The 230,686-nt window shown below is 49.0% G+C and carries 234 protein-coding genes, 2 other RNA genes, 1 riboswitch and 1 other annotated feature (2 of these 238 running past the window's edge); of the genes, 40 read left to right on the top strand and 196 right to left on the bottom strand.

What is annotated here, in order from left to right; translation table 11 throughout:
- On the bottom strand, positions 1-527 hold the 5' portion of the coding sequence (locus ACX1C1_RS18380) for a genetic competence negative regulator (RefSeq protein ID WP_458953629.1). 88 nt of this gene lie to the left of the window's left edge; the window shows 527 of its 615 coding nt (coding positions 1-527); its start codon is at positions 525-527; its stop codon lies off the left edge, out of view.
- Between the two features lie 205 nt (positions 528-732).
- A complete protein-coding gene (locus tag ACX1C1_RS18375) occupies positions 733-1,059 on the bottom strand; it encodes a hypothetical protein (protein WP_458953628.1) in 327 nt (108 codons plus the stop codon).
- A gap of 173 nt (positions 1,060-1,232) precedes the next feature.
- On the opposite strand from ACX1C1_RS18375, the gene ACX1C1_RS18370 reads away from it, so the two are divergent.
- Positions 1,233-2,084 (top strand): polysaccharide deacetylase family protein, encoded by an 852-nt coding sequence (locus tag ACX1C1_RS18370; protein WP_458953627.1) that lies wholly within the window; start codon positions 1,233-1,235, stop codon positions 2,082-2,084.
- Here ACX1C1_RS18370 and ACX1C1_RS18365 read toward each other — a convergent pair.
- A complete protein-coding gene (locus ACX1C1_RS18365) occupies positions 2,074-2,310 on the bottom strand; it encodes a hypothetical protein (RefSeq protein ID WP_458953626.1) in 237 nt (78 codons plus the stop codon). The two genes, ACX1C1_RS18370 and ACX1C1_RS18365, sit on opposite strands and share 11 nt — an antisense overlap.
- Positions 2,307-2,900, bottom strand: coding sequence for a CPBP family intramembrane glutamic endopeptidase (locus ACX1C1_RS18360; protein WP_458953625.1), 594 nt, complete (start codon positions 2,898-2,900; stop codon positions 2,307-2,309). Before ACX1C1_RS18360 ends, ACX1C1_RS18365 begins: the two co-directional genes overlap by 4 nt.
- A gap of 63 nt (positions 2,901-2,963) precedes the next feature.
- Between ACX1C1_RS18360 and ACX1C1_RS18355 the strand changes: the two genes are divergently transcribed.
- Positions 2,964-3,887: a hypothetical protein gene (locus ACX1C1_RS18355; protein WP_458953624.1), complete on the top strand. Its 924-nt coding sequence runs from the start codon at positions 2,964-2,966 to the stop codon at positions 3,885-3,887.
- A gap of 216 nt (positions 3,888-4,103) precedes the next feature.
- Positions 4,104-5,696 (top strand): phosphoglycerate dehydrogenase, encoded by a 1,593-nt coding sequence (gene serA / locus ACX1C1_RS18350; protein ID WP_458953623.1) that lies wholly within the window; start codon positions 4,104-4,106, stop codon positions 5,694-5,696.
- A gap of 82 nt (positions 5,697-5,778) precedes the next feature.
- On the opposite strand, the gene ACX1C1_RS18345 is transcribed toward serA, so the two are convergent.
- The 36 genes from ACX1C1_RS18345 to ACX1C1_RS18170 form a co-directional block, all read right to left on the bottom strand.
- A complete protein-coding gene (locus ACX1C1_RS18345; protein WP_458953622.1) occupies positions 5,779-7,281 on the bottom strand; it encodes an ATP-binding protein in 1,503 nt (500 codons plus the stop codon).
- Positions 7,281-7,997: a response regulator transcription factor gene (locus tag ACX1C1_RS18340; RefSeq protein ID WP_458953621.1), complete on the bottom strand. Its 717-nt coding sequence runs from the start codon at positions 7,995-7,997 to the stop codon at positions 7,281-7,283. The genes ACX1C1_RS18345 and ACX1C1_RS18340 overlap by 1 nt, the downstream gene beginning before the upstream one ends.
- Positions 7,998-8,025: 28 nt before the next feature.
- A complete protein-coding gene (ccsA, locus tag ACX1C1_RS18335; RefSeq protein WP_458953620.1) occupies positions 8,026-9,285 on the bottom strand; it encodes a cytochrome c biogenesis protein CcsA in 1,260 nt (419 codons plus the stop codon).
- Positions 9,282-10,955 (bottom strand): cytochrome c biogenesis protein ResB, encoded by a 1,674-nt coding sequence (gene resB, locus ACX1C1_RS18330; RefSeq protein ID WP_458953619.1) that lies wholly within the window; start codon positions 10,953-10,955, stop codon positions 9,282-9,284. Before resB ends, ccsA begins: the two co-directional genes overlap by 4 nt.
- A 12-nt stretch (positions 10,956-10,967) precedes the next feature.
- Positions 10,968-11,507, bottom strand: a complete 540-nt coding sequence (locus ACX1C1_RS18325) for a redoxin domain-containing protein (RefSeq protein WP_458953618.1) — start codon at positions 11,505-11,507, stop codon at positions 10,968-10,970.
- A gap of 92 nt (positions 11,508-11,599) precedes the next feature.
- Positions 11,600-12,343: a pseudouridine synthase gene (locus ACX1C1_RS18320; RefSeq protein ID WP_458953617.1), complete on the bottom strand. Its 744-nt coding sequence runs from the start codon at positions 12,341-12,343 to the stop codon at positions 11,600-11,602.
- A 68-nt stretch (positions 12,344-12,411) separates the two neighbouring features.
- On the bottom strand, positions 12,412-12,948 hold the full coding sequence (locus tag ACX1C1_RS18315) for a spore maturation protein (protein WP_458953616.1): 537 nt from the start codon (positions 12,946-12,948) through the stop codon (positions 12,412-12,414).
- Positions 12,941-13,591: a nucleoside recognition domain-containing protein gene (locus ACX1C1_RS18310; protein ID WP_458953615.1), complete on the bottom strand. Its 651-nt coding sequence runs from the start codon at positions 13,589-13,591 to the stop codon at positions 12,941-12,943. Before ACX1C1_RS18310 ends, ACX1C1_RS18315 begins: the two co-directional genes overlap by 8 nt.
- Before the next feature lie 84 nt (positions 13,592-13,675).
- Positions 13,676-14,761: a D-alanyl-D-alanine carboxypeptidase family protein gene (locus ACX1C1_RS18305; RefSeq protein WP_458953614.1), complete on the bottom strand. Its 1,086-nt coding sequence runs from the start codon at positions 14,759-14,761 to the stop codon at positions 13,676-13,678.
- 168 nt (positions 14,762-14,929) lie between these two features.
- On the bottom strand, positions 14,930-15,424 hold the full coding sequence (gene ytfJ, locus ACX1C1_RS18300; RefSeq protein WP_458953613.1) for a GerW family sporulation protein: 495 nt from the start codon (positions 15,422-15,424) through the stop codon (positions 14,930-14,932).
- The gene (locus tag ACX1C1_RS18295) at positions 15,397-16,086 is read right to left on the bottom strand and encodes a DUF2953 domain-containing protein (protein WP_458953612.1); all 690 of its coding nucleotides are present in this window, start codon (positions 16,084-16,086) and stop codon (positions 15,397-15,399) included. The genes ytfJ and ACX1C1_RS18295 overlap by 28 nt, the downstream gene beginning before the upstream one ends.
- A gap of 61 nt (positions 16,087-16,147) precedes the next feature.
- Positions 16,148-16,759: an SMC-Scp complex subunit ScpB gene (scpB, locus tag ACX1C1_RS18290; RefSeq protein ID WP_458953611.1), complete on the bottom strand. Its 612-nt coding sequence runs from the start codon at positions 16,757-16,759 to the stop codon at positions 16,148-16,150.
- Complete coding sequence (locus tag ACX1C1_RS18285) at positions 16,728-17,510, bottom strand: segregation and condensation protein A (RefSeq protein ID WP_458953610.1); 783 nt, start codon at positions 17,508-17,510, stop codon at positions 16,728-16,730. Before ACX1C1_RS18285 ends, scpB begins: the two co-directional genes overlap by 32 nt.
- Positions 17,511-17,542: 32 nt before the next feature.
- Positions 17,543-18,013 carry a 6,7-dimethyl-8-ribityllumazine synthase gene (ribH, locus tag ACX1C1_RS18280; RefSeq protein ID WP_458953609.1) on the bottom strand — a complete coding sequence of 157 codons (471 nt, stop codon included), beginning with the start codon at positions 18,011-18,013 and terminating at the stop codon, positions 17,543-17,545.
- A 45-nt stretch (positions 18,014-18,058) separates the two neighbouring features.
- On the bottom strand, positions 18,059-19,321 hold the full coding sequence (locus tag ACX1C1_RS18275; protein WP_458953608.1) for a bifunctional 3,4-dihydroxy-2-butanone-4-phosphate synthase/GTP cyclohydrolase II: 1,263 nt from the start codon (positions 19,319-19,321) through the stop codon (positions 18,059-18,061).
- A 40-nt stretch (positions 19,322-19,361) separates the two neighbouring features.
- The gene (locus tag ACX1C1_RS18270; protein WP_458953607.1) at positions 19,362-20,027 is read right to left on the bottom strand and encodes a riboflavin synthase; all 666 of its coding nucleotides are present in this window, start codon (positions 20,025-20,027) and stop codon (positions 19,362-19,364) included.
- A 15-nt stretch (positions 20,028-20,042) separates the two neighbouring features.
- Positions 20,043-21,152: a bifunctional diaminohydroxyphosphoribosylaminopyrimidine deaminase/5-amino-6-(5-phosphoribosylamino)uracil reductase RibD gene (gene ribD / locus ACX1C1_RS18265; RefSeq protein ID WP_458957717.1), complete on the bottom strand. Its 1,110-nt coding sequence runs from the start codon at positions 21,150-21,152 to the stop codon at positions 20,043-20,045.
- Positions 21,153-21,373: 221 nt separating this feature from the next.
- Positions 21,374-21,558: riboswitch (FMN riboswitch) on the bottom strand.
- A gap of 174 nt (positions 21,559-21,732) precedes the next feature.
- Positions 21,733-22,164 (bottom strand): peptidylprolyl isomerase, encoded by a 432-nt coding sequence (locus ACX1C1_RS18260; RefSeq protein ID WP_458953606.1) that lies wholly within the window; start codon positions 22,162-22,164, stop codon positions 21,733-21,735.
- Between the two features lie 53 nt (positions 22,165-22,217).
- The gene (gene lysA / locus ACX1C1_RS18255) at positions 22,218-23,549 is read right to left on the bottom strand and encodes a diaminopimelate decarboxylase (RefSeq protein ID WP_458953605.1); all 1,332 of its coding nucleotides are present in this window, start codon (positions 23,547-23,549) and stop codon (positions 22,218-22,220) included.
- Between the two features lie 134 nt (positions 23,550-23,683).
- The gene (locus ACX1C1_RS18250) at positions 23,684-25,372 is read right to left on the bottom strand and encodes a spore germination protein (RefSeq protein ID WP_458957716.1); all 1,689 of its coding nucleotides are present in this window, start codon (positions 25,370-25,372) and stop codon (positions 23,684-23,686) included.
- Positions 25,373-25,433: 61 nt separating this feature from the next.
- Positions 25,434-25,862: a stage V sporulation protein AB gene (locus tag ACX1C1_RS18245; protein ID WP_458953604.1), complete on the bottom strand. Its 429-nt coding sequence runs from the start codon at positions 25,860-25,862 to the stop codon at positions 25,434-25,436.
- The gene (locus ACX1C1_RS18240; protein WP_458953603.1) at positions 25,855-26,541 is read right to left on the bottom strand and encodes a stage V sporulation protein AA; all 687 of its coding nucleotides are present in this window, start codon (positions 26,539-26,541) and stop codon (positions 25,855-25,857) included. The genes ACX1C1_RS18245 and ACX1C1_RS18240 overlap by 8 nt, the downstream gene beginning before the upstream one ends.
- A 91-nt stretch (positions 26,542-26,632) precedes the next feature.
- Entirely contained in the window at positions 26,633-27,388 is a 756-nt protein-coding gene (gene sigF / locus ACX1C1_RS18235; RefSeq protein ID WP_458953602.1) for an RNA polymerase sporulation sigma factor SigF, read from the bottom strand.
- 20 nt (positions 27,389-27,408) lie between these two features.
- Positions 27,409-27,855: an anti-sigma F factor gene (gene spoIIAB / locus ACX1C1_RS18230; RefSeq protein WP_458953601.1), complete on the bottom strand. Its 447-nt coding sequence runs from the start codon at positions 27,853-27,855 to the stop codon at positions 27,409-27,411.
- Complete coding sequence (gene spoIIAA / locus ACX1C1_RS18225; RefSeq protein ID WP_458953600.1) at positions 27,852-28,205, bottom strand: anti-sigma F factor antagonist; 354 nt, start codon at positions 28,203-28,205, stop codon at positions 27,852-27,854. Before spoIIAA ends, spoIIAB begins: the two co-directional genes overlap by 4 nt.
- A gap of 177 nt (positions 28,206-28,382) precedes the next feature.
- Positions 28,383-29,549 (bottom strand): D-alanyl-D-alanine carboxypeptidase family protein, encoded by a 1,167-nt coding sequence (locus tag ACX1C1_RS18220; protein ID WP_458953599.1) that lies wholly within the window; start codon positions 29,547-29,549, stop codon positions 28,383-28,385.
- Positions 29,550-29,691: 142 nt separating this feature from the next.
- Positions 29,692-31,026, bottom strand: coding sequence for a pyrimidine-nucleoside phosphorylase (locus tag ACX1C1_RS18215; RefSeq protein WP_458953598.1), 1,335 nt, complete (start codon positions 31,024-31,026; stop codon positions 29,692-29,694).
- A gap of 39 nt (positions 31,027-31,065) precedes the next feature.
- Complete coding sequence (locus tag ACX1C1_RS18210; RefSeq protein WP_458953597.1) at positions 31,066-31,251, bottom strand: aspartyl-phosphate phosphatase Spo0E family protein; 186 nt, start codon at positions 31,249-31,251, stop codon at positions 31,066-31,068.
- Between the two features lie 109 nt (positions 31,252-31,360).
- Positions 31,361-32,185 (bottom strand): purine-nucleoside phosphorylase, encoded by an 825-nt coding sequence (locus ACX1C1_RS18205; RefSeq protein WP_458953596.1) that lies wholly within the window; start codon positions 32,183-32,185, stop codon positions 31,361-31,363.
- Positions 32,186-32,276: 91 nt separating this feature from the next.
- Positions 32,277-33,464: a phosphopentomutase gene (gene deoB / locus ACX1C1_RS18200; protein WP_458953595.1), complete on the bottom strand. Its 1,188-nt coding sequence runs from the start codon at positions 33,462-33,464 to the stop codon at positions 32,277-32,279.
- Between the two features lie 21 nt (positions 33,465-33,485).
- Positions 33,486-34,379 carry a site-specific tyrosine recombinase XerD gene (gene xerD, locus ACX1C1_RS18195; protein ID WP_458953594.1) on the bottom strand — a complete coding sequence of 298 codons (894 nt, stop codon included), beginning with the start codon at positions 34,377-34,379 and terminating at the stop codon, positions 33,486-33,488.
- A 128-nt stretch (positions 34,380-34,507) separates the two neighbouring features.
- Positions 34,508-34,741 carry a DUF4227 family protein gene (locus ACX1C1_RS18190; protein ID WP_458953593.1) on the bottom strand — a complete coding sequence of 78 codons (234 nt, stop codon included), beginning with the start codon at positions 34,739-34,741 and terminating at the stop codon, positions 34,508-34,510.
- Positions 34,742-34,864: 123 nt separating this feature from the next.
- Positions 34,865-36,004: an alanine dehydrogenase gene (ald, locus tag ACX1C1_RS18185; RefSeq protein WP_458953592.1), complete on the bottom strand. Its 1,140-nt coding sequence runs from the start codon at positions 36,002-36,004 to the stop codon at positions 34,865-34,867.
- Between the two features lie 198 nt (positions 36,005-36,202).
- Positions 36,203-36,658: a ferric iron uptake transcriptional regulator gene (fur, locus tag ACX1C1_RS18180; RefSeq protein ID WP_458953591.1), complete on the bottom strand. Its 456-nt coding sequence runs from the start codon at positions 36,656-36,658 to the stop codon at positions 36,203-36,205.
- Between the two features lie 93 nt (positions 36,659-36,751).
- On the bottom strand, positions 36,752-37,375 hold the full coding sequence (spoIIM, locus tag ACX1C1_RS18175) for a stage II sporulation protein M (protein WP_458953590.1): 624 nt from the start codon (positions 37,373-37,375) through the stop codon (positions 36,752-36,754).
- A gap of 145 nt (positions 37,376-37,520) precedes the next feature.
- Positions 37,521-38,099 carry an NUDIX hydrolase gene (locus ACX1C1_RS18170; protein WP_458953589.1) on the bottom strand — a complete coding sequence of 193 codons (579 nt, stop codon included), beginning with the start codon at positions 38,097-38,099 and terminating at the stop codon, positions 37,521-37,523.
- A gap of 107 nt (positions 38,100-38,206) precedes the next feature.
- On the opposite strand from ACX1C1_RS18170, the gene ACX1C1_RS18165 reads away from it, so the two are divergent.
- Positions 38,207-38,434 (top strand): hypothetical protein, encoded by a 228-nt coding sequence (locus tag ACX1C1_RS18165; protein WP_458953588.1) that lies wholly within the window; start codon positions 38,207-38,209, stop codon positions 38,432-38,434.
- On the opposite strand, the gene ACX1C1_RS18160 is transcribed toward ACX1C1_RS18165, so the two are convergent.
- The 6 genes from ACX1C1_RS18160 to lpdA all read right to left on the bottom strand — a co-directional run bounded on the left by ACX1C1_RS18160 (position 38,397) and on the right by lpdA (position 45,398).
- A complete protein-coding gene (locus tag ACX1C1_RS18160; RefSeq protein WP_458953587.1) occupies positions 38,397-39,542 on the bottom strand; it encodes a M20/M25/M40 family metallo-hydrolase in 1,146 nt (381 codons plus the stop codon). The genes ACX1C1_RS18165 and ACX1C1_RS18160 overlap by 38 nt on opposite strands.
- Before the next feature lie 204 nt (positions 39,543-39,746).
- A complete protein-coding gene (gene lipB, locus ACX1C1_RS18155; RefSeq protein WP_458953586.1) occupies positions 39,747-40,463 on the bottom strand; it encodes a lipoyl(octanoyl) transferase LipB in 717 nt (238 codons plus the stop codon).
- A gap of 22 nt (positions 40,464-40,485) precedes the next feature.
- A complete protein-coding gene (locus tag ACX1C1_RS18150) occupies positions 40,486-41,796 on the bottom strand; it encodes a dihydrolipoamide acetyltransferase family protein (protein ID WP_458953585.1) in 1,311 nt (436 codons plus the stop codon).
- Between the two features lie 22 nt (positions 41,797-41,818).
- Positions 41,819-42,802 carry an alpha-ketoacid dehydrogenase subunit beta gene (locus tag ACX1C1_RS18145; RefSeq protein WP_458953584.1) on the bottom strand — a complete coding sequence of 328 codons (984 nt, stop codon included), beginning with the start codon at positions 42,800-42,802 and terminating at the stop codon, positions 41,819-41,821.
- A complete protein-coding gene (locus tag ACX1C1_RS18140) occupies positions 42,802-43,836 on the bottom strand; it encodes a thiamine pyrophosphate-dependent dehydrogenase E1 component subunit alpha (RefSeq protein ID WP_458953583.1) in 1,035 nt (344 codons plus the stop codon). Before ACX1C1_RS18140 ends, ACX1C1_RS18145 begins: the two co-directional genes overlap by 1 nt.
- A gap of 134 nt (positions 43,837-43,970) precedes the next feature.
- Positions 43,971-45,398, bottom strand: a complete 1,428-nt coding sequence (gene lpdA / locus ACX1C1_RS18135; RefSeq protein WP_458953582.1) for a dihydrolipoyl dehydrogenase — start codon at positions 45,396-45,398, stop codon at positions 43,971-43,973.
- A 170-nt stretch (positions 45,399-45,568) separates the two neighbouring features.
- Here lpdA and ACX1C1_RS18130 point away from each other — a divergent pair, with 170 nt between their 5' ends.
- A complete protein-coding gene (locus ACX1C1_RS18130; protein WP_458953581.1) occupies positions 45,569-45,880 on the top strand; it encodes a DUF2627 domain-containing protein in 312 nt (103 codons plus the stop codon).
- A gap of 470 nt (positions 45,881-46,350) precedes the next feature.
- On the opposite strand, the gene spo0A is transcribed toward ACX1C1_RS18130, so the two are convergent.
- The 26 genes from spo0A to ACX1C1_RS18000 all read right to left on the bottom strand — a co-directional run bounded on the left by spo0A (position 46,351) and on the right by ACX1C1_RS18000 (position 68,246).
- Positions 46,351-47,166, bottom strand: coding sequence for a sporulation transcription factor Spo0A (spo0A, locus tag ACX1C1_RS18125; protein ID WP_458953580.1), 816 nt, complete (start codon positions 47,164-47,166; stop codon positions 46,351-46,353).
- Between the two features lie 259 nt (positions 47,167-47,425).
- Positions 47,426-48,751 (bottom strand): SpoIVB peptidase, encoded by a 1,326-nt coding sequence (gene spoIVB / locus ACX1C1_RS18120; RefSeq protein WP_458953579.1) that lies wholly within the window; start codon positions 48,749-48,751, stop codon positions 47,426-47,428.
- Positions 48,752-48,875: 124 nt separating this feature from the next.
- Positions 48,876-50,585 carry a DNA repair protein RecN gene (gene recN, locus ACX1C1_RS18115; protein WP_458953578.1) on the bottom strand — a complete coding sequence of 570 codons (1,710 nt, stop codon included), beginning with the start codon at positions 50,583-50,585 and terminating at the stop codon, positions 48,876-48,878.
- Positions 50,586-50,662: 77 nt separating this feature from the next.
- Positions 50,663-51,115 (bottom strand): transcriptional regulator AhrC/ArgR, encoded by a 453-nt coding sequence (gene ahrC / locus ACX1C1_RS18110; RefSeq protein ID WP_458953577.1) that lies wholly within the window; start codon positions 51,113-51,115, stop codon positions 50,663-50,665.
- Between the two features lie 34 nt (positions 51,116-51,149).
- Complete coding sequence (locus ACX1C1_RS18105; RefSeq protein ID WP_458953576.1) at positions 51,150-51,617, bottom strand: hypothetical protein; 468 nt, start codon at positions 51,615-51,617, stop codon at positions 51,150-51,152.
- Positions 51,618-51,779: 162 nt separating this feature from the next.
- The gene (locus ACX1C1_RS18100) at positions 51,780-52,628 is read right to left on the bottom strand and encodes a TlyA family RNA methyltransferase (RefSeq protein WP_458953575.1); all 849 of its coding nucleotides are present in this window, start codon (positions 52,626-52,628) and stop codon (positions 51,780-51,782) included.
- A 12-nt stretch (positions 52,629-52,640) separates the two neighbouring features.
- Entirely contained in the window at positions 52,641-54,539 is a 1,899-nt protein-coding gene (gene dxs / locus ACX1C1_RS18095; RefSeq protein ID WP_458953574.1) for a 1-deoxy-D-xylulose-5-phosphate synthase, read from the bottom strand.
- Between the two features lie 112 nt (positions 54,540-54,651).
- The gene (locus ACX1C1_RS18090) at positions 54,652-55,572 is read right to left on the bottom strand and encodes a polyprenyl synthetase family protein (protein WP_458953573.1); all 921 of its coding nucleotides are present in this window, start codon (positions 55,570-55,572) and stop codon (positions 54,652-54,654) included.
- Positions 55,573-55,575: 3 nt separating this feature from the next.
- Complete coding sequence (gene xseB, locus ACX1C1_RS18085; protein WP_458953572.1) at positions 55,576-55,830, bottom strand: exodeoxyribonuclease VII small subunit; 255 nt, start codon at positions 55,828-55,830, stop codon at positions 55,576-55,578.
- Between the two features lie 5 nt (positions 55,831-55,835).
- Positions 55,836-57,185 carry an exodeoxyribonuclease VII large subunit gene (gene xseA / locus ACX1C1_RS18080; protein ID WP_458953571.1) on the bottom strand — a complete coding sequence of 450 codons (1,350 nt, stop codon included), beginning with the start codon at positions 57,183-57,185 and terminating at the stop codon, positions 55,836-55,838.
- Between the two features lie 4 nt (positions 57,186-57,189).
- On the bottom strand, positions 57,190-58,050 hold the full coding sequence (folD, locus tag ACX1C1_RS18075) for a bifunctional methylenetetrahydrofolate dehydrogenase/methenyltetrahydrofolate cyclohydrolase FolD (protein ID WP_458953570.1): 861 nt from the start codon (positions 58,048-58,050) through the stop codon (positions 57,190-57,192).
- A gap of 61 nt (positions 58,051-58,111) precedes the next feature.
- Positions 58,112-58,555 (bottom strand): transcription antitermination factor NusB, encoded by a 444-nt coding sequence (gene nusB / locus ACX1C1_RS18070; RefSeq protein WP_458953569.1) that lies wholly within the window; start codon positions 58,553-58,555, stop codon positions 58,112-58,114.
- Positions 58,556-58,700: 145 nt separating this feature from the next.
- A complete protein-coding gene (locus ACX1C1_RS18065; protein ID WP_458953568.1) occupies positions 58,701-58,931 on the bottom strand; it encodes a DUF2273 domain-containing protein in 231 nt (76 codons plus the stop codon).
- Between the two features lie 13 nt (positions 58,932-58,944).
- Entirely contained in the window at positions 58,945-59,502 is a 558-nt protein-coding gene (gene amaP / locus ACX1C1_RS18060; RefSeq protein ID WP_458953567.1) for an alkaline shock response membrane anchor protein AmaP, read from the bottom strand.
- A gap of 93 nt (positions 59,503-59,595) precedes the next feature.
- Positions 59,596-60,003 carry an Asp23/Gls24 family envelope stress response protein gene (locus tag ACX1C1_RS18055; RefSeq protein ID WP_458953566.1) on the bottom strand — a complete coding sequence of 136 codons (408 nt, stop codon included), beginning with the start codon at positions 60,001-60,003 and terminating at the stop codon, positions 59,596-59,598.
- A gap of 135 nt (positions 60,004-60,138) precedes the next feature.
- On the bottom strand, positions 60,139-61,497 hold the full coding sequence (accC, locus tag ACX1C1_RS18050) for an acetyl-CoA carboxylase biotin carboxylase subunit (RefSeq protein ID WP_458953565.1): 1,359 nt from the start codon (positions 61,495-61,497) through the stop codon (positions 60,139-60,141).
- A gap of 29 nt (positions 61,498-61,526) precedes the next feature.
- Positions 61,527-62,024 (bottom strand): acetyl-CoA carboxylase biotin carboxyl carrier protein, encoded by a 498-nt coding sequence (gene accB, locus ACX1C1_RS18045; RefSeq protein ID WP_458953564.1) that lies wholly within the window; start codon positions 62,022-62,024, stop codon positions 61,527-61,529.
- Between the two features lie 256 nt (positions 62,025-62,280).
- Complete coding sequence (locus tag ACX1C1_RS18040; protein WP_458953563.1) at positions 62,281-62,889, bottom strand: SpoIIIAH-like family protein; 609 nt, start codon at positions 62,887-62,889, stop codon at positions 62,281-62,283.
- Between the two features lie 38 nt (positions 62,890-62,927).
- Positions 62,928-63,557, bottom strand: a complete 630-nt coding sequence (gene spoIIIAG / locus ACX1C1_RS18035; protein ID WP_458953562.1) for a stage III sporulation protein AG — start codon at positions 63,555-63,557, stop codon at positions 62,928-62,930.
- A 54-nt stretch (positions 63,558-63,611) separates the two neighbouring features.
- Complete coding sequence (gene spoIIIAF / locus ACX1C1_RS18030; RefSeq protein ID WP_458957715.1) at positions 63,612-64,322, bottom strand: stage III sporulation protein AF; 711 nt, start codon at positions 64,320-64,322, stop codon at positions 63,612-63,614.
- Between the two features lie 79 nt (positions 64,323-64,401).
- Entirely contained in the window at positions 64,402-65,664 is a 1,263-nt protein-coding gene (gene spoIIIAE, locus ACX1C1_RS18025) for a stage III sporulation protein AE (RefSeq protein WP_458953561.1), read from the bottom strand.
- A gap of 8 nt (positions 65,665-65,672) precedes the next feature.
- Complete coding sequence (spoIIIAD, locus tag ACX1C1_RS18020; RefSeq protein ID WP_458953560.1) at positions 65,673-66,068, bottom strand: stage III sporulation protein AD; 396 nt, start codon at positions 66,066-66,068, stop codon at positions 65,673-65,675.
- A 9-nt stretch (positions 66,069-66,077) separates the two neighbouring features.
- The gene (gene spoIIIAC, locus ACX1C1_RS18015) at positions 66,078-66,281 is read right to left on the bottom strand and encodes a stage III sporulation protein AC (protein ID WP_068686620.1); all 204 of its coding nucleotides are present in this window, start codon (positions 66,279-66,281) and stop codon (positions 66,078-66,080) included.
- Between the two features lie 15 nt (positions 66,282-66,296).
- Positions 66,297-66,815: a stage III sporulation protein SpoIIIAB gene (gene spoIIIAB, locus ACX1C1_RS18010; RefSeq protein ID WP_458953559.1), complete on the bottom strand. Its 519-nt coding sequence runs from the start codon at positions 66,813-66,815 to the stop codon at positions 66,297-66,299.
- The gene (spoIIIAA, locus tag ACX1C1_RS18005; RefSeq protein WP_458953558.1) at positions 66,812-67,843 is read right to left on the bottom strand and encodes a stage III sporulation protein AA; all 1,032 of its coding nucleotides are present in this window, start codon (positions 67,841-67,843) and stop codon (positions 66,812-66,814) included. The genes spoIIIAB and spoIIIAA overlap by 4 nt, the downstream gene beginning before the upstream one ends.
- A 136-nt stretch (positions 67,844-67,979) precedes the next feature.
- A complete protein-coding gene (locus tag ACX1C1_RS18000; protein WP_458953557.1) occupies positions 67,980-68,246 on the bottom strand; it encodes a YqhV family protein in 267 nt (88 codons plus the stop codon).
- Between the two features lie 168 nt (positions 68,247-68,414).
- On the opposite strand from ACX1C1_RS18000, the gene comA reads away from it, so the two are divergent.
- The 3 genes from comA (at position 68,415) to ACX1C1_RS17985 (ending at position 70,549) form a co-directional block, all read left to right on the top strand.
- Entirely contained in the window at positions 68,415-69,242 is an 828-nt protein-coding gene (comA, locus tag ACX1C1_RS17995) for a phosphosulfolactate synthase (RefSeq protein ID WP_458953556.1), read from the top strand.
- 18 nt (positions 69,243-69,260) lie between these two features.
- Positions 69,261-69,977, top strand: a complete 717-nt coding sequence (locus tag ACX1C1_RS17990; protein ID WP_458953555.1) for a 2-phosphosulfolactate phosphatase — start codon at positions 69,261-69,263, stop codon at positions 69,975-69,977.
- A 110-nt stretch (positions 69,978-70,087) separates the two neighbouring features.
- Positions 70,088-70,549 (top strand): DUF441 domain-containing protein, encoded by a 462-nt coding sequence (locus tag ACX1C1_RS17985; RefSeq protein ID WP_458953554.1) that lies wholly within the window; start codon positions 70,088-70,090, stop codon positions 70,547-70,549.
- A gap of 102 nt (positions 70,550-70,651) precedes the next feature.
- Here the strand turns inward: ACX1C1_RS17985 and ACX1C1_RS17980 are convergent, their stop codons facing one another.
- The 5 genes from ACX1C1_RS17980 to ACX1C1_RS17960 all read right to left on the bottom strand — a co-directional run bounded on the left by ACX1C1_RS17980 (position 70,652) and on the right by ACX1C1_RS17960 (position 75,026).
- Positions 70,652-71,905, bottom strand: a complete 1,254-nt coding sequence (locus ACX1C1_RS17980) for an aspartate kinase (RefSeq protein WP_458953553.1) — start codon at positions 71,903-71,905, stop codon at positions 70,652-70,654.
- 300 nt (positions 71,906-72,205) lie between these two features.
- Positions 72,206-72,763, bottom strand: coding sequence for an elongation factor P (gene efp / locus ACX1C1_RS17975; protein ID WP_458953552.1), 558 nt, complete (start codon positions 72,761-72,763; stop codon positions 72,206-72,208).
- Positions 72,764-72,790: 27 nt separating this feature from the next.
- Positions 72,791-73,864 (bottom strand): M24 family metallopeptidase, encoded by a 1,074-nt coding sequence (locus tag ACX1C1_RS17970; protein ID WP_458953551.1) that lies wholly within the window; start codon positions 73,862-73,864, stop codon positions 72,791-72,793.
- Between the two features lie 20 nt (positions 73,865-73,884).
- Positions 73,885-74,331 carry a type II 3-dehydroquinate dehydratase gene (aroQ, locus tag ACX1C1_RS17965; RefSeq protein ID WP_458953550.1) on the bottom strand — a complete coding sequence of 149 codons (447 nt, stop codon included), beginning with the start codon at positions 74,329-74,331 and terminating at the stop codon, positions 73,885-73,887.
- 95 nt (positions 74,332-74,426) lie between these two features.
- The gene (locus ACX1C1_RS17960; protein ID WP_458953549.1) at positions 74,427-75,026 is read right to left on the bottom strand and encodes a YqhR family membrane protein; all 600 of its coding nucleotides are present in this window, start codon (positions 75,024-75,026) and stop codon (positions 74,427-74,429) included.
- Between the two features lie 198 nt (positions 75,027-75,224).
- Between ACX1C1_RS17960 and ACX1C1_RS17955 the strand changes: the two genes are divergently transcribed.
- Together ACX1C1_RS17955 and ACX1C1_RS17950 are read left to right on the top strand one after the other, a co-directional pair.
- Complete coding sequence (locus ACX1C1_RS17955) at positions 75,225-76,214, top strand: DUF1385 domain-containing protein (protein ID WP_458953548.1); 990 nt, start codon at positions 75,225-75,227, stop codon at positions 76,212-76,214.
- 34 nt (positions 76,215-76,248) lie between these two features.
- Positions 76,249-76,590 (top strand): hypothetical protein, encoded by a 342-nt coding sequence (locus tag ACX1C1_RS17950; RefSeq protein ID WP_458953547.1) that lies wholly within the window; start codon positions 76,249-76,251, stop codon positions 76,588-76,590.
- Positions 76,591-76,699: 109 nt separating this feature from the next.
- Here the strand turns inward: ACX1C1_RS17950 and mntR are convergent, their stop codons facing one another.
- From mntR to ACX1C1_RS17905, 9 genes are all read right to left on the bottom strand, one after another.
- Positions 76,700-77,122: a transcriptional regulator MntR gene (mntR, locus tag ACX1C1_RS17945; RefSeq protein ID WP_458953546.1), complete on the bottom strand. Its 423-nt coding sequence runs from the start codon at positions 77,120-77,122 to the stop codon at positions 76,700-76,702.
- Between the two features lie 135 nt (positions 77,123-77,257).
- Positions 77,258-77,971 carry a cytochrome c biogenesis CcdA family protein gene (locus tag ACX1C1_RS17940; RefSeq protein ID WP_458953545.1) on the bottom strand — a complete coding sequence of 238 codons (714 nt, stop codon included), beginning with the start codon at positions 77,969-77,971 and terminating at the stop codon, positions 77,258-77,260.
- A 42-nt stretch (positions 77,972-78,013) separates the two neighbouring features.
- Complete coding sequence (locus tag ACX1C1_RS17935; RefSeq protein ID WP_458953544.1) at positions 78,014-78,823, bottom strand: metal ABC transporter permease; 810 nt, start codon at positions 78,821-78,823, stop codon at positions 78,014-78,016.
- A complete protein-coding gene (locus tag ACX1C1_RS17930; RefSeq protein ID WP_458953543.1) occupies positions 78,807-79,637 on the bottom strand; it encodes a metal ABC transporter ATP-binding protein in 831 nt (276 codons plus the stop codon). Before ACX1C1_RS17930 ends, ACX1C1_RS17935 begins: the two co-directional genes overlap by 17 nt.
- Before the next feature lie 78 nt (positions 79,638-79,715).
- Positions 79,716-80,732 carry a metal ABC transporter solute-binding protein, Zn/Mn family gene (locus ACX1C1_RS17925; RefSeq protein WP_458953542.1) on the bottom strand — a complete coding sequence of 339 codons (1,017 nt, stop codon included), beginning with the start codon at positions 80,730-80,732 and terminating at the stop codon, positions 79,716-79,718.
- 189 nt (positions 80,733-80,921) lie between these two features.
- Positions 80,922-82,907, bottom strand: a complete 1,986-nt coding sequence (gene metG / locus ACX1C1_RS17920; RefSeq protein WP_458953541.1) for a methionine--tRNA ligase — start codon at positions 82,905-82,907, stop codon at positions 80,922-80,924.
- Between the two features lie 472 nt (positions 82,908-83,379).
- Complete coding sequence (gene yidD, locus ACX1C1_RS17915; protein ID WP_458953540.1) at positions 83,380-83,676, bottom strand: membrane protein insertion efficiency factor YidD; 297 nt, start codon at positions 83,674-83,676, stop codon at positions 83,380-83,382.
- A gap of 12 nt (positions 83,677-83,688) precedes the next feature.
- Positions 83,689-84,123 (bottom strand): Fur family transcriptional regulator, encoded by a 435-nt coding sequence (locus ACX1C1_RS17910; protein WP_458953539.1) that lies wholly within the window; start codon positions 84,121-84,123, stop codon positions 83,689-83,691.
- Positions 84,124-84,940: 817 nt separating this feature from the next.
- Positions 84,941-85,366 carry an Hsp20/alpha crystallin family protein gene (locus tag ACX1C1_RS17905; RefSeq protein WP_458953537.1) on the bottom strand — a complete coding sequence of 142 codons (426 nt, stop codon included), beginning with the start codon at positions 85,364-85,366 and terminating at the stop codon, positions 84,941-84,943.
- 142 nt (positions 85,367-85,508) lie between these two features.
- Between ACX1C1_RS17905 and ACX1C1_RS17900 the strand changes: the two genes are divergently transcribed.
- Genes ACX1C1_RS17900 through ACX1C1_RS17880 form a run of 5 tightly spaced genes read left to right on the top strand, consistent with a single transcriptional unit; the run spans position 85,509 to position 87,321 of the window.
- On the top strand, positions 85,509-85,742 hold the full coding sequence (locus ACX1C1_RS17900; RefSeq protein WP_458953536.1) for a spore germination protein: 234 nt from the start codon (positions 85,509-85,511) through the stop codon (positions 85,740-85,742).
- Entirely contained in the window at positions 85,739-85,948 is a 210-nt protein-coding gene (locus ACX1C1_RS17895) for a spore germination protein GerPB (protein ID WP_458953534.1), read from the top strand. The genes ACX1C1_RS17900 and ACX1C1_RS17895 overlap by 4 nt, the downstream gene beginning before the upstream one ends.
- Before the next feature lie 33 nt (positions 85,949-85,981).
- Positions 85,982-86,656: a spore germination protein GerPC gene (gene gerPC / locus ACX1C1_RS17890; RefSeq protein WP_458953532.1), complete on the top strand. Its 675-nt coding sequence runs from the start codon at positions 85,982-85,984 to the stop codon at positions 86,654-86,656.
- A 6-nt stretch (positions 86,657-86,662) separates the two neighbouring features.
- Complete coding sequence (locus ACX1C1_RS17885) at positions 86,663-86,890, top strand: hypothetical protein (RefSeq protein WP_458953531.1); 228 nt, start codon at positions 86,663-86,665, stop codon at positions 86,888-86,890.
- The gene (locus ACX1C1_RS17880) at positions 86,887-87,321 is read left to right on the top strand and encodes a spore germination protein GerPE (RefSeq protein WP_458953529.1); all 435 of its coding nucleotides are present in this window, start codon (positions 86,887-86,889) and stop codon (positions 87,319-87,321) included. The genes ACX1C1_RS17885 and ACX1C1_RS17880 overlap by 4 nt, the downstream gene beginning before the upstream one ends.
- 67 nt (positions 87,322-87,388) lie before the next feature.
- Here ACX1C1_RS17880 and ACX1C1_RS17875 read toward each other — a convergent pair whose 3' ends face one another.
- From ACX1C1_RS17875 to glgB, 5 genes are read right to left on the bottom strand one after another with little or no spacing between them, the layout of a single operon-like run.
- Positions 87,389-89,368 (bottom strand): glycoside hydrolase family 15 protein, encoded by a 1,980-nt coding sequence (locus ACX1C1_RS17875; protein ID WP_458953528.1) that lies wholly within the window; start codon positions 89,366-89,368, stop codon positions 87,389-87,391.
- Positions 89,353-90,813 carry a glycogen synthase GlgA gene (glgA, locus tag ACX1C1_RS17870; protein WP_458953526.1) on the bottom strand — a complete coding sequence of 487 codons (1,461 nt, stop codon included), beginning with the start codon at positions 90,811-90,813 and terminating at the stop codon, positions 89,353-89,355. The genes ACX1C1_RS17875 and glgA overlap by 16 nt, the downstream gene beginning before the upstream one ends.
- Positions 90,814-90,853: 40 nt before the next feature.
- The gene (gene glgD / locus ACX1C1_RS17865) at positions 90,854-91,966 is read right to left on the bottom strand and encodes a glucose-1-phosphate adenylyltransferase subunit GlgD (RefSeq protein WP_458953525.1); all 1,113 of its coding nucleotides are present in this window, start codon (positions 91,964-91,966) and stop codon (positions 90,854-90,856) included.
- Entirely contained in the window at positions 91,963-93,129 is a 1,167-nt protein-coding gene (locus ACX1C1_RS17860; RefSeq protein WP_458953524.1) for a glucose-1-phosphate adenylyltransferase, read from the bottom strand. The genes glgD and ACX1C1_RS17860 overlap by 4 nt, the downstream gene beginning before the upstream one ends.
- A gap of 16 nt (positions 93,130-93,145) precedes the next feature.
- A complete protein-coding gene (gene glgB, locus ACX1C1_RS17855) occupies positions 93,146-95,053 on the bottom strand; it encodes a 1,4-alpha-glucan branching protein GlgB (protein ID WP_458953523.1) in 1,908 nt (635 codons plus the stop codon).
- Positions 95,054-95,735: 682 nt separating this feature from the next.
- On the opposite strand from glgB, the gene ACX1C1_RS17850 reads away from it, so the two are divergent.
- Positions 95,736-96,644 (top strand): PAS domain-containing protein, encoded by a 909-nt coding sequence (locus ACX1C1_RS17850; RefSeq protein ID WP_458953522.1) that lies wholly within the window; start codon positions 95,736-95,738, stop codon positions 96,642-96,644.
- Here the strand turns inward: ACX1C1_RS17850 and helD are convergent.
- From helD to ACX1C1_RS17820, 6 genes are all read right to left on the bottom strand, one after another.
- Positions 96,634-98,961 (bottom strand): RNA polymerase recycling motor HelD, encoded by a 2,328-nt coding sequence (gene helD / locus ACX1C1_RS17845; protein WP_458953521.1) that lies wholly within the window; start codon positions 98,959-98,961, stop codon positions 96,634-96,636. The two genes, ACX1C1_RS17850 and helD, sit on opposite strands and share 11 nt — an antisense overlap.
- The gene (locus ACX1C1_RS17840; RefSeq protein ID WP_458953520.1) at positions 98,936-101,275 is read right to left on the bottom strand and encodes an alpha/beta hydrolase; all 2,340 of its coding nucleotides are present in this window, start codon (positions 101,273-101,275) and stop codon (positions 98,936-98,938) included. The genes helD and ACX1C1_RS17840 overlap by 26 nt, the downstream gene beginning before the upstream one ends.
- Positions 101,272-102,051 carry an ABC transporter ATP-binding protein gene (locus ACX1C1_RS17835; RefSeq protein WP_458953519.1) on the bottom strand — a complete coding sequence of 260 codons (780 nt, stop codon included), beginning with the start codon at positions 102,049-102,051 and terminating at the stop codon, positions 101,272-101,274. The genes ACX1C1_RS17840 and ACX1C1_RS17835 overlap by 4 nt, the downstream gene beginning before the upstream one ends.
- 205 nt (positions 102,052-102,256) lie before the next feature.
- Positions 102,257-102,691 carry a hypothetical protein gene (locus ACX1C1_RS17830; protein WP_458953518.1) on the bottom strand — a complete coding sequence of 145 codons (435 nt, stop codon included), beginning with the start codon at positions 102,689-102,691 and terminating at the stop codon, positions 102,257-102,259.
- Positions 102,692-102,698: 7 nt separating this feature from the next.
- Positions 102,699-102,911 carry a DUF1540 domain-containing protein gene (locus ACX1C1_RS17825; protein WP_458953517.1) on the bottom strand — a complete coding sequence of 71 codons (213 nt, stop codon included), beginning with the start codon at positions 102,909-102,911 and terminating at the stop codon, positions 102,699-102,701.
- A 54-nt stretch (positions 102,912-102,965) separates the two neighbouring features.
- Positions 102,966-103,466, bottom strand: a complete 501-nt coding sequence (locus ACX1C1_RS17820) for a YpuI family protein (protein ID WP_458953516.1) — start codon at positions 103,464-103,466, stop codon at positions 102,966-102,968.
- A gap of 271 nt (positions 103,467-103,737) precedes the next feature.
- Between ACX1C1_RS17820 and ACX1C1_RS17815 the strand changes: the two genes are divergently transcribed.
- Positions 103,738-105,588, top strand: a complete 1,851-nt coding sequence (locus tag ACX1C1_RS17815) for a S8 family peptidase (protein WP_458953515.1) — start codon at positions 103,738-103,740, stop codon at positions 105,586-105,588.
- A 108-nt stretch (positions 105,589-105,696) separates the two neighbouring features.
- On the opposite strand, the gene rnpB is transcribed toward ACX1C1_RS17815, so the two are convergent.
- The 31 genes from rnpB to ACX1C1_RS17660 form a co-directional block, all read right to left on the bottom strand.
- Positions 105,697-106,102: RNase P RNA component class A (gene rnpB, locus ACX1C1_RS17810), an RNA gene on the bottom strand.
- A gap of 91 nt (positions 106,103-106,193) precedes the next feature.
- On the bottom strand, positions 106,194-107,315 hold the full coding sequence (locus ACX1C1_RS17805) for a Nif3-like dinuclear metal center hexameric protein (protein ID WP_458953514.1): 1,122 nt from the start codon (positions 107,313-107,315) through the stop codon (positions 106,194-106,196).
- Positions 107,282-108,064 carry a tRNA (adenine(22)-N(1))-methyltransferase gene (locus ACX1C1_RS17800; protein ID WP_458953513.1) on the bottom strand — a complete coding sequence of 261 codons (783 nt, stop codon included), beginning with the start codon at positions 108,062-108,064 and terminating at the stop codon, positions 107,282-107,284. The genes ACX1C1_RS17805 and ACX1C1_RS17800 overlap by 34 nt, the downstream gene beginning before the upstream one ends.
- Positions 108,064-108,990: a hypothetical protein gene (locus tag ACX1C1_RS17795; protein WP_458953512.1), complete on the bottom strand. Its 927-nt coding sequence runs from the start codon at positions 108,988-108,990 to the stop codon at positions 108,064-108,066. The genes ACX1C1_RS17800 and ACX1C1_RS17795 overlap by 1 nt, the downstream gene beginning before the upstream one ends.
- A 7-nt stretch (positions 108,991-108,997) precedes the next feature.
- On the bottom strand, positions 108,998-110,128 hold the full coding sequence (rpoD, locus tag ACX1C1_RS17790) for an RNA polymerase sigma factor RpoD (protein WP_458953511.1): 1,131 nt from the start codon (positions 110,126-110,128) through the stop codon (positions 108,998-109,000).
- A gap of 35 nt (positions 110,129-110,163) precedes the next feature.
- On the bottom strand, positions 110,164-111,993 hold the full coding sequence (dnaG, locus tag ACX1C1_RS17785) for a DNA primase (RefSeq protein ID WP_458953510.1): 1,830 nt from the start codon (positions 111,991-111,993) through the stop codon (positions 110,164-110,166).
- Positions 111,994-112,063: 70 nt separating this feature from the next.
- Positions 112,064-112,546, bottom strand: coding sequence for a YaiI/YqxD family protein (locus tag ACX1C1_RS17780; protein WP_458953509.1), 483 nt, complete (start codon positions 112,544-112,546; stop codon positions 112,064-112,066).
- A gap of 62 nt (positions 112,547-112,608) precedes the next feature.
- Positions 112,609-113,427: a pyruvate, water dikinase regulatory protein gene (locus ACX1C1_RS17775; RefSeq protein ID WP_458953508.1), complete on the bottom strand. Its 819-nt coding sequence runs from the start codon at positions 113,425-113,427 to the stop codon at positions 112,609-112,611.
- A 34-nt stretch (positions 113,428-113,461) separates the two neighbouring features.
- Entirely contained in the window at positions 113,462-115,543 is a 2,082-nt protein-coding gene (glyS, locus tag ACX1C1_RS17770; protein WP_458953507.1) for a glycine--tRNA ligase subunit beta, read from the bottom strand.
- Positions 115,536-116,423: a glycine--tRNA ligase subunit alpha gene (glyQ, locus tag ACX1C1_RS17765; RefSeq protein WP_458953506.1), complete on the bottom strand. Its 888-nt coding sequence runs from the start codon at positions 116,421-116,423 to the stop codon at positions 115,536-115,538. The genes glyS and glyQ overlap by 8 nt, the downstream gene beginning before the upstream one ends.
- Before the next feature lie 327 nt (positions 116,424-116,750).
- On the bottom strand, positions 116,751-117,494 hold the full coding sequence (gene recO / locus ACX1C1_RS17760) for a DNA repair protein RecO (RefSeq protein WP_458953505.1): 744 nt from the start codon (positions 117,492-117,494) through the stop codon (positions 116,751-116,753).
- Between the two features lie 55 nt (positions 117,495-117,549).
- A complete protein-coding gene (locus ACX1C1_RS17755; protein WP_458953504.1) occupies positions 117,550-117,702 on the bottom strand; it encodes a YqzL family protein in 153 nt (50 codons plus the stop codon).
- Positions 117,703-117,814: 112 nt separating this feature from the next.
- Positions 117,815-118,738, bottom strand: coding sequence for a GTPase Era (era, locus tag ACX1C1_RS17750; protein ID WP_458953503.1), 924 nt, complete (start codon positions 118,736-118,738; stop codon positions 117,815-117,817).
- On the bottom strand, positions 118,735-119,178 hold the full coding sequence (gene cdd, locus ACX1C1_RS17745) for a cytidine deaminase (RefSeq protein WP_458957714.1): 444 nt from the start codon (positions 119,176-119,178) through the stop codon (positions 118,735-118,737). Before cdd ends, era begins: the two co-directional genes overlap by 4 nt.
- Positions 119,179-119,203: 25 nt before the next feature.
- On the bottom strand, positions 119,204-119,563 hold the full coding sequence (locus ACX1C1_RS17740; protein WP_458953502.1) for a diacylglycerol kinase family protein: 360 nt from the start codon (positions 119,561-119,563) through the stop codon (positions 119,204-119,206).
- Entirely contained in the window at positions 119,564-120,061 is a 498-nt protein-coding gene (gene ybeY, locus ACX1C1_RS17735; RefSeq protein WP_458953501.1) for an rRNA maturation RNase YbeY, read from the bottom strand.
- Positions 120,062-122,311 (bottom strand): HD family phosphohydrolase, encoded by a 2,250-nt coding sequence (locus tag ACX1C1_RS17730; RefSeq protein ID WP_458953500.1) that lies wholly within the window; start codon positions 122,309-122,311, stop codon positions 120,062-120,064. It lies immediately after the preceding gene.
- Between the two features lie 98 nt (positions 122,312-122,409).
- Positions 122,410-123,381: a PhoH family protein gene (locus ACX1C1_RS17725; RefSeq protein WP_458957713.1), complete on the bottom strand. Its 972-nt coding sequence runs from the start codon at positions 123,379-123,381 to the stop codon at positions 122,410-122,412.
- A gap of 6 nt (positions 123,382-123,387) precedes the next feature.
- A complete protein-coding gene (yqfD, locus tag ACX1C1_RS17720) occupies positions 123,388-124,581 on the bottom strand; it encodes a sporulation protein YqfD (RefSeq protein ID WP_458953499.1) in 1,194 nt (397 codons plus the stop codon).
- 19 nt (positions 124,582-124,600) lie between these two features.
- Positions 124,601-124,879, bottom strand: coding sequence for a sporulation protein YqfC (gene yqfC, locus ACX1C1_RS17715; RefSeq protein WP_458953498.1), 279 nt, complete (start codon positions 124,877-124,879; stop codon positions 124,601-124,603).
- 185 nt (positions 124,880-125,064) lie between these two features.
- Entirely contained in the window at positions 125,065-126,192 is a 1,128-nt protein-coding gene (locus tag ACX1C1_RS17710; protein ID WP_458953497.1) for a Ger(x)C family spore germination protein, read from the bottom strand.
- A gap of 1 nt (position 126,193) precedes the next feature.
- Entirely contained in the window at positions 126,194-127,300 is a 1,107-nt protein-coding gene (locus tag ACX1C1_RS17705) for a GerAB/ArcD/ProY family transporter (protein ID WP_458953496.1), read from the bottom strand.
- A 24-nt stretch (positions 127,301-127,324) separates the two neighbouring features.
- On the bottom strand, positions 127,325-128,716 hold the full coding sequence (locus ACX1C1_RS17700) for a spore germination protein (protein ID WP_458953495.1): 1,392 nt from the start codon (positions 128,714-128,716) through the stop codon (positions 127,325-127,327).
- A gap of 216 nt (positions 128,717-128,932) precedes the next feature.
- Positions 128,933-129,376 (bottom strand): GatB/YqeY domain-containing protein, encoded by a 444-nt coding sequence (locus ACX1C1_RS17695; protein ID WP_458953494.1) that lies wholly within the window; start codon positions 129,374-129,376, stop codon positions 128,933-128,935.
- Positions 129,377-129,391: 15 nt separating this feature from the next.
- Positions 129,392-129,565: a 30S ribosomal protein S21 gene (gene rpsU, locus ACX1C1_RS17690; RefSeq protein WP_005547957.1), complete on the bottom strand. Its 174-nt coding sequence runs from the start codon at positions 129,563-129,565 to the stop codon at positions 129,392-129,394.
- 95 nt (positions 129,566-129,660) lie between these two features.
- On the bottom strand, positions 129,661-130,005 hold the full coding sequence (locus ACX1C1_RS17685) for a histidine triad nucleotide-binding protein (RefSeq protein WP_458953492.1): 345 nt from the start codon (positions 130,003-130,005) through the stop codon (positions 129,661-129,663).
- 178 nt (positions 130,006-130,183) lie between these two features.
- Positions 130,184-130,504: a hypothetical protein gene (locus tag ACX1C1_RS17680; protein ID WP_458953491.1), complete on the bottom strand. Its 321-nt coding sequence runs from the start codon at positions 130,502-130,504 to the stop codon at positions 130,184-130,186.
- A gap of 71 nt (positions 130,505-130,575) precedes the next feature.
- The gene (locus ACX1C1_RS17675) at positions 130,576-131,181 is read right to left on the bottom strand and encodes a hypothetical protein (RefSeq protein WP_458953490.1); all 606 of its coding nucleotides are present in this window, start codon (positions 131,179-131,181) and stop codon (positions 130,576-130,578) included.
- A gap of 35 nt (positions 131,182-131,216) precedes the next feature.
- Positions 131,217-135,113: a helicase-exonuclease AddAB subunit AddA gene (addA, locus tag ACX1C1_RS17670; protein WP_458953489.1), complete on the bottom strand. Its 3,897-nt coding sequence runs from the start codon at positions 135,111-135,113 to the stop codon at positions 131,217-131,219.
- Positions 135,110-138,625, bottom strand: a complete 3,516-nt coding sequence (addB, locus tag ACX1C1_RS17665; protein ID WP_458953488.1) for a helicase-exonuclease AddAB subunit AddB — start codon at positions 138,623-138,625, stop codon at positions 135,110-135,112. Before addB ends, addA begins: the two co-directional genes overlap by 4 nt.
- 42 nt (positions 138,626-138,667) lie before the next feature.
- Entirely contained in the window at positions 138,668-140,044 is a 1,377-nt protein-coding gene (locus tag ACX1C1_RS17660) for a class I SAM-dependent rRNA methyltransferase (RefSeq protein WP_458953487.1), read from the bottom strand.
- 137 nt (positions 140,045-140,181) lie between these two features.
- Between ACX1C1_RS17660 and ACX1C1_RS17655 the strand changes: the two genes are divergently transcribed.
- Positions 140,182-141,156: a Na/Pi cotransporter family protein gene (locus ACX1C1_RS17655; protein ID WP_458953486.1), complete on the top strand. Its 975-nt coding sequence runs from the start codon at positions 140,182-140,184 to the stop codon at positions 141,154-141,156.
- Here ACX1C1_RS17655 and ACX1C1_RS17650 read toward each other — a convergent pair.
- The 17 genes from ACX1C1_RS17650 to gpr form a co-directional block, all read right to left on the bottom strand.
- Positions 141,149-141,580, bottom strand: a complete 432-nt coding sequence (locus tag ACX1C1_RS17650) for an NUDIX hydrolase (protein WP_458953485.1) — start codon at positions 141,578-141,580, stop codon at positions 141,149-141,151. The two genes, ACX1C1_RS17655 and ACX1C1_RS17650, sit on opposite strands and share 8 nt — an antisense overlap.
- A 101-nt stretch (positions 141,581-141,681) precedes the next feature.
- Entirely contained in the window at positions 141,682-143,097 is a 1,416-nt protein-coding gene (mtaB, locus tag ACX1C1_RS17645) for a tRNA (N(6)-L-threonylcarbamoyladenosine(37)-C(2))-methylthiotransferase MtaB (protein ID WP_458953484.1), read from the bottom strand.
- Positions 143,098-143,099: 2 nt separating this feature from the next.
- Positions 143,100-143,888, bottom strand: coding sequence for an RsmE family RNA methyltransferase (locus ACX1C1_RS17640; protein WP_458953483.1), 789 nt, complete (start codon positions 143,886-143,888; stop codon positions 143,100-143,102).
- Positions 143,889-143,938: 50 nt separating this feature from the next.
- Entirely contained in the window at positions 143,939-144,646 is a 708-nt protein-coding gene (locus ACX1C1_RS17635) for a site-2 protease family protein (protein ID WP_458953482.1), read from the bottom strand.
- Positions 144,646-145,635: a 50S ribosomal protein L11 methyltransferase gene (gene prmA, locus ACX1C1_RS17630; RefSeq protein ID WP_458953481.1), complete on the bottom strand. Its 990-nt coding sequence runs from the start codon at positions 145,633-145,635 to the stop codon at positions 144,646-144,648. Before prmA ends, ACX1C1_RS17635 begins: the two co-directional genes overlap by 1 nt.
- A gap of 112 nt (positions 145,636-145,747) precedes the next feature.
- Complete coding sequence (locus ACX1C1_RS17625) at positions 145,748-145,960, bottom strand: hypothetical protein (protein WP_458953480.1); 213 nt, start codon at positions 145,958-145,960, stop codon at positions 145,748-145,750.
- Positions 145,961-145,962: 2 nt separating this feature from the next.
- A complete protein-coding gene (locus ACX1C1_RS17620; protein ID WP_458953479.1) occupies positions 145,963-146,157 on the bottom strand; it encodes a YfhD family protein in 195 nt (64 codons plus the stop codon).
- Positions 146,158-146,336: 179 nt separating this feature from the next.
- Complete coding sequence (gene dnaJ / locus ACX1C1_RS17615; RefSeq protein WP_458953478.1) at positions 146,337-147,461, bottom strand: molecular chaperone DnaJ; 1,125 nt, start codon at positions 147,459-147,461, stop codon at positions 146,337-146,339.
- A gap of 205 nt (positions 147,462-147,666) precedes the next feature.
- A complete protein-coding gene (dnaK, locus tag ACX1C1_RS17610) occupies positions 147,667-149,511 on the bottom strand; it encodes a molecular chaperone DnaK (RefSeq protein WP_458953477.1) in 1,845 nt (614 codons plus the stop codon).
- A gap of 79 nt (positions 149,512-149,590) precedes the next feature.
- Entirely contained in the window at positions 149,591-150,163 is a 573-nt protein-coding gene (grpE, locus tag ACX1C1_RS17605) for a nucleotide exchange factor GrpE (RefSeq protein ID WP_458953476.1), read from the bottom strand.
- A 58-nt stretch (positions 150,164-150,221) separates the two neighbouring features.
- Positions 150,222-151,247 (bottom strand): heat-inducible transcriptional repressor HrcA, encoded by a 1,026-nt coding sequence (hrcA, locus tag ACX1C1_RS17600; RefSeq protein ID WP_458953475.1) that lies wholly within the window; start codon positions 151,245-151,247, stop codon positions 150,222-150,224.
- Between the two features lie 222 nt (positions 151,248-151,469).
- The gene (locus tag ACX1C1_RS17595; RefSeq protein ID WP_458953474.1) at positions 151,470-151,940 is read right to left on the bottom strand and encodes an N-acetyltransferase; all 471 of its coding nucleotides are present in this window, start codon (positions 151,938-151,940) and stop codon (positions 151,470-151,472) included.
- 110 nt (positions 151,941-152,050) lie between these two features.
- Positions 152,051-153,226: a radical SAM family heme chaperone HemW gene (gene hemW, locus ACX1C1_RS17590; protein WP_458953473.1), complete on the bottom strand. Its 1,176-nt coding sequence runs from the start codon at positions 153,224-153,226 to the stop codon at positions 152,051-152,053.
- Between the two features lie 98 nt (positions 153,227-153,324).
- Complete coding sequence (lepA, locus tag ACX1C1_RS17585) at positions 153,325-155,142, bottom strand: translation elongation factor 4 (protein WP_458953472.1); 1,818 nt, start codon at positions 155,140-155,142, stop codon at positions 153,325-153,327.
- Between the two features lie 76 nt (positions 155,143-155,218).
- The gene (locus ACX1C1_RS17580) at positions 155,219-155,608 is read right to left on the bottom strand and encodes a translation initiation factor 2 (protein ID WP_458953471.1); all 390 of its coding nucleotides are present in this window, start codon (positions 155,606-155,608) and stop codon (positions 155,219-155,221) included.
- Positions 155,605-156,867: a stage II sporulation protein P gene (locus ACX1C1_RS17575; RefSeq protein ID WP_458953470.1), complete on the bottom strand. Its 1,263-nt coding sequence runs from the start codon at positions 156,865-156,867 to the stop codon at positions 155,605-155,607. Before ACX1C1_RS17575 ends, ACX1C1_RS17580 begins: the two co-directional genes overlap by 4 nt.
- A 229-nt stretch (positions 156,868-157,096) precedes the next feature.
- Positions 157,097-158,113: a GPR endopeptidase gene (gpr, locus tag ACX1C1_RS17570; RefSeq protein WP_458953469.1), complete on the bottom strand. Its 1,017-nt coding sequence runs from the start codon at positions 158,111-158,113 to the stop codon at positions 157,097-157,099.
- Between the two features lie 231 nt (positions 158,114-158,344).
- On the opposite strand from gpr, the gene rpsT reads away from it, so the two are divergent.
- Entirely contained in the window at positions 158,345-158,617 is a 273-nt protein-coding gene (gene rpsT, locus ACX1C1_RS17565; RefSeq protein ID WP_458953468.1) for a 30S ribosomal protein S20, read from the top strand.
- Positions 158,618-158,766: 149 nt separating this feature from the next.
- Here rpsT and holA read toward each other — a convergent pair whose 3' ends face one another.
- The 7 genes from holA to ACX1C1_RS17530 form a co-directional block, all read right to left on the bottom strand.
- Entirely contained in the window at positions 158,767-159,801 is a 1,035-nt protein-coding gene (gene holA / locus ACX1C1_RS17560; protein ID WP_458953467.1) for a DNA polymerase III subunit delta, read from the bottom strand.
- A 245-nt stretch (positions 159,802-160,046) separates the two neighbouring features.
- Positions 160,047-161,012 carry an anti-sigma factor family protein gene (locus ACX1C1_RS17555; protein ID WP_458957712.1) on the bottom strand — a complete coding sequence of 322 codons (966 nt, stop codon included), beginning with the start codon at positions 161,010-161,012 and terminating at the stop codon, positions 160,047-160,049.
- Between the two features lie 11 nt (positions 161,013-161,023).
- Positions 161,024-161,572, bottom strand: coding sequence for an RNA polymerase sigma factor (locus ACX1C1_RS17550; protein ID WP_458953466.1), 549 nt, complete (start codon positions 161,570-161,572; stop codon positions 161,024-161,026).
- A 157-nt stretch (positions 161,573-161,729) separates the two neighbouring features.
- Entirely contained in the window at positions 161,730-164,465 is a 2,736-nt protein-coding gene (locus tag ACX1C1_RS17545) for a ComEC/Rec2 family competence protein (RefSeq protein WP_458953464.1), read from the bottom strand.
- Between the two features lie 94 nt (positions 164,466-164,559).
- Positions 164,560-165,096, bottom strand: a complete 537-nt coding sequence (locus tag ACX1C1_RS17540) for a deoxycytidylate deaminase (protein ID WP_458953463.1) — start codon at positions 165,094-165,096, stop codon at positions 164,560-164,562.
- A gap of 143 nt (positions 165,097-165,239) precedes the next feature.
- Positions 165,240-166,550 (bottom strand): homocysteine synthase, encoded by a 1,311-nt coding sequence (locus ACX1C1_RS17535; protein WP_458953462.1) that lies wholly within the window; start codon positions 166,548-166,550, stop codon positions 165,240-165,242.
- A 57-nt stretch (positions 166,551-166,607) separates the two neighbouring features.
- Complete coding sequence (locus tag ACX1C1_RS17530; RefSeq protein ID WP_458953461.1) at positions 166,608-167,165, bottom strand: ComEA family DNA-binding protein; 558 nt, start codon at positions 167,163-167,165, stop codon at positions 166,608-166,610.
- Between the two features lie 125 nt (positions 167,166-167,290).
- On the opposite strand from ACX1C1_RS17530, the gene comER reads away from it, so the two are divergent.
- The gene (gene comER, locus ACX1C1_RS17525; RefSeq protein ID WP_458953460.1) at positions 167,291-168,130 is read left to right on the top strand and encodes a late competence protein ComER; all 840 of its coding nucleotides are present in this window, start codon (positions 167,291-167,293) and stop codon (positions 168,128-168,130) included.
- Positions 168,131-168,221: 91 nt separating this feature from the next.
- Here the strand turns inward: comER and leuS are convergent, their stop codons facing one another.
- The 3 genes from leuS to ACX1C1_RS17510 form a co-directional block, all read right to left on the bottom strand.
- Positions 168,222-170,663, bottom strand: a complete 2,442-nt coding sequence (gene leuS / locus ACX1C1_RS17520) for a leucine--tRNA ligase (RefSeq protein WP_458953459.1) — start codon at positions 170,661-170,663, stop codon at positions 168,222-168,224.
- Positions 170,664-170,724: 61 nt separating this feature from the next.
- Positions 170,725-170,952, bottom strand: a binding site (T-box leader).
- A 74-nt stretch (positions 170,953-171,026) separates the two neighbouring features.
- A complete protein-coding gene (locus ACX1C1_RS17515; protein ID WP_458953458.1) occupies positions 171,027-171,368 on the bottom strand; it encodes a hypothetical protein in 342 nt (113 codons plus the stop codon).
- A gap of 31 nt (positions 171,369-171,399) precedes the next feature.
- Positions 171,400-171,597 carry a YwbE family protein gene (locus ACX1C1_RS17510; protein ID WP_458953457.1) on the bottom strand — a complete coding sequence of 66 codons (198 nt, stop codon included), beginning with the start codon at positions 171,595-171,597 and terminating at the stop codon, positions 171,400-171,402.
- Between the two features lie 123 nt (positions 171,598-171,720).
- Here ACX1C1_RS17510 and ACX1C1_RS17505 point away from each other — a divergent pair, with 123 nt between their 5' ends.
- Together ACX1C1_RS17505 and ACX1C1_RS17500 are read left to right on the top strand one after the other, a co-directional pair.
- Entirely contained in the window at positions 171,721-173,481 is a 1,761-nt protein-coding gene (locus tag ACX1C1_RS17505; RefSeq protein ID WP_458953456.1) for a DEAD/DEAH box helicase, read from the top strand.
- A gap of 158 nt (positions 173,482-173,639) precedes the next feature.
- Complete coding sequence (locus tag ACX1C1_RS17500) at positions 173,640-173,732, top strand: YjcZ family sporulation protein (RefSeq protein ID WP_308100243.1); 93 nt, start codon at positions 173,640-173,642, stop codon at positions 173,730-173,732.
- Positions 173,733-173,793: 61 nt separating this feature from the next.
- On the opposite strand, the gene ACX1C1_RS17495 is transcribed toward ACX1C1_RS17500, so the two are convergent.
- From ACX1C1_RS17495 to ACX1C1_RS17475, 5 genes are all read right to left on the bottom strand, one after another.
- The gene (locus ACX1C1_RS17495; RefSeq protein WP_458953455.1) at positions 173,794-174,597 is read right to left on the bottom strand and encodes a Cof-type HAD-IIB family hydrolase; all 804 of its coding nucleotides are present in this window, start codon (positions 174,595-174,597) and stop codon (positions 173,794-173,796) included.
- Positions 174,598-174,649: 52 nt separating this feature from the next.
- Positions 174,650-175,426 (bottom strand): pseudouridine synthase, encoded by a 777-nt coding sequence (locus ACX1C1_RS17490; protein WP_458953454.1) that lies wholly within the window; start codon positions 175,424-175,426, stop codon positions 174,650-174,652.
- A gap of 1 nt (position 175,427) precedes the next feature.
- Positions 175,428-177,020 carry an RsmB/NOP family class I SAM-dependent RNA methyltransferase gene (locus ACX1C1_RS17485; protein ID WP_458953453.1) on the bottom strand — a complete coding sequence of 531 codons (1,593 nt, stop codon included), beginning with the start codon at positions 177,018-177,020 and terminating at the stop codon, positions 175,428-175,430.
- An 87-nt stretch (positions 177,021-177,107) separates the two neighbouring features.
- Positions 177,108-177,911, bottom strand: a complete 804-nt coding sequence (locus ACX1C1_RS17480) for a GTP pyrophosphokinase (protein ID WP_458953452.1) — start codon at positions 177,909-177,911, stop codon at positions 177,108-177,110.
- A gap of 17 nt (positions 177,912-177,928) precedes the next feature.
- Positions 177,929-179,026, bottom strand: a complete 1,098-nt coding sequence (locus ACX1C1_RS17475; RefSeq protein ID WP_458953451.1) for a quinone-dependent dihydroorotate dehydrogenase — start codon at positions 179,024-179,026, stop codon at positions 177,929-177,931.
- A gap of 178 nt (positions 179,027-179,204) precedes the next feature.
- On the opposite strand from ACX1C1_RS17475, the gene ACX1C1_RS17470 reads away from it, so the two are divergent.
- Positions 179,205-179,345 (top strand): hypothetical protein, encoded by a 141-nt coding sequence (locus ACX1C1_RS17470; protein WP_458953450.1) that lies wholly within the window; start codon positions 179,205-179,207, stop codon positions 179,343-179,345.
- Positions 179,346-179,351: 6 nt separating this feature from the next.
- On the opposite strand, the gene ACX1C1_RS17465 is transcribed toward ACX1C1_RS17470, so the two are convergent.
- The 3 genes from ACX1C1_RS17465 to ACX1C1_RS17455 all read right to left on the bottom strand — a co-directional run bounded on the left by ACX1C1_RS17465 (position 179,352) and on the right by ACX1C1_RS17455 (position 182,531).
- Positions 179,352-180,863 carry a L,D-transpeptidase gene (locus ACX1C1_RS17465; protein WP_458953449.1) on the bottom strand — a complete coding sequence of 504 codons (1,512 nt, stop codon included), beginning with the start codon at positions 180,861-180,863 and terminating at the stop codon, positions 179,352-179,354.
- Positions 180,864-180,916: 53 nt separating this feature from the next.
- Entirely contained in the window at positions 180,917-181,159 is a 243-nt protein-coding gene (locus ACX1C1_RS17460; RefSeq protein ID WP_458953448.1) for a ferredoxin, read from the bottom strand.
- A gap of 85 nt (positions 181,160-181,244) precedes the next feature.
- On the bottom strand, positions 181,245-182,531 hold the full coding sequence (locus ACX1C1_RS17455; RefSeq protein WP_458953447.1) for a DNA polymerase IV: 1,287 nt from the start codon (positions 182,529-182,531) through the stop codon (positions 181,245-181,247).
- A gap of 184 nt (positions 182,532-182,715) precedes the next feature.
- Between ACX1C1_RS17455 and cimA the strand changes: the two genes are divergently transcribed.
- A complete protein-coding gene (gene cimA, locus ACX1C1_RS17450; RefSeq protein WP_458953446.1) occupies positions 182,716-184,335 on the top strand; it encodes a citramalate synthase in 1,620 nt (539 codons plus the stop codon).
- Positions 184,336-184,453: 118 nt separating this feature from the next.
- Here the strand turns inward: cimA and ACX1C1_RS17445 are convergent, their stop codons facing one another.
- Positions 184,454-185,026 (bottom strand): TlpA family protein disulfide reductase, encoded by a 573-nt coding sequence (locus ACX1C1_RS17445; protein WP_458953445.1) that lies wholly within the window; start codon positions 185,024-185,026, stop codon positions 184,454-184,456.
- 154 nt (positions 185,027-185,180) lie between these two features.
- Between ACX1C1_RS17445 and ACX1C1_RS17440 the strand changes: the two genes are divergently transcribed.
- Both ACX1C1_RS17440 and ACX1C1_RS17435 read left to right on the top strand, forming a co-directional pair.
- Positions 185,181-186,410 (top strand): MFS transporter, encoded by a 1,230-nt coding sequence (locus tag ACX1C1_RS17440; RefSeq protein ID WP_458953444.1) that lies wholly within the window; start codon positions 185,181-185,183, stop codon positions 186,408-186,410.
- A gap of 32 nt (positions 186,411-186,442) precedes the next feature.
- The gene (locus ACX1C1_RS17435) at positions 186,443-186,874 is read left to right on the top strand and encodes a M67 family metallopeptidase (protein ID WP_458953443.1); all 432 of its coding nucleotides are present in this window, start codon (positions 186,443-186,445) and stop codon (positions 186,872-186,874) included.
- Here ACX1C1_RS17435 and ACX1C1_RS17430 read toward each other — a convergent pair.
- The 3 genes from ACX1C1_RS17430 to ACX1C1_RS17420 are packed head-to-tail and all read right to left on the bottom strand — an operon-like array spanning position 186,860 to position 190,085.
- Positions 186,860-187,594: an exonuclease domain-containing protein gene (locus ACX1C1_RS17430; protein ID WP_458953442.1), complete on the bottom strand. Its 735-nt coding sequence runs from the start codon at positions 187,592-187,594 to the stop codon at positions 186,860-186,862. The genes ACX1C1_RS17435 and ACX1C1_RS17430 overlap by 15 nt on opposite strands.
- Before the next feature lie 18 nt (positions 187,595-187,612).
- The gene (locus ACX1C1_RS17425; RefSeq protein WP_458953441.1) at positions 187,613-188,680 is read right to left on the bottom strand and encodes a DUF294 nucleotidyltransferase-like domain-containing protein; all 1,068 of its coding nucleotides are present in this window, start codon (positions 188,678-188,680) and stop codon (positions 187,613-187,615) included.
- Between the two features lie 40 nt (positions 188,681-188,720).
- Positions 188,721-190,085 (bottom strand): ammonium transporter, encoded by a 1,365-nt coding sequence (locus ACX1C1_RS17420; protein WP_458953440.1) that lies wholly within the window; start codon positions 190,083-190,085, stop codon positions 188,721-188,723.
- A 542-nt stretch (positions 190,086-190,627) separates the two neighbouring features.
- Between ACX1C1_RS17420 and ACX1C1_RS17415 the strand changes: the two genes are divergently transcribed.
- Both ACX1C1_RS17415 and ACX1C1_RS17410 read left to right on the top strand, forming a co-directional pair.
- The gene (locus ACX1C1_RS17415; RefSeq protein ID WP_458957711.1) at positions 190,628-191,059 is read left to right on the top strand and encodes a MerR family transcriptional regulator; all 432 of its coding nucleotides are present in this window, start codon (positions 190,628-190,630) and stop codon (positions 191,057-191,059) included.
- A 33-nt stretch (positions 191,060-191,092) separates the two neighbouring features.
- Entirely contained in the window at positions 191,093-191,764 is a 672-nt protein-coding gene (locus ACX1C1_RS17410) for a zinc metallopeptidase (RefSeq protein ID WP_458953439.1), read from the top strand.
- Between the two features lie 129 nt (positions 191,765-191,893).
- On the opposite strand, the gene ACX1C1_RS17405 is transcribed toward ACX1C1_RS17410, so the two are convergent.
- From ACX1C1_RS17405 to ACX1C1_RS17395, 3 genes are all read right to left on the bottom strand, one after another.
- Positions 191,894-193,384, bottom strand: a complete 1,491-nt coding sequence (locus ACX1C1_RS17405) for an IS1182 family transposase (RefSeq protein WP_458953438.1) — start codon at positions 193,382-193,384, stop codon at positions 191,894-191,896.
- 189 nt (positions 193,385-193,573) lie between these two features.
- Positions 193,574-194,479: a LysR family transcriptional regulator gene (locus ACX1C1_RS17400; protein WP_458953437.1), complete on the bottom strand. Its 906-nt coding sequence runs from the start codon at positions 194,477-194,479 to the stop codon at positions 193,574-193,576.
- A gap of 41 nt (positions 194,480-194,520) precedes the next feature.
- Complete coding sequence (locus ACX1C1_RS17395) at positions 194,521-195,183, bottom strand: rhomboid family intramembrane serine protease (protein WP_458953436.1); 663 nt, start codon at positions 195,181-195,183, stop codon at positions 194,521-194,523.
- 62 nt (positions 195,184-195,245) lie between these two features.
- On the opposite strand from ACX1C1_RS17395, the gene tpx reads away from it, so the two are divergent.
- Positions 195,246-195,764, top strand: coding sequence for a thiol peroxidase (gene tpx, locus ACX1C1_RS17390; protein ID WP_458953435.1), 519 nt, complete (start codon positions 195,246-195,248; stop codon positions 195,762-195,764).
- Positions 195,765-195,869: 105 nt separating this feature from the next.
- On the opposite strand, the gene ACX1C1_RS17385 is transcribed toward tpx, so the two are convergent.
- The 3 genes from ACX1C1_RS17385 to ACX1C1_RS17375 all read right to left on the bottom strand — a co-directional run bounded on the left by ACX1C1_RS17385 (position 195,870) and on the right by ACX1C1_RS17375 (position 197,417).
- Positions 195,870-196,256: a DUF1499 domain-containing protein gene (locus tag ACX1C1_RS17385; RefSeq protein ID WP_458953434.1), complete on the bottom strand. Its 387-nt coding sequence runs from the start codon at positions 196,254-196,256 to the stop codon at positions 195,870-195,872.
- A 113-nt stretch (positions 196,257-196,369) separates the two neighbouring features.
- Positions 196,370-196,552: non-coding RNA, 6S RNA (gene ssrS, locus ACX1C1_RS17380), on the bottom strand.
- A gap of 49 nt (positions 196,553-196,601) precedes the next feature.
- The gene (locus ACX1C1_RS17375; RefSeq protein WP_458953433.1) at positions 196,602-197,417 is read right to left on the bottom strand and encodes a YesL family protein; all 816 of its coding nucleotides are present in this window, start codon (positions 197,415-197,417) and stop codon (positions 196,602-196,604) included.
- Between the two features lie 171 nt (positions 197,418-197,588).
- Here ACX1C1_RS17375 and ACX1C1_RS17370 point away from each other — a divergent pair, with 171 nt between their 5' ends.
- Positions 197,589-197,684 (top strand): YjcZ family sporulation protein, encoded by a 96-nt coding sequence (locus tag ACX1C1_RS17370; protein WP_458953432.1) that lies wholly within the window; start codon positions 197,589-197,591, stop codon positions 197,682-197,684.
- A 111-nt stretch (positions 197,685-197,795) separates the two neighbouring features.
- Here ACX1C1_RS17370 and ACX1C1_RS17365 read toward each other — a convergent pair whose 3' ends face one another.
- Positions 197,796-199,418, bottom strand: a complete 1,623-nt coding sequence (locus ACX1C1_RS17365; protein ID WP_458953431.1) for a DEAD/DEAH box helicase — start codon at positions 199,416-199,418, stop codon at positions 197,796-197,798.
- Between the two features lie 188 nt (positions 199,419-199,606).
- Here ACX1C1_RS17365 and ACX1C1_RS17360 point away from each other — a divergent pair, with 188 nt between their 5' ends.
- The 3 genes from ACX1C1_RS17360 to ACX1C1_RS17350 all read left to right on the top strand — a co-directional run bounded on the left by ACX1C1_RS17360 (position 199,607) and on the right by ACX1C1_RS17350 (position 202,130).
- On the top strand, positions 199,607-200,407 hold the full coding sequence (locus ACX1C1_RS17360; RefSeq protein WP_458957710.1) for a YitT family protein: 801 nt from the start codon (positions 199,607-199,609) through the stop codon (positions 200,405-200,407).
- Between the two features lie 151 nt (positions 200,408-200,558).
- The gene (locus tag ACX1C1_RS17355) at positions 200,559-200,747 is read left to right on the top strand and encodes a hypothetical protein (RefSeq protein ID WP_458957709.1); all 189 of its coding nucleotides are present in this window, start codon (positions 200,559-200,561) and stop codon (positions 200,745-200,747) included.
- Between the two features lie 177 nt (positions 200,748-200,924).
- Complete coding sequence (locus ACX1C1_RS17350) at positions 200,925-202,130, top strand: putative glycoside hydrolase (protein WP_458953430.1); 1,206 nt, start codon at positions 200,925-200,927, stop codon at positions 202,128-202,130.
- A 157-nt stretch (positions 202,131-202,287) separates the two neighbouring features.
- On the opposite strand, the gene pfkA is transcribed toward ACX1C1_RS17350, so the two are convergent.
- The 3 genes from pfkA to ACX1C1_RS17335 all read right to left on the bottom strand — a co-directional run bounded on the left by pfkA (position 202,288) and on the right by ACX1C1_RS17335 (position 204,707).
- Complete coding sequence (gene pfkA, locus ACX1C1_RS17345; RefSeq protein WP_458953429.1) at positions 202,288-203,256, bottom strand: 6-phosphofructokinase; 969 nt, start codon at positions 203,254-203,256, stop codon at positions 202,288-202,290.
- 30 nt (positions 203,257-203,286) lie between these two features.
- Positions 203,287-204,315 (bottom strand): tetraprenyl-beta-curcumene synthase family protein, encoded by a 1,029-nt coding sequence (locus ACX1C1_RS17340; RefSeq protein ID WP_458957708.1) that lies wholly within the window; start codon positions 204,313-204,315, stop codon positions 203,287-203,289.
- An 80-nt stretch (positions 204,316-204,395) separates the two neighbouring features.
- Complete coding sequence (locus tag ACX1C1_RS17335) at positions 204,396-204,707, bottom strand: hypothetical protein (protein WP_458953428.1); 312 nt, start codon at positions 204,705-204,707, stop codon at positions 204,396-204,398.
- Between the two features lie 236 nt (positions 204,708-204,943).
- Here ACX1C1_RS17335 and ACX1C1_RS17330 point away from each other — a divergent pair, with 236 nt between their 5' ends.
- Positions 204,944-206,131 carry an MFS transporter gene (locus tag ACX1C1_RS17330; protein ID WP_458953427.1) on the top strand — a complete coding sequence of 396 codons (1,188 nt, stop codon included), beginning with the start codon at positions 204,944-204,946 and terminating at the stop codon, positions 206,129-206,131.
- Positions 206,132-206,290: 159 nt separating this feature from the next.
- On the opposite strand, the gene ACX1C1_RS17325 is transcribed toward ACX1C1_RS17330, so the two are convergent.
- The 3 genes from ACX1C1_RS17325 to ACX1C1_RS17315 all read right to left on the bottom strand — a co-directional run bounded on the left by ACX1C1_RS17325 (position 206,291) and on the right by ACX1C1_RS17315 (position 208,269).
- Positions 206,291-207,007, bottom strand: a complete 717-nt coding sequence (locus ACX1C1_RS17325; RefSeq protein ID WP_458953426.1) for a hypothetical protein — start codon at positions 207,005-207,007, stop codon at positions 206,291-206,293.
- Positions 207,008-207,251: 244 nt separating this feature from the next.
- On the bottom strand, positions 207,252-207,449 hold the full coding sequence (locus ACX1C1_RS17320) for a cold shock domain-containing protein (RefSeq protein WP_458953425.1): 198 nt from the start codon (positions 207,447-207,449) through the stop codon (positions 207,252-207,254).
- A 91-nt stretch (positions 207,450-207,540) separates the two neighbouring features.
- A complete protein-coding gene (locus ACX1C1_RS17315) occupies positions 207,541-208,269 on the bottom strand; it encodes a methylase (RefSeq protein ID WP_458953424.1) in 729 nt (242 codons plus the stop codon).
- A gap of 206 nt (positions 208,270-208,475) precedes the next feature.
- Between ACX1C1_RS17315 and ACX1C1_RS17310 the strand changes: the two genes are divergently transcribed.
- The 3 genes from ACX1C1_RS17310 to pepF all read left to right on the top strand — a co-directional run bounded on the left by ACX1C1_RS17310 (position 208,476) and on the right by pepF (position 211,058).
- Positions 208,476-208,709 carry a hypothetical protein gene (locus ACX1C1_RS17310; RefSeq protein ID WP_458953423.1) on the top strand — a complete coding sequence of 78 codons (234 nt, stop codon included), beginning with the start codon at positions 208,476-208,478 and terminating at the stop codon, positions 208,707-208,709.
- Positions 208,710-208,837: 128 nt separating this feature from the next.
- Positions 208,838-209,017, top strand: a complete 180-nt coding sequence (locus ACX1C1_RS17305; RefSeq protein WP_458953422.1) for a hypothetical protein — start codon at positions 208,838-208,840, stop codon at positions 209,015-209,017.
- Between the two features lie 238 nt (positions 209,018-209,255).
- On the top strand, positions 209,256-211,058 hold the full coding sequence (gene pepF, locus ACX1C1_RS17300; protein ID WP_458957707.1) for an oligoendopeptidase F: 1,803 nt from the start codon (positions 209,256-209,258) through the stop codon (positions 211,056-211,058).
- Between the two features lie 130 nt (positions 211,059-211,188).
- Here the strand turns inward: pepF and ACX1C1_RS17295 are convergent, their stop codons facing one another.
- The 10 genes from ACX1C1_RS17295 to ACX1C1_RS17250 all read right to left on the bottom strand — a co-directional run bounded on the left by ACX1C1_RS17295 (position 211,189) and on the right by ACX1C1_RS17250 (position 222,221).
- Complete coding sequence (locus ACX1C1_RS17295) at positions 211,189-212,043, bottom strand: DUF92 domain-containing protein (protein WP_458957706.1); 855 nt, start codon at positions 212,041-212,043, stop codon at positions 211,189-211,191.
- A gap of 48 nt (positions 212,044-212,091) precedes the next feature.
- A complete protein-coding gene (locus ACX1C1_RS17290; RefSeq protein ID WP_458953421.1) occupies positions 212,092-212,823 on the bottom strand; it encodes a glycerophosphodiester phosphodiesterase in 732 nt (243 codons plus the stop codon).
- A gap of 21 nt (positions 212,824-212,844) precedes the next feature.
- Positions 212,845-214,149, bottom strand: a complete 1,305-nt coding sequence (locus tag ACX1C1_RS17285) for a CapA family protein (RefSeq protein WP_458953420.1) — start codon at positions 214,147-214,149, stop codon at positions 212,845-212,847.
- 126 nt (positions 214,150-214,275) lie between these two features.
- Positions 214,276-215,697 (bottom strand): protoporphyrinogen oxidase, encoded by a 1,422-nt coding sequence (hemY, locus tag ACX1C1_RS17280; protein ID WP_458957705.1) that lies wholly within the window; start codon positions 215,695-215,697, stop codon positions 214,276-214,278.
- Between the two features lie 89 nt (positions 215,698-215,786).
- Positions 215,787-216,725, bottom strand: a complete 939-nt coding sequence (gene hemH / locus ACX1C1_RS17275) for a ferrochelatase (RefSeq protein ID WP_458953419.1) — start codon at positions 216,723-216,725, stop codon at positions 215,787-215,789.
- Positions 216,718-217,788, bottom strand: coding sequence for a uroporphyrinogen decarboxylase (gene hemE, locus ACX1C1_RS17270; protein ID WP_458953418.1), 1,071 nt, complete (start codon positions 217,786-217,788; stop codon positions 216,718-216,720). The genes hemH and hemE overlap by 8 nt, the downstream gene beginning before the upstream one ends.
- 202 nt (positions 217,789-217,990) lie before the next feature.
- Positions 217,991-218,620, bottom strand: coding sequence for a hypothetical protein (locus tag ACX1C1_RS17265; RefSeq protein WP_458953417.1), 630 nt, complete (start codon positions 218,618-218,620; stop codon positions 217,991-217,993).
- Positions 218,604-219,215 (bottom strand): PilN domain-containing protein, encoded by a 612-nt coding sequence (locus ACX1C1_RS17260; protein WP_458953416.1) that lies wholly within the window; start codon positions 219,213-219,215, stop codon positions 218,604-218,606. The genes ACX1C1_RS17265 and ACX1C1_RS17260 overlap by 17 nt, the downstream gene beginning before the upstream one ends.
- Positions 219,212-220,264 (bottom strand): type IV pilus biogenesis protein PilM, encoded by a 1,053-nt coding sequence (gene pilM, locus ACX1C1_RS17255; protein ID WP_458953415.1) that lies wholly within the window; start codon positions 220,262-220,264, stop codon positions 219,212-219,214. The genes ACX1C1_RS17260 and pilM overlap by 4 nt, the downstream gene beginning before the upstream one ends.
- Positions 220,265-220,292: 28 nt before the next feature.
- Positions 220,293-222,221, bottom strand: a complete 1,929-nt coding sequence (locus ACX1C1_RS17250) for a hypothetical protein (RefSeq protein WP_458953414.1) — start codon at positions 222,219-222,221, stop codon at positions 220,293-220,295.
- A 74-nt stretch (positions 222,222-222,295) separates the two neighbouring features.
- On the opposite strand from ACX1C1_RS17250, the gene ACX1C1_RS17245 reads away from it, so the two are divergent.
- Both ACX1C1_RS17245 and ACX1C1_RS17240 read left to right on the top strand, forming a co-directional pair.
- Positions 222,296-222,751: a type IV pilus modification PilV family protein gene (locus ACX1C1_RS17245; RefSeq protein WP_458953413.1), complete on the top strand. Its 456-nt coding sequence runs from the start codon at positions 222,296-222,298 to the stop codon at positions 222,749-222,751.
- Positions 222,752-222,771: 20 nt separating this feature from the next.
- Complete coding sequence (locus ACX1C1_RS17240) at positions 222,772-223,293, top strand: hypothetical protein (protein ID WP_458953412.1); 522 nt, start codon at positions 222,772-222,774, stop codon at positions 223,291-223,293.
- A gap of 63 nt (positions 223,294-223,356) precedes the next feature.
- On the opposite strand, the gene ACX1C1_RS17235 is transcribed toward ACX1C1_RS17240, so the two are convergent.
- The 6 genes from ACX1C1_RS17235 to ACX1C1_RS17210 all read right to left on the bottom strand — a co-directional run bounded on the left by ACX1C1_RS17235 (position 223,357) and on the right by ACX1C1_RS17210 (position 229,325).
- On the bottom strand, positions 223,357-224,139 hold the full coding sequence (locus ACX1C1_RS17235; RefSeq protein ID WP_458953411.1) for a prepilin peptidase: 783 nt from the start codon (positions 224,137-224,139) through the stop codon (positions 223,357-223,359).
- A gap of 2 nt (positions 224,140-224,141) precedes the next feature.
- Positions 224,142-224,531, bottom strand: a complete 390-nt coding sequence (locus ACX1C1_RS17230) for a prepilin-type N-terminal cleavage/methylation domain-containing protein (protein ID WP_458953410.1) — start codon at positions 224,529-224,531, stop codon at positions 224,142-224,144.
- A gap of 63 nt (positions 224,532-224,594) precedes the next feature.
- Positions 224,595-225,806: a type II secretion system F family protein gene (locus ACX1C1_RS17225; RefSeq protein WP_458953409.1), complete on the bottom strand. Its 1,212-nt coding sequence runs from the start codon at positions 225,804-225,806 to the stop codon at positions 224,595-224,597.
- A 23-nt stretch (positions 225,807-225,829) separates the two neighbouring features.
- Positions 225,830-226,867, bottom strand: coding sequence for a type IV pilus twitching motility protein PilT (locus ACX1C1_RS17220; RefSeq protein WP_458953408.1), 1,038 nt, complete (start codon positions 226,865-226,867; stop codon positions 225,830-225,832).
- Positions 226,864-228,555: a GspE/PulE family protein gene (locus tag ACX1C1_RS17215; protein WP_458953407.1), complete on the bottom strand. Its 1,692-nt coding sequence runs from the start codon at positions 228,553-228,555 to the stop codon at positions 226,864-226,866. Before ACX1C1_RS17215 ends, ACX1C1_RS17220 begins: the two co-directional genes overlap by 4 nt.
- Before the next feature lie 551 nt (positions 228,556-229,106).
- Positions 229,107-229,325, bottom strand: a complete 219-nt coding sequence (locus ACX1C1_RS17210; RefSeq protein ID WP_458953406.1) for a hypothetical protein — start codon at positions 229,323-229,325, stop codon at positions 229,107-229,109.
- 421 nt (positions 229,326-229,746) lie between these two features.
- On the opposite strand from ACX1C1_RS17210, the gene ACX1C1_RS17205 reads away from it, so the two are divergent.
- A protein-coding gene (locus ACX1C1_RS17205; protein ID WP_458953405.1) for an MFS transporter crosses the window boundary here: on the top strand, positions 229,747-230,686 show its 5' portion. Its footprint extends 272 nt past the window's final position; the window shows 940 of its 1,212 coding nt (coding positions 1-940); the start codon lies at positions 229,747-229,749; its stop codon lies beyond the right edge, outside the window.

The raw sequence follows: 230,686 nt of genomic DNA, 5'->3' as shown, positions 1-230,686 counted from the left end.
GATGTAGCGTCCCCGAATTCGGCAAGTAATGCAATGACAGCATTATATCTTGCCTGCTCAATGTCGGAAGGTTCGATTGCCAGAATGTACTTGCCTTTATAAGCGTATAATTTCCCAGCATCCGTCAGACCTGAAGCTTGCAACTGGCCGGCAGCAGCAATTACATCTTCGAAATCCTTAAAGGAGTACATGAATACGTCGCTTTGCTCCATCGTGACTTCCATATCATAAATGTCTTCTTCGAGCTCATCCTCGTCCTCGGCCGCGCCTTCACCTGAATCGTTGACCTTGCCACGAGTTATGATGATAACCATCCCTTGTGCTGGCATCGCAAGGACTTCGACAGCAAGTGGTCCGCTGGCGTCGAAACCGAGCTCGGTATACGCTTGTTCCATCATCTCCAAGAATAATTCATGCAGCTTCGGAGGCTCGCGCCACATATCATCCTTCTGGATCCCCCGTTCAAGCAAGTCGTCGAACGTCAAGAAAATCCGTATCTTGTCCTGACTAAGCCGTTCGATTTTCATGACAGGATCCTCCTCTGTAACGTCTGTCGTAATAGCTTATGAATCAAATGGTTAATCGTGAATAAAATGGACTCATAAAGCTATGCCTTTACTTTATCATGTCTCAATGGCGATTGCACTAATTTAGGACGAAAAAAAGAAGCCGAAACAGCTTGATCCCAAGATGGGATTACTGTTTCGACTTCATTAAAAAGCTCTACTCGCGTCAATGTGCGATTGCCGACGCGTCCGCCTTAATTTTATCGACTTCCCTCTTCACCGAAGGATCGCTTTGAATAAACGACTCAATGCGCTCCCATGCGGCGGCTGAGGTTTCGGCGGTATCGGCTGATTGCTTTGGGGCCGATTTCATTGCCTCTGCTTTCCACTTGGCGCCGCCTGCCATCATCGAGAATGCTTTGCCTGCAGCGGAAGTGCACATGTCGCTCATTGCGCTTGATGCCCATGCAACTGCTCCAGGCCTCTTACGGGATACGTATAACGTAGCGGCTGCTCCAACTAAACCGCCAAACAATAAACCGCTTAATTTCATTGTGAAATCACCTCTTTCGATACTCGTATTTACAGCATTAGTGTGACCTCTTGCCGGTGGCGTCATTCGACTTAAATATAGGAAATGTGTACTTCAAGGCAACTAGAAATATGTTACAATGATGTCGAATAAGCTCGAATGGACATATTGGATAGAAGGAGGTAATCCGACATATGAAAAAAAACAATCTATGGCTGCTCGCCCTTCTACTTTCGATCCAGCTAACTGGATGTACGACCGATATCGAGACAACAGGAAATAATATCGAAAGTGTGCCTCCAACAATTAATGGATTACAAACATCGGCACCAACACCTGCATCCACCTCAACAGAAACAGTCAGCCCAGCCGTAACTCCAGCACCTAGCCCAAAAGAAACGGCCGCCTCGTCCTTGTACCGGATGAACTCAGCAACCTATCGTTTTGAAGCCATCGACAAAACAACGCCGGGTAAAGCAGTTCTGCTGACATTCGACGACGGTCCTAAGAACGAAGTCGTCCTAAAGAGTATGCTTGATACGCTCGACAAACATAAGGCCAAGGCCATTTTCTTCGTCAATGGTTATCGGGTGAAACAGAATCCCGAATTATTGAAGCTTATCCATGAACGCGAACAGACAATTGGTAACCACTCCTACGATCATATTGACCTAAAGAAAGAAACGAAAGAAAGTGTGGAGCAGCAGCTGACCTCGGTTCAACATGATGTGGAGGCGCTGACAGGAATCGTTCCACGTTTCTTCCGACCGCCGTACGGTTCAGGAAGCGATGATGTTAGAGAATCGGCAAAGAACCACGGCATGTTGTACATGACGTGGTCCAATGGTTCACTCGATTGGGATAAGTCTGCCAAGGATAAACCTGAAGTGGTCATCGCGAACGTGATGGAGCAACTGCATCCAGGTGCCAACATACTCATGCATGAGCTTTCCTGGACCGCAGAAGGGCTTGACGAATTGTTAACCAAACTCGAAGCGAAGGGCTACATTTTCATCGATCCAAGCACGATCGAACTTACGAACTAAACTTGTTACCATACCAAAACAAAAAAACGACGAGTCCCAGAAATAAAATAAATAACATATTATAATACCATTTGTTCATGTTATGAAGGCTTGAAGGATATTTTTTACGGCGCGGAGGCAGCTCTACTTTAGCAGATCGTTCGTCTCCGGTATATTCGTCATCTATGACGTGATCCCGCCCCTTCCTTCCGTTGTTTGTTCGACTAAATCTAACTTTCCTGCTCATGACTCCCTCCTGAAGCGTATAATTAGACCCATTACAAAATCGATGGCGAAATGAGCAAGGATCGGTGCCCATAGAGAGCCGCTTTGCTCATAGATCCATCCCAGGCCGTAACTAATAGAAAAAACGAGTCCTGTTGGGATCCAATGACGTAAATAACGAACGTGGATAGCTGCAAAAACGATACTTGTCCAATATGGACCAATCGCGTGCTGGACAGCGCCGCGGAATAACAATTCTTCACAAATCGCCACAACGAGCGAAATGACTGCGATATGCCAGACGACACGATTCTTGAAGATTCGTTCATTAACACCGCCATCGTCAGCGGCGTCTTCTGGCACCCAGCGTGAAATGAGAATATCCACCAGTAAAACAACCGCCGCCAATCCCAAGCCCCACCATATCACAGTAGGCACGGTTGGAATAGCTAATAATTGAATTAAATTTTGACGCTGAAATAATAGCCATATAATACCGATAATAAGAGTAAGCGCCTGCGTTGCATACAAGTTTATCAGGAGCATGCGATCATCTATCTCATCTACATTGACCTTGCGGACTTTAATATTTCTGATATCAAACTTTTTCATCTGCAGCCCGCCTGTCCATTAATTTCGTTTGTAATTACTTACATACATAGAAGGAGTTATACCATGGAGAAACGATTAACGAACACAGCAATGATTTTTAGCGTAGGATTTGTATTTATGCTGGTATGCGCGGTTGGCGCATTTTTCTTCGGCGTACAGATTGGGATGAACAAGGTCGAAGCCGGTTATGAAACGCTCCGCAAACAAGAAGCAGCAGCTTCCAAGCTGGTTGGCAGTCCGTACCAACAACAGGATCTCGTATCTTTCTATCATACCGTATTTTCGCCTTACCGTGAATTTCAGACCGAATGGCTGGCTTCCATGGACAAGCTGTCTCAAGGAGCCAGCGACAATTACGGCGATGTGATGAGCAATCTTGCCAAGCTCGCAGAACGTAAATCCAAGGAAGCCAGCGCGTTTGATATGGGTAAATCCGAGCGTCTTGGCGAAGCACAAGTCGCTTACATACGCAGCTTGAACCTTTTCGCCAAAGCTGCAAGCGCTGGTGCCGAGCTCGCCAATAAAGAAACAGGCGGCAAGTTGCAAGCAGCCATCCTCAAAAATACGAATTATACAAATGCCGTAAACGAGACACTCATCGCACAATCACATTATTACGCGGCTATGCAACTTTGGGCTTCTACAATTGACCCTGACATCACAGAAGTGACTTCGTTGCCTAAAGTGCTAAGCATCAAGGATTGGTCCAACTTGCCACTGACGGTCAAGAACAGCATAGTCTCACAATACTTAAAAGAATTTAAAGAATTACGAGCCTTTAATCCACAAGACATGACTGCTCGAATCGACGACTTTATCGTGTCCGGACAAGCGTCCAAGATGAAGCTTCAGACTGCTACATCCGTTATCGAATTGTTGATCAGCACCAATGCGGTTCGCGGGGGCGACTTCCAATCGAACTACAATAAATTGTATCCGGCCGAGCTACTACCGCAGCTTCCATTCTTCTTACCGACATCACAATAATGTCGAATGCCGCGGACTTTGCTTGAATCATATCGAAATTTTCATAATTGAGCAAGTTTAAGGATTGATTTTGTCCACTGTAATGCTATAAAATAGTAAAGTCTGATTCGATCGTAGATTGAACTCTCGACTCGCTGACGTGATCAAGCGGGAAGAGGGTTTTTCTGTTCATATTTCAGCGGAATTTTTTCGCAAATTCTAGGAGGCATGTTTCACATGTACAAAGTGCTCGTATCCGATCCTATTAGCGACCTCGGGATCCAGCAACTGGTTGACGCAACTGATGTGGTCGTTGACAAAAATCCTGGTTTGAATGAAGACGAATTATGTGCCATAATCGGCGATTATGACGCTCTGCTCGTCAGAAGCCAGACGCGCGTAACGGCCAAGGTTATGGAAGCAGGCAAAAAACTTAAAGTTGTCGGACGCGCAGGCGTCGGCGTTGACAACATTGAGCTCGAAGCTGCAACACAACGCGGCATTATCGTCATTAATGCGCCTGATGGCAATACTATCACGACTTGCGAGCATACCTTCGCGATGATCATGGCAGTAGCACGTCATATCCCGCAAGCTTACATGAAAACAGTAAGCGGCACTTGGGACCGCAAATCCTTCGTAGGTGTAGAACTTCGCGGCAAGACGCTTGGCGTCCTTGGAATGGGACGTATCGGCGGCGAAGTAGCCAAACGTGCCAAAGCTTTCGGCATGAACATTATGGGATATGACCCGTTCATGACAGAAGAACGCGCTGAGAAACTAGGCATCAAGCTTGCAAGTGTCGATGAGATCGTACGTCAAGCTGATTTCATGACTGTTCACACACCGCTAACAGCCGAAACTCGCCACATGATTGGCAAGGCGCAATTCGCTGTTATGAAACCGGGTATGCGCATCGTGAACTGTGCGCGCGGCGGCATCATTGACGAAATTGCTCTTGTAGACGCGATTGATGCAGGCATCGTAGCAGGTGCAGCATTTGACGTATTCGAAGTAGAGCCACCGGCAGAAGATCATCCGTTCCTTAAACATCCCAAAATCATCGTAACGCCGCATCTTGGCGCATCCACAGTTGAAGCCCAAGAAAATGTAGCGATTGATGTTTCCGAGCAAGTCCTGCATATTCTGAGAGACGAGCCGTTTATGAACGCTGTTAACATGCCTCCAATTCCTGCGAATCTCCAAAGCAAGCTGCAACCATATTTCACGCTCGGCGAGAAACTTGGCAGCTTCATTGCACAATCTACGGAAGGCGGCGTTCAAGAAATCGTTGTCAGCTATTCCGGGGAATTGGCAGAGCTCGATACTCAGCCGCTAACTCGATATATTGTACGCGGCGTGCTAGCGCATCATCTGGGCATCGACCAAGTGAATGTCGTAAACTCCATGCACCTAGCCAAGCAGCGTGAAGTAAATATCGTAATTCAGAAGTCACATACATCCAAAGACTTTACCAATCTTGTAACAGTTGCACTTCGTACGAAGAAGGAAGAACATGTTGTGGCAGGTACACTATTGACAGGTTACGGTCCACGTATCGTTCAGATCGACAAATATCCTGTTGACGTAACACCTGAAGGCAACCTGATTCTTATCTCGCACAACGATAAACCAGGTATTATCGGCCGCGTAGGTACTTTACTTGGCAATAATGACGTCAATATCGCAACGATGCAAGTTGGTCGTCAGCTTGTCGGCGGTTCCGCGATCATGGTCTTGCGCGTCGACAAAGAAACGCCAAAAGACGTATTGACACAACTGACAAGTATGCCAGAACTGAACACCGCTCAAGAGATTAAACTGCCTTAATATCCGTTTGTTCCACGAACAACAAGATTTATCGGCTCCCTTCAACAAAATAAGCGCTCCCTCGCGGGAGCGCTTTGTTGTTTTATTGCAGCTTCTGACGGATTGTGCCAGTGCCCTCTTGGTGTTCGACTGGGAGCAGCAGCATGAAGGTCGTTCCCGAACCTGTTAAGCTGTCTACGACGATCTGACCATGATGCAAGTCAATAAAGTTTTTTACGATGGCGAGGCCTAAGCCCGTCCCTCCGGAAGTGCCTCGTTTCCTCGCTTTGTCAGCCTTGTAGAAACGCTCGAATATATATGGGAGATCTTCTTGAGGTATGCCTTGGCCTTCATCTTGAATTCGGAGTTGAATGTATGCTCTGCCATTGACGGTCTGTCGTTCGCCAGAGATCGTAATCGACTTACCGGCAGGAGTATGACGTAGCGCATTATCAAGCAAATTCGTCAACACTTGTTCCAAACGATCCTCGTCCCCTTGCATAATAACAAGCGGTTCATCAGAAAGCTCAACTAGAAGAGCAACCTCTCGCTCCTTGGCATACACTTGAAACTTACGATGAACCCTGCGTACTATAATGCTCAAGTCGATCTCCTGATAGTTCATTTCAACGTGGCCTGCCTCCATCCTTGCGATATCAAGGAAGTCGTTAACCAATCTACCCATGCGCAGCGACTCATCATAAATCACTTGAACCAATTCGTTGCGCTCCTCAGGCTGAGCGACGATGTCATCAAGCAGCGCTTCACTATATCCTTGAAGCATCGAAAGCGGAGTACGAATTTCGTGCGAGATATTCGCCACAAAATCTCTACGCAGCTTTTCCAACTTATGTTCTTCTGTAACGTTACGGATAACTGCAACGGCTCCCCTGATGACACCACTCGATTGAAGAGGAGCCATCACTACAGACCAGACGGAACTATGGACATGCACATTGTCTGTTGCATCACGGCCTTGCTCTACAACCTCTTGAAATAGCTGACGGAGGGGAGCGGGTACACCGCCCTTCATATTATCTTTGTCTGAACCATGATCATCGTCATCCCAGTCAAGTTTGAGCCCAGACCACTGGCTAAGCAGCAAATGTCCACTCGGGTTGGTCAAGATGACTTCGCCATCCGCATTGAAGGTAATAACCGAATCCCCCATACTTCTCAAGATACTCGCAAGATGGTTTTTCTCGTGATTGAGATCGGTAATCAGCTTATCGATCTGTTCCGTCATGTGATTGAACGTACTTGCAAGCTGTCCGATTTCGTCAGTGGATTGAATATTCACTCTCGTACTGTAATCTCCCTGTGAGACCGAATCAGCCGCATTCTTAAGTTGCAGAAGCGGCTGCTGAATCTTGGATGAGAGGAAAAAAGCAAAAAACGTAGAGAGCAAAAAACCGATCACTGCCGTAATAATAAATAGGACTTTAATTTGATGTGCCTCATCGGACTCAAACCAAATATCGATGTATTGCAGCAAAAAAACGCCTAAAATGAGAAGGACGACAGCCACAAGAAGCATGATCGTCGCCCACAATTTCCCTACAACACTATGCCATAATAATGGAGAAAGCCGTCGCCATAGCTTCATTATTTGGGAACCTCGAGTTTATAGCCTACTCCCCAAACGGTCGTAATCATCGTTGCAGCTTCAGGAGAAACCTTGTTTAACTTCTCACGCAGACGTTTCACATGAGTGTCTACCGTTCGCAGATCGCCAAAAAACTCGTAATTCCAGACATCCTTTAGCAGTTCTTCACGCGAAAATACTTTGTCGGGTGAAACGGCCAAATAATGAAGCAGCTCATATTCCTTCGGGGTCAGGCTGACCTCTTGACCGCCTGCTGTAACACGGTGTGCGTCATGTTCGATCACCAAATACGGGAACACGATATTGTTGCTTGTATTCGTTTCTTTTGTCAAGAAAGCAGTTGCGGAAGAACGTCTCAAGATCGCCTTAACCCGATAGATCACTTCGCGTGGACTAAACGGTTTGACGACATAGTCATCGGCTCCTACCTCGAACCCTTGTACACGGTTCATTTCTTCGCCCTTTGCCGTAAGCATGATTACCGGAGTAGCTTTGATCTGTCTGAGCCTGGAGCAAACCTCTACCCCGTCAATCCCCGGCAACATCACATCAAGCAATATAAGCGCGTAATCCGTATTGGACGCAAGGCGCAGAGCGGACTCGCCATCCTCCGCCTCATCGATGGAATAACCTTCCTTCTCCAGATACATCTTGAGCAGTCTGCGAATTCTTTCTTCATCATCTACTACCAAAATGCGGTTACCGAAATCAGACATCGGGTACAGCTCCTCTCAAATCAGGCTTCTACACGCCGGAATACGAGTGCAAGCCCGCGATAATTAAATTGACACCAATGAGCGTAAACAATACGATAACGAATCCAATTACTGCCAGCCAGGAAGAACGGAGTCCCTGCCACCCTCTTGATAATCGGAAATGCAGATATGAGCTATAGAACAACCAGGTAATAAGTGCCCATACCTCTTTGGGATCCCAGCCCCAGAATCTGCCCCAAGCGATTTCCGCCCAGATCATTGCAAAGATCAACGCACCTAATGTAAAGATGGGGAAACCAATAGCAATTGCACGGTAACTGATTTCATCAAGATCATCTGGATCTATACCTTCCATCACAGGATGGATGACTGCGCCAATCGGCTTGCGGAATGCGAGTCTGAGCAACCCGTACAGCAAAGTACCCGCAATAATCGACCAGATAACAGTATTCAATTTACGGCCGGCGTTAATGCCGTTCATCCATGACGGAGCTTCAAATAGCGGCTTGTCCATGCCGATAAACGGTTCAAAGGATACAACCTCGCTATTGTAAGGCTTAACAATCGGAGGCAGCGTGTACGTGACTGTTTCTATGTCCGATTGTTGTACGCCCTTGCTGTCGATAATAACCTTCTCTTGTGTAAATACAGACTCATAATCGGCGCCGCGGAATGCGAATACGGCAACGATAAATCCAACAATGATAATGAGGGAGTACAAGGTAAATTCCAACCAAAATTGAGCCCGGCGTCCATTCTTCGACTTGTCCTTATAATCAATAACACGAAGCAAATACATAAGTCCCGCTGCAAAACCTACGGCAAAGAAAGCTTCGCCCAGCGCTGCAGTCGTTACATGAACTTTGAGCCAAATAGAGTTCAGTGCCGGAATCAGCGGCTGTACTTCCTGCGGGAATACCGATGCGTACGCAACGATGATAATCGTCAAAGGCAAAGCGAACATGCCTAGCAATGACTTACGGTAAATGGCATAAACGATTGTATAGGCAATCATAATCGCCATGGCTAAAAACATCATAAATTCATACATATTACTGGTCGGAATTTGTTTACTTCCTGCCCAACGAGTGAAGAAGAAAGCAAGGTGGGCTGCTAGTCCCGTACTGGAGACGAAGAAGGCGATCCGCCCCCAACGTTTCTGATGCGCAACCGGATCACGATTGCTCCAATTTTTACCCGCGAACGCAATTACATAAAACATAAAGGCGAAGCAATACAAGAAAAAGGCTGCCAAAAAGGCGTCACTGCTAAATTCGACTAAAGTCACGCGTTATTCCCCCCGTTATCTAACGACTTCGGATCCACTTCGATCCCCGTCTTCTTGAGCGCGAACGTAATATCCGAACGCATCCCGAACCAGTTTTTATTTGTGTGTCCGCCCAGCGAAACTTCACCTTGATCCACGCGGAGCCACACTCTTCGATGCTGCCAATATGAACCCATGATAAGACCTAACATCGAGAATACGGCACCTACCCACAAATAAGGAACGGCTCTGTCCACTCGTAAATTCAGTACAGTTGTCGCTTCAGAGAAATCGACATTTTCCATTCCGTCCACATGAATCTCGATTTTGTCCGCTAGATCGCGGTTGATCGTATCCTGCGCGAAACGGACCTTATCCTTCTGCATCGGGAAGTAGATATAAGGCTCGCCTTCCGGTTTAAGCCCTGGACCTTTAACCGTAAAGACGAAAGCAGGAGCATTAGGATCTCTGGACAACGTCGTTGGTTTACCGTCGCTGCCGAGTGCAAACTCCATATAGTTCGCGTATAGATCAAGCGTGTACGGCCCTAGCTCATGATGCAACGCCGCGTCTTTCATCGGCAGATCAAAGGGTCCGTACTTCTCTCCTGTTCGTTTGTCCTCCAGAATCGGATGCACGGCATTAAGTCGCGGCGTCAAATTAAAGTCGAACTGGTAGAGTTTAATTCCGTCGTGAGTGAGTGGACTATTAACGATGATGTTGTGTTTTTTGACTTCCTCAAGAACCGGCTCCTTGAGCGGATCGCCACAATCACTTACACATTTGTACAGAATGGCAGCCGTTTCGTACATCTTGGCTCGAGATTTGCCTTGCAGCTGTCCCGGAAGTTCATCGTCCGTATAAAACTCGACCGTAAACTTTTCGCTTTTGATGTAATAATTCGTGTCCGTAATCTGGACAGTGTCTCCGTCTGGAATTGAGATGTAACCATCCGCTTGCCAGCCTGGGATACTTCTCGCCAGTATGGCTAGCAGGAAGAGGATAAGACCAATGTGATTGATGTATGGGCCCCATCTGCTGAACCTATTTTTCTCCGCTAGCAGCGCGGTTCCCGATTCATCCTTGTGAATTCTGTAGCCTTTACGTTTCAAGGCTTCGCCGAACTGGGAAACCCACTCCGAATCGTTCTGATCCAGCGTCCCCTTGTATACGGCTTTCTGGCGAAGCAGAAATTGGTGATGCTTACGAATTTGCTGTTTTTTAAGAGCTCGATAGAGCGGCAGAACACGGTCCAAACTGCAGATGACGAGTGAAGTTCCGATCATGACCAGCAGTCCGATGAACCACCAGCTTTCGTAGGTGTGGGACAATCCGAGCAAATAATAAACATGTCCGAGTGTTCCGTACGTTTCTTTATAGTAGATATCCGCATCGAAATTATTGATAAACGTGCTCTCTTGCGGATAAATCGTACCGAGCATCGCGGTCAGAAATGTTAAAACAATTAAATAAATCGCAATTTTCACCGAGGAGAAGAAACTCCATACTCGGTCGATGACAGAAGGATTTGTTTTCTGCGAGCGTCTTGCTACGCCATCATATCGCATTTCGAGCGGAGCGTCGGACTGCTGCAGCTCCTCATGCAGCGGCTTACCGCAAGATTCGCATAGGACGGTACCAACGTAGTTCTGATGGCCGCATTCGCATTTTGTATTTTCGGGTACTAGCACAAGGTTGTCCTCCTACATTTGCAGCAAACGCTCGATGCGCTTGTCGATGTCTACTTCAGTCATGCCGCCGACAACCGCTTCCATTAACGTTCCGTCTGCTTTGACAAAGAATGTCGTCGGATATTGTCGCAGCGCGTACTTTCGTTCAGTCTTGCGAGCTACGTCCCGTAGAATGGGGTAGGTCAACTCGAACCTATTGACGAAATTATTGACTGTAAGCGAATCTTCGCTGAGATTGATCGCAAGAATAGTAAGACCTTTGTCCTGCCACTTCTCATATTGTCGTTCGAACTCTGGCATCTCCTTCACGCAAGGCTCGCAGAATGTGCCCCAGAAGTTGATTACGATTGGCTTCCCCGCATAATCCGACAACGAAGTGACTCCACCATCGAGATTGGCAAGCGAGAAGACCGGCGGCTCATCCCCCGGTTTGATTAATCCGCTTCCTCGCTCAGTGAACAGCGAAGTTCCGATTGCGTATCCTCCGACGATCAGGACTGCGGCAAGAATGACAATTTGCATCGTTTTTCGCGCTTTGTTTGACTTAGCCATTATGTATATATCACCACCAGCTGCTTGTTCATAAAATCTCGGACTTGCTTTCATTATAACGAAAAGTCGACGGCAATTACTGCCGCCGCCGATTACTTTTTATGAACTTTATGTGTCTTGAGTGCTTCCGATCTAAGCTCTTCCACCTCTTGAGGCGTTAGATGGCGATACTTACCCCGCCCGAGTGTCTGAAGTGTCAATTCACCGAATCGAACCCGTTTAAGTCTGATCACTTTATGGTTAATCGCTTCGAACATCCGACGAACTTGACGATTGCGTCCCTCATAAATTGTAATCGTAATTGTCGCTTCATTCTTCTCGGTGTCCACATCATGATATTCCACGACTGCGGGAGCCGTCATACCGTCCTCCAGCTTGATCCCTTTCTGAAGCTGCTCCAGTGCAGACCCGTGTGGTACGCCCTTTACAGTCGCATGGTACGTCTTAGGTACATGATGTTTCGGATGAGTGAGCAGATTTGCGAATTCTCCATCATTGGTAAGCAGAAGAAGACCTTCCGTGTCATAATCCAATCGACCGACTGGATATACTCGCTCCTTGATCCCTGGCAGGAAGTCGGTAACTGTCTTTCTTCCTTGAGGGTCCTTCGCGCTCGTAATAACACCTTTCAGCTTGTTCATCATAACGTAGATCTTTTTCTCGCCTTTGATCGGCTTGCCGTTCACGACGATGCTATCTACTGCAGGGTCGGCTTTGACTCCTAATGTAGTCACTTTCTCACCATTCACTTCGACCGCGCCGGAAAGAATAAGCTCCTCGCACTTCCGTCTCGAAGCAATGCCTGCTTGAGCTAATATTTTCTGTAAACGTTCCAATGCTTTCACCTCACTCCCCATCATAACGATTACGAGAGTAAAGTACAAGCTCCCTTATAACGGAGCCATTACGCAAAGAGATACAAACAGATCATAATGGCTGCAAAAAATCCTACTGCATCAGAAAATAAACCAACTTTAAGCGCATATTTGGTTTTCCTTACCGCAACCGCGCCAAAGTATACCGTTAGGACGTACAGGGTCGTATCTGTACTACCTTGGATGGTAGATGCAATTCGACCAATCATGGAATCTGGACCATGAGTAGCAATCAGATCCGCAGTAAATGCAAGAGATCCCGCTCCAGTAAGCGGCCTTAGCACGCCAAGCGGCAGCACTTCGCTCGGAATCCCGAGCATATCGAACAAGGGACGTACAGAAGACAACATCAATTCCATTGCCCCTGATGCCCGAAACATACTGATTGCGACCATCATCCCAACCAGATGTGGAATGATACTGATGGCCGTGCCGAATCCGTCCTTGGCTCCCTCTACAAAAGTTTCATACACCGGGACGCGTCTGCGAAGCGCTGCATATAGCGGAATAAAAACGATGATGGCAGGGATTAGCCATATCGAGAGGCGGGAGAACAGCTCATACAAGCTCCCCACCTCCGATATGCTCAGGCTTATCTTTTTTCTTATGTATGATAGGTTTGGCTGGCGGTGAGGTATTGCGGCTTCTATACCATCTATCTGCTGCGATAGCCGCTCCAGTGGCAATGGCGGTTGCAAGCAGCGTCGTTCCAATGATCTCAGCCGGATTGGCTGAACCATAATTCATCCGAATTGCGATTATCGTTGTGGGCACGATCGTAATACTCGATGTATTAAGCGCGAGCAACGTACACATGGCTGGAGTTGCCGTATCCTTGTCCGGGTTTAGCTTCTGCAGCTCCTGCATCGCTTTGATCCCCATTGGCGTGGCGGCATTGCCAAGCCCAAAGATGTTAGCGCTCAAGTTACTCATAATATAACCGATAGCCGGATGATCCTTCGGCACATCAGGAAACAACCACCGAACGATCGGTCCGAGCATTCTGGCCAATTTCTTGAGCAGTCCTGCATCCTCCGCAATTCTCATCATGCCAAGCCAGAATACCATAATGCTTATTAAACCGAAGCTTACGGTTACACCTGATTTGGCTCCGTCGAAAGCGGCGGCCGTCACTTCGTCCATTCTCCCATTAAACGCTGCAACTGCAACACTTGCCACAATAAAAAACAGCCAAATCCAGTTCACCATTATTAACGTCTCCCCCATCTTCGACAAGCGCCGGTCGAACCAGTCTCCCGTCCGGTTCGACACGCTTATCAAAGTGCGATTCTTTTATTGCACAAGTCCCATTCTGACACTGTTCGGTTCAAATAATGGAACCGCCCCAACAGTCACGCCTTGCAATTGATATTCCAATCTCCCCCGTTCACCTAATACATAATCCGTCGATAACGGGTCGATCAAAGTTACTCTGGTTTGAAGCGACGACTGCTCACCTTCTAGAAACGGGTAACGGAAGGTCTGTCCCAATACGAATGGGTATCCCGTTAGACCATCACCCTTCTCTGCAACCGTTTGAAGCGGATAATGCTTGAACCCCCAATCCAGCAATCGGCTATGATCATTCCAGTCATCGCCGTCATTAATCGTCACGGCTGCGAGCTGCTGACCGTTCCTAGTCGCTGAACTTACAAGGCATCGAAACGCTTTTTTGGTGTAACCGGTTTTGACACCGTCAGCGCCTTCATATAACGTAAGCATTTTGTTTTTGTTTCTCCAGGCATAGTTCCAGCTGTCATGCGGGTTCGGCACTTGTTTTTCCTTAGTCCGCACAATCTCGGCAAAGGATGGATTACGTAGTGCATAAGCCGACAAGGTAGCCAAATCATTGGCAGACGAATAGTGATCTTCTTCGTCCAGTCCATGCGGATTCTTGAACGAGCTATTCTTTAGTCCAATCATATTTGCTTTCTCGTTCATCAGGTGCACGAAACCAAGCTCTGAGCCCCCGACATGCTCCGCGATCGCTGTTGCCGCATCGTTGCCTGAGCGAAGCATAAGACCGTACAACATGTTGTGTAATGTCATTTCTTCACCTAGCTGAAGATAGATCGAAGAGCCTTCTCTGCCAACTGCGCGTTTAGGCGTCTTCACGATATCGGTCAACTGGCCATGCTCAATCGCAACGATCGCCGTCATAATTTTGGTCAGGCTAGCGATTCGCATTGGCGTGTCACCATTGCTGCTATACAGCAGTCTCCCTGAGGTCACATCAATTAAAGCAGCTGCTCTGGCGTTAGTATCGATCGAAGGCGCAGCGCTTGCGGAATTGATCGGCAGCGAAACCGACAACATGATCATACAAGCCATAATCATGATGCGCATGTACCGGCTTACCCTCCGAATAGATCCACTCATCGTTGTATGACTCCTCCCGTTGCGTTGTGGATGTTAATGTTAAGGAACCGAAATAAACCGATTTCCTTCCTCGGCATAGTATATGCTTGTACGGCGCCGTGTAGACGAGCCATATGCCGTTAAAAATAGAAAAACTGCCCTTGCGGGCAGTCTGTTGTTTCTCTGGCATCAGCCATTATAGTGCGAAGTATCCTGGACATCATCCAGTATCGTAGCCGAATTGACGTAATCGCTTGACCCATTCGCATTGCTGTTCCGTTTGATCATCGTTTGAATTTTATCGAATACGCCAGGCGCAGAGTCGATGATACGCTCCATCAGATGTGTCTGATTGTCGAGCGGAACGATCTTTACACCTTGCGTGCCAACAACGAGGAATGCGATCGGCGTAATCGAAACACCGCCGCCGCTTCCGCCGCCGAATGGCATTGCTACTTGTGCGTTATGAGCGTCCTTGGCGCCTCCGTTTTGATGTTGATCCTGAGAATCAAAGCGGATATCACTGCCGCCGGCGACAAAGCCGAAACCTACCTTTGAGATCGGCATAATAATACTGCCGTCCGGAGTCTGGACAGGATCGCCAACTATCGTATTGACATCCACCATTTCCTTGATATTTTCCATTGCGGTTTGCATTAGGCCTTGGATAGGATGTTCTGCCATGCATGAACGCCTCCTTTCGTTTTCTTGACGCGGAGCAGTAGCTGCATTCCGGCAAGGATAGCATAACCGAACCGGATTTGAGCTATACACGACCACTCCGTAACGAACGCAGAACGACTGAAGATAGGCTGAACTTCCATCCAAGGCTCTGCTTTCACTTGTACGACTTGAGACAATATACCAAGTACCGAGGATTGCACGGACCAGATTGCGCCAGTAGCCATAGCGGTCCACATAGCATCACCTGTACCGATAGAGGTTGACCATTTCCATTCCGTCAATTGCACCTTGTTCAAGGTTTTTTTGAACCAGCCCGTCAAATCTCTTGTCAATGCCAGTACCTGCTTCAACTTGTCCAATACGGTCATTACCTTGTCCGGATTAATTTCGTCTTTAAATTCTTTTTTCGAACCCATTCCCGCGTTATTCATACTTACTTCATTCTGCAGCTTGATCGACATCCCATCTATCGTTGCAAACGGGATTTTGTATTTGATCTGCATTAAGCCGAATAACCCCCGGATCCGGACCTCCGAATCATCGTCGCTGCCGACTCTTTTGATATGCCCATAAATGATAACCTTCGAGGAGCATACCGCTACGATCAGCAAAATAAAAAAAAATCCGCCCGCCAACATCCAACCATACGGGTGAGAAAACATACAAACGGTCCTCCATTCCCAAATATAGGCTGAACATAGTATTGGCTAGAGCGGATCAACTTCATACTTCATCTTCTTTTAATTCTTCTATTGTCATCTGGCGGCTGTCAAGCCGTTCGAACAATAGCTGCGTTTGCTCATCGAGCGCGTCATCCAAATCAACCTGCTTCGGCTCCGGTAGTTCCTTGATCGACGGCAATCCAAAATAATCAAGAAATGATTTCGTTGTTCCGTATAGAATCGGTCGACCAATAGCCTCTGCTCTGCCGACTTCCTCGATCAAATCCTTGGATACAAGAGAGTGGATCGCTCGATCACTCTTGACGCCCCTTATTTCCTCGATGTCGATTCTGGTTATCGGTTGCCGGTATGCGACGATCGACAACGTTTCAAGCGCCGCTTGAGACAGCTGAGAACGTGTAGGTGTATACGCCATTCTTTCGAAATACGGTGCGTGGTCCGGATGAGTGGTCATGCGGTACGCGGCGGCTACTTCCGTAATTTGCACGCCTCGTTCTTCCCGCTCCAGATCACGCTGCAAGTCGTATACCAGCTCTGCCGCAAAATCGGCATCCAGCTGCATAATATCGGCGAGCTGACGTTTCGTCAAACCTTCGTCTCCCGCCATGAATAATAATCCTTCAATAATCGACTTCAATTTCTGAAATTCCATCGCTGCTCGATTCTCCTCTCCAGTGAATGACGATGTCGTCAAAGAGTCCATGCTGGAAACACCTTATATGCTTCATCTTCATGAGCTCTAATATCGCTAGGAAGGTAACGACGATCTCGTGTTTGTCCATATTCTCCCTAATCAGCTTGGAGAAGCGGACCGTCTCGAACTGGCGAAGCACTTCGACAATATCCTGAATTCGATCCTTCACGGATATTTCGTCCCGTTGAATAGTAGCAATGACATTCCGTCGAGCGGCCTTGCGGAGCGCTCTCTGAAAGGCAGCGACGAGATCGGAAACATGAAGCCCTTCAAGCGGATTAACCTTCTCTTCCAACAAGAAGGGCGTCATGTCCTCCGGTTCTCGAGAGAACACAAGACTGCGCTCGAATTCCTTTTCCCTCAATTGTTCCGCAATTTGTTTAAACTTTTTGTATTCGATCAGCTTCTGGATCAGCTCATCTCTGGAGTCGATTCCATCATCCTCGTACCAATCACCGTAATCCTCTTCGAATACCGGCGGCTTTGGCAGCAATTGCTTGCTCTTGATGGCGAGCAGCGTTGCTGCCATGACTAGGAACTCGCTGGTTACATCAAGTTCGAGTTCCATCATGGCATCCAAATACTCCATATACTGAATCGTAATTTCGCTTATGGATACCTCATGGATATCGATCTCCGACTTATCGATCAGATGAAGCAGCAAATCCAGCGGTCCTTCAAAAGATTCAAGCTTGTAAAGCACAGACACTAGCGTGACCTCCCGAAGTATGCAGCTGTTGCTTATCCTTGCAGCTGTTTCGTCAAATTCGCCATCTCTACGGCACTTACAGCCGCTTCGTAACCTTTGTTGCCCGCTTTCGTACCGGCACGTTCAATCGCTTGTTCGATAGAGTCGACTGTCAACACGCCAAATATCGTAGGCACGCCTGTCTTGAGCGCGATGGAAGCTACACCTTTGGCTGCTTCGTTACATACATAATCAAAATGTGGAGTTGAACCACGAATCACCGCACCAAGCGTAATAACTGCATCATATTTCCCGCTTTCCGCCATCTTCTGTGCGATGAGTGGAATTTCGAATGCGCCTGGCACCCAAGCCACTTCAACATCATCATCATTTGCCCCATGACGTTTGAACGCGTCAAGTGCTCCGCTCAGCAGCTTACCGCTGATAAACTCATTGAATCGACCCACAACTACACCATATTTTAAGCCTTGTGATACTAAGTGTCCTTCATATACCTTTGCCATTACTCATTCATCCTCTCGGGTTTCTTTTATGTTGTGTTGCCTAACTTATACCTGGCTGTCAGTTGGTTGTTCGGATGCCGGCTGTTGCTCCAGTCCATCCGGACGCAGTAGATGACCTAACTTCGATCGTTTCGTCCGCAAATAGCTGCGATTGTTATCATTGGCTTCCATCTGAATTGGCACTCGCTCGACCACTTCGATACCGTAGCCTTCTAACCCGCGAATTTTGCGTGGATTATTTGTTAGCAGACGCATCTTGGAGACGCCGAGGTCCTTCAGAATTTGAGCTCCGATGCCATACTCGCGCAAATCAGGAGCAAAGCCAAGTTTGACGTTCGCTTCTACAGTGTCGAGTCCTTGCTCTTGCAGCGCATACGCCTTCAGCTTGTTAATTAAACCAATGCCTCTGCCTTCTTGGCGCATATACAACAATACGCCGCTGCCAGCTTCGCTGATTTGTCTCAAGGCTGCCTCAAGCTGAGGTCCGCAGTCACAACGATGCGAATGGAACACATCACCGGTCAAACATTCGGAGTGTACGCGCACAAGCAGCGGCTCACCAGGCTGAATTACACCTTTAACCAGCGCTACATGTTCTTTGTCATCTACTTCATTCGTGTATGCGATAGCACGGAATTCGCCAAAATCTGTTGGCATCGCAACCTCCACGACACGTTCAACCAACTTATCCTTTTCGTTACGGTAACGAATGAGCTCCTGAATCGTAATGAGCTTCAGACCATGTTTGCGCTTGAACTCCTCCAAATCCGGCAGCCTTGCCATCGTTCCATCTTCCTTGATGATTTCGCAGATCGCTGCTGCAGGACTGGAACCACATAACACGGCAAGATCGATTGCTGCTTCTGTATGTCCAGTACGGCGCAACACGCCACCAGCTTTGGCAATGAGCGGAAAAATATGACCAGGTCTGCGGAAGTCAGTTGCCTTGGCACTCGGATCAATCAGAGCTTTGACAGACAACGAACGCTCATAAGCCGAGATACCAGTCGTAGTCGAATTATGGTCAATCGACACGGTAAACGCAGTTCCGTGATAATCCGTATTATGGGCGACCATAGGCGGAAGATCAAGCTCTTCCGCGCGTTCTTGCGTAATTGGCACGCACACAAGCCCACGCGCTTCTGTAATCATAAAATTGATGACTTCCGGGGTAGCCTTATCTGCTAACACGATCAAGTCGCCTTCGTTTTCACGATCTTCATCATCTACAACAATGACAGGGCGACCTTGTTTTAAATCCGCTAACGCATCTTCAATGCTATCGAAGCTACCATTCTCTCTATTCATCGGTTTCCCTCCCTCAATGTTAAAGGCAAATCATCCATTCTCACATAAATCCGTGTTTCGTCAAATAATCAGCAGTCAAACTTGATTTGGGCGCAATTGCCTCTGGCGCCGCACTCCGATATCGGAGCAAATGATCCACATATTTGCCGATAATATCGCTCTCCAGGTTGACCATATCGCCAGGCTGGCGTACAGCAAGCGCCGTCTCTGCAAGTGTATGCGGGATGATGGAAACTGTAAGTCCGGCTTCCGTCGTTGCTACAACCGTCAGACTAATGCCATCTACCGTGATAGAGCCCTTCGGTATGACATATCGCATGAGATCAGGATCGTCAGTGGTTATCGTGAACATGACTGCGTTAGCATCCACATGTCTGGAAACCACTTTGCCTGTACCGTCGACATGGCCTTGAACAATATGCCCGCCAAATCTGGATCCAACCATCATAGCTCGCTCCAGGTTAATCGGATCGCCAGGCCTTAGTGTATAGAGGGATGACCTCCTGTATGTTTCCGGCATAACATCAGCGGTAAAGGATGCTCCGTCAAAAGAAGTGACTGTCAAACAGACTCCATTAACTGCGATACTGTCGCCTAAGGCTACACCTTGTGTCACCATTGTCGCGCCAATTGTCAGCTTCATAGCTTCTCCTTGTCGATAAACATTCCGCATCCGCCCCACTTCTTCAACCAATCCCGTAAACATGATATTCCCCCTCTCTTATTTGTTGTAGACGGGATATCCCGTGATTCGAATATCTGTTCCTGCCATCTCGACTTGAAGCTTCTCTAAGGCTATCGCGTCGCTCATAAGCTCTCGGCCGGCGAAACGGAAACTCTGCGGTGATTCATCGCCGCCAATCAGTTTGGGAGCCATATACATAATCACTTTATGAATTAATTCCGCCTGCAGCATAGAGCCATTAAGCTTGCCACCGCCTTCGAGCAGGATGGAGCCAATCTCGCGCTCCGCGAGCTGACGCAAACCTGATTTCAGATCCACAGCCGTCCCCGCGCCACAAATCAGAATCTCAACGCCTTCCGTCTGAAGCATCCGTCGCTTGTCTTCATTGGCTGCTTCTGTCGTTAATACAATCGTTGGTGCCGATTTGTCGACAACCACTCTTGCATCCAAAGGCAAGATTAATCTGGAATCCACTACGATACGAGCAGGATGCAATCCACTGGTCGCCGTCCTCGTCGTCAACAAGGGATCATCCGCAAGGATCGTGCCGATTCCGACCATAATGCCTTGATGCTGATGTCGCAGGAGATGTACCTGTTCTCTCGCGACGGATCCCGTCACCCACTGACTGTGACCGGTGCGGCTGGCAACTTTGCCATCCAGCGTACTGGCTGTCTTGAGTGTAACGAATGGCATTCCTGTCGTTATGAATGTATTAAACTTCTCGTTCATTAGCACGGATCTATCTTCCAACAAACCTATATCCACCTGAATGCCTTGTTGTCTTAATCTGGCGATGCCACTGCCCGCAACCTTCGGATTGGGGTCTGATGCAGCAACTACAACTCTTGCTGCCTTAGCTTCAATGATGCGTTCGCAGCACGGGGGCGTCTTTCCGTAATGACTACATGGTTCGAGCGTCACATACACGGTGGCGCCTTCCGCGTCTGCACCCGCCATCTGAAGCGCATGTACTTCGGCATGTCCTTCGCCTCGTCTCAGATGCGCTCCGATCCCGACAATGCGGCCTCCTTTCACGACGACACAGCCAACAACGGGATTGATCTCCGTTTGACCCGCCGCTTTGGCCGCTATATCTAACGCAAGCGTCATGTAATACTCATCGTTAAGCACGTCTGATATCATCACAAAAAATCCCCCAAACGGCAACACTCGCCGACAGGGGGATGGGAAACGCAATAGAAAAACGACGACGAAACAAGACTACGGGCTTTCGAATCATGGCACGCTAATCCAACAAGCAGCGCCTGGACGAAACACCGTACTCTTTCGTTGCATTGCTTAATAAACACCCTTGTGAAAGGTTGCACAAAGAAGCCTACATAAACAAACAACAACTGCCGAAGCTTTTCCTTCTCCCATCCAGACTATACTGTCGGTCCCGGAATTACACCAGGTCCACCGCATCGATCTCTTGTGAGACACGATCCGGGTCACGGACTAACGAAAATCGATACGTTGCAAGTTGACTGCTCGTTATCGAATTTCGATCACCGCCGGTTGGGAATTTCACCCTGCCCCGAAGGAAAGCATTGTTAATGTTATCAATATAATGTTGAAATCGTACCACTCGATCCTTGAAAAAGCAAGATGTTTGTCATGAATCCAAGTCCATCAAAGTGTCCAACCCCATAAATCATAACATTCAAAAAATACCGCCAAACCATTAACGTTTGGCGGTATCCTGCGTCTAGGAAGGCTAGTCCTATACGTTCGTAATTTCGACCGATTCCATTTTGTCTCCGCCTTTAAGCGCGTCAACAAACTCCATACCCTTCGTCACTTTGCCGAATACGGTATGTCCGCCATCCAGATGCGGCTGCGGCTGATAGCAGATATAGAACTGGCTGCCACCTGTGTTGCGGCCAGCGTGAGCCATTGCAAGAGTTCCGCGCTCATGTTTGTTAGGATTGATTTCGCAATTAATTTGGTAACCAGGACCGCCTGTGCCGTTGCCAACAGGGCAGCCGCCTTGCGCTACGAATCCAGGAATAACGCGGTGGAATGTAAGACCATTGTAGAAACCTTCGTTCGTCAATTTCTCAAAGTTCGCTACCGTATTGGGAGCATCCTGGTCGAACAGGTCAAGGACAACCTCTCCGCCGCTTGCCAATTTAATTTTCGCTTGTTTTGCCATGATTTCATCTACCTTTCTTATATCCGAATGAGACTACATTACCAATTCCGCCCTTATTTCGCAAGGGGGGATTTCTGAAGTCTTGCCGGAATAAGGTCGTTGCATACAATATTATCCAGAGATTCACGTTTTACAACGAGATCCGCATGACCATCTTTCACGAATACAACTGCTGGACGACGAATCCGATTGTAGTTGCTCGCCATCGCGTAGTTATAAGCGCCTGTACAGAACACAGCCAGAAGATCGCCGCTCTCAGCTTTCGGAAGTTCAAGATCCCAGATCAGCATATCGCCGCTCTCGCAGCACTTGCCTGCGATCGATACCGTTTCTTCGACAGCGTCATTGGCGCGGTTCGCCAAAATCGCCTCATAGCGAGATTGATAAAGTGCCGGACGCGGATTATCCGTCATACCGCCGTCAACTGCGATATATTTGCGAACGCCTGGAATATTTTTGCTTGTCCCAACCGTATAAAGCGTAGTGCCTGCATCGCCGACCATACTCCGGCCCGGCTCTACCCAAATTTCAGGAAGCGGGAAGTCCGCTGCCGAGAAGTTCGATTTGATCGCACCTGTAATTGCTTCTACATACTCGCTGATTGGCAACGGTGTGTCGCCTTCTACGTAGCGAATGCCGAAGCCGCCGCCAAGATTGATCACCTTGAACGTAAGGCCAAGCTCCGCGCGGATTGCAACCGCGAATTGAGCAACCTTGTCCACAGCCATACGGAAACCTTCTACCTCGAAGATTTGGGAGCCGATATGCGAATGAACGCCTAGCACTTCAAGGTTCGGCAAGCTGATTGCTTGCTCAATCGCTTGTTTCGCAGCGCCATTACCAAGATCGAAACCAAACTTCGAATCCTGTTGACCCGTCGAGATATAATCATGTGTATGTGCTTCTACGCCAGGCGTAATACGAAGCAATATATTTACTTTCTTGCTTTGCTCGCCGGCAATTGCATTAAGCAGCTCGAGCTCGTGGAAGTTGTCCACAACAAAACATCCGATGCCCGCTTCCAGCGCCATCTCGATCTCTTCCGGCGTCTTGTTATTGCCATGGAAGTGGATACGCTCGACCGGGAAACCAGCTTGAAGCGCTGTGTACAGCTCGCCGTCAGAAACAACGTCAAGCGACAGACCTTCTTGTTCTGCGATCGCGCACATTGCCATCACACTGAACGCCTTGCTTGCGTAAGCAACTTGGAACTTGAGGCCAGATGCTTTGAACGCTTCTACGTATTCTCTTGCGCGCTGACGAACCAACGTTTCGTCCACAATATATAACGGCGTTCCGTATTCCTTCGCCAGATCGGCGACGTCACGCCCTCCAATTTCTAGATGACCTTGCGCGTTAATTGTACTAGTACCATGCAGATACATATATTTTCCCCTCGGCTTTCTTCCGCCCCCTTGCGGGAATACGGATATGATTTGCATCTTATGGCATCAGTATAACGCAATTACGCCGCATCTGAAATGGATAAATTCGCATTTCATTTGTATTTTCGCACCTGCTATTCGGTCTGCGGCATCTTGTCCACTTGCTGTGGTCGAAGATTGTTGGGACGTTTGCGATTATAAAGCAGCGGTTGACGAACAATGATATTGTAAATCGCTCTTGCATCAAACGGTATAAGCGGCCACAGATATGGACGATTCATGGAGCGCTCCATCGTCAGCATCAGCATGATAACCGTCGTGCTAATCACAAGCCCTGGAACGCTGAATGCGGCGACTGCGGTAAGCAGAACAAGTCGTACAATCCGGTTGGCTAGCCCAAGCTCATAGCTTGGCGTGGCGAACATCCCGATTGCAGCGATCGCCATATATAGAATAACTTCATTGACGAACACCCCGGTCTGCACGGCGATATCGCCGATCAAGATGGCCGCGACCAACGACATCGCAGTTGCAAGCGATGAAGGCGTGTGTACTGAAGCCATCCTCATAAGATCAATACCGATCTCAGCAAGCAAGAATTGAACGTACAATGGTATTTTGCCTGTCTTGTTCGGTCCGAGAAACTCGAGCATCACCGGCTTGAATTCGGGATGCATGACGAACAAGAGCCACAGAGGCAGCATAAACAACGAAGCAAACACGCCTATAAATCTGACCCAACGCAGATAAGTGCCGATAAACGGCGTCTGTCTATTCTCTTCTGCATGCTGCATAAGGTCGAAATACGTAGTGGGCATCGTCATGACACTAGGCGATGTATCCACAAAAACAGCGACGGAGCCCTCGAGCAAATGGGATGCTACCGTGTCAGGACGCTCTGAGTATCTCACAAGCGGGAACGGGCTCCAGCCCCGCTTGATCGTTGCTTCTTCTAGCTGCTTATCCGCAAGCGGCAAGCCGTCCACCTTCACCTTTGAAACTTTCTCTTTGATCGATTTCAGCAGCTTTTTGTCCACGATATCATCGATGTACGCGATACACACATCCGTTTTGGTTCGCTCGCCGATCTGAATAAGCTCATAACGCAGCTTTGGATCACGCAGTCTTCTGCGCACCAGCGAAATATTGACCATCAGCGTCTCGATAAAGCCGTCTCTGCTGCCTCGGACAACCTTCTCAAGCGACGGCTCCTCCAGTCCGCGCGCCGGCAAGTTTTTGGCATCGATCTTGAGCGCAACATCCTCGCCGTCAATGAACAGCGCCGAACCGCCTGCAAGGACGCTATTGATCAGTTTGTCCCAATCTTTTTCCTTATCAACCTGAGCCGCAGGCACATATAGATCGACAAAAGCGTGAACAGCGTCACTGCTTAGATCTTCGGGATGAAGATACGTTAGACGCTTGAGCACTTCCGTCAAGAGATCATCCTTAGACAAACCATTGAGACAGAACAACGCGGTTCGTTTGTCACCAAAGGTCATTTCTCTTACGACGATATCGAAGCTCGTTTTGTAGCCCATGTCGACTTCCAGCTTCTTCAACACATCTTCAAGCGCTCTTGGTATCGGCTGATTTGACGTTTTCTGCTCATTCCACTTCTGCCCGCCAGACGAGATCACCTCGTCTTGCGCTTCTTTATCCATGCCTTTATCCATGCCTGATTCGGACTTCTGCTTCTCCTCTCCTTTCCCCTTATCTTTTTCCTGGTGACGGAATGATTGTTCCTCTTGATCCCGATCGGTCAAAAAAGCCATCACACCTTCTTCTCCCTGGTCTTTACCGCTTGACTTGTCTTGCTCCATATCCGCCATAAGTCACTTCACCTCAATGAATGTAGTCAAAACGCGCGCTTGTTACTACCGCCTACCACTGAAAAACGAGCCAATCAAACAAAGAGCCGATCGTCTTGCCGATAACCATCGCCATCACCAGACTGATCATATACGCGGACAAACCCAATCGCTTGGCTAAGATCGGAAGCACATTCATAACCTCAGTCAGAGCGGCGGCCAGCATCCCGACGAACATACCGGTCAGCAGACCTGATCCCGTCAATGCCAATGCTGGAGAGAGCTTGAGTCTCCAGTCCATAAAGTCGGCGAATGTCCAATACAAGGATCCGCATACAATGGCCGATTCGAACCAAGCCGACATTCGAAATCCCCGTGAAAGCTGAGCCAGTCTTGGAACGAGATCAAAAACGATCAACAACGCCACCAGCCCGCTTCCGACAGCTAGACCGCCCGCTAGACCCAACACAGCGATAAACAAATGTTCCGTAAACTTAATCATTCCGAACGCCGCTTTCGTGGATCTGATCGTAATCTGCTTGTTTGCGAATCTCATCCGCGATGACATAAGCATTCATATTTTCCTGATACATATACAGCTCAACCTCAAGCGGATTCGGTTCTTCATTGAACCGTTTACGGAAGATATGGTTAAAGAACAATATCATGCCGAGACCTATTCCGAGCGAATAAGGAATCTGAAACCATAACGGATGATCTACCTTTTCACCCGTAATCAGCTCGACGATCCGGATATGTACCTCCTTCATGCTGACATCCGTATGGAAATTCATAATCGCGAGTCCCGCGCCAAAGAACAACAGCAGCCACGCCAGAATAAGCATGACATACCTTGGCTTGACCGGCTTGTCAGCCACCATGATCAACACTTGGGGATCCCCATACGCCTCTACAGACACCCCCATCGCCTCACGACGTATTCGTTCGACAATCTGCAGAAGATCGATAACAACCCGGTTGCCATCCTCCTTACGATGTTCGTAGAGCGGAAGCGCAGACAGCTTCTGCTGCAACGTATCCTCGTCTGTAAGCAGCCTTGCAACCTGACCTAACGTAACGGTGTGAAAAGGTTTGATGTATATTCTTTTTTTCAGACGCAGATAGATAACGGATTGGCTTCTCTCGCCCATCGCATGCTCATCCCTTCTGCCTACCAACATGCCTCAGGTAGTCATCCTCTTTCTCTGTTAGTATGGATTACGAAGGATTAGGATACTCAGCCAATTTCAAACAAAAAAAAGGACCAAACCGCTATTGAGCGATTTGATCCCTGATTGATTGCAAAATTTTCTTCTCCAGCCGCGACACTTGAACTTGTGAGATACCCAGCCTGCTTGCCACTTCAGATTGCGTCTTGTCCCTGTAATATCTCAGAAACACGATTAGACGCTCGCGTTCGCTCAACCCTTCAATAGCTTCTTCGAGAGCTAGCTTATCGAACCAACGCTCCTGCGACTCATCTGCGATCTGGTCCATGAGCGTGATCGGATCGCCGTCGTTTTCGAAGACAGTCTCGTGAATCGACGTAGGGGGTTTGTTGGCTTCCTGAGCGAATACAACATCCTCCGGCGTAATACCAAGCGCTTCCGCTACTTCATTGATTGTTGGAAGTCTGCCCATCGTCTTCGATAGCTCATCCTTCATCTTGCGGACCTTATTTGCTGTCTCCTTGAGGGAGCGGCTGACCTTAAGCGTGCCATCATCACGAAGGAATCGTTGAATCTCCCCGATGATCATCGGCACGGCGTACGTCGAAAATTTCACATCGTACGAAAGGTCAAATTTGTCCACTGATTTAAGAAGCCCGATACAGCCGATTTGGAACAAGTCCTCCGGTTCGTACCCTCGATTCATGAAGCGCTGGACGACAGACCAGACAAGGCGGATATTACACCCTACCAGCGTATCCCGTGCTACAGTATCCCCGGATTGGCTCAGCGCGATCAAACGTTTCACTTCGGCATCGTCCAAATATGGCTGGGCTGTTTGCTTCATTCCGACATCCATGAGGCCGTGCCCCCTATGCTCTAATTATAGAGCGCTTTTTTTGATTCGATCCGCTTGAGCATCGCGACACGGGTTCCTCCGCCTACTCTGCTCGCCACTTCAAAATGGTCCATAAAATTCTCCATGATGGTGAACCCCATTCCCGAACGTTCGAGATCGGGCTTGGATGTGTACAGTGGCTGCCTTGCAAGCTCCACATCCTCGATACCGTTGCCTTCGTCCGATATAACGATCGAGACGGTATCGCGATCAATATTGACTTCAATGGTTACCTCGCGGCTAGGATCGTTATCATAGCCGTGGATGATCGCATTGGTTACAGCTTCGGATACTGCGGTTTTGAGATCGTTTAACTCTTCCAGCGTAGGGTCGAGTTGAGCGACGAAAGATGCAACGGATACTCGCGCGAACGCCTCATTCTCTGAGCGGGCGCTAAATGTCAGCTTCATAGCGTTGTTGCCTGTCATGACACCACCTCCAGACTCGATATCGCGTTCCTCTCGTTGTCGTGAACCGATATAATCTTGAACAGTCCGGACAGCTCGAACAGCCTTTTCACGCCCGGATTGATGTCGCAGACGACCATCTTGCCGCCTTTGTTTTTCACTTGCTTGTAGCGTCCCAAGATGACGCCGAGTCCGGAGCTGTCCATGAACTGCAGCTCTTTGAGGCTCAGAATGACATGGTTCACTTGATCCTTCAGGAGGGCCTCCTCCATCTTGAATCGAACGACGTTAGCCGTATGATGGTCAAGCTCGCCATACAGCCGGACAATCAACACGTTGCGATAATGCTCCAATTCGATTTGCAGACTCATAAGCGCTCCTCATCTCCTCACAGTCATTGTTGCATAGATGCAATAGCCGAGATAGAACAAGGGATTCAACAGGCCAGCAATGAATTCCTGCACGCCGACAAAACTAGAAGCATACCGCTAGGAGGTGACAAAAAGCGCGGTGATTATAATCACACTTAAGCTGCGTGATTGAAACGGTTAGCGGAACAAACTGGTCGCAGATCGTTTGAACATCTTCCACCAATTCGCCTTCGCGATGTCCTCCGGTGAGGTAACGTTATATTCCTTCACCACTTGTTCGCCATCATAGATGACCAGCTTACCTACAGAATCTCCCGCTTGAATCGGTGCTTTGACGTTATCGTCCAGCTTTAGTTCATAACGGATATCCTTGGTTGCAGAACCTTTCTTCAACAAAACGCTGTAAGGACGATCTGCGATGAGCGGCAATTCGGATGTCATACCTTTTTCGATCTTCAGCGTACCAATACCATCACCAGACTCCAGCACAGAGTAATTCATATATTGCGCGAAGGTGTAGTCGAACATCTGCGACACCTCGACATTACGTTGCTTGGTCGTAGGTTCGCCCATCACGACAGCGATGACTCTCATATCGTCGCGTTTCGCCGTAGCTGACAAACAATATTTGGCCTCGCTGGTGTATCCGGTCTTAAGACCGTCCGCTCCACTGTAGAAACGAACTAGTTTATTCGTATTGACAAGCCAAAAGGGTTTCTCGGACGACTTACGAAGATAATCCTGATACAAGCCGGTATACTTCGTCACTTCCTGATGCTTAAGAAGCTCTCGGGACATGACGGCAATATCATGCGCAGACGAATAATGACCTTGCACTGGAAGTCCATTCGGATTTACAAAATGTGTATCCTTCATGCCTAACTCCTGCGCTTTTGCATTCATCATTGCAACGAAGTTCGCCTCAGTGCCACCTAGCTTCTCTGCCATCGCAACGGATGCGTCATTCCCCGAAGCTAGCGCGATTCCTTTGATCATGTCGTCGACCGACATTTCTTCGCCTTGCTCGAGAAAAATTTGCGATCCGCCCATCGAAGCAGCGTATTCGCTTGTGCTGACCTTATCTGTCAGCTTCAGCTGTTCGTTATCCAGTGCCTCCATGATGAGCAATAACGTCATTATTTTGGTGATACTGGCCGGCGGTAGCTGATCATGACTATTCTTCTCGAAGATGACGGTGCCACTGTCGGCGTCCATCAATATGGCAGAGCGGGCAGAGGGCGCTAGATCGACCGTAGCCGTCCCTTCCTCTGCTGATGCGATTACAGGCAGCATAAGCGCCAAGGTCAATGTTAGTGCGAGAATTGAAGCGAATCGAGTTTTCAACGATTGGTCCCTCCTGGATGATTGTCGGTACTATTTTCCTTTTCAGTGTTAACATTCGGAGAGGAAATTATTCCTATTTGACCCAGCTCAGCAAAAAACCGCCGATCGCTTGTGTAGCGAATCGACGGTTATTGTCTTCGAGCTATTGCTCCATTCTGGTAATGCCCTCTGCCGTGACAACGGCTAACAAAAGTGGTTTTGGCGCAGGCTGTTCCGCCTCGACCCGGTATGCGCCGCGTACTCGACTTATCACGTCAATGACATCGTCATTGTCTGCACGTATATGCAGTGTAGCGAGCGTGTCGCCTTCCCTTACTGGTTCGCCGACCTTCTTGTGCAGAACGAGACCGACCGCATAATCTATCTCGGCTTCCTTCGTCGCTCGGCCGGCTCCTAACACCATCGCAGCGAGTCCTAGTTGCTCTGCTTCAATAGCAGCAACATAACCGCTTTCGACTGACGTTACCTCCAGCCTTGTCGGAGCTTGGGGCAGCTTGTCCGGATCATCGATCATATTGCCGTCTCCGCCTTGTGCTTCAACAAACGCTTTGAGCTTCTTAAGCGCTTCACCGTTATGGAGCTGAGCGCGAAGCATCTCCTTCGCTTCCTCGATCGAAGCAGCCGCGCCGCCAAGCATGACCATCTGAGCGCTTAATACCAAACATAACTCCGTTAGATCTTGAGGTCCTTGCCCCTTCAATGTTGCAATTGCTTCAGCTACCTCAAGCGAATTACCGATGGCGTAGCCAAGCGGTTGATCCATGTCGCTAATAATGGCCGCTGTTTGCCGTCCGACCGCGGTTCCGATCCCAACCATAGCAGAAGCAAGCCGCTCTGCATCTGCCTGCGTCTTCATGAACGCTCCGCTGCCTGTTTTGACATCTAACACAATCGCATTGGCTCCCGCAGCAATTTTCTTACTCATGACGGAGCTTGCAATCAATGGGATGGATTCTACTGTTGCTGTAACATCTCTCAGTGCATACAGCTTCTTGTCGGCTGGCGCCAAGTCCCCGCTTTGCCCGATAACAGATAATCCGATCTCATTTACTTGCGCAATAAATTGTTCACGGGACAGTTCCGTCTGGAAGCCGGCAATTGACTCCAGCTTGTCGACCGTCCCTCCAGTATGTCCGAGACCACGACCTGACATCTTGGCGACGGGAACACCTAGTGATGCAACGAGTGGTCCGATAATGAGCGTTGTTTTGTCGCCGACACCACCCGTGCTATGTTTATCAACCTTGACTCCTCGGATTGGAGATAAGTCGATCTTGTCGCCCGACTCCGCTATCGCAAGCGTCAACGCAGCTGTTTCTTGTTCAGTCATCCCCTGATAGAATACGGCCATTGCCCATGCCGACATTTGATAGTCTGCGATTTGGCCTTGGTTATACCCTTCAATGAGGAAAGCAATCTCCGCGGAGCTTAGTTCTCCGCCATCTCTTTTTTTGTGTATCAAATCGACTGCCCGCATGAGAGCCTCCTTTTTGTATACGCCATCTGTATGCCCTCTTTAGCTCGATCTGTATAACGCACGGCTCCTATAATGATGGAGACGTTCCGATTGCACCTGCACGATAATCTCGTCGAGCGACTGGCTCAATACGAGTACGTCCTGATGCATAAGATCTTGCTCCTGCAAAGCCGCCTCTACCATCTCACAGCGAAGCTTCTCAAGCTCCAATAACAACTTGTCCATGATTTTTCCACTCCATCATTCTATGATCATGGACATTATACGACGACCACATCATCAAATACTGTCACAATGAGTCGACCCGAATATTACAATTGTGTTACAAACCTGGCTACATCGCTGTAATTAACGCCGTCACAAGACCCAGAAACTGGGACTTGACTCGCTCAGCAGTCTCCATCACTTCCTCGTGGGACAACGGCTGATCTAGAATGCCAGACGCCATGTTCGTAATACACGAAATACCTACCACTTCGATCCCCGAATGACGAGCTGCAATGACTTCCGCGACAGTCGACATTCCGACAGCATCTGCGCCAAGCGTACGCAGCATCCGAATCTCGGCAGGCGTTTCATACGAAGGTCCCGTTAACCCGACATAGACGCCTTCTTGCAATGCAAAGCCTTGATTATGGGCAATTTCTTTGGCTGCAGCGCGCAGCCGCTTGCTGTATGCCTCAGACATATCCGGGAAACGAACGCCAAGCTCTTCATCATTCGGACCGATAAGCGGATTACGTCCAGTTAAGTTGATATGATCGGAGATCAACATCAAGTTGCCAGAAGCAAATGCGAGGTTGATTCCTCCTGCGGCATTGGTTACAAGCAGCGATGTTACGCCGAGCGCCTTCATGACACGTACCGGGAAAGCTGTAAGCTCTGGCCCATATCCTTCGTACATATGGAAGCGACCGCGCATTAAGACGACTGCTTTGCCAGACAATTTACCGATCAGAAGCTCTCCGGCATGGCCTTCGACTGTAGAAATTGGGAAGTGAGGGATATCGTGGTAAGCAATAACAACAGGCTCTTCGATATGGTCACCCAGAACACCAAGGCCCGATCCCATAATTAAGCCGATCTCAGGCGTCAAGCTGGTTTTCTCGCGAATATAAGATGCGGCTTCCTGAATATGCGCATTCGTTAATTGATTCATGGTTTGTCTCCTCCTAAATGTGGAACGTATTCTTTCATCTTGCCTTGTATTTTCATCAATCAGAGTCGTTTATCCTGCAACATTCCAATCATCATTTGCCGAGCTCGAGCTCAGATAAGAAGCTGCTGCCGTTAGGAGGCGCCGTTGTCCCGAAGTTGTCGGCGATTGTCGCGCCCAGATCGGAGAATGTCTCTCTAACCGGCAGCGCATCAGGCGTCTGAAATGCCGGGCTGTATAGCAAGATCGGCACATATTCACGCGTATGATCCGTACCTGGATGTGTAGGGTCGTTACCATGGTCCGCAGTAATGACAAGCAGATCCGTTTCCCCGATCCTGCTGAGAATATCAGGAAGAGCCGCATCAAATTCTTGGAGTGCCAGAGCGTATCCATGCGGATCCCGGCGATGTCCATATAAGGAGTCAAAATCAACCAGATTGGTAAATATCAAACCGCTGAATGAATCATTAAGTGTCTCGATCGTACGGCGAATTCCGTCCGCGTTGCTTTGAGTCGGTTGTGAAGTCGTAATGCCTTCCCCATCGAAAATATCCGATATTTTGCCAATGGAGCGAACCTCATAACCTCCCGCTTTAAGTCCGTCAAGAACGGTTGGCTGCGGCGGCTTTACGGCGTAATCATGCCGATTAGGCGTCCGTTTGAAGCTGCCCGGCTCACCCAGGTAAGGACGCGCGATAACACGTCCAACTGTAAAGCGGCTATCCATTGTCAGTTCTCTGGCGATCTCACAAGCTCGGTACAGCTCATCCAGCGGGATTACGTCCTCATGCGCGGCAATCTGGAAGACGCTATCAGCGGAGGTATAAACGATCCAAGCCCCGCTGTTCATCTGCTCCTCGCCCAGCTCGTCCAATATTTCAGTTCCGCTAGCTGGTTTGTTCCCGATCACCTTACGTCCCGTACGCTCCTCGAAGGGGCCGATCAGCTCGGGCGGGAATCCATCCGGGAAGGTTTGGAACGGAACCGTTAGCTTTAAGCCCATAAGCTCCCAATGTCCTGTCATCGTATCTTTGCCTACTGAGGTTTCCCCCATTTTGCCGTAATAGGCCTTTGCTGAATCATGGCTTGGCTGCCAATCGTGGATTGGAGCAATCCGGTCGAGTCCTAACTTTCGTAAATTGGGCAACTCCATACTGGGAACCTCTCTGGCAATGTGGCCAAGGGTATGCGAGCCAGTATCCCCAAACTCCGCGGCATCTGGTAATTCTCCAATGCCGACACTGTCAAGAACGATAACGGCAATCCGTTCAAATTTCATATGCTGTCGATCCTCTCGTCGTTAGGCGCGCGGATGTGCTCCGAGGTAAACATCCTTAAGCCTTAATTTTGAACTTTGGGTATATTTGAGCGTAGTCGCGATATCGGCATGACCAAGCAGTTCCTGCACCGTCTTGGCATCTGCACCGCCGTCAAGCAAGTGAGAAGCGACGGAATGTCGCAGCGTATGCGGTGTTATCTCTTCTTGAATATTTGCTTCTTTGGCATATTTCTTAATTAATTTCCAGAACCCTTGTCGCGTCATCCTTGTCCCAAGATGATTTAAGAATAACGCCGAATCCGGCTCACGACCGGTCAGGAGCGCGCTGCGGCCTCCTTCGGACATATAATTCTCGAGCGCAGCAACTGCATGACTGCCGAATGGAACAATCCGCTCCTTCATACCGCTGCCTGTACAAGCAATATATCCCAGAGCAAGATGAAGATGTTCCACATTCAACGCTACGATCTCGGAGACGCGTATGCCGGTGGCATACAATAATTCCAGCATCGCCTTGTCTCTTTTTCCAGCTGCGCTGTCTGTCTTTGGCGAATCTAACAACGCGCTAGTTACATCGACGGACAAAACCTTTGGCGCTCGTCTCTCGAGCTTTGGCGCCTCCAAATAAATGGAAGGATCCCGCACGATTACACCGTTTAATAGCAAATGGTGGAAAAATGCGCGCACGGCAACGATGCGGCGAGAGATAGTAGCTGCCTTCAAGCCATTTTCCTTTAGCTTGTGTATGTATGTCGCTAGATGATGCCGTTGAACATCTTCCCATGTATCGATGCCGGTTTCCTCGCAATACAAGTAACACGAATGAAGATCCCGTTCGTATGAGGCAACGGAATTAAGGGACAATCCTCTCTCGTGCCTCAGATACCCTGTATATTGTTCCAATTGAGCTTTCAATTCGTAACTTCCTTTCACTATTGCCGCAGCATGCTTGGTGGACATTCATCAGATTCAACATCCATCGCGCTTTTTCCTTCTTTTTCGATATGAGAATCGCCTCAGGGATGCCCGAGGTTACCGAAAATTTATTCACCGTACCAATAAAACCAGCGAAGTCGATCAGCCGAGTTCCCCCCTTCTGGGGACGCAGACTCCTGTTGCAGCACCTTAAGAGCCTCACCTTTCGGCTTGCTGTACGGAGAAATGGGCGATACAACCTCAAGCAACCATCTGTATCCGCCGGAAGCAATGAGCAGCAGCACGACAAAGATTAGAAGAAACAACATCTTGCTCAGCCAGCCCTTAAATGAAACAACCATACTTGTTACCCCCTTCATCCGAACGCTCTCGCACGTTAACCCATCTTGTTGATTAGCGCGCAAGAGCTGTTCGTACCACCATATGAAGAGGTTTATCCCGATATGTCTGTAGTTCTAGAAACATTATGGCTCTAATCGATCATACGAGATGCTCTCCAGCCACTTATCGATTGGTGTATAAGGGAGCGCGGTCGCATGCGCAACCGGCTGATTCATCAGTTTGCCTGCATGGGTGTTTACACCCTTCTGCAACGGTACGCTTTGTCTAACAGCATCCCAGCCTCTGCTGGCCAGCTCGAGCGCATATGGCGTCGTGACATTCGTTAAGGCGAACGTCGACGTTCTGGGAACCGCTCCAGGGATATTGGCGACGGCATAATGAACAACACCGTGTTTTACGTAAATCGGATCCTTATGGGTTGTTGGTCGATCCACTGTGGCGATCGAGCCGCCTTGATCGACTGCAACGTCTACGATGACGGCGCCTTTCTTCATCCGCTCCACCATTTGCTCTGTAACTAAATGCGGCGCCTTGGCACCAGGTATCAAGACAGCTCCAATAACAAGATCCGCATGACTGACCGCTTCTGCAATATGGTACGGACTTGACATCAACGTGCGGATTCTGCCTTCGAACACTTCGTCCAGATAACGCATGCGTTCTGCACTTCGTTCGATAATGACGACGTTAGCCCCTAATCCCAGCGCCATACGCGCCGCATTCGTCCCTACAATGCCACCACCGATCACGACGACCTCCGCTGGAGGAACTCCAGGGACACCGCCAAGCAGCACCCCACGTCCGCCATGGAACGCTTCAAGAAACTGTGCGCCGACCTGTACGGACATTCGACCGGCTACTTCGCTCATCGGGATGAGCAATGGCAAACTACCGTTCGGCAGCTGAATGGTTTCGTATGCAATAGAGGTTACTCCACTATCCATTAGCGCCTTCGTCAGCTCGGGAGCAGCAGCAAGGTGCAGGTAAGTGAACAGAATCAAACCATCATGAAAATACTTAAATTCTTCGTGCAGCGGTTCCTTTACTTTAATAACCATTTCTGCGCCCCACACCTCGGCAGGGTCATTCGTAATGCTCGCACCTTCACGACTATAATCCTCATCAATGAAGCCGCTGCCTTCTCCTGCATTCGTTTCGACGATTACTTCGTGGCCAGCAGCAGTAAGCATCGTAACACCTGCCGGTGTCAACGCTACACGATATTCGCTTTGCTTGATCTCTTTGGGCACACCGATTCTCATCTTGCCTTCGCCTCCTGAACATACATCCTCAAGCGTACCATTTCCAGCATGAGCTTAAATTATGTGTATGCGTATTATTAGGCAAGCGTCCGGGTCGGTAACAGGAATTCTGCACATCAAGCTGAACGAACTTATACATGATCAGAATTAAGAAAAGGCTCTGCCATCCACAACTATGGATGACAAAGCCTTCTGAAATTATTTGGGATTGTCGTTCTTATCCTGGCAACGTCTGCAGACACCTTGGAAGTCGAGCCGGTGATCCACGACAAAAAATTCATATTCATTCTCTAGTCGTTCTTCAAGCGGCAGCAACCAATCTTCCTTGATTTCTTCCATGTTGCCGCATTGTACGCAGATGAGATGATGATGATGATGTTTGCTATTGTCCGCGCGCAAGTCGTATCGAGCCACGCCATCGCCGAAATTCAACTTCTCAACAACGTGCATGTCACTCAAGAGCTCAAGTGTCCGATAGACGGTGGCCAAGCCGATTTCAGGAGCTTTATCCTTCACCAGCATGAACACATCTTCGGCGCTGAGATGGTCTTCTTCGTTCTCTAGCAGCACGCGTACCGTCGCTTCACGTTGCGGGGTTAGCTTGTAGCCCTGAGATTGTAATTGCTGCTTAATAGTATCGATCCGGGCTTCCATGATTTCCCCCCTGCCAGCATGTCGCATCCAGTATTCGGAAACGTCAAACTCAATTATAGGGGGTATCACCTTCGAAAGTCAATTGTTTATCTGTCAGATGATGCCGTTTATTGACGGCAAGTACGAGGATGCCCATCCTACAATCACCGGTGACAAATACGCCTCGAATAATGCTGCTCCTGCGAATAGAAACATCATAATCATGGTTGTCGATGTCAGCATGCCGAGCTGGGGGAGAAGTTCCCCCTTTTGCTGCTGCAGCAGGAGTCGATGTTTAACAACATAAATCGCGAATGTAATCGCAGCAGCGCTTGCAATCATCATGGCGGGCACGGCTATCACATTTTGAGGGACGACGGAGATGAAAAAAAATACGATGCCCTTCCATCCATACTGCTGAACGAGAACACCGACCGTAAAGCCGATCAGCGTCCCCTTCAAAAAATTTAGCGCCAAGATGCCAGGGACACCGATTACCGTGATGCCAAGCAGCCAGATCAACATCATCCATTTAAAGTGAAACCAGAATCGGTCCCAGAATAACAGTTCAGAACTGACTTCAGCGCCTCCGCCGGATGCTTGTACATATCGATTCATTTCGCCGGCGAGCTCCTGTTGCTGCTCCAACGTCAAAGCACCTACGATCAATACGCCGAACACTGCACCGACAATAATCAATACCGCCACAAATATGTATAAATTCACACTATATTTCAAGAGCGTACACCCCATTCTCCCAAGGAAAGAATAAACCCTTCCAGTAATGAAAGGGTTGTCTACTTGTATCCTATGAAAGCAGAGATGCGCTTATGACGTTTACGAGCTGGCGGATTCGTATATCTGTATATCCGTGTCCATTCAATTAGATAACACCAGTCTGGACATATAGCTTCCATGCATATACGGCAAGAATGGTTTTGGCATCGCTGATTTTGCCCTCTTTCATATACGCATCAGCTTGCTCCATTGTAATGGACTCCACTACCAAATCCTCGTCCTCATCCGGATTTTGAACACCTTTAACCAGCTCATCTGCAAAATAAAGGTACAATTTCTCATCCGCAAAACCAGGTGATGTGTAGAATGACGAAATCAGCTTGAGTGATACCGGTCGATAACCCGTCTCCTCCTCCAGCTCTCTTGCTGCCGCGACAGCAGGATCCTCATCCCCATCCAGCTTCCCGGCAGGGATTTCGACCTGAAAGATGTCCATTGGCTTTCGATACTGCTCTACGACCAGGAGCTTGCCATCAAGCAGCGCCAATACAGCAGACGCACCAGGATGTCTAACGATCTCCCTTGTGGCGCTTCTCCCATCTGGAAGCTCTACAGTATCTACCTGCAGCGAGATGATTTTTCCTTCAAAGATGTGTTCCGTATGGATCGTATTCTCCCGCCATATGGCGGGACGCTTAGACTCCGTCCCTTGCGATTCCTTCATACGAGCATGACTCCATCCCATTCATTAATTAATAACGCCGGTATAACTTGTCCACCCCCGGCATATCTATCTGTAACGATAAACAATAGATGATGGGAGTGGACGAGATGAAACATTATATTGCCATCAATCACTTGCGACTGGTTGGAAAGGGCTGGGAAGTTAGACGTGAGTTAAACCGGCTCAGCGCATTAGCGGCTGAGGAGTCCCTCTCTGACTATACCCGTACCATTCCGCCTATTCGAATAAAGCTTGGTACTTCCAATCCAATCTATTCGGATTATACCAAGCGCGAGCTTATGCTTGGCGAGCCTGACGCTGAGATGCACGTTTAATTAATTCCACGACCAGCTCTGTAACTCTAACCAGATCATCTGCTTTAATCTGTTCTTTGGTCGTATGAATATGCTCATAACCTACGGCCAGGTTGACCGTCGGGATCCCTAATCCATTAAAGATATTGGCGTCACTTCCCCCGCCAGAGTGGAACGTCCGCGGCGTAGCTCCGATCGACGTAATGGCTTCTTTCGCAAGCTCGACAACATCGTCACCGTCATCGTACTGATACGCAGGATAGATGATGTCGCTTTCGAACTCGCCTTTTCCCCCAAACTCTTCGGCAGCGCTTAATACCGCTTTTTCCATATTCTCGAGCTGTGCGTCCAGCTTATGCTGTACGATACTTCTTGCTTCCGCGTATAACGTAACAAAGTCGCATACGATATTGGTCGCTCCGCCGCCCTCGAACTTGCCGATATTCGCCGTTGTCTCGGAATCAATTCGGCCAAGCGGCATACGCGATATCGCTTTGCCCGCGATCTGAATTGCACTAATGCCGTCCTCTGGGTTCACTCCCGCATGCGCAGAACGACCGTGCAGCTTGATCGTTACCTTCGCTTGCGTCGGGGCTGCAACCGCTATATCTCCAATAGATCCGTTCGAATCAAGCGCATAACCAAATTCGGCTTCCATCTTGCTAGCATCCAGATTTCGAGCACCTAACAGACCCGATTCTTCACCAACCGTAATAACAAATTGCACGCGACCATGTGATATTGCGTTCTCCTTTATGACACGAATCGCTTCAAACATCGCTGAGATGCCCGCTTTATCGTCCGCTCCAAGAATGGTTGTACCATCGCTTCTTATGTAACCGTCGCTATCCAGCTGCGGTTTAATGCCGTTTCCGGGCGTTACTGTATCCATATGACTCGTAAAAAATATCGTCGGAGCGGCTTCGCAACCTTCTGAAGCCTCCATCATAGCAAATAGATTATTAGCGCCATGCCCGGTCTTGGCGGCTGCATCATCCTCCGATAACGTCAAACCCAGCTTTGCGAACTCCTCATGGAGCACCTTGCTGATCGCTGCTTCGTATTTCGTTTCACTATCCACTTGCACAAGCTCCATGAACTGTGCCACCAATCGATCCTTCTGTATCATGATAGTTTCCTCCGTTCCTAATTTCGATTACAATGGAATTAATGATGATCCGGCGGGGTACAAGCTGGATACTAAAGTCTTCACAACCAATTGTAGAAAGGAGCGATTACACCAACCATGCAAAGACAAAAAATGATTCGTATCGTTGCTATCGTCGTAGTTACAACGCTGCTCATTACGACCATATTCGCTGGCATTGGCTCCTTATTTTTGAGCTAACGAACTTTTCGTGCGGGAATAACCGAATTGCTTTAAGAAATACGGCAGCAACTCCTCGGCAGCCTCCCGCACTGACATATCTTTTCCGGTCAAATCATTAAACGACGTAACGCCAAACTGCTGAATCCCGCATGGTACAATCCCTACGAAACCTTCAGCTGCGATTCCGGCTTTGATATTGAGCGCGAAACCATGACTTGTCACAAACCCTCTGCGATGCCGCGCTTTATTGAATTTAATGCCAATTGCGGCGATTTTCTCGTCCCCGATCCACACCCCAGTATATTCAGGCTTACGCCCTGCTTCTATACCATGTCCGCTTAACCAGTCGATTATGACCTGCTCCAGGCTCCGTAAGTACGCATGCAAGTCGAGACCTACTGCATCCAGATATAGCAGCGGATATCCCACTAATTGACCCGGACCATGATAAGTAATATCGCCGCCACGGTCGATTTCGAACACATCAATGCCTCGCTCTTCTAGATCCTGCTGATCCAGCAACAAGTGCTCCGGATGCCGGTCCGACCCTAACGTGTAAGTCGGCGGATGCTGAAGAAGGAGCAGCGTTTCCGCTCGCTCCCCCTGATCGATTTGTTTCACATACGACTTCTGCATATCCCATGCTTCGCCATAAGGAACCGTTCCGATATATTGGGCATCCAGCAATCCGGAGGTGCTGCTCTTTTCCATCTCCGTCATGATAGCTTTTCCCCTCAATGGTTTAATATAATGAACTCTCCATATTGAAGCTTTCAAGATTATCTTTCACGCGTTGCAGGAATCTGCCGCAAATGACACCATCCAGAATGCGATGATCCAGCGATAGACATAAGTTAGCCATGGAGCGCACCGCAATCATGTCGTTAATTACAACCGGCCGTTTTACAATGGATTCGAAGGTCAGAATAGCCGCTTGTGGATAATTGATGATCGGATATGACAAGATGGAGCCGAACGAACCCGTGTTGTTGACAGTAAAGGTTCCGCCGTGCATATCGGATAAGGTTAATTTGCCTTCGCGCGTCTTACGAGCCAGCTCATCGATTTCCTTGGCAAGACCCGCAACGTTTTTGTGATCCGCGTTTTTGATGACTGGTGTTAATACCGAGTCCTCGGTACCCACTGCAAGCGAGATATTAATATCGCGTTTGACGATAATTTTGTCAACGGCCCAAGTCGAATTCATAATCGGATAATCCTTGATCGCGTTGACCACTGCCTTAAGCAAGAAAGCCAAGTACGTCAGATTAATGCCTTCCCGTTTCATAAATTCATTTTTGAGCTTGTTACGCAGCATGACAAGATTGGTGACGTCCACCTCAATCATGGTCCAGGCATGAGGAATTTCGCTTACACTTTGACGCATATTACGTGCAATCGTGTTACGAATCGGCGTTACATCAATAAAGGTCTCGCCACGACTCGGATTCGAGACGCCCTCTACTTCAATCTTTGGAATACGCGGCGTCTCGGACAAATGAATGCCCGAAGAGCGTACTTGTCCCTTGGGATCAGCACCAGCGCTTTGTGCAGCAGTAGTTGCTGAAGCTCCCGGTTTTCCTGCTGCCACATAAGCTAACACATCTTTGCGCGTTACGCGGCCTCCTAATCCCGTTCCCGCCACTTCGGATAATCTTACTCCGTTCTCTGCAGCAAGCTGCTGAACGGCTGGCGAGAACCGATTACGCATTGGTGCTGATTCGTCTTCAGGCAAGGTTGTGTTTGTACCTTGCGCAACCGGTGCAGGGTTAGCAGATTCAATCGCAGAGACAGAAGAAGCCGATGAGCCCTCCGTCTCAATGATGCATACCGGCGTGCCTACAGGCACGTTCTCTCCATTGCCTACTAATATTTTGACCAAGGTGCCTGCAACCGTTGATGGCAATTCGGCATTCACCTTGTCCGTCAAAATTTCGCAAATAGGCTCGTATATTTCGATGCGGTCGCCAGGCTGCTTCAGCCAGCGGTCTATCGTTGCGGAGACTAATGACTCTGCCAATTGCGGCATCACAATTTCCGTCATCGTTTTCATTTCATCCAACTCCTCACTGGTCCTAGTACATAGCCAGCTTCTTCATGGCTTCCTTAACCTTGTCCTTATTCAGCAAGAAAAACTTCTCGCCTGGCGGATTGATCGGCATTGCAGGCACATCCGGACCGCATAAGCGCATAATTGGCGCATCCAGCTCATAGAGCAGCTCTTCCACGATAATCGCAGCTACCTCGGCGCCTACGCCGCCAGTTTTGTTATCCTCGTGCACGATAAGCACCTTGCCAGTCTTACGGACGGCTTCCAGAATACCTTCTTTGTCCAATGGCTGAATAGTACGCAAATCAAGAATATGAACGTTAATTCCTTCTTGCGCCAGCTCCTCCGCCCCTTGCTCGATAAAACGAAGCGGCATACTGTAACTGATTACCGTAATGTCATCGCCTTCACGCAGTACGTTAGCTTTGCCAATCGGCACGATGTAATCATCTTCCGGCACTTCACCGGATATCAGCTTATACCCCTTTTTATTCTCAAAATAAAGCACCGGATCCGCATCACGAATCGCCGCCTTGAGCAATCCCTTCGCGTCATACGGTCGATATGGCGCAACGATCTTAAGACCAGGCGTCCCGAAGAAAACCGATTCCGGGCATTGCGAATGATACAAGCCTCCGAAGATTCCGCCGCCGATAGGCGCGCGAATCACGATTGGACACGTCCAATCATTATTGGAGCGATAACGGATTTTGGCCGCTTCGCTAATGATCTGATTGGTCGCCGGGAACATAAAGTCCGAATATTGCATCTCTGCGATCGGCTTCATCCCGTACATCGCAGCGCCAATTGCGACACCTGCAATTGCAGATTCAGACAATGGTGTGTCCATTGCGCGCATCTCGCCGAACTGATCATACAAACCTTTGGTCGTTGTGAAGACGCCGCCCTTAAGACCAACATCTTCCCCAAGCACGAATACATCTTCGTCGCGTTCCATCTCTTCTTTCATCGCAAGTCTGATCGCATCGATATAATCCATTACTGCCATTACAATTGCCCCCCTTCCCCGGAATCGCCCTCATAAACATGGTACATGGTAGATTCAGGAGTTGGGAATGGCGCTTTATCGCCGTATTCCGTCGCTTCGTCAAGCAGCCTGCGCAGTTCTAGCGCATACTGATCCTCTTGCTCTTCGCTCCATAAGCCGCAATCGATCAGATACTGTTTGTACTTCGGCAAACCATCCTTCGCGCGATTCTCATCTACCTCTTCCTTCGTACGATAAGCCAGATCATTATCCGAAGTGGAATGCGGGGAGAGACGGTACATGAGCGCTTCGATAAGCGTTGGACCTTCGCCTGCAATGGCCCGCTCTCGCGCTTCTTTAACGACACGATATACCTCTAACGCATCATTGCCATCTACTTGTACTCCAGGGAAACCATAACCAAGCGCTCGATCGGCCACTTTGCCTGCCAGCTGTTTGTGGATCGGCACCGAAATGGCATACTGATTATTTTCGCACATGAGAATAACTGGCAGCTTATGTACGCCTGCGAAATTACAGCCTTCATGGAAATCGCCCTGATTGCTGGAGCCTTCGCCGAAAGTGACAAAGCTGACAAACGATTTTTTCTTCATCTTGGCAGCTAGTGCGATACCAACGGCATGCGGAACCTGTGTCGTCACTGGGCTTGAGCCCGTTACGATTCGCAGCTTCTTGGATCCGAAGTGACCCGGCATCTGTCTGCCACCGCTATTAGGATCCTCCGCCTTAGCGAATACGGACAACATGAGGTCACGAAGTGTCATCCCGACAGATAGGACGAACCCATAATCACGGTAATACGGCAAATAATAATCTTGTTCGCGGTCCAGCGCGAACGCTGCCGCTACCTGAGCAACTTCCTGTCCGATCCCCGAAACGTGGAAGTTGATTTTGCCTGCTCGCTGCAGGAGCATAACACGTTCATCAAATTTTCTTGCCATCATCATCATTTTGTACATGTCTATGGCTTGCTCGTTCTTAAGTCCAAGCTCTGTATGTCGTGCTTGCTGACTAGCAGAAGACAATTGAGTCATAAAGATAGCCTCCTTATTTACCAACTCTTATAACCTGGTACTAAGACCTCACTATACTCATTATACCCGCTTTCTGGGCAAAAGGAAATCCACCTTATGCATTCTCAGTTAACAAGATGAAGTCCACCCATTGATCAGAAAGAAATTGCCTTTCCATCTACAGCTAACATCGCCTCACCAAGCGCTTCGGATAACGTAGGATGAGGGTGAATCATAGCACCGACCTCCCACGGCGTTGCATTGAGCCAGCCAGCCAGAGAAGCTTCGGAGATCAAGTCTGTAGCATGTGGTCCAATCAAGTGAACGCCAAGGATATCCCCCGACTTACGATCAGCAATCACTTTCACGAAACCTTCCGGCTCTCCGAGCACGATGGCTTTGCCGATCGCTTGAAACGGAATTTTCCCAACCTTGATATCGTACCCCTTCGTTCTCGCCCCATCCTCGGTATATCCATAGGATGCAACTTCAGGACTGGAATAGATACATCTTGGGATAAGCAAATGATCAATTAAGGCAGGCTTTCCGCCGAGCAAATGATCGACAGCAGTCAGTCCTTCGTGAGCAGCAGCATGCGCTAGCTGTACGCCTCCAACGACATCTCCGATGGCATATATATGAGGTTCTGTTGTTTGACCAAATTCGTTAACAACAATAAAACCCTTGTCAGAACGGATATCGGTATTTTCGATGCCGATTCCATCCGCATTGCCTTCCCGCCCGACACAGACCAGCATTTTATTGGACACCAAAGTAACGTCCCCGTCTGGTGTCAACCCTTTTATTGTCACATCATTATCAGCTAACTCGTATGTATCCGTCTGAAGCTGGACGCTGGTCAGAATGCGGACGCCTCTGCGACCCAGGCTTTTGGCTAATGCGGCTGAAACCTCCGTATCTTCTCCAGGGAGAAGCCGTGCACCTGCTTCAACAAGTGTCACGTCAACGCCAAAATCTTGAAGCATCGATGCCCATTCCACGCCGATAACACCGCCGCCAATAATGAGGATTGATTCAGGAAGCTTGTCCATAAGCAATGCATCGTCGCTTGATAATATATGAACGCCGTCTCGCGTTAATCCTGGCAGCATACGAGGCTTAGAACCTGTAGCGATAATCAGGTTGTTCGATACAACTTGCTCCATCTCTCCATTTGCGAGTTCAACGGCAAGCGAACCGCTCTTTGGCGAAAATATAGATGGGCCAATGACACGACCTTTGCCGTTAATGACCGTTATTCCGTGTTTTTTCATCAAACCTTGTAATCCACGGAACAATGTCTCTACCGTCTCGCTTTTGCGGGCTTGCACGCGGCCAAAGTCCAACGAAACAGCTTCTTGCGCAACAGAAACACCGTACTGACTGGCACTTAATATCGTTCTATATACTTCCGCGCTTCTTAACATCGATTTACTGGGTATACATCCTTTATGCAGGCATGTGCCGCCAAGCTTATCTTGCTCAACAAGCGCAACCTTCTTCCCTGCTTGTGCTGCCCGAATTGCTGCTGTATAGCCGCCTGGACCGCCTCCAAGCACGGCTACATCTACTTGAATTGCCATATTTGTTGTCGCCTCCACATCGAAATGCGATAATTGCTATACTATTGTACCTTTTTTCAAAGGCTATTTCACTGTTTGAGAACAAATGGACACAGTCTTCCTAACCAGTTATGATAGAAAGAATGAGAATGCGGATGTAACTGCCGCGTAAGATAAGGAGTTTCGACGATATGAGATTGTTGGTTTCCCGCGTTATTGCCATCTTGTTCCTTGTCATTCCCGGTATTGCTGCCTGTTTCGGTTTCCTGAGAATGAAGGATGCATTGTTCGTGTACTTTTCCGAATTCGGCAACGACGCCATTACGCCTGATTTTGAATGGCTGTCATTTTTATTGGGATTTGTTCTCTTCTTTGCTGGTGCTGGTTTCATCGGCGGCTGGATCTTCTTCCGAGATCGCAAGCGCAACTACGTCGCGCCTCGTTTCAAGCCGAAGCGCCCTCGTCCACCGAAACCTCAGTCATCGCCGCCTGAAGGTTCGTAAGCCTGCAGCTTGTTCATAGACCTCTTACAAATTTGATCCCTGCTTTACAAACGTATTCGATCTTTACACAATCGTCGTGAAGGGATAATGCAGCGATAATCTTATCCCATTAAACTGAATTCATCAAGTACGACAGGTGGTGAATTCAAAAGTGACAATCGTATATGACGTTTATGTTGACGGTCAAGTTCAAGAGACTCTACAACCGCATGGACAACGTCTGCAGGACATTTCCCGATTTATCAAAGCAGAAGCAACAAGACTTATTGCCCTATATGGTCGTAATGTCTATTTAAACAGAAGAATCGTTTACAAATGAGGCATCTACCGATAGCCTTTTTTTGTTGCCCCATATAGAACGAACGTTCGTTTCAATAACCATTTCGTCATTCGCCGAACAAGTGGAAAAACCGCTTCATTCTATGGTTAAAGGCAACCAAGAATGAAGCGGTTTTTCCTTGCAGTCATTTCTAGCTCACCTTATGCTCAATCCGCAGCTTGTCAGCAACCATCGCGATGAACTCCGAGTTGGTCGGCTTCGACTTGCTGATGTTGATGGTGTAACCGAACAGATGGCTGATGCTGTCGATGTTGCCGCGCGTCCAGGCGACTTCAATCGCGTGGCGGATCGCACGTTCGACGCGGGAAGGTGTCGTTTTGAACTTCTCAGCGATAGCGGGATACAACGTTTTCGTTATTGCGCCAAGAATTTCAATGTTGTTATACACCATCGTGATTGCTTCGCGCAAATATTGATATCCTTTAATATGTGCAGGGACACCAATTTCATGAATAATGCTTGTAATGTTTGCGTCTAAGTTTTTACCTTTCGCAAGCGGTACCACATTGGATTTCAACAAAGTTGAGCTCGTGCTGAAGCTCGATGAAGCTGTATAAGAACTACCACTGCCTACAAGCTGACGAATCCGATTCGCAAGAATATCCATATCGAATGGTTTAAGTATGTAATACGATGCGCCTAACTGTACTGCTTTTTGAGTGATGTTTTCTTGGCCGAACGCAGTGAGCATAATAATTTTTGGCATTGGAGACAAGTTCATTTCCTTTAGCTTTTCCAACACGCCAAGACCATCCAGATGAGGCATTATAATATCCAATATAAGCACATCAGGGACGTTGCGCGTTTGCTCCAAATGGCGAATTACTTCTTCTCCGTTGTATGCTACGCCACTTACATGCATATCACTTTGTTCGGATATATACTCGGATAACAGGTTAGTAAATTCTCGGTTGTCGTCAGCCAACAAAACTTCGATCTTGTGCAAGGTAAGTATCCTCCCTTAAATGATTGATTGTTGTATCGCTCACGGGTTGTCTAACATAGGTTTTCGACATGGCATATGGAATTCCTTCTGTCGAAAATCTTTTTTCTTTATTTTTTTTCAAGTATTCGATATAATAAATAATTTACTTCATAATACCTGTAATTTCGTGTACTTTCGACACAATTAGTCTCATCGGATAAATAGTAATAGCTAACAATCAAACACCTCGAGCAACTGAACAGCTGCTCGAGGTGTTTGATTATGCCGCATTTGGTTTTGATGATTTTTCCTTATGAAGGACGCCAGCATCCTGCAACATCCACTCGATAAAGCAACCATATCCAGAGGCAGGATCATTCACAAATACGTGAGTGACAGCCCCAACAATCTTGCCCTCTTGAATGATTGGACTGCCTGACATTCCTTGAACGATTCCGCCTGTTTTGCTAATTAAACGTTTATCTGTAATTTTGATGACCATGCCTTTGGTTGCTGGTCCTGATTGTTTGGATACATGAACGATCGAAATATCGAACTTCTCCACCTTCTGACCGTTGACCACCGTCAGAATTTGAGCTGGGCCTTCTTTCACATCCTCAGCAAATGCGATCGGGAGTGCCTTATCGCTAAAGCTATGTGTAGGACCTTCACCCATCTTACCAAATATGCCAAACTGCGTATTGCGTTCAATATTACCTAAAATTTTACCTTCCTTTACGAACTGAGCGCGTTTCTCTCCTGGCTCGCCAGTCTGACTTTTGTTAATGGACATCACGCTGGATTCCAATATTTGACCTTCACCCACCTCAATGGGTGTTTGAGTGTCCATATCGGAAATTACATGACCGAGGGCGCCATATACTCCTTGATCAGGAGCGTAGAACGTTAGTGTGCCGACTCCAGCTGCTGAATCGCGAATATATAGCCCTAGTCTCCATGCTTGATCCTCTGCATCATACACGGGGTTGAGCTCCGTTTCATTCAGCTGTCCAGCACGTTTGTAAGTAATGTGAAGCGGTCGTTTCGATATGCCGAATTCTTCTGTCAACTTCCCAATGCGATGCACTTCGTTAACCGGCGTGCCATTAATGGACATAATAAGATCACCCAGCTTCAAGCCAGCCTGTTCGCCAGGAGAGTGTCTTAGACCGCCACCATCTACTACTTGGTGATGACCGACAACCAGAACACCTGCTGATTTTACTTTAACGCCGATTGTCTGACCGCCCGGAACAATTCGAAGATCCGGAACAACTTTTACTTTGACCGTCCTAAATGGAATTTTACCGAATAATTTCACTTGCATGTTCGTTTGGCCACTTTGACTAGGCTCAAGCGACAGCGGCTTGCTCAAATTAACGGATAGGGAATGTTCGGAGGATCCGTTAACATGTAGAATGTGCGGGTCTACGGTAACTTCAGCTTGAACGGGAACACCATAGTGCAGTCGTTTCAGTTGGCCGGAGAATAAACGTAGTTCATTCGGGATAGCGGCAAATTGTTGAAACGGGGTGGAGAACCCGATCATGCAAACGAAGAAAACGAGAACCAGGCCAATTAAACGTTTCCGCCTGTTGGAGTTCAAATGTATTCACGCTCCCTGTCATTCCTTCGCATGACGAAAAAGGATTTATCGCCATTGGCGTACCTTTAAGTTACCCCGACCCCCATGTTTTATGTCCGCAAAAACATTCCCTGAATTCCTTCCATTACGCGCCCTTCAGTCCATGTGCCAAATCAAGCATTTCTTGTGCATGATGCCGAGTTTTATCTGTTACTTCTACTCCGCCAAGCATCCGGGCCAGTTCATTAATTCGATTATCGTTGATCAGCTCTGTTACTGTAGTGGCCGTTCGTCCACTTGAAACGGCCTTCATAATTTCATAATGATGATCCGCCATACAAGCCACTTGCGGCAAATGAGTAATAGAGAATACTTGGCATCTCGAAGACAATGCTGACATCTTTTCTGCGATGGCTTGAGCCGCTCTGCCGCTTACGCCTGTATCCACCTCGTCAAAGATGAGAACGGGCACTTGATCAATCTCGGCAAAGATGCTCTTAAGCGCCAGCATGATGCGTGACATCTCGCCTCCCGATGCAATTCGATTGAGCGGCTTAAGCGGCTCGCCTGGGTTGGATGACAATAAAAATATCGCATCATCGATACCGTTTGCATGTAATTTCACAATTCCATTCTGCTCAGCGTTGCTTGAACCATCCAGAGATACACTAAACTTTGCTGAAGGCATAAGTAGCTGTGCGAGCTGACTCTCTATATTCTCAGACAAAGTGACGGAAGCATGTTTACGAAGGGATGACAATTCTTCAGCGAGACTGAAGGCATTGCGATAAGCTTCTTCTTCCTGCGCTCGGAATTTGGCTACAAGCTCATCTCTATTTTCAATCTTGTCACGTTCATCAGAGATCTTTTGGAGATAAGTTAATATATCTGGTATCGTTTCCCCGTATTTGCGTTTCAATCCATGGATTAGATCCAAGCGTCCTTCGATTCTGGACAGTGTTTCAGGATCAGCATCGATGCCATCACGATAATCGCGTAATTGGAAAGCGGCGTCCTCCGCTTGGTAGAACGCAGATTGAAGCTGTTCCAGTAGTGGATCTAACGTTGTTTTGTCGTAGGCTGCAATGTCCGATACCTTAGTGATTGCTTTACTTAAGGCGTCTAAACCCTTGCCACCATATAACAAGGCATAAGCTTCTGAAGCGGCATCCATTCGTTTCTCGGCATACATGAGCGTCTTACGCTGCTCTAGAAGATGCTCGTCCTCTCCCACTTTAAGCTCTGCGGCTGTAATCTCCTCAATTTGGAATCGGTACAAATCCAGCATCTGCACATTATGACGGGTTGTATCCTCCAATTCCTTGAGTGCGTTTCGAATATCGGATAGTTGTCCATAAGCCCGCTTATAATGCGATTTACGTTCGATAAGCAGATCCCCACCGAACAAGTCCAACCACTCCAGGTGCTGCTCCGAGCGCAATAAAGATTGATGTTCATGTTGACCATGTATATTCACAAGACTTTCGCCAATTTCTCTCAACATCGTCATCGTTACCAATTGACCATTAACGCGGCTTACGCTTTTCCCTTGTGCTGAGAGCTCTCTGCGAATGACAAGCATCTCATCAGAAGTGAATTGAACGCCAAGCCTAGTTAAGATGGACCAAATCGGATGATGTGACGGCATATCAAACAAGGCTTCCATCTCGGCTTTGTCGCATCCGTAACGAACCATGTCCGAAGAACCTCGACCACCGACGAGCAGACTTAAAGCATCAATCAGTATAGATTTTCCTGCTCCAGTCTCCCCCGTCAGTACATGGAACCCGTTATGAAATGAAATTTGTACTTCTTCAATGACGGCTAAATTCCGAATCGACAGCTCTCTCAGCATGTTCGCATGCCTCCCTATATGTTTGCACTGATCTTTACAGCATCGTATTATCGTTCTGTTATCACAACACAGTTGAACTAATTAAGCATCTCCAGCAGCCGTTCTGTAACCGTTATACTCTGAGGTTTCGTCCTGCATATAATAAGAATGGTATCGTCGCCGCAGATCGTTCCCATGACTTCGCTCCACTCCATATTGTCAATTAATCCGCCGATTGTATTGGCCGTTCCTGGCAAACACTTCAGCACAACCAAATTATCTGTATAATCAATACCCGTGAAATGATCAATGATCGCGCGTTTCAGCTTATGAATTGGATTCTGACGATACGCGTCAACAGGCAACGAATATTTGTAGCGCCCTTCTTCAATCGGCACCTTAATTAACATAAGCTCCTTAATGTCTCTAGACACAGTGGCTTGTGTTACCTGCATGCCCGATTCGCGCAGCGATTCGACCAGCTCTTCTTGTGTTTCGATAATACTGTTCGAAATGATTTCCTTGATCTTGAATTGCCTGATACCTTTCATGAACAAACCTCCGTGTGGTCACATATGTTCCAATTCAGTCATTGGTCAAATGAAAAACGATCTTGCGAACGCTGCCATCCTTCGTGTCTACGTACAGTATGCCTGCGCAGTCTTGCAGGAGCAGGGCATATGTGAGCAGCCCGTCCCTAAGCCCGCTTGCTGTCCAATCGAGGGGTTTCCTGTCCCTGGCAGTCTTGACAATGTACATCAGATCATCCTTGGATGCCATGTAATCAATGTACATGCGTGCTCCCGTTCCTACCGGTGCATCATCCAGCTCCACTGGTATCGGCACGACATGCTTCGCAGAAAGAACTTTATACCCTTTACTCTTCAGCAGCTTGACGTTCTCATCATCGTCAGATACTGCCGCTCCCTTGCCTAATGTAATACGATTCATGTTGATGGGAGCATGTAGCCAACGATAAAATGTACGATAAATCCAGATTAGCAGCAATACGCCTGCTAGCGCCATTATAAACCAATCACCATACATATCCATAGCGTTTCACCTCATTAGACCAATGCGAGACATAGAAGCGAACGTTTGTTTGGTCTTAGTTTATCAAATCAAGGGACATTCTGTAAAGCAAAAAGATGCCAATCCAATAAAACTGATCGGCATCTTGCTTAGTCTGTCATATACAATTAGGTCATAGTACTACTAGGGCTTCACCTTAAACGTCCGATTCGCTTCAGCGACTAGATCTTTTACAATTTGTTCGCTGATTTGATCCGATCTTTCGCCCGTTGCTGGGAGATCATCTTGTTTCTTCAACCAATAGGCTAAGAACTCAATGTTTCCCTCGCCGCCTGTAATCGGAGAATAAGTTAATTCCTTTAGTTCAAATCCAGCTTCATGCGCAAAACCAAGCACTTTAAGAATCACTTCTACATGTACAGAAGGCTCTCTTACTACACCAAGCTTGCCAACCTTCTCCCTGCCTGCTTCGAACTGTGGTTTGATAAGCGCCACAACCCCTGCATCCAGAGGTAGCAGTGTAGCCAGTGTAGGCAAGATATGTTTAAGCGAAATAAAAGAGACATCAATACTGGCAAAGTCAGGCTTAGGTCCTTCGAGATGTTCCGGCAGCATATAACGGAAGTTGGTCCTCTCCATTACACGAACTTGTTCATGCTGTCGCAGTGACCAATCAAGCTGATTATAGCCTACATCGATTGCATATACGAATGAAGCGCCATTCTGAAGCGCGCAATCAGTAAATCCGCCAGTCGAAGCGCCAATATCCAGCATCACCTTGCCAGACATTTCTATTTCGAATGCCTTGATGGCTTTCTCGAGCTTAAGACCGCCTCTGCTAACGTAGGGATGCAAAGCGCCTTTCACCTTAATATCAGCCGAACGCGGCACTTTCATGCCGCTTTTGTCTACCGGTACATCATCTACCAGAACAAGCCCTGCCATTAATGCTTTCTTCGCCTTTTCTCGGCTGTCGTAATATCCACGTTCTACAAGCAGCACGTCGATACGTTCCTTCGGAATGGTTGTCATTTCTGTCCCTCTTTACGCTTGGCCCGTTACGCGTTTCATCCGCCTAGGATTCATGGAGCGAAGCTCCGTTGCGACCCGATCGGCTGTCAGGCCAACCTCTTCGCGTTGCTGCTCGATGGAGCCATGCTCCACAAATAGATCCGGCACACCGATGATTCGAACAGGCGTCTCATACATTCCCTTACGAGAATAAAATTCGAGTACAGAGCTCCCAAAACCTCCGAGCTCAGATCCTTCTTCTATTACTACGATTCGGTTGCCCTTCTCTGCCAGTTCAATCAGCATCGCCTCATCGAGCGGCTTAATAAATCTGGCATTAACGACTCCAACTTGCGCGCCTTCACGCTTCATGATATCCGCAGCCGCTTCAGCCACACCGATCATAGGGCCAATAGCCAAAATAACGCTGCCTTCACCTTCACGAAGCATCTCCCACTTGCCAATTGGGAGCAGTTCAGGCTCAGCTTCCAATTCAACGCCAACCCCATTGATACGCGGATAACGTATCGCGATCGGTCCATCGTTATATACAACCGCAGTCTTCATCATGCGCCGTAGCTCATTCTCATCCTTGGGCATCATAATGACCAGGTTAGGCACATGACGCAGGAACGCAATATCGTAAACGCCTTGATGGGTTTCACCATCCGGTCCAACGAATCCGGCACGGTCGATCGCGAATACCACATTCAGATTTTGTCGGCAGATATCATGTACGACTTGATCATACGCCCGCTGCAAGAAGGTCGAGTACACGGCAAATACCGGCTTCAGCCCTTCTAGTGCGAGCGCGGCAGACAATGTAGCCGCATGTTGTTCGGCAATACCGACGTCGATCATCCGATTCGGGAATTGCTCAGCGAATTCTACTAGACCCGAGCCGCTTGGCATCGCCGGTGTGACGGCAACGATTCTATTGTCCTCACGGGCGAGCTGTATCAGCATGTCTCCAAATACCTTTGTATACATTGGAGGTCCTACTGCTTTAACCATTTGGCCGGACTCGATCTTGTACGGAGATGCTCCGTGCCACTTATGGGAATCGGCTTCGGCAGGCAAATACCCTTTTCCCTTTACCGTAATGACATGGACCAGTACAGGACCAGGCATAGAATCGGCTTGTTTAAGAATATCGAGCAGGCCATTTATATCGTGTCCGTCGACCGGGCCTAAATATGTCAGTCCAAATTGCTCGAACAGAATGCCGCTGACGAGCAAATACTTCAGACTGTCTTTGAATCGCTCTGCTGTTTTGGCCAACTTGCCGCCGATTGCCGGAATTTTGTTCAGCAGATGCTGAAGTTCGTCCTTGGCCTTCTGGTAATGGCGGTCCGTACGAATCCGTCCCAGATAATGATGCAACGCACCTACATTCGGAGCGATAGACATTTCATTATCATTCAGAATCACGATCATATTACGCTTCTCGTGACCGATATGATTTAGAGCCTCCAGCGCCATACCACCGGTTAAGGCACCATCGCCAATAACGGCGACAACGCGGTTCTTTTCACCCTTGAGGTCGCGTGCAAGGGCCATCCCCATCGCAGCGGACAACGATGTGCTGCTATGACCAGCTTCCCATACATCGTGTTCGCTCTCCGAACGTTTGACGAAGCCGCAAAGCCCTTTGTACTTGCGAAGCGTGTCAAACTGATCCTTACGACCTGTTAATATCTTATGGACGTAGGATTGATGTCCAACATCATAAATAAATTTATCTTGAGGACTGTCGAATAAAAAATGCATGGCAAGCGTTAATTCTACAACGCCTAAATTTGGAGCCAGATGTCCTCCCGTTACGGACAGTTTCTCGATCAGAAACTGGCGGATTTCGTCCGCAAGCTGTTCGAGCTGGCCGACCGTCAATCCGTTCAAATCTTCTGGACCGTTAATTTGATCAAGCAGCACATGATTTCCTCACTTTCGAGGACAGCACGATCGCCGTCCGATGAACATCTACATTTGACCTATTATAACATAGTTGTCGAATGAGCCCAAACGCCCTATTCCCAAACGACACTTAATGATCTCGATGTACCAAATAATCGGCGATCTGCAGCAATCTTGAAGGCTCCGCGAGATTAGCTTCAACAATCGCAGATTTGGCCTCTTCAGTCAGCTGCGATACAAGCGCCTTGCTCTCTTCTAGACCGATCAGATACGGATAGGTGACTTTCTTCTGCTCAACATCGCTATTCGTTGGTTTGCCTAGCTTCGTTTCGTCTCCTACCAGGTCCAGAATGTCATCCTGAATCTGAAAAGCTAATCCTAAGTTACGCCCGAATAGCTCCAGAAGCTCAAGTTGACGTTTGGTAGCTCCACCAATTTGTCCTCCAGCTCTGACTGAAAATACAATAAGGTCACTAGTTTTGTGCAAATGAATGTATTCGAGCTCAGAGATTGATGTTATGCCTTGCTCTCCGAGCATGTCAGCTACCTGCCCGCCAACCATGCCCGAGGCTCCAGCAAGCTCAGCAAGCTCCTCCGAAATCGAAAGTGCCGTTTCTGCAGAAACTCCGAATTTGCGAGAAAGGGCGACCAGCTTAAACGCATGAGTCAGTAACGCGTCCCCTGCAAGAATCGCCATTGCTTCACCAAAAACTTTATGATTTGTTGGCTTCCCGCGACGGAAGTCATCATTATCCATCGCTGGCAAGTCATCGTGGATCAAGGAGTATGTATGTATATATTCGACTGCGCATGCGGCAGGCAACGCAGCTGCCCGGTCGGAAGATGAGCCTCTGATGGCTTCGGCAGCCGTCAGGACCAGCGACGGTCGTATTCGTTTACCGCCCGCACCTAAAGAATAACTCATAGACTCTCTGAGTGTCTCGGGCATCTCCCATGTCGGAGCTAATGTACGAGTCAAAGCCCCCTCAATCTCATGAGCGCTTTGAAGTAAGTATTCACGAATTGCAGTAGTGGAATCGCTGGCTTCCAATCGTTATTCCCCTTTATCTTCGCTTGCTTCAGCAAACGGTTTTTTCTGCAAACCTTGCTCCGATTCCAGAAGCAGCTCGATCTTCTGCTCGACCTGTTCCAGCTTGCCTCCGCATAATTGCGATAACTTCATGCCTTCTTGGAAAAGCTCAATCGCCGTTTCAAGAGGTACGTCACCGCTCTCAAGCCGAGTCACGATATCCTCTAGCCGATCCATCGCTTGTTCGAAGCTAAGTTCTTCACCTAAGGAATTGACCATTATGCTTATTCTCCCTTCACTTCAATGACGCAGCAATGGATGGTTCCGTCAACAAGTTTGACGGAAAGCCCTTCGCCTGGCGCCGTGTCGTCAATGGACTTTAACAATCGCTGTCCTTCATTGTCATAAATCAATCCATAACCACGGGACATAACCTTTAACGGGCTCAATGCATCCAATTGTCGAATGCCGCCATGCAGCCGTTGCTTCTTTTCTTTCATTAATCCTGCAGTCACAAGCTCCAGTTGGCGGCGGGCAGCTCCTAGCCGTTTCGCGAGATAAGCCGTTTTTTCGCCGGGATGTCTAGCGACAAGCCCTTTCTCAAGCTTCTCGAGTCTGGATCTTTGACGAATGGCGACTTGCTTCGTTTGTTGCCTGAGCTTCTCTTGCAGGTGATCAAGCCGCTGCGCCTGATCTAACAGATATCTTCTTGGATATCGGAAGAACGGCGATCTTCGTGCACGATCCAATCGCTCCCGTTGCCCTCTCAGTGCGCCTTGTGCCGCTCCTGCAAGCCGCTGGCTTAACCGATTTACTCGTTGCCGCAGCTCCGCAACATGTGGAACGGCCAGCTCTGCCGCAGCTGTCGGTGTGGCTGCCCGAAGATCAGCCACAAAGTCAGCTATCGTAAAATCAGTTTCATGTCCGACGGCGCTAATAACTGGAATGGATGAACTTGCGATCGCTCTCGCGACTGCTTCTTCATTAAACGCCCATAGCTCTTCTAAAGATCCGCCGCCACGACCTACAATTAATACGTCGCATTCGCCGAAACGATTCATGGATTCAATAGCTCGCACTATGGCTGGAGCGGCGCCTGGACCTTGAACAAGTACGGGGTATATGTATACCGGGATAAACGGATATCTGCGATTCAATGTCGTGATGATATCCCGAACCGCTGCGCCCGTTGGTGAAGTGATGACACCGATCGCCTTTGGAAAGGCTGGAAGCGGTCGTTTGCGGGTATCGGCAAACAATCCCTCTTGCTCCAGCTTTTGTTTCAATTGCTCATACGCCAGATAGAGGCTGCCAATACCGTCCGGCTGCATCGCAAGGCAATAGAATTGATAATTGCCATCACGTTCGAAGACGGAAATATTGCCTCTCGCAAGAACCTTTGCTCCTTCTTTCGGTATAAAGGGCAACCGGACGTTATGCGTCGCAAACATGACACACTTTAACCTACTGCTCTCATCCTTGAGCGTGAAATACATATGTCCACTGGAGTGGTGCGTGAAATTCGAAATCTCCCCACGCAGCCATACGTCTCCAAGTACATGATCACTCTCAAACTTCATGCGAATATATTTGTTTAATTCCTTAATCGAATATACGCGAGGCTGTGCAGTCATGAGGCTACACCTCTATTCCGTTCGCCTTCTTAGCTGCTTTAATTGTATTGCCCATCAACATTGTAATCGTCATAGGGCCTACACCGCCAGGCACTGGTGTTATATAACCAGCCGTGTCCAGACAATCCTCATAGTCCACATCGCCCGCAAGCTTCCCATCAGAGAGACGATTAATTCCAACATCAATGACAACAGCGCCTGGCTTAACGAACCGACTGTCGATCGCTTTCGCTTTGCCTATCGCGACAACCAGAATATCGGCTTGTTTCGCGATCTCCTCCATATTGGCCGTACGCGAATGGCAGATGGTCACCGTTGCGTTCTCGCGAAGCAGCAGCATTGCAACAGGCTTGCCCACAATGTTACTGCGTCCAATAACAACAGCATGTTTGCCGTTCATGTCTACTCCACTGCGCTTAATGAGCTCAATAACGCCGGCAGGCGTACATGGCAGCAGACTATCGTCACCGATCGTCAGATTTCCTACACTTTCAGGATGGAAGCCGTCTACATCCTTTGCGACGCTGATCGCGTCAATAACGGCCTTTTCATTAAGATGTTTAGGAAGCGGCAGCTGCACCAGAATACCGTTAATCGATGCTTGATTGTTCAGCTTCTCTATCAATGCAAGGAGTTCCTCATCCGTTGTTTCCGCTGGAAGACGATGAACCTCCGAGTAGATGCCAAGTGCGATGCATGCTTTTTCCTTTGAGCCTACATATACTTTAGAAGCTGGATCTTCTCCGACCAACACTACCGCAAGACCTGGAACGATACCTTGCTCCTTCAGCTTCGCAACTTTCTCCATCCATTCACTACGAATTTGCTCTGATATTTTCTTGCCATCGATGATTTGCGCTCCCATGTACATCTCGACTCCTTTGACTTAATTTCCGCCGCAGCGGAGAATAATTGATCTAAGAAACTTAAGCCTTCAGCTCGTCCAATTCCAACATCAGCTTGCCGAGCACGCCATTGACGAATTTGCCCGACTCATCGGTGCCAAAATGTTTGGCTAGCTCGATAGCTTCATTAATTACCGCTTTGGGCGGCACATCATCACGGAATACCATCTCATAACAAGCCAATCGCAACACTTGACGGTCTACACGCGAGAGTCTGTCCACTTGCCAACCAGTTAGGAATTGCTGCAGCATGCCGTCGATCTCAAACTTACGCGACATCACACCATTAACAATTTCTCTAGCGAATTCATCCGTCTTGCCAATTTCCTTAGGGTCCGCTCCAAGCTCATTATCTTGGCGCAGTTCCTCCATAATCATATCGACGGCTTCTGCTGCCGATACGTCATTCATCTCCATTTGATAGAGGCTGGATACCGCAATTTCCCTAGCCAATCTCCGTTTCATGCCAATCCTCCGTATCTTCACTTGCCGAAATTGTAAGTCACTGCGACCAAATGAATCGCATAATCATTTTGAAAAAACGATGATCTCCCCCAATACCGGAAGGATTCGGCTGCCCGACTTCCGATCAACGGAGGAGACCACACATTTATCGATAGGGACGAAACCATCTTAGTACCGCATCCCATACTCTAGCCCATGGAATGACCGAACCATCCATCGTCTCCTTCTGCTTACCGAACCAGTAGCCGGCGCTAATTAGGAGCATGATAAACAACATATCCCAGAACCCGAATGCCAAATATACGATCCCGCAGAAAAGCCCGGCTGCTGCGCCTATTATTCGCTTCCAATAGACGTTCCAGATCTCCCTCCACATCGGATGCCCACCTCTATTCTACGCGACTCTTGAACGTACTTGCCTGTACCACATTGGCAATAAATACTGCAACGTTCATAACCGGAATTCCTGTGATCTCTTCCACATGATCCTTTACTGCACGCTGGATTTCTTCGGTCAAAGCCGGAATAGAGCTTTCTCCGTCAATGATTGCACGAAGCACGATCTCAAGACCCGCATCAGTAGCTCTCACACGCGCGCGCAATTCTTTGACGCCACGCTGCTTGGAAGCTGTCTTGAGCGCAAGATTTTCGATGGTTTCGATGGAAATTCGAATGTCGCCATATTCCGTCCGTTGGTCAATCGATTGGGCAGACATTGAACCCCGGTGCAGCGCCAAAATAAAGAATCGCAGGCTGAAAAGAAGCAGGACGACGCCGGCAATGCCAGTACCAATCTGCACTCCGTCCATTCGATAGAACTCCGTCAATACATCCTCCAGCATCCCGCTCGTCAGCCAGCCAAAGCCCAGACTCATCAGGAATACGGATATAATGCCAACGCTCAGACTGAATAGAAACAATAAAAGCTTGTCCACAACTTTGATCAACGCAGCCAATCCTCCCGTCAGACCGAATGAAAACCCCCTGGCCGATCGGCAAGCCCAATCACAAGGGGGTTGTACAAAACAATGATTCAATTATTATTTGACCCGATTCGGGAATTCGTCATCCTCAGGTCTCTCTGTAGTCTTAAAATGCACATCATGGATATGTACATTCACTTCTACGACGTGCAGGCCTGTCATCATCTCGATCGAGCGTTTGACGTTGTTCTGGATGTCCAAAGCGATCTCGGGAATCTTGTATCCATACTCTACAATGATGGACACATCCACGGCCGCTTCACGCTGGCCAACTTCGACCTTAACGCCCTTCGACAGGTTCTTACGTCCTAGTAATTCCGCGATCCCTCCCGCGAAACCACCACTCATTCCTGCTACACCCTTGACCTCGATGGCAGCGAGACCGGCAATCACTTCAATGACTTCAGGTGCAATCTGAATCGTACCGATTTCTGTTTTCTCGTAATCCGCAGCGATCGTACTCATGTTCGTTGTACACCTCCCTAACATTGCGTGCGGCACGGCGAGTGCCAAGCCTTGATCCGCATCTTATTTCTATACTATAACATTCAGCTGTAATTATGACAAACGATAGATGTTTGTCACAATTCGCGCTCGGTGCTACAGTTCTGGAGCGTTAATATCATGCTCCTCCAAGAATTTGATGTCAAAATCTCCTTGCACAAACTTCGGATGGCTAAGCAGTTTCATATGGAACGGAATGGTTGTGCGAATGCCCTCAATGGCAAATTCGGACAATGCCCGTTTCATACGCGCGATTGCTTCCTCACGGGTTGCTCCCCATACGATCAGCTTAGCAATCATTGAATCATAGTGCGGAGATATTGTATATCCAGGGTATACGGCGCTGTCCACTCGCACGCCCGCTCCACCCGGTGGCAAATAAAATGGAATATGTCCTGGCGACGGCATAAAATTGCGCTCCGAGTCTTCGGCATTGATCCGGCATTCGATCGACCAACCATTGATTGTGAGGTCACTTTGGCTGAATGATAACGGGTTACCTTCGGCAACATGAATCATCTCTTTGATCAAATCAACATTCGTGATCATCTCGGTTACAGGATGTTCAACCTGAATGCGCGTGTTCATCTCCATGAAGTAGAACTCGCCGTCTTGACCGAGCAGGAACTCAAGCGTGCCAGCTCCAGAGTATTGAACAGCTAGCGCCGCCCTGACAGCCGCTCCGCCCATTCGCTCACGCAGTTCCGGTGTCATCACCGGACAAGGCGCTTCCTCTACCAGCTTCTGGCGTCTACGCTGCACAGAGCAATCACGTTCGAACAAGTGAACCGCATTGCCGTGTTTGTCGGCCATGATTTGGATCTCGACGTGCTTCATGCCTGTCAAATATTTCTCGAGATATACGCCTGCATTGCCGAAAGCCTTCTGCGCTTCCTGTTGAGCCGTTGTGATCTGGCTAATAAGCGAGTCTTCGTTCTCCGCGATTCGGATCCCTTTACCCCCGCCGCCAGCAGTCGCTTTGATAATGACTGGATAACCGATTTGGCGTGCGATAACAATTGCTTCGTCCAGGTTGTCGATCAGACCGTCGGAGCCAGGAATGACAGGCACATCCGCCGATTTCATCGTCAACTTGGCGACTGCCTTATCACCCATCTTGCTGATGGCGTCTGATGATGGACCAATAAAGGTGATATTACAAGATTCGCAGATCTCGGCAAAATCAGCATTTTCCGCTAGGAAGCCATAACCGGGATGGATGGCGTCGCATTCTGTAATCGTCGCTACACTCATGATGCTTGTAAAGTTCAAATAACTGTCCTTGGATGCAATCGGTCCAATGCAATAAGCTTCATCAGCCAATTTGACATGTAGAGAGTCTCGATCCCCTTCCGAGAATACAGCTACGGTAGAGATGCCGAGCTCGCGGCAGGCGCGAATGATACGAACCGCGATTTCGCCGCGATTTGCGATCAATATTTTATGGAATTTCACTTGGGAACCCCTTTCGAAAACAAGAAGTGTTAGTCCGCTTTCACGAGGAACAACGGTTGGCCATACTCGACGAGTTGTCCATTCTCGACGAGGACTTCGACGATTTCGCCTTTCACTTCGGCTTCAAGCTCGTTCATAAGTTTCATGGCTTCCAGAATGCAGACGACGGACTTCTCCGTGACGCGGTCGCCGGCTTTCACGAAAGCAGGTGTGTCAGGCGATGGAGCACTATAGAACGTTCCAACCATCGGAGAAACGATCTGGTGCAAATCTAGTGCAGGTTTTTGCGGCGCAGCAGCTTCAACAGCGGCAGGCTGAACAGCCTGAGGCGCAACGTTTTGTGGCTGAGCGGCGATTGGCGCTGCAGCATATGTATGCGTAATTGGAGCCGCTTGCACGTTCACCACTTCGGTCTTGCCCGGCTTGCGGATATGCAAGCGCGCTCCTTCGTTTTCAATTTCCAACTCTTGAACGGAAGTTTGGTCAATAAGTTTAACCAATTCTTTAATTTCGCTCAACTTGAACATGAACGCAATCACTCCTCTTCTTCACATAACGAAATGTATTATAGCATAAATTGGCGTCAACACGAATTTTTTTTTGTCCATCCAACCGATTCCGCCTACCAATGCTTAGTATTATTCTCCGAAATACACGATTTTCCTTCATCAATATTCGTTATTTTCAATTACAGGCAAGTGACAAAAATCCGCGTACTCCCGGCTAATAAGCCAGTGATACGCGGATTCTTCTTTAACGATGGTTCATTGCCATGATATTGAATTATGGGGCAGGTACATATTGCACAGAAACTTGATTCGGCTTCACTTCCAACGTCTTCATTACCTGTTCAATAATGTTTGCGGCGTCTTTTTTCTCCAGCTTCTCGCTTGTAACAACAACCTTGTAACGATCGTTCTCAGGCGAGATGAGAGCCACCTCGTATTGATCCATTAAAGCTAGCTCCAAATCAGTAATTTTCGAATTCTTATCTTCCAACAATTCCATTTCTTTCGTAGCTGCGGCGATTTCCTCATCTGTACCTTCCACATCAGCAATAACGGCATAGATACGCTCGTATTCTTGCGTATACATCGATTCCCGTTTTTCTTTCAGTTGAGCAAATACACCTGTAGCAAGCACGCCTTCGTTCTCGTACTGATCCAATACAGCTTGCTCCTCAGGGCTGATGCCGCCGTCTTCTTGGTTCACCTCTTCGACTACTACTCCTTGACCGTCACCAGACACCTCCGAAACATTTTCCGTTTTCCCATTGCTGCCTGATAACTTATCAGCATCGCTCAGATCTTGTGTAAACAGGTAATAAGCGGAGAGAACCACCATCAAACTTAACATGGATACAAGCCAAATCGTTTGTCTTTTGGTATTCATTAGAATAGCCTCCCATAATATCTTTTATTTGATATTGTTTATCGCTTGCTTGGTACAACTTCGATCCGGTTTACAGCAACACTGACGCCTTTCTCGACCGCGCTTGTTATAAGTCGTCTGACCGTCAAATTCTCTGCGCCTTCTGCCACGATGAGAATACCCCGAATCTTTGGATTGATCGTTTTGGTGATGATCGGTTTCTGTTCGCCAGATACCTCATACAACACGACTTGACCGTCTCTGCTAATCGAAGTGATATTGCGCGTTCCCCCGCTTTTGTCAATCTCGTTCGTGTTTGATTGTGTCTCCTGACTATTTCTGCCTAAGACAATTTCCTCTGTCGAATCGATTGTCACAAGGACATCCACAGTGCCGACCCCCACGATTTTCCCCAAGATCTCCTCCAGCCTAGTCTCCAAAGCATGTTCAACCTGCTGAAAGGGCGAGAGTGCAGCCGGACTCTGGCTCCACGCCTCCTGCTCCGCCGGCGGCGGATTCGGATCCTGCGCGGACGATTCTACATCCCGGTATGGCAGGAAGGAATTGATCAGCATCAGCGCGGCGCCGATTCCACCGATGATGAGCAGAATATGCAGCGTCTTGACACGTTTCTTGCCCGTAGGACCGCCGCCGACCGCCTTTTCTAAACTTTCCAGCCATTTGGCCACTACCAATCAACCTCCCAAGCGGGAATTCTGCTCTGGCTCCAAGATCCTCATTCGTTACGTGCGAGCCCGAATTTCAATCCGTTCCCTGTGCACCCCCCAGCCTTGATAGATGGCTTCTTCAATCGAAGACGCCGCCTTGCCTTCGACGGCTTGAAAGCCGTCATCGGCATCTGGTGAATTTGCCGCAGGTTCAGGGGGATCATCCAGTACGGATTCAATCTTGACGCCGACGGATACAGGAAGCACCTCTTCCACTTCGCGATGATCGCCGTTGTTATCCCCTTCTTCAGACTCTTGTGCTGCTCGTAAGGTGACAATAACGCCGCCAATGCCCGGCACTTCACCTTCTTTGGCGTTGCGGTCCACAATAAGCGAAACATCCACATCCTCGATGATACGCCCATGTTTCTGTCGGAGTTCGGCGAGCATCCCGTTTTCAAGTGACCTCTCCATCAATTGGGCTGTTTCGAGATTTCGTTGCTCCGTAAGCTCAGCAGCTTTGCGTTCAATTTCCTCTAAAGTCGGCATCTTTACATTCCGCTCTGCTGACCGCTCGCTCCACATCCGAATCCCAGCATCAAGCTTGGGACCCATATCTTCCTGAAACAGTCTAAGTACAGGCGATAATATCGTTAGGAGGATGAACAGACCTACAACAAGTCTGGCGTACCGCTGCATGGCTTTGTTCGGGAGCAGCAGTTCAACCAGCACGGCAAGCAGGATAACCGCAATTAGATCCCGCAGCCAGTCGCTTAGCCATGTCATCACATTCAGCTCACCTCCCACCGAAGTATTAAGCGTTCATCCAAACTTACTTGCAAGCCGCTCTACCCGCTCTACCCTGTTAACGGACCATGAGAGCTGCGTTTCCTGCAGTCAATATAATCGTAACGGCCAGGAAGAACATCAAGCTGACCGCTGCCAGTGCCGCAAACACGTAGATCATCGTTTTGCCAATCGTCTGCAGACAGTCTGCAATCGGCGAGTCTCCGAGCGGCTGCATCACGGCTGCGGCTACATGATAGATCAACGCGAGTGTTAATATCTTCAAGGCTGGAAATGCGCTTAGAAATAACAACACGATGACTCCGGCGATGCCGATTGCGTTTTTGGCTAACATCGAAGCCGAGATTACGGTATCAGCAGCATCTGAGAACATTCGCCCTACAACCGGAACAAAGTTGCCTGTTACGAACTTGGCAGTTCGAAGCGTGACGCCATCTGTAACTGCACCTGTAGCTCCCTGTACGGATATGACTCCTAAGAACACCGTAAGCATAATGCCAAGCGCCCCAACCGCAATCGTCCTCAGTAAATTAGCCAGCTGCGTCACCTTGAATTTGTCCGTCAATGCGCTTGTAATGTGGAGCACAGCCGAGAAAAACAAAAGCGGGAACACGAATGCATAGATGACAGTACCGACCGCATGGATCATAAAGATGATGAGCGGATGCAGCACCGATACCGATACGAGGCTTCCCATCGACGCCAGCAATGTAAGCAGCAAAGGCACCATGGCGAGCATGAAGGTAATCATGCTTTCGATTGCATCCCTCGCATAACCAATAGCGACATGAAAGCTGTTGACCGCGATTATGACGAGCACCATAAAGGTTATGGAATAAGCAACCTTGCTAATTGCACTTCGTTCGAAGGCTGTCTGCATGGTCTCGAGCACCATGCTAAACACGGTCAACATCACGATAGTGACAAGCAGCTTACCGTTGTAGAGCACCTCGTGCCATACATATCGAAGCATGCCCTGCAGCACGTCTGTCAGCTTGAACCCTCCGCCTGGCATCAGCATCTCGCGAAAGGTCGGCATCTTGCCCTCGGGGAAAAATCCGCCATATTCACTGCTAAGCTGGCTCCAATACGCTTCGATGCCTTCGGTGTCGAGACCGTCAAGCGAGTCTTGCGCAAGCATATTTACCGTTGGCTTGGCGTTCGTGTCTAGCGAGTCAGCACCTGCTGGATCAGCATTTTGCTCCGAAGTTGTGCCTGCTGCTTGCGCTTCAAGAATCGCAGGTGTCAATTGGAAGACAATAGCGATGAAAAACAGGACGAGCAGCAGCTTGGCCCTTGCTCGGGCGCCCGATTGGATCATCGCTTTATTCAGCCCCCTGAAGGCAACAGTCCAAGCACCGTCTCGACGATTACGCTAATGATCGGGATCGCCATGACGAGGATAAACACTTTGCCGGCAAATTCGATTTTTGATGCGATGCTCTCCTGTCCTGCATCCCGTACGATCTGCGCACCAAACTCCGCGATGTACGCGATTCCGATTATTTTGAGCACCGTCTTCAGATAGATAGAAGGAATGCCCGACTTGTTCGCAAGATCCTCGAGCACTGTAATGACGGCTTCTATCTTGCCGATCACATACAGGAATATAAATAATCCTGTGAAAGCCGCTAGCAGAAATGCAAACATCGGCTTTTGTTCTCTTACGACCAGGATCAGCACCGTAGCAATCAGGCCGAGCCCCACGATTTGTATCATTTCCACCGCGTTCACCTACTGGAACAAAAAGATCGTCTTAATCTCCTGGAACAATTCGTTCAGCAGACGTACCACCATAAACAACACGACAACGAACCCGATTACCGTAACCCAATGCGCCATATCTTCCTTGCCCATTTGCTTCAGTACGGAATGGATCATGGCGATAATGATGCCGATCCCCGCGATCTGGAATATGGCGCTCACATCGATATTCATAAGCAGCGCACCCTCTTACACCATCAAAATGACGATCAATACGGCAAGCAACACGCCCAAGCTTTTCCACATTTTTTCGTACCTTGCTTGATCGTCCCGCGCGGAATCCTCTTCTGCCTTTAATTGAGACAAAGCCAGCTTCAAATGTTTCATTTGATCCTCCTTGTCGCTGATTCCGAGCGTTGTCCCCAGCCGCAGCAGCACAGCTTGTTCTCCAGCCTTTAGAGACGTATCCTGCCAATGGGCTTTGATCGCTTGACTCCAGCTCTCCTGAAAAGAAGGACCATCAGACGCCATAACACCTTCCGCAGCTTGTCTAAGCATGGAAGAGATCGGCATCGGTGAAGCTGCGGCGGTTCGCTCAAGCGCTTCGGGGAGCGGCGTGTGACCATAACCGATCTCGGTCTCTAGTCGCTGCAAGGCGTGTGCCAGCTGTCTGAGTTGTCGTGGACGCTCTGCGAATCTGGCAGCCTGCTGAAATCCGATCAGCGTGCCAGCTACGATAATCAATATCGCGCCTAATAGCTTGATCATGATTCATCCGGCCGCTGGCGACCGTTGAAGCTAAGCAAGCCCGGCGATGACTCAGCCGATTTGTTGCTCGCTCCACCTTGTGCGGCCTGACCAACAATACGGTGCATAATGCCTTCCGCCGTTCGCCGTAGTTCGACCACTTGAGCAAACGTACCTTCTTGCATCAGCTTGTACAGCTCCGGCCGCCCCTTGGCATCCTGAATGTCATACGCATGGGCTGTCGCTATGATTGCGACACCGGCATGACTTGCTTCGCGGATCGCGTCTGCATCCTCCTGCCGCCCAATTTCGTCAACCACCAGTACCTCCGGCGACATCGATCGTAGCAGCATCATCATTCCTTCCGCCTTGGGACATGCATCCATGACGTCCGTTCTCGGTCCTACATCGAATGTGGGGATACCTCTCACACAGGCGGCAATCTCTGACCTCTCGTCTACAATGCCAACTTTTCTCCCCCGCCATTTCATCGCTTCCATCCCCGGCCAAGCGCCATAACTAACTGTTCGCGCGATATCGCGTACGAGTGTGGTCTTGCCTTGCTGAGGTGGAGCGAGAATGAGCGTCGAAGCGATCGTCGATCGGGTACGGTCAAGCAGCTTGGGCAGAAGATGCGAGGAAGCTCCGATTACTTCTCTAGCTATCCGGATATTAAAGCCGCCGATATCGCGGATACCTCTGACTGTTCCTCCGTCTAGTATCGTCCTCCCCGCAAGGCCGATCCTATGACCGCCAGACACCGTGATATACCCTCTGCGAAGCTCTTCTTCCATCGCGTATAACGAATAATTTGTAATTCTCTCTAGCAGCTTGCGGCATTGCTCTGCTGTCGGCTTGACGGCATGTTCTGCAGTCGTCTTAAGTGTCGAATCCATCATGACGAATCGGCTATTGCCACCGTATGCGATCTCGAGCGGCCGATTCTCGCGAATGCGGATTTCCTCCAGCTGCGCCTTCGCTTCGGCCGCCATTCCTTCTAGCAGTCGTTTAAGCTCGAGCGGCAGCAAATGCGACACCTGTGAAAGCATCCTCATCACTCCCGGATGTTTGTCCTTGATCGTTACATATGTATGCTTGTCTCCGAAACAATATGTCCCGATAATGTCTCCATTTAATAGAGAGAGTCCCATTGGGTGCATAATGCGAATAGTAGAGTACAATCTGCTATTTTTTTAGAATACCGATCATAAGGCAAACGACGCCGGCAGCGACCCAAATGAATTTGGATGGCGATAACTTATCCGAAAGTCCCACCAAACCAATCGTTGTCGTTGCGATTAAGATGATGGGCCCGACTAATGCGAGCGACGAATTAACGACAAGCGCCTTATCGATTTGATTGAGCCGAAGCATGAGCAATGCCGCACAAATTTCAATGGTGCCGGACATCAACCGAAGTGATGACATGGCAAGGACGATTTTATTAATCATTGTGACGATCCCTCCTCTCCCAATATGCCAACCCGTGCTCTATGTATATGCCGACTTGTCCTCTAATCATGCCGGACACCAGCCTATGGGATAGCGCATATATTGTTTTATTGATTCAACCAAGCGTCAGCTTCCCTAGGTAGAAGCTTATGAAGGAGACGAATTGTGATGAGAACAGCTGTATCAGACAACTGGCATCAGCTATTAAGAGATCCCAGCGGCAGCAGGTTAAGAGACCGAAGGAATCGCCTTGGTCAGACCATGGTGATCGACAAGGGACTTGGCATCCATAACATGGCCGATTTTATCGGTGTGGCTGGTCCGTACACAGACATGCTTAAGCTAGCTTTCGGTACCTCCGTATTATATGACTCCGATCTGTTGCGTCAGAAACTCAAATTAGCGAGTGACAATGGCATCATTACGTTGCCAGGAGGGACTCTGCTCGAAGCTGCTATTCAACAAAATGTTGTCACGTCGTTTCTCAATACGATCCAAGAATTCGGATTTACGGGAGTCGAAGTATCCGACGGCACAATTGAGCTTGACCGGATTACACGAACAAAACTGATTAAGGAATGTGTAGGCAGAGGGTTGTCCGTTACAACAGAGTACGGGAAAAAAGCTGCCGGATCGGTCATCGATCCTGAGGAACTCGCATTCACGGCTCATTGCGATTGGGAAGCTGGAGCGGAGCTGGTCACTGTGGAGGCAAGGGAATCGGGCATTAATGTTGGTTTGTTCGACGAAAACGGCAATTGCAAAGAAGCCGTTCTGGAGAGTGTGCTGGCCAGAATCGATTCGGTCGGTAAGCTGATGTGGGAAGCGCCACTGAAAAGCCAGCAGGTCGAGCTACTGCAACAATTCGGTCCGTCCGTTCATTTGGGCAATATTGCACCGGCTGACGTATTAGCGCTTGAAGCCATGCGAAGGGGACTTCGCTCTGACACCTTCCATCTAGGGCGCAGCACGGCGGAAATTGATTATATGATTTAAGAAAGAAGGTCACCTTCAATGATGGTTCAGGTCATTTCTAGTGTTAACGAAGCTTGCGCTGCCAAATTCCATCACCGAACGGCAATAGTCATTGACGTATTACGAGCGACAAGCACGATCGTCACTGCGTTGTCCTCCGGCGCAACCAGCGTCATTCCGGCCGAAACCGTTATGGATGCCAAAGCCATGCATCGAACGGGCGATTTGCTTGGCGGCGAAAGATTCTGCCGTAGAATCGCAGGATTCGATCTTGGCAATTCTCCTTCTGAATACCATGCAGATACAGTCAAAGGAAAAACCGTTATTCTCACAACAACGAATGGAACACGCGCCATCCACAAGTCGACACGGGCCGAACATGTACTTGCCGCTTCTCTGCTTAATGCCGAGGCTTGTGCCAGGTTGGCGCTTAATCTACGGCGCGACATTGTCATCATGTGCGCGGGCAGCCACGATGAATTCGCAATCGAAGACGGCTTATGCGCCGGTATGCTGCTCAGTCATCTTCGCTCACTCGGTGGCAGTGATGGTTTGGAAACGGATGATTTCGGTTCCGCAATGGAATCGATGTACAACGACAGGCAGCATCAAATCGAAATATCGTTATTCAACAGTACATCCGGCAAAAGGCTGCTTAAGCTCGGTCAGAAGGCGGATATCGTCTTTTGTGCGCAGACGAATTCCGTACGTGACGTTCCGTATTTAAGCGGGGATCGTATGATCGTGCGAAGCTAGCCACTTCGACGATAGACATATCAGCATCCGCTCGTCCATATAATGAGAATAAGCTGTGACTGCTTGTACGGCTTATATCTAATATCCGGCGAGGATGGGAGTCTAACGTGATGGCAGGAGAAATTGTTTTGGTAGCCTTAATTATAGTCGGGGTCATCGGTCGATCTTCCATTATTGCAACCGCTGCTTGTATTCTGCTGGCTGTCAAGCTCGTTCATCTGGAGCGTTTTCTCCCGGGCATCGAACGACGCGGCTTGGAGCTGGGACTCCTCTTCCTGACACTCAGTGTACTTGTCCCTTTCGCTTCCGGCAGAATCGGGATGAAGGATTTCACAGCTGTATTGACCTCATGGCAAGGCATTCTTGCTTTAATCGGCGGTGCAGCCGCTACGTACATTAATAGCAAGGGTCTAGATCTGCTCCGGATTGATCCACAAATTATCGTCGGTCTTGTTCTCGGCTCTATTGCCGGCATTGTGGTATTGAGAGGCATCCCAGTTGGACCACTAATGGCCGCAGGAATTACGGCGATTCTATATAAACTGTTCCGATTGATCAGCCAAGTAACATAAGTCGTGATCGTATCTTTCTCCCATTCATAAACGACATAAGGCGTTCGCCAAGCTGCAGTGAGCTTGGCGAACGCCTCATTTGTTTATCGTTGAACCCTATAATTATCTGCGTTCCGAAGGACCGCCGACAAATGCTTGCTCAGCAGCGTCAAGACCGTAGGCCGTGTGGAGAGCGCGTACGACCTCTGCTAATTGATCCGCCGAGATGACACAAGACACTTTGATCTCAGAGGTACTTACCATCTTGATGCTGACACCGAGAGAAGAGATCGCCTTAAACATCGTAGCAGCAACACCTGGATTGCTTACCATGCCTGCACCTACGATGGATACCTTCACAAGGCCGCTCTCCGAGGTGGTTTCACGATAAGGAACAACTCCGCGGTTGCTCTCAATAACGCCAAGCGCCTTCTCCAAGTCGTCACCGGAGACGGTGAAGGAGAAATCTGCTTTGCCTTCCGCTACGCCGCTTTGCACGATGATATCCACATCAATGCCTGCGGAAGCAAGGGCACCAAATACATTTGCAAGCACGCCCGGCACATCTTCTACGCCTAGAATGCTGATTCTCGCCACATTTTTATCAAATGCGATTCCTCGTACAACAACGCCTTGCTCCATGATTGCTTCCTCCTTCACACTTGTCCCTTCATTGTACGTAAAGCTGGAACGAACGACCAACCGTACGTTGTTGTGCTTCGCGTATTCTACCGCGCGCGGATGCAAGACAGCAGCACCCAGATGAGCAAGCTCCAGCATCTCGTCATACGAAATTTCGTCCAGCTTGCGCGCATTTTTGACAACACGCGGATCAGTCGAATAGACGCCATCAACGTCCGTATAAATTTCGCAGCAATCAGCCTTGAGCGCCGCCGCAAGCGCAACTGCCGTTGTATCGGAGCCGCCACGGCCAAGAGTTGTAATCTCGCCGTTCTCGCTAGTTCCTTGGAATCCCGCTACGATAGCAATATTGCCATCCTTTAATGCCGCCAGCACTCTGCTTCCATCTATATCGATAATTTTGGCTTTGCCATGTACTGTATTCGTCCTCATGCCAGCTTGCCAGCCCGTGAACGAAACAGCTTTGCCGCCCAAACCATGAACAGTCATAGATAATAACGCAATTGAAATCTGCTCGCCGACCGTGAGCAGCATATCCATTTCGCGTGCAGGGGGATTCGGATTCAGTCCCTTGGATTGATCAATCAGATCATCCGTCGTATCGCCCATTGCCGACACAACAACGACGATATCATTGCCTTCTTGCTGTCTCTCGATAATACGTTTCGCTACTCGCTGCATTCTCTCCGGCGTCCCTACGGAACTGCCTCCAAACTTCATCACGATCAAAGACAAAGCTGATTCACTCCCCAACCTTGACATATACATACAAGATCATATTATAGCACAGCCTGCTTGCCCATGAACATACTTTCCCCTATCAAAATATACCGGATTCGAGCAACCCAATATGAAAACGCTTATCATGCCATAAAAATTCTCCTCATGAGAAGAAACGCATAACGGCGTCCTTTATAGACGCCATCGTTTCAGCGAAACGTATAGAGAAAATATAGTCAAAAACTTATGCTTTTCTATACGTACGTCAAAAGAAAATCCGCCCAGCAACGCTGGACGGATGTTGATACCCTTTACTTACGCACGGGAAATGTATTTGCCTTCACGTGTATCGACGAGAAGCACATCGCCTTCGTTGATGAAGAGCGGCACTTGCACGTTAAGGCCAGTTTCGACCTTAGCCGATTTGGTAGCGCCTTGCGCTGTATTGCCCTTCACGCCTGGCTCTGTTTCCGTTACAGTCAATTCAACGCTGTTCGGCATTTGGATACCGAGGATCTCGCCTTGGTAGCTGGAGATGTTAACGTTCATGTTTTCCTTCAGGAAGTTAAGTTCCCACTCGAGCTGATCCTTCTCCAGGTTGAACTGGTCAAACGTCTCGTTGTCCATAAACGTGTATTCGGAGCCGGAGTTGTACAGATATTGTACAGCGCGGTTCTCGATGATCGCACGTCCGATTGTTTCGCCCGCACGGAACGTTTTCTCAACTACGTTTCCGTTACGAAGGTTTTTGAGCTTGGAGCGAACGAAAGCCGCGCCTTTGCCCGGTTTTACGTGCTGGAAGTCCAGTACCGTGAAAATGTCATTGTCTACTTGGACCGTAAGGCCTGTCTTAAAATCGTTAACTGAAATCATTGCTGATTCCCTCCTGAATGATAGTCCTTATCCCAGACAGATTAGCTCTTTCGGGGATGAGGTTAATATTTTAATACCGGATTCCGTAATAACGATATCATCTTCGATCCTTACGCCGCCAAAGCCGGCTAAGTAGATGCCAGGTTCTACCGTTACTGTCATACCGGGGGTTAAAATCGTGTCGCTTAATTTGGACAATCTTGGCGCTTCGTGGATCTCCATGCCCAGTCCGTGACCAGTACCGTGACCGAACATATCGCCATATCCGTACTTCGTAATGATGTCTCGAGCTAGTGCATCGGCTTCTAGTCCCGTCATGCCCGGACGAATATTCGCGAGTGTGTGCAATTGCGCTTCAAGAACGATGTCATAAATTTCACGATGCTTGTCCGTTGGTTGTCCAATGACGACCGTGCGGGTCAAGTCGGAGCAATAACCGTTGTAATACGCGCCAAAATCAAGCTTAATAAACTCGTTTGTGCCGATTACCCGTTCACTCGCTACGCCATGCGGCAATGCGGAGCGTTCGCCGGAAGCAACGATCGTTTCGAAGGATGAGCTTGTTGCGCCGCCAGTACGCATAAACACTTCCATCTCAAGTGCTACATCACGTTCTTTCATGCCGGTTCTGATCAAGCCGGTGATATAGCTAAAGGTACGATCAGCAAGATCCGCGGCTTCTTGCATGACGGCAATCTCCGCTTCGTCCTTGATCATTCTCAGCTTCTCAACCAAACTCGCGGCTGGAACTAATGAAATGTCTTTCATTACAGCGCTCCAGCGGACATGCTGTGCAAATGTGACATGATCCTGCTCGAATGCAAGCTTCGTAATGCCCCAGCCTTTGAGCAGCTCCCTTACCTCATCTAGCGGGCTCGTGCCATGTTCGATAACATCAAGGCCCAGTGCTTGTTTCGCAGCCTGTTCCCGATAACGGAAATCCGTCAACAAAACGGCTTTGTCGTGTGTGACGAGCACGAATCCCGAACTCCCGGTAAATCCGCTTATGTACCTTCGGTTGTGCGAGCTTCCAATTAGTATTGCTTCATGCTGTAGCTCTTCCAGCTGTTTGCGAAGCCGTTTCAATCTCTCCATCGTCATTGCTGTCACTCCTTTTGCGCTTAACTGCGTACGCGGTTCAATTGAGACACTAGCGCTTCAAGCGCAAGTGTATAACCGATTGCCCCGAATCCCGCTATTTGGCCAACCGCGACCGGCGCGACTACGGATACATGTCGGAACGACTCTCTCTTGTGAATGTTGGATAGATGAACCTCCACGATCGGCAGCGATACCGCGCTTAAAGCATCTCTCAGCGCGTAGCTGTAGTGCGTCCAAGCTCCTGGATTGATGATTATGCCATCCTCCTGCCCGTAAGCAGCATGGATGCGATCAATCATGGCTCCTTCGTGGTTGGTCTGGTAACAAGTAATGGCAACATTAAGCTCCGCAGCCTTGTCTGCCAGCATCCCTTCGATGTTTGCGAGCGATTCCTTCCCGTAGACGCCTGGCTCGCGGATACCGAGCATATTCAAGTTCGGGCCGTTTAATACCACGATTTTGTGCATGATTGTACCCCCTGCGCGGCTAGACATTCTTTAGCGCCATGAATCACTAGACATTTTACCACAAATGTCCGCCGCTTGAGAAGTCAGCATCTGCATTACTTCGCGGTAGCTGGTTCCCGTGATGCCTCATCCGTAAATTCGAATGCAATCGAATATCCGATAAACACGCCCCACAACGTAAAGACACACAGCTCAGAGAAAAACGTATTCCACCCCGCAGCGTTTACTTTGCCGGTCATTCCGACTAGCGGTCCAACTACGAGAAACGTAATGGCCCACCATACAATGCCATAGAAAACGCCAGGCCATGGCCCTCTGAGCTTCCCGAACAAAACGATATACAGCATCGAGGCGATAATCGAAAACAAGATAAAAGAAACGATCCCGATCAATACTCCCCAGTAGCTGTTCAAAAAATCATGTTTGAAAAAAGGTTCAAGCAAAAAACCTGGGATTTCGTTCGTAAATTTCATGTTGTGAAACATCCAGCGCACACAGCCCCAGATGAGCCCGGCGAACAAGCCGATTTGCGCCGCATACATCCAGCGATTCGTATGATGATCATGGTATACATTTTGTTTAGGCTGTTTCTTCGATTTTTGTTTCGTCTGCTTTTTTTGTTTTGGCTGATTTTCTTGGGACTGCTCCTCATCATCAACCGCGCCTTCATCAGCGCCATACGATTGGTTATTCATGTCTCAAACTCTCTCCTTATCTGTCCGATTGCAAGATGCGACTGTATTCCGCTGATCTTAGTATGGATCATTCCTTCATTCCATAACCACTTTCAGGACAAGCTGGCAATAAGAGAACTTCGACATGCGTGCAATCCGTTTATAGATCAAGTACAATAGAATAAAAAGCAGTCAATATTCAAGGATGGTGACAACCCTTTGCCTCAGCAACCAAAAAGTATTTATGGCGGACAAGCCGTCATCGAAGGTGTTATGTTCGCGGGCAAGCATGTCAACGTAACCGCGGTCCGACGGAAGAATGATGAAATCGAATTTTACGAGGTTCCAAGAACATCACAACGATGGGTCACTGCCCTCAAAAAAATCCCGCTCGTGCGCGGAGTCGTCGGCATCGTCGAATCAAGCGCCAAAGGCTCTCAGCATTTGAACTTCTCGATGGAAGCCTATGCAGAGGATGAAACTGGCGAAGAGAGCACAGAAGCTGCTCCCAAGAAAGCAGCACCGGAGAAAAAGGGTTTCAGTCTCGGCATGATCGTCAGCGTTGCCGTTGCCGGCGTCCTATCGTTTATATTCGGCAAACTAATCTTTACGGCAGTTCCTGCCGCGATCGAAGACGTATTATTCAAACAGTTATTTGAAAATCAGGTCGGTCATAATCTATTAGAAGGACTCATCAAAATCATATTACTGCTGACCTATTTATATTTCATCTCCATGACGCCGATCATCAAACGACTATTTCAGTACCATGGCGCTGAGCATAAAGTCATTAGCGCATATGAGGCCGGAGAGAAACTAACAGTAGAAAATGTACAAAAGTATACCCGTTTACATTACCGTTGCGGTTCCAGCTTTATCATCTTCACCGTCATTGTAGGTGTAGTGGTTTATTCGCTGCCAATCTTCGAATGGGATTCGATCTGGGAGCGGATCTACCTGCGCATATTGCTTCTCCCAGCAGTCCTTGGTTTGTCTTATGAAGTTCTACGCGTAACAAATGCCGTTCGTGATCTGCCCGTTCTTAGAATTTTGGGTTATCCGGGATTGTGGCTGCAATTGCTTACGACAAAAGAACCAAATGATGAGCAAGTCAAAGTTTCGATTGCTTCCTTTAACCGTATGCTAGAGCTTGACCGTGAAGCGGCTGCAGGATCAATACTTACTCCTACTCCACCAAAAGCGGTATAACCGAAAGAAACCTTGTAAGGAAAGGCGTGATAGGATGCGCAACAGGTCGAAAGGTTTGACGATTGCTGCCATTGTCGTCGCATTGCTGTTCGTTGTCGGCATCTTGGAAGTGATCCGTACGTCGAGCATGATGCAAATTCTGCTTCCGATCATCATCTTGGGCGGCATTTTCTTCCTCTACAAGTATCCACCTGCTTTCCTTCGCGGTGGAAATCAGGGAGGCGGTTACGCGGGACGAAATCACAAAAACTTCGCTCCCCGCAAGTCGGCTGTCAAAGCCAACTCGAAACGTGATAAAGCGACTCGTTCCAAGACGATTCCGTTTCGAGTCATTGAAGGCGGTAAGGACGATGACGACACTCCTAAATACCATTGAGTACGACTAAAATTCAAAAGCCGCGTATGCAAGGTCGACCTTGCATACGCGGCTTTTATTTGAAGTTAAGATTCGTTTTAAGTTTAATGGGCTCTTGCACCTTAACCTGTTATTCGTTATCTAATTCGCTTCGGAGCGCCCGCAGCTCTTCCAGTCTTGCAGGATCTTGACGGAAATATTCGACCAGCGTCTCGATACAAGTGATGGAATCCCAGCTTAGATGATGTTCAATGCCTTCTACATCCTTGTAGATGTTTTCCTCTTGTACCCCGATGGTAGTCAGGAAAGCCTCTAGCAGATCATGACGTTCCATCAGACGTTTCCCCATCTTCTTGCCCTTGTTCGTCAACACAAGTCCTCTATATTTCTCGTAGATCAGATAGTTATCCTTGTCCAGTTTTTGAATCATTTTCGTTACGGACGATGGATGCACCTCAAGACCTTCTGCTATATCGGAAACTCTTGCATATCCTTTTTCTTCAATGAGTTTATAAATTCGCTCCAAATAATCTTCCATGCTCGGAGTCGGCACTCGTGTAAGCCTCCTTACCTCGCGCCCTTCGATGATGCGCAGTTTTTTCACTCTATGTATCATACACTTTGGTTTAATTTGCTGCAACCTTCCAGCTTGAAGCAGCATTACCACTGGCGGATTGTAATGGAATGGTTAGAACTTCAACCATTCCGGTGTAATCATGTTGAGCCAAATCGTAATTTGAGTCATCTGATCGGTGAAGAGCAGAATACCCATTAAGATCATGACGCCACCGCCGATCTTCATGACGGTTGCCGAATATTTGAGGATCCATCTTGCTGTGCCGAGGAAAAAGGCAAGTACAAAAAACGGAATGGCAAAACCTAACGAATAAGCCGTAGTCAGACCGAACCAAGTGCCTGGTTCGGATGCGGCGAGTCCCAGAATTGCAGTCAGTACAGGCCCTGTACAAGGCGTCCAGCCAGCCGAGAAGCCGATCCCGAATATAAACGAACTGAAGTACCCGGCTCGCTTAGGCACCAGATTCATGCGCCTCTCCTTCATCAGCAGCTGCGGCTTGAAAATCCCCATCAGGAAAAGCCCCATTAAGATAATCAGAATTGCGGATAATTGCCGAATAAGTCCGTTGTATTCGCTAAAAAACTCACTGAAGACGTTGGTTCCATAACCCAGTGTGTAATACACCGTACTGAATCCGAGCACAAAAAACAGCGTATGAGACATCATAAGAAGTCGCTTGCCTTTGGTCTTATCAGAATCCTTGAGTTCCGAGACGGAGATGCCGGTTATGTAGGACAAATAGGAAGGGTACAGCGGCAAGCAGCAGGGCGAGATAAACGATGCAAAACCCGCCCCGAGCGCAATCCAAATATTGGTGTCAGACAAAAAAGATTACCACCTTTCGAACGATCAAACGACGAAGATTCATTATCCACCAAATCGAAATACGCGTCGAGACACTAGCAGTAGCAGCAGGATGGCGATTAACAATAATACGATCGTGCCGCCAGGAGCTAAATTCCATACGCCCGCAATTATAAGTCCAAAGAGTAACGCGAACTCCCCAATCACAACAACCGTGATCACGCTTTGCTTGAAGCTGCGAGCGATAACGAGACTACATGCGGCGGGAATCGTAAGCAGAGCGGATACAAGCAACGCACCTACTATTTTGATAGAAACACTAATGATTAGAGCCGTAAGTACGCTAATCATAACATTGTAGAATCGGACGGGCAAGCCATTAACAGCAGCCGCTTCTTCGTCAAATGTAAGCAAAAACAGCTCCTTCACTTGTGTGCCGATCACAACCAATACGCCTGCCGTTACAGCGCCGATAATCCAAAGATCAGTGCTGGTCAACGTATAAATACTGCCGAATAAATAACTGTTGACGTTCATCGAATAACTTCGTCCAATTGTAAAGAGGATTGATGCCAGCGCGATGCCGCCCGACATAATAATAGCCAAGGATAGTTCTGCATATGTCTTATAGGTTTTGCGCAGCTTCTCAATCGCAAACGATGCCGCAATCGAGAAAATAATGCCGGCCACGAGCGGATACACGCCCGTAAGAAAACCTAAAGCGACACCAGCGATCGCGACATGAGACAATGTATCTCCAATCATCGAAAGCCTTCGCAGCACGAGAAATAATCCAACAAGTGGTGCTGTAATTCCGATAAACAAGCCGCCTAGCAGCGCCTTCTGGAAAAATTCGCTAGTTAGTATTTCCAATTACTTTTCCCTCTCTCCTGCTTTCCATCTGTGCTCGTAATCCTTTAAGGCTATGAGCCAGATTATCTTCTACACAATCTTGGGTTTCATGCGAATGTTTGATATAGAAGTTCAGCTTGCCCGCGCTTGAAGCGGGCTTCTGACCCAAATAACCACGAATCATATCCATATCGTGGGATACCATCAGAAACGTCATATTATGATGCTGATGCATATGTTTGATCATGTGGAAGAAACTTTCCTGCGTTTCCGTATCGATCCCAACAGTCGGTTCGTCCAGGATCAGCAATGACGGCCCGTTAATTAAAGCACGCGCAAGGAATACCCGTTGCTGTTGGCCTCCGGACAGCTGACCGATCCGTTTCTCGCCGAGATCCGATATTCCCATGGCATCCATGGCGTCAGCCGCCTTGGTGTGATCCGCTTTCGATAACCGTTTGAACATTTTCTTCCGTCCGTACAAACCTGATAACACGACTTCCCGAACAGTAGCCGGAAATTGTGGATTAAAGGCGTTGCGCTGCGGCACGTATCCAATTTTATCCCAGTCCTTAAAGGATGATACCGGCTGCCCGAACAATCGAATGCCTCCGGAGCTCGGCTTGTGTAAACCGACGATCATTCGGAGCAGCGTCGTTTTACCAGCTCCGTTGGTGCCGATCAATCCGATAAAGTCCCGCTCCTTGACGCTGAAGCTGACATCCTCCATCACTTTTTTGTTCTGATAGGCAAAGGAGACCCGATCAACGGTTATTACGTCATTATGGTTGTGACAGCTCTCGCCAAGTGCGGCTGGCTGATTGATGGTAGTCATTACATTCGCTCCTTGAAGCTCAGGGTTAAACAGGAAAACGGAGCTATAATCAGCTCCGAATCTGTTGCATAGTCTATTCTATTGTAATGCCTGTACTAGATTTTGCAAGTTCGACTGCATTAAGTTCAAATAAGTAACGCCAGCTTTCTCCTGCTCCTTCGTCAATCCTTCGAGCGGATTAAGCACCATTGTGTCGACGCCCGCTTCATTAGCCAGCATAACAGCAAGCTGGTCCGAAACAAGCTCCTCGAAGAAAATAACCTTAACGTTGTTGTCCTCTACGAATTTCGCGATTTTGAGAATATCCTGCGCACGCGGCTCGGCGTCGGGGCTCAGCCCCATAATGGATACTTGGTTTAGGCCGTAGTCTCTGGCGATATACCCAAATGCTTGGTGAGATACCACGAAATTTTTTTGCACAGCAGCACCCAGCTTCTGCGCGTATTCTTCATCAATTACTGTCAGCTTGCTCTTAAGTGCGGCAAAGTTGGACTGATAGTCTGCAGCGTTCTCCTCATCAGCAGCAACCAGGCTGTTCTTTACGTTTTCCGCTAGGACAAGTGCCGATCTTGGGCTTGCCCAAGTATGTGGATCGATTGCGTGAGCATGTTCCTCTTCTTCGTGTTCATGTTCGTGCTCTTGATCATGGGCTTCATCTTCCCCTTCGATCAGCTCAATACCATTACTCATTGCTTGAGCGGCGACGGCGCTGTCTCCGGACAACCCCTTCATGAAATCGTCGACCCACGTCTCAAGCCCCGCTCCATGATATAAGAACAATTCTGCTTTCGAAGCTTTGTTCAAGTCTTGGCTCTTAGGCGTCCAATCATGAGGCTCTATGCCTGAGGCGATCAAATTGGTTACCTCAACATGCGATCCACCGATTTCCGATGCCAAATAATAGATAGGATAGAAGCTGGTGACAACCGCCAATTTCTCCGCTATAGGAGTCTCACTGCTCGTTGGGTCAATTGGCGTGTTACCTGCATCATTATTAGAGTTTGTTGCGCTGCCGCAGCCTGTAATAGCAAGCATTGCTGTTAATGAAATAGCGACGAACATGCGAGTGCTACGTTTGGATAAATGTAAAGTCATAGTATTGATTTCTCCGTTTCTCTTAATAGTAATCGTTATGATTACTTTTAGAATTATAAGTCCGCATCTTCCCTATTGTCAATACGTTATTTTATCCACATGTCCGCAATCAAGCCAGCTTTAACAGCCATTAACGAAAACAAGCCGTCCCATACCTATCATTACGATAGAGGGACGGCTTGCATGCCTTTATTTGACGATGGCACCGTTAGGCATAACGTCTGGTACGGTAGCGAGCGTTAATTGATCGCCTTCGGAGGCCGCGAGAATCATGCCTTGGGACATTTCGCCTCTCAGCTTCACAGGCTTCAAGTTTGTAACACAAATCACTTTGCGGCCGACAAGTTCTTCTGGCTTATAAAACTTGGCGATACCCGAAACGACCTGACGCTGCTCAAATCCCAAATCCAGCTGCAATTTAAGCAGTTTATCCGCTTTCGGAACCGGCTCAGCCGAAAGGATCTGTGCCACACGCAATTCGACTTTGGCAAAGTCATCTATGCCAATCTCAGGCTTCTCGTCTTGGCGGACAGCCCCTTCAGCTGACGCTGTTGTCTCCTGAGACGGCTCCGTCTCAGGAGCCTTAGTTAGCGTACCACCACTCATCGACGATGCGATAAAAGCAGCTTCAACTTCCGTTTCGAGTCTCGGGAACAACGGAGCATCCTTTTGAATTCGTGTTCCGCCAGGCGTCAGTCCGAACTTCTTCATGCTGTCCCACTCCGTAAGCCCGCCTTGCGTCAATCCTAGCTGCTTCCATATTTCGATCGGAGCATGCGTCAGGAACGGCTGCAGCATAATGGAGATCAATCGCAGCGATTCAGCTAGATGATGCATCGAAGACGCAAGCTCTCCGCGTTTATTCTCATCCTTGGCAAGCGCCCAAGGTTGTGTTTCATCTATATATTTGTTGGTACGGCTTACGAATTGCCATAGAGCAGTCAACGCTACGGAGAATTCCATCCGTTCCATCGCTTCTTCAACATGTCCGATCGTTCCCTTGGCAAACTGCTGAAGCGCTTCGTCAAACGGTGTTACTTGACCTGCAAACGGAGGCACAGCGCCTTCAAAGTATTTGTCGATCATTGCAATCGTCCTGTTAAGCAAGTTGCCTAGATCATTAGCCAAATCGAAATTGATACGTTCCACGAAATTTTCTGGTGTAAACGCGCCATCCGCGCCAAACGGCACTTCACGCAGCAAGTAATAACGCAGGGCATCCAATCCGTAACGATCGATAAGCACGACCGGGTCAACGACCGTTCCTTTGGATTTCGACATCTTGCCTTCTTTCGTCAACAACCATCCATGCGCGAACACTTGCTTCGGCAACGGAAGGCCAAGCGCCATCAGCATAATCGGCCAATAGATCGTATGGAAACGAACAATTTCTTTACCTACAAGATGTACATCAGCAGGCCAATACTTTTTGAACTGCTCGTCGTTCTCTTCACCGTAACCGAGCGCTGTAATGTAGTTCGACAATGCGTCGATCCATACATAAATGACATGTTTAGGATCGCCAGGCACTTTAATGCCCCAGTCAAATGTCGTTCTCGAGACAGCTAGATCTTCAAGACCTGGCTTGATGAAATTGTTAATCATCTCGTTCTTACGCGACTCAGGTTGGATAAACGAAGGATTTTCTTCATAATGCTTCAGCAGCCGATCTGCGTATTTGCTCATCCGGAAGAAATAACTTTCCTCCTTAACAAGCTCTACCGGACGTCCGCAATCGGGGCAATTCCCGCCTTCAAGCTGGCGTTCCAAGAAAAACGATTCACACGGCGTGCAATACCAGCCCTCGTAAGTGCCCTTATAGATGTCGTCCTGATCAAGCAGCTGCTTAAAGATTTTCTCGACCACCGTTTTATGTCTCGGCTCTGTTGTGCGGATGAAATCATCATTCGATATTTCGAGCTTGCTCCATAATTCCTTGATGCCGACGACGATATCATCAACAAACTGCTGCGGCGTCTGATCCTTTTCTTTCGCTTTGCGTTCGATCTTCTGACCATGTTCGTCCGTGCCCGTCAGATACCAGACGTCGTATCCTCTTAGTCTTTTGTAGCGCGCCATTGCGTCACCGGCCACCGTCGTATAAGCATGACCAATATGGAGCTTATCGCTTGGATAATAAATCGGTGTCGTCAAATAAAAACTTTTTTTCGCCATCACAATTCCTCCTTTAAATGAGAACAAAACGCAAAAAAGCCCCGTCCATCATGGGACGAGAGCTGGACTCACGCGGTACCACCCAAATTCCAGCCGATCTCTGACGACGGCAGGATCAAACTCGCTTAGCGAGCTCTCCAAGACCGGACCAAGATCAAACTGCTTCATTGTACCGTCCATTATAGACGGCGATCGCCGTTAACGCTGGCGCTTGCGCCACTCCCTTACCCGGATCTTAACCCTGCGGCTCGAAAGCGATGCCTCCCGGACCATCTTCGAGCGTATCCCCTTGCCGGCTTGCACCTTGTATCCCGGCTCTCTTGGAAGGTTACCCGCTGTACTTATCCATTCGCTGGCAATATTGATATGATGATAATATACTCAAATTCGTGGTTGCCTGTCAAGGACGTCACGCCTAATTCGAACCATCTTTGATATCGTGATAACAGCATGATGTTAACACGCCGGCCTATTACGTTGATTTGCTGCTGTGACGGCCCACGCTCGGCTCTGGTACGGGGTCAAAACCGCCAGGATGGAAGGGGTGGCATCTAGCAATGCGTCTGGCTGCCAGCCAACTCCCGCGTGCCGCTCCGTGCTTCTCGATGGCCTCGAGCGCGTATGCCGAGCAGGTAGGATAGAATCTGCAGGTTGGCGGCTTGAGCGGCGAGATGGCCTTGCGATAGAAAACAATGGGCGCTCTTGCAACCGCTCGTGCGATTCGCCTTCTCGGTTTAGCCGATTGGGGATTGTCGCTGTCTGATGCCATCTCGCTTCCTCCTTAGTTTGATGCAGCAGACTCGTCTTGCTGGCAGGTCGTGCAATAACCGAATACTTCGAATTTATGTTTGACGACTTTGAAGTCATCCGGTACCTTTGTCTGATCCATCGGACAGAATGTGATCGGATACGTTAGCCCGCACTGCAAGCAGATCAAGTGATGATGATGGTCATGCTCTCGGCAATGGAGCTTGAACTTCACTCCCTCCTCGAACACAACTTGTTCAAGGACACCAAGCTCTTCCATCACTCGCAGATTACGATAAACGGTGTCAAAGCTTAATCCAGAATAGGATTTTCCCATAAATTCATAAACAGCCTTGGGAGATAAATAGCCAGGCGTTTCTGCAAATAATTTGGCGAGTGTTTTTCTTTGGTCGGTTACTCGCAGTCCCTGACTGGACAATCGGCTGACGATTTCTTCTACTGTATGCATAGATGATCCTCCGAATCTGTTAAAGAGGTTGTTTTAAACAGGTTAATCCGCATCTATCTTCATAATGCCCAAAAAAAAGACTCCCGTCAAATAGAGAGTCTCTAACCGTTCAATCTCATATTTATGAGGAAGCTGGCACACATCGCAACAAAACAGATAATACTGACGATACCTAGTATCAATCTAACACGTTTTAGTCTATTAAGTTTCTCCGCATCCTCGCGTTGTTGACCTGCCAAAGAGAACGTGCGATGCGAGAAAAGAAACGCAATCAGGGAAGCGACGAATAAACAATTCGTGATAAACCACAACGCTGTCCAAACCAATTCATAACCCCCGTGACCGATAATCTACAAATACCACTTGTTGAGAATAAACATAAAAACGCAAAAGCTGACGATCGCTCCGGCAAAGCTATACCATCCCGTACGGAACTGCTGCTGAAACATTCTTAGAATTCCGAAACTTAGCAAACCAAAAATCAATAACAGGAACACTACCCCAAGAATAAACAATGAGGCAGATACATTACTAACATCTACCAACGTCACCGACGACACTCCTTAAGTACCCAATATGTATGCTGATGAACTTTTTATAAACACGCACTTTATTAGCCATTATACGAAATATCGAATCTATTATCCAGCGGGACATCTCCACAAACTCCGTCAAAATAGTGACAATTCATCAAATACCAGCATTTTTGTGAACAAATGATGCCCGCCGATATCGAAATTAACGATTATATGGGCAGGCATCCCATTCCTAAACGTCCATGCCTCTGTGCGTGCTTGTATGACAAAAGTGCCTTGCATCACCATCGAATAGTATGTTCCTCATAACGAAGCAGACGCGGGCGCTTACGAAGCTTCACATATAATATGCCGTTCTTGACGGCCGCCTGGCATATCCTCGGCTTAACCAATACCGGCAGCGGAACGAGCCTTCTGGTCTCTCTTTGCAGATCCATGATCCGAAGTTGATCTTCACGCACATATAAGGATATATCCCCTCTGCGGGTTCCGGCTGGCAAGCGGCATTGCACAGTCAGAAATTGTTTCGTTTCGGTGAAACCAGGTGCTTGATCGTCATGGATTTGCTCCGACGCTTCCGGCAATGCCTTGGTCATCAGACCCCGGACGAATTTCTCCACCCAATCAGGTTCGCGGATGACCTCAAAACCTTTTGGCAGCTGCTGCCCCTCCATCCAACGCTCCAGCTCTTCCCATCTAGATGCCATCTCCGTCTCCGTCCTTCCCACAAGCGTAACTTACTTTATTGTATGCGTATCCCGCCCCCCCGGACACACGCCTAATGGTAACCGTCTGGGCGCATGCCGCATAGAATATCACAAACATGTGTGGAAACAGAGGGTGATCCAAATGCCAGCGGTTGTAGGTTTTGTAAAAATAATAAGCACTGGAGGGGGCTCCATCGTCCAATTCGGCGATACGGTCCAAGTCTCTCCTTCCAGCACCTCCAAGACGTATGCAGGTTCGGGCTCCTTCCTGACGGGGAGCTTAACGAATTCGAATAACGCAGTCAGCGCTACCAACTCGCTTGATCCCGACATTCAAGACAGCACAAACGTACCGAATGGAGTCAATATCGTATGAATTGGACCATTCACCAATACATTACTATTCATGCATTGCGTGTGGATAGCGTCTCGAATAGTTCTGTGCTGCAGGTAGGCAGTGCAGGAGCGATTCGATCGCTTTCTCAGCTCTACAACACGGGAGGTTTCTCCAGCCCAGCTCCTGAACTGACGGAAGATAATCCTCTGTCTTTCGTGCCGCTGCCTCGACCAGATCCATCCTAGTATGACAACTTAAAATTTTGGGAGGTACATGCGATGAAAGATCCGAACGAAGTAAATCCGTGGCAGGACTGGTCGGCCGAGGTCGGACGGAGACTCCATCAGCAGCAGCTCCAGATTGAGCGGTTGGAGACTCAGCTTACTCAGCTTCTTAGCAAGTTTAAGACGTTAGAAGCAAAGCCAACCTACACAATCGAAAACATCAATTACAAATTCGATCAATTGAAGGTCGAACGATTGGAAGGCACGCTCAATATCGGCATGACAATGCCCGGCGGCGAAAGCTCCTCTTCGCCGGTTCCAGCCACTGGTGATGTTGAGCAATTAACCGTCGTAGACGATCAGAACTATTATCCTGATCTGACATCTTCGCCCGTACAGCCGGAAGGTCCCTTTCGTGATCTCGAGAAACGAATAGATGGATATGTCGCATCCGAAGGCGAACGTCGTCTGCTTAGCCATGAGATGGAGCTCGGCGTACAGCTTGATGTTCACCACCGCCGCAGCGTATTGGAGGATGTGCGCAAGCAGCTCCCTGCTCGCATCCATCATTACATTCAGCAATTGACCAGAGAAGAGCAGCAAGAAGGGCGCAGCAACCCTGGCGAGATAACAGAGCGGATATTCGAGAAAACGAAGCGGGATGCCGAATCTGCCATCGCCGCTTATATGCGACAGTTAAAAGCCGCTTACCCCTCATCGGAAGGATGAACCAACGTGTTGAATTTCGTCGTCCATAACCACCAGCTATGTGTAGGTCGAATTGAAGTGTTAGGCGTAGCCAGCTCATCGCTCCTGCAAGTTGGCGATACGAATCAAATGGTTTTATATTCGATGTTCGATACTCCGCCTGAATCTGTTATTGTAGGACCGATGGCCCCGCTACCTGAACCGGAAGGCTCGGCAGACGCCATTGGCGAAACGACCGTTACAGACTTCCTATGAAGCAGCATGATAACGGCTACAGCAATTGCTTTCCCGTTCGGACTGCCCAGGTTGGATTCCTTCATGTAATCAGTCTGGCATCCGCTTCAATCGTTCAAGTAGGGGATCGCGGTTCAACGCATGCGAGATTATCCGCGCTTGCTGTACAGCGCAAAGAAGATCATGCAACAGCCGGCGAGGCTTTCTTCGAGGATTACGAAATCTTTGATAGACCGTGGCCGATCTTGTATGATCAAGCATACGAGTCCGGTCAAGTCATACGCGCCCATACCTGCCATGAATCCCCAAAGATATCTGTTGGCTGCGTCAGTATCATTGCCGTGAGCTCATCCTCAAGCCTTCATATTGGGAATAGTTATTCGGTTATTGGCGAGGCTCGAGTCAAACATATTAGACAGTTTCCTAAGACCACTCAACTTGAGGTTCGATGATCGTTTCGTGGTCATGCTATACAAAAACGCCTCCCGCTACATTAGCACGGGAGGCGTTTTTTTACTGTTATTTAGGTGAGTTTGAATGTTTGATAAGTGCTTTGTATTTGGCCGCATATTTGCTCACGCTCTGCACAACAGTAGCATGTGACCAAGTCAACGGTGCAACCGACAGCGGCGAACCGTCATAAGGATTCAGCTGCTCTGGGAGAAGTCCGCTTGTAAGTGCATGATCCGCCACCCACTGCAGCGTTTCGCGTGGTCCCTCCAGCTCCTCGATCGACTTCGCGGAATCGATCTCGAAGTTCGCAACCCACAATGTACAGATAATCCATGGATTTCCTGGCACCTTGTCAATTTCGCCAGACTGTTGGAAGTAATAATCATTTGTGTAACGTGCGATGCCGCCAATATTGGTCCGGACCTGCAGGCCATCCTTAATTGCCAGCATCGTCTTGATCACTCGTTCGTCGTCCACCGGCAGCACGCCGAATTCCAGCACGCCAAACATGCTGCTCTCTAGCGTCATGTCCTTCACCCAGCGACTGTCCTTCTGAATCAATCCGCGAGCAAATCGACCTGCCTCCTCATCCCATAGATGCTCCAGCATGCCCTGCTTGATCCATTGTGCCCGTTCTTTAAGAAGATCACTGCGCTCATAGTCGCCGAATAAATCTGTAAAGTAAGCCGCAGCCATCAAGCCGCCGTAAACCGATGCAGCCGTATAGGTCCAGATGCCGTAGCGCTCTTCCCATAGATCATAACTTGATTTCGGCAGCGCAAGCGAAGGCTCAACATATTCGCTCAGGAAAGTGGCCGCCTTGCGAATCAAATTGCTATATAACGATTGCGGCAACTCGATGACTCCGTTACGCTTGTAGTCTTGCCATAGCGCGAACAGAACCAGTGCTGTCTCATCTTCCTGGATCGGGAGACGCCTGCTGCCTTGCACGATGTAGGGATGCCAGCTGGAGCCTACCGTGCCATCCGGATTGTACTTGTGATACAGATAACCATCAGGCGACAAGGCTTGGGCACAGAAGTGGAAGAACGGCGCAATCACACTTTGGTAACCCGCCATCGACATGGCTTCCGCAATCAATGCACCGTCCCGAGGCCACATGTAGCTATAGTGATCTCGATTATACTGGAGTATATCAGTGTCATTTGCCGCAAGTATTGCACCACGTTCATCGATCTGCGTTCGAACAAGCAACAAACTTTGTTTGAACAGCTTCACGACATCTTCGGGCAGATCGCCAAGATTCGATTCGGCTCTCCGGAGCCAATGATTCCAATAAATCACGATTCGGCTTAGCAGCTTTTCCGGATGATTATCTTGGACATATTGGTTCAGACTCTTTACTTCCTCCAGGTTTTTGCCAATTGACATCCAGTAGTAGAATGTTTTTTCCCCTTGACCGTCAACCATGGAACGCAAGCTGATCGTACTGTCGACTGAACCTTGAGCTATTGTATTGCCCATCAGAATGCCATCCTCTGCATCCCGCCAAGTACCCTCAGCCGATTGGAATCGCTTGATGCCTGTCGAATACTGCATGATGCCCCCTTCATCAGAGGTCCCATTAAACATGAAGTAATTCGAACGTTTGTAATGATACAACGTATGATTCTCGGGATAATAAACCGCGGTGTCGCCAACCTCCGACCCTTCGATCATCAAATCCTGATGGAAAAACAATCGAACTTCTCGGTTGGATAGATGTTTGTTACGTACAACCACCCGTTTAATATAAATACAATCACGCTGATGAATCCCGTCATTCATATAAAGCTCGACACCTAGCCGCTCATTTTTTGCTGTAATATTCGTCACTAGCGATTCTTGAATGTAATCTAACGAAATCTTCCATTCCGGATCATCCAGCCAAGAGAATTGGCCTTCCACCCATATCCCGAATCGACAATAATGACCGCCGACATGATTAAGCTGCCCGACATAAGGATAATAAATATCGCGAATATAACAGTTCTGATCCAGGTTCAGCAGCATTTTGCCGTTGCCGACGACTAGATGACGGGCCATGGCTCGTTCTCCTTTCGATGTACGGTAAGTTGTGTGTAAACGTCCATATAGGCCTTTGCGGATACGTGCCAGCTATAGTCGCTGCGAGCCCCGTTCTCCACAATCTTCTTCCAACTCTCATCCTCACGATAGTACGTTAACGCTCGTCGGATGGTATGGAGATAGTCGTGAGCATTATAATTGGCAAAGCTGAAGCCATTTCCTTCTCCAGTATATTCGTTGTACGCCTGTACCGTGTCCCTTAGCCCACCCGTCTCGCGAACAACAGGCACGGAGCGGTAACGGAGGGCAAGCAATTGGCTAATACCGCAAGGCTCAAATTTGGACGGCATAGCAAAGATATCCGAACCAGCATAAATTCTTCTCGCCAAACGGTCGCTGTAGCCGATCCATATCGCGACTTTGTGCGGATATCTCCGAGCTGCATCTTCGAACAGCTCCTCATATTTCCGATCACCGGCACCAAGCACAACGAGTTGAACATCCTCTTGAAGCAGCTCATCCAGCGTAGCGGCAATGAGATCAAATCCCTTCTGCTCAACCAGTCTGGAGACGATGCCAATCATCGGGATATCCGCCGATTCCGGCAGATTGAGCTCCCGCTGCAAGTCGATTTTGTTCTTTCGTTTGCGACCGATGGAATTACGGTATGGCGTGTGGAGTGATGCATCGTTCATCGGGTCGAACAGTTCCATGTCGATCCCGTTAACGATGCCGTATAAGTCCTCCCGCCGATACCGCAGTACATCGTCCAGATGTTCGCCATAATAGGCGGTTTGTATCTCGCTCGCATAGGATGGACTAACGGTCGTCAGTTTGTCAGCGAACTCCAGCGCGCCTTTCATGCAGCTGGCGCCATCACGATGTGCAAGGCCATCCCATCCGAACAAATCATCGCCTGCTCCTGTAAGCTCCTTTAGGAGCTCAGCTCCGAACAATCCTTGATACATCAAGTTATGTACGGTAAATACCGATTTCACATATGCCCATGCCGGATCAAATGCATATCGCGTTCGAAGCAAAAATGGGATCAAACCCGCTTGCCAATCATGGCAATGAACAATCTGAGGTTGGAAGTCCAAGTAACGAGCAGACTCCATTACCGCAAAGCAATAGAAGACGAATCGCTCCGCATCGTCGCCGTATCCATAAATCCCTTGGCGCCGGAAATACCATTCGTTATCGATTAAATAATAGGTGATGCCGTCGATTGTCGCCTTCTGCAAGCCGCAATATTGATTGCGCCAGCCAAACGAGACTTGGAATTCAGCGATCAGCTCGAACTGTTCGGTATAATGTTGCGGAATCCCTTCGTACTTAGGCATTATAACTCTCGCGTCAGCACCATACTTCGCCAGCGCCTTCGGAAGCGCACCTGCCACATCCGCCAATCCGCCGGTTTTAATCAGCGGCACAGCCTCCGAAGTAGCAAACAGAATGTTCATCCTCCACGACCTCCACTCTATCTATTTAATACATCTATCATTAAATTATTTTCCGTTTGGCAGCCATAAACGGCGATGCGCCCGCTCCACGAATGTCTCGACCCGCTTCGACCCTGACATCTTTGTCCATAATGCTGTATCGAACAAAGCTGTCTTGTCCGATATAACCATTCTGCATGATAATGCTGTCCTTCACGACGGCGCCTTTCTCGACATGGACACCTCGGAAGATGATGCTGTTCTCGACATGTCCCTCGATTCGGCAGCCGTTGGCCACTATCGATCCCGTCACCTTGGACCCAGAAGCATAACGAGCAGGCGGTTCATCCTTAACCTTCGTATAGATCGGCCCAGGCATAAAGAACAGCTCTCTCCACACATCATGATTTAACAAGTTCATATTATGCTGATAATAGCTCGCTAACGTATTCACAACGCCGAGATATCCTTCATGCATATAACCAAAAACGCGAAGCTGATCAAGTCTCGAGAATATCGCATGACGAACAAGATGATCCTGCCCTTGGGCCAGCGAAGTCTCTACCAGATCAAGCAATAAATCCTTGCGCATCACATACATTTCCATGGAGCTGATATCGCTCTCCAAACGACCGAAGTTTTCTTGGATATCCGTGACACGCCCCGTCGAATCCATCTTCACCTTACGAGCCTTGCCCAGAATTGGCTCCGAGTGCTGTTTGCAGACGACTGTGATATCTGCCTCCTGCTCTTGATGGAAAGCCAGCACCTTCTCAAAATCGATGTTACATACCATGTGGCTTCGGGTAATCACGATATAATCTAACGACGAACGGTTAAAGTAATCACGTTGTTGGTAGAATTGATATAAGTCGCCTCGACTAACCTCGAGCAAATCGTCTGACAGTGGCGGCAAAATAAATAGACCGCTTTGGCGATGCTGGAGATCCCAATGTTTGCCCGAACCCAAATGATCCATCAACGACCGATACTTGGTATGCGCGAACACCGCAACCTTGCTGATCCCGGAGTTTACCATGCTCGATAAGGTAAAGTCGATAAGCCGGTATCTCGCGCCGAATGGCACCGTCGCTAGACATCTACTTTGAGTCAGAGGTCCCAGCTCGTCGTTCTCGTGAATTAAGTTGACTACGCCTAGAATTCGATGTTTCATGACGGCTCCACCTCCAATACTAGATGATCACTCATAACATATTGATCGACAGCCACTACCGTAATCGCATCGTCCGAAGGATCGCCAATCGTTGCGCCGGCCTGTATGACCGCACCTTCGCCAATTATTGAACGGTAGATTCGTGCACCCTTGCCGATCCGTACATTAGGCATGATGACGGATTCGCTGATTAACGAACCTACCTCCGCATGCACGCCGTAGAACAGCACGGAACGATCAACTTCTCCTTCAATTACGCACCCTTCCGTAACGATGGACGACGTCACAACGGCATCTGACGATGTAAAATGTGCCGGACGATTAGGGTTTACGGAGTAGATTCTCCATTCTGGATCATAGAGATCGAGCGATGGTTCCTCTGCCAGCAGATCCATATTCGCTTCCCATAAGCTCTCGATTGTTCCGACGTCCTTCCAATACCCCTTGAAAGGATATGCGTTCAATTGACGTCCTTCCCGAAGCATAGTCGGAATGATGTCCTTCCCGAAGTCGTTGCTGGAGCCACGATTTGCTTCATCATAAATCAAATACTTTTGGAGTGTTTTCCAAGAGAAAATATATACGCCCATAGAGGCGATATTGCTCGTCGGATTTTTTGGTTTTTCTTCGAAAGCTGTAATACGATCCTCATCGTTCACATGCATAACGCCAAAGCGGCTAGCTTCCTTCCAATCGACTTGGAGGCCTGCGATTGTTACATCGGCTCCGCTGCGTTTGTGATGCTGTAGCATGAGATCGTAATCCATCTTGTAAATGTGATCGCCTGAGATAATGAGGACATACTCCGGATTATATCGTTCAATAAAGGACATGTTTTGGTAGATCGCATTAGCGGTTCCTTTGTACCACACGCCACCCTTCTGCTTCACGAACGGGGGCAATATCGTCATACCGCCATCGCGCCGATCAAGTCCCCACGGGCTGCCGATACCCAAATAACGATTAAGCTCGAGCGGTTGATATTGCGTCAGAACGCCTACCGTATCTATCCCGGAGTGGGCACAGTTGCTCAAAGTGAAATCGATAATTCTGTATTTGCCGCCAAAGTACACAGCCGGCTTTGCTAGATCCTTGGTAAGCACGCCTAGCCGCTTCCCTTCGCCACCTGCAAGCAGCATTGCAATCATTTCTTTTCGGACCATGGACACCAGCTCCTTATCAAAGTGTGTCCCCCGGCAATGGAGTAAGAAGTATGAATGTAAGGGGGGGGAGGTGAATCTTGATGCTTTGGTTGCGGCCATGCCAAGCGATATCGTCGGTGCTGTAGCAGCAGTAGCCGTCGACATCGGATCCGCCATATTTGCCGGCATTACTGTTGATTAATGTTCCATACTCTCCAGCATCAGGCACGCCTACACGATAGTCCTGATAATCGCGAGCGGAGAAATTGATAATGGCGATACTTTGACTGTCTCTCCCGTATCGAACATACGATATGACAGACTGTTCGGCGTTATTAACGTCGATCCAGCCAAAACTTTCAGGTTCCCTGTCGCGTTCCCATAACGAAGGTGTTAAGAGGTACGTATGGTTGAGATCTTTGACATAACCGAGCATGCTGCGATGCGATTCGTATTCCAGCACCATCCAATCGAGCATATCCTGGTCTTTCCATTCGTCAAAGTGACCCCACTCCCCGCCCATAAACAGAAGCTTCTTGCCAGGGTGGGTCATCCAATAACCGTAATACAATCGAAGCTGGGCGAATTTTTCTTCGTACGTGCCCGGCATTTTGTCTAATAAAGAATGTTTGCCATGAACGACCTCGTCATGAGACAGAGGCAGCACATAATTTTCTGAGAAGGCGTACCAGATGGAGAAGGTAATCAAATGATGATGATGAGACCGATCGTTCGGATGGATCGACATATAACGCAAGCTGTCATTCATCCAGCCCATATTCCATTTGAAATTAAAACCAAGACCTCCCATGTAGGTCGGCGAAGTAACGGCAGGCCAAGCGGAAGAATCTTCCGCGAGCATTAATGTATTGGGGTAGTAATGAAACACGGTTTCATTTAACTTTTTGAGGAAGCGCAGAGCGTCTAAGTTGTCCTTACCGCCGAAAACGTTATAGGTCAATTTGTCATGCGGCTTATCCATATGAAGGTTGATCATGTTCGCGACCGCGTCTACGCGTAGACCGTCGATGTGGAATTCGTCCATCCAATAGATGGCATTAGAGATAAGGAAGCTCCAGACCTCATGTCTGGAGAAATCGAAAGCCAGCGTCCCCCAAAGCGGCAGCTCCGCTCGATTGAGATCCGCGCCTTCAAAGATCGGCGTGCCATCGAATTGCCGTAATCCATGATCATCTTTGCAGAAATGTCCAGGTACCCAGTCCAAGATTACACCAACGCCAAGCCGATGACATGCATCTACGAACTTCTTGAGCTGAAGCGGTGTGCCATAACGGCTAGTTGGGCTAAAGAACCCTGTCACCTGATATCCCCAAGATTGATCGAGCGGGTGTTCGGCGAGCGGCATGAGTTCGATATGGGTATAACCAAGCTCAGCTGCATACGGAACGAGATCATGGGCCAACTCTTCATACGTGTAATAATGTTCTTTGCCTTTGATCTTCCATGAGCCAGCATGCGCCTCGTAGATCAAGAGGGGACTGTGATAGGTGTGATGTTCACTTTTCTTCTGCGCCCACTCGGCGTCATCCCACTTGTAGCCGTCATTGTCAACGACAATGGACGCCGTACCAGGACGCCTCTCCGAATAGAACGCATACGGATCCGACTTGCGAACTACTGCTCCGTCCGGTGTTGTCAATTCGAACTTGTACAATTCGCCGGGCAAAAGCTTAGGAATGAACAGCGCATGCACGCCGGTAGTACCAAGCGCTTCCATGCGATGAGCATCCCCCACCCACCGATTAAACTCTCCGATTACACGAACCTCGGTTGCATTAGGCGCCCAAACCGCAAATCTGACACCGCGAACGCCGGCTACCGTCATCGGATGAGCTCCCATAAACCGGTAGCTGTGGTAGGCTGTCCCCTGATTGAACAGGTATATCTCTTCCTCAGACAGGCCTAAGCTGATCGTTGCCACCATGTGCAGCATCACCCCCAGGAAGAATTTATACGCCTATTATACATGGTTCCATGAAAAAGAAATAGTGGATTTTCATAGAACATCACCTCATATCGCAGCTTCACGTCAAATAACCTCACGATTCGACGTAATATTCATGAAAACTATACATTAGGGGATCGCGTGACGCGGAAAATATAATAATGTTTAGGACATAATCCCTTCGTTGTTGCCGGAGCATGACAATTGACCCATTCGCATTCCACCATTTTCCTGACACGACGTGGTCGAATGATATTCGGATCTCCATGTCTGCGCAACCGTTGATGGTGCATAGAGCATAAACCCTTCGCTTTCAAAGGCTTTGAGCAATTTTCAATGATGCAAATTTCCATAGTTGTTCCTCCGATTCCGCTGTGAACATTGCCGCCTTTAAACTCATGCCAATTTGGGCTAACCTATATTTTATCGAGAATAACTCTCATTATAAAGTTGGCTATTCGTCCATTTATCAAGCTCAGCGGAGTACATGGACGTGTTGTTGTCCATTATCGACGGATCGTACAGAGAAGTTTAAATTATTAAACCGAACATCATAATATGAAACATATCGAGCAATTCGGACAGGTTGAAGGGGGGACATCCTTGACTTATACTATTAGTCTGTCAGTCAGTGAAATTAGTTAGAATCGAGGAAACCGAATTGAATGTATACGAGCAAATTTTTAAAGTTCATAGCCAAGCGATGGCAGTTATCGAGGATCGTCAAGGCGTCGTTCGTTTAGTAGATGCTAATGACGCTTTTATTCGTTTATTCGGATACAATAGAGATGAATTGTTGGGAGGCAATGGATCACGATACAAACTCCCATTACCGGCGGTACCGCATTTAACTCGCAGAGCGCTAAAAAGCGAGATTACAACGATTGCGGGGACGGGACGCGAGTTGCAAGTCCGTTACGAACAAGTGCCGCTGTCGAACGAGTCAGTGCCGGACCGCAGCAATCTACATCGTGCACTCGTAATATTCGAAGATTTGACAGCCTATAATTGGATATCCCAACAATTGTTAGGTCGGAATATTCTGATTAGCGGAATTGTAGATGAGCATATGCATATACGTTTTTTGCGTGACAAGCTTGCCCCGCTCATGTTCGAACCCAATCAAACCCTAGAAGACGAGTCGTTGCTTGCCTTCATTGCGGATGTTGATCATGAGCAGATTCGTACCATCTTGGAACAATCAGCTAGCAAGCCGGGGGAACACAGCATAACATTGCACACCAGCAAGCATAGCGGTATTGAGGTAGAGCTGGAGCTCACTTATATCCCGATTATGGACGGGTGGGGAAATCTGAAGGAGTTTGCATTCGTCATCTGGGATCTGCGTCCCTCTAACGATCGAGCGGAGCCGTCTCTGAAGTTGAGAATATGGATGGCCAAACGTGATATGTCCGCAGGAGCCCTGTCAGCCTCGACAGGCATCTCTCTGCAGACGATATCCAAGCTGCGTAACGGCAAGATCTCCAAACCGCAACGTTTGACAGCAGAATTAATTGCTGCCGAGCTTGGTGTTGAGGTGAAAGAGATCTGGCCGCATGTCAGGAAATAGACAGGAAAGGCGTCAGCTTACCCTCGCTGATGAGGTGGAGCTCATGCATGGCTCTTGTACATGCTGTATAAAAGAGTTTACGTTCTGACTCCTTGTGATACATCGTTTCGGAAGCGTCGCTTATGATGACGGCATCAAACTCAACTCCCTTTGCCAGGTACGCCGGTATAACAACTAATCCTCGCTCAAAGGTCAATGTCGCTTTGCCCATCAGCATGAGTTCTGGGATATCCTCGTGAAGCGCTTCATGAAGGAGCTTAGATTCCTCAGCCGTCTTACAGATCACTGCGCAAGAAGTAAAGCCCTGCGTTTTCCACCGAAGAAGAACTTCCTTCATTATGGATATAGATTCTGCTCGCTCTTGCGTCATAGTAATTCGCGGCTCTTCTCCGTTACGATTAAACGGCACGATCTGATCCTCTGCTTGGATGATTCGGCTAGTAAACTCGACAATTTGCCGTGTAGACCGGTAGCTTCTAAGCAAGGTGATCAGCTCAGTTTCTTCGGATTCGAATAACGCTCCTAATCCATGGAAACCTTGACCGGAGCCTGAATGGGCAAATATCGCTTGATTAAAATCTCCAAGCGCCGTGAACCGGGCATTGGGGAATATTCGTTTCAGGTATGCGTATTGGAACGTCGAATAATCCTGAGCTTCATCGATGAATACATGTTTGACGCTCGTATTCGTTTGGAATCCCTCTAGCTTTTCTTTCAGATACAGATACGGGGTGGCATCCTCATAAGGCATGACGCCGGCATCAAGCTGAGCCAGTGTATATTGCGATATCCCCTCCCACTCCATATCTCCGGCATTGAACATAGCAGCATTCTCTTGCTGGAACAATGCACGGTATATATTAGGCACATCCAGAAATTTTAACCCTTTGACCTTTCTCCTCAACTTCTTAAACTTCTCCTGCACGACCATGCCGGCAAGATATCGCTGCTCCGAATCAAAATCACTAAACGAATGCTCCGTAAATTTATTTTTCCGGCTGAGCTCTTGATAAGCTTCCGCATACGCTTCCTGATCAAGCAATTCAATCGCTTCCTGCACCCAACGTTTGCTCCGCTCCTTCTTGCTGAGTGCTGTAAGCTCTTTTAGCAGCCAATTCGCAAGCAATCGTATACGGTTCGGTATGGACAACGAAACATCCATATCGTAGAAACGCTGCTCCATCTCTTCTTTTGTAATTAACGCTCTGCCTCTGAACAGGATGGGCGCAAATAGGACACCGGAATGTCTCAGTGATTCGGTATAATCATCGATAGTTGCCATAAAAGCCGCGCCAGATTTAATCCCGATACTCGCCTGCCGATGACGATCGTCATCAGTATCTCCAGCAGACAAGATAGATTCCATCTGGCTGAAGGGATCCTCCAGCTCGAATTCACGGCTTAGACGATGCTCCAAATACTGTTGATATGTCGTTTGCGCCATATTCTGTTCGCCGAGCTCTGGAAGTACAGTCGACACGTAGCTGTTGAACATCGGGTTGGGTGAAAATAAAACGATCTGATCGGCATTTAATGTTCCGCGATATCGGTAGAGAAGGTACGCTACACGTTGCAAAGCAGCAGATGTTTTGCCACTGCCTGCCGCCCCTTGTACAATGAGGAGCTTTGCACGTTCATTTCTAATAATTTTGTTTTGTTCGCTTTGGATCGTAGCAACGATACTTTTCATGCTGGCATCCGATTGTTGTCCCAAAACCTCCTGGAGCAGCTCATCGCCAATCGTAACACCCGTATCAAACATACTCCGGATTCGACCATTGCGAATAACGAATTGACGTTTCAACGTCATCTCGCCAGTGATCGTGCCACCAGGTGTGACGTATTGCACGGGTCCAGGACCGTAATCGTAATAAAGACTAGACACCGGCGCACGCCAGTCATAGATGAGATAACGGTCGCCTGAATCGTCTAGAAGCGATCCAATACCTAGATAGATCGGTTCAGCGTCACTTTGTTGCGTGCCGTCCTCGATCAAATCCACGCGCCCGAAGTACGGCGAACGTGCTAACCTCGTCAACGTAGCCAACTGCTGCTCCATAAGCCGATAGCTGCGTTCACGTTCAGATAAAAGCTCAGCTTGCTGTTTCATACTGGCATAAGTCTCTGCCGTCTCCGCAGAATCCTCAAAATTCACCGTCACATCGTCCCAAAAATTGGTGCGAATATCAACAATATCTCCTCTTATTCCACCAGAGCGTGCACGCAAAGCCTCGAGCCGTTCAGCAATGATGGCACTCATTGCAGTTACTCGTTGTTGTTCCTCCTGTTGTTCAGGGTGAAGATTTATATTCGACATAAGTGCCTCCTTCATTCATCATTCCGATATCGTCAATCATCACTTGACCTTCATCGGAGTGAAACTTAAACGTAAGCGAAGTCATCTCGTGGATTGACAGATAATGTTCGCTTCCGTCATCGGGCCGGAACAGTTCGAAAGGGATAACGAACGATTGCAAGACGGTCTCAGCCGGCTGCTTGTATTTGTTATCCTTGACCCGATGCTCCAGCCAGCCAAACTTCATAAACGCTGCATATGACGGTGGTTGCAGGGGATCGACCTCTCCCAGGAGGACTGACCAGCTTCTCCCCCTGAGATCGGTTATAATCAGCTCGATGTCAGGCAATGGCGGCAGCAACTTCTTGTCTTGGATTAGCCATTCCATATTCGCTAATGAGAAGGTTAGACTCCCTGCCTTATAGTCGCTTAGTCTTGCCGTTTGGGCTTCTCGGAAGTTCAGGGAATAAGAGGCATCCGGCTTACTCCATTGCAGCTTCATACCGCTTGTTCCTTTTCCGTTGCCGTCTCTGTCCTTTACTGTTGTTTCCTCCTTCTCCATACCCATCGCCTCATCTGTTGACACAATAGAGGAATAGCCTTCGAAATCATCAATCATCAGCATGTCGGAGCCTTCGTAACGGTTTACATATCTAGTCGAGTCCGGTAACCATTCTTCGCCAATGCGGTAATTCTGGAACAAGGCTTTGTAAGCAGTGTTCCCATGCAACGTTGCCTCAAGGAACGCAGAGATATAGACCTCGGCAACAAGGCGTTGCTCATCTTCGTCCATTAACTGCTCTGCATTTAAGAACAACCCGCCTGGCAGCCGCTCATCCATCCGACCCCAGTCCGTATTAAACTGGCTGTGATTCGCGTTCGATATGTATATCTCTGCCTTAAAGCGATCTTCTCGATTCGTGAACGATACTCTATTATATTGCCGGTCCCCATAAAAATTATTGACATCCCCATCCAGTGCTCCCTGTATGGTCAAATAATGAATATCAATAAGCTCCGCCGCTTCATCCTCCACACGTTTGTCTGTAGGCGCGATTGCAATGACCGATTGAATATGGATATCCTCTACCTTGTTCACGATAGCGTCTTCCGAGAACCAGCGTTTGGCGTCTGCAGCCATCGCTACAGCTTGTCCGCCCCTCGAATGTCCGATTAGTGCTACTGACTGCCAGTCGATATTAGCGGCGAATATGTCTTGATTGTTTTCACCTAACGTATTCAAATAAGCAAGATGCTGCAGCAGTAGCCATGCCCTCATCTTCATATCGTCATTAGGCAAACTGGACCAAACGGAATAATTCATAAAATTTGCGTCTACTGATACAGCGATCATTCCCCGGCTCGCCAACAGCTCGCCTAGATATTCATATCCCCCGTCAGAAAAATCCTCCATAATATGATTGCCATGCACCATTAGAACAAGCGGGAACGGACCTTCCCCTTCCGGCACCCAAACACGGCCGTTTAACGGCAGTCGATGCTGGTCAAATCCCCAGAAAGCCGTCTTTAGCTTGGACCAGCTTGTAATATAAGCTGAGGCATCCACACTTGGCGATAGGATGTCCGTTTCATCTCCGAATTCCTCTTGTCGACGATCTTGCCCGCTCCCATAGGACAGTGTGGAGAACGAATAATGGCCTGGCGTCGAAGGATTGTCAAGTCTGCTCTTGGCTTGCGGCAACATTACCTCTTGTAGAGTATCGTTATTCAGGCCGGCAGCTTCGACTTCTCGCTTCGGAAGCTCCTCAGGGCCTGGAGCAAATGGCAACCACATGATCCCAACTAGACATGCAGCAGTTATGGCTGCAACTCCTGCTTTGAAGCCGATAGCCATTCTTATGGACATCAGCCATCCAAGTCCGAGTCCAAGGCCTAATGCCATAAGTGTATAAAGTCCCCCCATCACGATGGATGGCCATATCCCGAAATCTGAAAAGAAAAAAATGAAATAGCTTTCACCTGCTGCATACAATGTGATCGCGGTAAGCTTTCGAGGAAACGGTACATAACATAAGGACAGGATGAACGTGATGAACCAACCCGCAAGCCATAACCCAACGCCGTTAGCTGCGAGAAATAAGATCTGATCAAGCCATTTGCCTAATCCAGTCGGCATCCCCATAGTGGCAAGAGACATCGCAAGCGTAGCAAAAAAAACAAGGCTTCCGCTGGCGATCCGACTTATACGTTTATCACGTTCGTTACGAATGATATAACGGCTTGTTGCCCAGCGCCCCAGTCTCTTTAATCGGCTGAGTTTAATCGCATCGAATTCCTCTAATTCCTGTTCCAGCTCACCTAATTCTGTGGTCATATGGACTGAACCGACAACCAATACCTGCCGTTCGAGAGTTCGATCTGAACGGGCACATCTAAGAATGTTGTCATTTGCTCCGAAGTCATCAGTTTCTCCGTACGGTCTGACGCAAATACGGATCCTTGCTTGATCAACAAGGAATGTTCGAAGCAAGGCAATATTTCTTCTACGTGATGCGTTACATATATGAGCGTAGGCGGATTGTCTTCTTTCGCAATATTAGCGATCATGTTGAGCAGCTGCTCTCGAGCGAATATATCAAGCCCCGTACACGGCTCATCGAGAATAAGCAGCTCAGGCTTGTTCATTAATGCGCGAGCGATCAGCACACGCTGCCGCTCCCCTTGCGACAATGTCTGATACGTGCGATCAATTAGTTTTTCGCATCCGAGCGAACGCATCAGCTCCTGCGCTCGATCCATATCCCTTTCATCAAGCTCATCATATACGCCAATAGTCGAATTCACTCCGCTGAGTACAATCTTGAGCGCAGTGTCAGATCCATACAGTTTCTGCTGAAGCGACGTACTTACCCATCCGATCCGCTTACGCAGCTCACGGAGATCATATTCGCCAAATTTATGCCCCAGTACGCTTACATTGCCGGATGTCGGCCAGATGTATCCGTTAATCATATTTAGCAAGGTCGTCTTGCCCGACCCGTTAAGTCCGAGTAAACACCAGTGTTCTCCCTTTTGCACGCGCCAATCCAAACCTTTAATGATCGTTTCTTCCCCGCGTTCCCATGAAATATTATGGATGTCGATTACCATGTATGTATCCTCCCCCTGTGCCATTCTTAACCAGTTCCTTATCGAATTAGGTTTCCTATTGTAATCATAGCGCTTTCGGCTGTCAATTGGAATGCGTGTAGAATAGTCACGACGACACGTGCTTTGCCTCGCTTTTTCGTTCCTTTTGGATCTTAATAAAAAAGCTGCCCGAAGGCAGCTTTTTCGATCCTTTTGCGATCATGCGTTACGTCATGGCGTAATAAAGAGGAACAATAACCAAATTAAGTGCAAGTGCTGCAAGTCCAATTGTGATCGACCAAGCTCCAAGCCCCTTCGCTCCTTGGCGATAAGCAATGAAACCCAGTACGGCTGCTGCTGCGCCGATAAGAACTGGCCATATAAACCATGAAGCAATCGCAAATACAAGCGAAATCCAACCTAATGCCGTACCGCTGCTTTCGGTTTCCGAGATATAACTGACATCGCCATGCTTCTGATAATCACCTGAAGCTACTGGCATGCCGTAAGCAAAGTCGGCACCCATTTCCGTATTCAAGTCGCCGGCATTGGGCAAATTTGTCGGAGTACCTGTATTGGTTGGTTCATACAATCGTTCATGCCCTGTTCTAAGCTCATGATTGTTGTACACATCGTCATCATGCTTCACTTGATCAGTCATTGTCTTTTCACTCCTTTGGTTTAAAGGTGTGGCAGCAGGTTGACGCGGATTGTTCAGCTTGATCCTGGTGGAACAGCCCTAGCTCGTCCGACGCAAACTCTTCTTTGAATGATCCATTGGCATGTTGATCAATGTCGATCGTGATTTCTGCTGCTCCGCAATTATTGCCTTCCTTCCAGAAACTGCAATTGGCTACGCTGCAACTTACGCCTTTTGGCATAAAAAAATCACCTCCGCTCTCATTGTCCCTCAAGCGGAAGTGATTCATTCTTACCTATTTTTGTCCTTGCATGCGGCGCTGCGTCATATAGTCGCTTTCGTAATACGATAAGTCATCACGAAGCTCTTCATAAATCTTGGAAACAGCAAGCACGATATCGCGAGCTACGCGAACCGGCTTGTACCGGAATCGGATGGCGTCTTGACCTGTGTAAGCATAACGTCCGTCTTCAGAATAACATTCATTTTTCGGATAGAAAAATGCGTTAACGCAATGATGGTAAACTTCATACAAAACGCGATCGCCTTGCTCGGTATCGAAATTCGGTCTTCTGAGCAATACTCCCAGCTTTTCTACTGCGACTTCAGAATAGACCAACAAATGGCGCAGGTCGGACATTAATCCTTTGTAGAAGAGCTCAGCTCCTTCTGCTCCATCTTCTCCAACCAGTCCTGTTAGGGAGTGATTGTTCAGGAACGGTTCGAGCTGGGCAACAGCTTCTTTCAATTTTTCGCGTGAGGTTTCAGTTAAAGCTTTAACATTCGTGGACGGCATGGTGGTAGATCCCCTTTCCTAATTCCAGGCAAGTGTAAACGGCTTAAACCGGCACATGGCGAGAATAAGTTGCGTTTCACATTGAAATATAAGTTCCGTATGACAAGTACGATTTTTTCTTATATTTCAAAAAAACTATAAACATCAACATCGTACCACAAATTCCATTGAAACGGTACTGGCGATTCCTGACTCATCGCATAATTTCGTCTCTTACGTAGGAGTCTAAGAACAAGGAACATGTTCATTTCATAAATAACGGAGGCTAGTCATGCGAAAATCTTGGATCGCCGCTTTCACCATCATTGCCATCGCCGCGCTGCTACTACCAGCAACGCCGCTATTCGCACCGCGTACCGGTACTAATCGCGAGACGCCAAAGTCGATTCCATTCTCTGCAAGCAAGGAGCATAAGCTGAAATTGATGGAATTGCAGCATGACTTGGACGCCACGGAGCTGCTCATGACAGCGGAGTCTGTCAAAGACTTCCGGCAAGTACTGCTCGCAAGCGGACATTCCGCTAGGACTGCATCGGCAGCGATTGACGGGCTTATGAAGGAGCATGCACACTTCAGTTACGTGAACTGGCAGTCCTCGGGCAAGTCTCTGCACCGCGGCACCATACCGACTACCTCAAATGGGATTGCCAAAAGTTATCTGAAGGATGCTGCCGCTAAGCTGCGTTCGAATCAAAGCTATGAATCCAAACCGTTTGTTGCAACAAATAAAAGTCGATACGTTGTTATCGGTGTACCGGATACAAACACACGAGGCAGCGGTGTAATCGGCATTATTAAACAAGATGTTATCGGTCAAGTCGAACTACACCAAAAACGTAATTTGCGGCTTATTCCTTATCCGTCCGAAGGAAATTACCGGATCGAATCTGTAGCGCCCAATTCAACCAAGGATATCACCGTTCGGAATGGCGAAGATAACGGCAATGCCAGCCACTATCATATTCGCGATGTTGTCGTTCATTTCCCTGCTCAGCCATCTGAAGCGGACTTGCTCAAGATCAAAAAGGATGTCAATGCAGAGCAAATACAGCGAATCGGAGATACGTATGTATTCCGGTCCAATACCATCGAAACGAAACAATTAATGGAATACTTCAAGATGAATTGGAAACCTGAATATACAGAACCACACTACTTGTATATGACGAATGAAACCGTGTCGGAAGATACTGTTATTCCGAATGATACATTGTATTCGCAATACCAATGGAATTTACCTTCGATCGGAGCTGAGCATGGCTGGGCTGTATCGAAGGGCGATGAAGGTGTTATCATTGCTGTTCTGGATACAGGGGTGCAGAGCAACCATCCCGATCTATCGGATAAGTTGATAAGCGGCACCAACATTATTGACAGCAGCGCCTCGCCTAATGACGATGTCGGACATGGTACGCATGTTGCCGGTATTATCGGAGCATCGGTTAACAATGGAGAAGGCGTAGCAGGCGTATCATGGTATAACAAAATTATGCCTGTCAAAGTTCTGGATAGCAGCGGGGCTGGCTCCACTTACTCCGTTGCACAAGGGATTATTTGGGCCGTCGATCACGGCGCCAAAGTTATTAATATGAGCCTTGGCAACTATGCGCAAGCCGATTTCCTTCACGATGCGATTAAATATGCTTACGAGCGAGATGTGGTGCTGATCGCGGCAAGCGGCAACGATAATACGGATCGTCCTGGATATCCCGCTGCATACCCTGAAGTATTTGCTGTAGCGGCCACCACAAATAATAAGGAAAAAGCTTCGTTCTCCAACTATGGCGATTATATCGACGTAGCGGCGCCAGGCGACAGCATAGCCAGCACCTATCCGGGAAGCCAGTATGCCGCACTATCCGGCACATCAATGGCAAGTCCTCACGTCGCAGCGCTTGCCGGGCTCATTCGTTCTGTCAATCCAGATCTGACGAACGAAGAAGTGATGGAGATCATGCGTTCCTCCGCTCAGGATTTGGGTACGGACGGCAAAGACATCTATTTCGGATACGGGGAAATCGACCTAAACAAAGCACTTCATGCCGCAACAAGCTTCGGAGGCGCCCTTCAGAACTTCCCTCAGAAGGTGAAACGTCGCTTGGCACAAACGGAACCAAAGTGAGATGCGAGAATGAAGAGTCGTAGATGTGACACAGCTATAACGAAGGCTACAACAAACAAAAGCTGCTCCGTTATGGAGCAGCTTGTTTGTGTGAATGTTGTAGTCGTTGCGGAAAGTTTGCCGTAAGCCGGGTTCTGTACTTCTGGTGGTACAATCGGGAACGACCCTCCCACTGTGAAGCGACAATCATCTATCTAGGCTGTACATTGCTGCACAGCTCCAGCAACGCACCCGGACGCGCCTCGGGCTAAGGCTGCAGCGCAAGGCTGCCGCGTCCTCTCGGTCTTGCTCCAGATGGGGTTTACCAGGAACGTAGTCACCTGCGCTCCTCGTGGTCTCTTACACCACGGTTCCATCCTTACCTGATCCGGCACTAGGCCGGCCATCGGCGGTCCATTTCTGTGGCACTATCCTTCAACTCGCGCTGACTGGACGTTATCCAGCATCCTGCCCTGTGGAGCCCGGACTTTCCTCTCGCAGCAACAAGGCTGCCAGCGATTGTCTGTCAAACTTTCCGTTTGCAGAACTAAGTATACAAGGTTTCTCCACAAAGCTCAACCCTTGGCTTGCTGCCGAATTTCTGCAGGTTTACCAACAATCTCACCTTACATAAAGGTGAACGGTTCGGTGCTGAGCATGGAAGGAACAACCTCCGTCGAATATTTGGCTGCTTTTAGCTCATTAGTTAACCATGAAGCAAGCTTCTTTTTCATGACCTTCTCGATATTGTGACCTGCATCGATAATCGTCATGCCATCGGCTAGCGCGTCGTGAGCGGTATGATAATCAATATCTCCTGTAATTAAGACATCCGCTCCTGCAAACCTCGCATGACGCACATAACGGCCTCCTGAACCTCCCAGAACGGCTGCTTTATGAATCGGAGTATCGGGATCTCCTACGACTCTTAACATCGGCACATCAAACGCTTGTTTCAATTGGTTGGCCAATTCACCAAGCGTCGTGGAATGCTCCAGCTTGCCTGCACGACCAAGTCCAAACACGCGGCCTTTTAGTTCTATTGGGTACAAATCATAGGCTACTTCTTCGTAAGGATGCGCCTTTAGCATCGCAGATATGACTTTACGATGAACCGAATGCGGCACGATTGTCTCGATTCGCACTTCATTAACCCTCTCCAGCTTATGCTGAGTGCCGATAAACGGCGTGCTGCCCTCTTCTGGCATAAAGGTACCCGTTCCTTTGCTAATAAAGCTGCAATGGCTATAATCGCCTATATGACCGCCTCCTGCATGCATAATCGCGTTCAGGACGATCTCTTGATGCGTTTCCGGGACGAACACAACTAATTTGTAGATCTTATCGGTATGTACTTCTTCAAGACTTTGGCGGTCTTCTGGCAAGATCCCTACTTGATCCGCCAGCCAATCGTTTATGCCGCCTTTAGCCACATCCAGATTGGTGTGCGAGATGTATACCGCTATATCGTTTTTGATTAATTTCTCATATAGCTTTCCCGCTGGTGTTGAAGTGTCAAGCTTAGCAAGCGGGCGGTAAATAATCGCATGATGAGCGATAATCAGATCTGCTCCAGCAGTAATTGCTTCATCGACAACGGCTTCGGTCACATCAAGCGCTACTACTATTTTGTGGATCGGCTTGCCAAGCGTACCGAGCTGCAAGCCGATTTTATCGTTTTCTACGGCATAATGTTTCGGTGCTAGTCGTTCCATCAATTGGACGACGGTATGCCCGTTGGCAAACATTGCAGCACCTCCTCAATGATTTCGATCTCCTTGCGGAATTGATTGGCCTTAAGCATCGATTCTGTAGCATCGGAGCTGGACATCTGTTTGATGATTCGTTCTAATTTATGGATTTCCGACTTCCATTTGACCGTCAATACAGGACTTCCTTGGCGTAAGAGATGAGGTCCCATCCGCAATAATACGTTATTCAACAATTCTTTTTCATAAGGAAGCTTCAGGAAGGAACTGTCGTAAATCCTTGTATTGGAAGCAATAGCATCCGTGTCGGCTATAGCGTGTAACACTTCGTAGATCTTGCCATCTTCCTCAAGAATGTCTTCCGCTTGCAGAAACCATCCTCTTCTGAGCAGCCATGAGCGAACCTCATCTTCGCCGACGTTTGGTTGAAGGACAAGCTCCTTCACCCCATCCAGCTTACCGTTGCGGTAACCTTCCTCGAGGATGTCGCTCATTAAGCTGCCTCCCATCCCCGCGATGGTCACCGTATCCGTCTCTCCAGGCTTCAGCACGGCGAGTCCGTTGCCTTGGCGAACGGAAATGGATGTAGACAAACCTGCATCTGCTGTGCCCTTACGCGCGGCCTGGAATGGACCAGCGTTAAGCTCCCCAGCGATCGCAGAAGGGCATATGGAATTTTTCACAAGATAGATCGGCAACAAAGCATGGTCAGAACCGATATCTGACACACGTGCTCCCTTCGATACAAAGTCCGCAATACGCTGCAGACGTTTAGACAATTTAATCATTACGCTACCCACACCATCCATTGCTTGCGCAAAGCGAACAACAATCCTCCGCCTATCGCGATTTTGATCAATAGCTGCAGCTGCAGCCACATATTAAACTCGAGAACCGCTACCGTATATAATTCTGGCATAAACCATGCTAACGCGCAGGTTACGAACAGAACAGCCGCGACCGGTTTCGTCCAGCGGTGGAAGAACCATGCGCTCCAGCCGAACAAGATTGCAAGAGGCATCCAGAACAGTTGAATCTCAAACCATAATGTCGTCGTTGTGAATCGGGACAGAAGCCAGCCATACAATAATAACATAACCAACCAACCGCTTAGATGCAGCATATGTATCTGAGCACGAATCCCGTAAATAATCCAGAACAATGCACTTGCGGCGATGACAATGACCCGATAACCCCACTCCGTTATACCGTGCAGATCCAGCATATATAATCCTCCGCCAAGCAGCACTAGCATACCGATACTCAAGAATGTCATCGAAGCCGCAGCATTGCGACTTCTTAGCTTATGTCCGGAGCGGAGAAAGGCAGCTACAGCAACAAGGACAACAGAGATTTGCAATGCTGGATGAAAACGGCTAAAATAAAGCACAACAAACGAAATTAAGGTAAATGTACCAAATGTAAGGAGCCATTGCTTGCCTGTTGCATTCTGAACAGCCGTGATCGCTTTACCTACGACAGGAACCGCCGAGCCGTTGCGAGCTTGTTTCGGATGTTCATCTGGGTCGGCATATAGATTAAGCAAGAAATCACAATATTGATCTGGAAGGAGTTTGCTCCTTCTCCAATGTTCAATTTCCGTAATAATCGTTATTTTGCGTTCATCATTCAACGTCGACTCGTCCTCTCGGCCAGTGTCCAATAGTAGCAGGATGGAAAAAAGACCTCGCTGCAGCAGCAGAAAGGTCATCATCCAATACTTATTCTAGGAAATCTTTTAAGCGTTTGCTCCGGCTCGGGTGACGCAGCTTGCGAAGCGCCTTTGCCTCAATCTGTCTAATCCGCTCGCGAGTGACGCCAAACACCTTGCCCACTTCCTCAAGCGTTCTAGTACGACCATCATCTAAGCCAAAGCGAAGTCTCAGGACGTTCTCTTCACGCTCAGTCAATGTATCTAATACATCTTCCAGCTGTTCCTTGAGCAGTTCGTAAGCGGCAGCATCTGCAGGAGCCAAGGCTTCCTGATCCTCGATAAAGTCACCAAGATGCGAATCGTCTTCTTCACCAATTGGTGTTTCAAGCGATACCGGTTCTTGAGCAATCTTCATAATTTCTCGAACCTTTTCCGTGCTCAGCTCCATCTCCACTGCGATTTCTTCCGGAGATGGTTCACGGCCTAATTCTTGCAACAGCTGACGGGATACCCGGATCAGCTTATTAATCGTCTCCACCATGTGTACAGGGATCCGGATGGTACGTGCTTGGTCGGCAATTGCACGAGTGATCGCTTGACGAATCCACCAGGTTGCATACGTACTGAATTTGAAGCCCTTTTGGTGATCGAATTTTTCGACCGCTTTAATGAGACCCATATTCCCTTCCTGTATAAGGTCAAGGAATAACATCCCGCGTCCGACATACCGCTTAGCGATACTGACAACTAACCTCAGGTTCGCTTCAGCCAGACGACGTTTCGCTTCTTCGTCGCCATTCTCGATACGAATAGCCAACTCGATCTCATCATCCGCGGATAATAGCGGTACTCGTCCGATCTCCTTCAAATACATTCTGACGGGATCGTTAATTTTGATACCTGGAGGAAGTGCCAGATCATCGTCGAAGTTAAAATCGTCGCTTTCGCGCTCCTGCTCCTCGTTTGACGAGCTAAGACGATTTTCTTCGTCGTTTTCGTTTAGCACCTCAATTCCCAAGTCGTCGAGTTGCTCGAAAAATTCATCGATTTGTTCTGGATCCTGATCGAAAGGAGATAATTTCTCCATAATTTCTTTATAAGTTAAGGAGGATCTCTTTTTCCCTTGTTCAATCAGATTATCCTTGACTTGATCCAGCTTCTGTTCGGCATCTAATTCAGTATGTTGATCGTTCGCCATATTCCGACTCCTTCCTCCCTAGACGCCTTGCTTTGTCAACCTTTCAGCTGTCTTTCTAGGGTTATAATCTCAAGTCCTAATTGCGCTGCCAATAAGGCATCGCCCGCGCGCTCAGCACGCACCATCTCTTCTTTCTTTCGTTCAACATCCCTGATCTGCGGTACTTTAAGAATGGTCAGCACGTAGGCATCCAATATCGAATCGTCTATCGGCGAATCGTCATCGAGCAGCAAGATCGCCGTTGCCGCCTCCTCCAGGCGCTTGTCATGCAAGGTGGAGATAAAACGTGCGGCGTCGGGCTCATACCCTTGTGCGTAGTAGGCGTAAAGATAAGCAGCAAGCGCTGCGTGATCCTCAACGTTGAACGAGTCGCCAATCCTCTCATGCACCGTTTCGGCTACGTCTCGATCCCGTATCATGACATGCAGTAATCTTCGCTCCGCATAAGCGTAAGCCGGCAGTATCTTGGGAGCTCCGGACGTACGGCGCTTTTCATTCCTACCATTATTCCACGAATTGTCGTTATTATCCCCTTGCGGCTTCTTTTTTTGCGCTTCTGCGCGGATAGCATGGCTATCTTGTTTGAGCGCATCGAGGGATATATCGAATTCGCGGGACAATTCCTTCAAGTACACTTCGCGTTCCGTGGAGGAGTCTAATCCCGCCACGATTTCCACAGCTTCCATCAGGTAGTTTTTTCGGTCTTCTTCTTTTAGCAGTATATGGTTTTTCCTTGAATATATAAGCTTAAATTTTGTAACCGAGACGGGGTTGTCCATTACATCTCGCAAGAATGACTCCGGACCGTATTCGCTTATATAATCGTCTGGATCCTTGCCTTTCGGCAAGACTGAAATCATCACCTTGAGTCCGGCATTCTCCAGAAGCGGTATCGACTTGCTGGCTGCAGCTTGTCCGGCGTCATCTCCGTCATAACATACGAGTACTTCTTCCGCGTGGCGGCGTAGGATCGAACAATGCTCCTCTGTAAGTGCCGTACCCATTGTAGCTACTCCGTTTTTAACACCAGCTTGCCAAGACTTGATGACATCCATATACCCTTCAAACAAAACGACCTGCTTGCTCTTCCGGATTGCGGCTTTGGCGTCGTGCAGGTTATATAACGTCCTGCTCTTCGTAAAAAGCATCGTCTCCGGAGAGTTTAGATACTTTGGTTGTCCCTCATTAATGATTCGCGCGCCGAAGCCTGAAGCTTTGCCGCTGCCATCCCATAACGGGAACATAATTCGACCCCGGAATCGATCAACATGACCACTGCCATCATGTTTGGCTGACAGTAGACCGCCCTTCTCGAGCAACGCAGGCTCGAATCCCCTTCCAACCAAAAAGCGGGTCAGAACATCCCACTCATCCGGGGCATAACCCAGCATGAAGTGGTCAATCAGTTTGTCGCTTAATCCCCGATCACGAAGATACCGCTTTGCCTGACTGCCTTGCTTCGTATTATTCAGCAAATAATGATAAAACTTGATCGTCAGCTCATGTGCCTCAACGAGCTTCTCTCGCTCCGGGTTCGGAGCGGCTCTGCCGTTGCCGCCTTCCTGCCAAGTAATGGGCATGTTCGCTTCTTCTGCGAGAATTCTTACCGCCTCGGGGAAGCTATAGCCCTCCATCTCTTCGACAAATCGGATAACATTCCCGCTCTTGCCGCAGCCGTAACAATGGAATATCTGAAGCTCCGGAGTGACAGTAAACGAAGGTGACTTCTCGGAATGAAAAGGACATAAACCCTTCATGTATTTGCCTTGTTTCGTAAGATGAACGTATTTCCCAACCGTTTCGACGATGTCATGACGCTTCCGGACGGCGTCAATCACTTCCTCCGGTATTTTACCGCTTGTCATCGTTCATCACCTACATTCTAAATCTGTGAGAACAGATTTCTCTACAAACTTAGATTTCTAATATTATTCGCTATATGTCATCTTTCTCCTGCAAAGCAGACAAAACTTTTGTCAGCTTTTGTTGAAAAGCATTCCGATCTACTGCTGACATCGCTCTTGGACCTTTCGTTCGACCGCCAGCCCGTCTTCTTCTTGCGCTCTCATGCCTGCGTTCCATCAAATAATCGATGTTGGCATCCGTATATTGTTCACCTCTTGGCGATAGAACAATGGCACCTTTGCCGATCGCGACGCAAGCGAGTCCGAAGTCACCGGTGATCACGACATCGTCTCGTTTAATATGATTAACGATGTAAAGGTCGACCGACTGATCGCTGCGGTCAACTTGTACGATGTCGACACCAGGTCTTGGCTCTAGTCGATGATCATGAGAAGCAACCATTAGGACAGAAACACTGAATTGCGAAGCTGTGCCAACAATCTCATTTTTGACTGGACACGAATCCGCATCTACAACAATCGAAGGATGTAATCGCTGAGTATCTGTCATCATTATCACCGCTTGTGAATTTAAAGTCTTTACTATTATATACGTCAGCCCTTTAGAAAACTCCTTTATTGCTTCCGTACATATTCCATGATCAAGCTAGCGGTTTCCTCCACAGCACGATGCGAAACATCAATGACGAAACAACCAAGCCGATTCATAATTTCCTCGGCATACCGAAGCTCCTTTTCGATCCGATCCGTTGTAGCGTATGCCGCTGTATTAGGAAGACCTAATGCTTTTAATCTTTCCTTGCGGATGATATTGAGGTAGGCGGTGTCGATTGTAAGTCCGATGACCTTTCGTTTGGGCAACTTGAACAGTTCGTCTGGCGGTTTAATCTCTGGAACGAGAGGAACGTTGGCCACCTTGAATTTCTGATGCGCAAGATACATGGAGAGCGGCGTCTTAGAGGTGCGCGACACTCCAACTAACACAATGTCTGCTTTCGTTACGCCCGATGTATCTCTTGCATCATCATATTTAACCGCGAATTCCACGGCTTCAACCTTTCGGAAATAATCCGCATCGAGCACATGGTTGAGACCAGGCTCCTGTCTAGACTTTTTCCCTGTCCGTTGTTCCAGTGTCTCGATAAAAGAACCTAACAGATCGATCGCGACGATGCCGCTTTCTTCTGCTAAACGTCTCATGGAATCCCTAAGATCCGGTATAACAAGTGTATACAACACAATGGCATGTGAGAACTTTGCTTGTTCCACAATACGGGCAAGCGCGGAATATTCCGTCACGAATGGCGATCGCCGAATTTCGGCATGAATAGGATGAAACTGAGCGATCGCGGCGCGAACGACCAGCTCCCCCGTATCACCAGCCGCATCGGATACAACATATACAATCACTTCTGGTTTATCGAGATTCCCCATGGATTAGACCTCCCGTTCGTCGATCGAGGTTGTTTTACCACACCAGCTTAGAGAAATCGGCGGCAAGAGCAATGTCACTCGCGATAGCAGACAAAGTCCCAAGTCGATTGGCACGGATCTTATCATCCTTATCCATGACCATTACACTGTCAAAGTAGTCCACGATTGCAGGTCGCAAAGTCGATAACTGCTCAATGGCAGAAGCGACATCTTGACGTTCAATAGCAGTCAGAATGCCGGGACGAGCAGATGTCCACGCCTCAATTAGGCGATGCTCCGTTGCTTCCGTGAATAGAGCAGGATCAAATCCTTTTCCTTCCGCCTTGCCAGCAAGGTTGCCTACACGATTAAATGCCTCTACCACGCTTTTGAATTCAGCTTTTCCTGAGCCGATTACAAGAGTCTGAACTGCCGAAGCACGACTAGCTGTCAATGCCAGATTATCAAAGCCGATTGCCATTACAGCATCGACAACATCGTAACGGCTGCCTTGCTCGGATAGCCAATTCTTAACGCGCAGCGAGAAGAAGTCGTTCAGATCCTTACGAATTTCCGCGCTGGAACGTTTCAGGCCACGCGCTTCATGAACGGAGATACCGATTTCGTAAAGCTCGCTAAGACCCATACGCAAATTCTGACCCAATAGGATGTTAACAATACCCGATGCTTGTCTACGAAGCGCATACGGATCTTGTGATCCCGTTGGAACGATGCCGATGGAGAAGCAGCCAACGATCGTGTCGATTTTATCTGCAAGACTGACAATAGCACCTTCTAATTCAGACGGAATCGCATCGCCCGCGAATCTTGGCTGGTAGTGCTCGTTAACAGCTTTAGCGACGGATGGATGCTCGCCGGCTTTCTTCGCATAATCTTCGCCCATGATCCCTTGCAGCTCTGGGAACTCGTATACCATCTGGGAAACAAGATCGAATTTACAGATGGCAGCTGCACGCGCTACCCGCTCTCCTTGCTCACCAACAACTCCGAGTGCCTGTGCGATCAATTTGGAGGTCGCGGTAATTCGACGAACTTTGTCTGCTACTGTGCCCAGTTCCTCGTGGTAGACGATACTTTCGAGCTTGCCCAGCGCATGGTCAATCGTCAACTTATGATCTTCCGCGTAGAAGAACTTGGCATCAGATAGACGTGCACGAAGTACCTTTTCATTACCCTTAGCAACCAGCTCAATACTTCTGGTATCGCCATTGCGCACGGTCACGAAGAACGGAAGCAGCTTGCTCTCGCCGTCTAATACAGGGAAATAACGTTGATGCTCCCTCATCGAAGTGATCAATACCTCTTGAGGAATCTGCAAGAAGGAAGGATCGAATGTGCCGAACAAAACGTTCGGATATTCGACAAGGAACAGAACTTCCTCTAACAAGTCATCTTTGATCGCGATATTCCAGTCCTTCTCCGAAGCAAGGCGCTGAATTTGGGACACGATTAACGCTTGACGTTCCTCCACATCAACAATAACGTGCTGCGAACGCAATGCTTCCTTGTAACCTGATGGAGCTGCGATCGTTGTTTCTTGTCCAAGGAATCGATGCCCGCGAGTGATCCTCCCCGTCTGCACGCCGGTAATCTCGAACGGCACCACTTCTTCGCCAAACAGTGCAACAAGCCAGCGAATTGGACGAACGAATTTCAAATCGTAGCTGCCCCAACGCATATTTTTCGGGAAAGACATGGATGTAATCAGCGTGCTAAGACCATCGGCAAGCAGTCCTGCCGTTGCGGCACCGATACTGCTCTTACGCGCATATACGTATTCGACTCCCGCCAACGTCTGGAAATAAAATTGATCTGGCTCTACGCCCTGACTGCGTGCAAACCCAAGAGCAGCTTTACTCCAATTTCCGGCTTCGTCCAACGCGATTTTGCGAGATGGACCTTTTGCTTCTTCGTTGCTGTCCGCTTGTTTCTCTTCTACCGCTCGTACGATTACCGCAAGTCTTCTTGGTGTGGCATAAGCTTCAATACCCTGATGTTCGATCCGTTGATCAGACAGCCACTTATCCAACTTATCCTTTAATTGATTCATCGCAGAGCGGACAAATCTGGCCGGTACCTCTTCGAGACCAATCTCCAGTAATAGATCCTTAGCCATTGTTCTCCACTCCTTTCTTTAGCAGCGGGAATCCGAGCCGCTCTCTCTCTTCATAGTAGGTAGCTGCGCACTCGCGCGCCAGATTACGTACGCGTGTAATATAACCAGTACGCTCCGTCACGCTGATCGCTCCGCGGGCATCAAGCAAGTTAAACGTATGCGAACACTTAAGTACGTAGTCATAAGCAGGGAACACCAGCTTCTGCTCCATCGTTCTTCGAGCTTCTTCCTCATACATATTGAAGAGCGTGAACAGCATTGCTGTATCAGAGGTTTCGAACGTATATTTGGAATGCTCGTATTCAGGCTGCAAGAATACATCCCCATACGTGACGCCTTCCACCCATTCCAGGTCGAATACATTTTCTTTTTGCTGAATATAGGAAGCAAGACGCTCCATGCCGTATGTAATTTCTACCGCTACTGGGTTCGCGTCAATGCCACCAACCTGTTGGAAATACGTAAACTGTGTGATCTCCATACCATCGAGCCATACTTCCCAGCCAAGTCCCCACGCCCCAAGTGTAGGTGACTCCCAGTTGTCTTCAACAAAACGAATGTCATGGTCCAGAGCGTCGATACCAAGACGTTTCAAACTCTCCAAATATAACTCCTGAATGTTGTCAGGTGACGGCTTCAGAATAACTTGGAACTGATGATGCTGGTACAACCGATTCGGGTTCTCCCCGTATCGACCATCTGCAGGACGACGCGATGGCTCCACATACGCTACATTCCACGGTTCAGGTCCGATTGAACGCAGAAACGTCATCGGATTCATCGTTCCTGCACCCTTCTCTGTATCGTACGGCTGCACGAGAATACAATTTTGCTCTGCCCAGAATTGCTGCAGCGTTAAGATCATGTTTTGAAAATTCATCCGTTACACTCCTTCTACCTCAGTTAATGGTCCTGGAATCCATAACATGTAGGGACGCAAAAAACTCTCGCCTCTACGTCTGTTCCCAGACGTAGGGACGAGAGTATCAATCCCGCGGTTCCACCCTACTTGGTTGTCACACGAGCAACAATAGTCGTTGTCAGGATCAACCCTCTTTGGTTCTAGGGACTCCGAAGTGCCTTTCGCCATGATCATCCCACCAGGCTCTCACTGTCCCCGGCTCGCTAAAGTAGATCATTATGGTTACTTTCTCCATCAACATCCGATATTCATATTCCATCATTTTATGCTTTATAAGAGCGATTGTCAAACCAATTTGTCTAGCTGATCAAGAAATGATCGCGATTTCAAATGAAGACCAAGCTGTGCGTCCATGAGTGCCCTCATGCTTTTTTTCAAACCAGCCTTTGTTTCCTCTTTGACCGCAATTGATCCCAGTCTTCTCATATCCATGCCTTTGAACAACCGCATCAACTTATGTACGCCTTCGCTCAACATCATTCCATACGGATCTCTGCTCTCGCATCTGCTGCATAACACACCTCCAGCCCCCGGCGATAGCTTGAAGGGACCAACCCGATTCGCACAATGAAGGCACTCATCTAATTGCGGAGCATATCCAGCCATATCCAATATTCGCATCTCATAGAGATGAATCACGATTGGCGGATCTTTGCCTTCTTGTAGAGCGGCATAACAGGACTTGAGCTGCTCGAATAGAAAGCTGCCCACTTCATCCTCCTGCAATGCACGATCAGTAAGTTCTGCTGCATAGGAAGCATAAGCCGAAAGGTCCAGCTGCATACGCAAATCATGGTGAGATGCAATGATCTCACCATGATTAAGCGTGCCGAGACCGCTGCTCCGGAAGTACTGGAACTCTCCGTGCGTAAATGGCTGCGCAAGCGAAGAGTGCCTGCTTTTGACTTTTTTCGCTCCCCGAACGATCACGCCTACTTTACCGTTTGTATTCGTTAAGAGCGTGATAATTTTGTTACTTTCCCCATAATCCATACTTCGGATTACAATTCCTTCGACGCGATGCAGCATCCGGCTTCTCCTCCGCGAACCATAAGCCTATTATCCGATAATACCGCTATGTCGCTTAATCTTGAACGTCCTTCCTTGCAGCTTCCTCATCTTGTCCAAGGGATTCGACAGCAGCATCGGTGACACCGTATTGATCTACTTCCCTGTATAGCATGAAGGACTCGACATCACCGGTCAATGCAAAATACTTCCACGAAAAATCTCGCATTCGTATTCATCCTTTCCGCCTCGGAAATGCAGTTCCAGACACGGTTATAGGATGTGATAATCAGAGTCTGTATATCCTTAGCAAAAAACGACAATTGCCAATTCGACCGATATTAATCGTTCCGGTATCCCAAATCCTTCAGTACGCGCTCTTGGTTTCGCCAATCCTTCTTCACCTTGACCCAAAGCTCAAGGAAAATACGTGACCCTAGCAGCGCTTCAATGTCCCGGCGCGCCTGCTTGCCAACTTCCTTAAGCAGCTCGCCGCGTTTACCGATAATAATGCCTTTCTGCGAATCCCTCTCCACGAAGATGACAGCGCCTATATATACGACGCCATTGTCTTGCACACGCATATCTTCGATCGTTACGGCAATGGAATGGGGAATTTCTTCTCGGGTCATGTGAAGAATTTTCTCCCTTACCAGCTCGGCGCATACGAATTGCTCAGGATGATCCGTAATTTGATCTGCCGGATAATATTGAGGTCCCTCAGGCAAATAACGTTTAATTTGATCTAGCAATGTCGTAATATTATTGCCTTTCAAAGCTGAAATCGGCACAATTTCTGCAAACTCATGAAGCTCGTTGTATTGAGTGATCATCGGTAGCAGAGCTTCGGGCTCGATCTTGTCAATTTTGTTCATAACAAGAAAGACAGGCGTCTTTACCTTCTTAAGCTGTTCGATGATAAATCGATCTCCGCCTCCAAGTCCCTCGGATACATCTACCAAAAATAACGCCGCTTCCACTTCCTTCAGCGCACCTTCAGCCGACTGATTCATATAGTTTCCTAAACGTGATTGAGGCTTATGGATGCCCGGCGTATCGAGGAATACGATTTGATAATCGTCCGTCGTGTAGACGCCATGTATTTTGTTACGCGTTGTCTGTGGTTTATCCGACATAATCGCGATTTTCTGTCCAATCAGATGATTCATTAATGTCGACTTGCCTACGTTTGGTCTGCCGATAATCGCGACAAACCCCGATTTAAATCCTTTGCTGCTCCGTCCAGTTCCTTGTTGTTCATTCATGCTTGTTCCTGCTCCTCCTTATTTAACGCCGCGGGTGTAAACGCCCCCGGCAACAGCTCCGCTACCGTCATGATGCGCCATTGTCCGCGCAAATTACCCATTATGACCGGCATATCCGGCGCGCATAATTCTACCATAACTTGACGGCAGATGCCGCATGGGGCAATCGGTCCGTCCGTATCTCCAATAACGGCGATCTTTTTGAATTCCCCAGCTTCCTTGCCGTCCGCTATCGCACGGAACAGCGCTGTTCGCTCCGCGCAATTCGTAGGACCGTATGCGGCATTTTCTACATTGCACCCATAATGGATGCCGCCTTGACGATCTACCAGCGCGGCCCCTACCTGAAAGTTGGAATAAGGTACATATGCTCGTTGCATCGCTTGGTAGGCTTCCTGAAGCAAGCTGCTGTCATCGGGATCCAATCCTTTATATTCCATCATTCTATCACCTTTTCACTTCACATTATGCTACAAGCTTCCATAGCGGTGGACCGAGCACCAGCAGACCTATCGCAATGGCAGCAACGGCCGTCGCCAGCACAGCCCCTGCCGCTACATCCTTGGCAGTCTTCGCCAAGGGATGCAGTCCGGGACTGGCCAGATCGACGGCCTGTTCGAGTGCTGTGTTCATTAGTTCGGCACTGATCACCATACCGATTGCAAGGATGAGCAGACACCAACGTGTAGCATCAAGCGCCGCAATCAAACCTAATGCAATGACGATTATGGCGCTAATGACATGGATCTGCATATGCCGCTGCGTACGAATGGCGAAGCCTATTCCTGACAGTGCGTATCCCACATTCTTAATGAACTTGGACATTTATCTGGTGAGACCTGCTTGTTGCAGTATCGTTTCTTGTTTGGCCGTCATTTCGGCCTCGGATGCATCATCCTGATGATCATATCCGATAAGATGCAAGAAACCATGAACGAACAGAAAACCGATTTCACGCTCCAAAGAATGACCGTATTCTTCGCTTTGAAGCTTGGCACGGTCCACCGAGATGATAATGTCGCCAAGCATGCCGGATAATGGATCCTTTTCGTTCTCGTCGTCCACTTCGAAGATAATATCCAGCTCGTCCGTTCCGTCTTCCTGCATGGCAAACGATAAAACATCCGTAGGCCGATCAATTCCCCGATAATCACGGTTTAGCGTATGAATGCCTTCATCATCGATAAAAGTCAAGGCGACTTCTCCATCCGTGATTCCTTCAGCAGCGCCTGCCAGCTGAAGTAGTTCCGATAGCTTGTCAATCCAAGCTTCCGGTATTTCAAACTTCGTTTGTTCATTGTTCCAGTCCAGTTGTACAGTCATTTAGTCGATACGCTCCTTTGTCTTGGCATCGTCCGGGTATTCGATTCGCGAATGGAAAATGCCGATTATGCTTTCTTTGAGCGATTGTGCAATTTTGTCCAGCTCTTTGAGCGTAAGATCGCACTCATTGTATTGGTTATCATCGAGACGACTTTTGATGATCTTAGCGATCATCGCTTCGACATGTTCAACAGTCGGGTTGCGCAAGCTGCGCACCGCCGCTTCCACACAATCCGCGATACCTACGACAGCAGCCTCCTTGGACTGTGCTTTGGGTCCCGGATATCGGAAGTCATCCTCCGTAAATGTCGGTACGATGCCTTGCTCCTCTGCCTGCTTCACAGCTTTATGATAGAAAAACTTAAGTGAAGTCGTTCCGTGATGCTGCTCTGCTATATCCCGAATAGGCTTCGGTATATTATGTCCCTTTAGCATCTCCACACCATCACGTGCATGAGCCACGATAATCGATTTGCTGAGCTTAGGGTCAATTGTGTCATGAGGATTCTCGATATTGGACTGATTCTCGATAAAATAGTTCGGTCGTTTGGTTTTCCCGATGTCATGATAATACGAGCCAACCCGGCAAAGTAAGCCGTCTGCTCCGATCACTTCGGCTGCTGCCTCCGCCAAATTCCCCACCATAACGCTATGGTGATATGTGCCTGGCGTTTCTGTCAGCAGCTTGCGAAGCAGCGGGTGATTAGGATTCGACAGCTCTACCAGCTTGAGCGCGGATAGGATGCCGAACGTAATCTCAAAGAACGGCATAAGCCCTATGACAAGGACCGCAGTCAACAATCCGCTTGCGAATGCAAAGGATACAGAATAGATAAACGGCATTCGATCCAGTTGCTCCGTGAGCATTAATAACGCCATTACGGACAAAGATCCGAATAAACTGACCATGATGCCAGCCTTCAGTATGGCAGATCGCTGACTCGCTCGGTGAATAGAGAAGATGGCAGCAAGCGAAATCACGATAATAAAAAATCCATATTTGAAGTCAAACAGACTGTTCGATGCCGGATTCAGGATCATACTTCCCATTATCGTAAATATAAATGAGGCGATAATGGCCAAATGCATATCGAGAAGGAGCGTAATTAACATGGCACCTAACGCTGCTGGTGCAAGATAACCCGCATAAGGCGCCGAATCCGTCTGGATGAGTGCTATGATCTGGATTGTAATCAGGTTAATCAAGAAGATCAACAGCAGCATCAGCAATTGCGTATTGCTATACTTCGGCCGTATCCCTCCAAGTCCTCCCGACTGATGCAAATAAGCAAACAACAAGATCACGAACATAATGGACAGAATTAGCAGACCCGCTTGTGGCCAGTATGAACGTTTGTCTTGCAGCAAATTGGAATCGGAAAGAAGCTTGTACAGATCTGGCGTTATCGTTTGACCGCGTTTGACAATGACATCGCCTTCTTTGAACACAACGGGAGCCGTATTTTGTTTGGCAAGTGTTTTCGCTTCTTCTGTAGCATCCGTATCAAGAAATTTGTTCGGCATGATGGAGAATCTCGCCAACTCTTGTACGATTTCGCGCTCGGCACGGTTCGATAATGCACTGGCATTAACCAGCTCAGCAACTTGTGTACGCGCTGTCTCCGCTTCCCGAAGCTGCTCTACGGTCAGCTTGCGGACAATATCTCTGGCGACCGTCCGCATTTCGGTCAGCTGCTCGGATGTGAGCTGCGGAAGCTTGTAGAACGTTTCCTCTGGAATTGTGTATTGCTGTTCCTTGGAAATCGTCTCCATCTCTTGCAATAAGGAATCGCTGTACAGCCCGCTCCCCTTGTTTAACTTAATAAAAGAATCGATGTGATCCGCATAACGTCCCGGTATCTCTAATCGATATATTTCTACCTTATTCTCCGTTGTGACCTGATCATCAAGATTCAACTGCTCGATCCGATACAGGATACGCTCCACAAGCGTTTCGTTGCGCAGCGGAACAATGGAATAGGTTGGATCGATTGTGGCTGCCGCTTCTTCCTCGGCTTGACGAGTCGCTTTCTCATCGCGAATCTGGAACGGTGCCTTAATTTCCTTCTCGCTGGCTACGCCTTCCGTAATATCGTACGTTTCGGGTATCACATGCGGCGCTAAGCTGAAATAAAAGAGCAGCACGAACATAGCCATCAACGTCCATTTGACTGCCGGACTTTGTCTCCAGCCTTGCTGCGTTCTAGCCGTTGGCTTGACGCCCTGCACACCCGATCCATTCTGACGCATGTACGCTACCCTTCCTTCCGAAAGTGATTCATAAAAACACTTGTAATTACCGCTGAGTGCCGCCAAGATTCGTTCATCGTGAGCCTCTTAACGGAAGGTTACACCTTGCCGTCCGCATCATGATTGTAAGCGACGATGATCTTCTGTACGAGAGAATGACGAACGACATCCTGTTCAGCGAAATAGATCAAACCAATCTCCTCGATGCCCTTCAGAATTCGCTGAGCTTCGATTAGCCCCGACGTTTTGCCGCGTGGCAAGTCGATCTGGGTCACATCGCCCGTGATCACCATCTTGGAGCCGAAGCCAAGCCGCGTCAGGAACATCTTCATTTGCTCCGGCGTCGTATTCTGGGCTTCATCGAGTATAATAAACGAGTCGTCAAGCGTACGTCCACGCATATAAGCCAGTGGCGCAATCTCGATCATGCCGCGTTCAAGCGCCTTGGCCGTTTGATCGGGACCTAACACATCATGAAGCGCGTCGTATAACGGTCGTAAGTATGGATCTACCTTTTCTTGCAAATCGCCTGGAAGGAAACCTAGATTCTCTCCTGCTTCCACGGCTGGTCGCGTTAATACGATTCGTTTGACGGAGCCTTCTTTAAGCGCGGCTACTGCAAGCACAACTGCCAAATAGGTTTTGCCGGTGCCTGCCGGGCCGATTCCGAACACAATATCACGTTTGCGAATCGTCTTCACATAGTGGCGCTGCCCGATCGTCTTTACCATAATTTTTTTTCCGCGGAAGGTTGATGCAATCTCTTTCTTGAATAGATCTAACAACTCTTCGGCTTGCATCGTCCTGGCAAGCTCCAACGCGTAGGACATATCCCTCTCCGTGGGGGCATACCCGCCTCGGACAAGCTGAAGGAGCACCGTATACATCTGTTCAAGCGAATCTACTTCCTTGGGGGGGCCTGAGATCACGATTTCGGCCTCTCGAGAGCTGATTGCAGCTTCCACTTGATCCATGATGAGGCGCAAATATTTGTCCTGTGGTCCGAATACGGCTAGTCCTTCAGCGGCATTTCCTAATGGAACTTTTGCGATTTTGTTTTCAATTTGCAACAATTCTCAGTCTCCCTGCATCTGGACTAATGGCAATTCTTCTGCGATGGATTGCTCTACTTCAAAAAGAACTTTCATATAAACTTTACCATTGTCCGCCTTTTCATGCAAAACAATTTCGTCCTGAATAAGCGCATCCATTCCCGCCTTCTCCATGACTTCCGCCCTGGCTTGCATGATTCCGACGGCTTTTGCCTCTTCTTCAGTCAATGTCCGCTCCTGCATCTCGGATTCCAATATCGTTTCTTTCATCCTGCCAAATGGCAAAGTCCAGTCGCGCCAGGATACTCGTTCCTCCCGCGTTACCGACTCCGATTGCCCGAACGGATTATCGCCGAATCCACTAAGTTGCAATGCCCGATTGCCAATAACAGCAAACCATTTCGTTTTTTTCTCACCTGTATACACTTTAGTTTGCTGCGTCATCGGCGCTTCCACCTCATACTCATACCAAACGAGTCCACGAACCGTCCCTTTCGCTACTACAGTCTTAGAATAATTTTCGTTGCCGATTATGCCGGAGATCAACGTCTGGCCTTTTTGAACCCTTGTGTTCTTGCGTACTAGCGGCTTACCTGCCTCTGCGACAATCTGTGTGACTACCGCATTTGCTGAAGCGACGAGGTGGCGCGGATTGTTAAGCGAAGCAAGCTCGGGCAGGGACATCTCGACGACTTGGATACGAACCTTGGTCCCCTTCTTCTCCACGCCCACCCACGTCGTGCCTGGCAAAGCCGTCACCAGCTTCTTCGACAGCACGTCCGTATTCTGGAGTCGGAACGACCATTGCAGCGTGAACAACCCTTCAGACTTTGCCGCCTCCAATATTTGTTCATTACTGATTCGTGTATTCCCTTCTACTTCGATCTTCCATACAAGCGACGAAAGCAAAAATATGATTGCAAAAAACAAAGCTAGTCCGCCAGCAAACCACATTCTTTTCTCGGCTCGCGCCATCCAGAACGGCAGGCCGTTTCGTTTCACAACATGAATCCTACAGCCTGTCTTCCGCAAATAGGGACGAATCTTAAAGAAGTCGCCGACAGATAACTCAAATTGCAGAGTGTCATTGCTTGTCCAACGGATGGCGGACAGGGAAAGCCCTCCTCCCAGCGCCTGATTGACGAGCTCCTCCGGCCTTCCTCCCCTTGCATGTACTACAACGACACCTCTCAGCCATGTGACGCCCTGACTCTTCATCGCCATACCCTCCCCTGTTTTATGGTATCAATTGTATATTCGCGATTACGCCTTCAATAAACACTTCCTCTGTCCATATCGTCCGTATAACAAGCTCGCTGCCGGTAACCTCCAGTTGACCTTTGCTGAGTGCAAGTCTGAGCTTATCGCTGGAGAAATGAACGACGCCGCGATGATTCTCAATATATAGTTGGCGATCTCCGATCATCGTCAGTCTTGGCAGGTCATATACGACATCCTGAGGCATATCGAGTAGTTCAGCAGTAAGCTTATGAAATTTCCGTTTCAGTTGTCGCATTGCTGTCTTTGCCTCCTCAGCGTGCATGATGCATCAAGGATTTCGATATTTCCGTACTATACCAAATTATGCATGCGCATCTGGAAATATGAGGCTCAGATTACGGAGGCAACCTCTAAATGGGCGAAAAAAATAGCCCGAAAAATCGGGCTAAGCAACTACCTTGTCGTCCTGATAGGGCTTTTTTATTCATTGGTCGACTTATAGTCATAAGTGCCTGAATTGGTCAACCTTACCTTAAACTCCGGTAATATCTCTATCTCTTTATAGACATCTTTCCATTTCATCGACATCCATATGTCAGGCTCATGTGCATATACATATTGGCCTAACGCAAAATAATCGCACTTGGCTTGTTGGAGCTTTTTGATCGTTTTTTCAGCATTTTCAGTAAGCGCTTTTGACAGTTCTTGCTCATAGATGAGCAGCTCTTGCTTTGTAACCGGTTTAAATGTTACTCCGTATGCATAAAATTCAGCCTCGACCTTAACCGGCAATTTTATTGATTTTAACTTGCCATCTGAAACCACAAGATTTTTCTCCATTGTAGCCTGTATTATTTTCACTCTCATGTTTTTACTGTTGACGATTACATTCAAATTCTGTTCCGTGCTGTTGTATTTCATGAGGAGTAGCTCCTGCGTCTGAGAAACATTAAGATCGACTCCGCTGTAAGAGCCTTCGCTAAACAGACTTGATCCCGTTAATTCAACTTCATCTTCATTCATCGCCAGCAAGGGTACGACCAGATCCTCCATTAGGTTTTGTCTACTCATTATCAATTCCCATAACTTCACCGCCACCGCTCTATCCCTAGATACAGCCTGGTTCAACATGCTAACCAGATAGCTCGGTGTTGTTTCGTTCATGATCTTGTTTAGCTTCAGAATAGAATGGCTCCCGCCTTCAACGATCGCAATTCGTGCCAGCAGTGGGCTATTCGGTACTTTTCCCAAAAAATCCAAATAATCGCCAGGCGTATTTTTGGCAAACTCCTTATTTATTAAATACAAACGATTATTAGCTAGGCTAACCGTCGAGCGCATTTTCCTCTCAGCGTCCTCGATTGATTGAAACAAATCCTTGGCGTCAGCCTCGAAGCGATGTGATTCGGCATTCCCTCCGCCTTGATAAGCATCCTTAAGCTCGCTCACTACTATTTCGACATGATAATCATCTTTGCCTCTCTGATCGATGCCGACAATATCAACCATAAATACGTTTTTGAGCAGCTTTTGATCCCAGCATCCCGTAAGCAACAAGACACATACCACAAAGAATATGAGCCATCTCGTACTACGAAACCATCGCATGCTACGTCACCCGCCTCCTATTTGCCAGACGTTTGCGAGACTCCATTAACCATATGAAAACCGCGACGGTCAAGAGTCCAAATACAGTCAAATAGATGCTTGCATCCAGCAATGCCACAATTACAAAATGATCTTTTACAAAGATCACCACACAAAAACAAAGAACAGCAAGGAGCCCCGCCCACCAAGCTTGTTTATTTTTGGGTTTTCCGGTCATTTCGTCTAACGCTTTGGAAGCCATGTACCAAAATAAAATGATGCGTATGGAACCGACAAAAATCCACATGACTCCAAATAATAGATCGATACTTTGAAAAGCGCCTGTTTCAAGCTGCTTAAGTGCAAACAAAATCGGGTTAGGAACAATTTCCATCTGGTTAGCAGTGTATTGAAGCGATGTTAGAATAGAAACCGAACAATAAAAAAGAAAGCTTGTCCAGTTCGCAGCGCTTACCATAATCAAGCTTTGTTTCGTTTGTGATTTATCGACTAGAGGCAACACGTAAAATAAAAACAAATAGGCGGAAAACGCTGCAAAAGATCGAAATACGCCTTCCAAAAATGAGCGCTGCTCATTAAATCGGTCCCATATGGGAAGCAAGGCGTTAATATCCCAATCCATACATATAAAATATAAGAAAAAGCCGAAGCTGATAAACGCGGGAATTAAACACATCATTAACACATTTAGTATGTCTTGAAGTTTTGAAGCGGCTGCATACCAGAAGATTGATAATGCACATAATGCGAGCGCTGAAGTGGGTGTTGAGGTTAGAACCCATATGTTAATTAAATCCAGCATATAGTTTGTATCAATGCAAACTGGGTAAGCCGCAAACAGCGCTATTGCTATAAATATCATTTTCGAAAAAATGTTGCCGCAGTTTGCCGATATCCATCCATAAAAACTTGTTATTCTTGTATTTTTCACGAGCAGCAGCCACAGGATATACAAAAAAAGCTGTGCGAGCAAAGCACCTATAAAGGTAATGATCAGATTTTCAATCCCGTTCGCCCAAGGCTTTCGAAACCACTGATAGCCGTTTTGCAATATAAATACGATGGCAAACAATTGTCTGGACGAAACGGCAGCTTGCGTAGTTTGCAAAGATAACCTCTCCTTTCAAAACAATCATTTTTTACCGGTCCCGGGCTTGCGAACCGGCATGCGCAGCAGAGTATCCCGCATCTGATCCAAAAACGGAAAAACGGCCGTAAAATAAGGTTCCCCCAATATGCGGAGTCTGCTCAAATGAATTAACAGAAGCAAAAATCCAAACGCAATGCCTACAAACCCGAACAAATGAGCGCTCAAGACCATAACAAACGAATAGATTCGAATCGCAGAGCTCATCTCATACACCGGGATCGCAAACGAAGCAAGTCCCGCCAGCGCAATGGTAATGATCGCAGTATTGGACACTATATTCGATTGTACGATAGCCGTACCTAACACAACTCCTCCTACGATGCCGATCGTTTGAGCAATCGGACTAGCTAACCGTATAGCACCCTCTCGAATGATCTCAAACACGATCATCATACTCAACATTTCGATAATTGGCGTGAACGAAATGAATTTCAGAGCACTTTGTAAGGTCAAAGCGATTGGCATTGGAAGAACATTGGGGATAAATGATGTAAACACAATATAAATGGCGGGCAATAACAAGGTCAGCAGCAAACATAAAAATCGGCCCGAACGAAAGAGGCTTCCCACAAACCAATTGGCATTATAATCATCCGGCGATTGAAAAAAGGACCAAAATGATATCGGGACGACTAAGACGTCGGCAATTCCTTCCACAATAATGACAGCCTTTCCCTCCATCAAATATGCTTTGGCCCGATCGGGGCGTTCCGTCTCTAACAACGTCGGAAAGAATGTATATGATTTACCCAAAATAATTCCTTTTACATATCCTAATGTGACTGTTGTATCCTTCGATGAAAACTGCTCTATGCGGCACGTTAGCTCCTTGACAATTTCAGGTCCACATTTGTTATCCATATATGCGATCGCGACTTTAGTTTTGGACATACCGCCTAGATTGTGATATTGAACCATTAGATGTTTGCTGGACGCGTATGTCCGAATCATATATACATTTGTTTCGAAGCTTTCGATAAAAGCTTGTTTAGTCCCTCTGATCACCTTCTCGTTGGTCGGTAAATTGACTGCCCTGTCATTATTAATTTCGGTTCCCATTAAAAGGAATCGAGGTTCGCCGTCTTTTTGAACGGCGGATTTGCCAGTAAGCAGCTCATCTAGAACCTTTTCTAAATTATCGCACGCTTCCATATCGATGATGGATATAACCGATTCAAAAGGTTGCTCTGGGCGGTCCAGCATCGGTCGAAGCAAATGTTCGTTAATGCTATCCGTATCCGCAAGTGCTTCTATATAAGTCACCAAATATTCATAGTTCTCGATATGTAATCTTCGTAATACCAAATCGGAGCTGTTTTTGAGCTGCTCTCGCAGCCAATCGGCATTTTTTGAAGCTGTTCCATGCACCTTCATCCACACTGCTCCTCTTTTCTGTTAGGTTAGTTAAAATATCTCCTCGGTTGGCAAATTTTATTCTTCATATGCTGTAATAAGCGGACTTTCACCGCCTCGTTAAACGTCATTCAAGACACAATAAGAAGAAACGTAAAGAGAAAGTTTAGTCAAAAATTTATACTTTCCTAAACGTCAAAAAAACACCCCTTTCGGGGTGTTTTGTGAGTCCGCATGCTATTGCAGCAATTGTTGAACATATTGATTTACTAGTTTACCGTCAGCGCGTCCTTTTGTTTTGGGCATCAGGGCGCTCATCACTTTCCCCATATCGGCTTTGGAAGAAGCACCGAGTTCTTGGATGGTCTGCCTTACTATCTCTTGAATCTCTTCTTCAGTCAGCTGCTCGGGAAGGTATTGACTAATAATTTCAATTTCTGCTGCAAGACCTGTTACCAGATCGTCGCGGCCGGCTTTTTTAAATTCTTGGAGGGAATCTTTACGTATTTTGATTTCGCGACTTAGAATATCAAGCACTTCGTTGTCTTCGAGCGATCTCTTCAGATCGATCTCCAAGTTTTTCAGTGACGCTCGCATCATACGAATCGTCGAAAGTTTAGACTTGTCCTGACTTCTCATGGCTTGTTTCATATCATCGGTCAATCTTTCGCTCAGGTTCATTATGGAAGGATCCTCCTAAAACTTTCTCTTACGAGCAGCCTCGGACTTTTTCTTACGTTTAACGCTTGGTTTTTCGTAATGCTTGCGTTTTTTCACCTCAGCCAAAACACCGTCTTTAGCGATGGAACGTTTAAAGCGGCGAAGCGCAGCATCAATGGTTTCGTTTTTGCGAACTTTAGTTTCAGACACCAGTTTTCCCTCCCTCCGAAACAGACCGTCCAGAGACTTAAACACGGTTTATCAAACTTCATTATACGGCAAAGCAATTCCCGGTGTCAACTTCGTTAGTCTACCAATAATGGGCCTAGCTTCTTGCCGCCAAGCAGATGGATATGCAGGTGGTAAACAACCTGTCCTCCGTCGCTGTTCACATTGTTGATCAACCGATATCCCGCTTCGTCAATACCTTGTTCCTTAGCGATCTGTTTCGCGGTTGCAAACAGTTCTCCAATCAACTCGGAATCCTCTGGAGCGATGTCGTTCATCGTCGGGATATGTTTCTTCGGAATGATCAATATATGAACGGGCGCGGCCGGCTGAATATCCTGGAAAGCAAGAACGCGATCGTTCTCGAACACTTTCTTGGACGGAATCGAGCCTTCGATAATCTTGCAGAAAATGCAGTCCACGTCAAAACAACCTCCATTCCATTCTTGCTATTCATATCATACCGAAAATTTCCTCCTGCGTCCAATCCTCTTACAGGAAATATGACAACATAACAAAAAAGCACGACTTTTGATGTCGTGCTTTCTTTGTGCTTCTGTCAATCTTCCTATCGATTACGCCGACCGCCGTCTACGTATTCTACAGATAATAAGGCAGCAGCGACAAAGCGAGCAGACTACCTAACGGAAACGCTCTGCGGTAAAACCTTCTTCTCGGATAGCCGAAGCCGCCGCCAAATCCACCATATCCACCGTATCCGCCATATCCACCAAAGGGTAGAAACGCTCGATCATTCTCGCCTGGGCAGAACGGAACGGCCAAACATACCATATCATCATCTACATGCTCCACAAAACCGTCCACGCAACATCCATCGTTTGTGTGGAGTAACACATACCTGTGCATGTGCTGCTCGCAAATCCCCTTTGCACCAGCTTGCTCATAAGATTGATTTTCCATCGTCCACCAGCCTCCTGTCATCCATTCATCTTATGTCTATATAGGCGAATGGCTACAGGTTACGCAACTTTTTATTGGCGGACAGCAACAAGCAGCTTCTCGGCAATATCCAGCCAGTCGTGACCGCCAGCAAGTCGGATCAATACATTATGGCTGTCTTTGCCGGTGAAATGAAACTCTCCAATGATGGCATCCAGATTCGCAAAGTTTGTAATCATGGCATCAAGAGCAGATAATTCGCTTTCGGTAAGTGCTCCAGAAGCGTCTCTTATTTGCGTCAACTCTTGTTGTAAACTTGCTGCGTATGATTCGTAAGCTTGCGGTGCTTCGGCGAACGTACTCTGATTCAGCGTGCTAGCTGTTCCTAGTAAAGCGTCAATACCGCTCTCATTTCCGCTCAAAGCATCCGCAAGGAAACCTGCCAACAAACGACTTGCTCCTGACTCATTCGAACCCAGCTCCGCCGTTTGACTCGCCAGCTTGCTCCAATTAGCAAGCTCCGATCTCGAATGCTCAAAGTTTTCGAAGATCGCACGCCCTTCCTCTTCGGTTTGACCACGCGTATGCTCAATATTTTTGGTGTATAACAGTACATTCCCCATAACACTCATTACTAATAACAACAAAGTGATAGGCAATGCGAACGATCGTTTCACTGCCTGCTGCTTCTTATCCAATTTGCTCCCTCCATTGCTTGACAACCCCATTATTTTTATAAAAGGACCGTGCCGGATCCGTCAAAGAAATACACATATTTCTCGGTAACCGGCTCTCCGAGTACAGACGCGATTGCATCTGCATACAACTCCAATTGGAATCGATGACGCTCTGCAGCTTGCGCCCACTGCTGCATGTAGATCCGATCCGTTTTGTAATCGACCAATACAAGACCCTTGTCGTCCCGGAAGAGGCAATCGATTACACCTTGGATCAATATTTGTTCTTGGCCGATTGAGCCGACAGATTGCTCTGCATATACACGTGATGCCGGCAGCATGGAGCTGAACGGAACTTCGCGTCGAACCCAACCTGCATTACGCATTCGTTGCCCGATTTCGCTTTGGAAGAACAACGCGACCGATGCCGCATCAATCGTCGCGGCCTGCATCGACGTAAGCAGTTTGCGTTGTATCATATCCTTTAATGTGGCTGCAATCGTATCTTCATCGATTTCACCGGTCAATGGCACATGCTGCATGAGCAAATGGCTTGCAGAGCCCTTCTCTGCCGCTGTTAACGACTTTTGTTCCATAAAGGAAGGTCTTCGTAGCCTTAATGTTGCGGCAGGTGGAGAATGAACGGCATCGCCTTTGGCTGCCTGTTCCATCTCAGATGGATAATGATTCGGTTCGTCCGTCCAATCAGCGGCATATACATCCCTCTCAGCATGCAGCCTCTTCATCTCTGTCACCGAGGTTTTGGCAGGGAGCTTTGCAGCCGTTTCGTGCGGATATCGCCACTCCAGTTTAGTCCTCAGCTCTTCGTCCCGCGGCACATCATCCAGTAGAGCAAGAGATGCAATGGCTGCCTGTCTCGCCAACCGTTCGACGTTAAGTTCAGGATCTTCCATCGCGGCAGCAGCCTCAGAGCCTAGCCATGCGGCCGGAACGACTTTCGCCGCCCACTCAGGCTGTCCTTCGATATTAACGATAACTTCATCAGCGCTTGGTTCTTCGAGCGCTCCAGTCTGCTCTAGCTGCTGCGCAGCCATGGGACCAAGCCAATCCATAAAGGATCGAGCCATGGCTACTCGGAAATCGGATAAACGCCCTTCGGTATCAGCTGAACCAAGCCAACGCTGCAGCTTTTTGCTTGCATCAGCTACTGTCCCGACAAGGAACAATTTCTCTTTAGGACGAGTCAAAGCCACATATAGGATACGCATCTCTTCCGCAAGCATCTCCATCCGCAGCTTCCTCCGGATAGACAGAAAAGGTAACGACGGGTAGCTGATCCGCAGTTCGGGATCTACGAAACGTGGTCCGAAGCCGAGTTCTTTATGCTTGAGGAAGGAACTGCGCAGATCCTGCTGATTAAATAGCTTGCCAAGTCCTGCTACGAATACGACCGGGAATTCAAGCCCCTTGCTCTTGTGGATCGACATGATACGTACAACATCCTCTTGTTCGCCGAGTGCGCGAGCCGTACCGAGATCTCCTCCCCCATCCCTCATCCTCTCAATAAATCGAAGGAATCGGAATAACCCCCGGAACGAAGTCGCCTCGTATTGCCTTGCTCGATCATGAAGCGCGCGTAAGTTGGCTTGTCGCTGCTGTCCTCCGGGGAGACCGCCCATAAAGTCGTAGTATCCTGTCTCCCTGTAGATCCGCCACAATAGGTCGGCTAGAGAGCCTTGTCGTGCTTCATTTCGCCAGCTTTCCAGCTTCTCTAAGAAGAGTGACAGCTTCATCGTCATGTCGGCGGGCAATGAGTTCTCGCCAGCTGCATGAAGGACAGCGTCATAATACGATCCAGTGGGCATTAGTATTCGAATTCGCGATAACTCCACCGTATTGAGACCGAACAACGGCGAACGGAGCGTCGCCGCTATAGGAATATCCTGGTACGGGTTGTCGATAACCTGCAATAGCGACAGCATGGTCTCTACTTCAGTCGCCTCGAAGTATCCCGTGCTTAGCTCCGCATAAGCAGGGATTCCGAGCGATTGCAGCTCCTCGATAATGATTGGCGACCAAGCTTGTGTCGCTCTCAGCAGGATTACAACATCCCGCCATTGCAGGCCACGGTATTGCTTGCGCTTGCCGTCATAGACCTGGAAACCTCCGTCAATCAGTTCGCGCAGCTGTCCGCCGATCCAACGTGCCTCTAGCTGTGCAACCTTCAGCTCTGCTATCTCATCCGTTATGGGTGCCGTCTCTGAGGTATCGCGTCCGCTTTCGTCGAAGTCACCGTAAGTGTCAGCGCCTCCATCGGGCGAATCCACTGCCGAAGCGCGATCCAGCACAGCAAATTGCATTTGGCAGCTGCCCGGACTATGCGGTTCCGGATAATCGGCACCGCAGACGAGCTCTGCACGACTATCGTAATCCATCTCGGCTACAGACTCGCGCATCATGGATTTAAATATGGCATTCACGCCGTCCACGACTTCCGCTCGGCTGCGGAAATTACGCGCGAGGTCAATACGAAGTCCACTCGTCGAATCCCCATCATCAGACTCGACTCCGGTCGAATAGGTTTTGTACTTCGTTAAAAACAAGTTCGGTTCTGCGAGCCGGAAGCGATAGATGCTTTGTTTGACATCCCCGACCATAAACAAATTGCCTCGGGATTCTCTAGCGATAAGCGTCACAATCGCTTCTTGCACCATATTCGTATCCTGGTATTCATCCAGCAGAATCTCGTCAAATTGACCGCGGTACTCGAGCGCGGCTGAAGATGGAGCAATATGGCCGGGAAAAGAAGTATCACTCATCAGAATGCGGAGGCAATAATGCTCCAGGTCGCCGAAATCAAGCAACCCCTTGGACCGCTTCGCAGCTTCATACCTCTCGCCGAAAGCGATCGCAAGCTCTGCAAGCACCTTCATCAATGGCGCCATCTCGCTTAACTCTTCAGCAAATTGTTCCGCGGTTCGTCCAAATAGCTCTTCGGTAATGGATCCGATCATCTTTTTGACTTGATCACGGATTGCTTTCGCTTCTTCTTGAAGCCCTTTGTCATATGCGTCACCTCGAAGAGGCTTCAGCTTGCCGAAGGCGGCATTACGAAAGGCCTCCCCCCACTCGCCCCAAGACCCGTACTCTACCGCTTGCCGAAGCGAGCGCACAACGGCCAAATCTGCTTCGAACGTTTCGGCATAGGGGACCGGCCCTGCAGGCCGTCTCGTTATATCGAGCGCCTCTTCGGCTTGTGATACAGCGCCGCCAATCTCAAGGAGCACATCCTGCCGCAAACTCTGCACCCAAGGCGTTGCTTCCAAATGATCGACTGAAGCGATGTCAAATGAACCAGCCGTTTCGCGGAGCCAATGAGCAGGCCACGGATGACTCTGCGAGAAATCATGAAGTTGACCTACTAGCTTGTAGAGCGCCTCATCCCCTCGCTCGCCGCCATAACGTTCAGCCAGCTCAAGAAACTCGATATGACCTTCGCCCTCTCCTCCATACATATATTCGAATAGCTCGTCCATCACGTCGAGCTTCAGAAGGTCGCTCTCTGTTTCATTTGCGATACGAAATCCAGGATCAAGTCCAATCATGGGATAATGACGGCGGATAACATCCAAACAGAATGAATGCAGAGTAGTGATGGAAGCTCTCCCCATAAGAGCAAGCTGCCGCCGCAAATGCTCCGATTCCGGATTACGATCCAGCTCTTTCTCCAAGGCCATACGGATCCGGTCTTTCATTTCAGCCGCCGCAGCTTTGGTGAACGTAGCGACAAGCAGCTTGTCGACATCGGTATCCAACGAAATTTTGCGAATGATCCGTTCGACGAGAACGGCTGTTTTGCCGGAGCCCGCCGCGGCCGCGACAAGCACGTTGCGCCCACCCATCACAACGGCCTTCCATTGATCATCGGTCCAATTGCTATTCTCCGGCTTTGGGGGCAAGGAGTTTGCGTTCTGCTCGATCTCGAATGTCATAGCTCCTCATCCTCCTCTATCCGTCGCCAAGCCTCTTCATCCGTCGATATAGGCAATTTGCGATAATCATTCCCGCTAACAAGGGGATCGAATTGACAGACTGGCTTATAATCGCAATACTGGCATGGTGTTTGATCGCCTAACCGGTATGGCTCAATCGAGACATCGCCTTGTTGGATGGAATGTCCGATTCGCGTAATCGTGCGTCGAACAGACCTCCGCAGCGTGGACCACTGATCGTCCGTAACAACCGATGAGCTGCTATAGAAGCTGCCATCCTTCTTTAGCGCAACTGGCAGCAGCTCTGAATACCCTTGTTCCAGATTACCGTCCATCAGACGAATCACCTCGGCATTAGCGGATAACAGCCCCTTCGTCTTGTAACGTTTGAGCAGCAGATCGGATGCATCTTGCTCCGTTGTACGGTTCGAAAGCGACATAACCGGATTATGCACATGAAAATATAAGACCCCAGCCGGTGACGCTTTCTGTCCGAGCCACTCCTGCGAATAGGTAACAAGTACATCCATATAGGTCAGCATCTGCAAGGACAACCCATGTGCTACTTCCTCAAGTTTAAGCGATGTTGCACTGGACTTATAATCCATCACGCGCAGCAGGAGCCCGCCCTCGGTCTCGGCAGCATCAACCCGGTCGATCCGGCCGACAACCTCCATCTCAGCTCCACCTGGCAGCTGAAGCACCATAGGCGGCAGCTTTCCTCCAGGTCCAAAGTCGATTTCCAGACCAATAGGCTGGAATTCTGCTCTTCTAGCATGCTCGCCCAAAATAATGGCGGCCTGCGATACAATCTCCTTGAGTTTTCGAGCGACAAAAGCGAATCGACCGCTACTTAGCAATATCGAAGATTGAAGCTTGGGCGCCAACTCGTCCACCGTATCTGATGCCGCCGATTTGATCGCAGCCTTATTCATACCCCCCCAACCGCCGCCAAGCTTGCTGGCGAGACTGCTGAGAGCAGCGTGAAACAGCTGTCCGATATCGGGCGCGGCCAGTTTATACAGCTTGCGTTCTCTCAGCTTAAGGCCGTGTATGGCAAAGTGCTGGAACGGACAAGACACGAATCGTTCCATCCGCGAGACGCTGACCTGCATACGAGCGCCGTAGAGCTCGCGTGCGAGCACTTCCGGCAAGTCCGCTTCATCGTTGCGGTATTGAAGCGATGAAGCCAGCAGCGCAAGCTTGCTCTGCCACTCCGGCCTTGCTGCATACCAGTTGTAAGCATCCAGCCAGTACGGTTCGAGTACGACTCCCTGTTGCTGCGACTGCCGCAAGGCAACGACCAGATAAGACAAGGTTCGGAGCGGATGAACCAGGAAGGACTTCTGCTCCTGAGGCGAGAGGGCAATGGATGGTTCTGCTGGTTGGTCGTGAATCAATATGCCTGGGAACATCCCCTGCACTTGCCGAATCAATTCTGAAGGCAATAAGCTTTTGCCTTCATCGTCAGCTGTCGTCCAACTAATCCACAGATGTTTACTTGGCGTCGTTAATGCGTTGTAGGCCATGTAACGCTCATCCAACAGCCGCCGCTTCGCGCTTGGTGCCATGGATAATCCAGCAGATGTCAATATGTCTCGTTCTGCTTCACTCAACAGCCCGTCTTCCTTGGTCCGCATCGGAACGACACCTTCATTGACACCTAACACATAGTTGACTGCGATACCACGCGAGCGTGTACGGTCCATACTGCCTACCAACACCTGATCGAGAGCAGGCGGAACCGCCGCCAACGTTAGACTGTCGAGACCAGTTTCTACCATGCCAGCAAACAATTCGGGACTTACCTTCTCATTGCCGGCTAACTCTACGAGCTGATCGAGCAGTCCCATGACGTTATCCCATAATTGACGATGGGATCTTGCCCGCTGCGTACGCCCGGCAGCCAAGTCATCGCCGCTCCACATCTCCAGCCGATCTGCTGCATCCGTTCGGTCCAACAAATGATACAACGACTCTGCCATGCCTGCGACCGTCTCCGATTGACTCAATTGTTCAGCAAAACGGCGCAGATGAGGAACCGCCGCTTCCCTGGCAGCCATGACGATATCGAACTCCCGTTGCGCGCTGGCACTAACGGTTTCGATCACGCTATCCTCGTCAAGCGATACGGGCATCTGTGGCTTCCAGCTTTTGCGATCCAGCCACTTCCAACCGTCAATACCGGCTGCCAAGGCATAATTTTCGAGCCGATCAAACCATTCGCGCGGGATGCTGCGATCCACTGGGAAGAGCATCTCCGTCTTCAGACAGCGGAACACGGCATCATAACGCCAACCATGCAGCACGGTTTCAAGCGCTGATCGTATAAACTCCACAAGTGGATGATGCAATGCCTTTTCCTTCTGGTCGACGAAATAAGGAATTTCGTAATCTGCGAATACAAGCGAGACGTAATCGGCATATTCTTCCGCATTACGCACCATTACCGCCATGTCACGCCAGCGCAGCCCTTCTACTCTCGCCTTGCGCAACATATCTCGCGCCACTGCTTCAACTTCAGCCCTACGGCTTGGAGCAGCATGTAGAGACAGATCTTCAATCGTTTCGGATTCGGATTCGGATTCTGACGCCTTATACACCGTTCTCCGTCCGCCGTAATAACGTTCCAGATGACCAAGCCTCGGACTTGCCTTGAACCTCTCCGAAACAACAGCTCCGCTGTTCAAGTTGATCGTCGGCAGCACCTCGACTCCGGCTTCATCGGCCAGCTTAAGTAACGTGAGATAAGTTTCGGCGGTCGGATGGAACAGGTTAAGCTCGTGAGGCGATTCTCCAAGCGCGTATTCTTGGTCAAGCGTCAATGCGACTGTAACAAGCTCAGAAGAGGAGATTAGCGCCGATAACGCCTGAAATTCCATTGGAGTGAAGCCATGAAAACCATCGACCCAAATCTGGGTGCCAGTCATCGTCGTTGCATGCCTGTACCCTTCATGGAGATAACTCAGATACGCCTCGGCATCCATATATCTGCCAGCCAGCTCGTTCTCCAAGCCATCATAGATCAACGCCAGATCATGGAGCTTGCGATCAAGCATCGATGAGTTAGTCTCATTGCCGGCTTGTCCCTCAACCGCTCCAGCGGACACTCCATATCGCTTCCACTCGGTGAGGAGCTCTGCTAAACGGTCAATAAATCCCGGCTGGTCTGCGCCGCTCCCGAATAAACGAAGGCGTCCTGCTTCCCGGTGCACGATCTTGTACAGGAGCATATGTTTCCCGGTATCACTGATCGGGACGAGTGCCGTGCCTCCTGTCTCCTGCATGACGCGAAATGCCAGACGTCTGAAGCTAAGCGCTTGTGCTCGCATCGTGCCCGTTATACCGCTGTCTTTGAGCATGGCATATTCACTCTGGAATGTGGCCTGTTCAGGTACAAGCATAACAAGCGGCGGTCCATCCGGTTTTTGACGGAGCTGCGCCCTGATTGCTTCGATACAATAACCCGTTTTCCCCGAACCGGATCTTCCGATCACAAATTGCAGCGGCATATTAATCCCTCCCCTCCCGCTCGAATCACTTGATACTTACAATTACTTACTGCGCACTTCAAAGATAGCGAACTTCAAGTAATGGCCTTCCTTCACACCAAGAATTTGCGGATGGTCTTTGCCCGCAGCGCGCCATTCGATAAGTCTGAGCTGCTTCCCTGCATCAACCGCCGCTTCAGCGATCGTCTCGAGGAACAAATCGGGCTGCATATGGTAGGAGCAGCTAGCCGTAACTAGATATCCACCTTCGTTCACAAGCTTAAGTCCTTGCAGGTTGATATCTTTGTAGCCGCGGCAAGCGCCAGGCACCGCACTTTTGGTTTTGGCGAAAGCTGGAGGATCGAGGATGACAACATCCCATGTGCGGCCTGCACCATCCAGTTTCTTAGACGTATCTGTACCGCCAGCCCCTCTAAGCTTACGATCATCGAGTCCTTTTGCTTGCGTACGCAAGTAATCAAAGGCATCCGCCACAACAAACTCCACACGATCCGTAAAGCCGTTTCGCTCCACATTACGTCTTGCCGTGTCCACAGCGTGCTGAGATACATCCAGGCATGTCACCTTTTTGGCTCCATATTTGCAGGCATGCAGAGTAAAGCTCCCCGTATGCGCGAAACATTCTAGCACCGTCGCTCCATCCCAATAAGGGAATGTTACAACTTTGCCATTGGCATTAAGCGGCACTAGTCGATCGTTTTGTCCATCAGGATCAGGATCAGGATCAGGATCAGGTCCAAGCGCAATACCGCTTCGTCCACCCCAACCGGTCATCAAGGGAGCGATCGATGCGCGATTCTCGCGTTGGTCGAAGAAGTAACCCGTCTTCTGACCCTCTACAATGTCGACCTCCATCTTGAGTCCGTTCTCTTCAATTTCCACAATTCCCGCCGGATTGCCGTACAATACGCCCGTACGCTCCTCCAGCCCCTCGAGTGTTCTAACGCTTACGTCGCTTCGCTCATAAATGCCCTTCGGTTCGAATACCTTGATGAGCGCCCTTACGATGTGTTCACGCCGAATATCCATGCCAAGCGTCAAGATTTGAACGACAAGCACATCACCGAAACGATCAACGACCAAACCAGGCAAAAAATCCGCTTCGCCATAAACCAGTCTGCAATCCTCCCCGTTCACGAATCTTCTTCTGTGCGCCGCACAATCGCGGAATCGATTCTCGAAGAATGCCTCATCCATTTCGACCTCCGGACGATGGGCGACGATTCGCACCGTAATTTGCGATTGGGGATTCCAATAACCTGTGCCCAAATATTTGCCTTGCGCCGTCGAGACATCGACAAGATCACCGGGCTCTGCAGCTCCGTCTAATCGATCGATTTCACTTGCGAATACCCAAGGATGTCCCTGTTCCGTTCTTTTTTTACGTGCTTTCTGTAAAACAATTCTCGCTCTGCTCACGCTTCAACGTCCTCTCTCGCTTGAAACTCCTATGTAAATTGATGTAATCATTTATGGGACTTGCAGTCATGCCACAAACTCGATACGCATACCTATAGTTACGAACAGCTACAATTTGGTAGGAAAAGGAGCCAATCATGATCCAGTCCTTTGTATTGCCCGTGCTGATCGGATTCAGCGTCTTCTTATGCGGCATGAAGCTTATGGAGCTTGCCCTTCATCGAATGGCGGGCCCTTATCTGACAGCGCTGTTACAGCGATCAACGGCCACTCCGCTGCGCGGAATGGCCGTCGGCACAGCTACGACCGCAGTACTCCAAAGCAGTACCGCCGTAACCGTCATATCGATTGGATTCGTCAATGCCGGACTGCTTTCGTTCCCGCGTACGCTTGGCATCATCCTTGGTACGAATATTGGTACTTGTCTTACGACCGAGCTTATTGGTCTGAATATCGGACAAGCGGCTCTGCCGTTATTAATCGTCTCCATTCTCGCTTGGCTGCTGACCGCGCTCCTCGATGAGGTTCGTATAATCCCTAGATTCAAAGGCGCCGCTTGGCTTGAGCCTGTTCGATCCGTCTCTGTTGCGGTGTGCGGATTCGGTCTTGTCCTCACGGGGCTTACGATGATGCAATCCATTGGCCCTTATCTTCAAGACACCGGTATGTTTGATTGGTTTCTAGCCCATGCACAGTCTTCATACATATGGGGACTCGCTGCTGGAGCTGCACTAACCGCCGCCATTCATAGCGGTGCTGCCGTGATCGGCATGATCATGGGACTGGTCGCAATCGGCGCGATGCCTCCGGAAATCGGCGTCTCCATTGTCGTTGGCGCCAATGTCGGAACTTGTGTCACGGCGATCCTGGCATCCATCGGAGGAACGCGAGGCGGACAATTCGTAGCCCTGTCTCACGTTGCGCTAAATGTAGGCGGTGCACTTCTGTTCCTTCCGCTCATCGACGAACTGACTGCACTATCGGGAGCAATCGCCCATAACGCGTCATCGCAGATAGCGCATGCACAGACGATTTTTAATATCGCATGTTCACTCGCTGCTCTCCCAATCTGTTATGCCGCCTTCTGGAAAAAGCTCGACGTCGTTAATTGACATTCAGACCTAGCAGCTGCAAAGCTCCGGCAACGATTCGGTGATTATTGTCGTAGCCAGATTGCTTCTGCTTCCGCCAAGCCTCGAGCGGCTCGAACCAATCGACACCACGGATCTCCTCGACCTGGGCCTGATGCGTGCCGCCAATTGCTTTAACCAAATAATAATGCACTTCTTTGTTGACAGTCCCATGCTGCGCATGCTCATACTGATATTTAATCTGGTCGATCGGCATTACGATTTCTCCGAAAAGCCCTGTTTCCTCACGAATTTCCCTGAGCGCCGTCTCCTCGACCGTCTCTCCGGGCTCCATCTTGCCTTTCGGCAAAGATACTTTGCCATAGCGGTCCTGGATAAGCTGGACCTGCAGCTGACCGGATTCGTTGTGGCGGAACACGACGCCGCCCGCAGAAATTTCCAACATGATCCTTCCCCCTTGCAACCTTTACCCATGTAGTATATGCAGCAAAGGATTCCTTCAACTTACCCCTAATCATGAGCGGGCAAGAATGGGAATCCTATATGTTAGGCTCTTAATGCCTCAGGCCGTTCGTACTGAAAATCCTGATTTCCTTCTTCGGACTCCGATTGCCATCCGGATGGACGAGCTGCCGGTCTAGTATCTTCCAGCACGCGCACGAGTTGGCCGCGGCATTCGTTGACGCCGGCTTCCGTAATCTTAACACGGCATAATTGACCGATTAGGTCCTCGGATCCTTCGAATACGACTTGAATGTAATTGTCCGTGTAGCCCATTACGAAGCCTGTTCCAGGCGCACCTTTGTAGTCGCGTTCCGGAATGACATCAAGAACCGCGCCGATATGATTCTCGGCATATTTGAGCTGCATCTTTTCGGACAAATCGATAAGCTTGTGAACCCGTTCATTTTTCAACTCTTCATCAATTTGGTCTTCCATCCGCGCAGCAGGCGTTCCCGTCCTCTTGGAATATGGGAATACATGCATCTCGGCGAAACCAAGCTCCTCCATAAACCGGAAGCCGCTCTCGAACATTTCGTCCGTTTCGCCAGGGAAACCGACAATCACATCCGTTGTGATCGCTACACCAGGCATTGCCTCTTGTAGACGTTTGATCTTTGCTGCAAATTCTTCAGTTGTATATTTGCGGCGCATCCGTTTAAGAACAGAATTTTCACCGGCCTGCAGCGGGATATGCAGGTGACGGCACATTTTGCTGGAACGATTGAGCACGTCGATCATTGCATCGTCGATTTGGCTGGCTTCGATGGAGCTGATTCGAATACGCTCTAGCCCTTCCACTTTGTCCAGATCCCATAGCAGGCTGGTCAAATTATAATTTTCCATGTCGTCGCCATAACCGCCGGTATGAATGCCCGTAAGGACAATTTCCTTGTACCCGGATGCGACCAGCGCTTCCGCCTGCGAGATAACGCTTTGCGAATCCCGGCTGCGGGACAATCCGCGAGACCAAGGGATGATACAGAAGGTGCAGAAGTTGTTGCAGCCTTCTTGAATCTTAAGAAACGCACGCGTGCGTTCCGAGAAATCAGGAACATCCAGCTCTTCGAAAGTGCGCGTCTTCATGATATTACGAACCGCGTTGACCGGCTTGCGGTCAGCTTGGATCTCGCCTACGAAGCTCATGATTTTCTCGCGATCTTGTGTACCGATTACCAGATCGACTCCTTCGATGGCCATGATTTCGGCCGGCGAAGTCTGTGCGTAACATCCCGTCACGGCAATAATGGCATCCGGGTTGCGGCGTACGGCACGCCGGATAATCTGGCGGCTCTTCTTGTCGCCTGTATTCGTAACCGTACAAGTATTAATCAAATATACGTCCGCCGTCGATTCGAAATCGACCTGCTCGTATCCTTCGTTCTTAAACAGCTGCCAGATCGCTTCCGTGTCGTAGAAGTTTACTTTGCAGCCCAATGTATAAAAGGCGACCGTTGGCATGGTCATTCTCCTCCCATTTCTCCAGCTTCGTATAGTATACAGGTTAATCCGACGATACCTGCGGTTTCCGTACGCAAGATCCGTCTGCCGAGTCCCGCAACAACTGCGCCTGCTTGCTCCGCTTCCGTCGCTTCTCTGTCCGAGAACCCGCCTTCGGGCCCCACGATAATTAAGATCGAAGGCGACTTTCCTTCAGGCAGCTCAGGCAGCTTATGCTGTCTGAACGAGCTCAGCACAGAACGAATTCCAATGCCGTGAGCGGCATCCCCTTCTCGCTCATAACAGAAGATTACAAGATCATAGGTTGGCACAAGCTTGACGAGTGCCTTCCAATTCAACACCGTACCAATTGACGGCACGACGTGTCGATGACTTTGCTCCGCAGCTTCTTTGGCGATCTTGGCCCAACGTTCAAGACGTTTGCCTTCTTTTTTTGCGTCGTATTGCACGACGTTGCGCTCGGACTCAAAAGGCAGGAATGCGACCGCGCCGATCTCCGTCCCTTTCTGAATAACCAGCTCCATTTTGTCGGCTTTGGGCAAGCTTTGCGCAATCGAAACCTGCCAGCGGGGCTCGCTCGTTTGCGGCAGCGTCTCTACAATTTCCGCTCTCACTAGCTGTGGCTCCATCTCCGTGATAGCGGCAATTACAGTACGAGCTGCTCCGTCGCTGACAATCATTTTGTCTCCTGGCTTCATCCGCATGACACGAGCCATATGGCGGGCATCCTCGCCCGTTATCGTTACAGCGCCATCCCCGAACTGCTCTGGCGCCACAAAATATCGTTGCATCTACTCTTAACCACCCTAAATTGAAATTCCATCCTTCATAATAGCATGTTTTATGTGTAGAAATCCATTTGTATCTCCGCCCAGTTGATCGGCTGGAAGAACATTTCCCACATATCGATGAGTCCTAAGAAAAGCGGAAGCTGCAAATCAAGAATCGGTGTCAAGATGAGAGCCCGCAGTGGAGGAATAAAGACAATTAAAAGGAATATGATCATGGCCCACTGAATGTTTTGTTCGATCTTGTACCGAATTCTGAGCGGCAGAAACTCCGACACAATCCGATATCCGTCAAGCGGCGGCAAGGGGATCAAATTAAATACGAACAAGAGCAAATTAATCGTAATCAAATACCAGAAGAAATGGACCAGCGCCATATATACGCCTTCAGAAGCGCCGGCAAGCACCTGCGTTTCATTCAGCAGGTAGAAGGCCAGCATGCCGATCGCTGCCATCAACAGATTGCTGACCGGGCCTGCAGCCGATACGATAATACTCATCACTCGTCTGTGCTTGAATCGGCTTGTGAGGACTGGAACAGGCTTCGCCCAGCCGAATCCCGCGACGAGCAGCAGAATGCTGCCCATCAAATCAAGATGCACCATGGGATTAAGCGTCACACGGCCTTCCTTGTAGGCGGTATCGTCTCCAAACTTATAGGCGGTATAGGCATGCGCAAATTCATGCACCGTGAATACGATCATAAGCACCAGCACGATAAACGGCAGATCCTCCAGCGGATACCATAGGAAATTTTCCATTAGCCCTCCTGCGGTTTACGAGCTACGAATGCGATCCAATCTTCGTCGCGCCGCTTCTCCACGATGACGAATCCGGCAGCGACAAGCCCTTCTTCGACATCGGTTTCTTTGTTTTTGTAGATGCCGGAAGCGATATAAATCCCGTTTGGTTTAAGCGCCTGATAGACATCATCGATGAAGAGCAGAATGATCTCAGCCAAAATATTAGCGACAACTAGATCCACAGGAACCGTAACGCGAAGAGCCGAGGCGCTGTTTGTATCTGAGCCCCCGTCACGCAATACCCCTAGCAGATCGCTAAGCCGCACTTCGACTTGCTCCGATAGGTTGTTCAGTCGAACATTCTCCGTTGCACTGGATACGGCAACCGGATCCAGATCGAGCGCCAGAACGCGCTTAGCGCCAAGCTTGCATGCGCCAATCGCGAGAATGCCAGAACCCGTGCCGACATCGATCATCTCTTCGCCGCCGCGAACGACAGACTCCAGCGTTTGCAAGCAAAGCGCGGTGGTAGGGTGCGTGCCTGTGCCGAACGCCATGCCGGGATCCAACTCGATAATCCGTTCTCCGTCAGCAGGGGAATACTCTTCCCATGTTGGTTTAATCGTTAACGTATCCGAAACGCGAATCGGCTTGAAGTATTGTTTCCACGCCGTTGCCCAGTCATCATCGTCAACCTCCTGCGTTGCATACGTTACATGACCCGGATCGATGTCAAAGGTTCGAAGTTCCTCAACCCGAGGTCCAAGCTCCTCCATTAATGCCGTCAAATCCGTACCTTCCGAGAAATAACCTTTAATGACGGCTTGGCCTTCTGGAATATCGTTAAGCGGCAGCTCGTACCACTGTCCAAGCGATGTGTCACGCGGCTTGTTGAGCGTCCCGGATTCCTCGATGGAAGCCCCTCCTGCTCCAAGCTCATGCAAGAAATTGCTTATCATCTCCGTCGCCTCTTCGGTCGTAGAGATTGTCAGTTCATACCATTTCATTTGTATTGCCTCCCAATTATCGTCAAAACCTATCCTCTATTGTACAACAGACACCTGCCATAGCACAAAAAAAACAGCCCGGATTCCGTATTGGAATTCGAGCTGCTCCATTTTAGTTCATCGTATTGTCGGATTCGATACTCCCGCCGAGCTGACGTATGAGATGAAGCGCGCGACCCGCCACGGCTTCGTCTACCGTAGCCGTCAGCATGCCTCCTTCGTTATAGCCCCCGATCTCGGCTGCGCGCAGTGCTTGCAGCTTATGCACCGCCTCCTGCGCTTCAAGCACATTACCAAACATAGCCTGAATTTCAATGACACTCATTGCTATTCGCCTGTTTGGCGGCGATCCGCCTGAGCAGCGCGTTCTTGCGCCATATGGTCAGCTTCATCGGCAATCTCCTCCGAGAATTCCACGTCCTCTGCTCCAAAACCTTGATTAGATGCCGGCAAGTCCCCGAAATTGACTTTCCCAAGCGTATTCTCACCTTCGCGTGCGACAAACTTATTGTTCGAAGCCATCTCTTCGCCTCCTAATTGTTAGACAACTACGTTGCCAGATATAGAACAGCAATAGCGTGCGACCAAGCCTGTAATAATATGCATGTGCAGCACAAATAACAAGGTCCGCCAACAAAAAAAAGAGCTGCCCAGTCCTTTATCCATAAAGATAAACGACTAGACAACTCTCCAATTGCGGCTTATTCTCCGCGGAATGCCTTTTTCATACGTTCGAAGATGGATTCGTGATGCTCGCTTTGCTGTGACGAATTGTCACCTTCTAATCCGCCGAATTGGCGCAGAAGCTCCCTCTGCTCATCCGTCAGCTTAGTCGGTGTTACGATGGTCACTTTGACATGCTGATCACCTGTTCCATAACCGCGAAGCTTAGGTACTCCTTTGCCTTTGAGACGGAAGTACGTGCCCGTCTGTGTCCCTGCAGGCACTTTGAGCTTCACCTTCTCCGTCAGCGTCGGGATTTCGATCTCATCTCCAAGCGCCGCCTGGACAAACGTAAGTGGTACCTCGCAATAAATATCATCGTTCTCGCGCTCGAAGAAGTCATGAGCCTTCACCCGAATGACGATATACAAATCGCCGGATGGACCGCCGCGTGTACCGCCTTCGCCTTCTCCGGTCATCCGGATTTGGGCGCCATCATCTACGCCTGCCGGAATATTAACCTTAATTCGTCTTTGCTTCTTCACTTTGCCAGCGCCGTGGCAAGTTCCGCATTTGTCGCGTATCACTTTCCCCGTGCCGCTGCAGTTCGTACAAGCGCGACGGTTGACCATGCGACCGAACGGCGTATTCTGTACAACCTCCTGTTGGCCGGAGCCATGACAGGTGGAACATGTTTCAGGTTTCGTACCCGCTTTCGCGCCGGATCCATGGCATGTATCACAAGATTCCGTACGAGGAATCGTAATTTCGACTTCCTTGCCGAAGACGGCTTCCTTAAATTCGACCGTCATCGTATACTGCAGATCATTGCCGCGCTGTGGCGCGTTAGGATCACGTCTGCCGCCGTTGCCGCCAAAGAACATATCAAAGATATCGCCGAAGCCGCCGAAGTCGGCGCCGCCTCCGCCCATACCTTGGTTCGGATCCACATGACCATATTGATCATAAGTCGAGCGTTTGCCGTCATCGCCAAGGATGTCGTAAGCTTCCTTCACTTCCTTGAACTTGCTCTCTGCATCCGCTGCTTTGTTAACGTCGGGATGATATTGCCTTGCCAGCTTCCGATATGATTTCTTGATATCTTCCGCGGAGGCATCCTTGCCGACGCCAAGCACCTCATAATAATCCCGTTTGTTTGCCATCCGATTCTCACCTCCGCATTGAAATAACGCTACCCTCTATCTTAACACGAATAGAAACGGTGCCGTCAATGTTTCTTCTGACGGTACCGTTTCCCACCCGCGTTGCAAGCACAAGGACGAACCGGTGAATAAGCGCCGACTTCGCCGCTCGCGCAAGGAGGCCAAAGACGGGCGAGCCCATCCTTGGCCCCTATTGGCGCTGCTCTTACTTCTTGTCTTCGTTAACGACTTCATAATCGGCATCAACGACATTGTCTTTGCCTCTTGCGCCGCCAGCTTCACCTTCCGGTTCGCCTTGCGCGCCTTCAGCGCCTTGTGCCGCTTGCTCGTAGAGCTTCACGGACAACGCTTGAACAACTTCAGTCAACTCATCCGTCGCTGCTTTAATTTGATCCAGATCTTCTGTTGCCAGCGCAGCTGTTACTTTTTCTTTGGCTGCATTCGCTTTTTCGATTTCGGATGGATCGACTTTGTCTCCCAGGTCCTTGATCGTTTTTTCAGTGGAGTAGATCAGTTGATCCGCCGCATTTTTTGCCTCTACAAGATCACGACGTTTGCGATCTTCTTCAGCATGCAGCTCTGCATCCTTCATCATTTGGTCGATGTCGGCTTCGCTCAAGCCGCCCGAAGACGTAATTGTGATCTTTTGGCTCTTGCCAGTACCTTTGTCGAGTGCGGACACGTTAACGATACCGTTAGCATCGATGTCGAAGGTAACTTCGATTTGCGGTACGCCGCGCGGTGCCGGCGGGATGTCGCTAAGCGTGAAGCGGCCAAGCGTCTTATTGCCGTTCGCCATTGCGCGTTCACCTTGCAATACGTGGATCTCAACGCCCGGCTGATTGTCGGCATACGTAGAGAACACTTGCGATTTGCTTGTCGGGATCGTCGTGTTGCGGTCGATCATCTTCGTGAACACGCCACCTGCCGTTTCGATACCAAGGGACAATGGTGTTACATCAAGCAATACAACATCTTTAACATCGCCAGTCAATACGCCGGCTTGCACTGCTGCGCCAAGCGCAACTACTTCATCCGGGTTAACGCCTTTATGCGGCTCCTTGCCGATCAGCTTTTTGACTGCGTCTTGTACGGCTGGAATTCGAGTCGAACCGCCAACAAGTACAACCTTGTCGATCTGGCTAGCCGACAGACCGGAGTCGCTAAGCGCTTGGCGCGTTGGTCCAAGTGTACGCTCAACGAGTGTAGCTGCCAGCTCTTCGAACTTGGCACGAGTCAGGTTCATCTCAAGATGCTGAGGCACGCCGTCAACCATCGTGATGAACGGAAGCGAGATCGTTGATGTTAATACGCCGGAAAGCTCTTTTTTCGCTTTCTCAGCAGCATCCTTCAGACGTTGCACAGCCGCTTTGTCCTTGGACAGGTCAATGCCTTGCTCTTTCTTGAATTCAGCTACGAGGTGATCGATGATGACTTGGTCGAAGTCGTCGCCGCCGAGCTTGTTGTCGCCGCTAGTCGCTTTAACTTCGAAGAAACCATCGCCGAGCTCAAGGATGGAAACGTCGAACGTACCGCCGCCAAGGTCATATACAAGAATCGTCTGATCTTCAGACTTCTCAAGGCCATAAGCGAGTGCAGCAGCCGTCGGCTCGTTGACAATACGAAGAACTTCAAGACCTGCAATTTTACCTGCATCCTTAGTCGCTTGACGCTGGCTGTCGTTGAAGTAAGCAGGAACAGTAATAACTGCTTGCGTTACAGTTTGACCCAAATATGCTTCCGCATCGGATTTCAGCTTTTGCAGGATAATCGCCGAAATTTCTTGCGGCGTAAATTCTTTATCGTCGATTTTTTCTTTATGGTTCGTACCCATATGACGTTTGATGGAAATAATCGTACGATCTGGATTCGTGATCGCTTGGCGCTTTGCTGTCTCGCCGACTACACGCTCGCCATCCTTCTTAAAGCCGACTACGGAAGGCGTTGTGCGGTTGCCTTCTGGATTCGGAATAACAACGGCTTCGCCGCCTTCCATAACTGCTACGCAAGAGTTCGTTGTACCAAGGTCAATACCGATTACTTTGCTCATAGGTGAGGCCTCCTCAATTTATAAATAACTTAGTTTAATGTTTGTTGCTTCTATCATTCAGCGTTGCCGGAGCAATCCCTTAGCCGCTTACTTTAACCATTGCGGGACGAAGGACCTTCTCCTTCAACATATACCCCTTTTGCACCTCTTCGACAACATAACCTTCTTCGTATTGATCCGATTCCACTTGCATAATCGCTTGATGGAATTCAGGATTAAACGGTTGTCCTACAGCCTCGATCGGCTTCAGGCCCTCCGCTTCGAGGGTTTGGGACAGTTGACGGAAGATCATGTCAACACCCTTAGCTAATGAATCAAAATCGCTGTTGACAGACGCTGCCGCAAGGGCCCGCTCGAAGTTGTCGACAATCGGAACCAATTGGTCAATTAGTTTCATGGAGGCGTATTGCGCAAGGTCTTCCTTTTCCTTAGCAGTGCGCCTACGGAAGTTGTCGAAATCAGCTTGAGCACGTAAGTATCGTTGTTGATTCTCCTCCGCTTGCTTGGCAAGATCGGCAAGTCGCGTGTCCTCGAACACTTCCGGCTCTGCCCCTTCCAACTCGGCTGCTTCTGCCTCCGATGGCTGAGCTGTTCCTTCTAGTGTTTCATCTAATGTATCGTTTGTTTCGATATGTTGGTCTTTAGTACTCACCCTATCACCTCCTTCATTTAGTACGGATATGAATCGCGAGCTGCGAATTTATCCTAGCTTACTTATACCATCTGCCTAGCAGCGTCCCCATATCCTTCGACATGAGATCCAGCAGACGAATCACCTTGCCGTATTCCATTCGAGTCGGCCCCAGAATCCCAATCGTGCCTAGAGCTTCTCCGTTAATGGAGTAGGTAGCTGTTATCAGACTGCAATCGCTAATGGCCTTATGGTCATTCTCTGTACCAATTCGAACCTGTATGCCGGATGGAAGCGATGTAAACATCTTCATGATGGTTGGCGTCTCATCGAGCAAATCCAATATCGTTTTTACTTTATCTACATCTTTGAATTCCGGTTGAGTCAGCATGTTTGTTGTTCCGCTCATGAACAATCGCTGATCCTCATCACTATGAAGCGCGTCCTCAAGCACAGTAAGCAGCCCTTCGTAATGATTGACATGTCGTTCGAGCTCTTGGCCTACTTCCGAATACAGCTTCGCCTTCAGACGAACGAGCGGCACACCAACGAGCTTCGTGTTCAAAATATTAACGATCTTCTGCATGTCATCCATATCAAGATCTGGAGGTATCGAAATCGTACGATTCTCCACATGTCCAGTGTTGGTGACAATAATGGCAACGGCGGACCCCTCATTAAGCGGGACAAGCCCGAAGTGCTTAAGCGATGTATGGAACAATTCGGGACCGAGCAAGATCGATGTATAATTCGTTAAATTCGACAAGATCATTGCGGTCTGCTGAATGACTTGCTCCATCTGATTCAGTTTATCCGTCACAAATGATTTCATTAAACCAAGTTCGCTGTCCTTCACTTCGCCCAATTGGACCAAATGATCGACGTAATAACGATATCCCTTAGTCGAAGGCACGCGCCCTGCCGACGTATGGGGCTGCTCTAGAAATCCGAGCTCCTCCAGGTCTGCCATCTCGTTTCGAATCGTGGCCGGGCTGAATCCAACATCACCGCGTTTAGAAATACTGCGCGAGCCAACCGGTTCTGCCGAACGGATATAATCATCTATGATGGCGTTCAAAATCATTCGTTGTCGTTCCGTCAACATATCCAAACCCTCCTCCGAATTCGATTACGCTAAGCTTCCTGCACTTCGCTTCGTTAGCACTCAACGCTAATGAGTGCTAATCACTAATACAAAAATACCAAACCAGCTCAACGATTGTCAAGTCAGTTCGGCATTTTCAGACCAATATTTTCAAAGGCTAGCGACGTATTCACTTTCATTAGCCGAACGTGTATAGCGTGTATAGAAGATCACCGTCTACGATTAGTCCAACGTCCGCAATACCGCGATTTCGTCGCAAGCATGTTGCTTAGGACAATTCACGCAATCCGTCCAAACCTTCTCAGGAAAAATTTCCTTCTCAACAATCGTAAATCCGTTGCGTTCAAAAAATTTATCCGCATAAGTCAGTGCCATCACTTTCGTGATGCCTTGCGCTCTCGCCTGCTCTAACAGCTTATCGACAAGCTTGCTGCCAATGCCCAAGCTTTTGTATCCGTCAGTAATGCCTAACGAACGAATTTCAACTAGATTATCCCCGAGCTTCGTTAATGCGCCGCATCCTACGACCTCGCCCGAAATTTCGGCAACTACGAATGTATGAATCATACGAGACAAGGCCTCGCGTGTACGCGGCAGCATAATGCCTAGTTCAGCATAGCCTTGAATGAGTTGGAACAACGTCTCCACGTCCTCTGTGGTAGCCGTCCTGCATAGTACCTCTACTGCTTGCATATCTGCCTGCACCTCCGCGAAACCTCTTAAATGAGTTCGAATTGAATATGAATAAATATACATCAAAACGAATTAATTCTCAAGAGGTTTTTGTGCAAGAATTTGACTCTTTATGCAGTAATAAAGGCACCAAACACTTCGTTCCCAAGAAGCACGCCTCTGTCCGTAAGCTTGTATATAATATCGCCGTCACGCTCCAGACGCTCCATCAACCCGTTATCGAGCTGTTTTTGCAGCGTTTCGCCGAATGTATCCTCGATTTTGCGGCCAGGAAACTGCTCCTTGAAACGTGATACCGGTACGCCATCTAATAGTCTTAATCCAACCATCATAAAGTCTTCCATCGCTTCGCGCTCGGAAACCGGGAACGTCTCCAATCTCGGAAGCTTGTTTGCTGCGGCGTCGATATAAGGCTGTATCCCTTTCAAATTCATATGCCGCGTTCGGTTCGCATAACCATGCGCGCCCGCTCCCAGCCCATAGTAGGCTTCATTGCGCCAATACGTTGAATTATGTCTGCTTTCAAACCCTGGTTTGGCGAAATTGCTGATTTCGTAATGACGATACCCGCCTTCCTTCAACCGTTTCATAAGCAGGAGGAACATCTCGTATTCCTCTTCTTCCGGAGGCAGCGGAAGCTCATTACGCTCGTACAGCTTGTGGAACAGCGTATTCTCCTCTACCTTGAGGCTGTATAACGAATAATGCGGTAATCCGAGCGCCATTGCCTTGTCTACGCTATCAGACAGATGCGCCAGCGTTTGACCAGGCAATCCAAACATCAAATCGATGGACAGATTATGAAAACCAATCTTCCTGGCATTCTCCAAGCTGCGGTATACATCATCAACATTGTGAATGCGGCCGATCCGCTCAAGCAATCCGTTATCGAACGACTGTACGCCGAAGCTGATGCGATTAACCCCGCCTTGTTTCATTGCGGCAAGCTTATCCTCATCAACGGTGCCTGGATTCGCCTCCATCGTAAATTCAACGTTATCCGCCAGTGGAAAATGTGCGCGGACCGATTGCAGGAATCGTTCCATCTGAGGAGGCGTCAGTACCGTAGGTGTGCCTCCGCCAACGAATACCGTATCGATTCGCTCCGGACGCAGCGTCTCCACGGTCTGCTTCATCTCTAATTCGAGCGCATCCAAATATTGATCGACAGGCTGTCCTCTCAGCACGTAAGAAGTGAAATCGCAATAATGGCATTTGTTCGTGCAGAAAGGGATGTGTATATAAAGCGCGTTCGGCGCTTGTATCTTCGTTAGTTGTGTCGTCATTCCTGTGTTCCCTCCTATAACCGGAAGAGAGGAGAGCAGGCGCTCTCCTCCCTAGTCGCATATGTTCATCAGGCAGCTAATAAGCAGCTTGATTAAAGTTAGTTGTCGTCGATCTTGAGCACCGCCATAAACGCCTCTTGCGGAACCTCAACACTGCCGACTTGCTTCATACGTTTCTTGCCTTCCTTCTGCTTCTCAAGCAGTTTCCGCTTACGGCTAATATCGCCGCCGTAACACTTGGCAAGTACGTTCTTGCGCATCGCTTTGACCGTCTCACGTGCGATAACCTTGGTACCGATCGAAGCCTGAACTGGCACCTCGAACATTTGGCGCGGGATCAGCTCTTTAAGCTTCTCGCAGATCACACGGCCGCGCTGGTACGCACGATCACGGTGGACGATGACCGACAAGGCGTCAACTTGCTCATTGTTCAACATGATGTCCATCTTGACGAGATTGGATTTCCGGTAGCCGGACAATTCGTAGTCAAACGATGCGTATCCCTTAGTACTCGATTTCAATTGGTCGAAGAAATCATATACGATCTCGGACAGTGGCATATGATACGTGATCGTAACACGGTTCGTATCCAGATACTCCATGTTCACAAACTCGCCGCGTTTGCCTTGGCATAGCTCCATAATGGCGCCAACGTAATCGTTAGGGACAATAATCCCCGCTTTTACGTATGGTTCTTCGACGAAATCAAGCTTGCCGGACTCCGGATAGTTGGACGGGTTATCGATGTTCAGCTCATCACCGTTCGTCAGAGTTACCTTATAAATAACACTTGGCGCTGTTGTAATTAACGGAATATTGAACTCCCGTTCAATGCGCTCTTGAATAATCTCCATATGCAGCAATCCAAGGAATCCGCAGCGGAAACCGAAACCAAGCGCGGTCGACGATTCAGGCTCGTATCTGAGCGAAGCATCGTTAAGCTCCAGCTTCTCGAGCGCGTCACGCAGATCGTTGTAATCCTGTGTCTCGATTGGATATAGACCGCAGTATACCATTGGGTTGATCCGGCGGTAACCTGGCAGCGGCTCAGGCGCAGGACGTTTCGCTTCGGTTACGGTATCACCTACGCGCGTGTCCTTCACATTCTTGATGCCGGCTACGACAAAACCAACATCGCCAACCGCAAGCTCGTCCACAATGGACATACGGGGTTTGAACGCCCCGACTTCAATAACCTCGAATTCGGCCCCTGTTGCCATGAACCGAATTTTTTTGCCCGCTTTGATGCTGCCGTCAATGACGCGAACGTACACGATAACACCTTTGTAAGCGTCATAATGCGAATCGAAAATGAGAGCTTTAAGCGGTTGATCCGGATCGCCTGTCGGTGCCGGAACCTTCTGCACAACTTGCTCCAATATCTCTTTAATCCCGATGCCGGCTTTGGCAGAAGCATGAACGGCTTCACTGGCATCAAGCCCGATAACATCTTCAATCTCTTGCTTAACGCGCTCAGGCTCAGCGCTTGGAAGGTCAATCTTATTGATGACTGGGAGTACTTCCAGGTTATTATCGAGCGCCAGATATACGTTTGCAAGTGTCTGCGCCTCAATGCCCTGAGCAGCATCGACAACAAGCAAAGCGCCTTCACAAGCCGCCATACTTCTGGAAACCTCGTATGTAAAGTCGACATGTCCAGGCGTATCAATCAGGTTGAGCAAATATTCTTCGCCGTCATCTGCGCGATACGACAGACGAACGGCTTGTAATTTAATTGTAATGCCGCGCTCGCGCTCCAGATCCATCTGATCCAGTACTTGCGCCTGCATCTCGCGGGACGTCAGTGCGCCCGTATATTCCAGAATCCGGTCTGCAAGCGTCGACTTGCCATGGTCAATATGAGCGATAATGGAAAAGTTCCTAATTTTCTTTTGCCTTTCACGAACATCAGTCACGCTGTTAGCCCCCACAATCCAATAATCCAATCATTCTTACTATTATATCAGCAACCGGGGAGCACAGCAACGAATGTTAGTTCATCAAGCCGTCAAATAACGACACGACTAATCGAATGCCTTTGCTGGAAGCCGTCTGAAGCAAGCCGGAGGTAGAGTCGGCTATTTTGTTGACCGCAGCTTGTTCATCTTCTACCGGCATGCCCGGCAACCGCTCATGCTCGCTGACATAATCGTCCCCGTAAGCGATTCTCCGAATATCGTCCAGCTCTTTCTCAAGCTCAGCGATCCGTCTATCGGTCTCACTTGCATACACACGATCATCCGTTTCGTAAGTGTATGGTCTAGACCCATCCATAGGTCCGTAAATTTTTTCAATGCCGGATGTCGACATCTCCATCGCGAACAAAACTACGAATGTAAGAGCGCCTCCAAGCAGCAGCAGCTTCCATGTTTTCCGATTCATTCTTTCGCCTCCTTGCCCGATACGGTTTCGTCTTCCCAATATATGGACGCGATGACCTCAGCCAGCGCATCAGCAGTCCGGTAAGATTCCTCCAGCGTGTTCTCCACGCCGCCAACTTCGATCAGTACGCTCTCTGATGCGAGCGACTGGTTGTATTCGGCATTGCCTGTAGCAGCAGTTTTCCCCCATATCCCCCGCGAAATACCCGGATACTTCTTCTCAAGCTCATCGTGAATTTTGGTAGCAAAGGCCTCATTTTCTTTCCAGTTGGGATTACGGTGTCCAATGATGAAATAAACCTGCGCATAGCTTTTATCACCGATCTCGACTGTCGTATATTTACGTTTCTGCGAGTCGCGGTGCAAATCGAAGAAATACGTCAAATCATCCATGCCAGCCAGCGCTTCCTTTACCGTTTTCATCGAATATTTGTAACTCAGCTCCCACCTGTATCCGTTAATTGCAGTGGGATAATCCGTATCAGAGACTACCGTTCCAACGTTCCGCTTCTCTAAGCCTTCAGCCAGACGTTTGCCAACCAATGTAATGTTTGTTGTGCTGGAGCTTGCGTCCTTTGTTCCAGGCTCAAGCTCGGGGTACCATGATTCACGATTATGGGAGTGATAGATAAATGCGACTTTCCTGCCGCCGGTTGAGGAATTTCCATCCGGTGTTTCATTACTTCCCTCTTCTTCCTGTACACCCGTACCATCCTCGCCCGCTGATTCCTGACCACCGTCTACTACAGGATTCTCATCATCAGGTTGCCCGCTCGGTTCAGGCTGCGGACCATAGATTGGCGAATGATCCTGCGGGCCTACATTTGTATCCGTTCCGATCCCTTTGCGTATTAAGAACGCGTCACTTTGCGCCATACCCGGCAGCTCGCCTGCGAGCAGGCTGGTCGGGCTTCCCGGATGAATGCCTGTGAGCGTCCGCAACAGGAATACGCTAATCTCCTCGCCCGTCAATTGATCCGACGATAATCCACTCTGGAAAGCAGGCATCTCCATCTCCAGCATATCGCCGAACAATCCGACCGGGACAGAGGCCGCCAATCCTTTCATCGGGGCCATCGATTCCGAAGAAGATTGTTGGAAAAGCATCACCGCTGTGCCTAATATCATAAAAAACAACATCGAGCTGACCGCCATGATCGAGAAGGCTCTCCCGGTCACCAGCATTTCCCGAAGCCGCTCCATCTCTCCCCATCCGTCAGTCCGGCGCAGTTCCATTGTCGTTTGTCGCAACCAATTCATACAAGTTCCCTCCTTGTTCCGCACGCACAACCGTTTCTACCGATACCCTTGTACCACTACTCTATGAACATCGCGGAGAAGATAGAACCGAAAATAGTAGATTTCGTCAGTTGATAGAATCGTAGAAGAAATGGGTAAGATGCTAGCTTATATTTTTAAGTTTTAACATACAAAAACGCCTCTCCTTTCACGGCTAGTGAAAGAAGGGGCGTGATCCTGTTCATCATTTTTAGTGCGTATAGGCAGCCACATTATCCGTATCTACTGCTTCGTGCAATGCGGCATTGAGACCGCTGGCAATAATGTTGGCGATATCCTCGATGAATTCGTCGACTTCCTTGGGCGTGACCAGCAGGTCATGACCAATTGGTCCAAGTACCTCTTTGACAAGCTGTAGTCGTTCGTTCTCCGGCATTTCATTCATAAGACCAAATATTTGATTGGTATCGCCTTTATGTTCCTCCAGATGGTTCTTCATTAATTCAAAAGCATTATTGACGATTGTTGAGGCATACACAACCGTAGGGACGCCAATTGCAATAACCGGAATGCCCAAAATATCTTTGGTCAATCCTTTGCGCTTATTGCCAATGCCTGAACCCGGATGGATACCCGTATCCGCGATCTGAATCGTCGTATTGACGCGCTCCAACGCCTTCGAAGCAAGGGCGTCAATTGCAATGATCAGATCTGGTTTGGATTGATCCGCGATGCCATGAACGATCTCGCTAGATTCGATGCCCGTAATACCAAGGACACCTGGCGCCACTGCGCTGACAGGTCGATACCCCGGAGCAACCTGATCCGGCATTAATTCAAAGAAATGACGGGTCACCATTACATTTTCCACGACGAGCGGTCCAAGCGCATCCGGCGTCACATTCCAATTGCCTAATCCAACAATAAGCACCTTGGCCATCTTGTTAATTTGAAGCCGCTCAAGGAACGATTCAAAATGTTTGGCGAATTGCGTAGCCACACGATCCTGTAGTGTTGTATCCCCATTACGCAATCCCGGAACCTCAATGGTTACATATTGTCCAATCACTTTGCCGATCGCTTGCGAACCTTCCTCGTTCTGAACGTGGAGAACGGTAATGGTAATTCCGTCATCCTCCGTCACTTCGGAGTGTATGCCTGGAATCGGTCCTCCATCAGGCTTAGCTAATTCCCTAGCCTCCAGTGCAAGATCTGTGCGAACGTTAAATTGCTGCAGGTCCAGTTCATTCTGCGGATGCTCATTCATCTATATGCCGCTCCCTTCATGCTATTTGCTTTCGTCACCATGTCTAAAAGTTCGGTAACTAATCCACTCCCGTTATTGTTCAGCAAAACCACGAATTTCATACGAATCTTCAATTGCCGCAAAGGAGATGGCGAGTACGCAGTGCTCTTGCAATTTGGGCAGTCGCATGATAATATATTTTAAGTTGTGTTAAGAAGTATCTGGTCCAGAATGACTTAGGAGGTGAATTCCATGCCAAACATCAAATCCGCGATTAAACGCGTTAAGACTAACGAGAAGCGTCGTGCTCTCAACGCTTCCCAAAAATCCGCACTTCGTTCGGCCGTTAAATCTGCTGACCAAGCTATCGGTGGAACAGACGTAGCTGCTGCTAAAGCTGCTCTTCTCGTTGCAACGAAGAAATTGGACAAAGCAGTAACGAAAGGCCTGATTCATAAAAATGCGGCTGCCCGCAAAAAATCTCGTCTTGCGAAAAGACTGAACACGCTGTCTGCTCAAGCATAAGCTTAAGCAAACGCTCTACAGGCTTCGTCAAACCCTCCTGGGTATGACGAAGCCTGTTTGTTTATGCAATAGGGTGAAACATACAGAGAAACTATATTCAGAGCTGTACACTTTGTTATAACTCGATATAAAGAGCCCGCAAAGAAACCTTAGGCTCCTTTGCCGACTCCAAGCGATAACAGATATAATTCCAAACCTAAGGACTTATCAATCAGACCGCGTTTCATGCCGTAATCCAGCTCTGCAATAGCTGACAGCAGCTGGCCTAACCGAACGGTCGTAAACTTCTTGCTTTTCTCCGCTGCCAGCTTTACAGCGTAAGGATGCAGCCCCAGATGGCCCGCCATCTGCTGCGGCGAATAATGATGATGCTCCAATTCCTTGATCTGCAGCATAATCCTTAATTGTCTAGCGATTAGCGCCGCAATCTTGATCGGCTCCTCACGCCTAACGAGCAGGCTGTGATACATGCCAAGAGCACGATCAATGCGCAGCTCTGCGATGGCATCTACCAGCGCGAACACATCCTCCTCAACCGTAGCCGAAGTCAACATCGCGGCTTGTTCGGCGTCGATGACGCCGCCTTCACCCGCGTGCAAGCAGAGCTTGTCTATCTCCTGGGCCAGCGGTCCCGTCCCTGTCCCAACTCGGCTAATAAGCAAGTCAGCCGCATCGGTTGTCATTGTCCGCTTCTGTTCGGCTGCCCGTTTCACCATCCATTGCTTTAGCTCAGCCGGCTCCATCTCAGGGAAAGGGACCAGCGACCCCCGTTCCTTAAGCGTCTTCACGATCTTACGCCTCTCATCCAGCTTGTCCGCGTGGACAACAAAGACAATTACCGTTGATGGGAATGGGTTGTCCAAATACCGGATAAGCGCTTCTGGTCGATGCTCGATCTTTGCGTTTTCCTTGCCGCCTGCGGCCATTACCGTCACATCCCGGACGAGCACAAGCTTCTGCTCCAGGAAGAACGGAGGCGTCTCTGCCTCGAGTACCGCCTCGTCAAGCGGCGATTCTGCCGTGTCGAATTTCACGATCCCCATTTCGCGTTGATCCTGCGAGAACATTTGATTTGTCAATGCTTCGATAAACTGAGTCATCCGGTAACGATCTTTGCCAAACAACACATAAATAGAGCGATATTTGCCCCCTTTGATTTCCTTGAACGCTTCCCTGATATCCATCCAGTCAACCTCCTGCAAACCTTGCTATTCTCCTACATTACCAGCACATGACGCGGGAAGCAACAGAGGGATGTCACCCCTGTAACGCGGGCGGCATCCCTCTGTCTTTATATTAACATTCACTGGCGGCTCCATGGTACCGCCGATTGTGAATGGTCTGACGACGTCCAGCACCACGTCGTAGACGAATCTCATGTTGTATCATACTCAGATACGGGGCAAACGTGCAGCTTTCGAGCTAATTTTTATTCCTGTGCTTTGCTCTCTTTGAGTGTCGTCATATCTATGACGTATTTCTCCGTGGCTCCATGCTCCAGACTTACCTCGTAGGTCAGCTCCTGGCTGTCTAGTGACCAGTTCAATTCACCATGCTGACCGTTCTTCCGTTCCGAGGTAAACAGCGGCGTTCCATCAGACATGGATACAATGACTTGATAGTCGCCGGAGCTTGCCACGAACTTACCGTCCGGCGATGGGAACAATGGTTGATCCGTAATGCCCCCGAATGGCATGCTCTTGAAATCCGAACCCCCATCCGCTTCGTTTTCGCTTTCGAGGGTTCCTGACTCTTCCCCTGTCACTCGAAGGCTAAGAGCATCCGGATCTGATTCCTTAATCTCCCCGTCGAATTGATCGCCTACATCAAACGGTTCTTTAGCGATACCATGGATTTCGACTGGTGTTTCGGATGCCTGATCCCCTCCTGCGGAATTGGTGAATTGACTTGCGCTCCCCATTTCCGTATTAGCTGTCATTTTCCTCGTATCTGCCGCAACATCAAGGAGATGATTGCTTGCACTGTCATTATTTCCGCTATCCATTTGCGGAGGATAAGTAATAAGGAAGAAACCAACCACTATACCCGCAGCCACGACGCCGCTGATCGACTTCCATGAAGGGAATCGCCTTGTTCGTTGTGCGCGTCTCACAATCGTCTGTTCCTCGGAGGATGGCGACGTTGATGGCGTTACTGGAGCAGCGCTTGCGGCTAGTTTCGTCTCATTGTCGATCCGGATCAGCTCAGGCATAATAGCGTCAACTAAACTATAGCTAGGCGTTACCTTGGGCAGACTCGTTAATTCTGCGGATAAACGCGTTAATCTCTCGAACATGGCGGCACAGTCCGGACAATGTCTAGTATGATTCAATAAGACTTCCATCTCGCTCTCGCGCAGATCGTCATCTAGCTGTCGATGCATAAGTTCTGTCACCTCTTGACAATTCACCCCCGGACACCACCTTTCTGATAATCATGAAGTAGGTTTTGCAGTTGCTGTCTGGCTCTAAATAAATAGGATTTGACCGTATTAAGCGGCAGATCCAGCGATTCGGCAATTTCGTTGTACGAAAAGTCTTGCAGGTATCTCAGCACGACGACTGACCGATGATTCTCCGGCAGCTGTTCAATCGCGCTTTGAATGTCCTTCAAGGCGTATGCGGACAACACTTCCTCTTCAACGTTCTGCTTTTCTCTGAAAACAAGTTCATGCTCGTCTATGGAAATTGTAGGTTTGTTGCGTCTGAACTTGTCGATGCAGATGTTGGTGACAATTCGCTGGATCCACGTCTTGAACTGTGCCTTCTCCTCGTAGGAGCCGATCTTGGTATAGATCCGGATCAGCGCTTCCTGAGAAGCGTCCATCGCATCTTGTTCATTGTTTAATATATAATAGGCTGTCCGATATACATGGTTTTCAATCTCTCGCAATAGAGTAATTAATGCATCGCGATCTCCCGATTGAGCGGCTTTGATCAGGCCCGGCTCCACCACGAAGGATCCTCCTCTCTTGCAACCTTACAGACGGATCGGTTGCGATAAAAGTTGCATGCAACTTTATTGAAATTTTTATTTTTTTTGATATTCGTAAACTAACGTAATAGAAACTCCACATTCAAGAATATCATGTTCGTACTGATCCGTATAGAGTTCACCTCGACCAATAATAGATCGACTCGGGCGCCACTCGAAAAGCCGTTTCTCCATCCTGGTCCGTTCTCCAAATAACAGTGCCGGTTTCCCCAATACGATTGATGACATCGGGGTGAGGATGCCCATACGTATTATATTTCCCTGCGGATATGACCGCTGCTGTCGCTTGCCAATAACGAAGCCACTCATTCCCGGTCGAAAATCGGCTGCCATGATGCGCAACTTTCATCACATCGACCGTCTTAGTCAAGTTTTTATCCAAAGTAGACAGGATGTTTCCTTCCGTTTCGGCGCCAATATCACCCGTAAACAGAAATCGTTGATGATACAGATCCAAAGTAAATACGAGACTGCTTTCATTTTGTTCCTTCATATTTGGAATATCTGTCTCTTCCATAGTTTGCGGCCATATCACACGGAGGGTCGAGTTGTTGTCTATCTGTATTTGATCTCCTGCCCGAGGTGCGTACAAGGGGATTCGTTTGCTTACAAGCAGAGACATTAGGGCCTCCACATCATTGGACTCTTTCCATGTGCCATTCCACCAGACGGAGCGCACCGGAATCGAATCGATAACCGCCATCAATCCGCGGATATGATCGCTATCCAGATGAGTCATCACCAGGATGTCGATTTCTTTGACTCCACGCTTCATCAGGAGCGGCACTACAACCTTTCTCCCAACCTCGAACGGATCCTTGCGCTCCCTCCACTCTTCTCCCGGCTTCCGATAGGACATCGTTCCCCCTCCGTCTACCAGAATATGACGGCCTGAGGAGGTTGTAATGAGTGCCGAATCGCCTTGACCAACGTCCAAAAAGCTGACATATGCATGACGATCGAATTTCGCTGGTTCAAAAGCGTACACAATCAACCCAAGCAGCAGTGCAACTATGATAACAAGCTTCCTCCTGCCGAAACGCTTCAGGGAACCGCTGTCGCCCCACACGTTAGGGAGATTTCGGATATCCTGCGGCAACAGAGGGGCAGTAGATGACTCATGATGCAGCACATTATCGTTTATTGGATTACCTAGACTTTCGGTGTTCAAAGGAGCCGTTAATTGCTCTGATCGCACATCGAAAACGCTCGTCACAAGACCCTTCAACTTTCGCTCCACCGCTCTAGCAAGATACAAATCAAGCTGGTGGAACAGCACAAATAACAAAACAAGATATGCGCTAACCCACCACAAGGATGGGGATTTCCATATAAGCCGAAGCTCACCTGCAGCCGTCAACCTCTCAACCAGCCAGAACGTCCAGTTGTTGCCGATCACAGTCAGCTCCGCCAGCTTGGTTGCTCCCCATTGCCACAGCATGGACAACAACAACGCCGCCGTGCCCATGGGCAAAATAATAAAGCTGATAAACGGAACAAGCACCAAATTCGCAAATAGCGATAAGAGATGAAATTGGTTGAAGTAATAGATCGTCAGAGGAAATGAAACAAGCTGAGCTATTAAGGTTACCGCTACGAGATCGCCTAACCAGCCTAATCCCTTTCGCTTCGGAAGCAAGCGCCGCATTGGGGGAACACCGCAAATTAATCCGAACGTCACGACAAATGACAGTTGGAAACTAACGGAATCCAAATAATAAGGATCATACGCGAGAATCGCGACGGCAGCGGCCGCCAATAGATGTTTGCCGTCCTTCAGCTTGCCAAGGCGTGCCGCAATCAGTCCGAGTATAGCCATGATCCCCGCTCGCAATACAGACGGCGACGCTCCAGTCAACAACACATATAACGGAATCGCCGCCATTAACGTCAGCTGGTTTCGTTCGCGACTTATGCGGAGCAGCTTCAGCAGACCACCCAGCATAAGCATAAATATAGCAACATGCAGCCCGGATATCGCCAAAATATGAGTGAGCCCCAGCTTCGCGAACTCGTTAAACAGCTCTGGGTCCAGCCCTTCGCGCAGACCCAGGATAAGCCCTTGCATATACCCGGACTGATGTGCCGGGTATAGCTCGTCCATGCGCGCGCCAAGGCTCGCGCGCGCCATATCGACGCGGCCCAGCAGTCCGGCCGCGCTAAGTCCCGCCGCCGGAGCCACTGTGACGGCGGCGACGCCTTCGGCTCCGAGCAGCCAATGGATTCGTTGGCTGCTCAAATAGCGGCGGTAGTCGAACCCGCCGCTATTGGTTGCTTCGGCGGGCCGCGACAGCTCGCCCGCTACGTCGACTCTGTCGCCGCGCTGCCACGCCGCGGCGATGTCCTGCTCCGGCTGCGCGGTCAGCCGCAGCCGGACAAGCAGCAGCTCGCCGGCGACGCCCGGCTGCTGCATGCCCTCCGCATGGATGGCATCCGCCTCCATGCGGAACGTGGCGCGGTCGCCGTCGACCTCGACCGCGCTTACAATTTTGCCGCTCGCCGCCGCGACGAACGCGGCTCCCGCCTCTTGCGCCTCGGCGGCGGCAAGCAGCGACACGAGCGACGTCGCGTTGCGCTCGTCCGCCCATACACGCTGTCCCGCAGCCAGGCAGAACGCCAGCAGGCACAGCACGGCGAGCTTAGCCGTCGCCAGCCTGCTGGCGTATACGGCAACCGCCAGCAACGCGGCGGCGCCGCCAACAAGCAGCGCGCCGCGGGGGCCGAGTCCGGCCGCAGCCGCGCTGCCGCTAACCCATGCGGCCGCAAACCATACTAGCGGCCTCCGGTTCATAGCGCTTAACAATCTTGTTCCCCCTTCCAATCTGTTCATCCCAATGAGAAGAACCTTATACAAAAAAGAACCTCCGGACACATGTATCATACATGCGTCCGGAGGTTCTTCCTCCACGACTATCAACATCGGCGATATGATCGTGCAGCACATTCCCCTATGATATGACGTTCATCTGTGCCTGCTCGGGCGCAGAATATGCGCTAATCTGACGGAAGGCGATTCCCTTCTGTTCCATTAGCGTATACACCTTGTCGCTATCCTTGGGATAACCGCGATGGTAGACAACTTCCGCTACACCGCTATTAGCAAGCATGTTGGCGCAAGTCCAGCAAGGCTGATCGGTTACATACACAGTAGAGCCTTCACGATTCGCCCGATCTGTGAAGAGCAGCAAATTTTGTTCAGCATGAATGGTACGGATGCAGCGTTGTTTACGGATGACTTGCTCGTTTCCATCGACGATTAACACCTCGATCTCCTCAGCAATCATACAGCCCGATTCCAGACAATCGTGAACGCCCATGGGAGCCCCGTTGTACGCTGTCCCTAGCAGCTTCTTGCCCTGCACCAGCACTGCGCCTACATGTCGCCTTGGACAACGTGATCTCGTCGAGACCATATAAGCAATATCCATAAAGTATGTGTCCCAGTCCTTGCGGATCGTATCGTTACCGGCTGCGGATGTGTTCATCTCGTTCGACTCCTTTATTATCTCTAGTTGCTCCATCCCTAAAGTCCGGACAGTCACGCTGCCGGAAACCAATGACAAGGACATACAGGAGGCCTGGACTCGCATATAGCAAGCCAGGCACTCCAACCTTATATCCAGCTACCTTACGCTTGGCCAGCCGGTACAGCTTGGCTTTGCTCGATGGCTTGCTTGAGATCAGCAATAATGTCCGCAATGCCTTCTGTGCCAATCGACAGGCGTACCATACCTGGAGCAACGCCAGCATCCACTTGTTCTTCTTGCGACAATTGCTGGTGCGTTGTGCTTGCAGGATGGATGATCAGCGACTTCGAGTCGCCAACATTAGCCAAATGCGAGAATAACTTAACAGAGTTGATGATGGCTTTACCCGCTTCTACACCGCCTTTGATACCAAAGGTCATAATCGCACCTTGCCCGTTAGGCAAGTACTTGCGAGCAAGTTCGTACGAAGGGTGGCTAGGCAAGCCTGGATAGTTCACCCACTCAACAGCCTCGTGAGCTTCAAGGAACTGAGCTACCGCAAGCGCATTGGAGCTATGGCGCTCCATACGGAGATGCAGCGTCTCGAGACCTTGCAGCAGCAAGAATGAGTTGAACGGCGACAACGCAGCTCCCATATCGCGAAGCAGTTGAACACGCGCTTTGATGATGTATGCGATCGGGCCGACTGCATCGGTATATACAACGCCATGGTAACTCGGATCCGGCTCGGTCAAGCCAGGGAACCTGCCGCTTCCCTTCCAGTCGAAATTGCCGCTGTCGATGATAACGCCGCCAATCGAAGTGCCATGGCCGCCAATAAACTTAGTAGCAGAATGTACGACGATATCCGCGCCATGCTCGATTGGACGGCACAAGTATGGACTAGGGAATGTATTGTCTACGATCAATGGCAGGCCATTCTCGTGAGCAATGGCAGCAACCGCCTCGAGATCAATAATATCGCCCTTTGGATTGCCAATCGTTTCGGCAAAAATCGCTTTCGTGCGCTCGTTAATTGCTGCTCTGAAGTTTTCGGGATCAGAAGGATCAACAAATTTAACAGTGATGCCGAGCTTAGGCAGCGTCGTGGAGAATAGGTTGAACGTGCCGCCATACAGGCTGGTCGCGGAAACAATTTCATCTCCGGTTCCCGCAATATTTAGAATTGAATATGTGATGGCAGCTTGTCCGGATGCGACTGCGAGCGCAGCTGCACCGCCTTCCAGCTCCATCACACGTTTCTCGAATACGTCCGTTGTCGGGTTCATAATTCGTGTATAGATGTTACCGAACTCTTGCAGTGAGAACAAGTTAGCCGCATGGTCGGTATCACGGAATCCATATGATGTCGTTTGGTAAATCGGCACCGCGCGGGACATCGTCGTTGGATCGATAGCCTGTCCCCCGTGTACGGCAAGCGTGTCTAGCGAAAATCTGTTTTCATTTGACATTCCTTACTCCTCCTTATGAGTGTATGAAAGAAGAAACTCTTCTATATTTTCTCATATTCACGGTAATGCGACAACGCTTTCTTTGATAGAAGCTAGAAGTTTTTCTCCAATTCCTTTCACACGCAACAAATCATCCACACTTCGAAACTTACCTAATTGTTCCCTGTCTGCCACGATTGCTTGTGCTTTAGACGGACCTATGCCTTTTAATTGATCCAACTCCTCCGCACTTGCCCGGTTAATATCGATGATTCCGCCTCCGCTTTTCTCCGAACTCTCTGCCGTATCCTTTGTTTCGATAGCGCTTGGGGCGTCTGTATCAACATTACGAGGTAGATCGGCCTTTAGCGCCTCGTCGCCTTTATCCATCCCGATACGATCTGCTTCATCCTTCCTTTCTTCCACCAGTACCGCTCGTTCATCATGGCCTGATTTCCCGTTTTCGGCCTGTGCATCCCTTTCTGCTAATAATGTTTCCATCGCATCGTTCAGCGGTACCCATTGTCCGTCATTCGGTGACGGCTGTGCGAAGAGCGCCGTTCCCAAAAATATGGCGGCACCAAGCAGACATGCGAGAACAAGAACACTCCTGCGATTTTCAACCCATCCACGCATCAGTGTGGCCCCCTTTCAGAACCTTTTAATTGCCATTCGAATATCACAGATGACATAACAAACAAGTCCCTTGGAATACAATGTAAGAGCATCTTAATTGGATCGACGTCATAGGAGGGCTAACCATGAACGTTGGATTTATCGGCACGGGCTCCATGGGCAGCTTGCTGATCGAATCATTTGTCGCGTCAGGCGCGCTGACACCGACCGAAATTGTCGTAAGCAATCGAACCTACGCAAAGGCGCAAGCGCTGGCCGACAGATATCCAGGTATGAGAGCCGAGTACAGCAACTCAGATGTTGCTCGTGGAGCCGATTATGTATTTTTGTGTATCAAACCGCATGAATTCATAAACGTTGTAAGGGATATCAAGGCCGTTCTCAGACCCAACCAAATAGTTATCTCGATTACAAGTCCCGTACTCGTCTCGCACCTGGAATGTGAGCTATGCTGCAAGGTGGCCAAAGTCATCCCAAGCATTACGAATTTGGTATGGAGCGGCGCATCACTCTGCATCTACGGGTCCAGAATTCAAGAGCGGGATCAAATAGACATTGAGGCATTGTTTGCTCATATTAGCCAGCCCCTTCGAATCGAAGAAGATTACACCCGGATCGTATCGGATCTATCGAGCTGCGGGCCTGCTTTCTTTGCCTTCCTTCTCCAACAATTCGTCGACGCTGCAGTCGATGAAACCGGTATTCCCCGGCAAGCTGCACAAGATGTCGCTGCGAACATGTTGCTCGGTACAGCCCTCCTCCTAACCGAAGGCGGCTTAACCATGGAGAACATTCAACAGCGCGTTGCAGTCCCCGGCGGTATTACGGCACAAGCACTCAAGCTGCTGCACCGTGAGACGGACGGTATTTTCAATCAACTTATTCGGACGACGCATCAAAAATATCAAGAGGATCTTGTCAAGGTTTCGACCTTATTCTACGGCGAAGAGGTGAACGGACAATAGCTGTTCTTCAGCTAATGTCCGCTCACCTCTTCGGGTTTGCGTTATACGATACGATAACCTCTCGCCGTTTATCTCGGACTGCATCCGTCGTTTAGTTCGCAACGATGTTAACGAGCTTGCCTTTGACCGCGATTACTTTACGAACAGTCTTGCCCTCGATCAGCTCTTGCACCTTCTCCAGACCTTTAGCCAGTGTCTCCATGTCAGCTTCATTCATGTCGGCTGCAATGGATACACGATCGGCAATTTTGCCATTAACTTGAACGACAATCTCTACCTCCTGATCAATTGTCCAAGCTTCGACATGCTCTGGCCATGAGGCGTAGTTGATATTATCCGTACGGCCAATGCGCTCCCACAGCTCTTCTGTGATATGCGGCGCGATCGGGGACAACATCTGCAGGAATTGCGCCATTGCGCTAACCGGAAGCGACTCTGTCTTGTAGGCTTCATTTACAAATATCATCAATTGACTAATTACGGTATTGAATCGAAGATTCTCGTAATCTTCGGTTACTTTCTTGATCGAACGGTGCCAAGTGCGCTTGAAGGCATCGCTTGTTTCCTCACCGTCCGTCAACTTCGTGCTCAAGGCTCCATCTTCGTTTACGAAGAGACGCCATACGCGGGACAGGAATCGATATGTGCCCTCTACGCCGTTTGTATTCCATGGCTTGGTAGCTTCCAGCGGACCCATAAACATCTCGTACATACGAAGCGTATCCGCGCCGAACTCGCCAACTATATCATCAGGATTAATGACATTGCCGCGCGACTTGGACATTTTTTCATTGTTCGTGCCCAGAATCATGCCTTGGTTGACCAGCTTGTGGAACGGCTCCTTCGTATGAACAACGCCAAGATCGTACAACACCTTATGCCAGAAGCGCGCGTACAGCAGGTGAAGCACCGCATGCTCGGCGCCGCCGATATACAAATCGACAGGCAGCCATTCCTTCTGCTTCTCCGGCGAGCAGATCTCTTTGTCGTTCTTCGGATCGATGAAACGAAGGTAGTACCAGCAGCTTCCCGCCCATTGCGGCATCGTATTCGTCTCGCGGCGCGCCTTCATGCCTGTCTCTGGATCAACCGTGTTCACCCAGTCCGTTACGTTAGCTAGCGGCGATTCACCCGTACCGGACGGTTTGATGGCATCCACATCCGGCAGCAAGAGCGGCAGCTGATCCTCAGGCACTGTCTTCATCGTGCCATCCTCCAGATGGAGAATCGGAATTGGCTCACCCCAGTAGCGTTGACGGCTGAACAACCAGTCGCGGAGACGATATGTTACCTTTCCTTGACCTTTACCGGACTCAGACAAATGCTGGATCATGGCTTTGATCGCTGCTTCATTGGACAAGCCGTTCAAGAAGTCAGAGTTAACATGCGGACCGTCGCCTGTATACGCCTCTTTCTCCACATCTCCGCCAGAAACAACCTCAATAATCGGCAAACCGAATTGCTTCGCGAATTCCCAGTCGCGCGTATCGTGACCCGGGACGGCCATAATCGCACCCGTTCCATATCCTGCAAGCACATAATCCGCAATCCAGATCGGCGTTTTTTCTCCGCTGACAGGATGAATCGCATATGCGCCTGTGAAGACGCCGGACTTTTCTTTCGCAAGATCTGTCCGCTCCAGATCGCTTTTGCGAGCCGCGGCTTCTTGATATGCGACTACCGCATCCATCTGCTCAGCCGTCGCGATCTTGGCAACTAATTCATGCTCGGGCGCAAGCACGCAATACGTAGCTCCATACAACGTGTCTGGGCGGGTTGTGAAGACGACAAGTGCAGCGTCTTGACCTTCAATCTCGAAGGTAACCTCGGCGCCAGTTGACTTGCCGATCCAGTTGCGCTGCATATCCTTAATGCTCTCCGACCAATCCAACTCCTCTAGATCCTCAAGCAAACGTTCCGCATATTCCGTAATTCTCAGAATCCATTGACGCATTGGCTTGCGAACAACGGGATGACCGCCACGTTCACTCTTACCGTCGATGACCTCTTCGTTGGCAAGCACCGTGCCAAGCGCCGGGCACCAGTTAACCGGAACTTCGGCTACATAAGCCAGTCCGCGATTATACAATTGAATAAAGATCCATTGCGTCCACTTGTAATAATCGGGGTCCGTTGTGCTGAATTCGCGGTCCCAATCATACGAGAATCCAAGAGACTTGATCTGACGGCGGAAATTATCGATATTTTTGAATGTGATATCTCTAGGATGTTGTCCCGTATCCAGCGCATGCTGCTCCGCTGGCAGTCCAAATGCGTCCCATCCCATAGGATGAAGAACATTAAATCCTTTCATCCGCTTATAACGTGATACGATATCTGTTGCTGTATACCCTTCGGGATGGCCGACGTGCAAGCCCGCTCCTGACGGATAAGGGAACATATCCAGCGCATAAAACTTCGGATTTCCACTTTCTTCTTTTGTTTGGAATGTCTTGTTCGCATCCCAGAATTGTTGCCACTTCGGTTCAATCTCCAGTGGATTATACCCATGGCGCTGTTGCTCTTGGCTCATATAACTTCCTCCTAATTAGATCTGAAAAAACAATAAAACCTCTCGCCCCCAGCGGATTAACGCTAGGGACGAGAGGTTATTCTCCCGTGGTACCACCCTAGTTAACGAGCGGCATTCTTTGCCGTTCGCTCACTTGAGGTCCTTAACGCGGACGAATCGGCGTTTATCGCAATTCCGGCGACATCGCAGCTCCAAGGCGAGCTTCCCTGCATACAAGGTCCGGCTTTCACCAACCGCCGGCTCTCTAATCCCTGCATCCGCAAGTACTATTCCTCTTCAACACTTCTTATAGAAAATCAATTAAACCAAATTATATAAGGACGATGGCGCTAGTGTCAAGCGCAGCGACGGAGACTACCCTGATTAGTTGTGATTGTGGACAGAACCATCCATTCGTTGTCCATCATGAAGCCGAAAGCGCTCCAACTGTTGAAATAACTGTTCACGCTTTAATATCTCCACTTGCTTGGGACCAATCAAGTCAAAATGCGGATATTGATCACGTGCATGTATATATTGCGGATGAAGACCGTTTACCTCGCACCAGCGCGACAGCTTGTCAAGATCTGCACAGCCCACTTTGGTGACGGTTGTCATCCAAGGAAACCTAGGATCCAGCCAATAATGGGTAATAAATGCGATTTCACCGCGAGCAACGGCAGCTTTCCACTCGTTCATTTCGTGTCGTGTAATGCCGAATGCCACGTTCTCGTTCCTCCCTGCCTGCCACCGCGCGCTACGAAGACAAGATTTGTTTGACTCTCCCTACCTGTCCGTCTGCTAACCTTACCTTTATACCATGAGGGTGGCTCGGAGAGTTTGTCAGCAGCGATTGGACAATGCCCTTAGTCAGTTTACCTGTTTTCTGATCCTGCTTCAGTACGATATTCACTTCGAGCCCCGGTCTCACCGAGGCACGGATCGTTCCATCCATGCTCATACCCCGTTTCTTAGATGTTGGGCAATATTTTAACACAGTAAGATGCAAGATGCACTTAGCTCCCCAAACTGTTATACTAGGCATCATACGAATCAATGAAATGAGGAATTACGGAATATGTCTATGTCATTTGGCGCTCTCGGCATCACGTCAGAGCTTACCGATCTATTAAAGGAAAACGGCATCGCCTCTCCGACGCCTGTACAGCGTCAAACTATCCCGATGCTTCTACAAAATAAGGATGTTATCGCGCAAGCGCAGACGGGCACAGGAAAAACGCTAGCGTTCGCCTTGCCTATGCTTCAACGTGTCAATGTAACCAAGGAACAGGTGCAAGCGTTGATACTGACGCCAACTCGTGAGTTAGCGATCCAAATTACTGCTGAGATCAAGAAGCTTGCTCCTGTCGTCGGAGCAAATGTACTTGCCGCTTACGGCGGTCAAGACGTCGATGCCCAAATTCGCAAGCTGCAGCGTGCGCCGCATATTGTTGTGGCTACACCTGGCCGATTGATCGATCATATGAAACGCGGCACGATTAATCTCGGCAAGTTGTCGATGCTCGTGCTGGACGAAGCCGATCAGATGCTGCACATGGGCTTCTTGCCTGAAGTAGAGAGCATCATCGTGCAGACGCCTCGCGCGCGCCAAACGATGTTATTCTCCGCAACGATGCCGGATGCTATCCGCAAACTCGCAAGCGAATACATGAATGCGCCTGAAGATGTTCAGATCCGGAGCGCCAACGTTACGCTCGATAATATCCGTCAGGTTGTCATCAATACATCGGATCGCGGCAAACAAGATGCTCTTATTCACCTGATCGAGCAACATCGTCCATATCTTGCCGTTATCTTCTGCCGTACAAAGGTACGCGCCAAGAAGCTGAATCAGGCGTTGCAGGATCACGGCTTCGAGAGTGACGAGCTGCATGGCGATCTGACTCAAGCGAAGCGTGAGCAAGTGATGAAGCGATTCCGTGATGCAAAGCTGCAGATGCTGGTCGCCACAGACGTTGCCGCTCGCGGCCTCGACGTAGAAGGGGTTACGCATGTCTATAATTTCGATGTGCCGCAAGACGCCGAAATTTATATTCATCGCATCGGTCGTACAGGACGAGCTGGTCACAAAGGGATGGCGATTACGCTCGCTACACCATATGACGGCTCGAAGCTCGTGTTGATCGAGAAAGGCATACAAGCACGTCTAGAGCATCGCTCCATCGACAGCGAAGGCGTTGTATCGGCTGTGGATCACAGCAAGTCGACCCGCCCTGAGCGTACAGGAAGCGGCGAACGAGGTGCTGGCGGACGCGGAGGTTCACGCGGAGCTGGACGCGGCGAGAAAGCGGAGCGCGGTGGTCGCGGTCGTGGCGGCAGAAGCGATCAGAACGGCGGTCGTGGCCGCGGCGGCAACGATCGACGCGCATCTGCTGGTAAGAACGAAACACGCAGTGCCTCCGAGGGACGTGCTGGTCGCAGAAATTCAGATGACGCCGCGGTGAGCGGCCGCGTTAGCCGCTTTAGTGCCGACGAGCGAGGAAACAAACGCAGTCATGCGACTGCTAATTCGGGAGCTCCCGAGTCAGCTAACTCCAATCCTTGGGAGACCGGCAACGAAGGCGGCAAACGCAGCGATGCAGGTCGCAACGCCAGCTCTCACGGACGGCGTAATGATAACACTGGCAGCCCGAGAGGCCGCAGCGGGTCAAGCAGCGCCACAAACGGCGGACGAGGTCGTTCTGATGATGCTGCGAAACGCAGCAGCGGAGCGAGAACATCCGGTTCAAATACGAGCAGTCGTGGCGGCAGCCGCGGCCAGAGCAGACCAGGCGGCTCCGGAGGACGTTCTGGCGGTCCACGCGGACGCGGCAGATAATTTGATATGATCTTGAATGGCCCATTTCAGGCCGATACTAGACGAATGTCCAATCCAATTATTGGACGAATTCATAGTATAGAGTATGCCGATTGTCGGATTTCCGCAGTTTTATAACAGCCTTCCCTATCGGTAATCGTTTTTTAGGAGGCAATAGCATGTCTGGTGTGCATGGAGGCTACTCGTCGGCAGGTGTAATCCTGGTTCTGTTTATACTGCTGGTCGTCATAACGAAGACTTTCTGGTACTAAACAAATCTTGCACCAATATCGCAGAAACCGCCGGAGCGAGCAGCTCCGGCGGTTTCTCTGTTTATGGTGCAAGGATGACATACTCCCTCAAAGCGTCAGCGACACTGCCCTCGTTATTCGTGCCAATCACAAGGTCGGCACGTTCTTTGACTCCGACGGGTGAATTCCCCATCGCGATACCAAGACCCGCAAATTCCAGCATTGAGATATCGTTATAATAATTGCCGATCGCAATGATGCGTTCGCTCGGAATGCCGCGCTCCTCAGCCAGTCTCCGCAGGGCGCCGCCTTTGCTCGCCCCCGGATGCTGGATATCGATAAACAAATCTCCGCTTCGAATCAATTGAAGATTCATCTGCGCACGTTCCCAATCCGCTTGCACAGCGTCGATCTCCGCTTTCGTCCCGAAAACCGACAACTTGAGCAATCCTTCGGGAAGCTTCTGATCGCGCTCGAGCATAGTAGGTATCGCTTTGTGATGTTCATACATCTCTGCCGCAGACTCCGTTATCCCTTCCACCATCATTTCGTACGCGGTATTCAGATCGAAGTGAACACCATTCTCACGACAATATGCCAGATAAGGATGAAGCAAATCGCTCGCTATATCAAATTGAAACAAAATGGACCTATCCGCAAATTCAACTGTTGCTGCTCCGTTATGAGTAATCAAAGTTCCGTTCAAGCCCAGCTCTTCAAGGACAGGAAATGCGCCAATCGGCCCTCTCCCCGTACATAAGACGATCTCCGCGCCTTGTAATGCACAATCCCGTACTGCAGCCTTCACCTGTTCAGGCAGTGTATGTCCGTCGGTTAGCAGCGTTCCGTCAACGTCAAGTGCCACCAAATCATATTGCAATGTCATGCCTTGCCTCCATCTCGTCTCTTTCGATTTGCTACATAGCCTAGCCCCATGTTCAAGTTCGACTTGTGCCTCGGTGCGCTTTTAGAAGCTCAACCTCAACGCCAGTCAGCTCTCTGTAGGCGCCTTCGGCAAGCGATTCATCCAGCTTGAGCGGGCCCATCGATAGTCGTTTTAAGGTCAATACGCGTTTACCTACGGATTGAAACATTCGCTTCACTTGATGAAATTTCCCTTCACGGATCGTCAATCGAATAAGTGATGACTCACCGTTTTCTTCGTCATCAGCAACGTTTTCCATCGCTTTAACCTCAATAATATGAAGCTCGGAAGGCATTGTAACGTAACCATCGTCTAATGTTACACCGGAGTGGAACGCTTCGACATCGGTTTCATCAACTTTACCCAGCACCAGCGCTTCGTACGTCTTGTCTACATGTTTGCGGGGGGACAACAGCTCATGAGCGAGCACGCCATCATTCGTCAATAGCAGAAGTCCCACAGTATCCTTGTCCAATCTGCCTACAGGGAACGGCTCCAATAAACGGTCTTCTGGACGTAATAGATCCACGACAGTTCGATCTCTATTATCCTCCGTTGCGGACACAACACCGGACGGCTTATTAAGCATGATATATACGACGCTTTTGTAAGAAACAACTTCTCCTTCGAAGGAGACAGCTTGTATAGAAGGATCAACAATCATGCCGCTATCCTTGACGGTGATCCCGTCGACAGACACTTTGCCATTCTTAACCGCCTTCTTAATCTCGCTTCTGGTGCCATGACCCATATTGGCTAGAAGCTTATCAATTCTTAACTTGTCTGCCATCCTAAATCCTCCTCCATCCCGGCGAAAGCTCGTTCTTGAGCGTACCGCTCCCATATTTGCCCCAGCCGATAGGGTGTCCGGAGACGCAGACAAGCACATATCCATTACGTTTGCCCGCTGCAACCTCTGACAATACCATTCTCTCATCGTTCACAAACAAAGTTTCGCCCCGCAAATAACGATCGCTTTCTTCATGATCAGCCATATTCAACTCCAGAGAACGAACGCTCTCATATCCGCGAAGTCCCAGCGCAAGCGCCTGAGAAGGTACAAAGCGATTCCGTTTCGCCTCCCCTACGTACCAGCCTGCACGAACAACCTTAAGACCTTCAAGCGAGGGTACTCCGTTTGGTTGCAAATAAATGCGTTCACCATAATGGACTAGGACGTAGTCTTGTATCATAGCAGCGGCTTCAGGCTTAAAGCATAGCTGTTCGTTCATAAATTGCATCCACAGCTCCAGCGGGCTGATTTCGATAACATTCCTGGACGAATGGTTTTCTCGGCCTTTAAATCCTTTTTCTCTATCTTTTTCTTTGCCCCTGCCAATCCTTCTAGCATTAGCTTGTTCTGATCGATTTCGAGCGCTTCTCAGGATTTGATCATCTTGTGACGAATGACAATCAAGCTTCTCCTGCAGACCTTCACCTTGCTTGCGCAGCAAGGCGACAAAATGACCTTCTCCCGCTGCTAGATGAGGCCAAAGTCTGGCGGCCCCGGCTAGACTTGCTACGATCGTATCCCCTGCCAACTTTGCGGTTTCATCATAGATCCACTCTGGGCGACCGCCGGTGATCCCGTTGACTTGCAAGATTGGTTCAATGGCAAAGTCGGGATGCTCGGCCAGAAACTTCGCAATTTGAGTCTCGTTCTCCTCCGGGGAGAATGTACATGTCGAATACAGCATCAAGCCGCCCGGAGCAAGCATTGTAGCGGCGTGAATTAAGATATCCTTCTGCATCGCGCTGCACTTCTGTACCGAATGTTTCTCCCAATCCCCGATCATGGAGTCGTCCTTGCGGAACATCCCTTCACCTGAACAAGGGGCGTCGATCAGAATTCGGTCGAACCAATGGGTGAAGACTTTAGCAATTGCTGCAGGCTCTTCGTTCAACACGATCGCATTTCGGACGCCAGCTAGCTCCACGTTTTTGGCGAGTGCCTTCGTTCGCTCCTTCGCATTATCATTCGTAACCAGTACACCTTGGCCTGCTAACTTTCCAGCTAGCTGTGTCGTCTTACCGCCAGGGGCAGCGCAAAGATCAAGGACTCTATGTCCTGGCTGGACGTCAAGCAATTCGGCCGGTAACATGGCGCTCGGTTCCTGGATATAATACATGCCTGCATGATAATAAGGATGTTTGCCTGGGCGTTCATCCTCCGCATAATAGAACCCTTCCCGTGTCCATGGAATTGGTCTGAGACCATCTCGAAGGAAGGATATTTCTCCCCATTCGGTCGCTGTCAGCTTAAGAGGGTTAATACGAAGTCCAAACGCTCGCGGCAATGCGTACGAAGCCATAAACGCATCGAACTCATCGCCTAACAAATCCCTCATCTTGTCCACAAAACGTATCGGCAATTCGATCTTCATGACGCCTTCCCCCTGCTATCTTCGGAACGTGATAGAACAACCCCCAGCCCCGCCAAGCGGCGATACTGGAGGTTGATCTTTAACCATTTAAGACTGATTGTTTTTCTTGGCCTTCGAAATTGCAACACCGATATCAACGGACAGCGCATGTAGAGCGGGATAGTCTTGCTGCTCGAACAGCTCGTTGAACTTAATCTGGAACTGGGCCGCTTCCCTCACCCGGTGGTAGAAGTAGAGATCCTGAATGCCGCTAAGCACTCGTGATACCGAATTGGATTGCTCCTCGAATTCCGTCTGCGCATCTAGGATTTCTTTGCGAATGCTTGTCATTTCGGTGTCCAGCAAGAAAGCTGCCTCTGCCGCTTTCTTGAGCCTGCCGCGCACATCCTCAGGCAAACTTTCCTTAAATTTATAGTTAAGCGAATGTTCGATCGTCGCCCAGAAATTCATCGCCAGTGTACGAATCTGAATCTCGGCCAGGACATGTTTATAGCCGAGCGCAGTCTGCACGGGATAACGAACGATGATATGGTAGCTTCGATATCCGCTGTCCTTGTAATTCGTAATGTAATCCTTCTCATATACGAGCTCTAAATCCTTCCGGCCACGGATGAGCGCAGCTACTCGATGGATATCATCAACAAATTGGCACATAATCCGAATGCCCGCAATATCCTCGATACCTTCTTCGAGTCGATCCGACGCAACGCCTAACCGCCGTGCCTTCTCAAGAATGCTCGAAATCCGTTTCACCCTGCCCGTTACGAATTCAATGGGCGCATAAGCTTCTCTGATCTTAAGCTCTACGCGCATCGTTTTGAATTTTACCTTTAATTCCTCAACCGCTTGTTCATATGGCTGTAGAAATAAACTCCAGTCTCTACCGTCCATCCGGCCGCCTCCTGTTTCTAACGATGATCTGCGCCTACTGCTTCGGCAATGTTGCGGTAGCCGTCCTTGCGCAAGCATTCGACAAGTCCGCTTGTCAGCTCGCGCAGCAATGCTGGTCCTTTATATATAAAAGCTGTATAAATCTCAACGAGCGAAGCTCCTGCGCGAATCTTATCGTATGCATCCTGCGCCGTAAAGATGCCGCCTGATCCTATAATAGGTAATTTGCCGCCGGTCTGCCGATATACAGCAGCAATTACTTCTGTAGAACGCTGAGTGAGCGGTCGTCCGCTCAAGCCTCCAGCCTCTCCAGCATTTTGATGGGCCAAGCCATCACGCGATAGCGTCGTGTTCGTAGCGATAATACCCGATATTTCACTGTCCATAATCGTAGACACCGTATGTGTCAATTGATCCTCTGACATGTCTGGCGCAATCTTGACAAACACCTTCTTGACGGCAGCGCCTCGTGTCTTCGCTTGGGTATTCATCTCTTGCATGACGGCTTCAAGCAGCTTCTTAAGCTCGTCCCCATGCTGCAAGTCTCTTAAGCCTTGCGTGTTAGGCGAGCTGATGTTAACCACAAAGAAATCTCCGTAGTCGTACAGCTTCCGTATACAAGCTTGATAATCCTCATGTGCCAGCTCATTTGGCGTGTCCTTGTTTTTCCCGATATTAACCGCAATCGGAATCCGATGGATCTTGCGCCGCGCCAGCGAAGCTGCCATCGCATCCGCTCCGTAATTGTTGAAACCCATCCGATTGATGAGCGCTTCGTCGGGAGGTAGTCGGAACAACCTCGGCTGCGGGTTGCCAATCTGTCCTTTAGGGGTAACGGTTCCCACTTCGGCAAAGCCGAAACCGATGCTGGAGAAGCCATCTGCGGCCACGCCGTTTTTGTCAAGTCCGGCCGCAAGCCCGATTGGATGCGGGAACGAGATACCCAGTATATCCGATTTAAGCTCCTTTGGCGGTGTTACACCGTACATTCCGTTCAGGAGAGAGGTAAAGCCAGGCACCTTACCTCCTGCAGCCATCCCGTCTATAACGAGATGATGTGCTTTCTCCGGATCCATTTTGAATAAAATTGGTTTCAGCAATGATGAATAAAGCAAGACGTTCACTCCGTTCCGCGGTTTATGCTCTATCAGACAGTTTATCCGTTTTGAGACAAAAAGAAAAGAGCTTGACGCAGTCATGCGGCACGCTCTTTCCTTCGATTGTATTGCGACCGAGATAGAAAACGATTACAATACAAGCATAGATGAATTTAATTTAGAAAGGTTGATTCTCATGGGCGCAGCCAAACGCAAACCAGCAACAATGAAAGTAAAACCGAAGGAAGAAGTGAACAAAAAGGCGCTTGTATGGATCGGATCCATCGTTGTTGCCGTTATCGTAGCAGTATCCGTTTTGCTCATCGTCTTCTCTTAAGCGTACTTATGCAAGCCATTTATAAACCTTCGCGGGATTACTTTCGTCCTGCTTAGGCGTTAGCCGGAATCGTTCCTGCGGCGTCTTGGCATCGGGCGGGAGTGTCCCGTTTTTGATATGCACAGGCGTTCCAAGCGGTACTAGATCAAATAACTCTTCTACATCCTCTTGTCCCATCCGTATGCAGCCAAGCGACTCGTCCTTCCCGATGCTGTCCGGATCGTCTGTTCCATGAATAGCGTACAGCGTATTAGACAGCGTCATCCCTCTTGTACCAAATATACTTTCACCGCCATTCGGATCCCGTACCTTCTCGCTAATAAAGAAACTGCCTTCCGGTGTCTTCTCTCCGCCGAGCCCAACCCGATACCCCCTCACGATCAATCCATTGTGCACAACGGCAAGCGTATGATTGGATACATCCACGACGATTTCCAGCGGTTTGCTCCAATTAGGGTCGTAAAGCCCGTTCGAACCAATAGAAGCTGCCGACGCTGGACCAGGTTTCTCATCTGGGGCAGATGGGGTGGTGGTCGTGCCGGATTGCACGTTTATCTCCCCGGATGACGCCACCGACTTCTTGATCTTATCGAGCAAGGGAGCAAAAAGCGCCTTCATTCTTTCGTCCTCACCAGACAAGATGTTATTCGGATAAGGACGAACAAGCGAGTCCAGCGACTCTGGCCATTTGCCGTATATACGTCTAAATTGCATGATTGCACTAGACAACGTCCAGTGCAGCTCCTGCTCTTGCCGCCACTGAGCGTAACGGGAAGCGACAGGCTTAGAATCTGCCGGTTCACAAACGCATGTATCCCGATCCAGCATCATGACATCGTATTGCGAGCTGCGTTCACCGCGATTCATCTCCATGAGCAAGCGAGTATTACCGTTCCATTGCTTCCAGCCTGATTTCTCTTCCATATGAACAGCCACGACCGCCGAAGGTGCCTGTTGTCCGCTCTTCAATACCTCGCCAAAAGCATAACCAGCCGGCAGCTTCTCCTTGCGGGGAACCATAATGACGCCTAACTTCGGAGAAGAATGGACTACCACCTGCGAAGCTCCGCCGGTTGGTACGTTCTTCTTGATCTCGAGCGATGGCATAAGCAGAACCAGCAAGAGCAGCGGAAGCGCGATCACAACTACATTGCGAGCAAGCCGTTTGCGCTTTTCTTTCTTCCCCCATGCCCTAAGCTCACTAAGTTGCTCTTGTGTGATGACAAGCGGATGGCTTTCTTGCTCGAATGCATCATAGATATCTCCTGCCTGGATGAAACAATAATTCGCTTTACCTTCTTTGCCAACCTGCCGATAATGTTTGCCGAGGAGGTACCAGCCCATTTTATTACCGGGATGTTGCTTCACAAAATGCTTCAAATATATAACGTCTTCAGGATTCGTTACATTCGGATCTTCCACTCTATTGCCCCCGTCCATATATTCGATCGCCGAATAACTGGCGTATATTCGAATATATCGGCAATTGTTTCCTGATCTTGGAGGGCAGTTTCCCATAAAAAAAAGCTCCCCGCACATCATGCGCGAAGAGCTTCATAATCCTGATATAATTAACCTTCTGCGTTAAAAGGTTCGTCGGCAATTTTGATGGAATCTGTTGGACAGCCGTCGCAAGCGTCCTGCAGATCATCGTACATATCTTCCGGAATCTCGGTGTTCCCTTTATTGCAGTCGCCTTGGAAAATAACCTCAGCCAAACCTTCGTCGTCATAATCATAAATGTCAGGAGCTGTTGCTCCGCAAGCACCGCAAGCGATACAAGTGTCTTTCTCTACCCATGTAAACTTAGCCATGGTTTTTCCCTCCTTATAAATTACGGATGAATCCGATCCTACCTACCCAATTCTTATACGAACACGCCGGTGTGGCTCGTTTCCTTCACTCATCAATATATAACAAACCATCGTCTTTTTGCAAGGATGTCCCGCGAATTCGTTTGTTCCGAATTAAGGAAGATGGATCATCGCCAAGCATACCCGCCGTCAGGACTGCATCCTCTCCGAATTTGTCCCTTAGCGCGTCCATCACTTTCGTCAATGACTCCTTGCGAGGCTGTTCCTCGTAGTTGAACAGATCCAATTGCAGAGCCGACTCGTCTAGCGGTGATAAATTCTGGAGCGTGACGCCTAGTAGACGGATCGGTTCGCCTTCCCTCCAATGTTTGACGAACAGGCTGCGTGCTTCTCTTGTAATATCATCCGTTGATTGGATTGGCGCCTGAACGGTGTGCGAGCGCGTAATCGTAGTCATATCCGGCCTTCGAATTGTAATTTGTACGGTAGAAGCAACCATCTTCTGTCTGCGAAGCCTGCGACCTGTCTGATCCGCCAAATTAAGCAATACACGAAAAACATCCTCCTGCTTCGTTAAGTCCTGCGGCAATGTCGTCGTATGGCCGATAGACTTATTCGCCTCACGGTTCGGATTAACAGGCGAATGATCGATACCATGTGCCGCTGCTTTCATCCATGAGCCCACAGTGCCGAACTGTCTGGTCAGCATCCCTTCGTCTGCCGCAGCAAGCTCGCCAATCGTACGGATATTCAGCTTCTCCAGCTTAGTCGCCGTTTTCCCTCCGACACCGAATAATGTCTGGCAAGGATGACCCCAGAGCAGCTTCGGCACGTCACGGATTCGCAGAACAGTCAGACCACTCGGCTTCTTCATATCGGATGCCATTTTGGCGAGCAGCTTATTCGGCGCGATGCCTATTGAGCATGGGATCGACCATTCGGATAATATGCGGCGCTGCAGTGACTCTGCTATCTCGAGAGGCGAGCCCATCAGCCTGGAGCCCGTTATATCCATATAACATTCGTCAATGGAGACCGATTCGACCATAGGTGTATAAGCACGGGCGATGGCCATGAATCCTCTTGAATACTTTCGATATAAGTGAAAGTCAGGTTTGATTAACAGGAGCTCGGGACATAACCTAACCGCTTGGCGCACGGTCATCCCTGTCCGGACACCCTTTGCGCGGGCTGCGTAGGAGCAGGTCACGACGATGCCTTTGCGTTGCTCAATGCTGCCTGAGACAGCAGTCGCTTTACCTTTATATACGTCAGGCTCCTCCGCTTCGTGCACAGAACAATAGAAGGCATTCATGTCCAAGTGGATGATGACTCTGCCTTTGGTGGGATAATATTCATCGACGCCGCTCATTCGCATAACCTCCTAACTGTGAAGAATGAGGTTGTACCTCTCATGTCCTCAGCATATAATTAGGCAAGATTCAAGTCAATAATCACAACAAAAGCGAAGTTTCCTCTCTACTTTAAAATGATAAAGTGTTATAATCATGTATTATGAATTCATCAGAGGGTCTGTGAAGGAGGCGCCACAACAAATGTCTGCACAAATATCTATCTTTGACACGACGCTGCGTGATGGCACGCAAGGAGAAGGGATCAGCTTATCTGCTGACGACAAGCTGAAGATTGCACAGAAGTTAGACGCCTTAGGCGTTCACTATATTGAAGGCGGCAATCCAGGAAGCAACAGCAAAGATATCGAATTTTTCCAGCGCGTCAAATCGATGAACCTCACAGCCAAATTAACTGCGTTCGGCAGCACGCGCCGCAAGAACAGCATCGCGGAACATGATGCAAGCCTTCTGCGGATCATCGAATCCGGTGTGCCTGCGGCCACACTTGTAGGCAAGGCGTGGGATTTCCACGTTCACACGGCACTCCAGACGACGTTGGAAGAAAATTTAGCCATGATCTATGACTCCTTCGCCCTCCTGAAGCGCCATGGGATGGAAGCTATGTACGATGCCGAGCATTTTTTTGACGGCTACAAGAACAACCCCGAGTATGCGATCTCCGCGCTTAAGAAGGCGCAAGAAGGCGGAGCGGACTGGCTTGTATTGTGCGACACCAACGGCGGTACAATGCCCGGCGAGATTTATGAGATCGTATCGCGTGTCAATGCTGAGCTTGCGACTCCGATTGGCATTCATACACATAACGATTGCGAGCTTGCAGTGGCAAACTCTATAGCCGCCATCCAAGCGGGAGCTCGCCAGGTACAAGGAACGATAAATGGATATGGTGAACGTTGCGGCAATGCCAACCTTTGCTCCATCATTCCGAATCTGCAGCTTAAGCTAGGTTATGTCTGCATCCCGGATGAGAAGCTTCGACTGTTGACTGGAACTGCTCGTTACGTCAGCGAAATTGCTAACGTTCATATGCCAGTTGGTCAAGCCTTTGTCGGAAATGCAGCGTTCGCACATAAAGGCGGCATCCATGTATCCGCAATCATGAAGGATTCCAAGACATATGAGCATATCGCGCCGGAGCTGGTAGGCAACAAGCAGCGTATTCTTGTTTCCGAGCTAGCCGGACAAAGCAATATCATATCCAAGGCGGCAGAGCTTGGTCTCGATGTAACCTCAAACAACGACAAGACCAAACAAATTATGGAACAAATTAAAGATTTGGAGCATCAAGGCTATCAATTCGAAGGTGCTGACGCCTCTCTCGAGCTTCTGTTGCGGGATGCCTTTACGGACAACGTCGAAATCTTTAAGGTCGATTCCTTTAAGATCCATATGGAGAAGTCTAACGGCAACATGATTTGCGAAGCCATCGTCAAAATTAACGTAGGCGGCGAGATCGTGCATACCGCAGCAGAAGGCAATGGCCCCGTCAATGCGCTGGACAATGCCATGCGCAAAGCGCTTGTTCAATTCTTCCCTCGTATCGAACAGATTTATCTGACCGATTACAAGGTGCGCGTCATCGATGAGAAGGATACGACGGCCGCGAAGGTTCGTGTGCTCGTAGAGTCCACCGGGCTAGATAATACGTGGAGCACAGTTGGTGTATCCAGCAATGTCATCGAAGCCAGCTGGGAAGCACTGCTTGACAGCATCCGATATGCCCTGCTTCATATGGCCAAGACCGGAGAGCAGTCCTCCGAGTCCGATAGCGGAGAACGGCTTGGACTCGTCAATCATTAATAAACGCACGCAAACAAAAAAAGCAGCTGGCGCAAGGAGTCTATACTCCATTCCTGCCAACTGCTTTTTTTGTCCTCAGAATCTGATTTCGAGTTTACTTCAATGAGCTTACTTCAATCTATTGCTTTTGTTCGGACTTCGTCCATTTCTGGATTAACCGTTCCCATTCTCCAATTGTGATCACGCCATTAATCCGCTCTCTGATGACCCCCTCGCCATCTATCAAGAAACTCGTCGGGAACGTATTCACCTTATACTGCTTTGTTACCGCACCTTCACGATCCATAAGCATCGGGAACGTAAGTCCATGCTCCTCAACAAATTCTCGTGCAGAACGTTCTTTGTCATAATTGGTAGAATTCACGCCGTACATCGTCATAACGTCGCCGTATTGTTCATGAAGCTTCTGCAAGTCCGCCGCTTCCATCTCACACGGTCCGCACCAGGAAGCCCAGAAATTGACGAATATAAGCTTTCCATCTGATCCATCAGATGAAACACCTGCCACCGTATATGCGGTATCGTCCATGCCTGGCAATGAAATCGGCACGGAAGTATATCCAGCTTTCGGTTTGAAGCCGTTTGGCGAAACGACATCCGCCGCAGCGTCCGCATTTTGCTGCATGTACTGAAATATCCCAAGACCGGCGCAGATAAACGCAATCGCAAACCATGCCGTCATTTTCCGCATGCGTAACCCTCTTTCTTCCTCGCTGTCATCGCTGTCATATCCCCCATCGTATCATGCGAAGTATGGAAGCTCAAGGCAATGGGCAGATTATCCATAAATCCGTCATAACCGTCCATTATCGGACAATACTGTTGTGACGCTCGGAGGAGCAGCTATGGCAACAACCGCGTCACCATCGAAAGCTTCACAATCCCCATGGCTGCAATATGCCGCATTTGCGACCGTTCCCCTTGTGCTTGTACTTGGCAATTCTATGCTGGTTCCTATCCTGCCGGACATGGCTCAAGCCATGTCATTAAGCGAGCTGCAATCCAGCTTCGTTATTACTATATTCTCCGTAGCAGCCGGCTTGTTCATACCGATCATTGGTTATTTGGCCGATAGAATGAAACGGAAAGCCGTCATCTTGCCTGCACTTGCCATTTACGGCGGCGCTGGCGTGCTAGCCGGGATGGGTGCCGTCTGGGACTCTTACGGCATCCTAATCGCAGCCCGCGCACTTCAGGGATTAGCCGCTGCCGGTACTGCGCCTATTGCGATGGCACTTGTCGGCGATTTATATAAGGACGGGGACGAGAGCGAAGCGTTAGGACTAATCGAGGCTTCCAACGGAGCTGGCAAAGTCATAAGCCCCATCCTCGGCTCCTTGCTTGGCATGTGGACATGGTATGCGCCATTCTTTGCGTTTCCACTGTTCTGCGCAGGCGCATTTTGTGCTGTGTTGTGGCTGATCAAGGAACCCGAACACAAAGAAAAGCCCTTACCATTCAAATCATATTGGAAAGGACTCAAAGCGATTTATGCTCAGCAAGGCAAGTGGTTAATTACATCTTATACATCCGGCTCGCTTGGATTGTTTATTTTATTCGGCATCTTGTTTTATCTTTCGGACAAAGCCGAGAAGCCTCCTATCTCCATCGATGGCGTCGCCAAAGGCGGATTGCTCGCAATCCCTCTTCTAGGTCTTGTCATAACAGCATATTTAACTGGTAAGTCTCTCAAACGGTCAAAAGACCGAATCCGTACCTTCATGTTAACTGGTATCGCCTTTATGACACTTTCACTTACCGCCGCATCCATCTGGCATACCAGCTTCGTTTGGCTCATTGCTTTCATTACGGCCAGCAGTATAGGCACCGGCCTCCTCTTGCCTTGCCTGAATACGCTAATAACCGGTTCCGTCGATCGTACATATCGAGGGATGGTTACATCGCTATACAACAGTCTGCGTTTTCTAGGTGTAGCGGCGGGACCGCCATTATTTAGCTGGTTAGCGGATCAATCGGTTACCTGGCTGTTCATTATTTTAACGATCCTTAGCGCGTGTCTGTTTCTTGCTGTCATGATGTGGATACACCCGCCTCAGAAGCAAGGTAAGACTTAACAGACGTACGCTGCGCGCGGTATACTAGTGATATGAACGCACATGTACCGAACCAACTTGTGATCACCCCGCATACTTTTCATACTATGATGACGAGCTGCAGACTACAATTGCCGCATGAGGCTTGTGGTCTGATTGTGCGTGGAGAGCATTCGGACTCTGCAGATATAGTCATTCCGATCCGCAATATCCATCCCGCACCGCAGCATGCCTTTGCCTTTGACCCCGAAGAATGGACCAAGGCCTATTTCTCCATACAAAAAAACCGACAACTTCTTGTCGGTTACTACCATTCTCATCCCCGGTCCGCGGCTGCTCCGTCAACAAGAGATCACGAAGGTTGGTTGCCACAATCAGGATTGATTTATTGTATTGTTTCGCTGGCGGATACGCGATATCCAGAGGTTATGACCTATACTTTCGTACAGGATCAATTCGTACCTATTCCGTTAATGCTTGCTTAGATAAGCATATAAGTCCCCTAACGTGAATACATTTCTCTCCAGAATACGCTCCAAATATCGGAGCCAAAGCTTTGCGGTCATCAACGAATCTTCAAGTGCATGATGTCGTACCGTGATGGGGACGCCACTACTAATCAGTAACTCGTCTAGCCCATAACCTTCACGTTTGGGCTCCAGCCACTTCGCAATCATCATGGTATCGAGGACACGATGGTTCAAATTCACTTTGGAGGTACGCCATAATGCCGCATTGAGAAACTGCTTGTCATGACCCGATGCATGGGCGACAAGCAGCCTGCGTCCAACAAATGCCATGAAGTCATGCAGTACCGTCATCAAATCAGGCGCGTCCTGCACCATCTCATTTGTTATGCCAGTCAATTCTACGATCGATCGTGGAATAGAACGTTTGGGGTTGACCAAGCTGTAGAAAGTCTCTGTCTCGCACAGCTCTCCACCCCTTACTACAACGGCACCAAACGAAATAATCTCATCGCCATTGTTTGGATAGAAGCCGGTTGTCTCCAAATCGAATACAACGACCTCCAGCTCTTTGAGAGGCGTCTCCAGTAACGATTGTTTGCGTTGCTCGCGATTGGCATTACGAATAAACGCCATTTGTTGCGCGTTTTGCGAACCTAACATGGACGCGATGGCAGGCGTGACTCCTCCCATTTTGTACAAACTCCACATACGGCCAACGCCTTTTTGCTCCTTCATGGTTACCACCGCCTTACCTTACATAAGCCGTCCAATTGTCTGTTTATACACAGCACGTTGTAGACGTTTGCCTTGGCGAAGACTGCTCTTGAGCTCATCCGTCATTTCCTTGGACAGCTTCTTGCTGTGCAGCTTGCCGTTATTAGCGTACAAACCGCCTTCGAACTGTTCCGTCGTCATTAACCTCAATCGCAAAATAAATCGAAAAGCTTGCTCATATTGGTTGCCATCAGCTACCGACAGTTTGCCAATATCCGTGAGCTTGCGAATACGGTCAAGCGTTGACGTTTCTCGAATACTCGCACCAATAGCCATCATTCGGATAGAATTAACCATCGGAATATACGCTCCGTATTTGATATCAAGACTACCTGCATCTTCGCCGTATCTCTCTTTCAATAATTGACCGAAAACACCAACAAGCACCTTATGTCTCATCGTATTCTCGATCATGCGCCGAATGATATCGGGATGATTTAGGGTGTCGGAATAAAAAATATCTTTAAGTGCGTTTCCTAGATTCTCATCGCCGTAGACACAACGCCCGTCGGCGATAATGAGCAAATATCGGACTGATTCCCAAGCAGGTTCTCTAAACCAGCCCTCAAGCTTCGTTCGCCACTCGGATAATGAACAACACCAGTCCGGATTATCGCTAAGCACCTTGCCTTCGCATGGTGGATAACCGATAAGAATTAAATTATTAACGATCAGATGACATAATTCGAGAAAATAAGCTTTGACCGCTTCTCCGTTTTCTTCCGGATCCTGATAGACCAAACCACTGTCTTGATCACTGGACAATGTCTGTTCCTTCCGTCCGCCGCTGCCGAACAATAAATAGGCATAAGGCACGGGGGGAGACCCTTTCCCCATCCGTGCCATGTCCGCTTCGGAGAGCATGATCGCCTTGGTGATCAAGGCGTCATGCATCTCGTTCAATTGTTCATTCAATTGTTCGACCGGTCGTGCAGGGAGAAGGGCTTCCATCTGCTCGTGTATCTGATCTCGCAAGCATCGCAACCCTTCCACTCGATCGGCAGCCCCAATCTGTTTGAAGTGTTGCGAACGTGCTGGATCACCCATGCGCCGCTCTCCCCCTTCGGTCAACCGTAAATTCTATCTATTAACCTTCGAAAGTTTGACCTGGTTTTTTCAATTGCTCAGGGTAACCATATGCGCCATGCTCGCTCAAGTCAAGACCGATGATTTCTTGCTCTTCCGTCACACGGAAGCCCATGATCATCTTCATCACGCCAAGTACAAGGAAGGAAGCAGCCAGTACGAATGCGCCAACGACTACAACGGATTCGAACTGTACCCACAATTGTTTCCAGCTGCCTGTATCGATAAGACCGCCAGTACCGATACCTACTTTATCGGCAAGTGCTTGTGTTGCGAAGATACCATTAGCAAGCGTACCCCAGATACCAGCCATACCGTGAACGGACAGCGCGTAGATCGGATCGTCAACTTTCAATTTTTCGAACATTTTAACGCTGTAGAATACTAGTACACCTGCAACCAGACCGATTACAACTGCTGCCCAAGGATCAACGAATGCGCAAGAAGCCGTGATCGCTACAAGACCAGCGAGTGTACCATTAAGCATCGAAGTGATGTCAGCTTTGCCTGTTACTGCCCAAGAGATCAACAGTGCAGCTACGCCGCCAGCGCCAGCGCCAAGCATCGTCGTGAATGCAACATAAGTGAAGAATCCGTCGCCGATTGCAACAGTCGAACCAGCGTTAAAGCCGAACCAACCTACCCACAGAAGCAATACGGACAATGCTGTGAATACTTGGTTGTGTCCCAGAATTTCGTTTGCGGAGCCGTCTTTGTTGAATTTGCCGATACGCGGTTTCAGCAATACAGTCGCCGCGAATGCAGCAAGCGCACCCGTTAAGTGAACAACCGTCGAACCTGCGAAGTCTTGTGCTCCGTCTTCAGCCAACCAGCCGCCGCCCCAGATCCAGTGAGCAACGATAGGGTAGATCAAACCGATGAAGAACAGTGTGAATACAATGTAGGAAGACAATTTAGCACGTTCTGCGAATCCGCCCCATGCGATGGACAAAGAAATCGCCGCAAATGCCAATTGGAAGAGGAAGAATACGCCGCTTGGGTAATTATCGCCTTCAGCAGCAGCCAGTTGTGGATCGAAGAAGAAATCGCCCCATCCGATAAATTGGCTTAAGCCGCTATCGCCACCGAATGCAATACCATAACCGAATGCCCAATAGATAAGTGCCGCAAGACCAACTGTGAAGATTGTTTTACCAGCTACGTGACCAGCATTTTTCATTCGAGTAGAACCGGCTTCAAGAAGGATAAATCCACCTTGCATCAATAATACGAGAATGAATGCTAACATGATCCACAGGGAGTTAAGTCCCATGTTCAGCGTTGCTCCGGATGGATCCTCAGCGAATGCCACTACCGGAAACAAAATAGTCATTAACCCTAGCGCAAGAAACGTCTTCTTAAACAATACGACCACTCCTTTAATGTTATGTTTCGTAACATGTGACGAAAGACTTAATGTCATTATAGACAGTAGACTTCGATTTGACAATAACCTTTTTGGTAAAATTCTAAAAAAATCTAACGTTCGGCATAAAAGCTGACACGAACGTTAAGATTTTATCGATATTTTCAATAAAACAAGGCAATTGAAGACATGATCCTTCGCATTTTGCATATAAATCTATCTTATCCTACCAATGTCATAGTAGTTGTCATACTAGATCTCCTCTAGATGTATAGTAGAAAGTCGGTCGAATTGTGTCGAACGTTCCCGTTACAACAGAATCTAACATCACTCCAGCCCATATGTCTGAGTTCAGTTCAAGATTAGATACCGAGTTTACTACTTGGAGTAATTCGCGATGGTATGCGTACTTTTTGAACAACCTCATATAGAGACAATTCTCCACTTCTGTCGAAACCTTTCAAAGCCTAACGTTTGACTGTATGGTTGTTTTGCTATTATCATAGAATATAGATCTTATAGGACGGTGAATCATAATGGAGATGAGGTTATACCGGATCGGAGAACTTGCTAAGCTGGCTCAGACAAGCTCACGTACAATTGATTACTATACGTCTCTCGGTTTAATTGAAGCCTCTGGACGATCCGAAAAGAATTACAGGCTTTATGGCGATGAAACCTTGCAGCGTCTTGAACGTATTGAGCAGATGAAAAAAGATAAATATACGTTAGATGAGATTAAGGCAAGCTTAGACAACTGGAGCAAAGTTTCGGCTGATGAGCAGCTAACGCTCAAGCTATCTGAGATTCAACATCATCTGTCCCAGCTTGAACGCGAGGTGAAGGAACTGGAGCCCGTCATCAATCAACTCGGTCCACGCAAGGCCGGCAGGCTCTATACGACCATCATGCCTCAGACAGCGGCTTGCATCGAAGCTCTTATGTTGCTAATGAACAAGAGCTCTCTCATGTAACGGATCATTTACATTCACTTGGAGGAATGAATTATGTTTATGTACGCGTTGATTATCGCAGCTTTCGCCCTCACAATATGGGCGCAGTTCCGAGTCAAGGGGACATTCAAGAAGTGGGCACAGGTACCTGCTAGCAGCGGCCTTACCGGATACCAAGCCGCAAGGCGTATGCTCGATAATAATGGTCTTCACCACATCCCTATCGAACCAGTACCAGGCACGCTAAGCGATCATTACGACCCGATTCACCGCGTCGTTCGATTGTCAGAGCCAGTCTATTATGAGAATTCAATTTCCGCGATCTCAGTAGCCTGTCACGAGGTCGGACACGCCATTCAGCATTCGGTTAGTTATCCGTTCCTTGTCGCTAGACATCGGATTTTCCCAGTCGTCAACTTCGCATCCGGTATTGCGCCATTTCTATTGATCGGCGGATTCATCTTTAATGCATTCGGTCTGATCGGACTTGGCATTATCTTCTTCTCGGTTGCTGTAGCTTTTCAGCTCATCACTCTCCCTGTAGAGTTTAACGCAAGCAACAGAGCACGCAGCTTAATGCTGACCGAAGGTTTCGTACATCGCGAAGAAGCAAAAGGCGTAGGCAAGGTTCTGAACGCAGCAGCGCTTACGTATGTCGCAGCCGCATTACTTTCCTTACTAGAGCTTATTCGTTACATCCTGATGTTCACACAGAATCGCGAATAAAGTAATCCGAACGACGTAAAAGGCCTTCCCCTCGGGGAGAGCACTGAAAAAGTCGTTGTTTTGTTGCCTCGAGCAACAAAACAACGACTTTTTGGCATTTATGGTTTAATGGGATCGGGGATGTGTCCCTTAAAGGGCCACTTTGGGCTCCGCCAACTTCACCATTCGTTTCGCATTTACGGCAATTGCCGTTAATACAGCTTGTATTCGCATGCCAAGAAGACCTCGGCTATACTGTGAAATCGCCAGGCCATGATGGTTTTTTAATTCATGGTTCTTCTGTTCAATTTTGTACCTCATCCGGTAGCGTAGCTTAAAGGCTTCGGACTCGTGATACTCGACTGCTTTCCGTTTGAACTCAGGTACAATAGGAACGGAGTACGTTTTTGAGCTAGACCCTGGTTTGTAGCAGCCTTCTTGAAGTGGACAACCCTTGCATTTCTCTACATCAAAGAAGAAAGTAAGCCGCTGGCATTCGTTTCCGTTTTTACGACCCATCTTTGCTTTACGATTACTGTGATGCCCTGCTGGACATTCCACTGATTCACTGTCTTTGTGGTAAACAAACTTCTCTCTTTGCTCGTCCTGATGCCCATATAGCATCATTTCATTTAACTTAATGGTAGGGGTTATTTCGTCCTTCGCGAGAAGTTTGAGGTTTGTAAAACTACCGTAGGCTCTATCGGCTAGCACTTCTTTTACAACAAGCCCTGTTTCGGTGGTATGCTTCAACAGATCAGGGAATGCTTTAGGATCACTTGCATTTCCGGGCTCGACTTTCATGGCCGTAATAATTCCGTCCTCTGTCATCGCGATGCTTTCTTTGTAACCAAAAAATGAAGTTGTGGCGCTTTTCCAGCCAAATCGAGCGTCGGGATCAATCGCCGACTGTACGCCTTTCCAAGCTAATAACCGCTCGTCGGTCACAATTTTCTTCGTTTCCTCTAAACGCGACATCAAGGAACCCTCAGCATCAGGAAGGAGTTGCTCTACGGTCTCACCTAGATGCGCTAGGTAAACAAGCGCCTGTTTTTCTTTCTCCCTCGTTTCCCCTTCAAATTCAGGCATTTTTGGCAACTGCTTCAGTAGGTTCCCATTGTGCTTTTTAACCGCACGTCGCAAACGATTAGCAGCTTGTTTAAGTACTTGAAGAGGCTTGGAGGCTTCATATTTGGAATGGGTATGCGTCGCGTCGACAAGAATAGCCGATGATTTCACAAGTCCCTTTTCTACGCATTGTTTGACGACCTCAGTTAGAAGATTTTCAACCTCACCAGCCCCGATTTTATGGACACGAAAGAGAGAAAGCAGCGAAGGGTCCGGCAAAGGATCTTCTGGGTTTAAACCTATAAACCACTTGTACGCCAGATTTACTTTGGTTTCTTCAATAACTCTCTCGTCGGAGAGGTTGTATAATTTTTGAATAAAGATCAACCGAAATAACATCTCGGGATCTTTCGCTCGCCGGCCATAATACAGGTTATATTGCTCTTGGACAAATTCAAGAATAAAAGAAAAATCGATGAGTTGATGAATTCGAATGAGTAAATGATCTTGGGGTATGAGCTTATATAACTCGCTGTGAAAAGACAGCGTTTGTTGTTTGTTAAGTTGTAACATTTTTTTCACCTCAGGATTATTATATCATATTACCGCGGTGAATCGATGAAGTTGTTATGCAAAAAAGAGACTGATGATCGCTCACCAGCCTCCCTTACATATTCTGTAACCGTTTTTCAGTGCTCTCCCTCGGGGAAGGCCTTTTACGTATGTTTAAGTTGTCTCTACATCCGTCATCTCAATATAACGTTAATAACGTTTATGATGCTCTTCTTGAAAATAACGGAGCAAAAAAGAATGAAATACTTTGGCAACAAGCGGCAGCTTGTCGTTACTGCGATGAATAAGACCAATCGTTCGTGTAACAGACGGTTCACTAATGCGTACCTTCGCAGGCTGCAGCGGACCCGAATAGTTAAGCGCCATCTCCGGCAGCAGGCTAACACCCATACCGGCCGCTACCAGTCCACGGATCGTATCGGTTTCCTCGCCTTCAAATCCGATCTTAGGGCTGAATCCAGCCTCCTGACAGGCTTCAATCACAATCGGACGCAGAGAGTATCCTTCGCTAAACAATACAAACGTCTCGTCCTTTAGCTCGCACAGCTCAATGGATGTACGTTCCGATAAAGCATGACCTGGCGGTAGAATCGCATATAACTCCTCCGTCAAGAGTACTTCACCGCATACTTGTTCATGCTCCTTCGGGAATGGCGAGATAAACGCCAAATCAATCTCACCTTTGACAAGATCACGAATCAGTGATGGAAACATTCCCTGTTTAAATCTGAATTTAACATTCGGATGTAATTTGCGGAAGGAAGCCACAACTTGCGGAATTAATGATATTCCCAAGCTATGTGGAAATCCCAAACGGATCTCCCCCTTCTCCGGATCCATAAATTCATGAATTTCGATTACGGCTCGTTCCAGATCCGTTAAAATCACTTCAGCCCGCTTTAGTAGTAGTTGACCGACAGGCGTTAATTGCAAATTCCGACCCTTCTGAACAAACAACTTCACACCTAGCTCTTCTTCGAGCTGGTGGATCTGCCGGCTGACTGCCGATTGCGCAACATGCAGCTCTTCAGCTGCTTGCGTAACATGTTCTTTTTTGGCAACCTTAACGAAATAATAAAGCTGTCGAAGTTCCATACCGACTAATCTCTCTCCTGTGTACTGCTTATTTTGTCTACTTATCGCCTGTGATTACGTTTCAGGTTATCCAGCAGGCCATACAGTAAAAATCCGGTTAACGCACCACCCACATGTCCCCACAGATCGATTTTGGCACCAAAGATGGAATGAATAACACCAAATGCCAAAATGATATATACCGTATTTCTAGATGCATTGTCCAGCATCGACTTGCGCAAGAGTGCAATAAACAAGAACGCTCCGTAAATGCCATATATCGCGCCAGACGCACCTATAGCTGCGTGGTTGTCATCTTGCTGAAGGATCGTAATGACTGCCGATAATACATTTCCTCCGATGCCGCAAATGAGATAAAATACGACATACTTGAATGTCTTAAGTAAATATTCGAGCGGTGGTGCGAATACGATCAACGCAAACATATTAAAAAAAAGATGTCCGAAATCCGCATGAAGAAACTGTGAAGTCACATATCGCCATGGCTCAGTTAGTCCATACGAATCGAAACCAGGAAAAGTTACAAAAGCACCATTATTGATCCACGCATCGCTAAACTGACTAAGGATAAAAACAATGAGATTAATCGCGATTAAAGCTGCCGTTCCGGGATAATAACGCAAATACGAACGAAAGCTTTCGTAACGAAGGAAGATCATCGCCATCCCGCCTTTCATCATGCTCGCCAAAAATTGGACAATCATCTTTCATTCCGCTTATAATAAAGGTCGTAATGACCACATTGACCTGAGGAGGAATTCTTATTATGGCACAAGAACGCACAGGCGTTGCTACGCTGAAGGGCAACCCGATCACATTGATTGGCCCCGAATTAAAAGTAGGAGATCAAGCTCCGGACTTCTCCCTGAACAAATCATTAGTTGACGTTGTTTCTCTACAAGACTACGCTGGCAAAGTTAAATTGGTGAGTGTCGTTCCATCTATCGACACTGGTGTCTGCGATGCGCAAACTCGCCGTTTCAACGAAGCAGCTGCCGCTCTAGGTGACAATGTCATCGTATTGACTGTTAGTGTGGATACACCTTTCGCACAAGCACGTTGGTGCGCTGCTGCTGATATCGACAAAGTTGTAATGTTGTCGGACTACAAGAATAACAGCTTCGGCGAAGCATATGGCGTTCTTATTAAAGAGTTTGCCCTGGATATGCGTTCGATCTTCGTCCTTGACGAAAATAACACGATCAAATATGTTGAATATTTGTCTGAGATGGCCGAACATCCGAATTATGAAGCTGCAATCGAAGCTGCTAAAGCGCTAGTATAAGCGGTTTCCCGCAAGTTATAACTACCGCATTCCGCAAACAAAGCGAGTGAAGGCCAGCCTTCCTCGCTTTGTTTTTGTTTCATCATCTTCAGTTAGGTCATACATTTAGGATACTTTGACTGCGGCAAGCTTCTTATCAAGCGTGCGATACAAATCCATAATAACTCGATAATTGGAGCCTAGATCGCCTAATGAGCCGCGAGATGCGGAATAAATATCAACCGCTGATGTAAGCGGGTTCACGCTAATGACGGAAACCGTTATGTCCATCGTTCTTCCGAAGGCTGTTCTCTTCTCGAGTACAATCTCGCCAACCGATTGCACCTCGTGAAGCATTTTGTAACCTTGCATCTTCTTGAGCGTGGATACGACTTCTTCCCAAGCCTTGTCCTTAGACAGCTTGTAGAGATGTGATTTCAGCAATGGATCCTTAGCTCTGTCGCCTGTCTGTTCATGACTGCGCAGCAGCCCGATTAAGGTCCGCTTCAACAACAACGATCTCCCCCTCTAACATCTATCTGCATTAATAACCATCATATCATGTTTTTGCATATGAAAAAAGAGCTTTCGCCGGATTTCGCCAAGCGATCGCTCTCTTCAGTCATTAGGAACCCGCCTATGCCGTCCGATCTACATGTTTCTGAACCCGCTCTCGCAGGTGGGTGTCCGCAACCACGCATTTGAGATCCCTTTTCGAGGGCATGTCAGCCGCTTGGCAATTTAGGACTCCCGTGAAACAGCCATTGGTTCAAAACAACGAAAGACCGAAACGAACATCGCAGGATGTATTGCTATTATAGTCCTAACTCCTTCAAAAGTAAACGCCGGGTACTGATGTTATTTCTTGCCTTCTTGATTAGCTTCTTTGTAGTCGTCCTTCACCAGATCCTCGCGGTCCATCTCGGCCGCTTCCTCGGCTTCTTCTTCAAGCGACTGCTTCATCTTCTCAGCTTGCTCTTGCAGCTTTGTATAGATGATATTGAAGTTCCAGAATGCCAGGAAAGCGACGATACTGCCCATAAAGAACGGAATTAGGAATGTAAATTGGAAGAAGCTGATGTAGATGACAAGTCCGCACATAATCGCTGTCGACAACGAGCGGAACGGCTTGCCTATCGTGATCAAAATCGCATTCTTGATCAACTGGAACGTCTTCATATGATAATGAACCAGCATCGAGAAGAAGTTAAAGATGGATATACCAAGCAGCACTAAAAGCGCGATAAAGATATAGGATAAAATATTAAGCTGATCCTTGTAGACAATAAAGTCAACAATCATGACGACGAATAAAAGCGTATACAAGATTCCGCCAATCATACTTTGTTTATAATTGTCTTTATATCCTCGGAAAAACGTTTTGAATAAGGCGACATCACTTTCTCCCATTACCCACTTGCGCGCTACGGCAAACATCGCCGCTGTTGCCGGGAAAAATGTAAAAGGAGCTACAATTGCCATCAAAATAAGCGAAGTGTATAAGCTGTTAAGCATGTCCTGTTCGCTTGCGCCGTTCTGGGGAGCAATAATAATCGTCAAACCAAAAAAGACAAATGGGATGGAGCAAACGATCCACAACAAATTGATTACGGCCAATCTCATTATCCATTCGGAGATTCGGTAGAATCCCCCCATCAATCCTCTAGGCTCCATCTGTTATATGCCTCCAGCGCTGGTATAGTTGCGAACACGGCAACACGAGTGGCATACGCCATTCGTCCGCCTATATTGAGATTGAGTAGGCGCCTGTCTAGTCTCCCCCGGCATATGCCGCATATGATGTACCATACCCATCAGCATGATGATAAAAGGGAGGTTGCTGTCATGAACAACGCAGGTCACGGCCATTACTCTTCCACAGGTGCTATCCTTGTACTATTTATCCTTCTGGTCATCATTACAAAAACTCTACTGTTCTAAACAACTGAACATTAAGTAAAAAAGAACCGGAGAAGACCGGATGCCCGTTAGGCGTCACGGACTTCCCCGGTTTCTTGTTAAGACCGATCTATTACATCCCGGTCTTATGAATTAATTGTTTGCGAAGTCGTCAGAGGACTTGGGACGACGATTCTCGCCGCCGCTGCGACCTTCGCTGCTGCTGCGCTTGTAGCCGCCGCCACCGCTGCCGTAGCTGCTGCCGCGGGATTCATATCCGCCACGCGAGGAGCTGCTGCTGCTGCTGCCACTACCGCTGCCCGTACGGCGATCGTCACGACCGCGATATCCGCCGCCGCCGCTTGTTCCGCCACTGCGATTGCCGCCGTAGGACGAGCCACCACTGCGATTGAACGGACGTCCATTGGAACGAATGTCCGGACGACGTTTCTTCGCACGAAGCGGTTCTTCCGGTGTAAGCTCAATGCTGACATCCTTCTTCTCGCCAGTCAGCAATTTAATTGCTGCCGCAAGAAGATGAACCGAATCATATTGCTCCAGTAATTGAATCGCAATCGGCTTGTATTCCGAGAACTCTTCGTTTTGTACAACTTCCAGAACGCGCTCTGCCGTAAGACGTTGCTTGCCCTCAATCGCTTCAGCGATGCTAGGCAATGGCTTGCGGTTCATCCGTTGACGTGTAATACGCTCGATAAAGTGCAGGTGATCGATCTCGCGTGGCGTAACGAACGACCAAGCTGTACCTTCCTTGCCTGCGCGGCCAGTACGACCGATCCGGTGAACGTAGCTCTCCGGGTCTTGCGGCAAGTCGAAGTTGATAACATGCGTAACGCCCGAAACGTCGAGACCACGTGCAGCAACGTCCGTCGCTACGAGAACATCGATGCTGCCGTCACGGAACTTACGCATCACATTGTCACGTTGATTCTGCGACAGGTCGCCATGCAAGCCGTCAGCGGAGTATCCACGCTTCTGCAGCGCTTCGCTCAGCTCGTCTACACGACGTTTCGTACGACCGAAGATGATCGCCAGCTCAGGCGATTCCATGTCGAGCAATCTGCTCAGTGCTTCGAACTTTTGGCGCTCATGCACTTCGATATAGGATTGTTCGATCGATGGTGCCGTTACTTGCTTAGGAATAACGGACACATGCTCAGGATCTTTAAGGAATTGTTGAGCTAGCTTCTGAATGTTGACCGGCATTGTCGCGGAGAACAACATCGTTTGACGCTCTTCTGGAACCTGCTTAAGGATGGATTGAATATCCTCCATAAAGCCCATATCCAACATTTCGTCCGCTTCGTCTAGGACAACCGTCTGTACGTCCTCAAGTCGGATCGTCTTGCGGTTAATGTGGTCAAGCAACCGTCCTGGCGTTCCGATAATAATTTGGGGACGCTTCTTCAACGCGCGAATTTGACGTCCAATCTCTTGGCCACCATAGATCGGCAATGAACGAAGGCCCTTGTATCGCGTCAACTTCCCGATCTCTTCCGCCACCTGAATAGCGAGCTCACGGGTTGGCGTCATAATTAAAGCAACGATTCGATCTTCGCTAACCGGAATTTTGTTGATGAGCGGAATTCCGAATGCCGCCGTCTTACCTGTACCTGTTTGAGCCTGGCCAATCAAATCCCTGCCTGTTAATGCAATCGGAATCGATTTGTCCTGAATGGGGGTTGACTCTTCGAACCCCAGCTCCGTTATTGCTTGTAACACTTTCGGTTCCAAGCCAAATTCAGCAAATGTTTTCAAACTTTTCTCAAACTCCTTCTATCTACAGCCTTCTTAAAGAATATCCAAACCATTATAGCATAGATAATGACCTGAATACCAGTTGCGGATACAAAGCCATACTAACTGGACGAGCGCACATCATTTTCAACTTGGGAGCGATACGTTTGCAATCACCAAGAAAAAGGTACTTATTCACCATTCCAATCATGACGATTGGCGCCTTATTGGTTGCCATCGGCTTCAATATGTTCCTTATTCCCCACCAGCTTATTAGCGGCGGACTATCAGGGATTTCGATGATGATCGGCTACGTAACGGGCGCCAATATTGCATGGCTTTATCTCGTACTCAACATACCTGTTCTCATTTGGGGATGGTTTACATTAGGCCGCCGCTTTGTGATATGGAGTGTGTATTCGGTACTTGCAGCCACATTATTCCTGAAGATCATCCCTGTCACTCATACGGCGGATGATATCTTGTTAGGCGCCGTGTTCGGAGGCGTGATCGTCGGCTTTGGCAGTGGTCTTGCGCTTCGATACGGCGGCTCCTCGGGCGGCTTTGATGTGATTGCGTCCATTATGACGAAACGGCGCGACTTTCCTGTCGGGATGATTATTTTTTTGCTGAATGCCTCCGTTATCGCGATTTTGATCTTTTTTACGCAAAATTGGGATTTGGCTCTGTATTCGCTTATCGCGATTTTTTCGGCCGGCAAAGTAGTAGATCTCATCCATGTGCGGCATATTAAAGTAACGGCGTTTATCATCACGACGAAGACCGAAGAGCTTCGCCAGAAGCTGCTTGCGCATCCTCGGGGCATTACCATCATTAAGACACAAGGCGCATTCTCCTCCACAGAACGAGATATGCTGATGACAGTACGTACGAAATTCGAATTGGCTGACTTATGCAAAACGATTACGACGATCGATCCTCATGCCTTTATTAACATCGTGGAGACCGCAGGAGTTATCGGAGATTTCCGTAGGCAGAATCCTAATTGATATCCGCAAAAGTGGAATTTGCTAACAATTGCTATGTTTTTGAAAGCGGAGCTGTTATAATGTTTGTATCCCCAAGCTAGTTTCTTTACCATCGATTTCCCTTCTTGCTTTCTAATTGACTATTAGGATGAAAGGGTGATGCTGAGTGGATATGGAAACGGTCAAATTGTCTCAGATTGTCGAAAGGCTTGCCCCGGAGCTCATTACCTACCTCACTTCCCGTGAGTTGGATCTCCGTATCGTCCTTCGCGACGGCATGGCGTTGCTAGAACCGGCAGACGTAATGGAAATTGTACAGCACAGTATTTGCAATGGGCAAAGACAGACATTGTTACAATGAAACCTTTGGTTAGGGACACATGTTATAACCGCACCGCCAGTCGATATCGATGTCGACTGGTTTTTTTGTCACTACAGAAAAAAGTGATGACCCGTTTGCATGTTGTGAATTATAATTTGATCACGGGGGTTGGCATCTCTTACCTTCGCAATGAACAAAATGACGGGAGAGAGCATAATGGACATCATTGTATCTACGCTCATGTTGCTTTACAGCTTGCTTACCGGTCAAGGAGAAACCCAAACAGACGTGAAACAGTTGGCTGTTGCTTACTTAAACGCTTCTGCCGGCGAAGTGATCGTTAAACCCGACGCGCCAATCATGACTGGAGAGCCACCGTCCGAGGACGGAGAGGTTAAGACCGACCAAATAAAACAAGACCCTCAACCAGGCACGGAACCGATTAAGGGCATCTACGTTACCGCACACAGCGCCGGCGGCTCCAGAATGGAGTCCTTATTGAAGCTGGTGGACGACACAGCACTTAACAGTATGGTTATTGATGTTAAAGACGACAACGGATATATTACATACCCAACAACGACACCGGAACTGCTGGAGATCGGTACCGCCAAAAAGTATATTTCGGACATCTCAGTGCTGATGGATACACTTAAGAAACACGAAATCTACCCAATTGCCCGAATCGTCGTCTTTAAGGATACAGTCCTTTCGGTCAAACGCCCTGAATTGTCTTTCTTACAACAGGATGGAACGATATGGAAAAATGGACGCGGGGAGAGCTTTGTTAATCCCTACCGTCAAGAAGTATGGGAATACAATGTTGCGCTTGCCAAAGAAGCAGCCAAACTTGGTTTCAAGGAAATCCAGTTCGATTACGTTCGTTTCCCTGAAGGATTCGAGAACCGCGCCGATGCGCTTACCTTCAACAAAACGGAGCAAAGTCGTGTAGATGCAGTCGCTGGATTCGTCAAATATGCGCGTGAGCAGCTAGAGCCGTTAGGTGTACGTGTTTCGGTGGACATATTCGGGTATGCGGCATCCGTCCCTGCAGCCGAAGGGATCGGTCAGGACTTTGTCAAAATATCAAACGATGTTCATGTCATCTCTCCGATGATCTACCCTAGCCATTACAGCACAGGCTGGTTTGATCAGAAAACGCCGGACCGTAGTCCATACGAAACGATAAAAGGCGCAATGGACGATACTCATGAGAAGCTTCTGAACACAGGCGAGCTCAAACCTATCGTAAGGCCTTGGATTCAGGATTTCACCGCAAGTTGGCTGGGCAAAGGCAATTACGTCAAATACGGAAAAGTCGAGGTAGAAGCCCAAATCAAAGCACTACAAGATTCCGGCGTGTCGGAGTACCTGCTGTGGAATGCTGGCAACAAATATACACCAGATGTTAATTATGATTAACTGCTTATGTGACTATTGGCCGTCCGGAAACGGGCGGCTTTTCCAATTTCATTATTGGCAAATAATCGTTATCGTACGAAAAGCTGCCTGCACCAAAAGAAACAGTACCTGTTTCCTTCGGTGTAGACAGCTTTTATTGTGTGCTTAATATACCTGTTTATTGGGAAAGACGTGATGCTAATTCGTACATCTCCATGTCGAACGGCTTCTTGCTGCCTACTACCTTATCGATATCCGTTGTCACGAGCTCGCCTTTGATCACGCCACAAGACTTGCCCGAGTTTCCTTCGATCAGCTGACGAACGGCAAAGTCACCTAGTCGACTTGCAAGAATACGATCTACTGCCGTTGGCGTGCCGCCACGTTGAATATGACCGAGCACCGTTACACGCGCCTCGATGCCGCTGAGGTCGGTAATTTTCCGCGACACATCTTCGCCTTTTGCTGCACCTTCAGCCACGACAATAATACTATGACGTTTGCCATTGGCAAAGTTCGTTTTCATGCGGTCTGCTACCTCAGCAAGATCAAACGGAACCTCTGGCACAAGGATGGTCTCTGCGCCACTCGCAAGACCAGCATACAATGCGATATCGCCGCAATGGCGACCCATTACTTCAACGATCGAAGAACGCTCGTGCGAGGACATTGTATCACGAATTTTGTTAATGGCGTCTACCACTATGCTTACTGCTGTATCGAAACCGATTGTTGCATCAGTGAATGGAATATCATTGTCGATTGTGCCTGGCAAACCCATCGTTTTGATGCCGAGCTTGCTAAGTTTGTTCGCACCTTGGTACGATCCATCTCCGCCGATTACCACGAGACCGTCGATACCGCGCTCGCGCAAAACTTCTGCACCGCGTTGCTGTCCCTCAGGCGTCATAAACTCCTTGCAGCGAGCTGTTTGAAGAATCGTACCGCCGCGTTGAATAATATCGCCTACACTACGAAGATCCATCTCGCGAAGATCATTGTTAAGGAGACCTTGATAGCCGCGTTGTACGCCATATACTTTAAGTCCATGGAACAGTCCGCTCCGCACAACCGCGCGAACGGCTGCATTCATTCCTTGGGAGTCTCCTCCGCTCGTTAATACCGCAATTGATTTTACTGCAGTCATGATTCATTCCTCCACACCTATTTGTTGTCTTTAAGCCTGCTGCCTGCGTATCCATTGGCTGTTAATCATAAAGAACACGCGCGTGAGCGGACTGTTCTTCATGAGTCTCTTCGATACTTCTTGTACCTCAGCCTGTAGCCGAACTTTGGGATCCGTTAGATATAAGGCCAGAAGACCCTCTATGATGAGACGATGGAACCTCGAACCCGGCAAAGACTTCACGTCCTCCCGCGCGCGATTCACAATCGTGTCGATCCGTTCTACTAACAATTGTTTGCTATCGTAATAATTACAGAAATTCAGATCGCCGCCGATATGATCCTCCTCTTGATCGATTAAGTAATCGAGCAAGATATGAAGACCACACACATGAGGGAAATAAATATGGCGAATCGATTCGGCATCCTTCGCCGATAATTGCGATTCTGAAGCAGCCAAAAACAGCATGAACATACCAAGAGTTGATCCTGTAGCGGCAGCAAATTCGTTCCACTTGAGATTAGGATAATGATGACTATGTCTATCCCACCATGCCAACAGCTCGCCCTCGCGCATATCCTTGCGTATATGCTTGTACACCTGGAGGTCGCCATAAAGCGTTACAAGTTCCTCCACGTGCTCTTGCACATTAGCATAAGAAGGCAACCGAGAAACCGAGGATTGGCAGGTCTTGACGAGATGATGCAAATAACCGCCATCATCTCCTTCTTCGCGCAGCGCATAATAATCTCGGAGCTCTGCTCGTGGATTGACAGCATCCAGCATCGACTGATGAAGCAGACGAAAATCGTCCGGATTCATCGACGTGCTGCGGTCACAAAGATTGTCCAGATAGTCGCTAATCGTCTGTAGCGCGACAATAAGCGGAATCAATACATGACGGTATTCCAGGTTAGCTACAGCGTATACGCCGCCTCCCTGACAATGAAACTTTTTGTCATTCATGCTGTTCAAGGCCTGCGTCCGCAGCTCGTCGTCAGGTATTCGTTCCGCTAATTCTCTTAAGCGCCCAAGTTCGGCTTCCACTCCAGGCAATACGTATTTGTAGACGCGATGCATAAGCTTAATCGGACCTTGAGGCGCTCGTTTTCCCGATAGCGTCGTTAATCTCACGGCGCACCTCCCTTACGAGAATGATGTCATATATGCTGGCGCGACTCTACGTCTTGATCGTTTCTATACCAGATCTGCAAGTCATTGATCCTACTGGCGAAATCCGCAATCTCGTAGGTCAGTTCGCAGCACCTCTCGAAGTTTTCTTCTTCATCAAGCTCGGATTGAATCCGGTTGATGATGACTTCGAATTCCTTAATCCGTTCGGGGATAGAACCTCGGATAAGCTCCCATCTACCGATTATCTCCGTTCTTTGCTCCAGCGAAAAGTGCTCCCAATCTTGCGTAATGACTGGGATATGTAGGTGCAGCCTGTCGTTCCATAGGAATATGTCCATCGCATCCTCCAAACAATAATGTACCATTTTGCAAGTCAATAATCCAGCGACAAATAGAGTCCGCCTCAATCGATGAAAGCATGGTATACTGGAAAACATAGAATTTGTATCGGGACGAGAGAGTGCAAGTCTCTTACAACGTCAAAGATGATGACTGCCACAATCTTATTTTTGGGTAGTTGTATTTGCTTTGCTGCGTTGATTTATGAATGAAGATATGGAGTGAAACAATTGTTATGAATGATTCAAGCACCACGAGTACACCGATCTCTTCAACGGCCAAACAAGAAACTTTAGCGCTAAGAGCTTTTAATTTCGCCACTTTTTCCACGCAGGCGCTCGTCATTTCGTTTATACCTTTATATTTTATGACCAAAGGATTCTCTGAGAGCCAGATTGGCGTCCTCTATTCTGCAGGCTTGTTTGTCTCCATATTCGCGAACATCCTTACAGGACTAGCTAGCGACAAATATCGGACGATCCGCAAAATATTGATTATCCTCTTATTCGCTCAACTCGTACTCGTCACTGTACTTTTCCCGCTCGAAAACGTCGTTTGGATCACGATTGTGATGACCATGTTTTATTTTTTCCAGACGCCGATGAATCCGTTAAGCGATAGTTTAATTCTGTTATCCAGCCAACATACAGGCACTCCATACGCACTCATCAGGATATTCGGCTCTCTTGGATTTGCGCTGAGCGCATATTTACTCGGATTACTGCTCAAGGCGATAGGCTCCGATTGGACGATTGCCGTCGCGTTTGGTACGGTTTCCATTACGCTTGTGTTAAGTTTCTTTATCAAGGATTATCAAAGCAAAGCGCGCAAAATTGAGTTTTCAGGTTTCTTCAAGCTGCTGGGACAACGACATGTGTTAATCTTTTTCTTGTTGATCCTGATGGTTTCTACCTCTCATCGGATGTATGAAGGGTTTCTAGCGGTTACAATGCGGCAGCTTGGCGCCAGTGACACGCTTGTAGGACTTGCTTTGCTGGTATCAGCGTCCAGCGAGATCCCTATCCTGTTCCTGCTCGGCAAATACGGACACAAGCTGCGCGAGCTGCCGCTTCTCGCATTTGCATCGCTCATGTACGGACTTCGTTTATGGCTAATGGGAGAAATCAGCGACCCGCATTGGTTCATCGCGACCCAAGCGATGCATAGCGTTTCGTTTGGTATCTACTTCTCGACAGCACTGCGTTACATCTCCATGCTCATCCCGGACGAATATCGTGCCTCCGGACAAGCCGTCTACACGATTATATGGACTGGCGCCGCCGGTCTGATCAGCGGAGTTGTCGGAGGTGTTATCTACGAGCAGTTCGGACGCGTTACGTTCTACCATAGCGCTATGTATATTGGAGTCGCATCCGCGATCGGCTTCTTGTTATACCATTGGCTCGGCAGGCAGAGTCGGTAGGAGGAGGATTTGGAGTTATGTCGGCGAGAACGACATAATGGCTTACGGACACGCTGTTTCTTGGAGTTAAGTCGGCGAGAACGACATAACTCCCTCCATTCACACGCATCCTAGTGATTATGTCGATGTGGTCGATATAATCTCTCCCAACACAACTCTCTATCTGATAAACTCGATCGCTCGACGGTTAACCACATACGAACAATGACGGCTAGGGGTCAAATTGGAAGGACTCATTAACCCCTTCCTTATTAGTGAGCCGATTACTTTATAAACAAAATCGCGTTTCTTTCCCGTGCATTCGCACATATCCAACATACGAATAGGCCTGCTAAGCGACAAAGCACATCTCAATACCTCTCTTTCATAGAGTGTCAAAGATGATTTCAATGCAGAAGTTGTTTGATATTTAAGCATTAGCTCATGCATGTAACTTCGACACTGCAAGCTCTTTTTTTCTATTTCATCCCAACTAAACGGAACATAAACAAGATTACTCAGCAACAACGCTCTTACTCGACTTTTCTCAAAAGAGAAACGTTCGCGCGTAATCATCTCAGCATGCGCACTAAATCCTTCGCATTCGAACGCAAACTCAAAAGGTTCATATACAACATCTACAAATATCTTCACACCACTTGGTGTTGTCAGCTCATATTCAAGCTCGAAGCCATCAAACGTTTGAAACACTGGCCAAAGTATCTCTTTAAACAATCTGATTGTCCCTGTTAAATCTCGCTCCAACATTTCCAATCGCCGAGGTGATGCTGCCTTCTTCTGTTCTTCAACAAAAACTTCAAATTCCGCATCGAATGTACGTTTGCCCAATATCCCTTTACCTGTACCTACAGCTTTACCCGTAACCATTGCCATCACTAATTACATGCCTCCTACAAATAAGATTGTAAAAACAAAACGCCGCTTATCCCATCGGCAGGGACAAGCGGCGTATTCTTTACGCACACGGTTGTATGATATTGTTTGCTTATCACTACCCATTATAAACCAAAAACCTTCCAATTCCAACCAACTACAACAAATGGGCTCCCAACGAGGGAACCCATCTGTTAAACGCTACACCGTGTAGACGTTTGCTGTTGCGATATCAGGAATTCTAATCCTATAGTTTGTGGACGTTAGCTGCTTGCGCGCCGCGGTTGCCTTCTGTGATGTCGAACTCCACCGCTTGGCCTTCGTCCAGTGATTTGAATCCGTCGCCTTGAATCGCAGAGAAATGGACGAAAACATCCTCTCCGTCCTCCGTTTGAATAAAGCCGTAACCTTTCTCCGCGTTAAACCATTTTACTGTACCTTTCAACTTCATGACCTCCTAAAATTGTACCGCCGCCTTTTTGCGGCGAATGACCCCATTATAGCGATCCATGACACAGATTGCAATTTTAGAGAGATCAGGAATATTTTTGTATATGAAGATAGTGCTCTGAGCCTGGAATAAACGGCAATCCCGATGTTCGAATTGTCGCTTTGACTTTGCCATCCGACTCGATCGCATCGATAAGTTCATTGAAACGTGGATAAGGCTCCCATCTCAGCGACAGAAGCGGATATATCCGCACTTCGCCGCCTTGCCTGCACACTCTCAACAACTCTTGTATAGCTTGCACATGAAAATCGAAGCCGAATTGTTCTGCGTATAGAAAAAGAAAATGGCTGCACAATACAAGCCCATATCGTTCGGTTTCCAACGGTAGTGTAGGCAAACTTCCGGCTATATATCTGTCGCTCGCTAACGTTCCATTCTTGCGATTGGATTCCAAATCCGCTCGAAAAAGACCAAGCGATGCCTCACGCCCTGCTTTATGCCGCGCTAACGAACCGTAATAACTCCAGTCGAACCGATCCGTTAGACCCTCGAGTTTCGAGGTCGACGTCACTATCTCAGCAGCCGCTTCTTCCGTCCATGAAGATACATCCCCTGAATATCTAGGATCAACAGCCTGAGCATCATAGCCTTTGGCTGACGCGGTAGCAACAAATGATGAACCACCTGCAGCCACATCCAGTATTCGACCAAACGATAGCTCCTTCTCCGTTAGCTGAAACATCGCGACATACTCTTCGAAGCTGCGGCAAGTCATAGCAACTCCGATTTGCTCATAAATCCGATTCCTTTCCATTCTTCTCATCTCTCCTCATCTCAGCTCTTCTCAACTTTTCTCGGCTCTTCTTGCAGCTACTCGTCTAAGCTATCCGCCGAATCGCGTTAGTACACGAAATCCCGCACATGAAGCGTCAAACTCGAGGCCAACCATATTGATTACCGACCTCAGAATAGCTATGATGAGTACTATACCATAATTAACTAAGGAAAGGAGCGTTTGAAATGTTCAAAAAACATCAAATTTACAAAACTGACAAATATAACATGCTCACTGTAGAAGTGAAAGGAAAAACACTGGTATTGCGCGAAATATCCGACCAATGGGGGGAAGAATCCCATGAGTTCGTCAGCCGGCAGGAGATGCTGCATTGGGCTCGGGGACGGTTCCGGTCCGAGGATTTCGTAGGACGCGAAGAAGAGCTGCAGTCCATTATGGACGCATTCCGCGAAGTATAGATTGTTTCACCACACCAACAGCTACAATTGACTGTAACGGTATGGCATGCCAATCATGTGAGACAATTAGCGTGCACATATCGCTACGGCCTTCTGCATAGGTAACGATAGGAGGTTCCTTCGGTTTCATGGACACAACATCAACGGTCATATTTATTATTGCGGCGTTTGCACTCGGCGCTGTCATCATTTTGAAGCGGGATTCGCTCCCACAAGGGATGCGCAGAGGATTAGCCATCGTATCCATTCTGCTCATTGCTTTTTCATTTTTTTTGATCGTTTACTCATTAGTTACGATGGGCACGTAATTTCCAGAAAATACGAATAGTAAACTCACCATACGGACATAGTATCGACAAACTGTGTCCAGAGGTGAAAGCGATGAAGTGGCTCAAGGTTCTGCTAGTTGTATCGCTAGTACAAAGTGTGGCGCCCGCTCGCGGCCATGCGAACCCGCAAACCAATGTCACCAATAAGAACAACGAAATAACAACCGGCACACATGCCGACAAGCCATCCATCCCATCCACTTCAAGGAGGAATACGATGAATCAACTGCCAAAGCGTTCAGAAACCGAGGAACAATTCCGTTGGAAGCTAGAAGATATATTCCCTTCACAAGGCGAATGGGAGAAAGAATATAAGGCAGCGAAGGCGTTGATGTCGAAAGCTGCCGATTTCCAGGGTAAACTCAATGACCCTGCTCAGGTGCTGGCGTGTTTCGAGCTGGAAGACGAATTGTCGATGTATGTGGAGCGTCTTTATGTATATGCGAATATGCGACATCATGAAGATACCGCCGAGCCGGGATTCCAAGCGTTGTCCGACAAGTCCAAGAAACTGAGCGTCGAGACGGGCGAAGCGTTGTCTTTCGTCACGCCGGAAGTGCTCAGTCTATCTGACTCCGAGCTGGACGCGCTCATTAATGATCCATCGCTGTCCAAATACCGGCATACGTTAGAAGAGATGCGCCGTCAGAAGGCACATGTCCTCTCCAAAAACGAAGAATCTCTGCTTGCTCAAGTCGGTAATGTCAGCTCCGCGCCAAGCACGATCTTCGGCATGTTGAATAACGCCGATCTTAAGTTCCCTAAGGTTAAAAATGAGAAAGGCGAAGAAGTCGAGCTGTCGCACGGTCGCTACATTCAGTTCCTCGAGAGCAAGAATCGTGATGTACGACGCGATGCGTTCCTCGCCATGTATGATACATATGGCAAATTAAAAAACACGTTAGCCTCAACACTTAATGCGAACGTGTCCAAAAATATTTTTTATGCTCGGGCTCGCAAATATGATTCTGTGCTGGGTATGTCGCTCTATGGCGACAATATCCCGACGGAAGTGTATACGAACCTTGTGGATACGATCCACAAACATTTGCCGTTAATGCATCGTTACATGGAGTTACGCAAAAAGCTGCTCGGTCTGGATGAGCTGCACATGTACGATTTGTTTGCACCTCTCGTTGATGAGTTCGATATGGAAATCAGCTACGAAGATGCGAAAAAAACGATCAAAGAAAGTTTGATGCCGCTGGGCGAGGACTATTTGAACGTATTGCAGGATGGTTATGACAACGGCTGGATCGATGTGTACGAGAACGAAGGCAAGCGCAGCGGCGCATATAGCTGGGGCGCTTACGGCACTCACCCTTACGTGCTCCTTAACCATAAAGACAATCTCAACAGCATGTTTACACTCACGCACGAGATGGGTCATGCGCTGCATTCGTATTACTCCGACACCACTCAAAACTATCGCGACGCACAATATACGATCTTCTTGGCCGAAGTTGCCTCGACGCTCAATGAAGCGCTTCTGATGGACTATCTGCTTAAGAAGTCTACTGATCCGAAGGAAAAAATGTATTTGCTGACGTATTATGCGGATCAATTCCGCACGACCGTATTCCGTCAGACGATGTTTGCGGAGTTTGAGAAGATTGTACACGAGCGCACGGAAGCTGGAGAATCCTTGACACCGCAGGAGCTCAGCAAAATTTATTACGACCTCAACCTTCTCTATTACGGAGAAGGCATGGTCGTGGATAAGGACATCGAGATGGAATGGGCGCGCATTCCTCACTTCTATAACAGCTTCTATGTGTACAAATACGCGACTGGATTCTCGGCAGCGACAAGCTTCTCGAAACAAATCCTCGAAGAAGGCGAGCCGGCTGTAGACAGTTATCTGGGCTTCCTTAAGAGCGGGGGCAGCGACTTCTCTATCAATATTCTCAAGAAAGCGGGCGTTGATATGAGCTCGCCGGAACCAATCGAACAAGCGATGAGCGTATTCGAGCAATTGATCGGTCAAATGGAGCAGTTGACTGCTAAAGCAGCCAAATAAATATTGATCGCTAATGGAAGTAGAAAAAAGTCCCGATCTCCCCTTTCGAAGAGGGGGTTCGGGACTTTTTGTTAGGCTAGTCACAACATGGAGCCGTTGCCCCATGGACCATGACCGGCCCCTGACGGGGTTAAAGCAGCAGGCTTGCGACGTACGCCAGCAAGCCCGCAAACAGCGACGACAGGAGGTTCACCCTGTCGTTGGTCAGCGCGGCGAAGCCGCGCTCATGCCGCGCCGCGGTGCCGCAATGCGCGGCGCGCTCCGTCTCGCTGCCGCATACCCGGCAGCGATACATGGCCTGGCCGGTTGCGCCGAGCAGGGAGTCGGCGAAGGCACCGGCCAGGCCGGCTGCGGCCGCGACGGCGATCCACGCCGCCGCCGGCGCTGCCGCAGCCAGGCCCTCGCTCGCGGCGCTATCGCCGGCGAGCGTCGGGCCCAGCAGCCACGCTGCGACGACGCCGATGAATGCGGCGCCGCCCAGCGCGGCTGCACTGCCGAGCGGCGTGACGCCGCCGCTCGTGCCGGGCTCCACCCGCTTGCCGCTCGTGATCGAGCGCGGCGCGGTCTTGCTGAGGGCCCCGATCTCGGTGGCCCAGGTGTCCGCGTTCACGGCTGCCATGACGCCGATGAACGCAAACAGCCAGCCCTCATGCGGCCATATGGCATGAGCGGCACATAGAACTAGGCCAGCGCCGCCATTGGCCCATACCTGACCGGCGTCCCGCTGGCTGCCTTTGGCATACTTCGCTTCCGCCGACGCCTTCGCTCTCGCTTTACGCTTGTATTTGGACAAGGCGCTCGACGATACAAAAAATGCGATCAAGCACCCAAACCACACCGGTTCTCCCAGTGTGATAAAACCCGTCCCCATTGCCACCGCCGACCAAGCGCCAGATGGTGAAAGTGAACGTGCCTTATATGCAGCGTACGCGCATAGACCGCTTCCGATTAATCCGACAAGGAGCCTCAGCCACCATTCTTCCATCCATCCCACCATAACCGCTTCCTCCATCTCCCGCTATTGCGGAATTGCTTATTGAACGCCGATTACTTCGCGCCAGCGGTCAGGATAATTGGTGCAGATGAGCAACGAAGGATCAAGCGCAGCCAGCTTTCGAATGGTCTTCTTGTCATTGGCGGTCCAAGCCATCGTCTCCATGCCGGCCGACTTTAACATCGCAAGACGGGTCTTATTCAGTCGGGAATACCCAATGGACAAGAAGTCGCAGCCAAGCTCCCGCAGCTCCTTCACGAGCGAATTTCGCCAAGCGTCCAGAATCAGACCCGTGCGAAGGGTGTCGGACAAGTTCCGCATCCGATGAAGAGTCCCTACATGGAAGGATGTGAACACCACCTGGTCCAACATCCCGTGTTGCTCGACGGTTTCATATACGATTTCTTCAATGTATGGATACCGTATCCCGTCCGTTTTCAACTCGATATTGAGTTTGCATCGTCCCCTGGCTGCAATCAACACTTCAGCTAGTGTCGGAATGGATTCGCCAGCAAAGCTCGGCGCAAACCATGAACCGGCATCCAGCGATGCAAGCTCGGCTGCCGTCCAACTTCTAACGTCTCCACGTCCATTTGTTGTCCGACGGAGCGTAAAATCATGGATGACAACAGGCACTCCATCTTTGGACAATTGTACATCGATTTCGATCCACTCAACATCCGGCGCTTCGATCGCAAGCCGTATGGCGGCTAACGTATTCTCCGGCGCGCGACCTGACCAGCCCCGATGCGCAACGCACGCATTTCTCATGATGAAAGTTTCCTCCTTACGTTACCTCGTTGCGATATAGCCATCCTGACCGATCGCCGCTCCGTACGAAATGGACGTTAATCGATCCAGCAGCGCCACGGCCGCCTCCCCTTCCAGCGGCGTCGGTTGTCCCTCTACAACGATCATCGGATTGAACTTGAGCGTACAATCCCCATCCTTCGTGCAAGCTGCATCAAGCACGCCGGTCTCCGCATCCTTGCCTTTGGGATACACGGAAAAAATAAAGTTGCCTAAACTATAGGCAATCCACTTATCTTTATACTTCTCAAAGCCTTGCAGCACATGAGGATGAGCACCGATGACGAGATCCGCGCCGGCATCGATGTAAGCGCGTGCGTCCGCCTTCTGATAATCCAGCGGCTCATCGATTGGATCAGCGCCCCAATGAACCATGACCACAACGAGATCAGCCTTTTCCTTTGCAGCTGCGATCGCGACTGCCGCGCGTCCGGTATCATAAGTTTCGGCAATGCCCGGCGTATTGCGGTCTGCCTTTAGCTCTGTATACGGGATAACACGGCTCAATCCGACGAAGGCCACCTTGATACCTTTGGCCTCGATATAATACGGTTCGTAGGCTTCCTTATCATTGTTGCCTGTGCCCATATAACCGATGCCGGTTTCCTTCAGATGCCGGATCGTATCGAGCATTCCCTCCAGGCCTTGATCCATCGCATGATTGTTCGCAAGACTCAGCACATCGAAGCCCGTATCCTTGATTGCGGGCAACGCATCAGGATGCCCTTTGTATACGTATGGCGTACCGACAATTGGTGTGCCTCCCGTCGTTACGGGCAACTCGAGATTACCTGCCGTAATATCCGGCTCGCTTAAGTAAAGAAGTGCGTTGCGGTATGGATAGTCATAACCGTTAAGCTTCATAAGCGGCGTCAAATATTCGCCGGGCAGCATATCGCCGACAAAGGACATCGTAACGGCTTCACCTTCACCTGCTTGTTGTGTATCGCCACCACCACTGCTCTCGAAGTCAGTAGTACCTTCAACTACTTCTGTTGGCTCCGGTGTTGACTCCGAAACGGTTTCCGTGTGAGTAGGTTTATCCGTTTCGGCAATGCCTTCTTGATTATCATTTCCCGGCTTCTTATTAGTCCCGCCGTCCAGCACTTCGGTAGACGGACGTCCCCCTGCGCCGCTTAGCCAATCTCCGTCGCTTACCATCATCCATACACCGAAAGCAACAATAATAATGCCTAGCGTCACAAGCAACAAGCTAAAGGATCTGCGTTGCCGCCTTTTACGTGATTCATTTTCGCTTTTGCGAGACTCCGATCTTGATAATGACATAGGAATACCCCTTCGTAGGTTAGACTGATCGAAGTCGCTCAATAAGTCTGTTTTTCCTTCATTATACAATCTCTTATCTCGTAAGCGATACTATAAATCTCTTCATTTTTGTCTTCTGCTGCAAGTCTAAGAGCCCAAGATCGCTTTCGCCGCTTCTTTCCCTTGCCTGATGCAGTCTGGGAGTCCGACACCGTCGAATGCGGCCCCAGTTACCCAGACGCCCGGTAATTGGTCCGACAATCGTTCCCGCAATTCTTTCATTCGTTCAACATGACCGACCGGATATTGCGGCATAGAATGATTGAGTCTCGTAATCTCGGCAAACATCGGTTCGGCCGTTATCCCCATCGTTTCTTTAATATCTTTGCGCACAGCCGCTATTAAAGCATCATCCGGAAGCTTTACGCTTTCCTGATCTTCCGAATGGCCGACATAACAACGAAGCAGCACCTTGTCCGCCGGACTAGTGTGAAGCCACTTGCTAGATGTCCACGTACATGCCGTAATATGAAGTCCTTCGGAACGCGGCACTACAAATCCTGAACCGTCGAAGTCGATGCCGAATGTGGCTTTGTCGAATGCCATGACCACATTGGCAACCGATACATACCGAATACCCTTGAGCTCGCTAACATCAACAAGCGACCCCAGAAGCTCCGCTGCGGCAAAAGCCGGTGCTGTCATCACAATCCGGTCGGCAGCTAATGTTTCACCGTTCGCCAGCGTGATTGCATAACCTTGCTCCTGCATATCCAGCTGCTCTACGTTCACGCCGGAGCGAAGCTCGACGCCGCTTTGCTCTAATCGAGTGATCAGCGCTTCTACCAACGTGCTAAGTCCCCCTTTAAACGTCAGGAACGTACTTCCTTTCGCCGCAGCCGTCGCACTTGCTGCCGTCGCCTTACGATTGTGCATCATACCGCGGATCAGACTGCCGTGTCTCCGTTCCGACTCTCCGAATTGCGGGAACGTGGCGCGGAGGCTCAGCTTTTTCAGATCGCCCGCATAGATACCGGCAAGCAGCGGTTCAGCGATGCGCCTCATGACCTCTGTACCAACTCGTCGCTCCATGAAACCGCCCAGCGATTCGTCTCCTGCTGCCGGCTTTGACGGGAGAACGAGATCCATTAAGGCGCGCAGCTTACCGCCCCATGACAACAAACTTGTTTTGACGAATGGGCCAATCTCCGTTGGCACACCTAATACAAGTCCAGGCGGCATGGGATGCAGCTTTTTTTGATGCAGAATATATGTTTTCTTGGCTCCTGGGTTGGTTGCCGTCAACTCATTCTCGAGGCCTAGCTCCTTCGCAAGATCGATAATCGCGACCTTACGGGACAAGAACGAATCCGGCCCCTTCTCGATTACGAAACCGTCTCGCTGCAGCGTATTAATTTTACCACCGAAAGCAGGAGCGCCATCCACAACCGTAATCGCAATCTCTCTGCCTTGCCGCTCCGCTTCCCGCTGCAAATAAAAAGCGGAGCTCAGTCCGCTGATCCCCCCGCCAATAATGACAACTCGATCAATCGTATCTGTTCCCCGCATATCCTTCATTCCTTTTCTCTATTGGAGGTTGATCCAGCCGTCCATCTTCATGTTGCTGACAGCTAGATCCATGAAACCTCAATGTGTATTTAGACCTGCAATGCTGCAATAACCGACTCAGCTAACGTCTCCATATATAGCGGATCCTTGTTAAGCATCTTGATTCTCTCGAGTGTCATGTCCAGCTTGGCCGCTTCCGCTTTCGCTTCGATATCCAGATCGTAGAGAACCTCCAGATGATCGGATACGAATCCAACCGGAGCAACCAATACCGCCTTGATCCCTTCGCCGCGAATGGTTGCCATCGTCTCGAGAATATCCGGTCCGAGCCATGGGTCTCTTGTGCGCCCCGCGCTTTGCCAAGTGAACTGCCAGTCCTTCACGCCAGCCGCCTCGGCGACAGCTGCAGAGGTTTCCATCAGTTGCTTCTCGTATGGATCGCCAAGCTCGCGAATTTTCTCAGGCAAGCTATGTGCGCTGAACAATACACGAAGGGCTGTCTCTCCGTCACTCGAGACGGAGAGACGCTCTAGACCATCCTTCACACGATCCGTTAGTGCTGCAATCAGCTTGGGATGCAGGTGATAGCTCTCAACAGTCGCAAGCTCGATACCAAGCTCGTTCGCTTTTTCCTTTGCACGCTTCATGTAGCTGCCGATACTCATCGTCGAATAGTGTGGCGCCAACACGATGGCAACGGCACGCGTGATCCCGTCCTTGCTCATCGTCTCGACACCGTCTTCGATATACGGCTTGGCATGTTTGAGGCCTTGATAACAAACGTATTGCCCAGGCGCAATGGTCTCAAGCTTATCCTGCAAGCCTGCAACCTGACTATTGGTATTCTCACGCAAAGGGAACACGCCGCCTACAATCGCTTCATAACGCTCTGTCAGCTCAGCGAGCTGCTCCGGCGTCGGCGGATGACCTCTACGAATATGTGTATAATACGTCTCCACATCATCCATTGATTCCGGCGTGCCGTAAGACATGACCAATACGCCAATCTTGTTGATCCCATTAGACATAACTCGCACCTTCCTTGCTCTTGGCCGCGATGGCCTTCTCCGAATACGAATGAATAAACTTCGTTAATTCAGCCAGCTTCTCAAGCGAAGCTTCCGGGAACAATCCATGACCAAGATTAAAAATAAATCCAGGTTCCTCGATACCCTGATCAATGATCTCAGCTGCGTACGACTCAATGACGGACATTGGCGCCGTCAGAATCGTCGGATCGAGATTTCCTTGTACGGCGGTACGACCTTCCAATCGGCGTCTGCCTTCTTGGATCGATACACGCCAGTCTAGACCGATTACATCTGCTTGTACATTACGCAGCTCCGGCAGAAGCTCTCCTGAGCTAACGCCTGGGAAGTAGATTTTGGGCTGCGGCAAATCCGATAACTCAGAGAATATCCGTTCAATCGTAGGAAGCACGAATGTGCGGAAGTCTGCTGGGGATAACGCCCCTACCCAGCTATCAAAGATTTGGAACGCCTTGCCGCCATTCGCAATGTGCGCGCGCAAATAAGTGATGACCATGTCTCCAAGCTTACGCATCAGCTCATGCCAGACCGCCGGCTCGCTGTACATCATCTCTTTGGTGCGAAGGTAATTTCTCGATGGTCTTCCTTCTATTAAATAACTGGCGATTGTGAAAGGAGCGCCAGCAAACGTAATAAGCGGCACTTCAAGCTCTCGATCAAGTATACGAATCGTCTCTAGCACGTGGCCGAGATCGCCTTCCACATCGATTGGCTTCAGCTTGGCCACGTCTTCAGCGGATCGAATCGGATTGTGGATCACAGGTCCGACGTTCGCAACAATATCGAAGTCGATACCGATCGATGCAACTGGATTCATAATATCGGAATACAGAATCGCCGCATCCACGCCTAGCTTACGAATCGGCATCATGGTCACTTCTGCCGCCAGCTCAGGCTGCTTGCATATTTCGAGCAATGAATACTTTTCTTTTATTTTACGATAATCCGGATCATACCGTCCCGCCTGCCTCATGTACCATACTGGCAATCGGTCTACTTGTTCCTTCCGGCTTGCCCGAATGAAACGGTCGTTATAAGACATTCCCGTTCCCCATTTCTATGTAATTTCACCTGTTTACCATTATGCCCTTTTTCCTTATCCCTAACAACCTGAGCACGCTTGTTTCCTATGACAATAGTATGACAATCACCGATTATTGGCATAAAACTTTCATAATAAAAACCTCTAGCACCGCCCGCTGTCGCGGATCGAGTAGAGGTTTTCCTTTCAAGCATCGTCTTCACTATGATTCTGCAGCAGGATGATAACCATATGTCTCCGCACTTAGATGCATTACATGGATCGGTTTAGTGAGTGTTACACCTGCAAGATCGTATACACCAGGGTAGGCTTGCTGCGCCTCCGCCGTATCGATACGATTGATGCTCCAGCTTTTGACCTTATATAATCTTTGATCATGCTGCAAGCGATCCAAATAGTCGGACAAAGACTCGATATGACCAGCTAATGTGAGCGTAAATGGCAGCGTCTGAGCTTCCGTGACTGCCGCCGACTCTTCGGTCATCGCTGCCTCTTCCGACATCTTGGCATATTGAGCCAGCAATACACCGGATTTGGCCGATAATTCGTGCAGCTGTTCGATTACAGCCGATTGCTCCAGCACTAGAGGCACACGCCCCTCCACCTCGATGTGATCCACAGGCTCGTTTGGCGCTAATGTATATTCTCCTTGCAAAGTTGAAGCCTCAGCCTCAGCCTGAGCATGCGACATCTTAGCCTGCTCGAGCCTATCTTTATGCGGATTAACATAGAGCATCCATAATGCTGCATTAGCAGCAATTCCTATCGCCGAGAGTAACAGTATAAGCTCGCGTTTGGGCGAAGTTTTTGATTGTTTACTTTCCAGCTCCATTGGTCACACCTCCCCCCTGGGTACCAGACGATGCAAGTCCTAAATCCAGAATTGCCGTATAGGTAGTTCCCCTAATCGAAATGAACGTACCATCTGCGGAAGGCTCCAAGCTTTTTGTTTCGTCGGCCCTTCGATTATAGGATTGAATGTTCACGTAACTAAGCACTGGTACGTTCTCTAGCGCCTCAACATAGTCGACGGATCGCTCGTATGAAGTAAAGTCCACTTCCATATGCAGCACGCCTTCTGTTCCCACTGATAAAGAAACAATTCGCGCATCGGCAGACAGCGGTTCAAGTATAGCATCCAAATATGTTTTCCATTCGATACGCTGTTCTTCGAGCTTCCCGATCAGAGCGTGCATCTCCGTTTGCTCATTAAGCTCGGTAATAGGGACTCCCTCCGCCTTCAACTTGGCATTGGCAAGTGATACATGAGTCGCCTCAAGCAACAAACGATCCGTTTCCTTCTGCCACAACAAGGACATTCCGATCAGCACCGCAGCTGCTGCAATGAGCGGTAACGCGACGACCAGTGTCAGCTTGGAGCCGCCTCTCGCCGATGGTTTGGGTGGCAGCAGATTAATTGATTTCATGATGTCCGCCCCCTAATCGACAACCCGAGTGCGACCGAATACGATGAAAGAGACCAGTCGGCAATAACAGAGGAATCATCCAGCGTCGGCCACTCCAGGATGACGACAGGATGCTCCAGCTCCTCTTCAAGCCCCTCGCGAACCTTCTCCATCTGTTTCAACTCGCCAGACAACAATATGTTACGGAACGTCTTTGAACCATTGTTTAATGTGTATTGATAGAAGTTGAGCAACCGCTCCAGCTCTCCAGCCAGATCCTGAATTGCATTCTTGAATGTCGTCTCTGGGCTCGAGAAGCTTTGCAGCCATTCGTTGTTAGACGAATCCGCCTTCGCAACGATGGATTGGAACGACACTTCAACCTGCCTCGTCAATTCCAATCGCCCATCAAACAATATGCTAAGCTCACTGTGCTGCTCGCCTACATGTACGAACAGCTGTACATCCCGTACGGTGGTCCCGCTTGCTTCGATTAATCGCAGTACGGAGAATGGCTTAATCTCGAAGCTTGCAGGGCGAAGACCCAGCTTCTCAAACATTGTTCGATATTGCATCAGCAGTCCTCCCGGAGCGGCCACGACCATTAGCTCGCATAGCTCTGCTCCCTGTTCCTCTTCCCTGGCTGCGTGCTGGATCGATGGTTTCGGCAGCTTCACGAAATCGAAGTATGGCTCCTCGAAAGCCACACGCAAATTATGGCTCATCTCGAACTGAACCAGCTTGCGAAGCTCCGAATGCCCAATATCCGGCAGCTTTAGATTTCGAACCATTACCATCTGGCTAGGGATCGCAAAGTGCAGCTGCTTCGTGCCGAATTTCCCCGACGACAACAGCTCCTTCATCGTTGCTTCGATCCCTTCCCAATTCAGTACTTTGCCGTCTTCCATGCATCCGTTCGGCATTTCTTTGCTTGTATAGCGCAATAGCTTTGTCGTGCCTCTGCGCGATGTTTTGGTCTCGCAAATCCGGATGTAATTGTCCGTCATTTCAATGCCCAGACTGTGGCTGACGCCCGTCAGCCCGTTTAGCAGCGCTCCAATCATTGCCATCCCCCTCTATGACGTCTTTACCCGCTGCTTAATAGATACAAATTCTCTCTTGTGTAGAGCCATTATCTAAGCCATCCGAATACCAGCTTTGCGAATAGTTGCTGTAGAAGCTCGTCAGACCGCCGACAAAAAAACCGGTCATCCCGTTACTCTTCCAGTCCTTATGCATTTCGGGCATATTCGCGTTTTTGAAAGCGAGCAAGTAACCCCCAAGCTTAAGACTACCAGGTATATTACCTGTTACCGACAGGTTCGAAGCCGTAATCAAGTTCCCGCCAATCGACATAGACGCGTCCGATTGAATAAATGCGATCTGGATATCGCCTTCAGCGGCCATCGTTCCATCTACTTTGAATGTATTGTGGATGGGATGTGAGAACGATATCTGTCCACCCGCAACAACATTCTCTCCGATTTGGAACGACTCGACCGAGTTCGTAAATTTGATTTGGTTGTTGACCAATATCGAGCCGCCAACCGCCATCCCGCTCTTGAGGTGATTAAACGAGAGTACAGAGCCGACGATCAGATCTCCGCCGATCGCAAGTCCATACAAAGTGTTGCGGAATTCCAGCGAGCCAAGCACCTGAAGCGAGCCCTGCACGCGGAACAGACCCTGTATCCCGTTCATCGATTCTGCAACAGGCATCTTGATGATGACATTCCCTTGAATGGATGCATCCCTGCCTACACTGAAGCTTGTCAGATTGTTGTTGGTTGTCAGATCGCCTTTCACGATCAGTTTTCCATCCATGTGCCACATGTTGAGTACATTGTTTGTCGTTACGCTGCCAGCTACAAGCATATCTCCCATAACAATCAGCTTCTTGAGCACGTTCGAGTTCGTCATATGACCACCGACGATAAGATCTCCTTCGACAATGACCGTGTCGACGGTACTACCCCCGAATTGGAGGTCGCCGCGAATGATAACATCATCCTTGAACACAATCGTCTTGCCATTATTAAGCGAATTGATTTGCAGCTTGCCTCCAATTTCCGTACGGCCATTCACAACAATGTTAGAGTTAATCGTACCTTCGAACAGCAGATCGCCGTTTGTTTTCACCGCAAGACCGGATGTATCTGAATTGATCATCATATCCGCACTTGTCGCCGGCTTGATCTGAACAGTTGCCGTGTGCTGGATGGCGTCTCTGCTTTGCGTAACCGTAAGCGAGGCCCCTGTCACTGCATGGCTTACGCCGGCCGCGGTCTCGAATCGGCTATCCTGGAAAGCTTGCGGGAAAGTAGCGGCCATCGCAACAGGTACAAGATCCAGATAATAATCCGCCGCATCTTCGAACCAATCCTTGAACTGCTGCTCCGTGTAATCATTAATGATTTGATCCAGCGGAAGCGGTTGTCCGATTGCCGGTTGCCTGTAGCAGACGGCAAATAACTTGTTGTACTTTTTCTCGATCAGCTCATGGCTCAGAATAACCTTCATTCCCGTTGCAGGCGTTGGCTGTGGAGTAGCGGTAGGCTCTGGCGTCGTAACTGGTGTTGGATTCGGCGTTACAACAGGCAAGGTAGCTGCCGGCGGCTCGTATAGCGGTGTGAGCCTGTAATCGACCTTCCCGCTTCTCACTTGATTACCCGCGCCAGCCCTGGCAGTGAAACGAACCTTGACGGGCACATTTGCCCCATCTCGTATCACTTCAACATCAGCATGAAGTCCGCTTAATGCCTCAACTTCGCTCGCTAGCGCCGTTATTGCCGCTTCGTTGTTGTTCGCCTCGTCCTCCTCCAGCATACTCTTGTACAAATGACTGAAGACTGTCATCGACGAATGAGCTTCGGTAAATGCCGCTTCAGTATTTCCGTTTGTTTTGGCCTGCAGAAGCCCGATATTCGTACTCATCGCCATAGGCGTCACAACGATCGCCAGCGTGACGATGAATCCGAATACGATCATCAACGTGCCGCCTTTTTCGGATGAAATATATTTAAACATTGCCTTTTCCTCCTTCTTCCGTTTATTCTAGGAGTAAACCAATGCGAATACTGCATTTTGTGAGGGGTGAAACGATGACACGCAATGAGAAAGGATTGACATTGGTCGAGGTGCTCGGCTCCGTCGTTTTGTTAGGCATTGCCGTACTCGGAATCATTTTTATCATTCAGCAGTCATCGGTTCACACGAAGGCTAACGCGGATACCGACGAATCCGTTGTACTATCCCGCAACGTGATGGAACAGCTCAAGCAGCAGCTGCCAGGACCCTCGGATACTCTCACCTTGTACCAGCAGAACCTGTCGCTTGCGGATCTCCGTGAGCTGTCGGGAACGACGATTTATTATCCGGGTGCCAATAACGCCCGATATGCCATTGCGATCCAGTCGGAAGCCGCTGCACTTGGAACCGCCGATGCCGGTGGCACTACTGTTAATCTGGACGACCAGTTCAGACGGATCACGATTCGGACAACCTACCTGGCAACATCCCGAACCTATGAATTAACCGGAGTCGTTGCATACAAATAAACGTGAGGAGCGTGTTGACGATGCCGTCTAAGCTCAAGAACTGTGCCAACCAAATTCGACGCGACGAGCGAGGCCTGACGTTAGTAGAAGTGTTAGGCGTTCTCGTGCTCACGGTTATGATCCTGGGATCTCTTATCTATTTGCTGCAATATTCGAGCTCGAGCATGAAGCAGGTCACCGAACGCGAGCACACGATGCAAACGTCACGGGATATTATTCACCACATCGTAACGACTGTTCGCCACGGCCTTATCCCGGAGGACTTGTCCGCCCAAACATCCAGCAATCTGGATCTGATCGGTGAGGATGGTCAATACGCCACATATACCTTTGACCCGGAGAGCGGTTCGCTCACCGTACAATACCAGCTTCTGCGTGATGACGGTACGTTGGCGGAACCAACATCGATTACGTTCGCCGAACATATCCAGTCGATCGTATTTGAGACCATTGACACCAAGGTCGAGGTTACGCTCTCTGTCAGTCTGCCAAATAACGATGTACAGACAACCTCGACAATCGTATATTCCACGCAATCCTGAAACCTCGCAACATTACAATTACGCGCCTACTTGTCCGTTCGTAGCGACAGGAGGTGTGTAACTTTATCCCGCAAATCCAGTTAACTTTAAGTACCCGCTGATCAGCCAATCGCCCCACCAATACGAAAGTACAGCCCCTGCTGCAATATACGGCCCAAATGGGATCGTCCCGCCTTCTTGTCCCCGCCCAATGAATCGTATGGCAAGCGATCCTAGTAATCCTAATACGCTTGCAGCAAATAAACTGAACAACGTTAACTTAAGACCGAGAATGAGACCAATCAGCACATAAAGCTTGATATCGCCTCCACCCATAGCCTCCTTCTTAAGCAGCCAACCCGCCAACAAGCCTGTTAATAACAAAAATCCGCTGCCCGCTAAGGCTCCTATCAAGTAGCTCCAGATCGGCAACGGATGGACAAACAACCGCATAACAAACGCAATAACGATAGCCGGAACAACCACCTTGTTCGGAATAATCATGGCGGTAATATCAGTTTGCACAATAATGACGAGAGCTGTAATGAGCAGCAGTACCGCGATTAGTTCGGGCTCAAAGCCTATCCTAAAAGCCGAATAACCAAATAGCAGACCCGTAATCGGCTCTGCCGCCGCGTAGCGCCACCATGTCGAATTCCTGCAAGCGGGACAACGTCCCTTGGACGTTAGCCGCCCCAAGATCGGAAGAACAGCCAAGCGGCTGCCCTTCCCTCTTGTATGCGTACAATATGACGGCGGATAGGATGCCGTCAGCCTGCCGTCCCAGCGCATTGCTATGGTGTTGAGGAGCGGGGCTAGGAGAAGGCCTGCTAATAAAGAAAATATTATGCCTAGAGACTGCAGCATACTTAGGTTGCAGGAGTAGCTGTAGGAGCAGGTGTTGCAGTTGTACCATTACAAGTCACTGCACTAGTCGCAATTGTTACTGTACAAGTTGTAATCGTTTTAGCAGAATCATTCCATTTAGGATCACCGCTGATATAACCTTCGCTCTTTAGAATAGCCAATGTCACCTCATGAGTCGGAGTTGTAATTGTATCTAGCTTATCTGCACTGTAACGTAATGTCGCCTCTTCAATCATGGATCTAGTTGCGGCATCAGCCTTCGATTTCGAGCTTGAAATCGTCCCCCCAATTGCCGGAATCGCAATCGCTGCAATAATCCCCACAATCACCAATACCGCCAGAAGCTCGATCAACGTTAACCCTTTTTCATTTTTCTTAAGTGTTTTCAACATATACATTCTCCTCTCGTTATGTACGAAATTGTTATATTTGGTCTTGCCGTATAACCAATACAGTTACAACATGTTCTGCATCATCTTGAACGTAGGCATCATGACGGCCATTACGATTACGCCGACGATGCCGGTCAACAAAACGATCATCAGCGGCTCCAGCAGCGCCTTGAGGCGATCCGCCATCTGCTCCACATCAGCCTCATAGAAGTCGGCTACCTTGTCGAGCATGTCCTCGATGGAGCCTGATCGTTCGCCAATCGACATCATCTGCACAACCATTGGCGGGAATAACTTAGACTGCTTGAGCGGCTCGGACATCGAATCGCCGCTCATAATTTTGTCCCGGCTATCCATAATCGCTTTGCCGATAGCTGCGTTGCCGACAACATTGGAGACGATACTCATGCTCTGCATGATCGGGATAGCCGCAGCAAGCAGCGAGCTGAACGTACGCGAGAACCTCGCGATTGCCTGCTTATGCCAGAGCGTGCCGAAGACCGGGATTCGCAGCAGCAGCGCATCAGTCGCAAGCAATCCCGATTTGGAGCGCCTGACATAGCTCCATAGGGCGCCGGGCAGAAACAACGCGGCAATGACGAGATACCAGAACTGCTGAACGAATTCACTGACCGCCATTACAATTAACGTCGGCAGCGGAAGCTCGATCCCCATGCCTTCAAAGCTAACCGCGTATTGCGGGATGACGAACAACATCATAAAAAAGATAACAACAATCATCAGAATCAGCATGATCGACGGATACACCATCGCCGACTTTACCTTCTCCCGCGTATTACGTTCTTTCTCGAAGAAGATCGCGAGCCGCTCCAGCATCACATCCAGATTGCCTGCCGCTTCGCCGGCCTGCACCATGGAGACAAATACGGTGCTGAACACGCTTGGATAGGCGGACACCGCTTCGGAGAGCTGCTTGCCTCCCCGCATGTCCTCGCCAATGCCGTCCAGCAGCTTGGCCAGCACCTTGCTCGGCGTCTGCTCCTGCAGAATCTGCACCGCATCCACAATACTGACGCCTGCACGGTACATCGTGGCGAGCTGCCGGCAGAAGACCGTGAAGTGTTCCGTCTTGACCTTGGGACCGCCGAACGAAATTTCCTTATACAACGTTGTTTCATTGGCGTCGACGATTTCTGTCAGCCAGAGGCCCTTCTCGACGATACTTTCGCGAGCTCGAATGGTCGAAGTCGCTTCAAGAAACCCAGTCGTTTTTTTGCCTGCCGACGTAACTGCCTTGTAACGATATTTGGGCATCCTCTCAACCTCCTACATCCGTGCTACAGCTCCGCATACCCGAACGACGCTTCCTGAGCGGCCGCTCTAGTTACCCTGCCGCTCTGCACCAGCTCCCGCAGCGACATCTCGATCGTCTGCATGCCGAACGAACGGCCCGTCTGCATGGTCGAGCGGATCTGATACACCTTCTCCGATCGAATCAGGTTAGCGACGGCCGGCGTATTAACGAGTACTTCGTAAGCGGCAATTCGGCCGCCTCCGCTCGCTAGCGGCAACAATCGCTGCGAGACAACGCCTAGTAGCACCGAAGCTAACTGAATCCGGATTTGCGATTGCATCGCCGCCGGGAACACGTCAATCATTCTATCGATCGTCCCAGGCGCATCCGCCGTATGCAGAGTTGCTAGAACAAGGTGACCGGTCTCGGCTGCTGTGATCGCGGTAGAGATCGTATCCAGATCCCTGAGCTCTCCTACAAGCAATACATCGGGATCCTGCCTAAGCGCTGCTCGAAGACCTGTTGTGAAGGATTCCGTATCGAGTCCGATCTCTCGTTGATTGACCATCGACTTCTTGTGGTCATATATAAATTCGATAGGATCCTCCAGCGTAATGATATGAAGCTGCTCGGATTGGTTGAGCTCGTCTACCAAGGCGGATAACGTCGTCGATTTGCCGCTGCCCGTAGGACCTGTCACAAGCAGCAGACCTTGCGGCTTCGTAATAAACGTCCGGCAAACAGTGGGCAGCCCAAGCTCCTCAATCGAAGGAATGCGACTTGGTACGATCCGTATCGCGAGTCCAATGCTGCCGCGCTGCAGATAAGCATTGATACGGAATCTGGCGAGACTCGGAACGCCGAACGTAAAGTCGATTTCTCCCCGCTGCTTGAGCTCGGCGAATTGCGTTTCCGACATCCACCCCTTTGCTAGCTGCTCCGTGTCTGCAGGTCTGAGCGAACGGTCGCCAATTGGCGTTAGCAAACCATTCTTGCGGAAAACGATAGGAGAATTTACCGTTATATGAATATCCGATGCGCCTTCGGAATGAGCGAGTTGCAGCAATTCGTTGCCCGTCATATGCCCACCTCCAGCCCATCCAACTCCTCGCCGCTGCCTGTTACGCGGAACACTTCCGTTACGGTCGTCAATCCTTCGATCGCCTTAAGAAGACCGTCCTTTACAATCGGAACCATACCGCCCTTGATGGCATGATCGTAGAAATCCTGATCGCCCTTCCTCATCATCATCATGGATCTAAGCTCGTTGTCTACGACCAATACTTCGTGAATCGCGAGCCTGCCTCGGTAGCCCGTCCTGCCGCACTCGGCACAGCCTGCACCATGCTTAAGCTTGTCCGCGGCGAGTCCATGCTTCCGCAGGATTTCTCGTTCGCGCTCCGTCGACTCGCACGCTTCTGAGCAATGGGAGCAGATTCGGCGTACCAGCCTTTGCGACACGATACAATTGACCGACGAGGATAAGAGGAATGGCTCCACGCCCATATCCATCAGCCGGCTGATGGATCCAACCGCACTGTTGGTATGCAAGGTACTGAGAACCAAGTGACCTGTCATCGCCGCTCTGACCGATATCTCTGCCGTCTCCGAGTCGCGGATCTCGCCCAACATGATAATGTTAGGATCCTGGCGCAGGATAGCGCGCAGCCCTCTGGCGAACGTCAGCCCTGACGCCGGATTGACCTGCACTTGGTTGATGCCTGCCATCTGATACTCCACGGGATCTTCGACCGTTATGATGTTGACATCATCGCGATTGAGATGCGAGAGTGCCGAATATAGCGTCGTCGATTTCCCGCTCCCTGTTGGTCCCGTTATAAGCACCACGCCATGCGCCATCTCAATGCTGGACTTAAAGGCATCTTGATTTCGTTGCGAGAACGCCAGCTTGGAGATATCCGCGAGCGAGCTCCCGAGATCCAGCACCCTTATAACAACCTTCTCACCATGAATGGTAGGCAACGTAGAAACCCTGATATCAATCTTGCGATAGTCGATCTCCAGCTCTACCCTGCCGTCCTGTGGAAGCCTGCGTTCGGCAACGTTAAGGTTGGCCATAATTTTGATCCGAGCGGCAATAATGGATTGCATCCCCGGAGGTAAAGTCCGTTCCGTCCGCATAACCCCGTCGACACGATATCGAATACGGAAGCTGTCATCCTGTGGATCCAGATGAATATCGCTGGCGCCGACCTGCACCGCTTGCGCGATTACGCCATTCACGGTCTTGACGACCGGCGAATCTTCGTCCTTGATTGCATGTTCTTCGTCGTGATCGCGTTGCTGTAGATTTTGTGAAATCTGATCGATCGTATCTTGTAGACCGTAATAACGCCGAATAACGGTCAACAGCTCGTCCTTGGAGGCAATAACGGGTTCGATCCTAAGACCTGTAGCGACTCTGATCTCGTCGATTGCATAATAATCAAGCGGATCCGCCATAGCTAGCACCAGCTTGCTGCCCTCCATCCGGAGCGGCATCACGCAGTGCTGATCAGCGAGCTTCTGTGATAAGAGACCTACAATCTTGGGGTCGATCTTGTATCGGTAGAGTTGAACATGGGGAATGCCGAGTTGAAATTCGAGTGCTTCGATGAATTGCTGCTGCGTAATGTATTGAAGTTGTATGAGTACGTCGCCTAGCCGCTGCCTGCTCTCTCGCTGCTTGTCCAATGCATCCCTTAATTGAATCTCGCTGATGATGCCCGAATCTAGCAGCAAATCTCCTATTCTCTTCCGTATTGCCATTCGACCATCACCAGTCATAGGTATTTAGACTCATGTCGTTAGCCTGTCCATTTGCTGAATATAGCATCATCATATCTACTAATCGCGGTTTATGTCAATGACTAAAGTCCTATTTTCAAAAATTTAATAGACGGAAGGGACTTTGGACCCATTAATATAGCCTTGCCCTATGCTCCTCATTTTAAGAGCCGGGTTTATGGACCCCTATATTTCTGCTGAAGGAGATTAGATCAACTACGTTTGGGTAGAGCTAAGCGCTTCTCTTTTTGCGGCTTAACGCACAGAAACATGAAGTATTCGAACGAATATGCCAATCGTAGCGTCATTAGAAGGAAAACAATCTATCCGTCTGGGTGCATCAAGAAGTTTGTGTAAGTATGTAGGAATAACCATTGGGACGATGAAATACTTCAGTCATGTTCGAATGTTCTGACGTTGTTGCAGACGGGCGGATAAAGCATCCGCTCTTATCTTACTGATAATTATTGGTTACTCCATGGGCTGCGGGAAGCGTTCCTCAAACCTTTCGGCAAACTTATCCATGACTTCTATTACTCCGATTCCAGTTGTGGCGCGTTCTGCATACACATCATAAAGTTGGTACACTGCAAGTAGATGACTTTCTCTGACGCATCCATGTTCGTTAATCGGTTCATAGACCTAAGCTGCTTGAGAAACTCCTTGTTTATTCGCTCGATCGCAATTGAAGCATAGTTGGCCTGCTCCATCGCTGCTGGGTATGTGTGGATTGTGAGAGCAGCATCAACCATACTTTGAGCCTCGACCCAGCCATGCGGACCCAACGTATGTGAAATTCTACATACATTATGCCTCGACCCAGCCATGCGGCCCAACGTATGTGAAATTCTACATACATTGTGCCTCGACCCAGCCATGCGGACCCAACGTATGTGAAATTCTACATACAATTTGCTTCGACCCAGCCATGCAGACCCAACGTATGTGAAATTCTACATACAATGTGCCTCGACCCAGCCATGCATCCCAAACGTATGTGAAATTCTACATACGATGTGCCTCGACCCAGCCATGCGGCCCCAACGTATGTGAAATTCTACATACGATGTACCTCGACCCAGCCATGCAGCCCCAACGTATGTGAAATTCTACATAGATTGTGCTTGGATCCAACCTGACTAAATACAGGGGGCATTATGTTATACTATTGGAATGGAACAATGGAAAAAAAACCTGATCGTCTTGTGGTTTGGTCAATTTCTTGTCATGGCCGGCATGACAATGATCATCCCCTTCTTGACCCTGTACCTTCAATTTGAGCTTGGTTTGTCGGATCCTCACGAGATCGGCATATGGGCGGGAGTTATTTTTGCAGGGAACTTTGTCACGTCGTTTATCTTCCAGCCGATCTGGGGCAAGCTTGCAGACCGTTACGGAAGGAAAATGATGCTGCTCCGCTCCGGCTTCGGCATGGCTATCGTGATGGTCTTGATGGGCTTCGCCACGAGTCCTTGGCATCTCCTATTCCTTCGCATGCTGAACGGAACCATATCTGGCTTTAATCCCGCTTCGATCGCCCTTATATCAGCAACGACGCCCAAAGAAAGGATGGGCTTCGCAATGGGCTCTATCCAATCCGGTGCGATCGCGGGTACCATTCTAGGTCCTCTGATCGGAGGATTGCTGGCGGATGCCGTCGGCTATCGTCCGATCTTCTATTTGACAGGCGCTCTGCTCTTTGTCGCATCACTGCTTGCCTTGTTCGTCGTCAAAGAATCGTTTGATATCGCGAAGGCCGCCTCAAGGGCGCAAGCATCCGTCATAGAAGGGCTGAAACGTGTTGCGCGAATCCCTCAGCTGCTGGCCTTGTTCTGCGTGACGCTGCTTATCCAGTTCGCCAACATGAGCCCGATGACGCTGATTCCGCTCTACGTCCAGCAATTGCATGGCTCCGCCGAAAATTTGGCTTTTCTCGCCGGTTTCGTAGGCTCCGTGACCGGACTCTCCAATATGATCGCTTCCCCGCTGCTCGGCAAGCTTAGCGATCGGATCGGCGCGGAGCGCGTGCTCGCCGTTTCCTTGGCCGGCGCTGCTCTCGCCTTTATCCCGCAGGCCATTGCAGACACCGTCTGGCAGCTTCTGCTGGCGAGAT

It is taken from the genome of Paenibacillus sp. strain BS8-2 (assembly GCF_054483835.1).
The sequence above is the reverse complement of the archived record's forward strand: the minus strand, read 5'-3'. Positions and strand labels throughout refer to the sequence as shown.

Excerpts from the sequence above, each read along its gene's own strand:
- ACX1C1_RS18375 (WP_458953628.1), bottom strand. The coding sequence starts at position 1,059 with ATGAAATTAAGCGGTTTATTGTTTGGCGGTTTAGTTGGAGCAGCCGCT.
- ACX1C1_RS18370 (WP_458953627.1), top strand. The coding sequence starts at position 1,233 with ATGAAAAAAAACAATCTATGGCTGCTCGCCCTTCTACTTTCGATCCAG.
- ACX1C1_RS18365 (WP_458953626.1), bottom strand. The coding sequence starts at position 2,310 with ATGAGCAGGAAAGTTAGATTTAGTCGAACAAACAACGGAAGGAAGGGG.
- ACX1C1_RS18360 (WP_458953625.1), bottom strand. The coding sequence starts at position 2,900 with ATGAAAAAGTTTGATATCAGAAATATTAAAGTCCGCAAGGTCAATGTA.
- ACX1C1_RS18355 (WP_458953624.1), top strand. The coding sequence starts at position 2,964 with ATGGAGAAACGATTAACGAACACAGCAATGATTTTTAGCGTAGGATTT.
- serA (WP_458953623.1), top strand. The coding sequence starts at position 4,104 with ATGTACAAAGTGCTCGTATCCGATCCTATTAGCGACCTCGGGATCCAG.
- ACX1C1_RS18345 (WP_458953622.1), bottom strand. The coding sequence starts at position 7,281 with ATGAAGCTATGGCGACGGCTTTCTCCATTATTATGGCATAGTGTTGTA.
- ACX1C1_RS18340 (WP_458953621.1), bottom strand. The coding sequence starts at position 7,997 with ATGTCTGATTTCGGTAACCGCATTTTGGTAGTAGATGATGAAGAAAGA.
- ACX1C1_RS18325 (WP_458953618.1), bottom strand. The coding sequence starts at position 11,507 with ATGGCTAAGTCAAACAAAGCGCGAAAAACGATGCAAATTGTCATTCTT.
- ACX1C1_RS18310 (WP_458953615.1), bottom strand. The coding sequence starts at position 13,591 with ATGGTGAACTGGATTTGGCTGTTTTTTATTGTGGCAAGTGTTGCAGTT.
- ACX1C1_RS18305 (WP_458953614.1), bottom strand. The coding sequence starts at position 14,761 with ATGAGTGGATCTATTCGGAGGGTAAGCCGGTACATGCGCATCATGATT.
- ytfJ (WP_458953613.1), bottom strand. The coding sequence starts at position 15,424 with ATGGCAGAACATCCTATCCAAGGCCTAATGCAAACCGCAATGGAAAAT.
- ACX1C1_RS18295 (WP_458953612.1), bottom strand. The coding sequence starts at position 16,086 with ATGTTTTCTCACCCGTATGGTTGGATGTTGGCGGGCGGATTTTTTTTT.
- scpB (WP_458953611.1), bottom strand. The coding sequence starts at position 16,759 with ATGGAATTTCAGAAATTGAAGTCGATTATTGAAGGATTATTATTCATG.
- ribH (WP_458953609.1), bottom strand. The coding sequence starts at position 18,013 with ATGGCAAAGGTATATGAAGGACACTTAGTATCACAAGGCTTAAAATAT.
- ACX1C1_RS18275 (WP_458953608.1), bottom strand. The coding sequence starts at position 19,321 with ATGAATAGAGAGAATGGTAGCTTCGATAGCATTGAAGATGCGTTAGCG.
- ACX1C1_RS18270 (WP_458953607.1), bottom strand. The coding sequence starts at position 20,027 with ATGTTTACGGGATTGGTTGAAGAAGTGGGGCGGATGCGGAATGTTTAT.
- ribD (WP_458957717.1), bottom strand. The coding sequence starts at position 21,152 with ATGATATCAGACGTGCTTAACGATGAGTATTACATGACGCTTGCGTTA.
- ACX1C1_RS18260 (WP_458953606.1), bottom strand. The coding sequence starts at position 22,164 with ATGGCAAAACAAGCGAAAATTAAATTGGCAAGCGGCGGAGAGGTTGTC.
- lysA (WP_458953605.1), bottom strand. The coding sequence starts at position 23,549 with ATGTATCTGCATGGTACTAGTACAATTAACGCGCAAGGTCATCTAGAA.
- ACX1C1_RS18250 (WP_458957716.1), bottom strand. The coding sequence starts at position 25,372 with ATGGAGCAAGACAAGTCAAGCGGTAAAGACCAGGGAGAAGAAGGTGTG.
- ACX1C1_RS18245 (WP_458953604.1), bottom strand. The coding sequence starts at position 25,862 with ATGATTAAGTTTACGGAACATTTGTTTATCGCTGTGTTGGGTCTAGCG.
- ACX1C1_RS18240 (WP_458953603.1), bottom strand. The coding sequence starts at position 26,541 with ATGTTGGTAGGCAGAAGGGATGAGCATGCGATGGGCGAGAGAAGCCAA.
- sigF (WP_458953602.1), bottom strand. The coding sequence starts at position 27,388 with ATGGATGTCGGAATGAAGCAAACAGCCCAGCCATATTTGGACGATGCC.
- spoIIAB (WP_458953601.1), bottom strand. The coding sequence starts at position 27,855 with ATGACAGGCAACAACGCTATGAAGCTGACATTTAGCGCCCGCTCAGAG.
- spoIIAA (WP_458953600.1), bottom strand. The coding sequence starts at position 28,205 with ATGAGTCTGCAAATCGAATTGGAGCATTATCGCAACGTGTTGATTGTC.
- ACX1C1_RS18215 (WP_458953598.1), bottom strand. The coding sequence starts at position 31,026 with ATGCGGGCAGTCGATTTGATACACAAAAAAAGAGATGGCGGAGAACTA.
- ACX1C1_RS18210 (WP_458953597.1), bottom strand. The coding sequence starts at position 31,251 with ATGGACAAGTTGTTATTGGAGCTTGAGAAGCTTCGCTGTGAGATGGTA.
- ACX1C1_RS18205 (WP_458953596.1), bottom strand. The coding sequence starts at position 32,185 with ATGAATCAATTAACGAATGCGCATATTCAGGAAGCCGCATCTTATATT.
- deoB (WP_458953595.1), bottom strand. The coding sequence starts at position 33,464 with ATGAAATTTGAACGGATTGCCGTTATCGTTCTTGACAGTGTCGGCATT.
- ACX1C1_RS18190 (WP_458953593.1), bottom strand. The coding sequence starts at position 34,741 with ATGGTTGTTTCATTTAAGGGCTGGCTGAGCAAGATGTTGTTTCTTCTA.
- ald (WP_458953592.1), bottom strand. The coding sequence starts at position 36,004 with ATGAGAATCGGTGTGCCCAAAGAGATCAAGCAAAGCGAATATCGTGTA.
- fur (WP_458953591.1), bottom strand. The coding sequence starts at position 36,658 with ATGGAAGCCCGGATCGATACTATTAAGCAGCAATTACAATCTCAGGGC.
- ACX1C1_RS18170 (WP_458953589.1), bottom strand. The coding sequence starts at position 38,099 with ATGAAGGAATCGCAAGGGACGGAGTCTAAGCGTCCCGCCATATGGCGG.
- ACX1C1_RS18165 (WP_458953588.1), top strand. The coding sequence starts at position 38,207 with ATGAAACATTATATTGCCATCAATCACTTGCGACTGGTTGGAAAGGGC.
- ACX1C1_RS18160 (WP_458953587.1), bottom strand. The coding sequence starts at position 39,542 with ATGATACAGAAGGATCGATTGGTGGCACAGTTCATGGAGCTTGTGCAA.
- lipB (WP_458953586.1), bottom strand. The coding sequence starts at position 40,463 with ATGACGGAGATGGAAAAGAGCAGCACCTCCGGATTGCTGGATGCCCAA.
- ACX1C1_RS18150 (WP_458953585.1), bottom strand. The coding sequence starts at position 41,796 with ATGAAAACGATGACGGAAATTGTGATGCCGCAATTGGCAGAGTCATTA.
- ACX1C1_RS18145 (WP_458953584.1), bottom strand. The coding sequence starts at position 42,802 with ATGGCAGTAATGGATTATATCGATGCGATCAGACTTGCGATGAAAGAA.
- ACX1C1_RS18140 (WP_458953583.1), bottom strand. The coding sequence starts at position 43,836 with ATGACTCAATTGTCTTCTGCTAGTCAGCAAGCACGACATACAGAGCTT.
- lpdA (WP_458953582.1), bottom strand. The coding sequence starts at position 45,398 with ATGGCAATTCAAGTAGATGTAGCCGTGCTTGGAGGCGGTCCAGGCGGC.
- ACX1C1_RS18130 (WP_458953581.1), top strand. The coding sequence starts at position 45,569 with ATGAGATTGTTGGTTTCCCGCGTTATTGCCATCTTGTTCCTTGTCATT.
- recN (WP_458953578.1), bottom strand. The coding sequence starts at position 50,585 with ATGCTGAGAGAGCTGTCGATTCGGAATTTAGCCGTCATTGAAGAAGTA.
- ahrC (WP_458953577.1), bottom strand. The coding sequence starts at position 51,115 with ATGAAAGGTATCAGGCAATTCAAGATCAAGGAAATCATTTCGAACAGT.
- ACX1C1_RS18105 (WP_458953576.1), bottom strand. The coding sequence starts at position 51,617 with ATGGATATGTATGGTGATTGGTTTATAATGGCGCTAGCAGGCGTATTG.
- ACX1C1_RS18100 (WP_458953575.1), bottom strand. The coding sequence starts at position 52,628 with ATGACAACCATTCCGAAGGAACGTATCGACGTGCTGCTTGTAGAACGT.
- xseB (WP_458953572.1), bottom strand. The coding sequence starts at position 55,830 with ATGGTCAATTCCTTAGGTGAAGAACTTAGCTTCGAACAAGCGATGGAT.
- xseA (WP_458953571.1), bottom strand. The coding sequence starts at position 57,185 with ATGACTGCACAGCCTCGCGTATATTCGATTAAGGAATTAAACAAATAT.
- folD (WP_458953570.1), bottom strand. The coding sequence starts at position 58,050 with ATGGGAGCGCAAATCATCGATGGCAAGAAAATATCAGAGCAAATTCGT.
- nusB (WP_458953569.1), bottom strand. The coding sequence starts at position 58,555 with ATGAAACGGAGATTGGCTAGGGAAATTGCGGTATCCAGCCTCTATCAA.
- ACX1C1_RS18065 (WP_458953568.1), bottom strand. The coding sequence starts at position 58,931 with ATGTGGAGGGAGATCTGGAACGTCTATTGGAAGCGAATAATAGGCGCA.
- ACX1C1_RS18055 (WP_458953566.1), bottom strand. The coding sequence starts at position 60,003 with ATGAGTACGATCGCTGCGGATTACGAGAAAACAGAAATCGGTACGATT.
- accB (WP_458953564.1), bottom strand. The coding sequence starts at position 62,024 with ATGTTCAAGTTGAGCGAAATTAAAGAATTGGTTAAACTTATTGACCAA.
- ACX1C1_RS18040 (WP_458953563.1), bottom strand. The coding sequence starts at position 62,889 with ATGAATACCAAAAGACAAACGATTTGGCTTGTATCCATGTTAAGTTTG.
- spoIIIAF (WP_458957715.1), bottom strand. The coding sequence starts at position 64,322 with ATGACATGGCTAAGCGACTGGCTGCGGGATCTAATTGCGGTTATCCTG.
- spoIIIAE (WP_458953561.1), bottom strand. The coding sequence starts at position 65,664 with ATGATCCAATCGGGCGCCCGAGCAAGGGCCAAGCTGCTGCTCGTCCTG.
- spoIIIAC (WP_068686620.1), bottom strand. The coding sequence starts at position 66,281 with ATGAATATCGATGTGAGCGCCATATTCCAGATCGCGGGGATCGGCATC.
- spoIIIAB (WP_458953559.1), bottom strand. The coding sequence starts at position 66,815 with ATGATCAAGCTATTAGGCGCGATATTGATTATCGTAGCTGGCACGCTG.
- spoIIIAA (WP_458953558.1), bottom strand. The coding sequence starts at position 67,843 with ATGCTTTCACAGGTGTCGCATTTGCTGCCGCTCGAGCTTAAACGACTG.
- ACX1C1_RS18000 (WP_458953557.1), bottom strand. The coding sequence starts at position 68,246 with ATGATTAATAAAATCGTCCTTGCCATGTCATCACTTCGGTTGATGTCC.
- comA (WP_458953556.1), top strand. The coding sequence starts at position 68,415 with ATGAGAACAGCTGTATCAGACAACTGGCATCAGCTATTAAGAGATCCC.
- ACX1C1_RS17990 (WP_458953555.1), top strand. The coding sequence starts at position 69,261 with ATGATGGTTCAGGTCATTTCTAGTGTTAACGAAGCTTGCGCTGCCAAA.
- ACX1C1_RS17985 (WP_458953554.1), top strand. The coding sequence starts at position 70,088 with ATGGCAGGAGAAATTGTTTTGGTAGCCTTAATTATAGTCGGGGTCATC.
- efp (WP_458953552.1), bottom strand. The coding sequence starts at position 72,763 with ATGATTTCAGTTAACGATTTTAAGACAGGCCTTACGGTCCAAGTAGAC.
- ACX1C1_RS17970 (WP_458953551.1), bottom strand. The coding sequence starts at position 73,864 with ATGACGATGGAGAGATTGAAACGGCTTCGCAAACAGCTGGAAGAGCTA.
- aroQ (WP_458953550.1), bottom strand. The coding sequence starts at position 74,331 with ATGCACAAAATCGTGGTATTAAACGGCCCGAACTTGAATATGCTCGGT.
- ACX1C1_RS17960 (WP_458953549.1), bottom strand. The coding sequence starts at position 75,026 with ATGAATAACCAATCGTATGGCGCTGATGAAGGCGCGGTTGATGATGAG.
- ACX1C1_RS17950 (WP_458953547.1), top strand. The coding sequence starts at position 76,249 with ATGCGCAACAGGTCGAAAGGTTTGACGATTGCTGCCATTGTCGTCGCA.
- ACX1C1_RS17930 (WP_458953543.1), bottom strand. The coding sequence starts at position 79,637 with ATGACTACCATCAATCAGCCAGCCGCACTTGGCGAGAGCTGTCACAAC.
- ACX1C1_RS17925 (WP_458953542.1), bottom strand. The coding sequence starts at position 80,732 with ATGACTTTACATTTATCCAAACGTAGCACTCGCATGTTCGTCGCTATT.
- metG (WP_458953541.1), bottom strand. The coding sequence starts at position 82,907 with ATGGCGAAAAAAAGTTTTTATTTGACGACACCGATTTATTATCCAAGC.
- yidD (WP_458953540.1), bottom strand. The coding sequence starts at position 83,676 with ATGGCATCAGACAGCGACAATCCCCAATCGGCTAAACCGAGAAGGCGA.
- ACX1C1_RS17910 (WP_458953539.1), bottom strand. The coding sequence starts at position 84,123 with ATGCATACAGTAGAAGAAATCGTCAGCCGATTGTCCAGTCAGGGACTG.
- ACX1C1_RS17905 (WP_458953537.1), bottom strand. The coding sequence starts at position 85,366 with ATGGCATCTAGATGGGAAGAGCTGGAGCGTTGGATGGAGGGGCAGCAG.
- ACX1C1_RS17900 (WP_458953536.1), top strand. The coding sequence starts at position 85,509 with ATGCCAGCGGTTGTAGGTTTTGTAAAAATAATAAGCACTGGAGGGGGC.
- ACX1C1_RS17895 (WP_458953534.1), top strand. The coding sequence starts at position 85,739 with ATGAATTGGACCATTCACCAATACATTACTATTCATGCATTGCGTGTG.
- gerPC (WP_458953532.1), top strand. The coding sequence starts at position 85,982 with ATGAAAGATCCGAACGAAGTAAATCCGTGGCAGGACTGGTCGGCCGAG.
- ACX1C1_RS17880 (WP_458953529.1), top strand. The coding sequence starts at position 86,887 with ATGAAGCAGCATGATAACGGCTACAGCAATTGCTTTCCCGTTCGGACT.
- ACX1C1_RS17875 (WP_458953528.1), bottom strand. The coding sequence starts at position 89,368 with ATGGCCCGTCATCTAGTCGTCGGCAACGGCAAAATGCTGCTGAACCTG.
- glgA (WP_458953526.1), bottom strand. The coding sequence starts at position 90,813 with ATGAACATTCTGTTTGCTACTTCGGAGGCTGTGCCGCTGATTAAAACC.
- glgD (WP_458953525.1), bottom strand. The coding sequence starts at position 91,966 with ATGAAACATCGAATTCTAGGCGTAGTCAACTTAATTCACGAGAACGAC.
- ACX1C1_RS17860 (WP_458953524.1), bottom strand. The coding sequence starts at position 93,129 with ATGGTCCGAAAAGAAATGATTGCAATGCTGCTTGCAGGTGGCGAAGGG.
- glgB (WP_458953523.1), bottom strand. The coding sequence starts at position 95,053 with ATGGTGGCAACGATCAGCTTAGGCCTGTCTGAGGAAGAGATATACCTG.
- helD (WP_458953521.1), bottom strand. The coding sequence starts at position 98,961 with ATGTCGAATATAAATCTTCACCCTGAACAACAGGAGGAACAACAACGA.
- ACX1C1_RS17840 (WP_458953520.1), bottom strand. The coding sequence starts at position 101,275 with ATGACCACAGAATTAGGTGAGCTGGAACAGGAATTAGAGGAATTCGAT.
- ACX1C1_RS17835 (WP_458953519.1), bottom strand. The coding sequence starts at position 102,051 with ATGGTAATCGACATCCATAATATTTCATGGGAACGCGGGGAAGAAACG.
- ACX1C1_RS17830 (WP_458953518.1), bottom strand. The coding sequence starts at position 102,691 with ATGACTGATCAAGTGAAGCATGATGACGATGTGTACAACAATCATGAG.
- ACX1C1_RS17825 (WP_458953517.1), bottom strand. The coding sequence starts at position 102,911 with ATGCCAAAAGGCGTAAGTTGCAGCGTAGCCAATTGCAGTTTCTGGAAG.
- ACX1C1_RS17820 (WP_458953516.1), bottom strand. The coding sequence starts at position 103,466 with ATGCCGTCCACGAATGTTAAAGCTTTAACTGAAACCTCACGCGAAAAA.
- ACX1C1_RS17815 (WP_458953515.1), top strand. The coding sequence starts at position 103,738 with ATGCGAAAATCTTGGATCGCCGCTTTCACCATCATTGCCATCGCCGCG.
- ACX1C1_RS17805 (WP_458953514.1), bottom strand. The coding sequence starts at position 107,315 with ATGTTTGCCAACGGGCATACCGTCGTCCAATTGATGGAACGACTAGCA.
- ACX1C1_RS17800 (WP_458953513.1), bottom strand. The coding sequence starts at position 108,064 with ATGATTAAATTGTCTAAACGTCTGCAGCGTATTGCGGACTTTGTATCG.
- ACX1C1_RS17795 (WP_458953512.1), bottom strand. The coding sequence starts at position 108,990 with ATGATGACCTTTCTGCTGCTGCAGCGAGGTCTTTTTTCCATCCTGCTA.
- rpoD (WP_458953511.1), bottom strand. The coding sequence starts at position 110,128 with ATGGCGAACGATCAACATACTGAATTAGATGCCGAACAGAAGCTGGAT.
- dnaG (WP_458953510.1), bottom strand. The coding sequence starts at position 111,993 with ATGACAAGCGGTAAAATACCGGAGGAAGTGATTGACGCCGTCCGGAAG.
- ACX1C1_RS17780 (WP_458953509.1), bottom strand. The coding sequence starts at position 112,546 with ATGATGACAGATACTCAGCGATTACATCCTTCGATTGTTGTAGATGCG.
- ACX1C1_RS17775 (WP_458953508.1), bottom strand. The coding sequence starts at position 113,427 with ATGGGGAATCTCGATAAACCAGAAGTGATTGTATATGTTGTATCCGAT.
- glyS (WP_458953507.1), bottom strand. The coding sequence starts at position 115,543 with ATGGCTAAGGATCTATTACTGGAGATTGGTCTCGAAGAGGTACCGGCC.
- glyQ (WP_458953506.1), bottom strand. The coding sequence starts at position 116,423 with ATGAATTTTCAAAACATGATCTTAACGCTGCAGCAATTCTGGGCAGAG.
- recO (WP_458953505.1), bottom strand. The coding sequence starts at position 117,494 with ATGCTGCATCGCGTCGAAGGAATTGTAATCCGAAGTATGGATTATGGG.
- ACX1C1_RS17755 (WP_458953504.1), bottom strand. The coding sequence starts at position 117,702 with ATGCGAGATTTTTCGTGGAAGTATTTTGCATTGACCGGTGATGTCGAG.
- era (WP_458953503.1), bottom strand. The coding sequence starts at position 118,738 with ATGAATGAACAACAAGGAACTGGACGGAGCAGCAAAGGATTTAAATCG.
- cdd (WP_458957714.1), bottom strand. The coding sequence starts at position 119,178 with ATGGAATATAAAGGATTGGATCCCGATGACAGCAGCTTGCTTCAGGAA.
- ACX1C1_RS17740 (WP_458953502.1), bottom strand. The coding sequence starts at position 119,563 with ATGTCCAAGTTCATTAAGAATGTGGGATACGCACTGTCAGGAATAGGC.
- ybeY (WP_458953501.1), bottom strand. The coding sequence starts at position 120,061 with ATGACTGTACAACTGGACTGGAACAATGAACAAACGAAGTTTGAAATA.
- ACX1C1_RS17730 (WP_458953500.1), bottom strand. The coding sequence starts at position 122,311 with ATGCGTCAGAATGGATCGGGTGTGCAGGGCGTCAAGCCAACGGCTAGA.
- yqfD (WP_458953499.1), bottom strand. The coding sequence starts at position 124,581 with ATGAAGAGTCAGGGCGTCACATGGCTGAGAGGTGTCGTTGTAGTACAT.
- yqfC (WP_458953498.1), bottom strand. The coding sequence starts at position 124,879 with ATGCGACAACTGAAACGGAAATTTCATAAGCTTACTGCTGAACTACTC.
- ACX1C1_RS17710 (WP_458953497.1), bottom strand. The coding sequence starts at position 126,192 with ATGCGATGGTTTCGTAGTACGAGATGGCTCATATTCTTTGTGGTATGT.
- ACX1C1_RS17700 (WP_458953495.1), bottom strand. The coding sequence starts at position 128,716 with ATGAAGGTGCATGGAACAGCTTCAAAAAATGCCGATTGGCTGCGAGAG.
- ACX1C1_RS17695 (WP_458953494.1), bottom strand. The coding sequence starts at position 129,376 with ATGAACCTGAGCGAAAGATTGACCGATGATATGAAACAAGCCATGAGA.
- ACX1C1_RS17680 (WP_458953491.1), bottom strand. The coding sequence starts at position 130,504 with ATGGAAAATCAATCTTATGAGCAAGCTGGTGCAAAGGGGATTTGCGAG.
- addA (WP_458953489.1), bottom strand. The coding sequence starts at position 135,113 with ATGACATTCGAGATCGAGCAGAACGCAAACTCCTTGCCCCCAAAGCCG.
- addB (WP_458953488.1), bottom strand. The coding sequence starts at position 138,625 with ATGCCGCTGCAATTTGTGATCGGAAGATCCGGTTCGGGGAAAACGGGT.
- ACX1C1_RS17655 (WP_458953486.1), top strand. The coding sequence starts at position 140,182 with ATGATCCAGTCCTTTGTATTGCCCGTGCTGATCGGATTCAGCGTCTTC.
- ACX1C1_RS17650 (WP_458953485.1), bottom strand. The coding sequence starts at position 141,580 with ATGTTGGAAATTTCTGCGGGCGGCGTCGTGTTCCGCCACAACGAATCC.
- mtaB (WP_458953484.1), bottom strand. The coding sequence starts at position 143,097 with ATGCCAACGGTCGCCTTTTATACATTGGGCTGCAAAGTAAACTTCTAC.
- ACX1C1_RS17640 (WP_458953483.1), bottom strand. The coding sequence starts at position 143,888 with ATGCAACGATATTTTGTGGCGCCAGAGCAGTTCGGGGATGGCGCTGTA.
- ACX1C1_RS17635 (WP_458953482.1), bottom strand. The coding sequence starts at position 144,646 with ATGGAAAATTTCCTATGGTATCCGCTGGAGGATCTGCCGTTTATCGTG.
- prmA (WP_458953481.1), bottom strand. The coding sequence starts at position 145,635 with ATGAAATGGTATGAACTGACAATCTCTACGACCGAAGAGGCGACGGAG.
- ACX1C1_RS17625 (WP_458953480.1), bottom strand. The coding sequence starts at position 145,960 with ATGAGTGTCATTGAAATTCAGGCTATGTTTGGTAATGTGCTTGAAGCG.
- ACX1C1_RS17620 (WP_458953479.1), bottom strand. The coding sequence starts at position 146,157 with ATGGCTTCGAACAATAAGTTTGTCGCACGCGAAGGTGAGAATACGCTT.
- dnaJ (WP_458953478.1), bottom strand. The coding sequence starts at position 147,461 with ATGGCAAACAAACGGGATTATTATGAGGTGCTTGGCGTCGGCAAGGAT.
- dnaK (WP_458953477.1), bottom strand. The coding sequence starts at position 149,511 with ATGAGCAAAGTAATCGGTATTGACCTTGGTACAACGAACTCTTGCGTA.
- hrcA (WP_458953475.1), bottom strand. The coding sequence starts at position 151,247 with ATGTTGACGGAACGACAACGAATGATTTTGAACGCCATCATAGATGAT.
- ACX1C1_RS17595 (WP_458953474.1), bottom strand. The coding sequence starts at position 151,940 with ATGCAAGCAGTAGAGGTACTATGCAGGACGGCTACCACAGAGGACGTG.
- hemW (WP_458953473.1), bottom strand. The coding sequence starts at position 153,226 with ATGACGACACAACTAACGAAGATACAAGCGCCGAACGCGCTTTATATA.
- ACX1C1_RS17580 (WP_458953471.1), bottom strand. The coding sequence starts at position 155,608 with ATGAATCGGAAAACATGGAAGCTGCTGCTGCTTGGAGGCGCTCTTACA.
- ACX1C1_RS17575 (WP_458953470.1), bottom strand. The coding sequence starts at position 156,867 with ATGAATTGGTTGCGACAAACGACAATGGAACTGCGCCGGACTGACGGA.
- gpr (WP_458953469.1), bottom strand. The coding sequence starts at position 158,113 with ATGAATGAGCATCCGCAGAATGAACTGGACCTGCAGCAATTTAACGTT.
- rpsT (WP_458953468.1), top strand. The coding sequence starts at position 158,345 with ATGCCAAACATCAAATCCGCGATTAAACGCGTTAAGACTAACGAGAAG.
- holA (WP_458953467.1), bottom strand. The coding sequence starts at position 159,801 with ATGGATATCAGGGAAGCGTTCAAGGAAATCAAAGGGGGCAAATATCGC.
- ACX1C1_RS17540 (WP_458953463.1), bottom strand. The coding sequence starts at position 165,096 with ATGAACACATCCGCAGCCGGTAACGATACGATCCGCAAGGACTGGGAC.
- ACX1C1_RS17535 (WP_458953462.1), bottom strand. The coding sequence starts at position 166,550 with ATGTCAAATGAAAACAGATTTTCGCTAGACACGCTTGCCGTACACGGG.
- ACX1C1_RS17530 (WP_458953461.1), bottom strand. The coding sequence starts at position 167,165 with ATGCGTGGATGGGTTGAAAATCGCAGGAGTGTTCTTGTTCTCGCATGT.
- comER (WP_458953460.1), top strand. The coding sequence starts at position 167,291 with ATGAACGTTGGATTTATCGGCACGGGCTCCATGGGCAGCTTGCTGATC.
- leuS (WP_458953459.1), bottom strand. The coding sequence starts at position 170,663 with ATGAGCCAAGAGCAACAGCGCCATGGGTATAATCCACTGGAGATTGAA.
- ACX1C1_RS17510 (WP_458953457.1), bottom strand. The coding sequence starts at position 171,597 with ATGGATGGAACGATCCGTGCCTCGGTGAGACCGGGGCTCGAAGTGAAT.
- ACX1C1_RS17505 (WP_458953456.1), top strand. The coding sequence starts at position 171,721 with ATGTCTATGTCATTTGGCGCTCTCGGCATCACGTCAGAGCTTACCGAT.
- ACX1C1_RS17500 (WP_308100243.1), top strand. The coding sequence starts at position 173,640 with ATGTCTGGTGTGCATGGAGGCTACTCGTCGGCAGGTGTAATCCTGGTT.
- ACX1C1_RS17495 (WP_458953455.1), bottom strand. The coding sequence starts at position 174,597 with ATGACATTGCAATATGATTTGGTGGCACTTGACGTTGACGGAACGCTG.
- ACX1C1_RS17490 (WP_458953454.1), bottom strand. The coding sequence starts at position 175,426 with ATGGCAGACAAGTTAAGAATTGATAAGCTTCTAGCCAATATGGGTCAT.
- ACX1C1_RS17485 (WP_458953453.1), bottom strand. The coding sequence starts at position 177,020 with ATGAAGATCGAATTGCCGATACGTTTTGTGGACAAGATGAGGGATTTG.
- ACX1C1_RS17480 (WP_458953452.1), bottom strand. The coding sequence starts at position 177,911 with ATGGACGGTAGAGACTGGAGTTTATTTCTACAGCCATATGAACAAGCG.
- ACX1C1_RS17470 (WP_458953450.1), top strand. The coding sequence starts at position 179,205 with ATGGGCGCAGCCAAACGCAAACCAGCAACAATGAAAGTAAAACCGAAG.
- ACX1C1_RS17465 (WP_458953449.1), bottom strand. The coding sequence starts at position 180,863 with ATGGGAAACTGCCCTCCAAGATCAGGAAACAATTGCCGATATATTCGA.
- ACX1C1_RS17460 (WP_458953448.1), bottom strand. The coding sequence starts at position 181,159 with ATGGCTAAGTTTACATGGGTAGAGAAAGACACTTGTATCGCTTGCGGT.
- ACX1C1_RS17455 (WP_458953447.1), bottom strand. The coding sequence starts at position 182,531 with ATGAGCGGCGTCGATGAATATTATCCCACCAAAGGCAGAGTCATCATC.
- cimA (WP_458953446.1), top strand. The coding sequence starts at position 182,716 with ATGTCTGCACAAATATCTATCTTTGACACGACGCTGCGTGATGGCACG.
- ACX1C1_RS17445 (WP_458953445.1), bottom strand. The coding sequence starts at position 185,026 with ATGCGGAAAATGACGGCATGGTTTGCGATTGCGTTTATCTGCGCCGGT.
- ACX1C1_RS17440 (WP_458953444.1), top strand. The coding sequence starts at position 185,181 with ATGGCAACAACCGCGTCACCATCGAAAGCTTCACAATCCCCATGGCTG.
- ACX1C1_RS17435 (WP_458953443.1), top strand. The coding sequence starts at position 186,443 with ATGAACGCACATGTACCGAACCAACTTGTGATCACCCCGCATACTTTT.
- ACX1C1_RS17430 (WP_458953442.1), bottom strand. The coding sequence starts at position 187,594 with ATGAAGGAGCAAAAAGGCGTTGGCCGTATGTGGAGTTTGTACAAAATG.
- ACX1C1_RS17425 (WP_458953441.1), bottom strand. The coding sequence starts at position 188,680 with ATGGGTGATCCAGCACGTTCGCAACACTTCAAACAGATTGGGGCTGCC.
- ACX1C1_RS17415 (WP_458957711.1), top strand. The coding sequence starts at position 190,628 with ATGAGGTTATACCGGATCGGAGAACTTGCTAAGCTGGCTCAGACAAGC.
- ACX1C1_RS17410 (WP_458953439.1), top strand. The coding sequence starts at position 191,093 with ATGTTTATGTACGCGTTGATTATCGCAGCTTTCGCCCTCACAATATGG.
- ACX1C1_RS17405 (WP_458953438.1), bottom strand. The coding sequence starts at position 193,384 with ATGTTACAACTTAACAAACAACAAACGCTGTCTTTTCACAGCGAGTTA.
- ACX1C1_RS17400 (WP_458953437.1), bottom strand. The coding sequence starts at position 194,479 with ATGGAACTTCGACAGCTTTATTATTTCGTTAAGGTTGCCAAAAAAGAA.
- ACX1C1_RS17395 (WP_458953436.1), bottom strand. The coding sequence starts at position 195,183 with ATGATTGTCCAATTTTTGGCGAGCATGATGAAAGGCGGGATGGCGATG.
- tpx (WP_458953435.1), top strand. The coding sequence starts at position 195,246 with ATGGCACAAGAACGCACAGGCGTTGCTACGCTGAAGGGCAACCCGATC.
- ACX1C1_RS17375 (WP_458953433.1), bottom strand. The coding sequence starts at position 197,417 with ATGGAGCCTAGAGGATTGATGGGGGGATTCTACCGAATCTCCGAATGG.
- ACX1C1_RS17370 (WP_458953432.1), top strand. The coding sequence starts at position 197,589 with ATGAACAACGCAGGTCACGGCCATTACTCTTCCACAGGTGCTATCCTT.
- ACX1C1_RS17360 (WP_458957710.1), top strand. The coding sequence starts at position 199,607 with ATGACGATTGGCGCCTTATTGGTTGCCATCGGCTTCAATATGTTCCTT.
- ACX1C1_RS17355 (WP_458957709.1), top strand. The coding sequence starts at position 200,559 with ATGGAAACGGTCAAATTGTCTCAGATTGTCGAAAGGCTTGCCCCGGAG.
- ACX1C1_RS17350 (WP_458953430.1), top strand. The coding sequence starts at position 200,925 with ATGGACATCATTGTATCTACGCTCATGTTGCTTTACAGCTTGCTTACC.
- pfkA (WP_458953429.1), bottom strand. The coding sequence starts at position 203,256 with ATGACTGCAGTAAAATCAATTGCGGTATTAACGAGCGGAGGAGACTCC.
- ACX1C1_RS17340 (WP_458957708.1), bottom strand. The coding sequence starts at position 204,315 with ATGCATCGCGTCTACAAATACGTATTGCCTGGAGTGGAAGCCGAACTT.
- ACX1C1_RS17335 (WP_458953428.1), bottom strand. The coding sequence starts at position 204,707 with ATGGACATATTCCTATGGAACGACAGGCTGCACCTACATATCCCAGTC.
- ACX1C1_RS17330 (WP_458953427.1), top strand. The coding sequence starts at position 204,944 with ATGAATGATTCAAGCACCACGAGTACACCGATCTCTTCAACGGCCAAA.
- ACX1C1_RS17315 (WP_458953424.1), bottom strand. The coding sequence starts at position 208,269 with ATGGAAAGGAATCGGATTTATGAGCAAATCGGAGTTGCTATGACTTGC.
- ACX1C1_RS17310 (WP_458953423.1), top strand. The coding sequence starts at position 208,476 with ATGTTCAAAAAACATCAAATTTACAAAACTGACAAATATAACATGCTC.
- ACX1C1_RS17305 (WP_458953422.1), top strand. The coding sequence starts at position 208,838 with ATGGACACAACATCAACGGTCATATTTATTATTGCGGCGTTTGCACTC.
- pepF (WP_458957707.1), top strand. The coding sequence starts at position 209,256 with ATGAATCAACTGCCAAAGCGTTCAGAAACCGAGGAACAATTCCGTTGG.
- ACX1C1_RS17295 (WP_458957706.1), bottom strand. The coding sequence starts at position 212,043 with ATGGAAGAATGGTGGCTGAGGCTCCTTGTCGGATTAATCGGAAGCGGT.
- ACX1C1_RS17290 (WP_458953421.1), bottom strand. The coding sequence starts at position 212,823 with ATGAGAAATGCGTGCGTTGCGCATCGGGGCTGGTCAGGTCGCGCGCCG.
- ACX1C1_RS17285 (WP_458953420.1), bottom strand. The coding sequence starts at position 214,149 with ATGTCATTATCAAGATCGGAGTCTCGCAAAAGCGAAAATGAATCACGT.
- hemY (WP_458957705.1), bottom strand. The coding sequence starts at position 215,697 with ATGCGGGGAACAGATACGATTGATCGAGTTGTCATTATTGGCGGGGGG.
- hemH (WP_458953419.1), bottom strand. The coding sequence starts at position 216,725 with ATGTCTAATGGGATCAACAAGATTGGCGTATTGGTCATGTCTTACGGC.
- hemE (WP_458953418.1), bottom strand. The coding sequence starts at position 217,788 with ATGTCTTATAACGACCGTTTCATTCGGGCAAGCCGGAAGGAACAAGTA.
- ACX1C1_RS17265 (WP_458953417.1), bottom strand. The coding sequence starts at position 218,620 with ATGGAGCTGGAAAGTAAACAATCAAAAACTTCGCCCAAACGCGAGCTT.
- ACX1C1_RS17260 (WP_458953416.1), bottom strand. The coding sequence starts at position 219,215 with ATGAAATCAATTAATCTGCTGCCACCCAAACCATCGGCGAGAGGCGGC.
- pilM (WP_458953415.1), bottom strand. The coding sequence starts at position 220,264 with ATGGCAATGATTGGAGCGCTGCTAAACGGGCTGACGGGCGTCAGCCAC.
- ACX1C1_RS17250 (WP_458953414.1), bottom strand. The coding sequence starts at position 222,221 with ATGTTTAAATATATTTCATCCGAAAAAGGCGGCACGTTGATGATCGTA.
- ACX1C1_RS17245 (WP_458953413.1), top strand. The coding sequence starts at position 222,296 with ATGACACGCAATGAGAAAGGATTGACATTGGTCGAGGTGCTCGGCTCC.
- ACX1C1_RS17240 (WP_458953412.1), top strand. The coding sequence starts at position 222,772 with ATGCCGTCTAAGCTCAAGAACTGTGCCAACCAAATTCGACGCGACGAG.
- ACX1C1_RS17235 (WP_458953411.1), bottom strand. The coding sequence starts at position 224,139 with ATGCTGCAGTCTCTAGGCATAATATTTTCTTTATTAGCAGGCCTTCTC.
- ACX1C1_RS17230 (WP_458953410.1), bottom strand. The coding sequence starts at position 224,531 with ATGTTGAAAACACTTAAGAAAAATGAAAAAGGGTTAACGTTGATCGAG.
- ACX1C1_RS17225 (WP_458953409.1), bottom strand. The coding sequence starts at position 225,806 with ATGCCCAAATATCGTTACAAGGCAGTTACGTCGGCAGGCAAAAAAACG.
- ACX1C1_RS17220 (WP_458953408.1), bottom strand. The coding sequence starts at position 226,867 with ATGACGGGCAACGAATTGCTGCAACTCGCTCATTCCGAAGGCGCATCG.
- ACX1C1_RS17215 (WP_458953407.1), bottom strand. The coding sequence starts at position 228,555 with ATGGCAATACGGAAGAGAATAGGAGATTTGCTGCTAGATTCGGGCATC.
- ACX1C1_RS17210 (WP_458953406.1), bottom strand. The coding sequence starts at position 229,325 with ATGGTTGATGCTGCTCTCACAATCCACACATACCCAGCAGCGATGGAG.